General features: G+C 44.6%; 152 protein-coding genes, 1 tRNA gene and 1 pseudogene (1 of these 154 running past the window's edge). 91 read left to right on the top strand and 63 right to left on the bottom strand.

What is annotated here, in order from left to right; all coding sequences use genetic code 11:
• The 4 genes from HMPREF0999_RS16405 to HMPREF0999_RS16420 all read right to left on the bottom strand — a co-directional run.
• Window positions 1-1,203: the 5' portion of a DUF349 domain-containing protein gene (locus tag HMPREF0999_RS16405; protein ID WP_009276412.1), read on the bottom strand. It extends 651 nt beyond the left edge of the window; the window shows 1,203 of its 1,854 coding nt (coding positions 1-1,203); the start codon lies at window positions 1,201-1,203; the stop codon falls past the left edge of the window.
• 216 nt (window positions 1,204-1,419) lie between these two features.
• Window positions 1,420-2,655, bottom strand: a complete 1,236-nt coding sequence (locus HMPREF0999_RS16410; protein WP_009276413.1) for a sodium ion-translocating decarboxylase subunit beta — start codon at window positions 2,653-2,655, stop codon at window positions 1,420-1,422.
• Window positions 2,655-4,580, bottom strand: a complete 1,926-nt coding sequence (locus HMPREF0999_RS16415) for a biotin/lipoyl-containing protein (protein WP_009276414.1) — start codon at window positions 4,578-4,580, stop codon at window positions 2,655-2,657. The genes HMPREF0999_RS16410 and HMPREF0999_RS16415 overlap by 1 nt, the downstream gene beginning before the upstream one ends.
• An 18-nt stretch (window positions 4,581-4,598) precedes the next feature.
• Complete coding sequence (locus tag HMPREF0999_RS16420) at window positions 4,599-4,895, bottom strand: OadG family protein (RefSeq protein ID WP_010185308.1); 297 nt, start codon at window positions 4,893-4,895, stop codon at window positions 4,599-4,601.
• A 289-nt stretch (window positions 4,896-5,184) separates the two neighbouring features.
• Between HMPREF0999_RS16420 and HMPREF0999_RS16425 the strand changes: the two genes are divergently transcribed.
• The 11 genes from HMPREF0999_RS16425 to rocF all read left to right on the top strand — a co-directional run bounded on the left by HMPREF0999_RS16425 (window position 5,185) and on the right by rocF (window position 18,913).
• Complete coding sequence (locus HMPREF0999_RS16425; protein WP_009276416.1) at window positions 5,185-6,150, top strand: tetratricopeptide repeat protein; 966 nt, start codon at window positions 5,185-5,187, stop codon at window positions 6,148-6,150.
• Window positions 6,151-6,961: 811 nt separating this feature from the next.
• Window positions 6,962-8,083 (top strand): hypothetical protein, encoded by a 1,122-nt coding sequence (locus HMPREF0999_RS16430; RefSeq protein ID WP_009276417.1) that lies wholly within the window; start codon window positions 6,962-6,964, stop codon window positions 8,081-8,083.
• Between the two features lie 12 nt (window positions 8,084-8,095).
• A complete protein-coding gene (locus tag HMPREF0999_RS16435; protein ID WP_009276418.1) occupies window positions 8,096-10,153 on the top strand; it encodes a fimbrial protein in 2,058 nt (685 codons plus the stop codon).
• Window positions 10,154-10,186: 33 nt separating this feature from the next.
• Complete coding sequence (locus HMPREF0999_RS16440) at window positions 10,187-12,085, top strand: hypothetical protein (RefSeq protein WP_009276419.1); 1,899 nt, start codon at window positions 10,187-10,189, stop codon at window positions 12,083-12,085.
• A gap of 320 nt (window positions 12,086-12,405) precedes the next feature.
• Window positions 12,406-12,558: a 50S ribosomal protein L34 gene (rpmH, locus tag HMPREF0999_RS22085; RefSeq protein ID WP_005633099.1), complete on the top strand. Its 153-nt coding sequence runs from the start codon at window positions 12,406-12,408 to the stop codon at window positions 12,556-12,558.
• A 150-nt stretch (window positions 12,559-12,708) separates the two neighbouring features.
• Window positions 12,709-13,335: a PASTA domain-containing protein gene (locus tag HMPREF0999_RS16445; RefSeq protein WP_005861027.1), complete on the top strand. Its 627-nt coding sequence runs from the start codon at window positions 12,709-12,711 to the stop codon at window positions 13,333-13,335.
• A gap of 4 nt (window positions 13,336-13,339) precedes the next feature.
• On the top strand, window positions 13,340-14,419 hold the full coding sequence (locus tag HMPREF0999_RS16450; protein WP_005861030.1) for an RluA family pseudouridine synthase: 1,080 nt from the start codon (window positions 13,340-13,342) through the stop codon (window positions 14,417-14,419).
• A 2-nt stretch (window positions 14,420-14,421) separates the two neighbouring features.
• The gene (locus HMPREF0999_RS16455; RefSeq protein ID WP_009276420.1) at window positions 14,422-15,414 is read left to right on the top strand and encodes a D-alanine--D-alanine ligase; all 993 of its coding nucleotides are present in this window, start codon (window positions 14,422-14,424) and stop codon (window positions 15,412-15,414) included.
• A 6-nt stretch (window positions 15,415-15,420) separates the two neighbouring features.
• Window positions 15,421-16,584, top strand: a complete 1,164-nt coding sequence (locus HMPREF0999_RS16460) for a 1-acyl-sn-glycerol-3-phosphate acyltransferase (RefSeq protein ID WP_005861032.1) — start codon at window positions 15,421-15,423, stop codon at window positions 16,582-16,584.
• A gap of 220 nt (window positions 16,585-16,804) precedes the next feature.
• On the top strand, window positions 16,805-18,013 hold the full coding sequence (gene rocD / locus HMPREF0999_RS16465; protein ID WP_005861033.1) for an ornithine--oxo-acid transaminase: 1,209 nt from the start codon (window positions 16,805-16,807) through the stop codon (window positions 18,011-18,013).
• A gap of 3 nt (window positions 18,014-18,016) precedes the next feature.
• Window positions 18,017-18,913 (top strand): arginase, encoded by an 897-nt coding sequence (gene rocF, locus HMPREF0999_RS16470; RefSeq protein ID WP_009276421.1) that lies wholly within the window; start codon window positions 18,017-18,019, stop codon window positions 18,911-18,913.
• Window positions 18,914-19,018: 105 nt separating this feature from the next.
• Here the strand turns inward: rocF and HMPREF0999_RS16475 are convergent, their stop codons facing one another.
• From HMPREF0999_RS16475 to HMPREF0999_RS16490, 4 genes are all read right to left on the bottom strand, one after another.
• A complete protein-coding gene (locus HMPREF0999_RS16475) occupies window positions 19,019-20,290 on the bottom strand; it encodes a hypothetical protein (RefSeq protein ID WP_009276422.1) in 1,272 nt (423 codons plus the stop codon).
• A 129-nt stretch (window positions 20,291-20,419) separates the two neighbouring features.
• A complete protein-coding gene (locus HMPREF0999_RS16480; RefSeq protein ID WP_009276423.1) occupies window positions 20,420-22,870 on the bottom strand; it encodes a BamA/TamA family outer membrane protein in 2,451 nt (816 codons plus the stop codon).
• Window positions 22,871-22,872: 2 nt separating this feature from the next.
• The gene (locus HMPREF0999_RS16485) at window positions 22,873-27,489 is read right to left on the bottom strand and encodes a translocation/assembly module TamB domain-containing protein (protein ID WP_009276424.1); all 4,617 of its coding nucleotides are present in this window, start codon (window positions 27,487-27,489) and stop codon (window positions 22,873-22,875) included.
• 29 nt (window positions 27,490-27,518) lie between these two features.
• Window positions 27,519-28,193, bottom strand: coding sequence for a TonB-dependent receptor plug domain-containing protein (locus HMPREF0999_RS16490; RefSeq protein ID WP_005861038.1), 675 nt, complete (start codon window positions 28,191-28,193; stop codon window positions 27,519-27,521).
• A 177-nt stretch (window positions 28,194-28,370) separates the two neighbouring features.
• On the opposite strand from HMPREF0999_RS16490, the gene HMPREF0999_RS16495 reads away from it, so the two are divergent.
• From HMPREF0999_RS16495 to HMPREF0999_RS16540, 10 genes are all read left to right on the top strand, one after another.
• Complete coding sequence (locus tag HMPREF0999_RS16495; RefSeq protein ID WP_009276425.1) at window positions 28,371-29,156, top strand: inositol monophosphatase family protein; 786 nt, start codon at window positions 28,371-28,373, stop codon at window positions 29,154-29,156.
• A gap of 226 nt (window positions 29,157-29,382) precedes the next feature.
• On the top strand, window positions 29,383-31,119 hold the full coding sequence (locus tag HMPREF0999_RS16500; protein WP_009276426.1) for a hypothetical protein: 1,737 nt from the start codon (window positions 29,383-29,385) through the stop codon (window positions 31,117-31,119).
• 87 nt (window positions 31,120-31,206) lie between these two features.
• Window positions 31,207-31,575 (top strand): DUF3244 domain-containing protein, encoded by a 369-nt coding sequence (locus tag HMPREF0999_RS16505; protein ID WP_009276427.1) that lies wholly within the window; start codon window positions 31,207-31,209, stop codon window positions 31,573-31,575.
• A 616-nt stretch (window positions 31,576-32,191) separates the two neighbouring features.
• Window positions 32,192-34,090 carry a 1-deoxy-D-xylulose-5-phosphate synthase gene (dxs, locus tag HMPREF0999_RS16510; RefSeq protein WP_009276429.1) on the top strand — a complete coding sequence of 633 codons (1,899 nt, stop codon included), beginning with the start codon at window positions 32,192-32,194 and terminating at the stop codon, window positions 34,088-34,090.
• A 20-nt stretch (window positions 34,091-34,110) separates the two neighbouring features.
• Window positions 34,111-35,448 carry a Trk system potassium transporter TrkA gene (gene trkA, locus HMPREF0999_RS16515; RefSeq protein ID WP_005861043.1) on the top strand — a complete coding sequence of 446 codons (1,338 nt, stop codon included), beginning with the start codon at window positions 34,111-34,113 and terminating at the stop codon, window positions 35,446-35,448.
• Window positions 35,449-35,457: 9 nt separating this feature from the next.
• Window positions 35,458-36,912, top strand: a complete 1,455-nt coding sequence (locus HMPREF0999_RS16520; protein ID WP_008780644.1) for a TrkH family potassium uptake protein — start codon at window positions 35,458-35,460, stop codon at window positions 36,910-36,912.
• A gap of 11 nt (window positions 36,913-36,923) precedes the next feature.
• Window positions 36,924-37,811: an SMP-30/gluconolactonase/LRE family protein gene (locus HMPREF0999_RS16525; RefSeq protein ID WP_005861047.1), complete on the top strand. Its 888-nt coding sequence runs from the start codon at window positions 36,924-36,926 to the stop codon at window positions 37,809-37,811.
• Between the two features lie 64 nt (window positions 37,812-37,875).
• Entirely contained in the window at window positions 37,876-38,466 is a 591-nt protein-coding gene (gene ruvA, locus HMPREF0999_RS16530) for a Holliday junction branch migration protein RuvA (protein WP_005861049.1), read from the top strand.
• Between the two features lie 50 nt (window positions 38,467-38,516).
• Window positions 38,517-45,935, top strand: a complete 7,419-nt coding sequence (gene sprA / locus HMPREF0999_RS16535; protein WP_005861051.1) for a cell surface protein SprA — start codon at window positions 38,517-38,519, stop codon at window positions 45,933-45,935.
• 100 nt (window positions 45,936-46,035) lie between these two features.
• A complete protein-coding gene (locus HMPREF0999_RS16540) occupies window positions 46,036-48,750 on the top strand; it encodes a TonB-dependent receptor (protein ID WP_009276430.1) in 2,715 nt (904 codons plus the stop codon).
• 38 nt (window positions 48,751-48,788) lie between these two features.
• Here HMPREF0999_RS16540 and HMPREF0999_RS16545 read toward each other — a convergent pair whose 3' ends face one another.
• Window positions 48,789-49,487 (bottom strand): M48 family metallopeptidase, encoded by a 699-nt coding sequence (locus tag HMPREF0999_RS16545; RefSeq protein ID WP_005861055.1) that lies wholly within the window; start codon window positions 49,485-49,487, stop codon window positions 48,789-48,791.
• A 106-nt stretch (window positions 49,488-49,593) separates the two neighbouring features.
• Here HMPREF0999_RS16545 and gpmI point away from each other — a divergent pair, with 106 nt between their 5' ends.
• Both gpmI and HMPREF0999_RS16555 read left to right on the top strand, forming a co-directional pair.
• A complete protein-coding gene (gpmI, locus tag HMPREF0999_RS16550) occupies window positions 49,594-51,117 on the top strand; it encodes a 2,3-bisphosphoglycerate-independent phosphoglycerate mutase (RefSeq protein WP_005861057.1) in 1,524 nt (507 codons plus the stop codon).
• A gap of 16 nt (window positions 51,118-51,133) precedes the next feature.
• Window positions 51,134-51,715 (top strand): DUF3109 family protein, encoded by a 582-nt coding sequence (locus HMPREF0999_RS16555; RefSeq protein ID WP_009276431.1) that lies wholly within the window; start codon window positions 51,134-51,136, stop codon window positions 51,713-51,715.
• Between the two features lie 93 nt (window positions 51,716-51,808).
• Here the strand turns inward: HMPREF0999_RS16555 and HMPREF0999_RS16560 are convergent, their stop codons facing one another.
• Window positions 51,809-52,726: an Rpn family recombination-promoting nuclease/putative transposase gene (locus HMPREF0999_RS16560; RefSeq protein ID WP_009276432.1), complete on the bottom strand. Its 918-nt coding sequence runs from the start codon at window positions 52,724-52,726 to the stop codon at window positions 51,809-51,811.
• Between the two features lie 1,353 nt (window positions 52,727-54,079).
• Here HMPREF0999_RS16560 and HMPREF0999_RS16565 point away from each other — a divergent pair.
• Window positions 54,080-57,355 carry a DUF6383 domain-containing protein gene (locus tag HMPREF0999_RS16565; RefSeq protein WP_009276434.1) on the top strand — a complete coding sequence of 1,092 codons (3,276 nt, stop codon included), beginning with the start codon at window positions 54,080-54,082 and terminating at the stop codon, window positions 57,353-57,355.
• A 217-nt stretch (window positions 57,356-57,572) separates the two neighbouring features.
• Here HMPREF0999_RS16565 and HMPREF0999_RS16570 read toward each other — a convergent pair whose 3' ends face one another.
• Window positions 57,573-57,893, bottom strand: a complete 321-nt coding sequence (locus HMPREF0999_RS16570; RefSeq protein WP_005861068.1) for a T9SS type A sorting domain-containing protein — start codon at window positions 57,891-57,893, stop codon at window positions 57,573-57,575.
• Window positions 57,894-57,979: 86 nt separating this feature from the next.
• On the bottom strand, window positions 57,980-58,894 hold the full coding sequence (locus tag HMPREF0999_RS16575) for a ribonuclease Z (protein WP_005861069.1): 915 nt from the start codon (window positions 58,892-58,894) through the stop codon (window positions 57,980-57,982).
• A 324-nt stretch (window positions 58,895-59,218) separates the two neighbouring features.
• Here HMPREF0999_RS16575 and HMPREF0999_RS16580 point away from each other — a divergent pair, with 324 nt between their 5' ends.
• On the top strand, window positions 59,219-60,814 hold the full coding sequence (locus HMPREF0999_RS16580) for a M28 family peptidase (RefSeq protein WP_005861072.1): 1,596 nt from the start codon (window positions 59,219-59,221) through the stop codon (window positions 60,812-60,814).
• Between the two features lie 122 nt (window positions 60,815-60,936).
• On the opposite strand, the gene HMPREF0999_RS16585 is transcribed toward HMPREF0999_RS16580, so the two are convergent.
• From HMPREF0999_RS16585 to HMPREF0999_RS16595, 3 genes are read right to left on the bottom strand one after another with little or no spacing between them, the layout of a single operon-like run.
• Window positions 60,937-62,088 (bottom strand): cytochrome d ubiquinol oxidase subunit II, encoded by a 1,152-nt coding sequence (locus HMPREF0999_RS16585; RefSeq protein WP_005861074.1) that lies wholly within the window; start codon window positions 62,086-62,088, stop codon window positions 60,937-60,939.
• Between the two features lie 40 nt (window positions 62,089-62,128).
• Window positions 62,129-63,685, bottom strand: coding sequence for a cytochrome ubiquinol oxidase subunit I (locus HMPREF0999_RS16590; protein ID WP_005861076.1), 1,557 nt, complete (start codon window positions 63,683-63,685; stop codon window positions 62,129-62,131).
• 13 nt (window positions 63,686-63,698) lie between these two features.
• Window positions 63,699-63,926, bottom strand: coding sequence for a DUF4492 domain-containing protein (locus tag HMPREF0999_RS16595; RefSeq protein ID WP_005861078.1), 228 nt, complete (start codon window positions 63,924-63,926; stop codon window positions 63,699-63,701).
• A 291-nt stretch (window positions 63,927-64,217) separates the two neighbouring features.
• Here HMPREF0999_RS16595 and HMPREF0999_RS16600 point away from each other — a divergent pair, with 291 nt between their 5' ends.
• The 7 genes from HMPREF0999_RS16600 to HMPREF0999_RS16630 all read left to right on the top strand — a co-directional run bounded on the left by HMPREF0999_RS16600 (window position 64,218) and on the right by HMPREF0999_RS16630 (window position 70,412).
• Window positions 64,218-65,708 carry a Gfo/Idh/MocA family oxidoreductase gene (locus HMPREF0999_RS16600; protein WP_005861079.1) on the top strand — a complete coding sequence of 497 codons (1,491 nt, stop codon included), beginning with the start codon at window positions 64,218-64,220 and terminating at the stop codon, window positions 65,706-65,708.
• Window positions 65,709-65,730: 22 nt separating this feature from the next.
• On the top strand, window positions 65,731-66,585 hold the full coding sequence (locus tag HMPREF0999_RS16605; protein ID WP_005861081.1) for a DUF1080 domain-containing protein: 855 nt from the start codon (window positions 65,731-65,733) through the stop codon (window positions 66,583-66,585).
• 117 nt (window positions 66,586-66,702) lie between these two features.
• Window positions 66,703-67,209 carry a DoxX family membrane protein gene (locus tag HMPREF0999_RS16610; protein WP_005861083.1) on the top strand — a complete coding sequence of 169 codons (507 nt, stop codon included), beginning with the start codon at window positions 66,703-66,705 and terminating at the stop codon, window positions 67,207-67,209.
• A gap of 5 nt (window positions 67,210-67,214) precedes the next feature.
• The gene (locus HMPREF0999_RS16615) at window positions 67,215-68,873 is read left to right on the top strand and encodes a Gfo/Idh/MocA family protein (RefSeq protein WP_005861085.1); all 1,659 of its coding nucleotides are present in this window, start codon (window positions 67,215-67,217) and stop codon (window positions 68,871-68,873) included.
• 177 nt (window positions 68,874-69,050) lie between these two features.
• Window positions 69,051-69,458: a DUF6249 domain-containing protein gene (locus HMPREF0999_RS16620; protein WP_005861087.1), complete on the top strand. Its 408-nt coding sequence runs from the start codon at window positions 69,051-69,053 to the stop codon at window positions 69,456-69,458.
• A 10-nt stretch (window positions 69,459-69,468) separates the two neighbouring features.
• Window positions 69,469-70,032, top strand: a complete 564-nt coding sequence (locus tag HMPREF0999_RS16625) for an RNA polymerase sigma factor (RefSeq protein WP_005861090.1) — start codon at window positions 69,469-69,471, stop codon at window positions 70,030-70,032.
• 2 nt (window positions 70,033-70,034) lie between these two features.
• Entirely contained in the window at window positions 70,035-70,412 is a 378-nt protein-coding gene (locus tag HMPREF0999_RS16630; protein WP_226769929.1) for a hypothetical protein, read from the top strand.
• 46 nt (window positions 70,413-70,458) lie between these two features.
• Here the strand turns inward: HMPREF0999_RS16630 and HMPREF0999_RS16635 are convergent, their stop codons facing one another.
• The 7 genes from HMPREF0999_RS16635 to HMPREF0999_RS16665 all read right to left on the bottom strand — a co-directional run bounded on the left by HMPREF0999_RS16635 (window position 70,459) and on the right by HMPREF0999_RS16665 (window position 76,595).
• Complete coding sequence (locus tag HMPREF0999_RS16635) at window positions 70,459-71,544, bottom strand: hypothetical protein (RefSeq protein ID WP_005861094.1); 1,086 nt, start codon at window positions 71,542-71,544, stop codon at window positions 70,459-70,461.
• 25 nt (window positions 71,545-71,569) lie between these two features.
• Entirely contained in the window at window positions 71,570-72,106 is a 537-nt protein-coding gene (locus HMPREF0999_RS16640) for a hypothetical protein (RefSeq protein WP_005861096.1), read from the bottom strand.
• Between the two features lie 2 nt (window positions 72,107-72,108).
• Window positions 72,109-72,639, bottom strand: coding sequence for an RNA polymerase sigma factor (locus tag HMPREF0999_RS16645; protein ID WP_005861098.1), 531 nt, complete (start codon window positions 72,637-72,639; stop codon window positions 72,109-72,111).
• Between the two features lie 131 nt (window positions 72,640-72,770).
• Window positions 72,771-73,532, bottom strand: coding sequence for a NigD-like protein (locus HMPREF0999_RS16650; RefSeq protein ID WP_005861100.1), 762 nt, complete (start codon window positions 73,530-73,532; stop codon window positions 72,771-72,773).
• Between the two features lie 94 nt (window positions 73,533-73,626).
• The gene (gene lpxB, locus HMPREF0999_RS16655) at window positions 73,627-74,760 is read right to left on the bottom strand and encodes a lipid-A-disaccharide synthase (RefSeq protein WP_005861102.1); all 1,134 of its coding nucleotides are present in this window, start codon (window positions 74,758-74,760) and stop codon (window positions 73,627-73,629) included.
• A gap of 24 nt (window positions 74,761-74,784) precedes the next feature.
• A complete protein-coding gene (gene surE / locus HMPREF0999_RS16660) occupies window positions 74,785-75,552 on the bottom strand; it encodes a 5'/3'-nucleotidase SurE (protein WP_005861104.1) in 768 nt (255 codons plus the stop codon).
• Window positions 75,553-75,677: 125 nt separating this feature from the next.
• Window positions 75,678-76,595: an Rpn family recombination-promoting nuclease/putative transposase gene (locus tag HMPREF0999_RS16665; protein ID WP_005861106.1), complete on the bottom strand. Its 918-nt coding sequence runs from the start codon at window positions 76,593-76,595 to the stop codon at window positions 75,678-75,680.
• A gap of 1,040 nt (window positions 76,596-77,635) precedes the next feature.
• Between HMPREF0999_RS16665 and HMPREF0999_RS16670 the strand changes: the two genes are divergently transcribed.
• The 6 genes from HMPREF0999_RS16670 to HMPREF0999_RS16695 all read left to right on the top strand — a co-directional run bounded on the left by HMPREF0999_RS16670 (window position 77,636) and on the right by HMPREF0999_RS16695 (window position 85,279).
• The gene (locus HMPREF0999_RS16670) at window positions 77,636-81,157 is read left to right on the top strand and encodes a DUF6383 domain-containing protein (RefSeq protein WP_005861108.1); all 3,522 of its coding nucleotides are present in this window, start codon (window positions 77,636-77,638) and stop codon (window positions 81,155-81,157) included.
• A 223-nt stretch (window positions 81,158-81,380) separates the two neighbouring features.
• Window positions 81,381-82,640 carry a sialidase family protein gene (locus tag HMPREF0999_RS16675; protein ID WP_009276435.1) on the top strand — a complete coding sequence of 420 codons (1,260 nt, stop codon included), beginning with the start codon at window positions 81,381-81,383 and terminating at the stop codon, window positions 82,638-82,640.
• Window positions 82,641-82,651: 11 nt separating this feature from the next.
• On the top strand, window positions 82,652-83,473 hold the full coding sequence (locus HMPREF0999_RS16680; protein WP_005861112.1) for a manno-octulosonate cytidylyltransferase: 822 nt from the start codon (window positions 82,652-82,654) through the stop codon (window positions 83,471-83,473).
• Complete coding sequence (locus HMPREF0999_RS16685) at window positions 83,451-84,119, top strand: AAA family ATPase (RefSeq protein WP_009276436.1); 669 nt, start codon at window positions 83,451-83,453, stop codon at window positions 84,117-84,119. Before HMPREF0999_RS16680 ends, HMPREF0999_RS16685 begins: the two co-directional genes overlap by 23 nt.
• Window positions 84,095-84,790 (top strand): histidine phosphatase family protein, encoded by a 696-nt coding sequence (locus HMPREF0999_RS16690; protein WP_008773916.1) that lies wholly within the window; start codon window positions 84,095-84,097, stop codon window positions 84,788-84,790. The genes HMPREF0999_RS16685 and HMPREF0999_RS16690 overlap by 25 nt, the downstream gene beginning before the upstream one ends.
• 6 nt (window positions 84,791-84,796) lie before the next feature.
• Window positions 84,797-85,279: a hypothetical protein gene (locus HMPREF0999_RS16695; RefSeq protein WP_005861117.1), complete on the top strand. Its 483-nt coding sequence runs from the start codon at window positions 84,797-84,799 to the stop codon at window positions 85,277-85,279.
• Between the two features lie 74 nt (window positions 85,280-85,353).
• On the opposite strand, the gene HMPREF0999_RS16700 is transcribed toward HMPREF0999_RS16695, so the two are convergent.
• A complete protein-coding gene (locus HMPREF0999_RS16700) occupies window positions 85,354-85,878 on the bottom strand; it encodes a GNAT family N-acetyltransferase (protein ID WP_009276437.1) in 525 nt (174 codons plus the stop codon).
• A gap of 71 nt (window positions 85,879-85,949) precedes the next feature.
• Between HMPREF0999_RS16700 and HMPREF0999_RS16705 the strand changes: the two genes are divergently transcribed.
• From HMPREF0999_RS16705 to HMPREF0999_RS16715, 3 genes are all read left to right on the top strand, one after another.
• A complete protein-coding gene (locus tag HMPREF0999_RS16705; RefSeq protein WP_009276438.1) occupies window positions 85,950-88,640 on the top strand; it encodes a LamG-like jellyroll fold domain-containing protein in 2,691 nt (896 codons plus the stop codon).
• Between the two features lie 445 nt (window positions 88,641-89,085).
• Window positions 89,086-90,555 carry a Gfo/Idh/MocA family protein gene (locus tag HMPREF0999_RS16710; RefSeq protein WP_010185273.1) on the top strand — a complete coding sequence of 490 codons (1,470 nt, stop codon included), beginning with the start codon at window positions 89,086-89,088 and terminating at the stop codon, window positions 90,553-90,555.
• A 46-nt stretch (window positions 90,556-90,601) separates the two neighbouring features.
• Window positions 90,602-91,696, top strand: a complete 1,095-nt coding sequence (locus HMPREF0999_RS16715; RefSeq protein WP_009276440.1) for a sugar phosphate isomerase/epimerase family protein — start codon at window positions 90,602-90,604, stop codon at window positions 91,694-91,696.
• An 80-nt stretch (window positions 91,697-91,776) separates the two neighbouring features.
• Here the strand turns inward: HMPREF0999_RS16715 and HMPREF0999_RS16720 are convergent, their stop codons facing one another.
• The 3 genes from HMPREF0999_RS16720 to HMPREF0999_RS16730 form a co-directional block, all read right to left on the bottom strand.
• Window positions 91,777-92,052 carry an HU family DNA-binding protein gene (locus HMPREF0999_RS16720; protein WP_005861129.1) on the bottom strand — a complete coding sequence of 92 codons (276 nt, stop codon included), beginning with the start codon at window positions 92,050-92,052 and terminating at the stop codon, window positions 91,777-91,779.
• Window positions 92,049-92,969 carry an AraC family transcriptional regulator gene (locus HMPREF0999_RS16725; protein ID WP_005866714.1) on the bottom strand — a complete coding sequence of 307 codons (921 nt, stop codon included), beginning with the start codon at window positions 92,967-92,969 and terminating at the stop codon, window positions 92,049-92,051. The genes HMPREF0999_RS16720 and HMPREF0999_RS16725 overlap by 4 nt, the downstream gene beginning before the upstream one ends.
• 345 nt (window positions 92,970-93,314) lie before the next feature.
• On the bottom strand, window positions 93,315-93,962 hold the full coding sequence (locus HMPREF0999_RS16730) for an HAD family hydrolase (protein ID WP_005866716.1): 648 nt from the start codon (window positions 93,960-93,962) through the stop codon (window positions 93,315-93,317).
• A 178-nt stretch (window positions 93,963-94,140) separates the two neighbouring features.
• Here HMPREF0999_RS16730 and HMPREF0999_RS16735 point away from each other — a divergent pair, with 178 nt between their 5' ends.
• Window positions 94,141-94,383, top strand: a complete 243-nt coding sequence (locus HMPREF0999_RS16735; RefSeq protein ID WP_008780667.1) for a hypothetical protein — start codon at window positions 94,141-94,143, stop codon at window positions 94,381-94,383.
• Window positions 94,384-94,465: 82 nt separating this feature from the next.
• On the opposite strand, the gene rpsA is transcribed toward HMPREF0999_RS16735, so the two are convergent.
• The gene (gene rpsA / locus HMPREF0999_RS16740; RefSeq protein WP_005861137.1) at window positions 94,466-96,256 is read right to left on the bottom strand and encodes a 30S ribosomal protein S1; all 1,791 of its coding nucleotides are present in this window, start codon (window positions 96,254-96,256) and stop codon (window positions 94,466-94,468) included.
• 217 nt (window positions 96,257-96,473) lie between these two features.
• Here rpsA and HMPREF0999_RS16745 point away from each other — a divergent pair, with 217 nt between their 5' ends.
• The 3 genes from HMPREF0999_RS16745 (at window position 96,474) to HMPREF0999_RS16755 (ending at window position 100,323) form a co-directional block, all read left to right on the top strand.
• Window positions 96,474-96,815, top strand: coding sequence for a hypothetical protein (locus HMPREF0999_RS16745; protein ID WP_009276441.1), 342 nt, complete (start codon window positions 96,474-96,476; stop codon window positions 96,813-96,815).
• 86 nt (window positions 96,816-96,901) lie between these two features.
• Complete coding sequence (locus HMPREF0999_RS16750) at window positions 96,902-98,194, top strand: sensor histidine kinase (protein WP_009276442.1); 1,293 nt, start codon at window positions 96,902-96,904, stop codon at window positions 98,192-98,194.
• Entirely contained in the window at window positions 98,191-100,323 is a 2,133-nt protein-coding gene (locus tag HMPREF0999_RS16755) for a sensor histidine kinase (protein ID WP_009276443.1), read from the top strand. Before HMPREF0999_RS16750 ends, HMPREF0999_RS16755 begins: the two co-directional genes overlap by 4 nt.
• Here the strand turns inward: HMPREF0999_RS16755 and HMPREF0999_RS22095 are convergent.
• On the bottom strand, window positions 100,268-100,624 hold the full coding sequence (locus HMPREF0999_RS22095) for a hypothetical protein (RefSeq protein ID WP_005861145.1): 357 nt from the start codon (window positions 100,622-100,624) through the stop codon (window positions 100,268-100,270). The genes HMPREF0999_RS16755 and HMPREF0999_RS22095 overlap by 56 nt on opposite strands.
• On the bottom strand, window positions 100,617-101,174 hold the full coding sequence (locus HMPREF0999_RS16765) for an RNA polymerase sigma factor (RefSeq protein WP_010185258.1): 558 nt from the start codon (window positions 101,172-101,174) through the stop codon (window positions 100,617-100,619). The genes HMPREF0999_RS22095 and HMPREF0999_RS16765 overlap by 8 nt, the downstream gene beginning before the upstream one ends.
• A gap of 149 nt (window positions 101,175-101,323) precedes the next feature.
• Here HMPREF0999_RS16765 and HMPREF0999_RS16770 point away from each other — a divergent pair, with 149 nt between their 5' ends.
• Window positions 101,324-101,731 (top strand): DUF6249 domain-containing protein, encoded by a 408-nt coding sequence (locus HMPREF0999_RS16770; RefSeq protein WP_005861149.1) that lies wholly within the window; start codon window positions 101,324-101,326, stop codon window positions 101,729-101,731.
• Between the two features lie 55 nt (window positions 101,732-101,786).
• On the opposite strand, the gene HMPREF0999_RS16775 is transcribed toward HMPREF0999_RS16770, so the two are convergent.
• The 5 genes from HMPREF0999_RS16775 to HMPREF0999_RS16795 all read right to left on the bottom strand — a co-directional run bounded on the left by HMPREF0999_RS16775 (window position 101,787) and on the right by HMPREF0999_RS16795 (window position 106,750).
• Entirely contained in the window at window positions 101,787-102,428 is a 642-nt protein-coding gene (locus HMPREF0999_RS16775) for a carbohydrate-binding family 9-like protein (protein WP_005861151.1), read from the bottom strand.
• Window position 102,429: 1 nt separating this feature from the next.
• Window positions 102,430-103,089, bottom strand: coding sequence for a LysE family translocator (locus HMPREF0999_RS16780; RefSeq protein WP_005861153.1), 660 nt, complete (start codon window positions 103,087-103,089; stop codon window positions 102,430-102,432).
• Between the two features lie 103 nt (window positions 103,090-103,192).
• Window positions 103,193-104,755 (bottom strand): arylsulfatase, encoded by a 1,563-nt coding sequence (locus HMPREF0999_RS16785; protein WP_005861155.1) that lies wholly within the window; start codon window positions 104,753-104,755, stop codon window positions 103,193-103,195.
• Window positions 104,755-106,302, bottom strand: a complete 1,548-nt coding sequence (locus HMPREF0999_RS16790; RefSeq protein WP_005861159.1) for a sulfatase family protein — start codon at window positions 106,300-106,302, stop codon at window positions 104,755-104,757. Before HMPREF0999_RS16790 ends, HMPREF0999_RS16785 begins: the two co-directional genes overlap by 1 nt.
• A gap of 37 nt (window positions 106,303-106,339) precedes the next feature.
• Window positions 106,340-106,750: a phosphoribosylaminoimidazolesuccinocarboxamide synthase gene (locus tag HMPREF0999_RS16795; protein WP_009276445.1), complete on the bottom strand. Its 411-nt coding sequence runs from the start codon at window positions 106,748-106,750 to the stop codon at window positions 106,340-106,342.
• Between the two features lie 452 nt (window positions 106,751-107,202).
• Between HMPREF0999_RS16795 and HMPREF0999_RS23260 the strand changes: the two are divergent.
• From HMPREF0999_RS23260 to HMPREF0999_RS16860, 13 genes and pseudogenes are all read left to right on the top strand, one after another.
• Window positions 107,203-107,440: pseudogene (locus HMPREF0999_RS23260) on the top strand (transcriptional regulator); the annotation flags it as partial.
• 623 nt (window positions 107,441-108,063) lie between these two features.
• Entirely contained in the window at window positions 108,064-108,333 is a 270-nt protein-coding gene (locus HMPREF0999_RS16805) for a hypothetical protein (RefSeq protein WP_005861164.1), read from the top strand.
• A gap of 15 nt (window positions 108,334-108,348) precedes the next feature.
• Window positions 108,349-109,254, top strand: coding sequence for a transcriptional regulator (locus tag HMPREF0999_RS16810; RefSeq protein ID WP_009276446.1), 906 nt, complete (start codon window positions 108,349-108,351; stop codon window positions 109,252-109,254).
• A 517-nt stretch (window positions 109,255-109,771) separates the two neighbouring features.
• Window positions 109,772-111,085, top strand: a complete 1,314-nt coding sequence (locus HMPREF0999_RS16815) for a porin (RefSeq protein ID WP_005861166.1) — start codon at window positions 109,772-109,774, stop codon at window positions 111,083-111,085.
• 30 nt (window positions 111,086-111,115) lie between these two features.
• A complete protein-coding gene (locus tag HMPREF0999_RS16820; protein ID WP_005861167.1) occupies window positions 111,116-112,327 on the top strand; it encodes an imelysin family protein in 1,212 nt (403 codons plus the stop codon).
• Window positions 112,328-112,344: 17 nt separating this feature from the next.
• The gene (locus HMPREF0999_RS16825) at window positions 112,345-113,751 is read left to right on the top strand and encodes a di-heme oxidoredictase family protein (RefSeq protein WP_005861168.1); all 1,407 of its coding nucleotides are present in this window, start codon (window positions 112,345-112,347) and stop codon (window positions 113,749-113,751) included.
• Between the two features lie 22 nt (window positions 113,752-113,773).
• Window positions 113,774-115,009, top strand: a complete 1,236-nt coding sequence (locus HMPREF0999_RS16830; RefSeq protein ID WP_009276447.1) for a porin — start codon at window positions 113,774-113,776, stop codon at window positions 115,007-115,009.
• Window positions 115,010-115,018: 9 nt separating this feature from the next.
• Complete coding sequence (locus HMPREF0999_RS16835) at window positions 115,019-115,726, top strand: hypothetical protein (RefSeq protein WP_005861178.1); 708 nt, start codon at window positions 115,019-115,021, stop codon at window positions 115,724-115,726.
• Window positions 115,727-115,737: 11 nt separating this feature from the next.
• Entirely contained in the window at window positions 115,738-116,892 is a 1,155-nt protein-coding gene (locus HMPREF0999_RS16840; protein ID WP_008780679.1) for a Rid family hydrolase, read from the top strand.
• 82 nt (window positions 116,893-116,974) lie between these two features.
• The gene (locus HMPREF0999_RS16845; protein WP_010185248.1) at window positions 116,975-117,664 is read left to right on the top strand and encodes a hemerythrin domain-containing protein; all 690 of its coding nucleotides are present in this window, start codon (window positions 116,975-116,977) and stop codon (window positions 117,662-117,664) included.
• 10 nt (window positions 117,665-117,674) lie between these two features.
• Window positions 117,675-118,286 (top strand): response regulator transcription factor, encoded by a 612-nt coding sequence (locus tag HMPREF0999_RS16850; protein WP_009276448.1) that lies wholly within the window; start codon window positions 117,675-117,677, stop codon window positions 118,284-118,286.
• Window positions 118,287-118,457: 171 nt separating this feature from the next.
• Window positions 118,458-119,024 (top strand): DUF3575 domain-containing protein, encoded by a 567-nt coding sequence (locus tag HMPREF0999_RS16855; protein ID WP_005861186.1) that lies wholly within the window; start codon window positions 118,458-118,460, stop codon window positions 119,022-119,024.
• A gap of 18 nt (window positions 119,025-119,042) precedes the next feature.
• The gene (locus tag HMPREF0999_RS16860) at window positions 119,043-120,491 is read left to right on the top strand and encodes a DUF3868 domain-containing protein (protein ID WP_005861187.1); all 1,449 of its coding nucleotides are present in this window, start codon (window positions 119,043-119,045) and stop codon (window positions 120,489-120,491) included.
• Between the two features lie 59 nt (window positions 120,492-120,550).
• On the opposite strand, the gene HMPREF0999_RS16865 is transcribed toward HMPREF0999_RS16860, so the two are convergent.
• Window positions 120,551-121,621, bottom strand: a complete 1,071-nt coding sequence (locus HMPREF0999_RS16865; RefSeq protein WP_005861189.1) for an NAD(P)H-dependent flavin oxidoreductase — start codon at window positions 121,619-121,621, stop codon at window positions 120,551-120,553.
• A 255-nt stretch (window positions 121,622-121,876) separates the two neighbouring features.
• Here HMPREF0999_RS16865 and HMPREF0999_RS16870 point away from each other — a divergent pair, with 255 nt between their 5' ends.
• Entirely contained in the window at window positions 121,877-123,163 is a 1,287-nt protein-coding gene (locus HMPREF0999_RS16870) for a hypothetical protein (protein ID WP_008773889.1), read from the top strand.
• A gap of 85 nt (window positions 123,164-123,248) precedes the next feature.
• Entirely contained in the window at window positions 123,249-124,067 is an 819-nt protein-coding gene (locus HMPREF0999_RS16875; protein ID WP_005861193.1) for a PstS family phosphate ABC transporter substrate-binding protein, read from the top strand.
• Window positions 124,068-124,160: 93 nt separating this feature from the next.
• On the opposite strand, the gene HMPREF0999_RS16880 is transcribed toward HMPREF0999_RS16875, so the two are convergent.
• From HMPREF0999_RS16880 to rsmA, 8 genes are all read right to left on the bottom strand, one after another.
• Window positions 124,161-124,940, bottom strand: coding sequence for a UDP-2,3-diacylglucosamine diphosphatase (locus HMPREF0999_RS16880; RefSeq protein ID WP_005861197.1), 780 nt, complete (start codon window positions 124,938-124,940; stop codon window positions 124,161-124,163).
• A complete protein-coding gene (locus HMPREF0999_RS16885; protein ID WP_005861198.1) occupies window positions 124,937-125,254 on the bottom strand; it encodes a metal-sulfur cluster assembly factor in 318 nt (105 codons plus the stop codon). The genes HMPREF0999_RS16880 and HMPREF0999_RS16885 overlap by 4 nt, the downstream gene beginning before the upstream one ends.
• A 71-nt stretch (window positions 125,255-125,325) precedes the next feature.
• A complete protein-coding gene (radC, locus tag HMPREF0999_RS16890; protein WP_008773888.1) occupies window positions 125,326-126,033 on the bottom strand; it encodes a RadC family protein in 708 nt (235 codons plus the stop codon).
• Window positions 126,034-126,118: 85 nt separating this feature from the next.
• A complete protein-coding gene (gene efp, locus HMPREF0999_RS16895; protein WP_005861200.1) occupies window positions 126,119-126,685 on the bottom strand; it encodes an elongation factor P in 567 nt (188 codons plus the stop codon).
• 99 nt (window positions 126,686-126,784) lie between these two features.
• The gene (locus HMPREF0999_RS16900) at window positions 126,785-127,489 is read right to left on the bottom strand and encodes an LrgB family protein (RefSeq protein ID WP_005861201.1); all 705 of its coding nucleotides are present in this window, start codon (window positions 127,487-127,489) and stop codon (window positions 126,785-126,787) included.
• A gap of 3 nt (window positions 127,490-127,492) precedes the next feature.
• Window positions 127,493-127,831, bottom strand: a complete 339-nt coding sequence (locus HMPREF0999_RS16905) for a CidA/LrgA family protein (protein WP_005861203.1) — start codon at window positions 127,829-127,831, stop codon at window positions 127,493-127,495.
• 111 nt (window positions 127,832-127,942) lie between these two features.
• On the bottom strand, window positions 127,943-129,289 hold the full coding sequence (gene mgtE, locus HMPREF0999_RS16910; RefSeq protein ID WP_005861206.1) for a magnesium transporter: 1,347 nt from the start codon (window positions 129,287-129,289) through the stop codon (window positions 127,943-127,945).
• A 15-nt stretch (window positions 129,290-129,304) separates the two neighbouring features.
• Window positions 129,305-130,105, bottom strand: coding sequence for a 16S rRNA (adenine(1518)-N(6)/adenine(1519)-N(6))-dimethyltransferase RsmA (rsmA, locus tag HMPREF0999_RS16915; RefSeq protein WP_005861207.1), 801 nt, complete (start codon window positions 130,103-130,105; stop codon window positions 129,305-129,307).
• A gap of 95 nt (window positions 130,106-130,200) precedes the next feature.
• Between rsmA and HMPREF0999_RS16920 the strand changes: the two genes are divergently transcribed.
• Window positions 130,201-131,214 (top strand): lysylphosphatidylglycerol synthase transmembrane domain-containing protein, encoded by a 1,014-nt coding sequence (locus HMPREF0999_RS16920; RefSeq protein WP_009276449.1) that lies wholly within the window; start codon window positions 130,201-130,203, stop codon window positions 131,212-131,214.
• Between the two features lie 50 nt (window positions 131,215-131,264).
• On the top strand, window positions 131,265-132,719 hold the full coding sequence (locus HMPREF0999_RS16925; protein WP_009276450.1) for an aminoacyl-histidine dipeptidase: 1,455 nt from the start codon (window positions 131,265-131,267) through the stop codon (window positions 132,717-132,719).
• A 90-nt stretch (window positions 132,720-132,809) separates the two neighbouring features.
• On the opposite strand, the gene HMPREF0999_RS16930 is transcribed toward HMPREF0999_RS16925, so the two are convergent.
• Window positions 132,810-133,631: an Rpn family recombination-promoting nuclease/putative transposase gene (locus HMPREF0999_RS16930; protein ID WP_009018359.1), complete on the bottom strand. Its 822-nt coding sequence runs from the start codon at window positions 133,629-133,631 to the stop codon at window positions 132,810-132,812.
• A 1,055-nt stretch (window positions 133,632-134,686) separates the two neighbouring features.
• Here HMPREF0999_RS16930 and HMPREF0999_RS16935 point away from each other — a divergent pair.
• The gene (locus tag HMPREF0999_RS16935) at window positions 134,687-137,518 is read left to right on the top strand and encodes a DUF6383 domain-containing protein (protein ID WP_009018358.1); all 2,832 of its coding nucleotides are present in this window, start codon (window positions 134,687-134,689) and stop codon (window positions 137,516-137,518) included.
• A gap of 180 nt (window positions 137,519-137,698) precedes the next feature.
• On the opposite strand, the gene HMPREF0999_RS16940 is transcribed toward HMPREF0999_RS16935, so the two are convergent.
• A complete protein-coding gene (locus HMPREF0999_RS16940) occupies window positions 137,699-138,484 on the bottom strand; it encodes a Bro-N domain-containing protein (RefSeq protein ID WP_009276451.1) in 786 nt (261 codons plus the stop codon).
• An 18-nt stretch (window positions 138,485-138,502) separates the two neighbouring features.
• On the opposite strand from HMPREF0999_RS16940, the gene HMPREF0999_RS16945 reads away from it, so the two are divergent.
• From HMPREF0999_RS16945 to ispF, 5 genes are all read left to right on the top strand, one after another.
• Window positions 138,503-139,153 carry a redox-sensing transcriptional repressor Rex gene (locus HMPREF0999_RS16945; protein ID WP_005861218.1) on the top strand — a complete coding sequence of 217 codons (651 nt, stop codon included), beginning with the start codon at window positions 138,503-138,505 and terminating at the stop codon, window positions 139,151-139,153.
• Window positions 139,154-139,156: 3 nt separating this feature from the next.
• The gene (locus HMPREF0999_RS16950; protein ID WP_005861219.1) at window positions 139,157-139,771 is read left to right on the top strand and encodes a fumarylacetoacetate hydrolase family protein; all 615 of its coding nucleotides are present in this window, start codon (window positions 139,157-139,159) and stop codon (window positions 139,769-139,771) included.
• A complete protein-coding gene (gene porU, locus HMPREF0999_RS16955; RefSeq protein WP_009018356.1) occupies window positions 139,768-143,181 on the top strand; it encodes a type IX secretion system sortase PorU in 3,414 nt (1,137 codons plus the stop codon). Before HMPREF0999_RS16950 ends, porU begins: the two co-directional genes overlap by 4 nt.
• A 91-nt stretch (window positions 143,182-143,272) precedes the next feature.
• Window positions 143,273-144,475 (top strand): type IX secretion system outer membrane channel protein PorV, encoded by a 1,203-nt coding sequence (gene porV, locus HMPREF0999_RS16960; protein WP_005861221.1) that lies wholly within the window; start codon window positions 143,273-143,275, stop codon window positions 144,473-144,475.
• A gap of 6 nt (window positions 144,476-144,481) precedes the next feature.
• The gene (ispF, locus tag HMPREF0999_RS16965; RefSeq protein ID WP_009276452.1) at window positions 144,482-144,967 is read left to right on the top strand and encodes a 2-C-methyl-D-erythritol 2,4-cyclodiphosphate synthase; all 486 of its coding nucleotides are present in this window, start codon (window positions 144,482-144,484) and stop codon (window positions 144,965-144,967) included.
• Here the strand turns inward: ispF and HMPREF0999_RS16970 are convergent.
• The gene (locus HMPREF0999_RS16970) at window positions 144,936-147,245 is read right to left on the bottom strand and encodes a PAS domain-containing sensor histidine kinase (RefSeq protein WP_029257253.1); all 2,310 of its coding nucleotides are present in this window, start codon (window positions 147,243-147,245) and stop codon (window positions 144,936-144,938) included. The two genes, ispF and HMPREF0999_RS16970, sit on opposite strands and share 32 nt — an antisense overlap.
• 210 nt (window positions 147,246-147,455) lie before the next feature.
• On the opposite strand from HMPREF0999_RS16970, the gene HMPREF0999_RS16975 reads away from it, so the two are divergent.
• From HMPREF0999_RS16975 to HMPREF0999_RS16995, 5 genes are all read left to right on the top strand, one after another.
• Window positions 147,456-147,800, top strand: coding sequence for a translation initiation factor (locus HMPREF0999_RS16975; RefSeq protein ID WP_005861235.1), 345 nt, complete (start codon window positions 147,456-147,458; stop codon window positions 147,798-147,800).
• Between the two features lie 12 nt (window positions 147,801-147,812).
• Window positions 147,813-150,980, top strand: a complete 3,168-nt coding sequence (locus HMPREF0999_RS16980) for a UvrD-helicase domain-containing protein (RefSeq protein WP_008780686.1) — start codon at window positions 147,813-147,815, stop codon at window positions 150,978-150,980.
• Between the two features lie 72 nt (window positions 150,981-151,052).
• The gene (locus HMPREF0999_RS16985; RefSeq protein WP_005861238.1) at window positions 151,053-151,715 is read left to right on the top strand and encodes a phosphatidylserine decarboxylase family protein; all 663 of its coding nucleotides are present in this window, start codon (window positions 151,053-151,055) and stop codon (window positions 151,713-151,715) included.
• Window positions 151,712-152,413 carry a CDP-alcohol phosphatidyltransferase family protein gene (locus tag HMPREF0999_RS16990; protein ID WP_009276453.1) on the top strand — a complete coding sequence of 234 codons (702 nt, stop codon included), beginning with the start codon at window positions 151,712-151,714 and terminating at the stop codon, window positions 152,411-152,413. Before HMPREF0999_RS16985 ends, HMPREF0999_RS16990 begins: the two co-directional genes overlap by 4 nt.
• A gap of 56 nt (window positions 152,414-152,469) precedes the next feature.
• Complete coding sequence (locus tag HMPREF0999_RS16995) at window positions 152,470-152,748, top strand: DUF4834 family protein (RefSeq protein ID WP_005861240.1); 279 nt, start codon at window positions 152,470-152,472, stop codon at window positions 152,746-152,748.
• A 3-nt stretch (window positions 152,749-152,751) separates the two neighbouring features.
• Here the strand turns inward: HMPREF0999_RS16995 and HMPREF0999_RS17000 are convergent, their stop codons facing one another.
• Together HMPREF0999_RS17000 and HMPREF0999_RS17005 are read right to left on the bottom strand one after the other, a co-directional pair.
• Window positions 152,752-153,192, bottom strand: coding sequence for a nucleoside deaminase (locus HMPREF0999_RS17000; RefSeq protein ID WP_008780688.1), 441 nt, complete (start codon window positions 153,190-153,192; stop codon window positions 152,752-152,754).
• On the bottom strand, window positions 153,189-153,416 hold the full coding sequence (locus tag HMPREF0999_RS17005) for a hypothetical protein (protein ID WP_005861242.1): 228 nt from the start codon (window positions 153,414-153,416) through the stop codon (window positions 153,189-153,191). Before HMPREF0999_RS17005 ends, HMPREF0999_RS17000 begins: the two co-directional genes overlap by 4 nt.
• 69 nt (window positions 153,417-153,485) lie before the next feature.
• Here HMPREF0999_RS17005 and HMPREF0999_RS17010 point away from each other — a divergent pair, with 69 nt between their 5' ends.
• From HMPREF0999_RS17010 to HMPREF0999_RS17060, 11 genes are all read left to right on the top strand, one after another.
• Window positions 153,486-153,851 carry a YraN family protein gene (locus HMPREF0999_RS17010; RefSeq protein WP_029257252.1) on the top strand — a complete coding sequence of 122 codons (366 nt, stop codon included), beginning with the start codon at window positions 153,486-153,488 and terminating at the stop codon, window positions 153,849-153,851.
• Window positions 153,852-153,863: 12 nt separating this feature from the next.
• On the top strand, window positions 153,864-154,223 hold the full coding sequence (locus HMPREF0999_RS17015; RefSeq protein ID WP_005861248.1) for an MmcQ/YjbR family DNA-binding protein: 360 nt from the start codon (window positions 153,864-153,866) through the stop codon (window positions 154,221-154,223).
• Window positions 154,210-154,962, top strand: coding sequence for a biotin--[acetyl-CoA-carboxylase] ligase (locus tag HMPREF0999_RS17020; protein ID WP_008780689.1), 753 nt, complete (start codon window positions 154,210-154,212; stop codon window positions 154,960-154,962). Before HMPREF0999_RS17015 ends, HMPREF0999_RS17020 begins: the two co-directional genes overlap by 14 nt.
• 350 nt (window positions 154,963-155,312) lie before the next feature.
• On the top strand, window positions 155,313-158,627 hold the full coding sequence (locus tag HMPREF0999_RS17025) for a DUF6383 domain-containing protein (protein WP_009276455.1): 3,315 nt from the start codon (window positions 155,313-155,315) through the stop codon (window positions 158,625-158,627).
• 813 nt (window positions 158,628-159,440) lie between these two features.
• Window positions 159,441-160,220, top strand: coding sequence for a ParA family protein (locus HMPREF0999_RS17030; protein WP_005861254.1), 780 nt, complete (start codon window positions 159,441-159,443; stop codon window positions 160,218-160,220).
• Window positions 160,208-161,095 (top strand): ParB/RepB/Spo0J family partition protein, encoded by an 888-nt coding sequence (locus HMPREF0999_RS17035; RefSeq protein ID WP_005861256.1) that lies wholly within the window; start codon window positions 160,208-160,210, stop codon window positions 161,093-161,095. The genes HMPREF0999_RS17030 and HMPREF0999_RS17035 overlap by 13 nt, the downstream gene beginning before the upstream one ends.
• Complete coding sequence (locus tag HMPREF0999_RS17040) at window positions 161,092-161,802, top strand: DUF5683 domain-containing protein (protein WP_005866821.1); 711 nt, start codon at window positions 161,092-161,094, stop codon at window positions 161,800-161,802. Before HMPREF0999_RS17035 ends, HMPREF0999_RS17040 begins: the two co-directional genes overlap by 4 nt.
• Before the next feature lie 5 nt (window positions 161,803-161,807).
• Window positions 161,808-163,364 (top strand): lytic transglycosylase domain-containing protein, encoded by a 1,557-nt coding sequence (locus HMPREF0999_RS17045; protein WP_009276456.1) that lies wholly within the window; start codon window positions 161,808-161,810, stop codon window positions 163,362-163,364.
• 67 nt (window positions 163,365-163,431) lie between these two features.
• Window positions 163,432-164,490, top strand: a complete 1,059-nt coding sequence (locus HMPREF0999_RS17050; protein ID WP_008780692.1) for a sensor histidine kinase — start codon at window positions 163,432-163,434, stop codon at window positions 164,488-164,490.
• Window positions 164,491-164,496: 6 nt separating this feature from the next.
• Window positions 164,497-165,252 carry a LytR/AlgR family response regulator transcription factor gene (locus HMPREF0999_RS17055; RefSeq protein WP_009276457.1) on the top strand — a complete coding sequence of 252 codons (756 nt, stop codon included), beginning with the start codon at window positions 164,497-164,499 and terminating at the stop codon, window positions 165,250-165,252.
• Between the two features lie 319 nt (window positions 165,253-165,571).
• Window positions 165,572-165,970, top strand: a complete 399-nt coding sequence (locus HMPREF0999_RS17060; protein ID WP_005861266.1) for a hypothetical protein — start codon at window positions 165,572-165,574, stop codon at window positions 165,968-165,970.
• Window positions 165,971-166,073: 103 nt separating this feature from the next.
• Here the strand turns inward: HMPREF0999_RS17060 and HMPREF0999_RS17065 are convergent, their stop codons facing one another.
• Window positions 166,074-167,363, bottom strand: coding sequence for an O-acetylhomoserine aminocarboxypropyltransferase/cysteine synthase family protein (locus HMPREF0999_RS17065; protein WP_005861268.1), 1,290 nt, complete (start codon window positions 167,361-167,363; stop codon window positions 166,074-166,076).
• A gap of 168 nt (window positions 167,364-167,531) precedes the next feature.
• Here HMPREF0999_RS17065 and HMPREF0999_RS17070 point away from each other — a divergent pair, with 168 nt between their 5' ends.
• Both HMPREF0999_RS17070 and HMPREF0999_RS17075 read left to right on the top strand, forming a co-directional pair.
• Complete coding sequence (locus HMPREF0999_RS17070; protein ID WP_005861270.1) at window positions 167,532-168,002, top strand: Lrp/AsnC family transcriptional regulator; 471 nt, start codon at window positions 167,532-167,534, stop codon at window positions 168,000-168,002.
• Window positions 168,003-168,099: 97 nt separating this feature from the next.
• A complete protein-coding gene (locus HMPREF0999_RS17075) occupies window positions 168,100-170,385 on the top strand; it encodes a RelA/SpoT family protein (RefSeq protein ID WP_009276458.1) in 2,286 nt (761 codons plus the stop codon).
• A gap of 45 nt (window positions 170,386-170,430) precedes the next feature.
• Here HMPREF0999_RS17075 and HMPREF0999_RS17080 read toward each other — a convergent pair whose 3' ends face one another.
• The 4 genes from HMPREF0999_RS17080 to HMPREF0999_RS17095 form a co-directional block, all read right to left on the bottom strand.
• Window positions 170,431-171,381, bottom strand: a complete 951-nt coding sequence (locus HMPREF0999_RS17080; protein WP_008780694.1) for a calcium/sodium antiporter — start codon at window positions 171,379-171,381, stop codon at window positions 170,431-170,433.
• Window positions 171,382-171,387: 6 nt separating this feature from the next.
• Window positions 171,388-171,789, bottom strand: a complete 402-nt coding sequence (locus tag HMPREF0999_RS17085) for a DUF3127 domain-containing protein (RefSeq protein ID WP_009276459.1) — start codon at window positions 171,787-171,789, stop codon at window positions 171,388-171,390.
• 79 nt (window positions 171,790-171,868) lie between these two features.
• Window positions 171,869-172,225 (bottom strand): MerR family transcriptional regulator, encoded by a 357-nt coding sequence (locus HMPREF0999_RS17090; protein WP_005861277.1) that lies wholly within the window; start codon window positions 172,223-172,225, stop codon window positions 171,869-171,871.
• A 14-nt stretch (window positions 172,226-172,239) separates the two neighbouring features.
• Window positions 172,240-173,223: a M23 family metallopeptidase gene (locus HMPREF0999_RS17095; RefSeq protein WP_005866895.1), complete on the bottom strand. Its 984-nt coding sequence runs from the start codon at window positions 173,221-173,223 to the stop codon at window positions 172,240-172,242.
• Between the two features lie 98 nt (window positions 173,224-173,321).
• On the opposite strand from HMPREF0999_RS17095, the gene alaS reads away from it, so the two are divergent.
• The 4 genes from alaS (at window position 173,322) to HMPREF0999_RS17115 (ending at window position 181,175) form a co-directional block, all read left to right on the top strand.
• On the top strand, window positions 173,322-175,943 hold the full coding sequence (gene alaS / locus HMPREF0999_RS17100; protein ID WP_009276460.1) for an alanine--tRNA ligase: 2,622 nt from the start codon (window positions 173,322-173,324) through the stop codon (window positions 175,941-175,943).
• A gap of 154 nt (window positions 175,944-176,097) precedes the next feature.
• Window positions 176,098-177,159, top strand: a complete 1,062-nt coding sequence (gene aroB, locus HMPREF0999_RS17105) for a 3-dehydroquinate synthase (RefSeq protein WP_005861282.1) — start codon at window positions 176,098-176,100, stop codon at window positions 177,157-177,159.
• 36 nt (window positions 177,160-177,195) lie between these two features.
• Window positions 177,196-177,270 (top strand) — tRNA-Pro (locus tag HMPREF0999_RS17110).
• An 866-nt stretch (window positions 177,271-178,136) separates the two neighbouring features.
• Complete coding sequence (locus tag HMPREF0999_RS17115) at window positions 178,137-181,175, top strand: DUF6383 domain-containing protein (RefSeq protein WP_009276461.1); 3,039 nt, start codon at window positions 178,137-178,139, stop codon at window positions 181,173-181,175.
• A 758-nt stretch (window positions 181,176-181,933) separates the two neighbouring features.
• Here the strand turns inward: HMPREF0999_RS17115 and HMPREF0999_RS17120 are convergent.
• The 10 genes from HMPREF0999_RS17120 to HMPREF0999_RS17165 all read right to left on the bottom strand — a co-directional run bounded on the left by HMPREF0999_RS17120 (window position 181,934) and on the right by HMPREF0999_RS17165 (window position 204,315).
• Window positions 181,934-183,205, bottom strand: coding sequence for an ATP-binding protein (locus HMPREF0999_RS17120; RefSeq protein ID WP_005861286.1), 1,272 nt, complete (start codon window positions 183,203-183,205; stop codon window positions 181,934-181,936).
• 238 nt (window positions 183,206-183,443) lie between these two features.
• Window positions 183,444-184,862, bottom strand: a complete 1,419-nt coding sequence (locus HMPREF0999_RS17125) for a calcineurin-like phosphoesterase C-terminal domain-containing protein (RefSeq protein ID WP_009276462.1) — start codon at window positions 184,860-184,862, stop codon at window positions 183,444-183,446.
• A 38-nt stretch (window positions 184,863-184,900) separates the two neighbouring features.
• Window positions 184,901-188,068, bottom strand: coding sequence for a TonB-dependent receptor (locus HMPREF0999_RS17130; protein WP_009276463.1), 3,168 nt, complete (start codon window positions 188,066-188,068; stop codon window positions 184,901-184,903).
• A gap of 169 nt (window positions 188,069-188,237) precedes the next feature.
• A complete protein-coding gene (locus HMPREF0999_RS17135; protein ID WP_005861292.1) occupies window positions 188,238-188,888 on the bottom strand; it encodes a hypothetical protein in 651 nt (216 codons plus the stop codon).
• A gap of 268 nt (window positions 188,889-189,156) precedes the next feature.
• Entirely contained in the window at window positions 189,157-192,846 is a 3,690-nt protein-coding gene (gene purL / locus HMPREF0999_RS17140; RefSeq protein WP_009276464.1) for a phosphoribosylformylglycinamidine synthase, read from the bottom strand.
• 179 nt (window positions 192,847-193,025) lie between these two features.
• Complete coding sequence (locus tag HMPREF0999_RS17145; protein ID WP_009276465.1) at window positions 193,026-194,621, bottom strand: RagB/SusD family nutrient uptake outer membrane protein; 1,596 nt, start codon at window positions 194,619-194,621, stop codon at window positions 193,026-193,028.
• 27 nt (window positions 194,622-194,648) lie between these two features.
• The gene (locus HMPREF0999_RS17150; RefSeq protein ID WP_005861298.1) at window positions 194,649-197,765 is read right to left on the bottom strand and encodes a SusC/RagA family TonB-linked outer membrane protein; all 3,117 of its coding nucleotides are present in this window, start codon (window positions 197,763-197,765) and stop codon (window positions 194,649-194,651) included.
• A 545-nt stretch (window positions 197,766-198,310) separates the two neighbouring features.
• Window positions 198,311-200,794 carry a prolyl oligopeptidase family serine peptidase gene (locus tag HMPREF0999_RS17155; RefSeq protein WP_009276466.1) on the bottom strand — a complete coding sequence of 828 codons (2,484 nt, stop codon included), beginning with the start codon at window positions 200,792-200,794 and terminating at the stop codon, window positions 198,311-198,313.
• A 74-nt stretch (window positions 200,795-200,868) separates the two neighbouring features.
• On the bottom strand, window positions 200,869-203,190 hold the full coding sequence (locus HMPREF0999_RS17160; protein ID WP_009276467.1) for a glycoside hydrolase family 20 protein: 2,322 nt from the start codon (window positions 203,188-203,190) through the stop codon (window positions 200,869-200,871).
• Between the two features lie 273 nt (window positions 203,191-203,463).
• Window positions 203,464-204,315: an MBL fold metallo-hydrolase gene (locus tag HMPREF0999_RS17165; RefSeq protein ID WP_008773853.1), complete on the bottom strand. Its 852-nt coding sequence runs from the start codon at window positions 204,313-204,315 to the stop codon at window positions 203,464-203,466.
• Window positions 204,316-204,406 lie beyond the last annotated feature (91 nt).

Consider the following 204,406-nt stretch of genomic DNA (forward strand, 5'->3'; position numbering starts at 1 on the left):
CTTCCAGTCAGTACTATCCTTCAAAGCCTCGGCTTTCTCACATAACGCACGTTTAGCGTCGAGGTTTTTCTCCATATCGCTCTTGATCGCCTTGTAGAACTCGCTTTTCTTCTCGAAGTAGACATCGCAAGCGGCACGGAAACGTTCGAATATCTTTACATTATATTTTTTCGGAGCGAAACCAATCGTCTTCCATTTCTCTTGCAAGCCGATTACCTCCTTATTCTTTTCTTCCCAATCCTTAAACGATTTCAACGCACTGAAATCAATCGCCTCGATTTGTTCGCAAATCACGGTCTTCGCATCCAGATTCTCCTGCTCTTTCGCTTTCAGTTTCTCGAAGTGCTCTTGGTGACGCTTATTGATCACGGTTGAGGCAGCTTTGAAGCGAGCCCATAAATCCTCACGCAACTCTTTCGCCACCGGCCCGATCTCACGCCATTGCTGGTGCAGCTTCTGAAGCTGGTGGAAAGCGGAGATAACATCCGACTCATTACCTAGTTTCTCTACGGTTTCGCACAAGGCGGTCTTCAATTCCAGATTCTTCTTGAAGTCGTAATCACGGAACTGATTGTTTATCTTGATAATATCATAGAATTTCTCGGTGTAGATCTGATAGTTCTTCCAAAGCTCGTTCACGTGCTCTTGGGGAACGGCCTTCACCTCTTTCCATCTTTGTTGGATGTCCTTGAAAGAGTTGTATAATTTATTGAAATCATCTTGGCTTTCACAAAGCTCTTTCAACTGGTCGATTAACTGCAATTTCAAAGCGTAGTTAGCGGCCTTTACACGCTCTTCCTCGGCGAGGATAGCGGCTCTTTTCTCTTTATAAGAAGTGAGCAAATCCTTGATCTTGTTCTCGGTTTCGTCAGCGGGAGCTGTAAAATCCTTTTCTTCGCCACCATCAGCGATGAATTCCTTCTTGAGCTCTTCCACCTCGTTACGACGGATCTTGTAGTAAGCCTGTTTCAAAGCCTCTACTTCTCCACGGGAAGTCTCTACGGAAGTCTCAACAAGTTCGGTTAACTTAGCGAGAATTTCTTCTTTGGTTAATTTACCTGCGGCAATAGCAGCGTCTGCCTCCGCTGTATCGTTGGCTTCAACGTCTGCGGTAGCATCGATTTCCGGCGTCTCAACCGGTTTTTTAGTTTCTTCCAATTTCCCGGCTTCTTCCGGCAAATTAGTCTCAAGAGTGTCCTTCATATACAATCGCTTTTAAGAAAAGGATAAATACATTCCTATATCAAGTCACAAATTAAACTAAATATTTTTGGATTACAGCATTTCGGGGAAATTATTTATCTAAAAAGTCATTTTGGATACTAATAGATGTTAAGGTTGGCCTATTTCTCTTGATTCCGGTTGTAGAGACGGGGCATGCCCCGTCTCCCACCGTCTACTTATACTATTTAATCTTATTTATCCCAAGAAGGAAATCAATACGCCGGCAGCTACCGCCGAGCCGATCACTCCCGAGATATTACTAGCCATGCAATATTGCAAGACATGGTTCTTCGGATCATATTGCAACGCGATCTCATTCGCCACACGAGAGGCCATTGGCACGGCGCTTAAACCCGTGGCTCCGATAAGCGGATTGATTTTCTTCTTAGTGAACAAATTGAAAATCTTAACGAAGAAGATACCTCCGGCGATAGACAAGGCGAATGCCAAGAAACCGCCGATTACGATACCGATTGTTGTTAGGTTCAAGAACGCTTCCGTGGTCATGGTTGCCCCGACGGATAATCCGAGGAAGATCGTGGCTGCGTTCATGATACTGTTGGAAGCGGCATCGAACAGACGGAACGTATTGGTTCCGATCTCTTTTACAAGATTACCGAACATCAACATACCGATCAAAGGAACGGAGCTGGGAACAAACAGGGCGACTACGGTAGTTACCACGATCGGGAAGATAATCTTCAATACACGCAAATTCTTGATCTCCATGTTAGAAGGGTATTTCTTCTCTTGTTCCTTCATGTTGATCTGTAATTCTTTCTTAGAACACAGTAGCTTAACGACCAACGGGATGATAACCGGTACCAAAGCCATGTAAGAATAAGCGGCGATAGCGATCGGGCCTAGCAAATGCGGAGCCAATTTAATGGTAGTGAAGATAGCCGTCGGGCCATCGGCGCCACCGATAATACCTAAAGACGCTGCCTCTTTTGGTGTGAATCCCATCAAGATCGCTACCAAAAGCACCGTGAAGATTCCCAATTGAGCCGCGGCGCCGAAAATGGATAGGCGAAGGTTACGGAGCATCGGACCGAAGTCGGTCAACGCACCGACACCCATGAAGATAATCGGCGGCAAGAAGCCCGTCTTGATCAACATATAATAGATGAAGTTCATCAAGCCAAGCTCGTGTGCGATATCATGCAGCGGCATTTCCCAGATGTTTCTCATCACGCCGTGTACATTAACCAACCCATTCTCATCCGCTTGAATCACTCCCATATCGCCTCCGGGGAAATTGGCGAGCAATACGCCGAATGCGATAGGCACGAGCAATAGCGGCTCGTATTGTTTCTTGATACCGAGGTAGAGCAATACGAACGCTATGGCATACATGATCAAGAACTGCGGTTCAGCAATGATATTGCTGAACGCAGTCATCTCATATAAGTTTTGAAATATCTCGTTCATTATTGAATCGTCATTAATACATCATCCTCAGATACGGCATCACCGGAAGACAGGCAGATCGCCGTGATCGTTCCCCCGAACTCGGCACGTACGGCATTGTATGTTTTCATGGCTTCCACGTAGCAAAGGACATCCCCTTCTTTCACTACGTCGCCCACCTTCACCGGGGTATCGGAAGCGTTCTTTACTAGGAAGAATTTACCTTCCAGCGGAGAAAGCACCTCTTTCCCAGCGCCTGCGGGAACGTTTGTTACCTCTGGGGCTGTCGGGGCGGGAGCCACTGTCGGTTTAACTTCCGGAGTTGAGCTGTTGGTATCACCAAAAGCGACGGTCACATGGTAAGCCTGTCCGTTTACATCTACGGTCATGACTTGCGGAGTCGTCGGCATCGTTAATGCAGCGGCAGGTGCCGGAGCCGGTGCAGCAGGAGTGGCGGGTACCGTCGGTTTACCGGCGTTCGCTTTCTCTGCCTTACGTTTTGCCACGTCTGCCTTAAACTCGACCTTGGCCTTTCCAGAGCGATATGCCTCGTATTGAGCGGGGTGCATGGCGTATTCGAAGAGTTCTTCCTCGTCCTCGCCAACTTCCCATTGTTTCTCGTTCATCAACTTGCGGTACTTATCCAACGCGTCCGGGTAATTGTCTTGAGGATTACCTTCGAAGAACTTACGTCCCTCGGCTTGCGCCTTCTCGATAATCTCGGGAGCCAACGGACCTGGGAGTCGTCCGGCTTTTCCAAGGATCATATCCCAGATATCATCGGCGATCATGCTCCAGCGGGCTTTCCCCTTCTCCATCTGCATGACGTTCATCAAGGCTAGGTTCTTCACGTATTGGCTGAATGGAGTTACCAATGGAGGATAACCGACACGCGGCCATACGTAAGCTACCTCGTCGAACAACTTGATCAATAACTGGTCTTGAGACATCAGGGGTTTGTTGTTCTTTATATTGCTCTTGTTGATCGTCTCTAGGTTCTTCTCAAGGTCTGCCATCAAGCTACCCATCATACCGCCCGGAAGTCCCGGTCCGATCAGCAAGGAATTCATCAACCGGTTCTTCGGGCTGATATACAATCCCAAGAAATCATCCATGAATTCTTGAACCAAGGCACGAACCTTCATATAAGCCTCCATATTGATCTCGGGCACCTTATAACCGGCATCCTTCAACATAGCCTGTACGGTCAGCAAGTCCGCGTGCCCTGTACCCCAAGAAAGCGGCTCCATACCTACGTCGATATAGTCGCAACCCGCGTTACAAACCTCCATGATGGAAGCTACGTTAAAGCCGGGACCGGCATGGCTATGATATTGGATAGGGATCTCTGGATATTTTTCCTTGATATTGGCTACGATACGGCCTAATGTGTACGGACGTCCGATACCGGCCATATCCTTGATACAAATCTCATCCGCTCCGAGTTCGATCAACTCGAATGCCATCTTGGTATAATACTCAACCGTATGTACCGGAGAATGCGTGATACACAAGGAGCATTGTGAGATCATACCGGCCTCTTTTGCGTATTTAATAGATGGGGCGATATTCCGTACGTCGTTCAGGCCGCAGAACGTGCGGGCGATATCCGTTCCTTGCGCTTTCTTTACCTTATAAAATAGCTGACGTACATCGTCGGGTACCGGGCTCATGCGAAGGCCGTTTAACGCACGGTCCAACATATGCGTCTGAATGCCTGCCGCATGGAAAGGTTTTGTCCATTCACGGACCGCTTTATTAGGATTCTCGCCGAATAATAAGTTGACTTGTTCAAATCCTCCGCCATTCGTTTCCACCCGGGCGAAACAGCCCATCTCGATAATTGCCGGAGCGACTCTGGTTAGTTGGTCTACGGTCGGGACATACTTTCCGGCGGATTGCCACATGTCTCTGAAGACCAAACTGAATTTGATTTCTCTTTTCATGATATTAATATGTATTATTTATACTTTCTCAATTTTGATAACTTTCCCCTGTCCACGGGTCACGGCACTGATTGCCGATACGATGGCGGCTGTCTCCTGTCCGGAAAGGCTACCGATCGCGGTGGTTTGCGTTGGAGTGGCCGTTTGTACCCGAACGGCTGCCGCTACTGGTTTCTTCGCTATGATCTCTTCCGGCGCGTATTTATTCACCAAGACGATAAGTCCTTTCCCCAGATAGATAACGATCAAAAGGATAGCAAATACGGTGGTCATTCCAACTACCATTAACAAAAGTCCTGTCTCTATATTCTCCATATTCTATATTTGTGGCTAGCTTAAAAGGTTTCTACAAAGGATTGAGCAACTTTCAGCCAAATTAAAAACAATCGCAAAATTATAAAATACTGGAAAACGATCTGTTACATTTTAATTAAAAAAATGAAAATAAATAAGCGAAACGGCCTTTTCGGTGAATGATTGTCAGCTTGAAAAAACACGTACGTGTTTTTTCCGATGCTTGTACGGCTGAAAATTCAAATATATTACCGTAACTTTGCGGTGGAACTCTAATAATGTAGAACTATAATAATTAAGGAATAAGACCATGGGAAATTTCTTTACATCTTTATTCTCTTCTTCCAAACCGGCCGAAGCGACGGAGGATAAGGCGAAGAACGAGCAGAAGAACTTTGATATCTTGAAATACGACGGCGTACGTGCCCAGAAGATGGGAAAACTTGCTTATGCGATCAAATGCTTTACGGAGGCACTGAATATACAGGAGGATTTTGAGACGATGAGCTATCTCGTTTCCGCTTATACGATGGCGAACGATCTAGGGAAAGCCGAGGACGTGTTGAACCGGATGGTTGAGATGGAGCCGGATCATATCGCTACCCGCTTGACTCGCGTTAACTTGTTGTTTATGTTGGATAAGGATGCGGAGGTCATAACCGATTGTTTGCACGTGATCGAGCTAGAGCCTTCTAATCATGTCGCTTATTTCATGATGGCAAAAGCGAAGAAAGCGACGAATGACGTATTTGGCGCTATCGCCGACCTGACGAGGTCGATCGCCTTGAAGGAGGATTTCGCCGATGCTTATTTATCGCGTGCGGAGATTCTTTTAGGACTGGGACAAGCTAAAGAGGCGCTGCCCGATGTGGAGAAAGCGATCGGGATCGTGCCGGAGGAGGAAAGTTCTTATTTATTGAGAGGACGTATTCATATGGCTTTAGGGGATATCGAGGCTGCGAATTCTGATTTCCAGCAGGCCCTAGATCTAAATCCGTTTAATGAGGACGCTTGTATCTTATCTGGTCAGTTACTGATCGAGCAAAAGAAATATGACGAGGCGATCGCTTTTTTTGACGAGGCGATCGAGACGAATCCGTCTTTTGCCAAGGCTTATAGTGAGCGTGGGCGAGCCAAGAATCTGAAAGGTGATAAGACCGGTGCGTTCGAGGACTTGAAGAAATCTTTGGAACTGAATCCAGAAGGCGAAGAGGCCCAGAAGATGAACGGACAGCATTCGAATTTCGATAATATGTATAAAGGGGGAATCTTTTGATCAAGGTAACCACTTTTTCAATCCCATTGGATACCTCTAGTTGTAGAGACGTAGCGTACTACGTCTCATCCCTTCAAAATGGTAACTTAAAGTAAGGACATACTACATTCCAAGACAAATTCCATACAATAAGTATATGAATGATATGGCTCTGTAAGTTATTGGACATTAGTGTCTTAAAAATACGATTGTGTTTTTCGCAAAAGACGTACGTGTTTTTTTGAAAAGTCGTAAATGTTTTTCGAGAAACACGTACGACTTTTTACCGAATCATTCGATAGAGAACAAGAGCATACATAGAAATATACGATAAGCCTCCCTTATCACTGGATCTTCTCGTATGAAACAGTACATCAAAAAATCTCTGGAAACAAGTTTATATTTTTTCTCAGCGTAGGTATCTCTATCGAAATGATAGGATTCTCTATCGTTTATTTCAGTAAGCCTCAAATTGCTAGTTTTACCCCTTAAAGTTGAAAGTTCCGCCTATTCCCTACATTAATGTATCCATCTAATTTTGTCCGTGTAAAAAGTTCACAAGCTTGATTTTGGAAACTTAGTCCCGATAGGACTAAATACTTTAAACAGGCTTAAGTAAAGAGGATATACAAGAAAGTATCAACTCTTTACCCTACAAGAAAACAGGTAAGGATGATTTTCATAAGTTCTTCTCTAAAGGGGATGGATTTATATAAGAGATTATAATATAAGGATTTAATAATAGGGCTAGATTAAATAGTCCTATCGGAACTAAAACGATCCTTATATTCTAAACAACGAGGAATAAGTTAAACGAATAAAATATAGGGACATGAAAATAAAGACAATAATCTCAAGTATTTGCTTGATGCTATTAGCAGTCGCTTGCTCGATGGAGGATGACGTGCTGAGGGACATGGAGATAGGAGATTCGGGAAATGTTGAGATAGAGATGGGGGAGGCCGCTTTTGTTCTTAAGACTTCTCTTTCTTCTTTGGAGACAAAATCCTTATCTGATGCTGGAACATTACCTGCTTCTATGGATGAGGCAGAGATTAATAATTGTACGTTGATATTTTTTGAGGGCACACAAGTCAGTTCCATAATGGAAGGGTTGTTTGTGAATAAGGAGAATTATATCGTTAAAACGAAAGACGGAACGAAAGATGATTGGGCTAAAGTGATTTTAAAAGTGAAAAAGCCTAGTCCTTATTCCGTGATGGTAATCGCTAATAGCTCGAAGTCGTTTGCGGGTTGCCAATCGGAAAATAATATAAAGGATATAATACAGGATGATAAGGATGCTTTGGTAAAAGTTGGGAAAATGGATATCAGTTTTGATACTGACTTTGCTGGCTATCCAACAATTGCGGAGGCATTGGGAAAGCCTTTAGAAATAGGCACAATACCTCTTTCTCAACTAACAGCTCGAATAGAACTTGCGGAATTTAATGTTTCAGGTTTTCAAGGAGCATCTGTTAAAGAGAAGGTTACTGTTACAGGAGTGGATCTGTTAAATTTGAATCCTGAGAGTTATACGATAAATGAGCAAACTCATAAAAATGCGACTTATTTGTCTGAGAGTAAAACGTGTAATGTGGAGGTCTATAATGGGGTATCGGATCTTCCGTCAACTTATTCTTTTGTAGATAATAAGAATCTATTGTCTTTTTATTCTTTCCGGAATCTGGCGAAGGCAGAGAGTGATCAAGTAAAAATGCAGGTTCGGTTCAAAATAGGAAATAGCAATGAGGAAAGAACTACGAGGCCGTTTGTGATCAATAAGGAAGGAAATATCTTACATGGCGTTAAATCCGGATATGTTTATCGCTTGGTTGTCAATATGACTATTATTGGAGATAAGGTCGAGACAGAACTGCTTTGCTATACAAGAGATTGGTTGAATAATACCATATCCATTCCTATGGAAGATAATTGTAAACGGGTAAAATAAAAATACAAGATTATGAAAATAAGGAATATATTATCAGTGCTGTTTGTTGGACTGCTTTTCACGAGCTGTAACTCGGAAGAAGAAGTTCAGCGAGGAAATGAGGACGGGCGGGATATCTCATTCTCTATGACTCTTACTTTGGGAGAAGTGACAGCGATGACGAAAGCTGGAGGGGATATCGCTGAAGGGTATACATATTCGACAGAGGATGAGGTAAAAGTGAATAATGTTGTGGTCGCTATATTTAATGAGGCGAATGGAACTGTGGGTGAGTGCTTGGAGTACAAGTCTGTAGCGTTTGACGGGGGAATTCCCAATTCTACCGTAACGATTGATGGAAAAACATTGATTGCTTATAAAATTGATAATATACAAGCAAAGACAGGTAAGGTTCGTATCGTAGCGATTGCGAATTCAACGCATTATGAGGACTTGGCTAGATTGGGAACGACTACTTATGAGAACCTGAAAGGTTTGTCGGAAACCGTTTCAGGTGGAACTTTTGATGCTTCAAATTTGGTAAAGGTCGGGGAGTTGGCTGCGTATGACCTAAATACGGCTGTGACAAGTATACCTGTTCCGATGACACAATTAGCGGCACGCATCGATATGAAGTTTACGGTAGATGAAGAGCCGGAGACTGTGTCTACAACAGATGATACAAAAGTAACCAACCAGTGGTTCTATACTGTAACTAAACTTACGGTCAAGAATATCAATCAGAAATCAGATTTAATATTGCTTGGTCGAGATAATCAATATGATGATACTTACTCTACGGCAAAGGATATTACATTGCAAAATGGCGTTGCGTTACCTTTTTATACCTATGAGAAGTTGAACACGACGTTAACCCCATTGTCTATATATGTAACGGGTGATTTACAAAAGATACAGGTCACGACTACCTTTAATGAGGATATGACTATTCAAAATGTAACGAAGGGAAGTATTATAGAGGAAGAGAAAGATCATTCTTATAAATATGAGGATTTTAATCCTACGACAGCGCTTGAAGGATGTACGACAAATGGTATCATACATGGTAATAGATATGAGCTTACAGGTAAAATATCCATGAAGACACAACGAATCAACTTTACGGTATCTACAACTCCGTGGGAAGGTGTGGAAAAGTTTGTCGTGGATGTGGTTATTGCGGATTTGAAGTATTTGTTCGTGAGGGAGACTAAGGTGGTGATGGCGAATATCACTGAGTATAAGATAGAGTTTGCTTCTAGCTCGAATATTACGATTGATCAACCATCTTATGCGACTTATGAGGAGTATTATTTGGTAAATGGAAAAATAACAAAGAGAGATGGTACGTATTACCCTAATAGTTATTATTACAGTTGGACTAATGATAATAAGCACAAACAAGATCAATATCCTAAGATAAGCGCAGAAGCAGGAAAACAAGGCTCCATTATTATTACGAGTAAATTACCTGTAAATTATTTTCCAAAGCAATTTGTTTTTGGTGTTCATAATGCAGAGGACTTGAAAGTATCAGGAATTATCGTAGATCAATATCCACCTCAATATCTGGAAGGAAAAGTTTCGAAAGATGCTGGTCCAGCAGATTCTCCTGATGGGGATACAAACCCTAATATCTTTACGATAACAGTCAAAGCTGCAGGGAATCTGATAATTGGAGATCCTAGTACTATAAAAAATGGAGTCCGGGTGACTAAAGACGACGCTTTCTCTGCGGAATTAGTATCTCCAAAATTTGTAGTAGCCTCAAGATTTGGTGCTGTAAGTACAGGTACTTATACATATTCCAAAGCGGTAGAACGTTGTAAAAAATATTGGGAGAGGTTAGAGGATGGTACCTATTATGAGGCTGGCACATGGAGGGTTCCTACTTTAGCTGAGTTAGAGTTTATGAATACAGTACAAGACGCTTCTCCTGCGGTAAACTATTTGTTTAATACAAACGGTACTTATTGGTGTGCAATGCCGTATTGGTATTATGACTTTGGGGCAAATAAACGTAATCAGTTTACTAATAATGCCTCTAGTCAAAAAGCTGACGGTATTCGTTGTGTAAGAGATTTATATTAAAGATGTTTATTAATGATTTAAATAGAGATTTTTATGATAAAGAAATTATATAGCCTATTTTCCATATTACTGTTGCTCGCTTCATGTGCGACAGAGGAAATAGAACAAATAGAAATTCAACCGACAGATGGATCAATGGTTTCTCTTTCATTCTCTGTAGATGCTCCGAATGCTCTTGAGATTACGAAAGCGACCGGGGATGTGGAGAAAGGTGTTGAGTCCTTATATCTATATACATTTAATGAGGATGGAGAGTTTATCTCTCCAGTTGTAGAGGCTGTTGTTTCTGGCAATGGATATACGGCTTCTATCTCAAAAGAGACCCGTACCATCCATTTTGTCGCCAATGATGGAACGTTAACCCCTTCCCTAGAAAGCGGAATGGCCTCGTTAGGAACAGATAAGCAAATCTTTTGGGGAAAGAGAACTTTTAGTGAAATTCCTGCGAAAAATATAAGCAATAATCTAGAAGATGCTGGTAACAACAATGTTGAACTACTACGAAACTGGGCCAAAATAACGCTGAATCTCTCATCGGAGGCAGCTGTGAAATTGAAAAATGTTTCTTATCTCATTTATAATGAATCACAGTTGGCATCTATCGGTTATAAAGATGCGGGAAAGTTGAATATTCCAAATCAAGATTTTTATGCGCCCCAGAATGAGCCAGATGCTAGTAAATATGCGAAGCCGGGTGAATCTGTGTATACTTTTGAACATTATAATCAAGATAAGAAAGCGACTTTTGTTATTATTAAGGCGCAATTTGATGGTAGCGAGACCTATACATATTATAAGATTGATCTTGCCGTAAAGGATGAGAATGATAAGGTAACTCGTGTTTATGATGTCGTTCGTAATTATGCCTTTAATATAACGGTCAAGAGCGTTTCCAGAAAAGGAGCTACGTGGGCTGAGGTTATAGATGAAAATGTGATAGCGGATAATAATATCACGGCCTCGGCTATTATGGAAAAGTATCCGAATATAACTTATGATGGCGAGGCCTTGAATGTTACAAAGACGACATTCGTTTTTACGGGCTCTTCTAACACATTGTCGATGACTGCGACATATGCGGGAACAGGGCAGTTGAGTGTGGTTCCGGGTGAGGGAATGTCGGATGTCGTAGATGGTAACTTAAGTTATCCTTCTTGGATACCTTCTGGCAATCAGACGATAACGATTACAGCCAATATAAAGCCGGCTCCTGACTCCGGTGAGAAGATAGCGTATTTCTACGTGGTAGGAGGTAATTTGCAGCGTAAGATTAAATTGGTCTTACGTCCCCCTTATGACTTTATTAATCCGAGATTTGAAGACGTGAAGGAGGGGACGGGTACAAATGAAATTGCCGCAGGTCAGAAGCAAGATGCTTATCTGAAATTCTCGATACCGGAAGATATTGATGAATCCTTATTCCCCATTGAATATAAGATATATACTAAAAAACTGTATGCAGTAGAACCCGGTGTTCGTTTGGAAACGACCGGAGCGAGCGATTGGTACTACGTCTATACGGATCAGATATTTAGTCCTGAAGAGAAGGTTATTCATTTTAAAACAAATACAGCAAATGATGATGAAGATGATGTTATTTTAAAGGCTGATTTATTCAATCCTGTTTCTGATTTGAGTTATACTAGACCTGAAAAAGTTAAAGAGACGAAAACTTTCTATTTGCAATGTCGAAGAAATGGAAGCAATGTGGGAAGTAATGTAACGATCACTTATTCCATATCAAGTGGTGGAGGAGCAGCAATTAGAACTAATAATAGCTCTAAAATAATATTGGATAAAGTATCCGTGTATGCAGATGATGAAATAACGTTTACACACACATCTTGGGGAGGTACGTATACTGCGAAAATGTCTGTATCTGATTTGGCGAAAAGTAGTACCAGTAATTATGTATTTGTGGATATGAGATAATAATAACGGGTTCCCATCCATCATGTGAATAATGGATGCGGGGAGCGTGCAGCACACAATGGATTGAATTTGTTTTACACGTAGGCTGCACCTCCTCCCCGGCCCTTTACCTCATATAGCATTCGTGCTTCATCGATGCCATTCATTCCGTAAGGAGATGGGCGGCATCGCTTTCTTCATTTGCTGATGAAGTTAACTTGCTTTGGTCTGAGATCAAAGGTTCTTGCGTAAAAAATTGCGCAACCCTTTGTTTATTAAAAAAAAGGCTCTATCTTTGCAGCCCGAATAAGTATGCGAATAATAATAAATAATATAGAAAGATGAAAAGAACATTCCAACCTTCCAACAGAAAAAGAAAGAACAAGCATGGCTTCCGTTCTAGAATGGCTACCGCTAATGGCCGTAGAGTATTAGCTTCTCGTCGTGCTAAAGGCAGAGCTAAATTAACGGTATCTGACGAATACAACGGATAATTAGTCACGTTCTAAAGATTTATAAAGAAAGTAGAGGTTTTTTCCTAAAAAGCCTTTACTTTCTTTGTTTTTGTAGTATTGTTCTGGTGGGTATTGGTCTATATGCCGTTTTTTTTCTACTTTTGAACCGCCTACAAATACATACGTGAAATGAGTAACTTTTTTGTAAAACTGATAAAGAATCCGTTTGTCATCAATCTCTTGTTGGTGATAGTCGTGTCGTGCGGCGTTGTTTATGGCGTACTGGCGTGGCTGGATTCTTATACCCGCCATAATCAAGCGGTGGTCGTTCCGGACGTGAAAGGAATGAAGCTAGAGGACGCCGCCGAGTTTTTCGGGAATAATAAGCTACGCTATAACGTGATCGATTCCGTATTCTCGAAAGATGTGGCTCCGGGCTCCATCGTGGAGTTGGTTCCCGGTGTCGGATCGAAGGTGAAAGAGGGGCGGATCGTCTTTGTTACGATTAACGCATTGACCTCCCAGATGGCCGTGATACCGGAGGTGGAAGACTTATCTTTCCGTCAGGCGTATGCCTTGCTGCGGGCCCGTGGCTTCTCGTCGGTCGAGATAGAGTATGTGCCGGGCGATTATAAAGATTTGGCGATGGGGGTGGAGTTAAACGGGCGTACCTTGCTCAAAGGGGAACATGTACCGTTGACCGCTCATCTGGTATTGAAAGTAAGCAGTGGCGATCCGAATATGCTTCCCGACTCATTGGCTTTGGATAGTATTCCGGTAGAACCATTGGATAGTGATATAGAAAACTGGTTTTAAGGGAATGGACGAGTTTTTGGACGATATGGATGATGAACAGGTAGACGACCTGTTGATGCCGGAAGAAGACGAAACATCGTCGAGCCAGATGTATGAGCATTTCCGCTTCGTAGCGGACAAGGGGCAATCCCTGCTCCGGGTGGATAAGTTCTTGGTAGACCGTATGATGGGCGCTACCCGTAACCGCATCCAATTGGCGGCTGAGGCGGGTTGCATCTTGGTGAACGATAAGCCGGTGAAAAGTAATTACCGGGTGAAACCTTTGGATGTGGTTTCTATCGTGATGGATCGCCCACGCCGGGAACTGGAGATTATCCCCGAAGATATCCCTTTGAATATAGTATATGAGGACGATGATTTGCTGGTGGTGAATAAGCCGGCAGGCTTGGTCGTACATCCCGGCCACGGTAATTATACTGGTACATTGGTGAATGCCTTGGCTTATTATTTGAAGGATGATCCCTATTATGATCCTTCCGATCCTCGTTTAGGCTTGGTACACCGTATCGATAAGGATACGTCGGGCTTATTGGTGGTGGCTAAACGCCCGGAGGCCAAGAGTAACCTGAGCCTGCAGTTCTTCAACAAGACAACCAAACGTAAATACCGTGCCTTGGTATGGGGCATCGTTCAAGAGGATGAGGGGCGTATCGAGGGAAATATCGGTCGTGACCCTCGTGACCGTATGCAAATGACCGTCTTCCCGGAAGGCGATCAAGGCAAGACCGCCGTCACCCATTACACCGTGTTGGAACGCTTGGGCTACGTGAGCTTGGTGGAGTGCCGTCTGGAGACGGGGCGCACGCACCAGATCCGTGTACATATGAAATATATCGGTCATACGCTTTTCAACGATGAGCGGTATGGCGGACATGATATCTTGAAAGGAACAACTTTTACTAAATATAAACAGTTCGTGCAAAACTGTTTCGCTATTTGTCCACGTCAGGCCTTGCATGCTAAGACGTTGGGGTTCGTTCATCCTACTACGGGAGAGGAGATGTTTTTCGATTCTGAGATTCCTTCCGATATGCAGCAGCTGATCGACAGATGGCGTGTATATGCGAACACTAAAGAATTGTAAAAATGAAAAAGAACATCGCTATCGTAGCAGGGGGAGATTCCTCCGAGATCGTTATTTCATTAAAAAGTGCGGACGGAATCTACTCTTTTATTGATAAAGACAAATATAATTTATATATTGCCATCGTTAAGAGGGATGAGTGGGCGGTTATACTTCCTAGCGGGGAACATACACCAATTGATAAGAATGATTTTAGCTTCAAGGAGAATGGCGTGACGAGGCATTTTGACTTCGCTTATATAACGATACATGGTACTCCGGGCGAGGACGGACGTTTGCAAGGATATTTCGATATGATCGGTATGCCTTACTCGTCTTGCGGGATGCTGGTGAGCGCTTTGACATTCAATAAATACGTATGTAATCATTACTTGAAAGACTTTGGTGTAAAAATTGCCGCGTCCATTCATTTATTCAAGGGAGAGACTATTACGGACGAAGAAGTCGTGACTCGTTTGGGTTTGCCTATTTTCGTGAAACCAAACGATGGGGGTAGTAGTTTTGGCGTGACGAAGGTGAAAGAGGTCTCCGCTATCCAGCCCGCTATCGCTAAGGCGTTTGGGGAAGGACGTGAGGTGATTCTCGAGCGCTTTATCGATGGAACGGAAGTGACATGCGGTTGCTATAAGGTGGAGGGTAAAGAGGTTGTCTTCCCTTTGACCGAGGTGGTTACGAATAACGAATTCTTCGATTTCGACGCGAAGTATAACGGACAGGTGGACGAGATCACTCCGGCCCGTATCTCCACCGAGTTGACGGAGTTGATACAGCGCGAGACATCAAGGATCTACGATATATTGGGCGCCAAAGGACTGATTCGTGTGGATTATATTATTCCGGCAGACGGGGAGCCTGTCTTACTGGAAATAAACACGACACCGGGAATGACGGCTACCAGCTTTATCCCACAGCAAGTACGTGCGGCGGGATTGGATATAAAGGATGTCATGACAGACATTATTGAAGACGAACTCAAAAACAGAAAAACAAAATGAATAGATATGGATACAGAAACAGTTTCCCCTAATTTCGACGACATCCGTCCGCTGAACAACAGTGAGGTGAAGGACGCGATTGAAAAATTGGTCGCCAATGAGGATTTCGAGCGGGCTTTACGTTACATAAAGCCGAATTTGAATTGGGAGGAATTCTCAGTTGCCATGCGTGCTTGCAAGACGAAGGAGGAGTTTAAATCTACTCTGGCCTATGACGCTGTAATGACGGTGGCGAAAAATACTACTTTCTCGCTTACTATCTCAGGGCGTAGCCGTCTGCCGAAAGATAAGGCGGCCTGTACGTTTATCTCGAACCATAGGGATATCGTATTGGATGCCTCCTTCTTGAACGTCATGTTATATGATGTGGGGTATGGTATGACGCAGGTCGCTATCGGCGACAATCTTTTAATCCGTCCGTGGATCGAGACGTTGGTGCGCTTGAATAACAGCTTTATCGTGAAGCGTGGCGTTTCTGTTCGTCAGATGTTGGAGGTCAGCAAGACGCTTTCCGCCTATATCCATCATGCGATCAAGAATGTGAACGAGTCTGTATGGATCGCCCAGCGTGAGGGACGTGCTAAGGATTCGGACGATCGTACGCAGGGCAGCGTATTAAAAATGTTGAGTATCGGCGGTGATAAGGATAATCTGTTGTTGAATTTGATGGACTTGAATATCGTACCGGTCGCTATCTCCTACGAGTTTGATCCTTGCGATTTCTTGAAGGCGAAAGAATTCCAGATGAAGCGGGATGATCCGGATTACGTGAAATGTCAGCGGGATGATTTGTTGAGCATGGAAACGGGTATCCTGAATAATAAGGGTCGTGTCCACTTCACGATCACTTCCCCGATCAATGATTCCTTGGCTAAACTAGACAAGGATATGGAGAAGAATGAGCTGGTAAGCGCTATCGCGTCCGTTATCGACCGGGAGATCTATAAGAACTATCGTTTCTATCCTTGTAATTACGTAGCTTATGATTGGCTGAACGGTACTCGCCGTTTCCACGAGCATTACGGACCGAAGGATAAGAAGCAGTTCGAGGAGTATATACAAGGACAGTTGGACAAGATCGTCCTTCCGAATAAGGATGAGGCGTTCTTACGTAAGAAACTATTGGAGATGTACTCCAATCCGTTGAAGAACTATTTGACAACTTTATAAGTTCCAATTGATTTTGATAGAGAGGTGTTGTAAAAGAGCGGAAGAAGCCTTTTACAACACCTTTTTGGTTAACCGACGTATCTACGTTCATAAATACCTGCATGAATGTATGTTTCTTAACATACGCTTTCGGTGACATATTGTAATCCCCTATTTCGTATCTTTGGCATATACGGTAAGAAACGCTTACAGTATGCTAATCATTTAAATCAGTAGCAGTATGAAACCGGAAGATTACATCACCCGTGAGGAGAAGTATGGTGCCCACAACTATCATCCCCTGCCGGTCGTTCTCAGAAGAGGCGAAGGCGTGTTCGTGTGGGACGTGGAAGGAAAACGTTATTTTGATTTCTTGTCCGGATATTCGGCGTTAAGCCAAGGACATTGCCATCCTAAGATCGTAAAGGCCCTGATGGAGCAAGCGGAGAGGCTTACGCTCGTGTCTCGTGCCTTTCATGCTGATATACTTGGTGAATACATGGAATTTACTTGCAAATTCTTCGGCTATGACAAACTTCTGCCGATGAATACGGGAGCCGAGGCGGTAGAGACGGCCTTGAAGCTTTGCCGTCGGTGGGGATATCGTCGGAAAGGGGTTGCCCCGGAACGTGCGAAGATCGTGGTTTGTAGCGAGAATTTCCATGGACGTACGATTACGATTATTTCCATGAGTACGGACCCTAGCTCATACGCCGATTTCGGTCCTTATACACCCGGGTTTATAAAGATACCCTATAATAATGTGGATGCGTTGGCCGAGGCCCTGAAAGATCCTGATGCAGTAGGCTTCTTGGTGGAACCGATCCAAGGTGAGGCTGGGGTAGTGGTGCCCGACGATGGTTATCTGCGGGCTTGCTATGATCTTTGTCATCAAAAGAATGTGTTGTTTATCGCGGACGAGATACAGACGGGTATCGGCCGTACCGGTAAGTTATTGGCTTGCGATTACGAGGGGATTCGTCCGGACATCTTGATCTTGGGAAAGGCGTTGTCCGGTGGGGTCAGTCCGGTCTCGGCGGTATTGGCGGACGATGAGATCATGCTTACGATCGCTCCGGGAGAGCACGGTTCTACGTATGGTGGAAATCCGTTGGCGGCGAAAGTCGCTATCGCAGCCTTGGAGGTGGTACGTGACGAGCATTTGTCGGAGAATGCGTTTAAGATGGGTGAGCTGTTCCGTGGTGAGATGGAGCGGATTAATAATCCTATGATAAAGAAAGTACGGGGTAAGGGCTTGCTGAACGCTGTCGTGACGGAACCTAAAGATGGGAAGACGGCATGGGACATCTGTTTGGCGTTGAAGGAAAACGGTTTGATAGCCAAGCCTACCCACGATCATATCATCCGCTTCACGCCTCCTTTGGTGATTACGGAGGAGCAAATGATGGAAGCGATTGGCATTATACGAGATACGTTCGCTAAATTCTAGTGTATGAAGATAAATGTAATAGGTGTTCCCTTGAATCTGGGATGTGACCGGGCTGGCGTAGAGCGTGCCCCGAACCACCTTCGGGAACGGGGATTGATGGGGGTGATCCGGAAGAACGGGCATAAAGCCTTTGACTTGGGTAATTTGTATGTACCCCCTGTTAGCGAGGCGGATAAGTTCGTACGGGGTAACAGCATGAAATATCTGGATGCGATCGTGGAGGTAAATACGAATCTGGCGGAGTTGGTTTATGATACATTGCGTGGAGGAGCGTTCCCCTTGGTGATTGGCGGGGATCATTCGCTGGGTTTAGGTAGCGCCTCGGGCGTGGGTAAATGTTATGATGATTTCGGCATTATCTGGCTGGACGCTCATGGGGATATCAATACCAGCGAGACGTCACCCAGTGGTAATATCCACGGGATGCCTCTTAGCGCATTGATGGGGATGGGAAGCGAGGAGCTGGTGAATGTCTACGCACCCGGGAACAAGGTGAACCCGCAGAACGTATTCTTGGTCGGGACCCGCAGTCTGGATGAAGGCGAGTGGGATTTGATCGAGCGGGAGAAGCTGAGTGTCTATACGATGGAGACGATCCATCTGAAAGGTATCGGCTTCGTTGCGGAGGACATCAAGCGGAAATTGAAGGAACGGAAGATCCGCAACGTGCATTTCAGCATAGACGTGGATAGCATAGACCCCCGTTTCGCCCCGGGCACGGGAACCCGTGTGTGTGAGGGACTGATGCCGGATGAGTTTAATAACTTCGTGGATCATATGCTATCGACAAACTTGATTAAATCGATGGATCTGGTAGAGCTGAATCCGGAATTGGATGTGAACGAGCAGACTACGAGCCTTTGTCTGCAGATCATTGATTATATTACCGCCCGTCTATAAGGAATCTAAATTCCATGGTTTATGATAAGAGTGTGAAAATGAAGTCCCCTTGTCCCGGTTCAGACCGGATACGAGGGGACTTGAAAATACGATATGTCTATCGGTTTATTTCATTTTTCGGATATTGGCGTAATTGAAGCTATCGCTCAAGAAATCATCTTCGCTGAATTTATAGCCTTGAGGGCCCCAGTTGCCCATAGCGAGCATGGCGATCATCTTCATCGGATTGAAACCGCTCATATCGCCGCCGGCGGCCGCTAGAGGAACGGACTCCATCAGCTTGCGCATGGAATGTGGATAATTCTCGTTGATCACCATGTTGCGGTATAAGGCAAGGATTCCATCTCCTTGCTCCTTACGGTTCCAAGTCAGGATATATGTACCGTCGTTGGCTTCTGCTTTCGCTTGGAGATCGGGTAGTTTGGCGGAGTTGGCGTCTGCTATGATAAAGGTTACGAAACCTTCCTTGTCCACTTTAGGCATTTCTTTGTCGTAAATAGAGGCATACGAGTAGGTCTCGGCTGACCCAAGGCATATGGACCAGTATCGTACATCGGCGGTGGCGTATTCGCTTACGCTTTTAGGAGCCGTAGGAGGGATGAAACGGAAAGTAGCTACCTCCCCTTCGTTCAGTTTGATGCGGGCGAATAGGTATTCTGCCGGGCTGTTCGGGTACATTAGGCTCAGCGGGGCACGCATGAACGGGAGTTGCGGCAGGTCGGTGGAGAAATCCATCGGCGGCAAGTTCAACGATTCGTGGATGTTGCAGACCTCACGCTTCGGGAAATCCACTTCCTCACCTGTAGTCACATTGAAAGCTTGGATAGCAGGCATGTCCACGCCGCCATACTCATCGCCGCTATATTGTTTCGCCAAGTAAAGACGCATGAAAATGGAGACCATATTGACATCTTCCGGAAACTCGCATATGTTCTTCATCGAAGCACGTGCGCTAGCCGGTGTGTTAGCTGGAATGATATAGATCGTATAGCCATTTGATGCGTAATCGTCTGTCTCCTTTACGTAGGGGTTGATAGAGCTGTCGTCGGGTTGGATATTTACGTCCTCGATGCTGGATACGTCTATCTGGGTCTCGTCGTTATAAACCGTGAAGTTAAAGAAGCGTGACTTCGGGTACTTTCCGGTCAGACGGAGGCCGATGTTTGGATTATCTTTGTAAGAATAGGTGTATTCCCAATAATCGGCATAGATATCAGGAAAGGCCAGTAGGGTTTGATTGTCGCCCCGGAGCGTCTTGCCCCATTGTTCCTTGGGTTCCGGGTTGTTGATTTGAGGGGTATTCTCATCATTGTCATCGCAAGCGGTGAACATACCCATAGTAAGGGCTACCAACATTAAGTAAAAAATCTTCTTCATGATTCTGTTCGTTAATTAATCTGTTTGTTATTAAAATGAGAGCGCAAAAGTATCTCATTTCCAATTAGGGTTGACCTATTGAAAATGAAATACCTTGGATAAGACCACAGAATCCTAGGAATGGAACAGCTAGAAGGGGTATCCGATAGCGAAATGGTAACCCATGCCGTCCTTGAATTTCGGGATATTGTAATAGCCTTTCTTTCCGGTATCGTAAGGGAGGTGCAGGCCGATACCCACGTCGAAACGGATGACGATAAAGGTGAGGTCGTAACGCAGGCCGAAGCCGGTTCCCAAGGCTAGATCCTTGAGGAAGCTACCCCATTTCAGTTGTCCGCCGGGACGATCCGGATCGTTTCGGATCAACCAGATGTTGCCGCTGTCGAGGAAGGTAGCCCCGTGGAGGTCGCCAAGGATCGGGAAGCGGTATTCGAGATTGGCCTCGAATTTAAGATCACCCGTACGGTCGATGTAAGCGTATTTATTGTTGTCGCTGTTCTGGTAGTAGCGTCCGGGACCGATGCTGCGGATCGTAAAGGCACGGATGCTATTCGCTCCGCCGATGTAGAATTGCTCGTTATAAGGGGAGGTACGGGCGTTGCCGTAACTATAAATAGCGCCGGCCATTAATCGGCCTACGAGATATTGCTTATGCCCGAGGGCGTAATTATAACGTATCTCGGCGGTTCCCTTGATGAATTGGGCGAAGGGGTTGCCGAGCAGTTCCTTATCCTCTTGATTGAACTTCTTCCCGGCTAACGCATAAATCCCATCCAAGACAAGGCCCGCTTGGGTAACGGATGCCTGCCACCAAAGATGGTTCCGGCGACTGGTAATCGGGGAATCATCATAGGTATAGGTATAGTTCATGGCCGGGATGAATTGATTTTGCAAACTCTTCTTTAGGGCCTTGTTCACGTTGGTAATGCTGTCGAACTCATGCGTGGTATGCTGGAGCAAGTTGAACGTCAGCTTGAAAGGGGTGATGGAATGATGAGACGTGGCGGTAGGCTGGAACTCATACGAGGCGTCACCACCGAATGCCAGCAACTTGAAGAAACGGGCCCGGTTCATCTGGTCCGCATAGAGGCGGAAGGTGGTGCTGGCCGGGAAATTCATGTCCCGTTTGCTGAATGTAGGGAACAATACCCGTGGGAAAGTCAGCGTGGTAGTCAAGCCTAACTCATAACTGTTGATCTTGGAGTTGCTGCCATCCAGCTTGTTGCCGGTCTGCCATTCGTAAGAGCCGCGGAGTTTCACGCCGAAGGTCTCGCCCCCTCCGAAGACATTCCGTTTGGTCACGCTGAAAATGGCGCCCGGACCCACTTGGTCGTTGCTCTTGGCGGTAACGTTCAACTCGAGCTCGCCGTCCAATGGAAGATCGTAGACCGTATTGATCCGCAGATCCAGCGTATCTTGACGGCGCATGGTATCACGGGGGGAATATTGCAACTCGGCATAACGGAAGATACCCAAGCGGGACAGGGCGGTTTGCGTCCGTTCCTGCGCCCGCTGGTTGTAAAGTTCCCCCGGCTTGAAATATAAACGGTTGTAAATGACCGAGGGGCGAACCCTTAGCTTGCCCTCATAATGGATCGTAAGGTCCTTATAGCGGATCGAGTCCGTGGGAGTCTCATTCTGGTAACCGTTTAGCCAGACGGATATATCCCCGAGCTTCCAAGGGCGGAGGGCCGAGGGGGGCAGGCTTTCCTTCGGGGCCACCCGTAAGGCCACTTTCCCGGGGTTCAACAAGGTATCCGCTTGATAGGTGATGAAATCGGGACGGAAATAGTAATAGCCGTTGTTACGGAGCAAGGACGAGATGCGTTCCCGCTCGGCTTGCAACTGGACGACATTGAAATTCTCTCCTTTGTGGAGGATACGATCGCCGATCGTGGCATCGATCAATGAGTCGGCACGGTGACGGATATGGACGTATTGGATGCTGTCTAGCGTATACGGATCGTTCATGGTGACGCTATATTCCAGCTTCGCCTTCCGGGGATTCTTGGGATCGGGTACGACCTCGAAAGAGGTCTCTCCATTGAAATAACCGTATTCGTTCAATAGGTTCCGGGCTACCTTGACACGGACTTCCGGGTTCACGGTGGTGATCAGCACCGGTTTCGACGCCAGCTTGTTGAAGATCCACTTGCCGACCTTCCCTTTCTTGTTCACGAAAGCGTTGTAGACCCACAGGCCGAAGGGGAAGGGCACCCGGATCGAGGAGCTTCCCAGCAAGGCGTTGTTGGGGGGATAGGCTAGGGCGGCCTCGACCTCTTCCAAGGCGGCTTCGCCGGGTTTGGTCTTATCCTCGTTCTTCACCTCTATTTTCTTGATACCGGTATATAGGACCGCTCCCTCGGGAAGGTTCTTCGTGGTGGAGCAAGAGGTGAGTAAGAAGGCCAGCAGCCCGAGTAGCGCCAGCGACGATAGGATCGCTCTTTGGGTAGACACCCCCCCTCGCCCTGGGGAAGTATCCTTCCCTGCTTTGGGAAGGCATGTTTCCCTGCTCTGGGAAGGCATGTTTCCCTGCTCTAGGAGGGCATCCTTCCTAAAATATATTAAAACATTTTTCATATTCATTCCTTTTCTGTTTCCTCTTTCACTGGTTTCACTTTCGTTTTCTTGAAGTTGAATAGCTCCCTGAGATGCATCATTTTCTTGCGGAGCACGATACCGGCTCCGGTCTCCGTGATCTCGCCTTCCAGCAGGCTCTCGTAGTTCTTGTCGTGGAAAAGTTTGACGTAACGGGAGCCACTGCTGTCTAACCGATATTCTACGGATACGTTATCGATGAACGGCTGCGCCTGTCCATTGTTAATGTTCTCGCCGGTAGAGATACGGCCGCCTAGAACCACACGGATACGGTCATTATAGAATCGCTTGGCGAAGCGGAAGGAGTAGTCGGTACGGGTACCACCTCCGGCGTCGCCATTATCGTCGTACGTCTCCATGCCGAAGCTGATATCCACGGATTTCAAGGCACTTCCGGCGATGTTGTTGATCTCGCTTTGCAAGAAGCTGGTCAAGGCGTCTCCCATATTTACGTTCACCTTGCCGCCACCACCGCCTCCGCCGAGGTACATACCGGTCACGAGCATGCTGACAGCCAGCTTCGCCCGTTCCTCCGGGCCTTTTGAGGTCAGTTCCTCCTGCATCGCCATGTCTTCCGGGGCGGTGAGGGTAAATTGCAACCCTAGGTTCTCCAGTTGTTGGGTCAGTTCGATGCCTACGTCGAAATTCACCAAGCGGGGCGATGATTGCCCGGTTAGGGTGACGGACGTACGGACTCGCTCGGTAGCCGTAAGGTTCAAGGTCGGGTCCATGGGGTTGCCCGTCCATTGCACGTAGCTACCCTCTTGTACGTTGAACTCCTTCAATGGGATCACCGGGATGGAGTACTTGATGGTTCCCCCGGATAGCGTGTAGCGTCCGTTCAAGAACATATCGCCTTGCGGGGTATACTGGAAGGAAAGATCGCCGCCACCCTCCAGATTGATATGGTTGGACTGGTCGGGACTTAAATCCACGTTCGCTTGTACGGCGGGATCGATGTGGATCGTCATCAGCATGTCCATGCCTCCCATCGGCAACGGGGGTTTACGAGGCATGCGCCGGCGTAAGGTATCCGTGAAAGAGGTGAAGGTTACCATGTCCGACATACGGTCTTGCACGGTCAGCGGGGAGTCTTTCAGCACGTAGGTGATATTCGTCCCGCCCAATAATTGCAAGTCGCCTCGCATGGTCAAGGCATCCAACGGCCCGCGTACGGTAGAATTCAGGTTGACGAACAGCTTTCCGTAGACAAGGCTTTCTTCGTTTTTCTTAACGTTCAGCAGTTGCAAGTTATTCGCCGTTAGTTTAAGATTGGCGGTCATGCGGGATAAATTGTTGAAATCCACTTCTCCGTTGATGATAAACGGATTCTTGTTGTATGCGTAAATACCATATTGGTTGAACAAGATCCGGTTGTTCTTTATTTCTATCTTTTTATCGTCGAAACGGAAGGTAGAACCTGCGGCGCCTACATAAACGGAGGCGGTATCGAGAATCAGATATCCCTCGGCCATGGGTTTATCGCTTTGTCCGCTGATAGCGAGCGTACCATCGAGGTCTCCGCCCATTTTCGCCATATCATCCGGAATGAACGGGTTGGCGATATCCAAGGGGAAGTGCATGAACTCGACAGTACCGCTGATATGGTCGGTCTCGCCCATCTGGTATAAGGCGGTAATGGCACTCACCTCTTTCCGGTCCCGGAAAAGGTGCATATCCACTTGATGGTTCCCCTGCTCTAAAGGTAGATAGACTGCGTTGAACATGAGTTCGCCGACCCGCTCGTTCTCATAATACAGATCATCAATGTTCATATCCGCCACGACCATGAAGGCCGAGTCGGAAGGAGCGTACTGGAAATCGGCGTTCAATATACCTTTCATCGGCGGGATATAGCTGAATGCGTTGGAGATAATCCCAAGGTCGATCTGGTTCAACTCGGCGTGGACTTCCTCCATCTCGTCACTTTCCGCTTGGGAGTGTATCCACAAGGCGGCGTTATTATCTCCGCTGAGTCGCAGGTTCGCCTCGATATCCTTCATGCTGCGTACCACGACGTAATTATCCGGGTTCAGCTTGAAAGGGCGGAACGCTATGATCGGGTCATCGGGGAAGAGATGGAACTTGACCCCGTTCTGTATCTTATCGGCCCGGATTCCGAGCAACAAGCCGGTCTCGCCTTTCCCGTCCTTGAAATAAAGGCGGGCGTCGCCGAAGTCATAACGTATTTGCCCGTCCAGCCCGGCGCTGAAAGGTTGTTGCTGCCTGTATTTATTCTTGATCACTTGGGCGCTATAGAGTAATCCGAGCGAATCTTGGTGCATCTCTGCCCGGATGGTATCGATCTGCATCGTATCCCGTGCCAGATCGTAAATGGAGGCATCCATGCGTATACCCGTTTCCGGTGAGGTATAGGCGTTCATGGCGATGCTCTTGAAATCTACGTAATAGGTTTGGAGATAGTTGTAGATCGGATTGTCCTGTCCTGCCCGTACCTCAAGGTACATATCGGGGAGGAGCGGGCGAAGGATCTCCAGATTGACAGTCGAGTCCCGTTCCAATTGGAGGGTGATATCGTTCGATACCTTAGTCAACTTATCCGTGATGTGGTGTATGCAATCATTACCCGTGAGGATGATCCCTAAATCCCCGGCGTGGAAAGACACACGGGTGGTATCGATATCCGTCCGGGCATGCAAGGTCAGCGTTTTCGGCTTGAAACTTTGTTTTGGGGTGACGACCTCCCAGTTTCCTAACGTAACGTCGATCGTGTTATCTTCATCCAGATTACTTTCTACCTCTGCGAAGAGCTGGAAAGAGGTGGCGAAGGGATTTGCCATTAAGTGCATACCCTGTAAATCCATGTTCTCTACATCCGCTATCAACATCGCTTTCACCTCGTGCTTGTGGAGGGTCGCGTTTAAGGAGACATCCATTTTCGCCAACGGGTATTTGCTAAGCAAGTCCACTTTCAGTAAGTTCTTTTCCAGAGAGCCATCGATGGATACGTCTGATACCGATGAGGCGCCATAGCGTATATCCGATATCTTACCGTCCAGTTTGGCCCATGTACGTTCAGAGAAAGGGTCTGTGCCCCGGCCTTCTGCTTTAACAGAGGCGGTCAGCCAAAATAGAGAGTCTTTAGGCATGAAATGAGTAGGTTCCAGACTGTCTATCCGTAAATTAGCCTCATAAGCCAGTTTTACCGGATTATAGCGGGCGGTCAGACCTACTTTGCCTTTATCTTGGGTAAGAACAAGCTCGGTGCGGTATTCTTGATTTGCGACTGTAGCTTCCCCCTTCAACTGAATTCCTGCCGGAATGGCAAATTGATCCCGTTGGGAGGCGGGAAGCATCGCCAGCAAAAAGTCCAGATTACCGGATCGAGCGTTTAACTGAATCTCACCGGTTCGCCGGATGCTATCCGTCACGGACTCCATGCTACCCGTGACGTTCATCTGAAACGCTCCCGGCAGCATGATATCGCCTTGTGTGATACGTATACTGGAGAGGTTGCCTTCTACGCCAGCCGTAATAGCGAGAGGCTTGTCCGGGTAGGCTTTCTTGAAATCCTCCGGAAGAGAACCTGCCGCTATCAATAAATCCTCTTTCCCCAACGAGGCGTTTAACAGGGCTTTCATGCTACCTTGCGGATGATCCTCGAGGGAGCTCCAAGGGATAGTCGCTGTCAATCTCACTTCGGAATTTGGTGTCTGGAGAAGTAGCTCCGGTACGTCTATCTGTTCATGGTCACTCCGGACATTTCCTGCTAATGCCGAAACCTTGAGGCCGGAACGTTCTTCCACGAAGAATTCCTTGATGTGGGCGTTTATTTCTTTTCCTTGATATAAGATGGAATCGATAGAAGTGTTCAGGTTCGTTAAACTGATATGGGAGAAATCGAGTCCTTGCTCGGGTGCCGCGTAATTCCCGTCATAAGCGAATGTAGAATTCGTTATGTCAAAGTTTCTCGCCTTATATTGTTCCGCTCCAAGATCTACGAGGCCGTTATTTAGCCCGGCTTTATTAACGAAAGCCGTAAGGCGTAAGGAATCCGAGGGCATTTGTAGGGCGAAGGCTACCCGGTCCAAACTAATTTTATCCAGCTTGAGTACCCAGTTCAGAGGTGTGGAAGTCGTGTCTTCTTTCGAGGTTGAATCATTTAATAGAAGGGTAATGGCGGTATCGGATAAATCTACGGTATTAAATGTAGCTTTCTCCTCGGACAGGTCTATACGATCGGCGTGCAGGTAAAGCTTTCCCAAGAATCCTTTGATTTCCATACCTTCAATCATAGTCCCGGTGTTAACCTTTACGTTCCGGAGGTCGATCGCCTCTACCAATACTTGCTTCCGCAAAAGAGGAAGGGCACGAACCCGTACCGTCAAGCTCTGTAAACTCAACAAGGTATCGGCGGGAGGATTTACGACCTCGACACCCTTAACCGTAAGGTCTAACGGGAAAGATAGCCTAATCTGCTCGATCCCGATTTGCATACCAGTCACTTTTCCTGCGTATTCGGTCGCTTTCCGTACCGCGAAGTTTTGGAAAGGAGGTATATATAGTAATATAGAGAGTAACAATACCAATGCGATCGGTATTAGGCATATCACTCCTATCCGTTTAATCCATACTCTCATGTTGATACGTTTCTCTTTTTCTTATTTGTTTATTTGCCTGTTTTTATGACGATCGCTCCGTTCGCGCCTCTCACCCCGTATTCACCTGCGTCTTTCAATACTTTTAATTCCGAGACATCTTCAACGGGAATCGTGTTTAGAACAGATAGGTCCATCGGTATACCGTCTACCACTACTAGCGGGTCACTAGGACTGTTTAGGGAAACGCTCGCACGGATGCGTACGGAACCATCGGCGAATGTTATGCCACTCATCCTTCGTAGCAGGCAATAGAGATCCCGGCATCCGGTTTTCTGTATCTCTTCTTTATTCATAACGCTTGAGCTTACTATTTTGTTTCGTTCCCTTTCCATAATTTCTTTCAGGGCCTCATCCGGTTCAAAACTACGCTCTGCGTTGAATGTGCTATTCTCTAAAGTAATGGTTATATAATTGTATCCGTTGACTGGGACTTTGACTACATTTCTTGTTTTCTTAATAGTGACGAACAAGGTATCATTCAGGTTAGCCCCCGGGATGGTGAATACGCCATGTTTGTTCGTTTTCACGGTGATCGGATTCTGACTGCCTAGCGTGACCGGATAGCGTTTGATTATTTTATCGCTGATGTCACGCAATACACCGACTAAAGTATCATTCTGTGCCAAAAGTATTTGACTGCTGAATGATAAGATGATGATTGAAAGATAATGTATTGTTTTCATAGCTCAATCTTTTTAGCTGAACATAACACAAAGATAATATAATATTTCTTAAAGGCAGAGTTTTAGGGCAAATTCGTAATAGGTATTATTTTTACGTTTCTATGTGGTCTCATTTGTCGCTAAAATGAGATTACTATAAATGGAAATCATTACATTTGCCAAAATAAAATGAACGGTATGGAATTAGATTTAGCCTATTTGTGTAAGGAGGTTCGAGAAATAGCTCGTGCTTCTGCGACATTCTTAAAAGAAGAACGCCGAAAGTTTGACCGGAACTTAGTGGAGGAAAAAAGTGCTCATAACTATGTATCTTATGTGGATAAAGAATCAGAACGACAGATCATAGAGGCTTTGTCTACTTTGCTACCCGAGGCCGGTTTTATTGCGGAGGAAGGCTCTGGAAGTTTGACCGATGAGGAATATTGTTGGGTAATTGATCCATTGGACGGTACTTCAAACTATATTCATGATATCGCGCCTTATTGCGTGAGTATCGCTTTAAGAAATCGGAAGGAGTTATTGTTAGGAGTAGTCTATGAGGTGTGTAGGGACGAGTGTTTCTATGCAGTGAAAGGTGGTAAGGCTTACTTGGATGGGAATGAGATACATGTATCGGATGTCTCAGTACTGGATAACGCTTTCATTGCGTTGGGTTTCCCTTATAACTCTGATGCTTATCGTCCGGTAGCCGCTCATTTGGTTGATAGGTTGTATGGTTTTGCGGGAGGTACCCGTTTGATGGGATCTGCCGCCGCTGAACTGTGTTATGTGGCAGCAGGACGTTTTGATGCCCGTATAGAAGCCTATTTAGGCCCTTGGGACGTAGCCGCTGGTGCCTTGATTCTATTGCAGGCCGGAGGAAAAATATCAGATTTCAATGGAGGAGAGAACTGGGCTTCGGGTGAACAGGTAGTTGCCAGCAATGGCAAGGTTCACTCTCTTGTGTTGTCTTTGTTGCCCTAATACTAGAGTAATCCTGCGTATTCTAGTGCTTCTGTGTGTATTTAAAAGGTAAAAGAGTTTAAACTTACTTCTTATTTGCGGGGTGTTTGATCCGTTTTGATTTTCAAAACAGATGGAGGAATACAAATACCCGTAAATCCTTGTATGTGTCTAATTCAGTAAAAATCAAGACTTTTAGGATTAGAGATTTTACTTACATTTGTGGAAAATAAAAATGTTACAGAGTATGAAAAACAATCTATACGTCTTTTTTCTGTTCTTTATTACTGGACTAATGTCATGTAGCCATCACTCAGGTCTATATGAACATGCGGAAAAGATAATGTCCCAACATCCCGATAGCGTTTTAACATTGCTATCAACAATACAAGATGTAAATGATCTTTCAGAAAAGGATCGTGCTATGTACTACCTACTTTTGACAGAAGCGGAAGATAAAACTTATAAGAAGCACGAGTCAGACTCATTAATTGCAATAGCTACAGAATATTTTGATAAGACAGATGATGTGAAAAGAAAAGCAAAAGCTTGGTATTATAGAGGACGTGTTGTTGATGATTTGAAAGATGCTCCACGGGCGCAGGATTATTATTTAAAAGCTTTACAAAATGAGATGGAGATTACTGATTATGCTTTTCTTGGACGTTTATATAATAGTATAGGGATGCTTTATACCTATCAAGAAGTATATGAAAAAGCGGTTCTTTACCAAAAAAAAGCTTTATATTGTTTCGAAGCCCTTTATGATTCGATTGGGCAATCTTATGTACTGAGAGATATTGGACGGAACATGACAGCTTTAAATAAAATGGATAGTGCTATTTTTTATTATGAAAAGGCGTTATACTTTTGTGATCAGAAGAGTAAATCCTCTGTATATAGAGAATTGGCTAATCTGTATTTAGATATTGATAATTATTCAAAAGGGCTAGAGTATATTGAGAAGGTCTTAAGTTCTCCTTTAAAAAAGTCAATGTTAGATTCTTTTTATTTTGTGTTAGGGAAATATTATCAAAAAACTAACCAAGTTGATTCAGCGTATTATTATTTAGGATATAGTAGCAACAGCTCTAGGTTACAAACACAAGCTGCAGCTTATTATCATTTAGCTCAGTTGGAGAGATTCCGGGAAAATTGGAAAGGTTATGCGAATAATCAGATTAGATATGAAGTTTTAAGAGATTCTGTAAACCAAACAAAGAAAACGGAATCAATAAGACGAATAGAGAAAATATATGATTATCATAAAACAGAAGCTAAACTATTACAATCTGAAGTCTTGTTGAATAAGTTGAAAGTAAAGAATTTAACTGTGACTTTAATTTTAATTATAAGTATTGTCGTGATTGTCGTGATATCAGTTTTAGGATATGTGCAGATGAAAAAGAAAAAGTTGCGTTTACAAGAGCATAGGGAGCTATTACAGGCTCTAGAAAAAAAACACCAAGCAGATCTGACTCGCATTGAGGAAAATGAAAAACTTATTAGGGAATTAGAAGAAATGTTGCAAAAATCATCTAGAGCTTACAATGAAAAAGAGAAAGAGTTGATGGCTCTTCAAAAAATGAAGTTGGAAACTGAAAATCAGAATTTAAGATATGTTAAAACTGAAAATCGGTTTTTAATAGAGAGTTTTCAGATGTCTGATATTTATTATAAATTCCATATGAAAGAAGAATGGAGACCTAAAGAAGAAGATTGGAATGAATTATTTAAGGCTTTGGATGAAACCTTTGATAAGTTTACACGACGTTTGATGACTATATTCTCAAGGTTGACAACAACTGAGTTGCGTGTTTGTTGTTTAATTAAAGCTAATGTTCCTCCAGTAACAATTGCGATGTTGATCGTAACTACTCCAACAAATGTATCAATGATAAGAAAGCGTCTTTATGAGAAAATATATCCTCAAGAAAAAGGATCTTCAGAAAAGTTTGATAGATTTATCCGAGAGTATTTGTAGTAAATGTGCATATTTTGTGCAATAGTAGTAGTTGAATCACTAGCAAAGTCATTGTATGTTTGTTGCACAATTAATACACAAGATATTATGAAAAATGTGAACAGATTTATTTTTTGTGCAATTTTTTTTGCGTTATTTTTAGTTCAATCTGTATTTGGAGATATTATTCCAACAGAAGGAGCTTGGGATGATGAACGTTATCGTTCCGTTAACACAAACCGTCCTCCAGTTGCATCAATCGAAGGAGACATCCTTTCCTTGAGCTTTGAAGATGCTTTATCAAACTTGACCGTATGTGTCATGAATGATGAAGGAGTGAAAGTCTATGAAGATGTTGTTTCTTCAGAGGCAGGTGGAACTTATTCTTTCTCTTTAGCGGGAGAAGCAAATGGCCAGTATCAGGTTGTGTTGTTACATCGGTTGGGACACTTGACCGGTAGCTTTACCTTGGAATAAAAAATTAAGAGGTTTTGTAAGAAGAAAGAGCTGTTGCTTCTCGGTAAAATGGGAAGCACAGCTCTTTTTTATTTGGACAACTGTACCATATACGAACCTTTACTTGAAAACGTATCTATGTACATGTTTTACCGCTAAACGTATCATTAATCAGCCGGGAGTCATTCTGTTTATTGTATATTTCTTGAAAATAGGCTTCATTGTAGCCTGCTTTACTATCCATAGAAATAGTGATTAGTATTAATAGAAATTCAAAATACTATGGATACTAATCGGAGCTTGGATAGATACGATTTTATTGTATGTTGATTATTAGGTGTATAGGTAATAGTTTGGAAATATTAGACTTATTGTGCTTTTTAAGAGATCAAATTTGGTGTGGTTGGGCTATTTTTATTTCCAAGTGGTGTTATTTCATGACTATATTATAACTTGAAAAATTCATAGTTATGAAATTCACAACTCATAACTATGTTTTAAAAAAAACATAACTATGAAATTTTATAGGATTTAGCTGTTAAAATCAATATGGATTTCCCCCTTGTCTAAGAAATGACAGGACAATACTATTATATATGCCGTTTATTCTGTATTTTTGCCAGAAAAATTAGCAGACATGGCTGAAAGCAAAGTTGAACACCTATTGGATAGCATTCATTTTCCGGAAGACTTGAGACATTTGTCACAGGATAAGTTGGAGCAGGTATGTGCCGATTTGCGTCAATATATTATCGATGTTTTGTCTGAGAATCCTGGTCACCTAGGTGCAAGCCTTGGTACGGTAGAGCTGACAGTCGCCCTTCATTATGTATTCAATACCCCCTATGACCGTATTGTCTGGGATGTCGGGCATCAAGCTTATGGACATAAAATACTTACAGGAAGGAAAGATATTTTCCATACGCTCCGTAAGTTTAAAGGAATTAGCGGCTTCCCTAATCCGGCGGAAAGCGAGTATGACGCTTTTATCGCCGGACACGCTTCAAATTCAATCTCTGCGGCGATGGGTATGTCGGTAGCCTCGGCCTTGAAGAAGGAACTGGATCGCCATGTGATCGCCGTGATTGGGGATGGCGCTATGACCGGAGGACTCGCCTTCGAGGGGTTGAATAATGCGTCTGCCAACCCTAATAATTTGTTAATTATCCTGAATGATAACGATATGGCGATAGATCATAGCGTAGGTGGTCTTAGCCAGTATTTAGTGGATATAACGACGAGTCAAGCCTATAATAAAATGAGATACGATGTGTATCGAGGCTTAAAGAAGATCAAGCTCATCAATAACGATCGCCGGGAAAACATCTTACGTTTTAACAATAGCCTTAAAGCATTGCTTACCCAGCAACATAATTTATTTGAAGGCTTCAGCATCCGTTACTTTGGTCCGGTGGATGGGCATGATGTAAATTATCTGGTGAAGGTATTGAATGATATAAAAGATATGCAAGGCCCTAAGCTGTTGCACATCAAAACGAAAAAAGGAAAAGGCTTTAAACCTGCGGAAGAGTCCGCTACGGAATGGCATGCTCCCGGAAAGTTCAATAAGGAAACCGGCCAGCGTATTATCGTTCGTAAATTAGATGAGCCTCAATTATATCAAGACGTATTCGGTCATACATTGGTAGAGCTTGCGGAGAATGATGAACGTATTGTAGGCGTAACTCCGGCTATGCCTTCCGGTTGCTCGATGACTTATATGATGAAAGCCTTCCCGGATCGTGCGTTTGACGTGGGAATTGCGGAAGGACATTCCGTAACTTTCTCTGCTGGATTAGCTAAGGAGGGAATGATACCTTTCTGCAACGTGTATTCCTCGTTTATGCAGCGTGCGTATGATATGGTTATCCATGATGTAGCTTTGCAAAAACTACATATGGTGATCTGTCTGGATCGTGCGGGATTAGTGGGAGAGGATGGAGCTACACATCATGGCGTGTTTGATTTAGCATATCTTCGTCCGATACCGAATTTGGTAATCGCTTCCCCATTGAATGAGTTGGATTTACGGAATTTGATGTATACAGGCTATGCCGCTTTTGATGGCCCGTTCGTAATTCGTTACCCTAGAGGTAAGGGGGAGATGAAAGATTGGCGTAACGAGATGCAAGTATTGCCTATAGGAAAAGGGAAAAAGTTGTGTGACGGGGATGATATCGCCGTACTTTCTATCGGACCGATCGGAAACGAGGTGATCAAAGCCATCGAGATGGTGAAAGAAGAGGGGGTATCGATAGCCCATTACGATATGATCTACTTGAAACCGTTGGATGAGGAGCTGTTGCATGAGATCGGGCAGAAATATAACCGTATTATTACGGTAGAGAATGGAGTGATAAAAGGAGGTTTTGGTAGCGCTGTCCTTGAGTTTATGGCAGACAATGGCTATACGCCTCATGTAAAGCGTATCGGAGTGCCGGATGCGTTTATCGAGCATGGTTCTATACCGGAACTGTATCAATTATGTGGTATGGATGCCGAGAGCATCGCGAAACAGTTGAAAAAGGAGAATTGATTATTGTCAATTAATAAAATATGAAAATTGTCATAGCCGGTGCGGGAGAAGTAGGTACACATTTAGCGAAAATGTTATCTCAAGAGAATCAGGACATCATTTTGATGGATCCGAATGAGGAACGGCTGAATTTCTCAAAATCTAGCATGGAGATTCTCCCTATGGTCGGGAATCCGACCTCGCTTAGAGATTTGGAGGAGGCGGGGATCAAGAAAGCGGACTTGTTCGTAAGTGTTACTCCCGAGGAGACTACCAATGTGACGGCTTGTATGTTGGCTCATAATCTAGGAGCGCATCGTACGTTGGCCCGAATCAATAACTACGAATATTTATTACCCAAAAATAAAGAGCTGTTCGAGAAACTGGGAATCAACTCGATGATTTACCCTGAGATGTTGGCGGCTAAGGAGATCGTGACAGCTGTACGCCGTCCGTGGACACGCCAATATTGGGAGCTGTTTGGGGGAGCTTTAATTCTGATAGGTGTTAAAGTTCGGGATAATTCCCGTTTGGTGAACCGGGTATTGGCCGAATTGCTAAATGAGCAGAAGCTATATCATATTGTCGCTATTAAGCGAAAGAACGAGACGATAATCCCCCGTGGTACGGACCGGATAGAGTCTGGTGACATCGTGTTCTTTACGACGACCCGATCTCATATAGAGGATGTACGCTTACTGGCCGGAAAGAAAGATCCGGAAGTAAAGAAGGTTATTATTATGGGAGGAAGCCGTATCGCTATCCGTGCTTGCCAATATTTACCTAATAACATCCGGGTAAAAGTAATTGAGGCTAATAAAGAGAAAAGTCATCGAATCGCTGAGGTTGTTCCTAGTAATGTCTTGATTATAAACGGAGACGGCCGTGATACTGATTTGTTGATGCAAGAAGGCATCAAGGATGCGCAGACTTTTATAGCTTTGACGGAAAATTCCAGCACGAATATATTGGCATGTCTGGCCGCTAAGCGTTTAGGTGTGTTTAAGACAATCGCTAAGATTGAGAATATTGATTATATCCAATTGGCGGAAAGTATGGACATCGGTTCGGTTATCAACAAAAAGCTGATAGCGGCCAGCCATATCTATCAATTTCTTCTGGATGCGGATGTCTCTAACGTGAAATGTTTGACCTTTGCGAATGCGGATGTAGCGGAGTTGGTGGCTCGACCGGATTCAAAGATTACCAAGAAACAAGTCAAGGATCTCCGTCTGCCGAAAGATATGACTCTCGGTGGGTTGATTCGTGACGGTGAACCTATGATGATCAAGGGTGATACTCAGATACAGGCATACGATCATGTTGTCGTATTCTGCTTGGATACGGCTATGCGTAAGCTGGAGGACTACTTTAACTAGTTGATAGTTATGTTGAACGTACGTTTTATAGTGAAGATGCTAGGGGTGATGTTCATCCTTGAGACTTTTTTTATGCTGGCTGCTACTGTCGTAGCCTTCCTTTATCGGGGGAGTGATGTATATCCGCTTCTTATTTCAAGCGGAATCTTATTCGGGACCGGTTTTTTGTTCTACTCTATGGGCTTTAAGGCGAATGAACACTCGGCCGGCCGGCGGGAAGGAATGTTGATCGTGACATTGACATGGATTTTATTCTCTTTATTTGGAATGTTACCATTCTATATAGGAGGATATATAGATAATGTGACCGATGCCTTTTTCGAGACCATGTCCGGATTTACGACTACAGGCTCTACTATTTTAACGAATATAGAAGCGTTGCCTAAAGGTATCTTATTCTGGCGGAGTCTTACACAGTGGCAGGGAGGTATCGGTATGGTCGTATTCACCGTGGCTTTGATGCCTATTTTCGGGGGTGGTGCCTCGCAGATGTTTGATGCCGAAACGCCCGGTATAACCCATGAACGTTTTCGTCCTCGTATTACGCAAGTCGCTAAACGCCTGTGGGGGGTGTATGTTTTTCTGACACTTTTTTTAGTCGGCCTTTTATGGGCTGGTCCGATGAATTTGTATGATGCGGTAAATCATGCGTTCACGGCTATATCTACTGGTGGATATTCAACCAAAAACGCAAGTATCGCTTATTGGAATTCCTCTTATATAGAGTATGTAATAACTATTTTCATGTTTATCGGAGCTACCAATATGACATTGGTTTATTTCTGTTTTAATGGAAATGTGAAGAAATTGATTAAAGATGAGGAGTTTCGCTGGTTTTTCTTTTTTGTTTTAGGCGCTATTATCGTTGTCATGGTGTGGATCTTGTACCTTGGATTCGCCTCGGATGTAGAGAATGCGTTCCGTAAGGCGGCTTTCCAAGTGGTGACCTTGGTTTCTACGTGTGGATTCGCTACGGATGACTATATTCCTTGGGGACCGTTTTTCTGGTTTATCGCATTGATCTTGATGTTTATTTGTGGATGCGCCGGATCTACTTGCGGTGGCTTGAAGATGGGACGCTTCGTTATTTTAACGAAGAATCTCTCCAATGAATTTAAGAAACAGACACATCCCCATGCGGTGATTCCAGTACGAATGAACGGGCATGTCGTATCTGGTGATATCGTACATCGTGTGTTAGCTTTTGTGTTCGCTTATATTACGTTAATCGTGGTGAGCTGTTTGGCTTTATCTTTGGATGGGATGGGATTTTCGGAGGCGATTGGTGCCGCTGTTTCTGCTATAAGTAACGTAGGGCCCGGCTTGGGAACGCTTGGTCCGGTAAGTAATTTTGCGGATGTTCCCACGGTGTCGAAATGGTTTCTGTCTTTTTTGATGTTAACAGGGCGTCTGGAGATATTTACGGTATTAACGATATTAGTCCCCGGTTTTTGGAAACAGTAAAATTATTGAAAATGAAAAGTATACAGGTCATTGCTAGTCTGCTGTGTGGTATTCTGTATTGTGGGATTTCTTTAAATGCCCAGAATGTATTGAAAGCAACAGGTTGGATGCCAGAGCACACATTTACTTCCGGAATAGAAGGTCCGGCTGTAGATAGCGAAGGAAATTTATATGCCGTAAATTATAAGAAAGAAGGGACGATCGGTATTGTACGCCCAGATGGTAGCCATGGCTGTTTTCTCGTTTTGCCGGAAGGATCTACCGGGAATAGTATCCGCTTCGGGAAAGACGGAAATATGTACGTGGCGGATTATACAGGGCATAATATCTTAAAAGTGGATATGAAATCTAAGAAGATCAGCGTATTCGCTCATGAGCCAAAGATGAATCAACCAAACGATATTGTATTTGCCTCCAATGGAAATATCTATGCGAGTGACCCGGATTGGCCGAATCAAAAAGGCCAACTTTGGTTGATTACCCCGGATGCGAAAGTCTCCTTATTGGAGACGAATATGGGAACGACTAATGGCATCGCTGTGAGTGAGGATGGTAAACGCTTGTACATTAATGAATCTGCTCAATTAAAAGTCTGGGTATATGATATATGCCCGGATGGTACTTTAAGGAATAAACGTCTATTTCATACTTTTGAGGGGTACGGTATGGATGGTATGAAGTGTGACGAGAAAGGAAATCTTTATATTTGCCGTTATGATAAGGGTACTATAGCTTTGTTAAATCCGCAAGGAGATTTAGTTGAAGAGATTCAATTGACAGGAAAGCAGCCGTCTAACTTAACATTTGGAGGACCTGATCATCGTCAATGTTATGTGACATTGCAGGATCGGGGTTGTTTTGAAACCTTTAAGGTTCCTTATCCGGGAAAAGAATGGTAACCCGATATACGTTTTTGATTAATTTTGCGTTATAATAGGTACGGAATATTAAAAAGATATATAGATGATAGAATATATAAAGGGTGAAATCGTGGAACTTACACCTACACGTATGATTTTGGAGTGTGGTGGTATAGGCTACGAGCTGAATATATCCTTGAATACATATAGTGCGTTTGGGAGTAAGACTACCGGAAAAATATATATATATGAGGTAATCCGGGAAGATGCTCATTTACTATTTGGCTTTGCCGAGAAAATCGAAAGGGAGTTGTTCCTTTTGCTTACTTCCGTTTCCGGCGTGGGACCGAATACCGCACGCATGATCCTTTCTTCTCTACCGCCATCCGAATTGGTTCAAGTGATCGGTTCGAAGAATGAGGCCGCATTGACTGCCGTGAAAGGGATTGGTTTGAAGACGGCCCAGCGTATCTTGGTAGATTTGAAAAATAAGGTGAAACCTATGGAGAGTATGGCCGGAAACTTGCCGGAGGCATCAGTCTCTAATGGAGCGGTAACCGAGGAGGCCGTAGCCGCATTGGTTATGTTGGGTTTCCAGAAAGCGGCTTCGCAAAAAGCGGTATCCGCTATTTTGAAAGGCTCGCCCACTTTAGCTGTGGAACAAGTAATTAAAACTGCGCTTAGAATGCTTTGATAATTGACAATTGAGGATTAACGATTAACAATTGACAATTAAATGAGAAAATGAGAAAACGAATACTGAAATATTCCATATGGATCGTTGTATTATTGTTTGGTGTCGGCTTGTATTCGCTGAATGCTGATTACCTTGCGTATACATCATCTTTGCCGGAATTGGAGTTGCTGGAAGCTCCGGAGGATACGATCCCTCCCCGTTATCCGGTAGCTAAAACTACACCGGAGGAATATCAAGATATCGTGAAACAATCACCTGCCGATTTGCGTGATCCGGAGAATGTCAAGACTACGATTGAGTATGATTTAAAGACGAATACGTATATTGTTCGTACGAAATTAGGCGATATGGAGATTGGTACGCCGATGAGTTTAACCCCAGCGGAATACCAAGATTATTCTATGCAACAATCACTTCGTTCCTATTTCCGCCAAAAGAACGAGGAAGAATTCCAAAAAGCTACGAATAAACAGTTTAACTTAACCGATATGCAGTTTAATATCGGTGCGGCGGAACGTATCTTCGGCCCCGGTGGAGTACGTGTAAGAACACAAGGTTCGGCCGAGATCACGATGGGATTGAAGACGAATAAGAATAATGATCCTTCTCTTCCGGAGCGTTCCCGTAAACGTACTTTCTTCAATTTTGACGAGAGTGTGCAGTTGAATGTACAAGCCTCGGTGGGTAGCAAGGTGAATTTCGGAATGAATTACAATACCGAGACCTCTTTTGATTTCGATTCCAAGAAATTGAAGTTGGCGTATACGGGCGAGGAGGATGAGATTATCAAATCGTTGGAAGCCGGTAACGTGAGCATGAATACCAGCAACTCCTTGATTAATGGAGGTGCGGCTTTATTCGGTATGAAAGCGGATTTACAATTTGGTAAGTTGCGAGTGAACGCCTTGTTTGCCCAGCAGGAATCTGAATCCAAGACGGTTAGCTCAAAAGGGGGCGTGCAGACGAAGCCCTTCGAGATCAAGGTGGATGAATACGACGAGAACCGTCACTTCTTCTTGGGCCATTATTTCTATGATAACTACGATAAGTTTATGGAGTCTTTGCCTACCGTCACCTCCGGTATCGAGATCTCTAAGATAGAAGTGTGGGTGACCAATAAACGAGGTAATTATGACCAGTCCCGCAATATCGTAGCTTTCACTGATTTGGGAGAAAATGAATCTCGTAATATCGGTAATACAGCCTTGGTAATGCCTTCCGGAACGGATAGGCGTCCGAATAATTCCGCAAACAATTTATATACGACTTTAACCACTCAATTTACGGGTGCCCGTAAGATTAATATGGTGAATGATGCTTTGAAAGGTGCCATGGAGGGAGGACGGGATTTTGAGAAAATCGAGAGTGCCCGTTTGCTAGAGTCGTCTGAGTATACATTAAACAAGAAATTGGGTTATATTTCTTTGAGGACTCAGTTACAGGCTGATGAGGTATTGGGTGTCGCTTTTAGTTTTATCTATAATGGCAAGACCTATCAAGTCGGTGAGTTCTCTACGGATAATAAAGAGAATACGAGTGACTGTATTTATGTGAAGTTGCTAAAGGGCATCACGATGTCGCCTGATATGATGTTCTGGGACTTGATGATGAAGAACGTATACTCATTGGGTGCTTATTCGGTGCAGAAAGAAAAGTTTAAATTGAACGTAACCTATCAGAGCGATTCTACCGGTACGTATGTAAACTATCTTCCAGAAGGTAATTGTGCGAATCAAATCTTGATTCGGGTATTAGGGCTGGATCGCTTGGATACTTATGACAATCCGAATCCGGATGGCTTCTTCGATTTTATTGACGGTTATACGATACAGGCGGAGACCGGTAAGATTATATTCCCTTGTGTACAACCTTTCGGCTCGAAATTACGGGAAAAGGTAGGTAATGCCTATGCCAGTAAATATGTATTCCAAGAGTTGTATGACTCGACATTAACTGTTGCTCGCCAGATCGCCGAGAAAAATAAATTCCTTTTAAGTGGTGAGTATAAAGCCTCGTCGGGTTCGGAGATCGACTTGGGAGCTACTAACGTGGCCCGTGGGTCTGTACGTGTCACGGCAGGAGGAGCTACACTGACAGAGAATGTGGATTATACGGTAGATTACAGTTTAGGACGTGTGACGATCTTGAATGAGAGCATCATATCTAGTGGAACACCCGTTAGCGTATCTCTGGAGAACCAGTCTACTTTTAATATGCAGCGAAAGACGATGATCGGGTTAGACTTGAATTACCAGTTCAATAAGGACTTCATGGTCGGTGCCACGGTTATGCATATGTCGGAAATGCCTCTTACGGTAAAAACCACTTTGGGAGATGAGTCTATAAAGAATACTTTATGGGGCTTGAATACCTCTTATAAAGCAGAGAGCCAGTGGTTGACAAACGTATTTGATAAGTTACCCTTGTTGACATTGACCAAACCTAGCCAAATCTCATTCAATGCGGAATTCGCTCATTTAATAGCGGGACATTATGAGAATCAATATACGGGTGGTTACTCTTATTTGGATGACTTCGAGTCTACACAAAGTGGTATGGATCTTTTGAACCCGTATGCTTGGAACTTGGCGAGTACCCCCTATGAAGATTCGAATCCTAAATTTCCGGAAGCGGAGAAGGTGAACGATATCGCTTATGGTAAAAACAGAGCTTTGTTGGCTTGGTATACGGTAGACGGAATCTTCACACGTAAGAGTTCCTCTTCCCGCCCTCGACATCTTACGAATGATGATTTATCGAATCATTATACGCGTGGAGTCAGTTATAAAGAGATCTTTCCGAATAAAGAGTTGGGAACCAATGATAATACGACTTTGCCAGTATTAAACCTCGCTTTTTACCCGAATGAGCGTGGTCCGTATAACCTGGATGCGGAAAATGTAAACTCGGACGGTACGTTGGGTAATCCGGAAAAACGTTGGGGTGGTGTAATGCGCAAGATCGAGCCTAGCGATTTGGAATCTGCCAATTATGAATATATCGAATTCTGGCTTTTAGACCCGTATCTTGAGGACGAGACAGCCGAAGGTGGTGACCTATACTTTAACTTGGGTGAGATTTCCGAGGATATTTTGAAAGATGAGCGGAAATTCTTTGAGAATGGCATGCCTGTGGACGGTGATATGTCGAAAGTTGATACGACTGTTTGGGGTAAGGTTCCTCGCACGCAAAGTACGGGATATGCGTTTGATGCCCAAAATCGTGAGTTGCAAGATGTCGGTTTGAACGGTCTTTCTACGGAGGAAGAGCAGACTTTCCCTACGTATGCGGATTATTTGAATAAATTGAGGGCGAAACTATCCGGTGAGACCATCTCTAAGATGATGGATGATCCATTTTCTCCTTTTAACGATCCTGCCGGGGATAATTATCACTATTTCCGTGGGGATGATTACGATGCTAAGGAGTTGGATATTTTATCTCGCTATAAACGATATAACGGTACAGAGGGAAACTCACAAGAATCCGATCAAAGATATGCTACAGCCGGAAAGAGTACACCGGATGTGGAAGATATCAATGGCGATAATACGTTGAATGAGACAGAGAAATATTTTGAGTACAAGATCTCTCTCCGTCCAAAAGATTTGCAGGTCGGTGTAAATAACATCGTCGATGAGCGTACTCCGGAAGTAACCTTGATGAATGGTGATAAGGAGAAAGTAAAATGGTATCTATTTAAGATTCCTATTAAAGATTATGAGAAGAGGGTTGGAGCGATCCGGGATTTCAAGACTGTCCGTTTCATGCGTATGTATATGACAGGATTCCGTAAGTCTACGGTTCTGCGTTTTGGTACCTTGGAACTGGTCCGTGGTGATTGGCGTACTTATACGCAGGATTTGTCAAATCCTCTTGTTCCGCCAAAGTCTGATGGACAGATAGTCGTATCTTCTGTGAATATAGAGGAGAACGGGCAGCGTCAGCCGGTCAACTATGTGTTGCCTCCGGGTATTAGCCGTATGTTCGATTCCAGCCAGCCTCAGTTGCTTCAACAGAACGAGCAGGCATTGTCTATGAAGATAACGGATTTATCTCCTGCGGATGCACGTGCGGTTTATAAATCTACCGCTTATGACCTTCGCCGGTATAAACGATTACAAATGTTCGCTCATGCGGAAGCGCCGATTGATGAGAGCAAGACTTTGTCGAATGGTGATTTCTCTGTATTTATTCGTTTAGGTTCTGACTATAAGAATAATTATTATGAGTATGAGGTACCTTTGGATCTGACTCCCCATAGTACTATTCTTTATAATACGAACAATAGCGCGGATCAAGAAAAAGTATGGCCTTTAAATAATACCTTGAATTTTAAATTGGAGACGCTGACCGACTTGAAGTTGGAGCGAAATAAATTGAAACGTCAGGGACAGGGAAATATAAGCTACCAAAAGGTTTATTCGAAAAATGATCCGGATAATACGCGTAATAAAATCAGTATCATCGGTAACCCTAGCTTAGCGGAGGTGAAAGTGATCATGATCGGCGTACGTAATAATACGGGTGATATCAAGAGCGGTGAGGTCTGGGTAAACGAACTTCGTATGACTGATTTCGATGAGAAAGGTGGTTGGGCCGCTAATGCGAATCTGAACGTCGCTTTATCCGATTTGGGTACGGTCAATGTAAGTGGACGAATGGAAACCGCCGGTTTTGGTGCGTTGGATCAGTCGCTGGCCGAACGTCGGATGGATGATTATTCGCAATATAGTGTGGCGACCTCGATTGAGTTGGGTAAGTTGTTCCCTGAGAAAGCAAAGGTTAGCATACCTTTTTACTATGCTTATTCGAAAGAGACTACAACTCCTGAGTATGATCCGTTGAATGAGGATATTAAGCTTTCGGACGCTTTGGATGCGGTAGAGACCCAAGCCGAGAAAGACTCTATCAAGAGTTATTCTTTGGACCAGACCACGATTAAGAGCGTCTCTTTCAATAACGTAAAGGTGGATATCCGTAGTAAGAATCCGATGCCGTATGATCCGGCTAACTTCTCGTTAGGTTACTCTTATAGCCAGAACAGTAAGAAGAATCCGGAGACCGAATATGAGACAACCAAGGATTACCGAGGTAATTTCGCTTATAATTATACGCCTTACGTGAAACCGTTCCGACCCTTCGAGAAGCTGAAGAAGAATAATGGATATACAAAATATATCAAGCAATTCGGACTGAATTACGTCCCGTCGAATATTAGTTTCCAGACGGCGATGATGCGGAATTACTATGAGATTAAGCTAAGGGATTTGACAAGTTCTACGGATGGAGGTAACCAGTTGCTCTCATTCAGTCACAATTTCTTGTGGGACCGTGCCTTCAGTTTGCGTTGGGACTTTACGAATAATCTGAGCATGACGTTTACTTCCGGTACGAATGCCCGCATCGAGGAACCGAATGTTCAAGTGAATAAGAAATTGAATCCGGATGATTATCAGGTATGGAAGGATTCCGTGAAGCAAAGTATCCGTGATTTGGGTACTCCTTTGAAATATGACCAAACGTTTAATGTCACTTGGAATATGCCATTGCAATTCATACCGGCATTGGACTGGGTAAATAGTTCATTGACTTATAATGCCACGTACAACTGGGATCGTGGAGCCAATGTCGCTAGTATTGAGTTGGAACAGGGTAATATAATAAAGAACCAACGTCAATTTGACTGGCAGGGTAGTTTCAATTTGCAGTCATTGTACAATAAGAATAAATATCTGAAGAAGATCAACCAGAAATTTATGGCCTCTTCCCGGGTAAGCGCTCGTCAACCGGAGAAAAAGAAGAAAGAGGTGAAACTAGAGAAAGAGATCCAATTGAGCCCGGATAGTGGAACGATCGTGCAGCATGGAATGTTTACGAAGAAGGTTCGTATCACGGCACGTGGAGCGGACGGGAAGGTCTATTCAATTAAATACAAGCCGATCAATTACGCCCAAGTCATGATCTTGAATAAGGATACGGCCCGTTTGAAGCTGACAATCGTGCCCGGTCCTCAGCCTTTGGAAGGAACCTTGACGAAAGTCGCTGAATATAGTAGCCGTTTCTTGATGATGGTACGTCGGGTAAACATACAATATTCGTTGATAGACGGTATGATGTTGAGTGGTTACGCACCGGAGGTTGGTGATATGTTCGGACAACGGCGTACAGGAACTTTGGCTCCGGGACTCGGTTTTGCTTTTGGAGCGGTAAGAAGGAGCTTTATCGACGAGGCGGACGAGCGGGGCTGGCTGGTAAAGAATGAGAATATGACGACTCCCGCCATGATCAATAGCGCGAAGAATCTTACGATTCGTGCGAATCTAGAACCTATAGCCGGCTTGAAGATTGATTTGAACGCAAACCGGGTAGATACCCGTAGTACCGATATCTATTATATGCAAGACGGTATGCCCGAGCAGATGGGAGGTAGCTTCACGATGACTACGATTGCCTTGGGGAGCGCTTTCGGCGGCAGCGGAAACGCTAATAACGGTTATTCCTCGAAAGCGTTCGATAAATTTATCGCTCATCGTAGCGTGATCGCCCAGCGTTTGATGGATACCTATTCTGGTACGGTTTATCCGAGCTCCGGTTTTATGGCGGGGCATGCTTTAGCGGGAAAACCTTATGATCCAGCCGTAGGGGGAGGCGTAAGCCTGAATTCCATGGAGGTATTGGTACCTGCTTTCTTGGCGGCTTATACGGGTAAGGACCCGAATAAGGTAGGCTTGTCAGCCTTCCCGTCTGTTAAGAGCCTGCTACCGAACTGGCGTGTTACGTATGATGGCTTGATCCGTATACCGGTTATCCGCAAATACTTTAAGAGTATGATGTTAAGTCATCAATATCGTTGTTCCTATAGCGTAGGTGCGTTTTCCTCCTTCTTGGATTGGGTAGATGCCGGGCAGGATGGTTTGGGATATATCCGCGATATCCAGACAGGTAATCCTACGCCGTCGTCTCCTTATGATATAGCGGCCGTGAGTATCACGGAAGGATTCAGCCCGTTGTTTGGTGTGGACGCTACTTTATTGAATAATATAACAGGTAAATTTGAGTTGCGCAAGACTCGTAACTTAAGCTTGAATATTTCCTCTTACCAATTGGTGGAAGCGCTTTCCAACGAATTCGTGATAGGAGTAGGATATAAGTTGACTGAGTTTAACAAGGTGTTGAAAATGAAAAAGACACGCGACTTCAGTAATGATCTTACGATCCGCTTAGATTTCTCTTACCGTAAAATGCAATCGTTGATCCGTAAGATTGAGGATCAGTTTACGCAGGCTACCAGCGGGAATATCGCCAAGACCATCCAGTTCTCTGCGGATTACGGGTTAAGTCGTGCCTTGACATTGAGAGCGTTCTATGATTTACAGATCAATGAGCCGATCGTGTCCACATCTTCTTACCCGACATCGAACTCGAACTATGGTATTAGTTTACGGTTCTCCTTAGCGCAATAAAAAGAGTATAGTCTATTTACAGGACTTCTTGGTCTGTTTTTAAATACCTGTCTAGCGGTATGGAATAAACCTTTATATTTGTGCGAAATATAATTTGGATATGAAGAATACTTACAAATTGATATTATTTCTTCTCTTGATAACCCATGCCTCTTTCGGCCAAGACGTGAAAGGGTATATTAAGGATGCGGAGAGCAAGGAAGCTTTAGCCGGGGTAAACGTTTTTTATAAGGACAAAGGGGGTACGAGAGGAACTGTGTCTGATATAAACGGTTATTATGAGCTGAAAGTGACGGATGGCGACGCTGTATTGACTTTTAGCTATCTGGGATATGAAACGTTGAGCGTTCCCGTGAAAGTAGATCCGGGAGAGTTCTTGACGCATGACGTATCCTTGCGAACAAACTCAAACATGATGGACGAGGTCGTCGTGAGCGTCGGGCGTTATGAGCAAAAGCTAAGCGATATTACCGTCTCTATGGAATTACTGAAAGCGAAAGATATCACTCGTCAGTCTCCGAAAGATTTAACGGACGTATTGAAGAATATCTCCGGTGTGGACGTGACGGACCGGCAACCTTCCGTACGCGGTGGTACGGGATGGACCTATGGCGTGGGTAGCCGTTGCTTGATTCTGGTGGACGGAATGTCGGTGCTAACTCCGGGTTCCGGCGAGATAAACTGGAATATGATCCCGATGGAGAACGTCGATCAAGTAGAGGTACTGAAAGGGGCCTCTTCCGTATTATATGGCTCTTCTGCCTTGAATGGTTTGATTCACGTGAAAACGAAACGCCCCGGATTGGATCCGGTAACACAGGTGAACGTACAAGGAGGATTGTATGGAAAGCCGCGCCAAGACGGGACGCCTTTATATGGAGGCTTGGATCTCTCTCATTCCCGTAGGATCAAGAATTTTGATTTGACAGTGGGGGCTAATACATTCTTGGACGACGGGTATCGGCAGGATAATTACAATCGCCGTGTCCGGGTCGGTGGGAATCTTACGTATCACGATCCCCGGGTACAAGGGTTGAACTATGGCGTGAACGTGAATTATTTGTATAACGATTATACCGGTTTCTTTATCTGGCGTTCTCCGGAGGAGCCCTATATTCAATCTCCGCTGGCGAATATGGGACGCCGTGAGAATACATTTTATATAGATCCCTTCTTGAATTATACGAATTCGGAAAAAGGGACGACTCATCGTTTCAAGGGGCGTTTCTTCCATCGGGGAAGCCGTATCATCACGCATACTACGGATAAGTCTCTTTTTGACATAACGAATAATATGGGTTTTGATATCTCATCCGTCCCGGAGATTATCAATATGGCGCAAAACTGGCAAACCGAGTTATTGCCGACCTTCTTACCGTATTTGCCGGAGGTGATGAACGGGAAGGTGAGCGGATTGATGGCTGAATTGGGCAAGCTGGGAAATCATTTTTTCCCGACAGCTACCTCGGCGGATTATATGGACTTGATTTCTTGGGTGATGGGACGTACTCCGCTACCCGATAAGAATAACGTAGGGGCTTGGTTGGTAGATGCCATGAAACCGATGGAGAAAAAAGCGCCGGAGGCTACGGATCATACCTATTCCTATAATCTGGATTACCAATTCAGCAAGAAGTTCGAACATTCACAACTCACGGTTGGAGGTACTTATGAGCGTATTCATGCGGATTCGAAAGTGACCGGGCAGCATAGTAGCGATAATGTGGCTACCTTCCTGCAATATGATCATAAGTTTATCGATCGTTTGAACGTCTCGGTCGGTGTTCGTCTGGAGTATTACCGGGTCGATGATTTCTACCGGGAAGCGGAGACGAAGATTTTCGGGGCGAAGGTTCCGGTAAAACCTGTTTTCCGTGGAGGCTTGAATTATGAATTGGGTGAGTATAGTTTTATCCGGGCATCTTTCGGACAGGGATACCGTTATCCATCCGTTACGGAGAAGTTTATCCTGAAGGATATCGGAGGTGTGGGAGCTTTCCCGAACGCTGAATTGAAAGCGGAGCAAGGTTATAATGCCGAACTTGGTTTCAAGCAAGGCTATAAGTTCGGCAATTTGAAGGGCTTTATCGATGTGGCCGGCTTTTATACCCGTTACAAGGATATGATCGAGTTCCGTTTCGGCCTGTTTAATAATAAGACCTTCGATTATATCGATGGGCTTTCCAAGTTGTTCAATGCGTTCTCTAGCGGCGACGGCTTAGGAATCGGCGCTCAGTTCACGAACGTAGGCCGGGCGGAGATTTATGGGGTAGACTTGTCTACCTCGGGTGTGTATGAGTTTAACCGTGATACTCGTCTGGCATATACTTTGGGGTATGTTTATACGAATCCGATCGATATGGACGTGGATTCACGGAACGCGGAGGAGGAAGCGAATGATGACTTAATGGCGATGCGTTCGAAATCGAATGACAGCAAGTATTTAAAATATCGCCAGAAACATTCCGTAAAGGGGGTATTTGATCTGGAATGGAAACAGTTTAATATCGGAACGAATATGTCATGGAAAAGCAAGACATTGGCGGTCGATTATTTTATGGTCGATGAGCGTACGAAAGCGGAGCCTAACCTGATGGATTATATGCGCTCGATGCTATTCGGAAACTTACATGATTATTGGGCAGAGAACAATAAAGGATATTTCGTCATGGATATGCGTGTCGGGATGAAAGTGACGAAGAATGTCCATGTACAAGGACTGGTGAACAACCTCTTAAACAAGCGCTATAGCGCCCGCCCGATGGATGTCGGCGCACCCCGGACTTTCATTCTGCAAGTAGGAGCCAATTTCTAACAAATTACCTAGTTGTAGAGACGGAGCGTGCTCTGTCTCTACAACATGTGATAGTTTTTCAATTCGCTTCGTAAACGAATCGCTTGATTGTCCGTCACCTTATCCATCAGTTTCCAGAATCTTTCGCTATGGTTCATCTCGATCGTATGGCAAAGCTCATGCAATAATACATAATCCACCAAATGCCAAGGAAGAAGCATTAATGATTGCGAGAGGTTAATGCTCTTCTTCATTGTACAACTTCCCCAATGCGTTTTGCTATTATTGATTTTCACCCCGGTCAACATAAATCCATGTTGTCTAGCCAATAGCGTGATACGTTCCGGCAACAACCGTTTCGCCTCGTGGCGGAGCGCCTTCTCCAGCATGGATTTCAATAAGGATTGCACCTCTTCCTCCTCGAAACGAGTCTCATTCGGACAAGCGATATGCAGTACTCCATCCTCCAATCTCATGTAGAAATTACTTCGCTCGGTGCGGAAGATATGCAAGCGGAATGTCGTAGCCTGTAACTCCGATCTTTCGTCGAGCAGGGGCCGGGCCGGATGCTTCTGGAGCGCTTTTACCAGCCGGGCCTTGTTCTCCATGATAAAAGCGATCATACGTTTCTCGTCTCCCCCGGGTGGCATCGTGGCGGTTATCTTTCCTTTTGATATCTTGAGCGTGTATCGAGTGGCCCGGGGAGTGGTACGGAGCGTTATGACTCCCAAATCCTTGTCTTGTATATTCTTTTCCATTCCTGCCACAAAAGTAATACATTGAGAAAAACAATAATACGATGGAATTGATTATCTTCGCGATCGTAAAGGTTAAAAACATAATCAATATAATAAATTAGCAATCATGAGCAAAAAAGCACTTTTAATTATCTGTGATGGTTGGGGAATTGGTGACAAAGGTAAAGACGACGTGATCTTTAACACGCCGACTCCATATTGGGACGAGTTATTGAAAACTTATCCAGCCTCACAGTTACAGGCTTCTGGCGAGAACGTTGGTTTGCCTGACGGACAAATGGGTAACTCTGAGGTGGGCCACTTGAACATCGGTGCTGGCCGTATCGTTTACCAAGATTTGGTGAAGATCAACATCGCTTGCCGCGAGAATACGATCATGGAGAACCCGGAGATCAAACGTGCTTATAGCTACGCGAAAGAGAATAATAAGCAGATCCACTTCATGGGCTTGGTTTCCGATGGTGGTGTACATAGCTCTTTGGAGCATCTTTTGAAGTTGACGGATATCGCCAAGGAATACGGAATCAGCAAGGCTTATGTACATTGCTTCATGGATGGCCGTGATACGGACCCGAAGAGTGGTAAAGGTTTTATCGAGACGTTGGAGAATCATCTGAAGACTACCGGCGGTAAGATCGCTTCTATCATCGGACGTTATTACGCTATGGACCGCGACAAACGTTGGGAACGTGTGAAAGAGGCTTACGACTTATTGGTCGAAGGTAAGGGTAAGCAAGCCGAGTGCATGGTAAAAGCGATGGAAGAGTCGTACGCCGAGGGTGTAACGGACGAGTTCATCAAGCCGATCGTTCACGTTGAGAACGGAAAGCCGGTTGCTGTTATCGAGGAAGGCGATGTCGTGATCTTCTTCAACTATCGTAACGACCGTGCGAAAGAGCTTACGGTTGTATTGACTCAGCAAGATATGCCGGAGGCCGGTATGCATACGATCCCTGGCTTGCAATATTTCTGTATGACTCCGTATGACGCTAGCTTCAAGGGTGTTCATATCTTGTTCGACAAAGAGAACGTAAATAATACGCTGGGTGAGTTCTTGGCAAACGTAGGTAAGACTCAGTTGCATATCGCCGAGACAGAGAAATACGCTCACGTGACTTTCTTCTTCAACGGTGGCCGTGAGACTCCGTTCGATAGCGAGGAGCGTATCTTGGTCCCTTCTCCTAAAGTGGCTACTTACGACTTGAAACCGGAAATGAGCGCTTTCGAGGTGAAAGATAAATTGGTGGACGCTATCAATACGAAGAAATTCGATTTCATCGTAGTGAACTATGCCAACGGTGATATGGTAGGCCATACGGGTATCTACAAAGCGATCGAGAAAGCGGTCGTAACGATCGACGCTTGCTTGCACGATACGGTTGAGGCCGCTAAAGCCAACGACTATGAGGTAATCATCATCGCTGACCATGGTAACGCGGATCACGCCTTGAACGAGGATGGCACTCCGAATACGGCTCACTCCTTGAACCCTGTTCCATTCGTTTATGTGACAGCCAACAAGGACGCTAAAGTAGAGGATGGTATCTTGGCCGATGTGGCTCCTTCAATCCTTCACATCTTGGGCTTGAAACAGCCGAAGGAGATGACTGGCAAGTCATTGATTAAATAAGAGCTAGGCGCATCTTATGATCCAGATAGATGACACTTTAGTAAGTCTTGACGTTATCGAGCGTTATTTTTTATGTGATCTTTCCAAATGTAAGGGGGAGTGCTGCGTGGAAGGAGATTCCGGCGCTCCATTAGAGGATTCGGAGTTGGCGAAGCTCCAGAAAGTATTGCCCATTATCTGGGATGATTTATCCCCGAAAGCTCAAGAGGTCATTAATAAGCAAGGCGTAGTTTATATCGATGAGGAAGGCGATACGGTTACCTCTATCGTGAACGGCAAAGATTGTGTCTTTACCTGTTACGACGCCGATGGTACTTGTAAATGCGCTATTGAGAAAGCATACCGGGAAGGTAAGACGGATTTCTATAAGCCTGTTTCTTGCCATCTTTACCCGATACGTGTCACTCAGTATCGGGATTTCAAGGCCGTGAACTATCATCGCTGGAGCGTTTGTAAGGCAGCGGAGATCTTAGGAAAGAAAGAGCAATTGCCGGTTTATAAGTTCCTCAAGGAGCCCTTGATCCGTAAGTTCGGCCAGGCTTGGTATAAGGCCTTGGAAGAGTGTGCGGAGGAATGGAAGAAGCAGCGTGAGGAGTAGCTTTTAGATCGTTTATAAATATTAAAAATCCCTTCAGTCTCTCCCTTTGATAACTATACGTTAAAAACGGATGGAGGCTGAAGGGATTTTGTTTTATAGTCGCTCTATTTCCTCAAGGGAAAGGCCGGTGCATTTTTGGATGATAAGAGGGGTTATTCCCTCGGCTTTCATATTACGTGCCGTAGATTCTTTCCCTTTTTGCAGTCCTTCTTGCAATCCTTCTTGTAATCCTTTTTGCAATCCTTTTTCCATGCCTTCTTCCATCCCTTTTTTCATGCCTTTCTCAACGGCGAAGTCCAAGGTGTTATAATAATCATTATACATCTTCCACTCCGCCTCGTACTGCGCTCGTTGTTTGGGGGTGAGGTTCGCCATGGATCCGATGCGTTCCAACCGCTCGAATATGGCCTTGCGTGCCTTGAAAGGCATTCTGTCTAATGTATCCATATGCTTTAGTACATAAATCCAACGTTCAAAATCTGTCTCGCATTCTTCCTCCTCTTTGTTGAATCGAGGAAGCTCAATATAGATCTGGCGGAACTTGGGGTTGAATACCTGTCCGTTCTCCCGATCCGCCAGCACGATGTCCCTTCGGAACTTTCCTTCGTTCCTGTTATTGTTTGGCCTGTTCTCCTCGTCTAGCGTGAAGTTCAAGAAAAAAACACCGTACACGGCCGCCAGCTCATAGTCCCATGTTCCCTTTATCCCCTGTTCCACCACCGAGTGCGAGAGGTAGTATAAGGCCCTGTCCTTGAAGTGGGGCTGTTCCCTGTTCTGCATCTCGATTATGATCCGTTCGCCCTTGTCGGTCTCGCAATGGATATCGAAGATGACCTTCCTTCCTTGCTCTGTCTCGGGCAATCGCTCATTGTTCATGATCCTCAGGTCCATGATAGTATACTCCCCTTCGAGGAGGTCATTCAGGAACTCGATTAAAATGTCCTTGTCCATTTCCCTGCCGAATATGTGCTTGAAGCCGAAATCGGTGAAGGGGTTGATAAATTTTCCCATAGTGTTTATAGGTTTTAGTGATTAATAGGATATAGATGGCTCTTTTCCATCTTTGGCGATAAAGATACGATTTTTATTATATGGGGCATTCATTTAGGCTTTAAAAAAACACGTACGTCTTTTTTTCGGAAATATCTTGTGTAGTTTGAGTGAAGACGAGATATAGTGAACGCATAAAGGATACAGCCTTAAAGCTAAAGGTGGGTTAATGAGGCTTTCCGCGTCAAATGTAAGCCATAGCTTATTTGAAAATACGGGAAACATGTGCCTGTACAGGCCCTGATAACCAAGAAACGGGCCCTCTCATTGGCTGTTGAAGTGAATAACTAATCACTTGGAAAGCCTTTTTATATCGGAACCAACAAGGTCTTCTCAGTGGCTTTGGGATGCGGTTCAGTTATCCTGCGGGGCTTTTCCATGTCGATTATTCTGTTATAGCCCTCGCAGATGGATGGTAAGCGAAGCGGCGATAATCATGACAGTTTGCGCGAAACAAGGCTGTTTGTTTGACATACCTCTTCTTTGGTGAAGTCTAACTAGAGAGAAGAAATAGGTGAAAAGGGCCTTTTTGTCTCTTATTTATAGGTAAAAGGTCGCTTTTCCGGTGAGAAAGGTGGTGTTTGCCTACGCAAATATATGCGTTAGCCAACGCAACTGTATGTTTTAGCCGACGTAACCGTATGTATTAGGTGATACATACGGTAGTAATTCCCATCGCATACGATAGAAATGGCCTTCACATACGGATGAATTACAGGTTTTAGCCTTAAGAATATGAATTAGGATGAATAATTTTCGCCAGAACGAAAGGGCATATTCCGTTATCTTGTTATGGAATAACTACTTGCGAATATTTTTTCTCGTTTTACGGAACTATATGTATAATCTCCCGGAAAATTCGATTCTCAAGGGCTTTAATTTACAAAGTGTCACAATGACAATCCGTAAATTCCGGATGACTCGTTTAATATAATATTAATGTACGCCTGTACATTAATTAATGCTATACTATAAAAGTTGATGAATAATAGATTGAAATGATATCTGGAGTATGGAAACGACTAGTTTAAACGAACGATTCTTTTAGTCATTTGCAAAGGTACGCGTTTCTTCGATACTTGCAACCCTTCCGGGCTATTTTTTTACAGCTTATTCTCTTTCTTATCAATAGGATAGGTTATCCTTTACGAAACAAGCGATTCCTTCAACAAACCTTTCTATTTACCCCTTATAAAACGCAAGATTAAAACCTTCGTTTAAACTAGTCGTTTTTGAATGACAAAGCAATCGATACGATAACGTAATGAGCTGATTATCTTAATAAACACTAGTATTAATATTAATTTTAGAATTATGAACAAAAAGTTTTCTACTCTTTTGGCTGGTGCTGCGCTTCTGGGTGCGGTGACGGCTAATGGTGCTGTTAAGCTGAATCAAGGAGCGAATAACGGTCTTTATCAGCTTAAGGCAGGTTCTGCTTTCTTGAGTATTACCGAAAATTCCACGACTCACGAAGATGAAATCAAAATGGTTTCTCACTCTTCCGCAAATTTAGGAGGTACAATGTGGTGTGTAACGGTTGATGCCGAGAATCAAGGACAGAATCCTAAGTATGATTTCACGAACAAGATCGGAAAGTTTTTAGGTCTTGAGATCAGCACGATCAAAGGTAAGGCGGCGGCTCCGTTAGCTGCTGTACCTGCTGTTGTCGGTGGTGATCTTTCCGGTTGGAAATTCTCTCCTGTATTTAAGAATGGTGTGGAGAAATCCGTTCTCTATTCTTATTTCACGAATGACTCTGTAATCGGTTTGAAGGTGAATACTAGTGGCGATGTAGAAATGGTTAAAACTATAGCTACTACAGCTGGTATTACTGCCGCTGGTTTCACTGAATTTGAGTTGGTAGAGGCCGCTTCGATCGTTGTCTCAGGTGCTGATGAATTGAATACGATCTTTGGTACCCAAGATAAGAAAGCTGGTATCACATTGAAGTTTACTCCGGATGTATTAGGAGATGGAGCGGTAAACTACTTTACCGAGAAGAAGTTCACGGTTGAAGCTTCTGGAACTGCTAATTATTTCCATGTATTGAGAGCCGACTCTTCTTACTTGTACGTAGATACTGCTTATACGAATGCTGTGGGTGGAGCTAAGTTCTTGGCTTATAACTGGAGCAACTTAAAGGATACTTATAAGACTGGTACTAAGAATCATGCTACTCCGAAAGATTCTATCAATGCTACAGATTTATCAGACCAATATAAATTTATGTTTACATATTGGCCTTCAAATGACAGCTTGGAGATTCAGGTTAAACAATCTTTGTTAAAAACAAGTGAGACGTATTGGAAAGATGTTACTGCTACTACAGCTATGCAAAATCAGCATATCTCTTTGCAAGAGTTGCTGAAAGACAAGGTTCGTATCTTGACGGTAGATGCGGCTCAAAATACTAAGATTGAGTTAGGTTTCGCAGGTTGCAAAGTTTTGCCTACTACAAAGACAACTGTTGATGATGGTGTTTATGTAATCAGAAATGCTAAGACTGGTAAGTACTATGCTGCTCCGCTTTATAATGAATCTGCATCTAGTAAATACGAGTGGGTGACTTTGGATATTCAAGATGCTGCTCATATGCCTGCTTATCAATGGGTTGTGTTGAAGAAGAACGTAACAGATAAGAATAAGGTTTCTGCTGTAGATTTGTATAACCGTGAGTATAATGACGGTACGGCTGCTGATGCGACTCTCCAATTGAATAAAAATGCGGGGGCTACTTATATGTATGCTGCTAGTTTTGGTGACTCTTTGGAATTTATCCCAGTCGCTAAAGAAATCTATACTGATAAGTATGTGGGTTATAAGCATCTGACTAATGATGAGTTGATCACGAACAAATATACTTTCAACTACTGGCATCCGTACGCATCTGATAAATTTATCGGTGTTAAGGATTCTACGATGAATGTGTTAGAGGGTAAGAAAGCGTTCACTCTTAAGTCTTCTTACAAAGAACATGCTTATGGCTATAATCCTTCTGAGGAGGTTTCCGGTAATGCGGACAAGAAGATCACGGGTCGTATCCCTGGCTTGGTGAGACCGGTAAGAACGATGTATATCATTACTAATGGTGAGACTACTTTCCGTAATCATAACGTAGCGGTAGAGTCTAAGTATAAATTGAGTAAGTATTATCCTAATACTACGAATGACTCTGTTTACTTCAAGGAGAACAACCATATTGAGGGTAACCATTACTATGCTATCCTTGAGGCTACTTCCACAGGTGCTATCAGCACTCATAAAGCAGGTGTTTCCGATTATGATGCTTCCGCTACTTTGAAAGCTCAGGTAATGGGTGAGACTCGTACTTCCGCATTCGCTATCGCTCCGGACGAGACTCCGTTGTATCGTCAATTCAATAATGAACTTCTTGGTGAGAACGTTGATAATTCAGCTGATAGCTTGATGTTCAAGGAAACTATCCGTGGTGAATATTTGATGGATGAGCATAATGGTGCCTTGTTGAACAAGGATGTTGATTACGCTGGTATCTGGAGTGAGGGTAAGGCTGATGGTAAGTTGGCTTTCCGTATTGACACAGCATGGTTAACTCGTGGCGCAGGTAAGGTTAAACCTCAATACTTGGTATCCGCTTATCGTGAGTTGATCGAGGGTGAGAAGATCATTCCTTGTACTGAGACAGGCAAGCATATCACTGCTGATGGTCAAGTTACAGAAGATCCATATCAATGTGTACATGCTGTTCATGTGAAGACTCCAGCATTCATCTATGGTAAGTATTTGGTTAACTACTCAGACTCTGCTGCCGCTGTTGCTGCTCGCAAGGAAGCTCTTAACCCGTACTTGTTCAATACGAAAGCAGTTTCAAACAGTAGCTATACTCGTGTAGGTTTCGTTCCTGCCGTTCAATATGGTGATACCTTGATCGTTTTGACAGGTAAGTACAAAGCTATGACTGCTGATCAATTGAAGAATGAGGGAATCGAGTCTATTATGGCTGTTTATAAGAAAGATTATCCGAAATTCATCAACGTATTGTCTGGAGACAAGCATAAGAACGTAACTTGGTCATTCCGTTATGTAAATCCGGATAAGGCTGCTTTAGCTTATGTAGATGGTAAAGAGGGTGAGAACAACTCATTCTTGATCGAGTCTAACGTATATGCAACAGGAACAGATGGTGATAATCAATATCAGACTATCAAGGGTGATTTGGCAAAAGCTATCGCTCCTAATGAAGCTGCCGCATGGTTGAAGATGCACAATGGCTGCTTGGTATTGACAGATGCTAGCTCTACATTTGGTGCCGCTAAGACTGGTGGTGATGGAGCATTGGTATTCAACGCATATTCTAAGACTGAAGATGATGATATGGTAACATCTAACGATAACATCAACAATGTTGAAGGAGTATCTGTAATCGCTGGTAACGGTACAGTAACTGTTCAAGGTGCTGCTGGCAAGTCTGTAGTTATCACTAACATCTTAGGTAAGGTTGTCGCTGAGACAGTTCTTACTTCTGACAACGCTACAATCGCTGTACCGGCTGGTATCGTAGCCGTAGCTGTTGATGGTGAAGAGGCTGTTAAGGTAGTCGTAAAATAAGACTAACCGATGGACTAAACGAATAGAGGCGGGGAGACCCGCCTTTATGTAATATATAATTAAATAACTATGCCGCAATAAAGAAGTATCCCGTGACGGGTGAACACGTGGCATATTAATACTAAAGTAATTAAAAGTTCTTCCGCAGGTATCCTCGTGAGAAGAGAGAGCGGATCAAAAAACAAGCCCCGTGGGATTTATCCTATGGGGCTTTTATTTATCGTATCGCCACCTTGCGTACCGTATCGCCAATGCGGATGATATAATATCCCTTTGCGATATCTACGACATATTCGGCGGTGGACTGCTTGACTTCGATTTCTTTCACCTTGATGCCTACGACACTGTAGATTTCCAAGATACTCCCGACAGGAGCGTTCTCTACCTTGATGCGATTCTCGTAGGCCGTGATTTCGATAGGAGAGGGATCTTCTTGCCTAGAAGCAAATGTCTTGACTCCCGATTTATTAGCTTGCGCATAAACCGGATAACTTGCGGAGAATGCAAGTGCCAAAGCGATGATATGTATAAGCTTCATTTACTTGTCCCTAAATTCGTACAAATGTAGAAAGTTTTCCGCATATTAGAAAGTAATTAGCTTTATTTCGTAAAACGGATGTATGATTATACGCTAAGCCTCATACCTTCCTCTCCTAAGATCGTGCCGGGAAATATCTTGTCTGCTTCTTTCTTTAACGGTGCCATATCCTCGTAACGAGCCGAGTAATGACCGATAACCAATCGCTTCACTTGGGCTTTATAAGCAATCTCGGCCGCTTGGCGGGCGGTAGAGTGGAAGGTCTCTTTCGCACGTGCGGCGTCACATTCAGCGAAAGTCGCCTCGTGGTATAATAAATCCACCCCTTCAATGATGGGGATTATAGATGGGTGAAAAGCTGTATCCGAGCAATAAGCATACCGTTTGGGAGCGACGGCAGGGCGGGTTAAGCGGGCATTCGGGATTACCTCTCCTTCCGGGGTGACGAAATCAGCGCCCCTTTTGATCTCTTGCATCATACGGACGGGAACTTGATAGAAATCTGTCATCTCCCGGATGATATGCGCTTCTTTGGCTTTCTCGGCGAATAAATAGCCACAACAGGGTATACGGTGCTTTAACGGAATGGAATAAACGCTTAAGGAGCGATCTTCCATAACCAACGAATGAGTTGTCGGGTCGATTAAGTTAAAACGGATCTCATAAGGCAACCCTTTACAAAAGATATCAAGTATCGGACGCATATAGCTCTCGATCTCTTTCGGCCCATGAATAACAAGTTCTCCATTACGTCCCAACATACCTAATGTAGAGATCAATCCCGGTAGCCCGAAGCAATGATCTCCGTGTAGGTGGGAGATGAAGATATGATTTAAACGACTGAATTTTATACGCATACGACGCATTTGCACTTGCGTGCCTTCTCCGCAGTCGATCATGTATAGTTTATCTCGTAAATCTACTATTTGAGAGGTCGCCAGATGGCGTGTCGTGGGCAATGCGGAACCGCATCCCAATATGTTTATATCAAAATCAGCCATTTGTTGTCTATGGGAATAATTGAGTGCAAAGATAATACAAAAGCATTTCTGTTCTGTGAAAAATAACAAAAAAACAAAGTGTAATGTATGCAGGATGAGGTGGATTCCATATATTTGTTTGCTGTCCTTCGGGAAAGCGAATATACAGTCGGTAAATAGACTTAAGATATTTTTTTCTAAGCCTTAACTAACTTTTTCTTTTTGTTTAAAACGGTTAAATGTAGAAACGGCCAAGCGTGAGCTTCGCCGTTTCCTTTTTTTATTGTTATTTTGAAATCTAAATACCTATATCTAATAAATTATGTCATTTAACAATCTACGATTATGAACAAGAATTTTATCTCTGTTTTCTTCCTGATGCTCGCTATGGGCGTATCTGTTATGGCCCAGAGTTATGAGGAAGATTTGGCTTTTTTTAAGGAACGAGTAAAGACTTTAGGCTCGGATGAGTTCGGAGGGCGTAAGCCTTTGACCGAGTATGAGACGAAAACAATCCATTACATCGCTGATGAATTTAAGAAACTAGGTCTTCAACCTGCTAATGGCGATAGTTATTTCCAGCCGGTGAAGGAAATATCTACTTTTACCCGTCCGGTAAAGGATAAGATCACGGTGAAATGCGCGAAAGGGTCTATGGATTTGAAGTTCTCGGATGATATTGTCGTTTGGACGAACCGGGGAACTGAGCAGGTAGTTATCCCTACTACGGACTATGTGTTCTGTGGGTTTGGCATTAATGCGCCGGAATATGGATGGAACGATTATGCGAATGTAGACGTGAAGGGGAAAATCGTTATCGCTATGGTGAATGATCCCGGTTTTTATGATACGTCTTTGTTCCGTGGAAAGAACATGACTTATTATGGCCGTTGGACTTATAAGTTCGAGGAGGCGCAACGCCAAGGTGCCGCAGGTTTATTGGTTCTTCATAACGAGGCGGCCGCTTCGTATGGTTGGAAGGTCTGTCAGGCTTCTCACGTGCAGACAAATATCGCTCTTTGCTCGGAGACAATGAATGCGGAAGCTTTGGGCATGAAGGGATGGCTCTCGGAGGAGGCTTGCAAGAAAATGTTCGCCCTTAGCGGATTGAATTTTGATGAGACGATTGCCGCGGCGAAGAAACCGGGTTTCAAGAGTTTTACGATGAAGGCGAAAAGTAAGGTTATATTAAATGTAAAGATGACTGTAGGCGAGTCTCATAACGTGGCGGCTGTTTTACCGGGCACGGACCTGAAAGACGAATACTTGGTTTTTACCGCTCACTGGGATCATTTTGGGATCGGCACGCCGATAGATGGGGACAGTATCTATAATGGCGCTAGCGATAATGCTTCGGGCGTGGCAACCTTAATGTTATTAGCTAAGAAATATCAATCATTGCCTGTTCATTCCCGTCGTTCCATCGTATTCGTGGCGGTGACTTCCGAGGAATGTGGCTTATTAGGTTCTCAGTACTATTGTGAGCATCCTTTGTTCCCTTTATCTAAAACGGCTATTAACTTGAACTTTGACGGCACGGCTCCGCGTGAGCGTACCCATGATATTTCTCTCCGGGCTGCGGGTAAGACGGATACGGATGCCTTGGTGATCGCTATGGCCTCGGCACAAGGACGGACCGTGAAGGTTATTACCGAAGATCCTGCGGGTGGTTATTTCCGTTCCGATCATTTTAATTTCGTGAAAAAAGGCGTACCTACGATTTTAGTTGGTGGCGGTAAGGATTACGTGGATAAAGCACGCCATGAGGCTAAACCGAAAGTTTACCGGTATCACCAACCGAATGATGAGTATGATGAATCTTGGTGGGATTTTGATGGGGCTATGGAAGATATGAACTTAATGTTTAGTATCGGTTTAGTTATCGCCAACAATGATGAGATGCCTAAGTGGACAAAAGAGGCGGACTTCCAAAGGCAATAGATTAATGTGCCAATGTAGCAATATGCCAATATGCTAATGTGTCAATTAAGATACTATCACTTGTATTCTCACTTGACATTGACATATTGGCACATTGGCATATTATTTAATTTGCACATTATTTAATAGGTATGACCTCCTTCTTGCATTTCCTTACTATTGATCTTATGTAGATCAAGCGCTCTCCAAGCATAGAAAATGTAGGCTAATACGAATGGAACGAGAATAGATACATAGCTCATTACTTTCAACGTGAATGGGCTTGAGCAACTATTCTGGATCGTCAATGAACTTTGTAGATCCGCCAAAGATGGGTAGTAAGCCGTATTATTCCATCCTGCGCAAAGTAATAAAGCTAATACGGTCAAGACAGTCCCTGCTCCCGCAAACCAGATGCCTTTTCTCCAAGTCTTCGAGAATATCGTTTTCCCTATGCCGAATAGCACGCCAACCACGCCAATCAATAATACGGCTAACACGATTGGCATCTCGATCAGGTTCATAAAATACTTATACGGTTGCATAAATACTTCTCCGGTATCCGGATTTACGGCAAAACCGTCCACCAACAATAAACGGATCAAGAATGTCAAGAAAAAGACGAGGAACAAGATTGTCTCCGGTATCAATTGTTTCCGGCTTTTAGCGACAATCTCCGGATCATCGATATTGTTGATAAAATAGAGTAGGGCCAGAGCTCGTGCCAAGAAGAAAACTGCCAGTCCTAGGCACAAATTCCAAAATACCAAAGCCGCCTCTAATCCATGCCAAGGATTGGCCCACGTGGAAATGACGGGCATGGCTACATCAGTCAACTGTTCTTTGTTAACAATAAATTCAGCGCCGTTAAAGAAGGTCGCTACAGCGGTTCCGAGTAAGATCGGACCTGCTATACCATTGATCATAAGAAATACTTGATACGTCTTTTTCCCGAGTAGGTTGCCTTTTTTCGCTTGATACTCGTAAGATACAGCTTGTATCACGAAGCAAAGCAAGATCAGCATCCATACCCAATAGGCTCCGCCGAAGCTTGTGGAATAAAATAAAGGGAAAGAGGCGAAGAAAGCACCTCCGAAAGTGACCAACGTAGTGAAAGTAAACTCCCACTTACGCCCGGTCGAGTTCAATAACATTTTTTGCTGTATCTCCGTCTTGCCGATAGTGAAGAGTAGAGATTGGCCTCCTTGTACAAAAAGAAGGAATACTAATAGCGCTCCGAGTAGAGATACCAGAAACCACCAGTAATGTTGTAACAATATATATGTACTATCCATAGGACTTTCTATTTAAGAATTGATATTTGAAAATTGAAAATTAGTGGGCGGCAGCTTCCGGCCCTTTCTTGATGGCCTTAACCATGATTCCAATCTCTGCGATCAGCAGGATCGTAAATAAGATAAGGAACAGGTAGAAAGTGGTCTGTACCGAGGATGGGTTTAACTTGGATATCGAAGCGCTGGTCGGCAAGATATCCTGTATAGCCCAAGGTTGACGTCCTACCTCCGCTACGATCCAACCGGCTTGTCCCGCTATATATCCTAAAGGTATAGACCATAGGCCCACGTATTGCAACCAACGTGTATTAGCGATTTTCCCTTTTTTATCCCATATCAACGTAATAATGAATAGTAAGATGAAGAAACAACCAAGGATCACCATCACACGGAAAGAATAGAATGTCAATCCTACATGCGGGATTAACTCTGCCGGATCCTTAATATAACCATATCCGAAATAGGGGAAATTCTCTTCCAAGGTTACCCTGTATTGTGCGGCTGCTGCGGTATCTTTATCTTTAACCGCTTTGCGATAATCAGCTAACGCTTTGATGGCGGTTTTACCTTTCTCTATTTTTTCTTTGGCGGAGAGCGCTACCGTTCCTTTATTGGTCGTATAACCTCCCTCTATTAAGTTTACGATTCCCGGAACGTATGCGTTCATGTCACGTTCTGCTAAGAAGGAGAGGAGTTTGGGGAACTTAATGTCAAAAATAAATGCGTTCTGGTTATCCAGATAACTCGTCTTTGCCGGATTTAAGATGCCGATACCTACGAGTCCTACTCCGTTGCCACCCTCATAAAGACCTTCCATGGCGGCTAGTTTCATCGGCTGCTTTTGAGCGACTTGGTAAGCGGAGCCATCACCCGTCCAGATAATAAGGATGGAGGCTACCAACCCGAATATAGCGCTGACCTTGATACTTGACAAAGCGAATTCGGTATTCCGTTTCTTTAATAAATACCAGCAGCTGATTCCTAGTACGAACAAGGCGCCTACGATCCAACCGGACAATACCGTATGGAAAAACTTATTAATGGCGACAGGCGATAAGGCTACGGCCCAGAAATCGAACATCTCGTTACGGACCGTATCCGGATTGAAATGCATACCGACCGGATATTGCATCCATGCGTTAGCGATCAAGATCCAGAGAGCGGAAAGAGTAGCGCCGATAATCGTCAGCCAAGTGGAGGCGAGATGAAAGCGTTTGCTAACCTTGTCCCAACCAAAAAACATAACAGCGATAAAGGTAGCTTCCATAAAGAAGGCGAGAATTCCCTCGATAGCCAAAGGTGCCCCGAAGATATCCCCGACAAACCAACTATAGTTAGACCAGTTGGTTCCGAACTCGAACTCGAGGATCAATCCCGTAGCGACACCGATAGCGAAATTGATACCGAATAATTTCATCCAAAATTGGGCGGTCTTTTTCCATGCCTCATTACCTGTCCGATAATAAATCGTCTCCATAATAGCTTGGATAACGCCAAGTCCTAGTGTTAGTGGCACGAAGAGCCAATGATACATGGCAGTAAGGGCAAATTGAGCCCTCGACCAATCGATCAATGAAGTGTCAATGTTTTCAATCATATTTATTAATGTTTTAAGGATTTATTGCCCGTTGTATGAGTTCGTTCGATACGTGGTTCTCCTTCTCACTATCGCTATCGAATTGCCCGAGATAATTAGGAAAGAAGAATAATCTCAGGATAAAAAACATGATAAACAATTTGACTAGAATGATTAGCCAAAGAGTCTTGCCCAGCTTCATCTCCCGGAATCCTTCCAGATAAAAGCGATATATTCGTATGAATGCAGATTCTTTTTTCATATAGTTGTTCTCATTTAAGATAACAGTTGTTAATATGAATATGTTTTCATGTTTTTACAAATATATCCAAACTGCGTTAATAAAATACCCCCAATCCTATAGATAATATTTATGAAATTATAAATAAGATCTATCCTGTCTGTTAAAAAAAACTATTTTAAATAAGAAAGCGGTCTTTTGATCTTGTCAATAATACAGCATTGGCTATATTTGCGACAATTTGTTGCCTGTAAAGGTGTAAAGACACATGAAATATCATTGTTAAGTGCTAATCTATAAAAAATTATTACTATGTCTAACATTTCTAGAAGATCTTTTCTTCAAAAAGGTACGGCTGCCGCAGCAGCTTTGACTATTGTTCCGAGTGCGGTCCTAGGTAAAACCCATGGTCATATCGCTCCAACTGATAAATTGAATATTGCCGGTGTTGGTATCGGAGGTATGGGTAACGCTAACTTAAAGAACATGGAGACTACCGAGAATATCGTAGCTCTTTGTGACATCGACTGGAAGTACTCAAAACCTGTATTCGACCGTCATCCTCAAGCTAAAAAATACTGGGACTATCGTAAGATGTATGATGAGATGGGTAAATCTATTGACGCTGTGTTGGTAGCTACCGCTGACCATACTCATGCGATGATCACAGCTGACGCTATGACGCTTGGCAAACACGTATACACTCAGAAACCGTTGACTCACTCTGTTTATGAGTCCCGTTTGCTTACGAACTTGGCTAAGAAGTATGACGTAGCTACTCAGATGGGTAACCAAGGTTCTTCATTGGCTGAAGGTGTAGATTTGATCTGTGAATGGATTTGGAATGGTGAGATCGGTGAGGTTACTAAAGTAGAATGCGCTACCAACCGTCCTATCTGGCCGCAAGGTTTGAACGCTCCTGAGAAAGTTGATAAGATTCCTTCTACATTGAATTGGGATTTGTTTACGGGTCCTGCTAAATTGAGACCGTTTAATAAGACATATCATCCTTGGAACTGGCGCGGATGGTGGGATTATGGTACAGGTGCGTTGGGTGATATGGCTTGCCACATCTTACATCCGGTATTCAAAGGCTTGAATTTAGGCTATCCGACAAGAGTTCAAGGTTCTTCTACATTGTTATTACAAGACTGTGCTCCTAACGCTCAGCATGTTAAGTTGGTATTCCCGGCTCGTGATAATATGCCAAAGGTAGCTATGCCGGAGGTTGAAGTTCACTGGTATGATGGTGGTATGATGCCGGATCGTCCAGAAGGATTCCCTCAAGGTAAGGAATTGATGGGTGAAGGTGGTGGATTGTGTATCTTCCATGGTACGAAAGATACATTGATCTGCGGTTGCTACGGTGTTAACCCATGGTTGTTATCTGGTCGTAAACCGAACGTTCCTCAAACATTGCGCCGCGTGAAAGACGCTATGAAGGGTGGTCACGAACAAGACTGGATTCGTGCTTGTAAGGAAAGCGCAGGCAGCCGTGTTCAGACGAAGTCTAACTTCTTGGAGGCTGGTCCGTTCAATGAAATGGTTGTAATGGGTGTATTGGCTGTTCGTTTGCAAAGATTGAATAAAGAATTGTTGTGGGATGGCCCTAACATGAGATTTACGAATATCGATCCGAATGAGACAATCAAGATCATCAAGAAAGATACATTCGAGGTTATCGATGGTGACCCGAAATTCAAGACAGAGTGGACGGATCCAATTAATGCTCAAGAATTTGCCGCAGGCTTGATCAAGCACAACTACCGTGAAGGCTGGAAGTTGGTAGATATGCCGAGATAATAGTTTTAACTCAATAAATAAAATGAAAAAGTCAGTATTATTAGCAAGTGCCGCTATCATGATGTGTTATTTCACTTCTTGTGGTGGTGGAAAGAAAACAGAAGAAGCTCCTGCAGCTGCTGAGACTACAACAGAAGCCGCAGCTCCTGAGTACAAGCTCATGACAGATCTTCCTACTGTAGATATCACGACTTTCCCGAAAGATAAAGAGGGTAGATATGTGATCTTCGATGGTAAGACATTCAATGGCTGGAGAGGTTATGACCGTGCTGACGTTCCGGGTGCTTGGACAATCGAGGACGGAGCGATCAAAATCAATGGCTCTGGTGCTGGTGAGGCTGGTGCTTCCAACGGTGGGGACTTGATCTTCGCTCATAAGTTGGGTAACTTCGAGCTTGAGTTCGAATGGAAAGTAGGTAAAGGCTCTAACTCTGGTGTATTCATCATGATTCAAGAGGTAGAGGGACAACCTTCTTACATCTCTGCTCCTGAGTACCAAGTATTGGATAACGAGAACCACCCCGACGCTAAGTTAGGTAAGGATGGCAACCGTAAATCTTCTTCTTTGTATGACATGATTCCTGCTAAACCGCAGAACGCAAAACCGTTCGGTGAGTGGAACAAGGGTAAGATCATGTGCTATAAGGGTACAGTTGTTCACTATTTGAATAGCGATGAACCTGTTGTTGAGTATCACTTGTGGACTCCGCAATGGAAAGAAATGTTGGATAATAGCAAATTTAGCAAAGACAAATGGCCGTTGGCTTATGAGTTGTTGTTGAATTGCGGTGGCGCTAACAAAGAAGGTTTCATCGGATTTCAAGACCACGGGGATGATGTTTGGTTCCGTAACATTACTGTTAAAGTTTTGGATTAATCGTATCAAGCACATTTTAGCATAAATAACGCCCGAGGCCTAAATCTATGATTTTAGCTTCGGGTGTTGTGTTTTTAATAATCGACTTTTTCTAAACCAATTTTTTAGGACCAAGAAATGAAAATAGAACAAGGTTACACGAAAGCGCAGATGACTTGGCTGATGATGCTGCGTCTTTTTATAGGTTGGCACTTTATGTATGAAGGCCTAGTAAAAATCATGAACCCAAAATGGACATCTCTACCCTATCTACTCGATTCAAAGGGTCCCGCTGCTTCATTTTTTATCAAATTGACTCAAGACGACAGTTTGATGACAACCATCAACTTCTTGAATGAGTGGGCTCTGTTATTGATCGGCCTAGGCTTGACTTTAGGCTGTTTGTATCGTTTATCTTCTGTTGGAGGTATGATTCTTCTCGCTATGTACACGTTATCCCACCCCTCTTTCGTGGGAGCGAGCTATATGATGCCGTTTGAAGGCTCTTATTTATGGATTGACAAGAACCTTGTGGAGTTCGCCGCTTTAGGCTTGATGTGCGTATTCCCTACATCACAAATCATAGGATTCGATCGTGTGTTAGGACGTGTGTGTCCGATATTGCATAAACTTAAATTTATTTGATACCCATGGCAACAGAAGATGCAAAGAATACTCCTTCTCAGGAGCAAATGCCCGATAAAGGACGTCGGGACACATTGAAGACATTGGCTACAGTGCCTATCTTAGGTGCTTTGGCATATGGCGTTTACCAAAAAAGGAAAGACGCTTTAAGAGGCCGTAACATATCAGATGTATTTCAGGTAAGTAACAGGCAGGCCTCCTATTTAGAGCCGCAAGGCGATGGTAAGAAGATCCGTATCGGTTTGGTAGGCTTCGGTATTCGTGGAAAGCAATTGATGCGTGCCGCAGGTTTCGCTGAGCCTTCTTGGATCGATAAGATGAAAGAGGCTAATAAGTTGAATAAGAAAGACACGCGTTATCAGCAATATATGGAGCAAGATGATCTGAATATTGAGATAACCGCGGTTTGTGATATATTTGATGTATATGGTGAGGCCGCTGTATTGACCGGTTCCAATATCCATCGTGAGGGTAGCGGCGGTAAGTTCGGGCCTGCTCCGAAACGTTACCGGACTTATCAAGAGCTGGTAACGGCTCCGGATGTGGATGCCGTTATTATCGCTGGTCCGGACCACTGGCATAGCACGATCGCTATGGCTGCGGCACGTGCCGGAAAGCATGTATATTGCGAGAAACCGTTATCATGGACGGTTCCTGAGACGTATATGGTTCGCCAAGTGATCAAAGAGACTGGCGTTGTATTTCAGTTAGGTCACCAAGGACGTCAGACCGATTGCTATCAGAAGGCCGAGGAGATTATCGGTAACGGATTATTAGGCCCTGTTAACTTGATCGAGGTTTGTACGAACCGTAACTCTCCAAATGGTGCTTGGGTATATGATATTATCGAAGGCTCTAATCCGAATACGATCGATTGGAAACAGTTTGAAGGTGATCCTGAGCGTATTAAGGAGTATATGGATTATATGACATCCAATAAGCTTGAAAGATATATCGGTCCGGACGAGCGTAGCAAGTTTAGTCTGGAACGTTTCTTCCGCTGGCGTTGCTGGTGGGATTATAGTACAGGTCTTTCCGGTGACTTGTTGACACATGAGTACGACGCTGTCAACCAGATCATGCATGTAGGTATACCTCATTCCGCTACTTCATCCGGTGGTGTTTATTTCTTCAAGGACGGACGTACGGTACCTGATGTATTGCAGACTACTTTCGAGTGGCCGGATCGTGACTTGACGATGTTGTATAGCGCTACATTGGCAAGTAGCCGTAACCGTGGCAAGGTGTTCATGGGGCATGATGCTTCTATGGAGGTTTCCAATATCTTGGCTATTACGGTTGACCAAGATTCCACTCGTTATGCGGATAAGATCAAGGAAGGTATTATTCCTACAGATACCCCGTTCTATACCTATGTACCGGGACAAAATAGCTCGGATTCCGTTACATCTCCTACGGAGTTGTATTTCGCTAAACGTGGTTTGCTGTATACGTATGTAAATGGTAAACGTTATGATACGACTCACTTGCATATCCGTGAGTGGCTGGAATGTATCCGTCAAGGCAAGACTCCTAGCTGTAATATCGACGCTGCTTTCCAAGAAGCTATGACTGCCCACATGGGTACTCGCGCTTATCTGGAAGGACGTACGATGTACTGGGATAAGGACAAAGAAGAGATCGTAAGAGGTGAACTTGCGTAAGTATCTAAAAAGACGATAAATAACTTTCCCAAGAAGCGAACTTCATAAATGGATGGAGTTCGCTTCTTTTATTTGTGCATGTATAAAATTTCTTCTCTTTTTTGTAACCGATTTGTGATTACTCATGTCTTATTGATAAAAGCGAATAATTTATTAAACCTTTAAAGAATAAAAGATATGAACGAGTTGTGGATTCCTATTTTAGGTGTTATTTGTGCGGTAGGTATGCCGGTATTGTTAGGTATTATCGCTAGTTACATGACCATTAAAAGTAAGCATGAGGAAAAGATGGCGATGATCGAGAAAGGAATTGTGTTGGAAGAGGCTATGCGCCCCGAGAGAAGGCCTAATCGTTATAATACCCTGCGTAACGGTATTTTTATGATCGGTTTGTCATTGGGTGTGATTGTCGGTATGATGCTCGACTCTGCTTTCACTTACGATAGCGATTGGTTCTTTTTGTTAGTTCCGGCTATTACGATTATGTTCGGTGGAGTAGCTTTTATAATTTATTTCTTTCTTTCCCGTTCTTTAATGGAGAAGGAGAGATTGGAGGACGAGAAGAAAATGCGTCTGGAAGAATAAACGATACCGGATGGATGAGCGAAAGTGGATAGAACGTATTTTGGCAGGGGACACGCAAAGTTTCTCCTGCCTTGTCGCGAAGTATGAGAAGATGGCTTATACCATCGCTTTTCGTATCTTGGAAAATCGCGAGGAGGCAGAAGAGGCCGTACAGGATGCGTTCGTGAAGATGTATCGTGCTCTTTCCGATTTTCATTTCGATAGTAAGTTCTCAACATGGTTTTATAGGATCGTGTATCGTACGGCGTTGACGGCCTTGAGACAACAGCGTATGTTCGTGAGTTATGAGGAGGCAGGCCCTGTAGACCTTTCGAATGACGAAGTTGAATCGGCTACGGCTTTATTAGAGCGTGAGGACCGGAAAGAGATGATCGCACGTACGCTGAAAAAGCTTCCGGCTGATGAGGCCTTGTTGCTTACTCTTTATTATTTGGAGGAATGCTCGGTGGAAGAGATCTGTCAGATCACTGAATTGAGCGCTTCTAATGTGAAAGTAAAACTATTCCGTGGGCGGAAACGGTTTTATGAAGTGTTGCAAGATAAAATGAAATTAGAGACAGCTGATTTGTTATGAATATGAATGAGAAAGATATTGATCATTTGACACGTAAGTTGATGCGAGGGACGGCGGAACAACCTTCGGCCTCATTAAACTCCCGTATTATGGCATTGATTATACAAGAGAAGAAGCGGGTATATAAGTACTATATCAAGAAACGATTTACACCTGTAGGCATTTTTAGCATATTTGTCGCTTATATGCTTGTGTTAGTAGGCATCTTGTATTTGGTTAAGCTTTCTCCGGGCGGGGCGGAAACGGTTTTAGGCTCTTTGCGAGCCTATTTCCCGATTGTTTTAACGATTGCTTCCGGGATCTCTTGTTTCTTCCTGTTTACACAACTCGATAACTGGTTGAAGAGAGAAGAGATACGCCGGCAAAACACCTCAAAATAAAAATATCCGGTTGTAGAGACGGGGCACGCCCCGTCTCTACAACTGATTAATTGGCCTTGACTTTTAGATTTCCGTAACGATTTCCTTCGAAGTGAATCGTCGGTTGCTTTCCACCATTAATCTCATAGGTGTAATTCTTGTCACGATCCTCATCGTCAAAATGCTTGCGGGTGATATTGAAACCGTTCACGTCGCAGCTTGAATACTTCATGTTCTCCGCTACTATCCGGAAAGAAGTTTTTGCGGGAAGCGCTACCTCTAAATTCCCATAATGGGATTCTACGTTCACCTTCGAGAAAGAGGGAGACAAGTTCCGTATCTTTAAGTTACTATAGCTAAGGCTACTTACATTCAATGCATCCTTAAGGGTCCCGATTTTAGCGTCGCTGTACTTAATCTCCATGTCTAGTCTGCTTACGCTTTCAATGGTGAGATTACCATATTTAATCTCCATGCGTAAAGATTGTATATCCTGTATATCCAGATTGGAATATTTGCTGTCTATCGTTAAATCTTTAGCGTTGCGAATCTTGGCGGTTCCTACGTAGCCCAGATCCAGTTGGGCGTCCTGCAGATTTCCTACCTCGATGTTACCATATTTGGCCTCTATCATTGCGTTGGCTGTGAAATTACCCGCATTCAGGTTGCCGTATTTTACATGGATATCCATGTTGCCGTTATTATCGCTTGGCAAGTTGATGTTTCCGTATTTCTGGTTCAAGTCTGCGGCGAGCTTAGGAGGCATCTGGATATAATAATTGATCGTCATGGACTCATTATTCGAATTGCTATTCATCTCCTTCTTTATCGTAGTGACCGCTGAGACAATACCACCTATCTTCTTGGTCTCGATTTGGATACGGTCCAAGTTCTCTTGAGCACGTTCCTCGCTGCGAGCCTTACATTCTACCTCAACCCGTATAGCTACCGTATTCTGATTCCAGTGGGTAACGGTGATGTTTCCATAACGGTTTTCTACTTGGAGACGATCACCGGCGCTTACGCTGTAGGATTGGGATATCTCTTTTTTCTTGATCTTCTCTTGTGGCCTAGCTATTGCCGATAGATTGCATAGCAGCAATACGAAAGTCAGCAATACGGCGGGACTCAATTTTACGTGTGTCGTGTTCATGATTGATATGTATTAATTGTTATTACTATTTCTGGTTATCCGTGACTTGTTCCATTTGCTTAAGCATCAGCGTGAGGCCCTCCAAGCTATTGCTGTAATGTTGGGTCATGGCGAAGAGACCGTCGTTGGAACAAGGCAAGGTAGGGAGTATCGTTTCCTCGAACATATAATTATCCGTGAGGATCCGTTTGCTCTCTTGCAATAACTCCTCCGCTCCCGGTGTCCGGTCCTGTTTATACAACTTCTTCATTTGCGCCAATACGTCGTTCATTTGCATATTGTAATATAGGCGTAGTTCCTCGATCTCCTCTTGGGTCTCGCAGGTCTGGGCCGTGGTCTTTTGCGCGGGTTCCGGCAGACCGGTCCCTTCCGGCAAGCGGAATAAGAGCAACAAAGCGATAGAGGCAGCTATGGCAAAGGCCGATAGGCTGTATAGGGCCGCACGGTTTTTCCGTGGCTTCGGCAGCTTTTGCTCGAAACGTTCGAAATGACCTTCGGGAAGCATCTCATCTTCCTTGAATGCGTCACGGTTCGCGTCTATGAAATTCTTTAGTTTATCCATGTTTAATTGGCTGCTATAATGTCTAACAATTTCCGCTTGGCGCGTAGGTACTGGCTACGGACGCTTGGCGGTTGAATTTTCAGGATAGAGGCGATCTCTTCCATATCATATCCCTCAAAGAGGTAAAGCGAGAGGATTATGCGGTAGCCTGCCGGCAACTTCTTGGTAGCTTCCTTTATCTGTGCCACGGAATATTGGATTTCTTCCTCGTCCGGTCCGTCCGTTTCCGGTTCGGCCAGATTGTCGGAAAGCTCCTCTTGGTCCGGTGCTTGGCGGCGTACATAATCGATGGCCGTATGGATGGCGATGCGATGCATCCATGCCTCAAAGCATTGCCCGTCATGATATTGGTCCAAGCGTGTGAAGATCTTGAGGAACGAGTCCTGCATGGCTTCTTCCGCCTCGGATGAGTTGCCTACGATACGCAAGCAGGCTATATACAATCGCTGTGCGTATTGTTTGTACAACTTCAGTTGCGAGCTCCGGTCTCCCCGGCGGCAACCCTCGATCAGATGTTCGGTTACTTTGTCCATTTGTTTATATAAACGAGAGTGATGCCTTGACCGTTGCATCTTGTAGCGTAAAAATACAAAAAAAGAAAGGCATCATCTCGACGCCTCTCCTCCTGAACTAAATGATAAAAATAAAAGTTATGTGGGAAGGTTTATTTCATGTCCGTTATATTGGAGATACTATCGTTCGTATAGCCTTGCGAAGTATCCTCCATTTTGGTCTTATCCGAATTATATTTTAATTTATAAGCCTGTTTCCCTTCGGAAGTCCAATAGTTTACGACAAGATCGACCGTCTCTCCTTTGGTATCCGGCAAGGAAGACAAATTGAACGCCACACGTCCGGCCCCGATCGTATATTGGGGATCATCGTAAGCGTTATGCCTAAACTCCAGCGTATAAGGATCATTCTCGGCATCCGGTTGGATCAGGTTGATAAAGTGGGCGGTCTTGCCTCCCCAGAGTGTCTCGAAATAGATATTCAAATATCCGTCTCCGATCCACATATTATTGTTATAAATACTTACCGGGTCCGTACCATAGATAGAATCATTAGCCGCTCCCTCGTTCTTAGCGATGGATTTCGTAAGGATGTTATGGATCGCGTTCACCTTGATATAGTGGGAGAAACCTCCTAGGTTACTTTGGGTGGAATCCGCCAATATCGTGAAGTTAACCAAGGCACGTTGGTTAGGCTTCGGCTGATAGTTCGGATAGTTCGTGGCGGCGGGCCATAGCTTATCCCCGTCATCCAGCCGTAAGTAATATACGTTATTGCCTTCCGGTACTACGGTAGCGACCGCTATCCAGATATCACCTAAAGAATACGAGTTATCGTCATCTAAGCAAGAGGGTAGGGTGAGGGATACTAAAGCGATCCCGATAACCAATAAAAAAGCTCTCAACGTCTTCATTCCTTTTGTTTCTTAAAAAGTTCACATTTCATCGTTCTATGAGGAAAGATGTAAGTTCGGGGTGAAATGCTGCAAAAGACGTTAATAAAAGATGTTAAGAACCAAGGGATTCAACGATTAGCCGTGCCGTACGCTTTGAAGCCCCGGGCATTCCTAGCGTATGGATAATCTTGTCGTATCCGTCTAGCATTCGTTTTCGATAGGCTGGATCTTGTAGGATGCGTCCTAGCTCGTCTTGTATTTGCGATTCGGAGAAGCGGGCTCCGAATAGTTCTTGTACGATCTCCCGTCCCCCGATCAGGTTCACGAGGGATATGTATTTCGTATGGAAGAAATGCTTGAAAATAAAGCTGGCCAACTGTCCGGCTACAACGTAGTAGCAAACGACTTGCGGAACCCGGAACAGGGCGGTTTCCAAGGTTGCCGTGCCGGAGGTTACCAAGGCGGCGGCACTATGTTGTAGCAAGGGATAGGTTTTACCGAACACGATCTTGGCAGGATAAGAGCCTATGTATTCTTGATAGTAGGCAGGATCGATGCCTGGTGCTCCGGCTATTACCGGCTGGTAGTCGGGATATGCGGAGGCTACTTTCAGCATGGTCGGTAAATTATCCTTGATCTCTTGTTTGCGGCTACCGGATAGCAAGGCGAGGATAGGCTTGTTGGCCAATCCTTCCTCTTTGATAAATGTATCTTTGGGGATCGCTTGATGCTCCTTGTAATAGGCTACGGAGTCTACAGAAGGATTTCCTACGTAATCTACCGAATAATTAAGCTTCCGGAAAAACTCGGTCTCGAACGGCAGGATGCAGAACATACGATCTACATAACGCCGGAAGTCCCTGATGCGGTATTGTTTCCAGGCCCATATCTTGGGGGATATATAGTAATATACCGGGAGACCCAATTGGGTTTTCACATATTTGGCGATCTTCAGGTTGAATCCCGGATAGTCAATTAAAATGACGACATCTGGCTGATAGCGGCGGATATCCTCTTGGCACGTCTTCATGTTATTTAAGATGGTGCGCAAGTTCAGCAATACCGGGATAAAGCCCATGAACGCCATTTCCCGGTAATGTTTGACAAGGGTTCCTCCGACGGCTCTCATCAGATCGCCGCCCAGAAAGCGGAACTCGGCCTTCGGGTCATTCTCTTTCAGGGCTGCCATCAAATTCGAGGCGTGCAGGTCTCCGGAGGCTTCTCCGGCTATCAGGTAATACTTCATGAATTGAAAATTGAGAATTGAAAATTAAAGGATCCAGTTGTTTAAGGTGGCCATGAAGTCGTAGTCCGTAACGTCGATCTTGCAGGGGACTAGGGAGGCGTATCCGCTGTCCAGCGCAAGCATATCATTGTCCGGGTGGATGGGTTTGGCGCTTTCGAAAGCTCCTGTCAACCAGAATACGGGCTCTCCGCTGGCGTTCTCGGAACGCTTGAATTCACGTACCCAACGACCATCCGCTTGGCGACAAACTTTCAACCCTTTCACTTGCGGTAGCTTCGGCACGTTGAGGTTTAAGTAGGTTCCGTGCGGTAAGCCTTCTTTTAATACCCGGCGTGCCAGCATACGTCCAAGACGGCAGCATTCGGAGAAGTCGGCATCGGCCGCATGGTCCAGTAAGGATACACCCATGGAAGGGACGTTGAAAATACAGCCCTCGGCGGTGGCACCCATCGTTCCGGAATAATTTACGCAGATAGCCATATTCCCCCCGTGGTTGATACCGGAGACTAACAGATCGGGCTTGCGCTCCATAACCTCATTAATCGCTAATTTAACGCAATCAACCGGTGTCCCGGTGCAACTATAGATGGTAAGTCCTTCCTCCTTTTTCAACAAGGTATACTTGATAGGAACTAAGGATGTAATGGCACTACCCATCCCGGAACGAGGTCCATCAGGAGCGAATACCACCAAATCGCCTAGATCTTTCAGGCACTCAATCAATTCGTTAATACCTTTGGCCCATACGCCATCATCATTCGTGATCAGAATCAACGGTCTCTCGTTTGTCATATCGTTTTATCCTTATAGTTGTCGTACAAAGGTAACAATAATTTGCGAACAATGGTTGGGGTGTGAGGGGTGGGAGTTGTCCTTTCGCCTAATCAGTTGTTGATCAGGCGAAAGGTCTCAGATTATTATAGTTTCTCTATTTCTTCTATGGAGAGGCCGGTGGCAAAGGCGATTTGCTCTATACTAACTCCTAATTTCTTAAGATTAAGTGCTATGGAGTGTTTCTCTTCCTGTCGTCCTTCAGCTTTTCCTTCGGCTTTTCCTTTTTGCAATCCTTTTTCCATGCCTTCTTCCATCCCTTTTTTCATGCCTTTCTCGACGGCGAAGTCCAAGGTGTTATAATAATCATTATACATCTTCCACTCCGCCTCGTACTGCGCCCGTTGTTTGGGGGTGAGGTTTGCCATCGATCCGATGCGCTCCAGTCGCTCGAATATGGCCTTGCGTGCCTTGAATGGCATTCTGTCTAATGTGTCCATATGCTTTAGTACATAAATCCAACGTTCAAAATCAGTCTCGCATTCTTCCTCCTCTTTGTTGAATCGAGGAAGCTCAATATAGATCTGGCGGAACTTGGGGTTGAATACCTGTCCGGTCTCTCGGTCCGCCAGCACGATGTCCCTTCGGAACTTTCCTTCGTTCCTGTTATTGTTTGGCCTGTTCTTCTCATCCAGCGTGAAGTTCAAGAAGAAGACACCGTACACGGCCGCCAGCTCATAGTCCCATGTTCCCTTTATCCCCTGTTCCACCACCGAGTGCGAGAGGTAATACAAGGCCCTGTCTTTGAAGTGGGGCTGTTCCCTGTTCTGCATCTCGATTATGATCCGCTCGCCTTTGTCGGTCTCGCAATGGATGTCAAAGATGACTTTCCTACCTTGCTCTGTCTCGGGCAATCGCTCATTGTTCATGATTCTCAAGTCCTTGATCGTATGCTCCCCTTCGAGGAGGTCGTTCAGGAACTCAATTAAAATGTCCTTGTCCATTTCCCTACCGAATATATGCTTGAAGCCGAAATCGGTGAAGGGATTGATAAATTTTCCCATAGTGTTTATAGGTTTTAGTGATTAATAATGAATAATAGTATAATAAGACGGGGCACCCTGTCTTCCGGTTGTAAAGATACTACTTTTTTAATAGGATAGGCTTCGTTTTAGCTTTTAAGAAAACACGTACGAGTTTTTTCGGAAACACGTACATGTTTTTCGAAAAACTCGTACGTGTTTTTTGAGAGGCATAATGTAACTACTTTAAATACCGGATCAGCCGATAAATCGTGGGGATAATTTTCTTGAATGTATATTCCACCAAGGGATAGTATGGCTAGGCACTACACGATCTGATCATTTCATATTCGTGAAGAGATCTTTTCACCTACGTGATACAATCGTTTCGCATAGGTGAAAAGATTGTATCACAACCGTGAAACGATTTCATGGGCAGATAGAGCAAGCTACTGCCGATAATGTTTGTATTAAATAGAAAGGCTCAACGGTAACAACTCTTCGTAGGCATCTCTGCGCTCCCTTTCACATCCTTCACAACATATCACTGACATAAAGCAAGTTGGCCGACGTGAAACGTGTGATAAACAAATTGAAGTGTAGATAAAAGTACATTGCGAGATTATCCTCACTATTTATCGGGTGAGCCTGAAAAAGTCGATTCTCCGGGAGTTAAGAATACAAAATGTCAAAGTGTTACTTTGATATAGATATACAATGTACGCATGTACATTAGTATATGATAGTAAAGTTTGTATGATTAATAAATGCTTTTCTAGTATAGAAACGACTAGTTTAAACGATCGATTCTTTTAGTCATTTGCAAAGGTACGCGTTTCTTCGATACTTGCAACCCTTCCAGACGATTTTTTTATCGCTTATTCTCTTTCTTATCAATAGGATAGGTTATCCTTCACGAAACAAGCGATTCCTTCAACAAACCTCCCGTTTCGACGCTCAAAAAACGCAAGATTTAGACGATCGTTTAGACTAGTCGTTTTTAATGGCAAACGACGATTTTCAATTAGTCTAACAAGTTGATTATCTTAATAAACACTAGTATTAATATTAATTTATTTATTATGAACAAAAAGATTTCTACGCTTCTTGCCGGTGTAATGCTGGCATCTGCGTTCTCTGTCAATGCTGCGATGGAGAATGGCAAATCTTATTTGCTGAAGAGCGGAAGTAGTTATTTGTCCGCTGAGACAGATAAGACTTCTGCTGATTATGGCAAACTTGTGTACGGCTCACTTAACACTAGCGATTTGAATGAAGTTGTTGCCGGTACTTGGAAAGTTTCAACAAAGACTACTTCTGGAGCTGTTGTCTACACCTTCGTAAATAAGGTGACAGGAATGACATTGGCTGTTGATCCTACTTTGGCGAAAACCGCGACCAACGGTCTTTCTGGTGATGTGACATTAGGCAGTGGTACGGTTTCTGAATGGGCATTCGATGCTAGTAACCACATGTATTCTTACTTCAAATCGGACTCAATCGTTTTCTTTGATAATACGGGTGCCCTGAACAAAGGTAAGATTGCGGACTTGTCTGCTGCTTTGGCTGTTACAGAAGATGTAATAAGCACTCCTATTCCAATAAGTGCAGATGATTTAAATACATTGATGTGGTCTGTTGATTCTAAAGACAATTATTTTGCGTTGAATATGGACCCTGAAGTGTCAAAAGGCAAGGCGAATCATTTGACAGCGACAGGACTTCAAGCGGTTAGTGCTGGTAGTGGTTATGTTCAATTGAAAGCTAAGGACAAAAAGGCGGATGACAAACAATTGTATGTAGTTGTCGATACGGCTTATTATGAAGGAACTGAGACTAGCGGTCAGTTGTTGAAATATACCTATGACGTATTAAACGCAGACAATCGCTTGACTGGTTCTTATAAGTTCAAGTTCACTTATAATGTGAAAGAAGACAAACTCTATGTTCAAGTAGCGGAAGTTGCGGATAAATTAGTGAAAGCATCGGGTCAAACTGACGAGCAGTTTGCGAAGGATATCAAAGACAATAATAATAATTCTTATTGGTCTAATCAAGGAAAAACTGTAACGACAAGATCTGACAAGTACATCTACATGGCTAAATTGGACGGTACGAATGTGTTGACACTGAATACGAATGAGACGGATGGTGGTACTCCTACCTTTGCTTCACAGAATATTACGGTTAAGACTTCTGCTGACTATAGTAGCCTTACATTAACTACGATTCCTTCTGGTGTATACTTGATCCAGTATAAGGCTGGTGGTTCTTACAATACAGAAAAGGTAGGTTCTTATGTATTCGCTAATTTGGCTGGTTATTTCGGTTGGGCTGCTCAAGCTCGTAACCAAGAGTTCAAGCATATGCCGGCTGCTCAATGGGTAGTAGAGAAGAAAGGTACATCTTCTATTGCGCCGATCTCAATTACGAACCGTGAGTTCTCTGATGATAGCTATAAGACTTCTTATCAAATTCCTTCTGATATGCAATTATTCGCAGTAGAGGGTAGTGCTAATGAGGTATTCTATTTTAATGGAAACCAAAAGGATACGGTTAGCTTTATTAAAGTTGACGAGGATCTTGTAAAGGATGCTAAACTGGGATATAAGTATGTATCAGAAAATGAAGCTAAGGTTCAAACTTATCTGTTTAACTATTTGCATGGATTGGCATTAGATAAATATCTTAATGTTCCGTCAGGGAAGGATTCTATTGTACGTGTAGATGAGACTGGAGCTAAAGCAAGTTTCCGCTTACAAGTGGTTGTTAAAGACGATAAGTATGGTTATGGCGATGGTTTGGTAAGAAATGTTTACCGTATCACGGACGGAAAAGGCCGTTATTTGACTTATGACGGGACAACGAAGAAGTATATGATGAAGACTTATCCTACTGATTATTTCTTGAAAGAGAATAATGATATCGAAGGAAAAGAATATTATACTTTGGTTGAGGCTAATTTGCTTAATACATCTATGACACAGGCGCAAGCACAGGCATGGTATCCAGAATGGTGTAAGGGTATGGCTGTCGCAGATGCAATGACTATCGAGGAGCAATATACTCCGGAGGGAGGATCTGCTACTTATGTGACTGTTGGCGGAACCTCTTATTTGGCTTATCCGGGTTCTTCTGATATTGTTGCTGTAGCGATGTATGATAAAGACGGCCAACGATTGGTAGATGATAATAGTAAGGTAGACTACTATACTTATCAGAATGTTAATGGTAAGATTGCGTTGAAGAAAGTAGGAGCTGCTCAATATGCCTCTAGAAATTACGCTTCAGTGAAGGTCTCTGTTGACGACAATACGTTGGATTTGACTCGTGGCTCTTTGGATGATAAATTCTATAGCAATCAAGAGATTCGTACATCTGCTTTTGCCGTAGCAATGGATGATTCTCCTTTGTATCGTCGCTTCAACAACGCCGCTCTAGGTGAGAATGTAAATGACGGTCCTGATAGCTTGACATTCGTTGAGAGCGTTCGTAATGAGTACTTAATGGATGAGTGGAACCCGAACTTGACTACGGAAACTGTTGATTACGCTGGTATCTGGAATAAGGATAAGGCTGAGGGTAAATTAGCGTTCCGTATTGATACGGCTTGGTTGAATCGTGGTCTTGGAAATATCAAACCTCAATATTTGATCTCCGTGGCTCGTGACGACCAAGAGGGTGTTGAGACAGTTCCTTGTACAGAGGCTGGTCCTCACGTTGACGCTAACGGTAACATTACAACAGATCCTTCTAAGTGTGTTCATGCTCAACATGGTCGTGCTGGCTTCGCTTATGGCAAATACTTGGTTAACTTCTCAGACTCTGCCCAAGCGTTCATCGATAGAGAGGCTAAGGTTAATCCTTATATGTTCACAACGAATTCTAGTGCTAATAGCAGCTATACCCGTGTAGGTTTTGTTAAGGCTATCCATGCTGGTGACAGCTTGTTCGTATTGACAAATGGTTTCGAGAATGTAGAACCGGCTAAGTTAGATACGGCGACAATCATCGCTAACTATAAGAAAGCTAAGCTGGAAAACTTCATCGTAGACTTGGTTGGTGACAAACATAAGAATGTAACTTGGTCATTCCGTTATATTAACCCGGATAAGGCTGGTGCCGTAACAGAAGAAGGTGCAGAGAACGCATTCTTGTTCGAGTCTAATGTTTATGGCGAGAAAGATCAAAATTATAGAACCGTAAATGGTGACGCTGATCGTGCTATCGCTCCGACATATGCTGCCGCATGGTTGAAAATGCATAATGGTTGTTTGGTACTGACAGATATCAATTCACAGTTCTCTTCCGCAAAGACCAATGGTGATGGCGCATTAATCTTTAATGTCGCTCAGAAGGATGAAGAAGATATGGTTACATCTAATGATAACATCAACAATGTTGAAGGTGTATCTGTAGTAGCTGGTAATGGTACTGTAACTATCCAAGGCGCCGCTGGTAAATCAGTAGTTATCTCTAACATCTTAGGTAAGGTAGTCGCTGAGACGGTTCTTACATCTGATAACGCAACAATTACCGTACCTGCCGGTATCGTAGCTGTAGCTGTTGATGGTGAGGAAGCTGTTAAAGTGGTTGTTAAATAATTAAACAAATAGATAGGTCAAGAGATGGGGATTCCCCCATCTCTTCCTTTAAGAAGATATTTATAATTCTGAAATTCCCGTGTGGAGATAGATTCTTCAAGTACACCGCGATGGTAGAACATGCGGGAGTATTAATACTAAAGTAATAAATTAAAAGCTCAGGTCACGAGAACTTCTGTGAAGAAATGTCGTGACCTTTTTTTGTACTCTTAAATCTCGTGCTATGCTTATATCTACTCAAGAAACATTGATCTATAAATCAATTAGTCCGGAAGACATTTATTGTTATACTCCCGGAATCACCGTGACTTCGACGGGACGCTTGGTCGTGACTTTCGACTTGGGCGGCAAGGGGGTAAAAGAAATCTATGCTTCTTCGCAGCTGTATACGGAAAGGACAAGACGGTTAGGTATCGGTAAGATTTTTGTATCGGACGACCAAGGCGCTAGTTGGTGTTTTATCTCGGATTTTAATTTTTGGCATGCCCGCCCTTTTTGTATAGGGGAAAAGATATATATCATAGGAAACGCAGGCGATTTATGTATTATATGCTCGGAAGATGATGGGAATACGTGGAGCGTTCCCTCGTTTCTCTCCCAAGGTGAGAAATGGCATTCTTCTGCCTGTAATGTTCTTTTCGCTAACGAGCGGGTTTACTTGGCGATGGAACAGCGTTTTTATAACTCGGAGATAGAAGGCTGGAATGTGGCGGGTTTGAGCCCTACCTTGCTATCTTGCTATATTCACGATGATTTACTGGATGCGTCTTCTTGGCGACGTTCCGATCCTTTTGTTTTCAGGGATAAAGTACATTTCCCGGAAGGGGTTGGCATTCCTTTTTACGAGTCATTGACCAATAAGCCGCTAGAATTGGCTCCCGGTCGTTTTAATGCGCCCACTGGATGGCTGGAGGCTCAAGTGGTTCAAATAAAGGATAAACATCATATTTGGTATGATCCGGAAGGGAAAACGTTCCATATGTTTCTTCGTGCGCATACCGGAGGGATTGGATACGCTTGTTTATTAAAAGTGAGGGAAGATAAGAACGGCCAGATGGTAACCGGCTTTCAAGAGACTCCTTCCGGACAGACCTTGCTTTTCTTGCCCTTTCCCGGTGGCCATTTGAAATTCTTTATAGTGTATGATGAGATATCCCGGTTGTATTGGATGGCATCCAATCAATCTTTCGATTCTATGCGGACGATAAGCTCATTACCTGAGACTTCCCGGTATGGACTCCCGAATAATGAGAGGCATCGTTTACAATTATTATTCTCGAAGAATTGTGTGGACTGGTGTATGGCTGGGATGATCGCTTGCCAAGGGAATGAATTATATTCAAGAAATTATCCTTCGTTATGTATCGTAGGTGAGGATATGCACGTGGTTTGCCGTGCGGCGGATGATCATACAAAGGACCCTCAATACTCTGATTGTATTACATATTATAAAATTAAACGGTTTAGAATGTTAATCTATTAAATGAAGTGATTATGGAAAAAGTACTGATTGTAATACCGGCTCGATATGGTTCAAGCCGGTTGCCGGGTAAGCCTTTGGTTAAGATTAAAGGTATAGAGATGATAAAACGGGTCTCGGATATAGCGGATTTTGTATGTCGCAAAAATGAGTCTTGTTCTTATTTGGTAGCTACGGATGATGAGCGCATCGTCTTGTTTTGCGAATCCCGGGAGATTCCGGTGATGATGACTTCCACGAATTGTAAAAGTGGTACGGAACGTTGCTATGAGGCGGTAAGGAAACAGGACACCAATCCCGGACTGATAATAAATCTGCAAGGCGATAATCCCACGTGTCCTCCTTGGATATTGCAAGATCTGATCGATACATGGAGAAAGGAGAAGGCGGATGTCCTTACCGCCTCGGTCTTGTTGGGATGGAGCGAATACGATCAATTACTGGCGATGAAAAAGGAAACCCCTTATTCCGGCACGACGGTATTGGTGGATCGGCTGGGATATGCCTTAGCTTTCTCGAAACAAACCATACCCGCTATCCGTAAGGAGGATCAGGCTAGGGATCTTTTGCCTAAAAGCCCTGTCAGGCGGCATGTGGGTTTATATGCGTATAGCGGTCGAGCCTTCGAGTCTTATTTCTCATTACCTCCGTCTGTGTATGAACGCTCTTATATAGAAGGATTGGAACAGATGCGTTTCTTAGAGAATGGCATCAAAATGAGGGTCGTAGACGTTGATTATCGGGGACGTGAGACAACAAGCGGGGTTGATTCCCCGGAAGATGTCAAACGGGTTGAGGAAATACTTGAGAAATATGGAGAGTTCGATCTTTCGTGACTTAGATGGAATCGTAGATTCTATTTTATTTCCTTACCATACTTTGGAGGAAGTTCTACCTCCTGGCTGTGAGGCTGGTCCGGTATGGATGGAATTTGCCTGTTGGGTAGACAGCCAAAAGGTGGATATACGGGCATCGGAATCACCCTTATTCTTGAATATATGTGGTATACCCGCATCCGGTAAATCGTATTGGGCGGAGGAATGGCTATCAGAGAATGGACCTTGTTTGCATATCGCTTTCGACGCTATTATGGAGGCATTATCCGGGTATCAAGCGGATTGCTCGCTAGATAGGGAGAAAGCGTTCTTACGTTGGGAACTTCCTGCTCGTTTTTTAGGTTACCGTCTTCTTTTGTTGGGATTGAGGAATGGGTGGCCTATTTTATTTGAACATAGTAATGCGTTGAGAGAACATGTGGATTTGTATAAGAAGATAAAGAGTCTTGGATATCGGATTCATATGGTGTGCATCGATGCGACACCAGAAATGGTTATCAAAAGATTGGCTCGGAGGAATCGTTTTTTCCCGGAGGAGCAAGTAAAAAAACGTTGGGATTGCTTGATAGATTTGTTACCTGAATATCAAAAAATAGTAGATGACTTTAAATTAATACAACCATGGAAAAATGTAGAAAACTTGTGATCGTACGGCATGGTAATACGTTTCGTGCGGGAGAGACTCCGACTCGGGTTGGAGCTAGAACTGATTTGCCTCTGGTAGAGGAGGAACGAGCTAGATCTGCGGGACGTTATTTACGTGAAAAGGGGATTGTGATCGACAAGGTGATTTCGGCCCCCTTAAAACGCACATTGGAGACCGCTAACTATATCTTGGAGGAAATGAATGTGGATTTGCCTATCATTCAAGACTTACGTCTTAAAGAGATTGATTATGGGCCGGATGAGAATATGGTAGAAGATCATGTAATAAAACGTTTGGGATCTCTCTATTTAGAAAAGGAGGGAATGGACCGGAAAGACCTAACGGAAGATCGGATCGTGGAGAGGGGACTTTCCGTGATCGCCCAATGGAATGAGAAGGCCGTGGTACCGTTAGGATGGAACGTAGATGTAGAGAAACTGATAAGCGGTTGGCAGGATTTGGCGGCTAGTATACCTGATGGTGAGACTTGGCTGCTAGTATCTTCCAATGGAGTGATGCGTTTCTCCCCCTATATTCTGGGGAATTATGAGGATTTCTGTGCGACTCATGATATTAAGGTTCCGACAGGTGGGGTTTGTATATTCGATTGTGTGGGTGATCATTGGAGGTGTACGGATTGGGGAATAAAGGCTTATAAACTTTTTAAATGATAAATCATGGAAGATATATGGAATATAACAGCTTTGGTAGTTAGTGTATTAAGTGTGCTTTTGTCTCTTTATGCTTTAAGACAGGCTACCACTAAAAATACCTCGGATATGTATCTGTTCTTTATCTCGCAATATGCGAAGGAGGACATGAAATTGGCTTTACGTAAATTGAAAGATATAAAGCGGGGGGTATATCGGTTGGAACAATGGGAGAGTGATATGAAAAATAATTTGCCGAAAGCCTTTGAGTATGACGAGGCGAGACGTTTGGTGAAATATTTTTATGATACTTTAGCCTATATGAAGTTAGAGAAACTGATAGAGGCACGTTTCGTAAGATTGATTTGCTTGAAGAAAGGAGCATGGCTTTATCTGGATACAGTCGAAGCCATGGAAAAGTTTTTTGACAGTGGCTATGATAAAAAGCCATATGCGGTTATTCGGGATGTATGCGAAAATTTACGAAAGGAAGGGTGTTGTCCTCCTTAGTTCATTATTTTCGGCTTTTGGTGATTTAATAAAGCCTTGATCGAAGAAACGATCGGGGCTTTTATATTTATTTCTTAATTCGCCATGACGATATTCCGCAAATCGAAACCGAATTGAATATACTCATCCTCAGTGATTTGCCTCTCTGTAGTCAGGATGATTAACGCATGCCCTCGATAGTTGTTTCTGTAAGGGGGATGGAAATGGTTGTAACGGTTTTCGAAGAAGCCGCATTTTTTATAGAACTTTAATCGCTTGGAGGAAATTTCATCCGTAATAGGATCGATCTCTAATAAGATGATCTTATTCAGGCGTTTATTAAAATCCTCCAGCAATAAACCGCCGTATCCTTGTCCCCTAAAGTTCTCATGAATGGCGAAATGTTCGATATATACATAGGTGCTAAAATCCCAGTATGAGATAAAGCCGATAAAGAGGTTATCTTTCAGATAAGCCACTAGATGATAGTTGGGAGATTGGAAGGCCTGTTCTTGTTGTTCTTCTGTTCGTTGCTCAAATAGAGGGAAACTTGCCGTATATATTTGCTCAAAGGTAGGATAGAGAGGATCTTGCTTTTGCGTTATTTCTAGTATGTCCATATGACTTCGCTTTATTTTGATGCGAAGATAATAATCTAAAAACATTGTCATGTCATATTAAAGCTTTATTTTTGGATGATCTTATAATTAAGATATTGTATACGATGATAGCGTGGTTTCGTTATATATGTTTAATTGTTAGCCTTATAATCACTATGCCGGAATTACTTTCGGCACAACGTCTGGTTTCTCAACGTCAAGAGGATGTAGAGGCCGGTCTTTTATATAACGAGAGCGTCTACATCCTATCTAATTATTCTTGTCTATCCTCCAATTCCCCGGAAAAACTTTCTTTGGACGAGTTGTTGCGGAAGCAGATCGAAGGCTTTTATTTCTATTTGAAGCGGGATACGGAGACAAATGTATTGTTACTAAGGAAACCTGATGGTACGTTTACCCCTTTTAGTGAGTCATTGGAAGCCATTAAGACGGCCTTGGATGCGGACTCCACTAAGGTTATGACGCTTTTCCTTGATTTCTATGTAGAGACGGAGCTGGAATCCTCTTTTAAGGAAATAGGCTTGATGGAGTATGTACTTGAGTATGATACGAAAAACGGATGGCCATCCCTGAAGGATATGTTGAGTTCCGGAAAGCGACTGGTCGTTTTCGAGGTTCAGAAACATTTGAACAGTCCTTCATGGTTGCATAATATGAGGGATTTCGTGGAGCATACGGACGCTGATTGGGGAAACCAACCGGAAGGGGTTGAGAGTTTTGATGAGCGGCTGAAAAAGAATTTGTCTTTATTTACCGGATATAAGTTCTTGGAGACTTCCCGGGGGAATAGCAATGATATCTCGGCTTTAGCCCGGCAGACGCCCTATTTAATTGAATCGTTTAAAAGAGCGTGGATCCGGGATGGAAGGGTTCCCAATTTTATCTTGGTAGATAAGTATTACGCATGGTTGGATGTCTCGTTGGTTACTTTTCGGAATTTCGATATCATCTACGGCGCGGTTACGAATAACAATGAGCTGCTTAACTACGTGAATTGGGATGGGATGTCTAATTATACGACGGGTAAATATTGCTTTCCGCTAGAGCCCGGAGCCGAGTTGATGCTTTCGCCGATCTCTCCGGGCTATCGGATAGAGCCGGCTACGGTTTATGTCTCCGGTACCCAAAGGAAGGCTTTCGCCGGCGATTTTAAGGCTAGACCTTTGCGGATTGACGAGGATATAGAGATTTATTTACCGTTTGAGGGCGATGAGAAAGATGGTTCGTCCAATCATAATCTCACGGTATCTAGGAATGTCGAGTTTATTCAGGACCCTATACGGGGGCAGGTCGCTTCCTTGGAGAATCAGGCCCGTGTGGATTTGCCGACCGCTTCGGAACTTCATATGCGGGATCATGATTTCACTGTCGGCGTTTGGTTGAAAATACCTAAGTACCTGCCGGAGAAGGAGGATTATTGTATTCTGGGAGCTAAGAACAGTACTTATCAACAAGCGTTGCATCTGTTGATACGGAATCGGAAACCGTATATGGGATTCTTTAACAACGATCTGGTTGGTAACACGGAGATCGAGCCGGGCAAATGGTATAATGTCGTATGGCGGTATAATAAGCGGAATGGGGAGCAGGCTATATTCGTAAATGGAAAACTGGACGCGATCTCTTTTGATCGTCCGGCTTATCTGGGTAGTGATAGCTTATATGTCGGTTTCGTGAATTTCAGCCAGTCCTCGAACTTCGTGGGTGTGCTGGATAATCTTTGTATTTGGTCTCGTGTGTTGAGCGATAAGGAGATATTGGGATTGAGCAACCAGTTATTAGATTTACATATATCGAATGCGATTACTTGGTTGGATGTCCTTGGAATTGGGTTGATTTTGATGGTTCTGGTCTCGATAGCTTATCTAGGCTATCGGAAGGTGAAAGAAAAGCCAAGGCAGGATGAGGCTGATGCGGGAACGGTTGCGGAGGAGGGAATCGAGGACGGAATCGAGGAGCCGGATCGTTCTTCGCAAGAGATGCCGGAGGAGATCGAGAAGGTTCCGGTTCTGCGCAATTATATCCGATTGTTTGGAGAGTTCTATGTGTTGGACCGGGATGGAAATGATATAACCTCTCTATTTACCCCCAAATTAAAACAGCTGTTTATCTTGATTATGCTTCACTCTTCCCGTGGAGGTTTCGGAATATCGAGCAAGGACTTGACACGGATGATTTGGGGGAATGACAACCCCTCGAAAAGTACGAAGAGCCTTCGAAGCGTATCTATATTGAAACTCCGGAAGATATTGGAACGTATCGATACGGTCGAGGTCCTATTTAACGCGAATCGATATATTCTCCAGCTTTCGGAAGATGTCTATTGCGATTATTTGGCTTGTTTGGATTGGCTGAAAGATAAACGGGTACGGACTCAGCCGGACTTTGAATATTTCTATGATATTATCAGCAAAGGAGAAGTGTTCAAAGGGGAATCGTTTGATTGGATGGATGATTTTAAAAGTTATATCTGTAATAGTACGGTGGATGTCTTGTCTCGCTTTATCGACACTTACTCGATCGAGGATGAGGCGGATCGGGTGATCCAGATAGCAGACCAGATCCTTCTGAACGATCCTTGCAACGAGGAGGCTTTGCTCTATAAGATCAAAGCCTTGATTTACCAGAACAACTTCAAATTGGCCCGTTACGTGTACGACCGCTTTTGCGCTTTATACCAAGAGATGTATGGCGAGGCTTTCACCTCTTCTTTTGAGCAGGTCGTACCGTCTTCGCTGATGAGTCAGCAATCTCCCCAGTAATATTATAGTGTGCCTGCTCATTGGCAGACTGTGCCATCGCTATTGTCACACCTGTGCCATCGTTGTGGCAAGACCGTGCCACCGTTATGGCATGCCTGTGCCATCCGTGTGGCACTCCTCTGGCATTACAGTGACAAATGTATGCACCCCACTGATAGCGATCCTTTCGAATAGGGAGGCAGGTGCTATGCCTCTGACTTATCGAAGATTTTTATAAATATTTCTTGATTTATTTATGTCGCTGTTATTGCGTGAATTATGCTTTGTGCGGATATGAAATTTGCCTTAAATTAGCCCTAGGTTAATGCCTTGTTTAGCGTTCGTTAACTCATGGTTTACTGCTCCTCCCTATATTCGCTCTCGTTGTTTCGCACGAGGAAGCGAAGTTGTGTTTTACTATATATATTTTTTTTTCGACTTTAAATTTAATACTATGAGTAACACTATGTCTGACAAGAATTCGGTGAACTTCACACGTAGGGAGTTCTTAGGTACAGTAGCTGCAGCGGCGGCGTTTACAATCGTACCTCGTTCCGTTTTGGGTGGACCGGGCTATACGGCACCTAGCGATATGGTCAATTTGGCCGGTATCGGTGTGGGTAGCCAAGGTGGTGGCGATATACAGAATATCGCTACTCCGGATGTACCTATTAAAAGGAGATCTTTTGGTGGAGGCGGTATGCTGATGCAACCTTATGCGGGCATCCAGCCACCCAGACGGGAACGAAGAGCGTCGGATAATCCTGTGCAAATGGGAGATGCGGAGAAACAATCGTTTAAGCATGCGAATATTTATGCGCTATGTGATGTAGACCACGATTACTCCGGACATATCTTAGCGGGATACCCGAAAGCGAAGAAGTATACCGATTTCCGGGAAATGATCGACAAGGAGAAAGAGATCGATGCGGTATTGATCGGTACTCCGGACCACACCCATGCGGTTATTGCCGCTTATGCGATGAAAGCAGGTAAGCATGTATTTGTAGAAAAGCCGATGGCTAAGACGATTTATGAGACCCGCTTTTTGAGGGATCTGGCAAAGCAAACCGGTGTTGTTACCCAGATGGGTAACCAAGGGCATAATATTGAAGGGACTATGCAGACGGTCGAATGGATTCAAGGTGGTGTGATCGGTGACGTAAGGGAAGTTCATTTGTGGACAAACCGTCCGATGTGGCGCCAAGGTTATTTTGATCGTCCGGCGGGAGTGGATATACCGTCTAATCTTAACTATGACGTATGGTTGGGTCCGGCCCCTGATAAACCTTATAATCCGGAGATGCTTCATTTCGCTTGGCGTGGATTATGGGATTACGGTACAGGCGCTATGGGGGATATGGGAGCTCATACCTTCGACGCTCCGATTTGGGCGCTTAATTTGGGTATGCCCACGAAAATACAAGCTACTTCCACCCCTTACAATAAGGACTATCTGCCACAATCGGAATGCGTGACGTATGAGTTCCCGGCTCGTGGGAATATGCCTCCGGTAAAGGTAACTTGGAGTGATGGGGGTATAAAACCGGCTCGTCCGGCGGAGTTGGAACCGAACCGCCAGTTAAGGGAAGCGCTTTATATAGGCGATAAAGGTCTGATCATGCATGGTACCCATGGAGCGGAGCCGCAACTGATACCGGAAAGACCGGGGTTCGTAGCTCCGGCGAAGACATTAAAGCGACCGAGTAATATTTATGTGGATTTTATCGAGGCGATAAAGGAAGGTCGCAAAGCCGCTAATGATTTTGAGGTATCCGCTAAATTGACGGAGATTATGTTGCTGACGAATGTCGCTGTCGCTGCGCAACGGTTGGATCTTACGTTGGAATATGACGCAGAGAATATGAGAATCACGAATTGTCCGGAAGCGAACGATTATTTCCACTATGAGTATCGTAAAGGCTGGAGCCTGTAAGGGACTTTCTTCTAAGGGTTAAGATTAATTTATAAATTGAATGGTTATGAATAAAGATGTGAACAATGGTCAGTCCAGACGTGAGTTTCTAGGAAGATCGGTCGCTGCTTTGGCGGCCGCGTCTTTCCTTCCGAGTGCTTTCTCTTGTACGGGGAAGAGTGTGGCGGCTCCCGCTCCGGTTGATACGGCGGCGGAGGCAGGCAAGGTTAACTCGAAGTTCGGTGGCGTGCAAATCGGCACGATCACTTATAGTTGGCGTTCCATGCCGGGTGGATTGGAGAATATCATCAAGTATTGCCAAGAGGCGAATATCAGTTCCATCGAGTTGATGGGAGGTGATCTGGAAGCTTATTTAGGAGCTCCGGAGAATCCGATGATGAAATTCTTCCGTCAGCAAGCTCCTCAACCCGCGGCGAAACCGGGTGAGAAACCTGCGGCTCCTCGTCGGATGGGTCCCCCGAAGTTTACTCCGGAGCAGCAGGCTGAGATCGATAAATATAAGGAAGAGGTGAAAGCGTGGCGTCTCGGGCTGGATCTATCGAAGGTGGAAGGTGCCCGTAAGTTATTGAACGAAGCAGGAATATCGGCGCATATCGTGAAGATGGAACCTTCCCGTATGGGTTCGGACGAGGAAATCGATTATGCGTTCAAGGTAGCCAAGGCCATGGGCGCTAAAGCCGTGACGGACGAGATTAATTTGGAGACGGCGAAAAGAGTCGCTCCATTTGCCGAGAAGCATGGGATGTATATGGCTTTCCATAATCATATGCAATATGCCGAAGAAGGCTTTAGTTGCGATCCGATCTTAGCGGTCTCTCCTTCTATTATGTTGAATTTTGACGCGGGCCACTTCTTTGGCTCTACAGGTATCCATCCGAATGAGATGATCAAGAAATATCATGATCGGATCTATAGTATCCACTTGAAAGATAAGACGGGGCCTACGACAGGGGACCAGCCGAATACGAATCAAGTATGGGGACAAGGGGAGATGCCGTTGGAAGACGTGCTCTTGTTGATCAAACAAGAGAAATGGCCTATCTATTGCGATATAGAACTGGAATATGATATCAAGCCTTGGTCTGACTCCGTGAAAGAGGTAGGCACTTGCGTGAAATATGCTCGACAAATATTGATGTAGATTATAGAATGTTGTCTTTGGTATGTCATTAATAGGTATAACGAAAGGGCCGGTTCCTGATGGAGCCGACCCTTTATTTTTCATTTATTGATCTCTTTCAGCAAATTGGGCGCGCACTTAAAATGGACAATGGTTCTGGGGATCAACATTAAAGTCTCTCCGCTTTTCGGGTTTCTAGCCAACCTGCTTGTCTGCAAGCGGGGAGTATAAACACCGAAACCCTGTATACATACCTTTTCTCCGGCTCTCGTTTTCTCTAAGATGATGTTATTCAGTTCTTCCAATATGTACCGGATTTCTTCTTTGTCATTACCGACTCTTTTCGATAATTCCTCGATTAGCTGACTTTTATTCATATCGTATTATTTTTTGAGAAGTTTGTTCTTTGCTCTGTTGTTAAATATTTTTTCCTGTATTGCAAAGGCGATAAGCCCGTGTGCCTCCGAAAGAAGCGTCCCAACGAAGATTGGTTCGAGAACTGCGTCTTCTCAACAATCTCTTGGATATTCAAGGTAGAGTTGGTGAGTAATCCTTTTAATTCTAGGATCATATATTCCGTAATCCAATCTTTGGCGGATTTGCCGCTTACCTCCTTAACAACCATGGTCAAGTATTTAGGGGTGATGCATAGAGAGTTCGCGTAGAACGTCACGCTTCTGTTCACTTTGTAATTACTCATGACCAATTGAAAAAATTTGTGGGTCAGTTCTTTCTTGTGTACATCTATCGTTGCCGTACTGTCTAAAGAATTGACTTTATAATGGTTATATATATCAAGGAATAATATGCGAAGTAAGAGTATAACCGACTCTCTTCGATACTGGTTTTCCGGATCGACGGCTTTTCTTATAAGTAATTCAAAGAAGTCTACAAAGGAAAGAGTTTCCACGTCTTCCATCTTGAAATAGTAATGTTGCCTCATATAGAAAAAGAAATGTGGCGAGAAACGACTGATACCGCTTAATATATCAGTATAAAAGGATTCCGTGATCGTGAAATATCTGATTTGGAAATCTACGCTAACGTCCGTTAATGCGACCAATTGCCCCGGCAAGATGATGATGAGCTCTTTAGGGGTTATAATGTGCTTGTTGGAATAGATATCAATTTTAGCGTTTCCTTTTACACAATAGATGACAATCCCTAATCTTATATAAGAAGGGTAAGTGGTAATAGGGAGTTCTTTGGAAAGTGTAAAGATCTTGAAGTCCTTCTCCAAAGAATAATCAATACCACTATTCGGCTCAACTATTTTTTTAATATTTCCCGACATTCTTTTTGTCTATGTTTCTTATGTAAAATTATAACTTCGTCTTTTACTATATTTATCTAGTGGTTGTTTGGTATAATATTACAGAAATATAGGTCTCGTTTTGGCGTTTTTTAAAGTTTGGTTTAAATGATACCTTGAAAAATAACCGCTATTGGATGTTTTTGTTTGTAGGTCTAATACTTTTTTGCAAATACGGTTGAGGTGATGTTAGGGATAACTTGTATTCTAAGGGCTGTGCGAGCTGGATGGAATATGTGTTAGGAAATATTAGTAATTCAGGTTAAGGACAAGCGTGCGAGACAAGAACGGGAAGGATTGCCTCGCACGGCAGGCTTAGGTCGTCTTTTAGATAAACTTGAGTATATCTTCTGCCTTTTCCGCTATATGATCGGGTGCGTATTTCTCTAATTCCGTACGAGGGCGAAACCCCCATGTTACCCCACAGGAGGTCACTTCGCTGTTGATGGCGGTTTGCATGTCTACGTCCGAGTCACCAACATAAAGAGCGTTCTCTTTGGATATGCTCGCTCGTTCTACGATCTCATTGACGATACTGGGATCTGGCTTCGCCTTTACTCCTTCACGCTGTCCGAGAACCTCCGTAAATTGTATGGAAGGGAAGAAATGGGCGATGAGCTTACGGGTAGCGGCTTGATATTTATTAGAAGCGACCGCCAGTTTTATCCCTCTTTCCTGCAACAAGGCTAATAACTCAGGGATACCGGGGTAGGGAACGCTGCGATCTGTGTTATGCAGATCGTAATGCTTCAAGAACTCTTCCCTTACCTTTAGTATATTCTCTTCCGTCTTTTCACCTTCGGGTAACGCACGTTCGAATAATTTGTTGATGCCGTTTCCTACGAAGAAGTTATACTCCTTTACGTCATGTGTCGGAAAGCCGTTTTGCCGCAACGCATGGTTCGTGCTATGGGCTAAATCCGCGATCGTATTTAATAATGTTCCGTCAAGATCGAATATTACTAACTTTTTCATTTTAGTTTTCTGGCAAAATTAATGGAATGTAGAGATATACTTTCCCTTTCGACTGATAAAATAGATGAACCGATTTAAAAATAGATAAAAGTATTAGGTCATATATAAGATATTTGTATCTTTAGGACAGGAATAGAAATCCTTTGTAATATATTGTATAACCTAAAATTGGAACATCATGGGAAAGAATCAATTAATTCACGGGAATGAATTTCATTTGCTGAAACAAGCTGAGATTCATAAAGCTACAGGTAAATTAGTCGAGTCACTAAACTTGGCAGCCGGTTCTACGGGAGGTTTTGATCTTTATAAAGTTGTAGAGGCTTATTTTACGGATTTAGAGAAAAGAAAGGAGATCAATGATTTGTTGGGTATTTCCGAGCCATGTGAGACACGTGTCACGGAAGAATGCTTTTCTTAAATAAGCCGCAGTAGGAATAACATAGAAAAAGGAGATACCTGAATCAGATATCTCCTTTTATTATATCTCAAAGAAGGATCAATTACTTACCAGAAAGTTTTTCTTTCAAAGCTGCCAATTCCTCGATGTCACCTAATGTAGTCTTTTCAACCGGACCGGTTACCATTCCAGATTCCTCTTCTTTTTTACCGCCACGTTTTGAGGAAGCCTTCTTTTCAGAAGTTGCCTTAGCGCCTTTTTGCTCATCTTCAAAGATGCGGCTGTGAGAAAGGATGATACGTTTAGCTTCCTTGTTGAACTCGATTACCTTGAATGAAAGTTTCTCATCTACTTGAGCTTGAGAACCATCTTCTTTTACAAGATGCTTCGGAGTAGCGAAACCTTCTACGCCGTAAGGCAAAGAGATAACGGCACCCTTATCCAATACTTCGATGATTGTACCTTCGTGGATAGAACCAACCGTGAAGATTGTCTCGAATACATCCCAAGGATTCTCTTCCAATTGCTTGTGGCCTAAGCTTAAGCGACGGTTTTCCTTATCGATTTCCAATACTTGAACCTCGATCTCTGCTCCGATCTGAGTGAATTCAGACGGATGTTTGATCTTCTTCGTCCAAGACAAGTCAGAGATGTGGATCAAGCCGTCAACACCTTCCTCGATTTCTACGAATACACCGAAGTTTGTGAAGTTACGAACCTTAGCCGCATGACGAGAACCTACCGGGAAGCGCTCCTCGATGTTTTCCCAAGGATCAGCCTTCAATTGCTTGATACCAAGAGACATCTTACGCTCGTCACGATCCAAAGTCAAGATTACGGCCTCGATCTCGTCACCAACCTTCATGAAGTCTTGAGCGGAACGCAAGTGCTGTGTCCAAGACATCTCTGAAACGTGGATCAAACCTTCTACGCCCGGAGCGATCTCGATGAACGCGCCATAGTCAGCCATAACGACAACTTTACCCTTAACCTTGTCACCAACCTTCAAGTTCGTATCCAAAGCATCCCATGGGTGCGGAGTCAATTGCTTCAAGCCAAGAGCGATACGTTTCTTCTCGTCGTCGAAGTCCAAGATAACAACATTGATCTTCTGGTCAAGCTGAACGATTTCTTCCGGATGAGAAACACGTCCCCAAGAAAGGTCTGTGATGTGGATCAAACCGTCTACGCCACCCAAGTCGATGAATACACCGTAAGAAGTGATGTTCTTGACAGTTCCTTCCAATACCTGTCCTTTCTCCAATTTGGAGATGATATCTTTCTTCTGTTGTTCCAACTCAGCCTCGATAAGAGCCTTGTGAGATACAACAACATTCTTGAATTCTTGATTGATCTTAACAATCTTGAATTCCATAGTCTTACCTACAAATACATCGTAGTCGCGGATCGGCTTCACATCGATCTGAGAACCCGGCAAGAACGCTTCGATACCGAATACGTCAACGATCATACCGCCCTTCGTACGACATTTGATGTAACCTTTGATAATTTCGTCTTTTTCAAGAGCCTCGTTAACACGATCCCAAGAACGTGTAGCGCGTGCTTTCTTGTGTGAAAGGATCAATTGTCCTTTTTTGTCTTCTTGGCTCTCGATGTAAACCTCTACCTCGTCACCAATCTTTAAATCCGGGTTATAACGGAACTCGGACATAGGAACAACACCGTCAGATTTGAAACCGATGTTTACAACAACCTCACGTTTGTTCATAGAAGTAACGGTACCCATAACCACTTCTTTGTCTTTTACCGTGTTCAGGGTCTCGTCATACGTTTTTACAAGATCGTCCTTGCTTACTTCGGTGTAAGTCTCGCCTTGCTCGAAAGCGTCCCAGTTGAAATCTTCAACCGGCTGGATGTTTTTTAAATTTTCCATTCTTTAATTGTTAATACTAAGTTTGTTTTAATTAGTAAGTTAGACTTTATGTTGTCATCTCTCAAAAATCGGGGCAAAGGTAATGCTTTTTTTCTGATTGACAAGAGTTTTGAGGGGTAAAAACATTCAATTGGGCCGTGTTGGCTGTAATTACGGAAAACTGTTGATTTTTATTGATATTTATTTTGTAAGTTTGCGAATTGTAAGCGATAAATCAATGAGTAGAGGATTTTTAAGAAAGTCCAGCGTCAATACTTTTATAGGAATAGTGTGGATTTTGTTTGCGGTGAGCGCAAGTGCGCAGAATGCCGTGAGTAAATTTCGTGCGGATAGCATACGCCAATCTTTATCGTGTATCCAAAAACCTCAGGATAAGATACCCCTTCTTAAAGAATTAATCGGCTTGTACTGGCAATTGCCGGAGGAGGTACCAGCGTTGAAAGAGATAATCGATATCGCGATGCCTTTGGATTCCATCGGGATCGTATACGATGCGATGGCTGGCTTGAGTCGTTATTACCCTGCTATTAACGTTTGTCCGAGTCGGGGGCGCTCTTGAAACAGTATGATCATTTATTGGATTCCTTGGAAAGGAAGTATAATGGGGAGGGAAAGATTTTTCCGGTAAAACGTCATCGTTGCTTGATGAGTTGCTATTATTGCGAGCTGTATACCATGAAAGGGAATTCGGGAAAGGCACAGGCGTATTTGGATCAGGCGACCGCTTATTTGGATAGTTCTTTTGGGGATAGGGTGGAGGCTCAATATCTGCGGACAAAATCATTTTATTATTGGAAGGAGAAAGATTATAGGCATGCGTTGTCCGCCGTCAATCTGGCTTTAAAGATCAATCGTGATCTGGATAAGTTGGAGATGAAGAAAGCGATATTGCAATCGTCCGGCCAATTGCAAGAGGCGGTCACTATCTATGAGGAGATCATCAATAAGACGGAGACGATCAACATGGATGCCTTCGACCGGCAAATCGAGCAACTCCGTGTATTGAATGACTTGAATGACATGGAAAAGCAAGATCGGGAGTTGAAGCTGAAATCGGAGCAAGAAGCTTTGAAGCAGAAGCAGATTGTCGTATCTATCGGTCTTCTATTGGTCTTGATGGGCCTACTCTATATGTTGTGGCGTATTTATATGCATACTAAGCGGTTGAGAAATGAGTTGCTTCAGGAGAAAGACTCCTTGATCGCTTCGGAGAAGCAACTGAGGGTCGTGACGAAAGAGGCGGAGGCGGCGAACAAGAAGAAAAGCGCATTTATCGCCAATATCAGCCATGAGGTGCGTACGCCGTTGAACGCCATTGTCGGGTTCTCGGAATTATTGGCGAGTAGCGAGTATAGCGAGGAGGAGAAGATCCGGTTTGCCGGGGAGGTGAACCATAGTTCCGAGTTGCTATTGAATCTGGTGAACGATGTCCTGGATTTATCCCGTTTGGAATCCGGCAAGATCAAGTTCAGCGTGAAGCCAAACGATCTGGTCGCCTGTTGCCAGAGGGCGTTGGATTCGATTCGCCATCGGGTGAAGCCCGGGGGCCGATTGACGTTTACTCCCTCGCTTGAATCTTATACCTTGAATACGGATGCCTTGCGTTTACAGCAGTTGCTGACTAACTTGTTGTCGAATGCCGCTAAATTCACCTCTGAGGGAGAGATCAATCTCTCGTTTACCGTGGATGAGGGCAAGGAGGAGGTCCGTTTCTCCGTTACGGATACGGGCTGCGGGATCCCGGAGGATAAGTGCGAAAAGATATTCGAGCGTTTTGAGAAACTGGACGACTTTATTCAAGGTACCGGCCTAGGACTATCTGTTTGCCAGATCATCTCGGAGCAGCTTAATGGCTCTTTATCGGTGGACATCTCTTATAAGGATGGAGCCCGGTTTGTCTTTATACATCCAACGAATTTAATTGAGACCCCCATATGAGACAGAAGAATCGACTCAATAACTGGATATCCATACGTATGGGGATGGTCATCGTGATCTTCCTAGGCGTATCTTGCGGTTCGATGAAATCTTCCACACCTCCTCCCGCCAAGGATCGTTTAACGGAGATCGACAGCTTGGAGAGGTTATTGCCGGACTGCCCGACAATAGCGTCTACCTTGCCCTTATTGCGGAGGTTGGCATTCCTGTACCAGCAGCAATCCGAGATGAAGGTTTATAATGAACGTCTTTATGAAAATGCGATGGCGGTGGATTCTATATCTGTCGCATACTTGGGATTGAAGAACTTAGCCGAATATTATTACGATCAGTCTGTACGTGATAGTTTGGAATATTATTGTTCTCTCGTAGACTCCATAGCCAAGGCCCGGCATGAATACCCGAATGTGTTGTTTGACGTGAAGAGCCTTTCCTGCCAAGATCTCCTTTGGCTTGGGAATTATGAGCTGACGATGAGCGAAGCTATGGATCTGTATCGGTTGGCGAGCAACTTGGATCATAGATATGGCTTGCTCCGTTGCTCGGAGACATTAGGATTGATTTACCAACGAATCCGGAGGGATAGCGACGCTGTCGTCTCTTTTCAGGAAAGCCTTGATTTATTGAAGGATATAAAGGATGTGCCGGATATCATGGATACTAAGGTCCGGTTAACTTCTTATCAATTGGAGAGTAGCGTACGGACGAAGCAATACGCGTCGACGGAACGGATCTTAGGGCAATATAAGGCTTTGCTCGATGAGCAGTATAAGATCTACCAAGAGAAAAACGATCTTTTGTCTATTAAAAGAGAATATTGGTTACTTTATTCTTTTTACACGAGTTTTTATCTTTCGCAAGGAGACTTGGAGAATGCCAAGCGTTCGTTGGATCAAGCCTCTTCTTATGCGGATAGTAATTGGGTTGAGGGAGATTATGCGATCAATACCTACCTGGCGGTTAAGGCCCGTTATCATAAGGCGGCAGGAGACATTCCGCTGGCGCTTCATTGTATAAATGAAGTGCTGGAGACCGAGCGGCTGCCCGAGGATATCCAGTTCAAGGCGGATATCTTGAAGGAACAGGGACTACTTGGGGAGGTCATGGCTCTATATGACGAACTTTATAGTACGCTGACGAAAAGGCGGGGAACTTCTTTTCTCCGGCAGGTAAACCAATTGCGTACCTTGCATGAGCTGCATGAAAAGGAGTTGAAAGAAACGGAATTGAAGGAGGCCGGGCAACGCATCGCCCGGAAACAGGATCTGCTGATCTTTATCCTATCCATATCGGTCGTGCTGTTGATCCTTCTCTATGTCCTGTTTTTGTACTACCGTCATCTACGATCCTTGAAGAACCAGTTGCAGCGGGAGAAAGAGTTGCTTTTGGAATCTCAAAGACAGTTGATAAAGGAAAAGACCCGTGCGGAAGAGGCTAGCTTGATGAAAAGCGCTTTCCTGGCGAATATGAGCCACGAGGTCCGGACTCCGTTAAATGCTATCGTGGGGTTCTCCGGTTTATTGGTGGAACCTTCTACCGATGAGGAGGAGCGGAAGGAATATTCGTCTATCATCCGGAACAACACGGATCTGATGTTGAATCTGGTAAACGACGTATTGGACTTATCCCGGATGGAGACCGGAGACCTTCATTTTGACATCAAGGATCATCTGCTTTTAGTATGTTGCCAAATGGCTTTGGAGAGTGTACGCCACCGGATACCGGATGGGGTTAAATTGACTTTTTCTCCCGCCGGGGAACCAATCGTGGTACATGTAGATAATCTGCGCCTGCAACAACTGTTGACAAACGCCGCTAAATTTACGGAGAAAGGCGAGATTAATCTATCGTTTCAACTTGAGCCGGACCGGAAGAAGGTACGTATAGCCGTTACGGATACGGGCGCCGGAATCCCCCTTGAAAAACAGGCTACCATATTCAACCGCTTTGAGAAGCTGGACGATTACAAGCCCGGCGTGGGTTTGGGGCTCTCTATCTGTCTCCTGATCGCCGAGCGGCTGGACGGCGCCTTGTTTATCGACTCTTCGTATACAGACGGGGCTCGCTTCGTGCTTATCCTTTCTTGTGAAATAGATTCCTCAATTTATAATCCGCCAATAGAAGTATGAGCGTGATGGCCCCTATGTATAAATAGAAAGCCAAGGCCGATGTGCTTATCGTGGGGATGGCTATCTTGGGTATCTCCATATATACGAAAGATACGATCGCGAGGGAAATCATGATAAGCGAGGCCACGATCGCCGCTAACAGGCTGAACCGTTCGTCACGTTTCTTCGCCTTTGCGGACTCAAGCATGATTTGTCGCATTACGTTCGAACGGAACGAGGCGGGAAGCTCCTCCTCCGGTATGCGTTTGAATAAATCCCCCAATAAATCGGGTTGTTCCTTATTTGTGTTTATCTTACTCATGATCCATTCCATTTAATAATACAAACAATTTTTTTCGGATGCGATGTAGCTTGACTTTAATATTCGAGGCGGTCAAGCCGGTGATAGAGACCAGTTCTTCTATTGTTTTTTCTTTCCAATAAAAGAGCAAGATCAAGGCCCGTTCGTCCGGTAGAAGTTGTTCAAGGGCGACTTCCAATCTTTGAACCTGTTCCGTGGATTCGGTTTGTCCGAACAGGTTCGTAATTTCCTCCTCCGATACGTTTTCAAGTGTAGTCTCCTCAATCGCTAGAAACTCATATCTCTTCTTCCGGACCGACGAGATCGCCGTGTTGTAAGCGATCCGGTAAATCCATGTGGAGAAACTGCAATCCCCTTTGAATGAGGCGAGGTTTTTGAATACCTTCATAAACGTATCTTGCGCCAACTCCTCAGCCTCCTCTTGGTTTTGTACCACTTTGAGGATCAACGAGTTAATCGGACGGCTATACTTGTCCAAAAGGCAAACGAAACATGCCACGTCCCCCGCTTGTATCCTTTGTATGTAATATGTATCGGTATACAATTCCATTGTACTTAATGGACGCAAGCCGGGTAAATAGGTTACAACTTGCGGTAACAAAAATAAAAAATATTTTTCAGCCCGGAGGTGTAACCTATGGGAAACTGTTGCGTCAAATTAGCAAACAATATGAATGAATCAATTAAAATTATACAGTTATGATGGATTTTATTTCTGTTCCGCTAGTTGTCGGAATCGTTTGTGCAGGTATTTACGGATTATTTGAGTTGTTTGTTCGCAAGAGGGAACGTTTGGCGATTATCGAGAAGATCGGTGATAAACTGGATGCCTCTGCTTTCGATGGTAAATTGGGACTGCCTCACTACATGCGAAACTTCTCGTTCAGTAGCTTAAAGGCCGGGTGCCTTTTGGTGGGAATCGGATTAGGTTTGTTGGTAGGCTTTATTATTAATATGTGTATGGCGACAAATTCTTATTATGATGATGGTTGGTACAGGCATGAGGTAGCGGGTACGGCTTATGGGGCTTCGGTTCTTTTGTTCGGGGGAATCGGCTTGATAATAGCGTTCGTCATTGAGCTGAAACTAGGTAAGAATAATAAATAGCCATAGGCTTGCCTGTATAGACGTAGCGTGCTGCATGCAGCACGCTACGTCTATACTACAGGTAGATCTCCCCGAAGAATTCAGGACAATGGAAATTAGGCTCGGGAAGGTCGATCGGACTCCAACTTACGAAATGCGGATTCATTGTCTCATCGGCGCATTTATAGAAGTTCCCTAGTATTTTCTCCGGCAGATTACTAGGATCTAACCCCATCAACTTGAGTGGTATGACTACGATTAAGTTCCATGTATGAATACCTTTAATCTCCTCGAATGCCCTTCTTCTCACGGATGGGAGTCTTATGATGCTTTTATACTCTTCTTGCGAAAGCGACGTCTTGATATCCCGTGAGGTACGGCGGGCGGCATCGCAAGTCCCGATACAATTAAACTCGAAATTCATATAATGCGAGTCACCTTCCTTTTTCATGAAGAATTCCACGCAACTATCCTTATGGACCGAGGAATTGTCCATCTCATAAGACGCCTTTAGCGAATTACCCTGCACGCTATATCGTATATATAGATTTTTCTCTGTCCGGGCTATATTAAAAGCGGTGATCGGCTTATATGGATACTCATGCCAATTGGCATGGGTGAGGAACTCACGTTGGGATTGCACCTCAAGAATCGGTTCTATGGATGTTATATCGAGTACATCCAGAACAGGGATAACAGGAACTTTCAGTCTTTTCATTTTAACTATAGATTTGAAGTAAAGGCCATTGTAAGTAGGAGGTCAATAAAACCGATAGGGCACCGATAATAGACAATACGATAATGACAGAGCCCACGATCCGGTTCAGTAACCAAATACCTCTAACGTTGAACCATTTTCTCAGTTTTCCAATAATATATGTTATGCCGAACCACCAAAGAACGGCCCCTAACCCTATGCAAACAATGCCCAATACCAGCAGCCAAAACGAATGTTCAGGCAGCACGAAACCAAACCGGGCGAATAATCCTATATAGAGCAAGACGATTAACACGTTGCTAAAGGTAAGTAGAAAAGCTGTAATAAAGTCTTGGGTGAACGATAATTTTTTTTCTCGGTGTTTCTTTAGGTTCCTAGTCGGGTTGCTTTGGAAGATATAATACCCGAAAATGCCGAGAACGATACTTCCGATCAATTGCAGGGGCGCTTGGTTCGCCTCCACGAAGTTGACCACAACTCCCATGCCCAGACAAGTCAGTGCCGCATAAATCACGTCGGATAGAGCGGCCCCTAATCCGGTGACGAACCCGTGCCAACGTCCTTTATTTAGTGTTCTTTGTATACAGAGCATACCGATGGGGCCCATGGGGGCCGAAACCAATACACCTATAATGATTCCTTTACTAACGATTCCTAGCATTAAGTTGAGTCTCTTCTAGTTTCTTGGGCAAAGATACATCCATTCCGCGATAAAAAAAAGGTAAAAAACGTAAGATACTGTAGGGACGAGGCTCGCTCGTCCCTTATTTCGGGAAATTGGGACTGTACAATAGGGTCGTATCGAGAGTCATCAATTTACCGTCTTTCACGAATGAATCTCCTCGCTCGGACAGATGCTCTACCATCATCTTGCGTAGTTCGGACAACTTATTCTGATAGGCTGCGTCCTCACTAAGGTTATGTGTCTCTCCCGGGTCTTCCCGTAAATCGAACAACTGCTCGCTTCCGTTGTGGAAATTCCAGATATACTTAATCTTCCCATCGGTAAGGGCTGCCCAGTAATTATCGTCGCTATAGCAAGTGGCATGCTCCATGTCTATATAGGGGCGCCATTGTTCCTGCTGGCCTTGGATCAGCTTGAGTAAAGACCGCCCGTCCATATCGGGAGGAACCGACCCGCCGGCGATATCGATAAAGGTAGGCAAGAAGTCTCTCAGTTCTACAGGTTGTTCTATGCTGCTTCCGTCCGGTATGGATTTGGATATACCGGCGGGCCATTTTACGATATAAGGAATATGGGCCGAACCCTCGTACGGATAGGTTTTCCGCCAATGATAATGATCGCCCAACATATCACCATGATCCGCCGTGAAACAAATCAGGGCATTGTCGTACATACCTTTGTCTTTTAGGGTCTGGATGATTTGCCCTACTTGATCGTCGATAAAGGTGATATTGGCGTAATAATGGCGACGGGAGTTTATGGCATACGCATCCCCGAAATTACCGAATGGGGCATCCGATGCTCCTTGGAGAGGATCTTTCGGCTCGGCGTATTGTCCGCACCAATCTCCTATATGGGGTTTCGGGATATCTGCGTCCTTATACATATCCAGATAACGTTGAGGCGGATCATAAGGACTATGCGGGCGGGCGAATGATACCTTGAGGAATAAGGGCTTGTCGTTGTCGTAGTTCCGGATCAACTCGCAAGCGGTCTGTCCGGTCCAAGCCGTAGGATGAAGCCGTTCGTCTAACTTATAGACACCGGCGGCATGGTCGTTCCAGCCGATACCCGTAAGATCCGGGTCTTTGCCGGGTGCCTGCAATTGAAACCATTCCCGGTAATCGCTGATGAAATCGGGACTTTCCACCCGGCCACTCTCGTCGATCAAGGTCGCGTGGAATCCGTGAAGTGCTTTCTGCGGAAACCAATGCATCTTACCGATCCCGAAGGTATAATACCCCAGATTCCGCATCATCTGAGGCATCTCGTAACGATACTTCAAGGCCATGCGTCCGTATCCCAGCATACCATGATGCCAAGGAGACATCCCGGTCAATAAACCGGCCCGTCCCGGAGTACTACTTGGAGCGGAGGAATATCCGCTCACGAACAACGAGCCTTCTTGCGCCAGCCGGTCGATATTCGGTGAGATCACCGCCTTGTTTCCCATGCAGCCGAGGGCGTCGCCCCGTTGTTGATCGGTCATGATCAAGATGATATGCGGCTTACCGCTCTTTACGGGCATGGCGGGAGAGACGGCGGTCTCTGCCTCTTTCCCGCTTTTGCTATGCGTCATCCCCGGAAGTGTCGCACCCAGACCGATTCCGAGGGATGATTTAATGAAGTTTCTTCTTTCCATTATTTAGCCTTGATAGTGTGATCCCGAACTCCTTTTAAGATTCCCTGCAATTGGAAAACGATCTCCGGATGTTGCAAGGCCTTGTTTCCTTCCTCGTAGACCTTCGTCATGTCGTATAACTGAGGCTCGGGGGAATATCCGGTCTCAATCTTCTCATATTCCATGATAGCGGAACCTACGCTCGGCTCGATATATTTCCAATCTTTCGTACGGACGGAGAGTGCCTTATTAAGCGCTTGCTCGATTACCCACGGGCGGTCTTCCTTGCTTTTCCCGATCCAAGTATCCAGATAATCATAGCTATCCGGCGCGCTTCCTTCCGGAAGACGGGAATTCGTCAGTGAGGCAAGGGAGGCGAACCAGTCGATCTGGCTCACTAGCGCATCTGATACGGCGGCTTGCTTGATCTCCTTTGGCCAATGTACGATAGCCGGGATACGGGTTCCCCCTTCGAAGGCACTGTATTTATTACCTCTAAGCGGTCCGGCGGGTTTATGATCGCCTAATAGCTCCACGGCCCGGTCCGCGTAACCATCGTCTACGACAGGTCCGTTGTCGCTTGACAAGATGATCAAGGTGTTTTCCGTCAATCCCATCTCATCCAATGTTTTCATCAATTGGCCTACGCTCCAGTCGAATTGCTCGATAGCGTCGCCCCTCACGCCCATCGGGTTCTTTCCCCGGAAACGGTCGTGCGGGAAGCGGGGTACATGCACGTCGTTCGTGGCGAAATACATGAAGAAAGGCTTCTCTTTATTCTCCTTGATAAAATCGATGGCGTGTGTCACGATAGAATCGGCGATATTCTCGTCTTTCCAAAGCGCCTTGCCGCCACCTTTCATGTAACCGATACGGCTGATTCCGTTTACGATGGATTGGTCGTGCCCGAAACTAGGCTTCTGGTTGTATAATAATTCCGGATTATCTTTTCCGGTCGGCTCTCCGGGAAAGTTCTTCTGGTAACTGACATAGATCGGGGTGTCCGGATCGTAGTTCGCCACCTGCCCGTTCTCGATGAATACGCAGGGGACGCGGTCTGCCGTCGCCGCCATGATATAGGAATAATCAAATCCCAGATCGCCAAGGGCGGTGGGGAGTGGGGCGTTCCAGTCTTGCTCTCCCGCTTTGTCTCCTAGGCCAAGATGCCATTTGCCGATAGCGGCCGTGGCGTATCCCGCGTTCTTGAACATATCGGCTATCGTATAACGCTCCGGTCGTATGATCATTCCGGCGTTTCCCGCGGCGATGTCCGTTCCCGGGCGGCGCCATGCGTACTCTCCGGTTAGCATGGAATATCGGGAGGGCGTACTGGTAGAAGCGGTCGCGTGAGCATTGGTGAAGCGGATGCCGTTCTTGGCGAGTCGGTTGATATTCGGGGTTTTCACTTGCGTGCCGTCGTAGCATTCCAAGTCTCCATATCCCAAGTCATCCGCGTAGATGAACAATACGTTTGGCGTTCTAGGTGTAATGTCTTGTCTCTGTTGGGCTTTTGCGATACCGGCTGTAAGAAGCGAGGCACCGATCCCTACGATAAGTGTTGATTTCATGTTGTTTATTATTTAGATGTTCTATAAAGAGTTTGTATTATGACTCTATTTCGTTATCAAAATCAAGAAGGTTATCTGTCTGGTATTTATCAAAATCGGATTGGAATAGACGGTCTTGAATGATACGGTATTTCTCAAATCTTTTCTTATCAACGACATAGCCGCGAATGGCAAACTTGTAATATTTAGTTGCGTAGCTTTTGCCATCGGAAGCAGTTCGTCGGAATTTCCGACAGACTGAGTCTTCTTGTAATTCTTGGCTTTGAAATATATTTTGTAGATGTTCCGTGATAGTGGAACGGCTTTTATCGAACAATACGGCAATAGCATCCTGCGTCAGCCAAAGGCTTTCGTCTTGATATAAGACTTCTATACCTTCTTCTTTATTTTCTATTTGGAAAATCAAGAATTCAGCCGTGCTGTTGTGTATCTGCAATTTCTTATTCATGGCATGTTCTATGGACATTAATTATATACAAAAATAACCAAATTATTTCAGAATCAGGGTAACTACACCAAAATATCTATGAGATGGAGCTTAGGAAGAAATGCTTTTTGGCTCTGGTTAAAAGGGGGGCTTATCGTATATTTTCATGTACGCTCTTGCTCCTTATCGAATGATGCTGTAAAAAGTCGTACGTGTTTCCCGAAAAACATGTACGACTTTTTACAGAAACACGTACGTGTTTTTCAAAAATCACAATCGTGTTTTTAAGGTGTTGATATTAAACAATTTATATATTTGTGCCATTTGTATACCTTATTGTATATTATTATTACCAAGACGGAACACGCACTGCCTATACAAGAGTGGGTAATATTGATATTGAAGGGTATGCACATGACATGGGATTCACTTCCTACCCAAGTGGATGCCAGCAAACATTCTTGTAAATGAAGAAAAGTTCGGAGAGTGAGTTCGGAGACACTGCGGATAAGCCTAAAAATATAGGTAGAACAGCACAGAAGATCATCGACCTTGTCATTTCCGACCTTTCTATGTCAGCCGAAGCTATGGCTTATAAAATTAGGTATAAGTTCCCGTGCTGTAGAAAAACAAATCGCAAAATTGCGTTCTATGGGTATATTGTCTCGTGAAGGCGCAGACTTTGGTGGTTATTGGCGTATTATTTTAAGTTACCATTTTGAGGGGATGAGACGCAGCACGCTGCGTCTCTACAACTGGAGACAAAATTGGGCGAAAAAAGTAAGTTAGCTTGCTTTGGAAGTGAGGTATTGGAGTTTGAAAATCAAATAAAATATTATACATTTGCATGACTGGATAAGTCAAAGCGAATAATTGGTATCAAACAATGATAAACTAAAAAACATATGGATTATCTTAGGTTGAAATATTATTAATACGTATATTTGCGACAAGAAAAGGCTTTTTAATTAAGAGCCTCGTGTTGCGTGTGATATTTGTGCTGTAGGACGAAAATCGGCTAATTTTCTTAAATCTCCCTATGCACGAAGAAGGCCCCGCAACCCTTTACTGGATATACGTGTTATCTATGCTAATATAGTATGGATATATTTTGTATACAGATAAAGGGGGCGTGTGGCTGACTTTATTGGGAGTTGGGTCTTAGCCGAACCTTCGTCTACATAAATGTTCAGTCCTCGCCCTTCCTTTATTTTATAAGAAAGGACCACTACTTAACAAAAGCCATATAGCGCTCGTCTTTACGAAGGACATCTTTTCTAAAACATGTCCGGATCTTGTAAATCTAATAATTAATCATGTAAAGTGAATGGCTTATGGACGCTTGTAATATTGATGAGATCCAGAATCTCTTTATTTACTACTCCGCTTGTTTCAGCAAGTATTTTCCAGAGTTAGGGTTTTATTGTAATGAGAGGGAATTCCAGATACATGGTATCGTGCGGAGATATAGTGACATTACGGGAGTGTCCCATGATGGCTCTTATTTCTTAATTGAGATGCGAAAAGAATACCTGATCTACTTACCGTTATTGGTCGGTTCCAAATTCCGCATTTTAACTAAACAAAAACAACTTTATTCGTAATACAATCTTATGCTTATGCCAGAACTCATATCCATAGAAGAAGCCGCCCGTATTACCGGTTTCCCGTACGAGGAGATTGAAGATTGGGTAAAATCCCGAAAGATAACCTCTTTCCATACGAGAACCGGTACACGTATGGTAGATCCTGAGAACCTACGTGATTTCATTGCCCATATCGAACATCTAGGGATTCAAAAACTATACTTGCAACTGGTCATTCAAGACAAGGAGGAGGAAGCCGACGAGATTATCGCCCAGTACGACGATTACCTTTTCTGCCTACGATCCTTAAAGAACATCTCTCCCCTACTTAAACAAATCATCGCCGAACTATCCACATTTATAGATGATAAGCAAGATCGGTATATATTCACGGAAATAACCTCTGGGGCAAAAATACTGGACGTAGCCAAACGCTGCGATATATCTTACGATAGGATGTGCTACCGATATAAGAACATAGTACTCCGCTTGCAGGAAAACACCGGATTCTTAGCCGAATATAAGAAAACGATCAGCTGTCAAGACCTAGAGATAGAGCGCCTGCGGCTTGAGAAGCGAAACATGGAATATGAGCTGAGAACGCTCTATAAAGCAGTCCTCAAAAGTGGCTTGAGTCTCGATGCTCCGAAATCGTCGTTCGACATCCCCACGGATGCGGCCAGACGGATCTCCCTACCGGTCACAAGCCTAACCCTGTCTCCCTACATCCGTAAATGCCTCCAAAAATTGGAGCTGGAAACTATGGAGGACCTATTGCGCTACGCTAGGAAGAAAGGGCTCGATTCTTTGTTGAAGATCCCGGGATTCGGCCCTCTCGGTTTAGACCAGTTAAAATTTCAGCTGGAAAAGCATAAGATCATGAATAAGGCCGGAGACTCGGATCTCTATCAATACATCATCAATGAACCGGATAGCTGAACACAAAAAGAGCCTCTCTTCACAGGGAGGCCCTTTTTATGTGATGCCGGAAATAACCAATAAAAACTTCCCGACACTACGGTGTTAATCATCTTATATGCTTACATAAAATTAGCAGAAGGCTTTGGTTTGCGATATACTAATAGTGTTACATTCTTTTTGACATTGCAAAGATACGTCGGCCTATAAGGGTGCGCAATACCTATATATATGTAAAAAAGGAGAGCTCATACCTATTAATTGTTATATATCTTTTCATGGAGATCGATTTTTAGAACTAATGATCTTCTCGCTTGTAATAACTAACGCTTACCTCTGAAATAATACAAAACCGTATTTTCCAAAATTAACTATCAAGTTGTCTTGCGGGTCAATAATGGGGCCTATTGGGTGTGACGTCCTGAAAATATTCTTCCGGGATACCTATGAGTAGGTAATTAGGGTCTCATTTTACCTACTTCGGGCGATTGTAGCAAATTCTCAGCCCCTGTAATTTTGCCAAAAATTATAAAACGCAATGAGAACGTTAACAAATTTATTAGCGATTGGATTACTTTCCTTTACCGCTCTACATGCTCAAGAGAGTAATATGAGCTCTACCGTAAAGGCATCGGAGATGTATGCCGACGGTTTTTCTAAATTCCGTTTTGGAGGATATGGTGAGATGGCTGCCAGTTATATGGATTATGACTGGAATTGGGTGACACCTCAAGGTACATCACATATGAATCGGGCTACTGTCTCTATCCCTCGTTTTATTTTAGCTTTTGATTATAAGTTCTCTCCCAAATGGGTACTGAGTTCCGAGATTGAGTTTGAGTATGGAGGAACAGGCGCCGCACGGGAAGTGGAGTGGTACGAGGAGAATGGAGAATATGAGACCGAGATCGAGAAAGGTGGCGAGGTCGCCTTGGAGCAGTTCCATATCTCTTATCTGATGAACAAGCATTTAAACTTCCGTTTTGGACATATGATCGTACCGGTAGGCTTGACCAACGCACATCATGAACCCTTGAACTTTTTTGGTGTATATCGTCCGGAAGGAGAGACTACCATATTACCTTCTACTTGGCATGAGACGGGTGTGGCTCTATTTGGTGATTTAGGAAATTTCGATTACGAGTTACAAGTCGTTTCCGGTCTGGACCCACAAGGTTTCCGTATGGAGAACTGGGTTGGCAAAGGTACGCAAGGCGCTTTCGAGGAAACTCAATTTACGCATCCTGCCTTTGTGGCTCGTGTCAACTATAATGGAGTGAAGAAATTTAAAGGCTTACGTGTGGGCGCTTCTTTTTATTATAACCAACCCTCTAAGAATAGTAGCAAACCGCTGCGTAACCAAGGTGAGAAATATCCGCTTACCATCGTGACGGCGGACGCTCAATATAAAAGTCCGAACAATAATTTGATCGCCAGAGGTAATATCGTTTACGGCCATCTGGGCAACAGCAACGCTTTGACGAAGGTAAACAATAACTCATCTTCAGCTTCCGGATATCCTAATTCAACCGTGGCGGAGACCGCTGTCAGTTATGCGGCTGAGGTTGGCTATAATGTAGGTTCCTTCTTTAGCCGGAAAGCCCCTAGAATTTATCCTTTCGTTCGCTACGAATATTATAATCCGATGCAATCCGTAGAAAAAGGCAGTAATAAACTGGCGGATAGACGTCTTCAAAAGAGCGTGATTACGGCAGGCCTTAACTATTACGCGTTGCCTAATCTGGTCGTAAAGGCGGATTATGCGCACCGTATTGTAGGTAAGGGTGATTATAATAGCCAGAATATGGTTTCTGTCGGTATCGCTTATATCGGCTGGTTCTTATCAAGATAATAGACTATTAACAAATATATATGTAAGAATATGAAAAAAGTACTTTTATTACCCATGATGTTGATGGGTGTGGCTTTGAGCTTCACTTCTTGTGGAGACGACGATGATCCGGGTAAGGACCCCGATGTTGTAACTTATGACTTTAAGAATCTTCCTGCGGATTCGGGTACGAAACCAACAGAAGATCAGATGAGTGCGGTTGTCGCTACTTTCGTTGATGAGGTAGCTTTGCCTACCTATAAAGACATGTTGACAAAGATGACTGCCTATAAAAATGCGGTAGACAAGTTCATCGCGTCTGGTTCTAAGAATGATTTAGCGGATGCCTGCGACGCTTGGCGTGCGGTTCGTGTACCTTGGGAACAAAGTGAGGCATTCTTGTTCGGTGTGGCGGATTTGGCACAGCTCGACCCGAGCTTGGATAGCTGGCCTTTGGATAAGAACGGTATAGAGGAGATTATAGCTACAGGAGAATTCAGCAAGATTTCAGGAGCTGTAGACGAAGACGCGGAAGATGGTCCTCAAAATTTACGTGGATTCCATACGGCGGAAAAGATGTTATTCTTAGACGGCGAGCCTCGTGATCTGGAAACAAGCCCGTTCGCAAAGAATGAATTGGAGTATTTGAAGTTAGTGTCCGAACGTATGTTATCTGATACTCAAGACTTATACAATGGTTGGTTGAAAGGCTTAGGAACTTCGGATGTTCCTTCTTCTTATGCGGAGGCTATGAAGAAACATGACGGTTCTGCCTATTCCATTGGTAATGTTTATCAGGCGATTGAGCTTATGCTGAATGGAAATAATGGTATGGCCGGAATCTCCAATGAAGTAGGTTCCGCTAAGATAACTGACCCGGTGACCGCATGGAATGGAAGTAATAAAGACGCTACTGACCCGAATAACCCCGGTGTCTTGGCTGTAGAGTCTTGGTATAGCTGGAATTCCTTGGACGACTATAAGAACAATATCGTAAGTATCAAGAACGCTTATTTCGGCGGTCGTGATTTGGATGAGGAATCCGCTTCCGAGAGTAGCTTGCATGCGTTGACTAAAATGATTAATCCTACGTTGGATAGTTTGATGGTAGTTCAAATTGATAAGACAATCGACGCTATCAATGCGATCGGCTATCCTTTCCGTAACAATCTAGGGGATACGGAGCATATCAATACGGCTACAGAAGCTTGCGCTGATTTAACGACAGGTTTGGGCGTTGTTAAGTCTAAGTTCACGAACTAATCGGACAAGCCGATACGATGAAACGAAGATTACTTCTATTATTCGCTTTATCCGGTAGTCTGCTGTGTAGTTGCGAATCCGAGGACTTGGAAAATTGGCAGGTTAAGAAACCCAATGGGCAGGTAGCTTCCGAGAAGGAGTTGTCCGCGGGTATCTCAACCATTTTCTCCAATGCCCCGGATGCGTACGATACGCAGGCAAACTGGGTTACGGGCGAATTAGAGACGCGATTTAATCGTGGTGATGGATTGTACGACGATGCTCGCGGTGTTGAGAATGTGGATGGTGGAGGACTAGGGCCGCTTTATGCCGGATATTCTTGCGGTTCCTGTCATAAAAGTACCGGGCGGACCCGTCCGGCTATAGCTGATGGAGGTTCCGGCCCCGGCTTCTCATCCATGCTTATTTATATATCACGTAAAAGTGGCGGCTATTTTCAAGATTATGGCCGGGTACTACATGATCAAGCGATATACGGAACGAAACCGGAGGGAAGGGTTAAGATTACTACTACTTCCCAAAAATATACGTTTCCCGATGGGGAGGAATATGAGTTGGTCACTCCTCATTATGAGATAAAAGAATGGTATGCCGATAGTATCCCGATGTCGGATTTACGGATTTCCGTACGTCAACCCTTACGGCATGTCGGAATGGGGCAGATGATGGCGCTCGACTTGGATATGCTAAAGCAGATCGCCGCTAAAAGCAATTATCCGGAATATGGTATTAGTGGACGTATAAACTATGTGACGGAAAAGGGAAAGAAACAGATCGGTATCTCTGGTAATAAGGCGAATCATGCCGACTTAACGGTGGAATTGGGATTCTCTTCCGACCTCGGTGTAACGAACGATCGTTTCCCGCATGAGGTAGGAGAAGGACAGGGTAATATGATGGGTTTTGCCATGACCGGGGCGCAGGTCTCTACGGAAGATATGGAAGATGTGGATTTATACCTCCAGACCTTGGGGGTACCCGCCCGTCGGAATGTGGATGATCCTACGGTTCTTCAAGGAGAGCAACTTTTCTATCAAGCGAAATGTCATTTATGCCATGTGACTTCCTTGAAGACACGCCCTCGCGGATCTGTCCTTTTGAATAATACGGAATTGCCTCAATTAGGTAATCAGGTGATCCATCCTTATTCGGACTTTTTATTGCATGATATGGGTGTTGAGCTAGGGGATGATTATCCCAGTGGCTTGGCCAACGGTAATGAATGGAGGACTACCCCGTTATGGGGATTGGGATTACAAGAGGTCGTAAACGGCCATACCTATTATTTACATGATGGCCGTGCCCGGAACCTGACGGAGGCTATTATGTGGCATGGTGGGGAAGGAGCTGCGTCGCGTACCCTATTCTCTCGCATGACAAAAGACGAGCGGGCCGCTCTGATTAAATTCCTACAAAGTTTATAAATAAATAACGCATAGAATCGAAATGAAAAAAATATATAGGACGTTGCTTGTGGTGCTTCTATCAGCAGGTGTTTTCTCCGTGAAAGCTCAAGATACAAAGAAAGAGATGGATGATAAATATGTAGAGAACGATGTGGTTTCACTAGCGGGAAAGAAGGGCTTTTCTTTTTCTACCAAGGCCGGTGATTTTTTGTTTAAGCCCTATGCGTTGGTACAGGCAAGCGCTTGCTACAACCGATATGACGACCAAGGGCTGGAAAGCCATTATGCCAAGAGCGTAGCGAACTCCGGTTTCGCGATCCCTAACGCTATTCTCGGTTTTACGGGTAAGGCTTTTGGACGGGTTACTTTCAATTTATCGCTGAATGCCGCTAAGAGTGGAGGTGCTTTATTGCAACAGGCTTGGTTCGACGTAGCGATCAAGGAGTCGTTTCGTATCCGTGTCGGTAAGTTCAAGACACCGTTTATGCATTGCTATTTAAGTACTTTGGGGGAGACGTTGTTTCCGGTACTGCCTTATTCCGCTTCCCAATCCGTATTGCTTCCTTACGACGTGAATTATGTCATACCGAATATGTCCACGGGATTCGACTTGGGTGTACAGGTACATGGTTTGATCCATGATAAATGGAATTATCAAGTCGGTATTTTTAATGGTACGGGTATCGACGTGAATTTGGCGACTAAGACAAACTGCGATGATCATAAATGGTTGCCTTCGCTGTTATATGCGGGTCGTCTGGCCTTTATGCCGAAGGGGGAGATGCCAACGTCTCAAGGCTCACCGGAGAATCTGAACGACGATAAGATGTCTATCGCCGTATCTGCCTCTTATAATGCGGAGGCCGAGTTCTTGACCAGTAGCGACACCCGTGTGGGCGTTGAGTTCGCATGGATCAAGAACCGCTGGTATGTGGCTGCCGAAGGTTACTATATGAATATGCATTTTACCAAGATCATGCAAAAACCGGATAAGAATTTCTGGGGAGCTTACGCTCAATTGGGCTATTTCATCACTCCGAAATTGCAGGGTGCTTTGCGATATGATTTCTATGATCGTAACGCTACGGATGAGGGTGGTTTGTTGAATATGCCCGCCGCTGGTTTGAATTATTATTTCTTTAATAATAATTTGAAGCTACAGGTTATGTATCAATATCTAGGTCGTAGCGGTCATGCTACGCAGAATGACCGGGATGAGGACGCTATTGGATTGGCTCGTCACTCCGCTACGGCTATGTTGCAGTTCACGTTCTAATCTTTGGGTATGAAACGATATAGTCAATATATAATGTATGCCTTATTCCTGTTATTCGGGCTGGGTTGTGATGAGGGTAAGATTTATCCGGATGAGACGGTTGATTCCGGGCGAACCGCTACCGTGTCACTTTCTTTCACTGGCCTGAAAGCTTGGCCGAAGGAGAATATGCTCTCGTTATGTGCTTTTGGCGAGGATAAGTCGAAACCTTTGCAAACCCAGCGTATCAGTAAGCCGGCGGAAGACGGCAAAAGACTAAAACTCCGATTGAATAATGTCACTCCGGATACGAGGAGTATAGAGGTCGCTGTGATTAGTAGGGGATTGCGGTTGGTTTACTCCTATTATACGTCTCCGGTGGATGATTCGGACGAACCGCTTGATTTGTCTGTCGGCGAATTGGATTTAGCGAGCTTCAAACGTATACAAGCGCAGGTGTTCGACTTGAATTGCTTGTCATGTCATGGAGGAGGATCGGGATTGGCCGGTCAGCTGGATCTTAGGGACGATGTGGCTTATAAATCTTTAGTGAACGTAAAGGCGCCCCTTTCGGAAGAGGGTAAGAACTACGTGACCCCGGGTAATATAAACAATAGTTTCTTGCTGGATATATTGGAGAATAATCCGGTACATAAGGATATGTTCAATAGTTCCGGGAAACAGGAGGTCCTTGCTTTGATCCAAGGTTGGATCTTAGGAGGGGCATTGGATAATTGATAAGAAAGAAAATGATGAATTATACGAGGAGGATAGATACGGATAAAGCGGTAGAAATGCAAATCTCTTCATTCACGGGTAAAGGTGGAACAACGGAATATCAGGTGATGGTATCGATCACGGACCCTTGTTTGTCTTTCGTGGAGCAATTGCAAAACCTTTTGCGGGTTTATGTGACTGTCGTGAAGGAAGAGCTATCGAATGACGCTACCGCCGTTTTCCGCCGTTATTTTTTAAGTGACGCAGCTAATCAGACGGATAGCGTGATGGAGTGGGAGTGCGAGAGCGCCTTTTGCCCGCTCTCTATCGTTCAGCAGCCGCCTTTGAATGGAACAAAGATCGCTATGTGGACCTATTTGCAAACGGGGATGTCGGTACAAACGTACGATTCCGGTTTACTGGAAGCGTCGCATAACGGTTATAGGCACCTCTGGGGGGGAGGTGCCTTCAATAAGGCGGCCAATTCGGAATATCAGACCCGGCTTTTATTGAATGACTATGTGATGCAATTGATGGGGCAGCGTTGTACGTTGGCCTCTCATTGTGTCCGTACTTGGTTCTTTGTGCAAAACGTAGACGTGAATTACGCCGGTGTGGTGAAAGCCCGGAAAGAAGTTTTTATCACGCAGAATCTTACGGAGAAGACGCATTATATTGCTAGCACGGGTATTGAGGGACGTCATGCCGATCCCTCGGTGTTGGTACAGATGGACAGTTATGCGGTGGATGGATTGGAGCCGGGACAGATTCAGTTCCTTTACGCTCCCACGCACTTGAATCCTACTTATGAATATGGAGTAACTTTCGAGCGGGGTACGGCTGTTACGTATGGGGATCGTAAACAGGTCTTTATCTCGGGTACGGCGAGTATCGATAACCGGGGAGAGATTGTCTATCCGGGCGATATCGTAAAACAAACCGAGCGGATGATGGAAAATATCAGCGTGTTGCTGAAAGAGGCGGACGCTACTACTCGTGATATTACGCAGGCGATCTCCTATTTGAGAGATATGGCTGATTATGCGGTGGTTAAGAAGTATTTTGAGGCGCATTACCCGGATTTGCCACATTTGATAGTCTTGGCCCCCGTTTGCCGTCCCGGATGGTTGATAGAGACTGAGTGTATAGCGGTCGTGCCGACGGAGTCGTCCTTTAAGCCTTTGTGAAATAATAATAAATGTACGAGATATGGAAGAAAAAGGAGTATATTTGGCTATTCAAACACCAAGACAAGTTAGAAAGAAGCCTATGTATAAAAATGGAATGTACCGGGAAACCGATAAAATGAGTGATCTGATCTGCGAGAACTATCCGATGGTTTTAGTCATGAGCCGCTTTGGTATAGCGCTCGGGTTCGGAGAGAAGAATATCGGGGAGGTTTGCCGGCAGAATGGGGTGGATGCTTGTACTTTCCTGACGGTCGTGAATTTCTTGGTCGAGGAAGTGAATACGCCTGTCGAGAATATCAGCAAATGCCTGTCGATCGAGAACTTGATCCGCTATTTGCATAATGCCCATGATTACTTCTTGAACTTCCGCTTGCCACATATCCGTCGTAAATTGGTAGACGCTATATCCGGGTGCCCGGAGGATGTCGCTTTTGTGATCACGAAGTTTTTCGATGAGTATGCGGAGGAGGTAAATAAACATATGTCTTATGAGGAACGTGCTGTTTTCCCTTATGTCCGTAATTTGTTGGAAGGAAAGAGAGATCCGAAATACAATATTACGATCTTCCGTAAGCGTCATGATCAGATCGAGATGAAGATCACGGAGTTGAAAAATATCCTGATCAAATACTATCCGGGAGCGGGTACGAATATGCTGAATAGTGTCTTGTTCGATATTTTTGCCACGGAGGAAGACTTGGCTTCACATACCCGTGTGGAGGATTATTTGTTTGTACCGGCCATATTGGCTTTGGAAAAACAATTATAAGCATGAATCGATGAGTACAAATCTAAAGATTGCGATAGCCGAACCTTCTGTTATCATAAGGAGCGGACTGGAGAACCTGTTGAAACGGTTACCGGGTTTCCGTATCCAGATGGTGGAGATTCATTCGGTGGAATCTCTTTTCGACTCGCTTCGTATGCACAAACCGGATGTGTTGATCGTGAATCCGGCTTTGCCCGGCTATTTCACGTTGCAACATTTGAGGAAGGAAAGCGGCTGTGCCGAGATGAAATGTATCGCTTTATTATATTCTGTCTCAGACAGTGTGTTATTGCGTTCTTATGATGAACAAATTAACATATACGATAGCCCTGATGAGATCAAGCACAAATTGGAACGGTTGAACGCCGAGGTACTTCCGGATGACGAGCCGGAAGGGGATGACGAGCAACAATCGTTAAGCTCGAGGGAAAAAGAGATCGTAGTCTGCGTCGTGAAGGGAATGACAAACCGGGAGATAGCGGATCGTTTGTTTCTTTCTACGCATACGGTCATCACCCACCGCCGTAATATCGCTCGGAAACTTCAAATTCATAGTGCCAGCGGTCTTACGATCTATGCGATTGTCAATAAGCTGGTCGAATTAGGCGACATTAAACAGTAATCGTATATTTATAAGTAAGTTAAAGGGAATGTGGATAAGCGATAAAAGCGCCTTCCGCATTCCCTTTACTATTAATATAATTAAATTTAATGATCATATCTTATTAACGCTTATCGAAAACTAAAACCCGTTTATTCCTGTTTCTTCTTCAAATCATTAAGCTTATAAGAAATGAAGAAAGCATTTTTACTTGGATTAGCATTGTTATTTTCCTTATCTATGAGCGCACAGCATTTCGCGTTGAAGAACAATCTTCTCTACGACGCGACTACGACTCCGAACTTAGGATTCGAGGTGGGCTTAAGCAAAAAGGTTACATTGGATGTCTCGGCGGGATATAATCCTTTCAAGTTCAATGACGGTAAGAAACTGAAGCATTGGCTTGTCATGCCGGAAGTGCGTTATTGGACTTGCGAGAAATTCAACGGTACGTTTATTGGCGTGCATGCGTTGGGCGGACAGTATAATATCGCCGGGATTAAATTACCCTTTGGCATATTCCCTAATTTGAAGGATCATCGTTATGATGGTTATTTGTACGGTGGCGGACTTACGTTGGGACATCAATGGATACTGAATAAGCGTTGGAGTATAGAAGCCGCTATCGGCGCCGGTTATGCCCGTGTACATTATGATAAGTATAATTGCGGGGAATGTGGCTCCAAGATCGAGACCAAGAACTCGAACTATTGGGGTGTAACGAAAGCGGCCCTTTCTATCATTTATTTTATCCACTAAAAAACGATCTAGAGAGATATGAGACATTTATTGAGTATATGTATCGCTTTATTGTTCCTCGGAGGTGTGAGCCTACAGGCACAGAACGGTGTGCGGGGAACTGTTAGTTTCGAGAATGTAAGCGCAAGGAAGGACGGAAGCCAGCTTATGATGAATTTTACGACCAATCTGAGTAATCTGCGTTTGAAATCCCAAGAGATGGTCATACTGACACCGGTATTGCAATCGGTGGATAAATCGCAGTCTTACCAGTTTAACCCGATCGTGATTACCGGGCGGGCACGTATGAAGGCGTTGAACCGTGAGTTGGGTTTCGATAGTTATGAATTTCCCCAAACTCCTAGCTTGATTATCCGTCAGACGAAGAAGGGGCCGGAATTGATTCCGGTGGAATTGTCCGTACCCTATGCGGGATGGATGCGAAACGCTACCTTGATGGTGGATGAGAATACCACGGGATGCGCTTCTTGTGAGGTCTCAAATGACATCTATGGGGTGATGAGCCGTGTATTGCCTCCGTTAGCCCCTCCCGTTTATGAGCTTAGCTATGTTACTCCTCCGGTAGAACCTGTGAAACAACGGAGCGAGACGCATTCCGCTTATTTAAACTTTGAGGTAGGCAAGTCCGTATTGTTACGTGATTTCAAAGATAACGCTACCGTGCTGAATGAGGTGAATAAGATTGTAACGGAAGTCCGTAACGATAAGAATCTAAGCTTTACCGAATTTAAGGTTACCGGATACGCTTCCCCGGAAGGTGGCTACGATTATAATATGAGATTGTCCGAGAGTCGTGCCAAGGCTTTTGTCGCTTACATGAAAGATAAGGAGAAGATGGATCCTTCCTTGATGAAAGTGAATTGGATGGGTGAGGATTGGATCGGATTGCGTCAAGAGGTTACGAAATCAGATTTGGCGAATAAGAAGGAGATTCTGGAGATCTTGGATATTCAAGATATAAACAAGCGCAAGGCTAAACTACATGCCTTGAACGGAGGTCGGACTTATAAGATATTATTGGATAAATACTATCCTCCTTTAAGACGTATTGATTATACCTTGGCTTATATCGCACGTCCGTTCGACGTGAACGAGGCCAAGCAAGTGATCAAAACGAAACCTCAATATTTAAGTTTGAATGAGATGTTCTTGGTAGCCAATTCTTATGATAAAGGTAGCGATCAGTTCAAGGAGGTATTCGATATCGCCGTTCGTCTTTATCCGACCGACCCGATCGCTCAATTAAATACGGCGGCCCTTGAGATTGAGACTGGTGCTTACGATCCGGCCATCAGTCGTTTGCAAGGTATTAATTTGCCGGAAGCATGGAATAACCTAGGTGTCGCTTATGCGATGAAGAAGGATTATACGACCGCTATGCAATATTTCGATCAAGCTGCCCAAGCCGGCATGCAGGATGCCGCCGCGAACCGGGATGAGCTGGCCGCTTGGTTGGCCGAGCAATAATGGAGATACTTACCTTCGAATATAAAAAAAGCCCCCGTTTCCGGAGGCTTTTTTTGTGCTTATAATTTAGCTTTCCATTCATTCATCAACTCGGTAATGGTTTCCCGTACCGAAGTGATCTTATTCGCTCGCCAAGCGTTACTGCCGGCGAAAGCGTATCCATTCTCGAAATTCCCTTTGAAGGCGTTGTACAAGGCGGTGACGATACAATACGGGCTGCGTGATATATCGCACGTCTTGATACAGTTGAAGGGACAAGCTTTCGGTTGCTTGATTCCCGCCTTCACTTTCTCAAGGAAACTGCAATGGATGGCTCGTCCGGGCATGCCGACGGGACTTTTGATGATCTCTATGTCCTTCTCCTCTGCCTGTATATAGGTCTGTTTGAAGGCTTCCGAGGCATCGCATTCCGTGGTGGTAACGAACCGGGTTCCTAACTGAACGCCTGATGCTCCAAGGTCTATCATGCGTTTGATATCTTCACCCGTATAAATGCCTCCTGCCGCAATTACCGGGATCTTTTTGTCGTATTTCTGCTCGAAATGAGAGACTTCCTCTACGACTTGAGGTAATAATTCTTCCAATGAGAAATGCTGGTCTTCCAACTGGTTTTCCTTATATCCCAGATGTCCACCCGCTTTCGGGCCTTCTAGTACCACCGCATCCGGAAGATAATCATAGTTATTCTTCCATTTCTCGCAGATGATGCGTACGGCACGTGCGCTGGAAACGATGGGAACCAGCTTGGTGACGCTATCTTTCTTGAGGAAAGAAGGCAAGTCCAAAGGCAGTCCGGCACCGCTGAAAATGATGTCTACCTTTTCCGCTATACTGGTTTTCACCAATTCGGCGAAGTCGGAAAGAGCCACCATTACGTTTACGCCGATGATACCTTTCGCTTTTTCCCGGGCCTTGCGGATCTCTTCCGCTAACCCGAGATTCCCAGCTTCCGTATAATTGCTGGGTGACAATTTCTTATATAAAAGTCCGAGACCGGCTGCGGAGATAACGCCGATCCCACCTTCATTTGCAACGGCCGAGGCTAAGCCGGAAAGAGAGATGCCTACGCCCATTCCACCTTGGATGATTGGAATACGAGCCTTTAGGTCTCCGATTGTTAATGTCTTCATTAAAAAAATAAATATAGTGTTTCAATAATCGAGGCAAAGGTAGCACAATATCCCAATAAATGTGCGAAATGGACCAGAATTATCGCGCAAATATTCTAGTCATGTGCAATGTATGGAACGAACCGATTATTTTATGTAAATTCGTCCCTGAATAATTAGGCAAGACGTCTGTAACAGGATTGTAATGTATGTGAAACGGGTGTGAAACAGGAGCGTTGTAACTTTGCGACGCAAATATAGTTTTTATAGTTAGGAATGAAATTAGGAAAAGTTATAGCGCTCATGTTAGTGCTGCTTCCATTCAGTATGGGAGCGCAGGAGGTGGATCAGTCGGTGGAAAAACGTATCGATTCCTTGGCTACGGAAGTGACTACCTTGGATAAGGTAGTCCAGAAGCTAAGCAAATTCAAGGTTTCCGCTTATATCCAAGGACAATACCAATATGGACAGGAGGACGCTACCTTGAAAGTGGGCGATAAGAACGAGAACTTGGATAAAGGGTTTAACCGGATCGGTATCCGCCGGGGGCGTATGAAGTTTGAGTACAATGATGGGATCGGAACAGGTGCTGTCCAGATCGAGGTGAATGATAAGGGAGTAAGTTTCCGTGATCTGTATATCGGTATCAAGGACCCTTGGACGAAGCGTAGCCAGTTGATGGCTGGTGTGTTCAACCGTCCTTTCGGTTATGAGGTCTGTTATTCCACGAGTTCTCTCGAATCTCCGGAGAGAGCGACTATTATCCAGTATTTCTTCCCGGATGAGCGTGACTTGGGAGCGATGCTTACCTTACGTACCAAGACTACCAGCCCATTGAGTTTCTTGCGATTGGATGCCGGTCTGTTTGCCGGAAACAGTATTAACCGGGAGACGGATAGCCGGAAAGATTTCATCGGGCGTCTGGGTGCCGAGAAGGCGATAGGCGACTGGGGAAAATGGGGAGCCGGTTTCTCCTATTACCATGGTTTTGTCTACAACCCGACTACCGAGGCGTATGAGATGCGTGGCAATCATTTCGTTAAGAGGGATATGGGAGAGACGGGTACTTATATGAAGCGCCAGTATTTAGGTTTGGATGGACAGTTTAGTTTTCTTTCATCTTTAGGAAAGACCACTCTCCGTGCGGAAGGTTTAATCGGTACCCAACCCGGTATCGCCGGGAGCAGTAAAAGCCCGAACTACAGTACCCGACCGGAGAATTTGCCGGAAAATTCTTTGTTCAAGCGTCCTTTCCTTGGTTACTTCTTTTATTTGGTACAGGATATAGGCGCCTCTCCTTTCTCCGCCGTATTGAAATATGACGTTTACGATCCGAATACGAAGGTGAGTGGAAATGAGGTAGGGGCGGAAAATAGCTTCACCTCAAAAACCGACTTGGCTCAAAGCACGATAGGTATTGGCGGTATCTATAATTTCAATAAACATATCCGTCTACAAGCTTACTACGAGTTTAACTTCAATGAGAAAAGTAACCTCGTGAAGGGCTACGAGAACGACCGGAAGGATAATGTATTGACAGTCCGTCTTCAATATAAGTTTTAATTCATAGGATTGTAATATCTGTTTCATCCCATTGAAATACCGAAGTATTTATTTTGTATCGTAAATAAAAGATAAATACAAAGTAATGAAGAAGACGATTTTATTAGCTGCCATGGCAGCGTGTTTGTTTGCTACGAATGTGTTTGCCCAGAAGATAAAGGGTAGCGATACTTGTTTGCCTCTTACCCAGACTGAAGCCGAGAATTTCATGAATAAGAACAAAGCCGCTAAGATAACGGTGACGGGTGGTGGCTCCGGCGTGGGGATCTCCGCTTTGATGGAAGGCACTACGGATATAGCGATGGCTTCCCGTAAGATGAAATTCGACGAGCGCATGAAGTTGCAAGAAGCCGGAAAGAAAACGAAAGAGGAGGTGATCGCCTACGACGCTCTGGCTGTTGTCGTGCATCCTTCCAACAAGGTATCCAATCTGACCCGGGAGCAATTGGAAGGCATTTTTACCGGCAAGATTAAGAATTGGAAAGAAGTGGGTGGTGCGGATATGAAGATCGTGGCCTATTCCCGCGAGACTTCTTCCGGAACCTACGAGTTCTTCAAGGAGAGCGTGTTGAAAAATAAGAACTATATGAACGGTATCTTGAGCATGCCGGCTACAGGTGCCATTATACAAAGCGTAAGCCAGACGAAAGGAGCCATTGGCTATGTAGGTCTTGCTTATTTGAATAAAGAAGTGAAGCCGATCCATGTATCGTATGATGCCGGAAAATCCTACGTGGAGCCTTCGTTGGAGAACGCGAGGAATAAGACCTATCCGGTTGTCCGTCCGTTGTTCTACTACTATGAGACGAAGAATGCCTCAAAGGTGCGACCGTTCATCGATTATGTGATGTCTGCCGAAGGACAAGCGACGGTGAAGAAGGTTGGTTATATCCCGGTAAAGTAAGCGGAGAATCCGGACAGCGTTGTATGAGCACATCATACAACGCTGTCTAAGGTGCTTCGACAGTACTGTCTAAGGTGTTAAGACAACGCTGTCTTATGTGTTGGGATAAGATTGTCCGTCCGTCTCTTCCAGAAACTGATCCATATACAGATTCTCGCCATCCCATACGATATAAGAGAAGAATTGCATCCAATCCCCGGCTATGAGAATACGGGAGGTACGGCTTAACATCAAGTCCAACATGATGTGGCGATGGCCGAAAATGAAGAAGTTTATATCGGGATGCGTCTTTAGATATTCCTTGGCGAAAACAACCATATATTCTGCGTCTTCCCCTTGATACTTTTTAGCCTCTTGCTTTTCCAGTCCGCTCTTCCGGCTGTTGAGCGACCAGCCTAAAGCGAACCCGAACGTCCAGCGGGGATGTATTCCCGCATATAACCATTGGCAGAACTTGTTCCGGAAAATAGCCCTGATCAGACGGAATGCCTTACTCCGGAAATCTACCTCATCGCCATGCCCGAGGAAGAAACGTTTCCCCAATAAATCGACTGTCAAGGTATCCCGATGGATGATGGCGCCTATCTCTTTCGGCAAGTAGTCGAACATCCAGATGTCATGGTTACCGATAAAGATATGTATTTCTATACCTCTGTCCGCTAACTCGGCCAATTTCCCCAGAAAACGTACATGGCCTTTCGGCACGACGTATTTGTATTCGTACCAATAGTCGAATAGATCTCCCAGAAACCAAATGGCGGAAGCGTCTTCCTTGATGCTATCCAGCCAACGTACCAGTTTCTTCTCGATGGCTAAAGGGTCCTTGTGGAAACGGGCTCCCAGATGTGCGTCTGAGGCGAAATATATTTTCATAGAAAACCTAATTCCAGTTTAGCCTCCTCCGTCATCATGTCCTTGTCCCATTCCGGCTCGAAGACGAGGTTTACCTCTACATTGTTCACCCCATCGACCGCTTCTACCTTCATACGGACATCTTCCAATATGAAATCGGCCGCCGGACAGTTCGGGGCGGTGAGGGTCATATCGATGCGTACATTTTTTTCCTCATCGATATCTACCTTATATATAAGCCCAAGATCGTATACGTTTACGGGTATTTCCGGGTCGTATACCGTCTTCAGCATAGCGACGATCGCTTCTTCTGTTTGGAGAAATTCGTTGTTCATCTTCTTTTGTTTTATACGCGAATATACATTAATACTTCTATATACTAAACCGGGGGAAAAGAGAATTTGTTTCACCGGATCAGCCTTCCTTCGTCTGCATAGCTATAATAGCCGCTATCGGACAGGATGATATGATCCAGTATCCTAATATCCATCAGCTTCGCCGCCTTTTGGATACGCTCGGTCAAGGCATCGTCGTGCGTACTGGGGCGGAGGCTACCGGATGGATGATTATGGCATAGGATTATACCGGAGGCCAAGACGTTGATCGCCGCTTTTAATACCAAACGGATATCCACGGAAGTCTGGTTTACTCCGCCCTGACTGATTTTTATCTTTTGTATCACCTTATTTAAGGGATTGGTTAGAGCGATCCAGAGTTCCTCATAAGGTAAATCGCATAGTTGGGTACGGAATAGGAGATAGGAGTCTTTGCTGCTTCGGATAGCATCTTGAGGAGATGCCTCTGAGGTTTCCCGCCGTTTCCCTAGTTCCATAGCGGCGCAGATCGTGACCGCCTTCGCCTCTCCGATACCTTTAAAGCCGGAAGTTAATTCTTTGATGGAACGTTTACCCAATGTATTCAGATTGTTGTTTACGGAGTGAAGTATCCGTTGAGAGAGTTGTACGGCCGTCTCCTCATTGTTGCCGGATCCGATCAGTATGGCGATCAATTCGGCATCGCTTAATACGGAAGCGCCTTTTTGAAGCATTTTCTCACGGGGCCTGTCTTCTTCGGCCCATTCCTTGATGGAAAGTTTTCCTGTCTTTTCTTTCATAGTCGGGAAAGGTTTATGATTTGGTTAAAAAAATAGTTCCCGCCTGCTTATCAAGCGGGAACCGTATATTTTGACAAGACCCGGATTACTCGCGGATACGGCCTACGTAAGAACCATCAGTCGTATTGATCTCGATAACCTCGCCCTCGTTGATGAACAACGGAACGCGAACTTCCGCACCAGTCTCTACGGTTGCCGGTTTCAAGGTGTTAGTAGCAGTGTCACCTTTAATACCCGGTTCTGTATAAGTAACTTTTAATTGAACTTTTGTAGGCATGTCGGCGAAAAGAACCGTATCGGTAGATGCATCAGAAACAACGTCTACAATTTCTCCCTCTTTCATGAAATCAACGCCGTTGATCAAGTTTTTGTCGATGATCACGTCATCGAATGTCTCTTGGTTCATGAAATGATAATGCTCGCCTTCCGTATAAGTGAACTGATACGGGCGACGTTCTACGCGTACATCTTCCAACTTCTCACCGATATTGAAACGACGCTCGATCTGACCGCCTTTTACAACATCTTTCAATGTGGTACGCATGATGGTATTACCTTTACCCGGTTTTACGTGAAGGAAATCGACGCAGAAATAGAGTTTTCCGTCCAAACGGATACAAGTTCCTTTCTTAATGTCTTGTGAATTGATCATATTTATTTTCTTTATTTATAATGTTATAGAGTAATCCTTAACGATTTTCGGGGGCAAAAGTAGTACATTCCTGCTAAAGTAGCAAAAAGTTTTGCGTATTTATATGGAAAAATAGTTGCAAATCAACCGAATAACCGGAACCAAGACCGCTGTCATGATACCCATCAAGCCAATTGCCAGTCCGCTTAATGCTCCTTCGATGGCCCCGATTTGAATGGCCGCTGCTGTTCCTACTCCATGGGAGGAAGCCCCTAACGCCAGTCCTTTAGCGATATGGCTATCTATTCCCAGTACCCTCATCACAATAGGGCCCACTATACTGCCAAAGATTCCTACCGCTACGACGATGACGGCGGTAAGTGAAGGTATGCCGCCCGCTTTCTCCGCTATCCCCATAGCGATCGGGGTGGTGACGGATTTCGGCTGGAGCGTGGCGATCAACGCTTGGTCGGCTCCCATCAATTTACCGATGATGATTACGCTTACGATTCCGACAATGGCCCCGACAAATACGGAAGTCAAGATCGAAACGACATTTCCCTTTAGATATTGGATTTGCTCATATAACACATAGCCAAGGGCCACTACGGAAGGCCCCAGCATAAAATGGATCAAATGACTGCTTTGCTGGAACGACTCATATTGAATGCCTAGGACTTCCAGTACCACGATAATCACGAAGATGGTCGTAAGCAAAGGATGCAAAAGACTGATATGGACTTTCTTGTAAAGAGCCAAGGAAGTCAGGTAGGTACCAATTACCAAGGTAAGAGCGAAAATCTCGGAATGCGCCAGATTATCCATGGTCTATTTTCCCTTTTCCAGTTTTTGTTGCACCAACGCTACGCTGGCGATGACTAAAATTGTACTTACTACGGAAGCGATCAGCAGGACTGCCCAATACTCGGAGATGATCCCGAAGGAATTCATAAGCCCTACACCGGCAGGAACGAAGAATAATCCCATGTTTTGGGTAAGAACCGTGGAAAGACGTTTCACCTTTTCAGGTTTTACTTTCTTGAACGCGAGGGCTAAAAACAATAGCACCATCCCAATTACGCTACCCGGTATGAAACCGTCGATAAAGTAGCTGATAAACTCTCCCGTGAAATAGAAGAAGAGAATGTAAAATGCTTCTGTTAGCATAGTTTTTCTACCTTTTTTGATAACCGCTACAAAGATAACAGCTATTTCGTAGATATGTTCTATAACATATTATTTTAACATTGTAGGGACGGCGTCCGTCCCCCCGTGGTATCAAGCTAACGCGGAAGTAATGAACATATAAATCATCATACCGATAATATCGTTGGTAATGGTGATAAACGGCCCGGTCGCCAAGGCCGGATCTATCTTCATCTTATCTAAGGTCATGGGAACTAACGTGCCGAATATACTGGCGAACATTACGACGGCGAATAGGCTTAAAGATACGGAGGCCGTAATCCCCCGGTCTCCCAGCATGAAGAAGTTGTAAATGAACACGACCAGACTGATAATGCTGGCATTGATTAACGAAACTACGGACTCTTTTAGGATTTGCGGTACGATATTCCCTTCCTTCAAGGTATTGTTTGCCAAGCCTTGTACCACGATAGCGGAAGATTGTATGCCTACGTTTCCACCGGTACCACCGATCAGCGGGATAAATAGCGCCATCTTCGGGTTAGTGGCGAAACTGCTCTCGAAACCACCGAGGATAACGGAGTTTCCCAATCCTCCGATCATGCCGATCAGCAGCCAAGGTAGGCGGGCGGCGGTTTGGGTGAATACATTATCCGAGGTTTCCACGTCTTGCGAGATACCGGATGCCAACTGGTAATCACGCTCGTGTTGCTCGCGTACCTCATCCATAACGTCATCGATCGTGATACGTCCTACCAGACGTCCGATACTATCGACTACGGGCAAGGCTACCAAGTCGTATTTCTCGATCGTCTCCGTAACCTCCTCGATACTGTCGCTGTCGCGAACGGAGATCGGGTCTTTTTTCATGACATGCTTGATCTTGGAGACGGATGGGTGGGTAATCAGTTTCTGCAAGGGGAGCACGCCTTTCAAGCGCTCGTCGTCGTCCACTACATATACATAATAGATCTCGCTCATCTCCTCCGCTTGCTTGCGCATCTCGTCGATACATTTGGGCATACTCCAATTCTCGTTCACCACGATCATCTCGGTACCCATCAAACCGCCGGCGGTGTCCTCGTCGTATTTCAACAAGTCCACGATATCACCGGCCTGTTCTACGTCCTCGATATGCGAAAGGATCTCCTCTTGGGTATCCTCGTCCAACTCACGCATCAAGTCAACGGCATCATCCGTTTCCATGTTATCGACGAAACGCTTGGCGATAAGCTCATTGGGAAGTTCCTTCAATAACTTATGACGGTCTTCCTCATCCAACTCCATCAATACATCCGCCGCTTTGTCGCCATCCATCAATAGATAGAGATAAATGGCCTCTTGCAAGTTCAGTTCTTGATAAAGCTCGGCTATATCGGCAGGATACAGTTCATGAAGTACCTCCTGTGCCTTCGCGTCATCTTTGGCCTCGATGATGCTTTTCAGGTTCTCGATGTAATCTTTCGTCAGTTCGATCATTGGACTCTTATATTATTATAGGACATCACCAGCCTGCTTCTCCAGATGCTTTTGGCTGATCAAGGTCAGTTCCACGAATTGCTCCACGGATAACTGTTCCGGGCGCTTGTCGAATATCGGCAAGGCGTAATCCGGGCAATCTTTACCCAATAGGGGTTTCATGGAATTACGAAGCGTTTTTCTTCGTTGGTTGAATGAGGTCTTTACTACGGTCTTGAATAACTTCTCGTCGCATCCCAGCTCCTTGCGGTCGTTACGAGTCATTTTCAATACGGCGCTTTTCACCTTTGGAGGCGGATCGAATACTTTCTCACTGACAGTAAAGAGGTATTCCACGTCGTACCAAGCTTGAAGCAATACGCTCAAGATTCCGTACGTCTTGCTACCGGGACCTGCCGCTAGGCGTTCCGCTACCTCTTTTTGTAACATCCCCGAGCAGCAGGGAATCTGGTCCTTATAATCGAGGACTTTGAAGAATATCTGGCTGGAGATATTATAGGGATAATTACCGATCACACAAAACTGCCCCGGAAATAGCTTCGAGAGATCCAATTTCAGGAAATCCTCGGCGATGATACGTCCTTTCAGATCGGGGAAATTCTGGTTCAGGTAATCTACGGATTCCATGTCCAACTCGACAACGGTCAAATCATGTCCCGCCTCCAGCAAGAACTGGGTAAGGACTCCCATTCCCGGTCCGATTTCCAAGACCGGCAAGGATTTGAAAGTATCGAGTGTGTCCGCAATGCGCTGTGCTATTTGCAGATCCTTTAGGAAATGTTGCCCTAATGCTTTTTTTGGCTTAACTAATCTCATCCACTTTTCGGTGTAATGTGTTTGTTTTTAAATATTATGCTTATCTTTGCGGATGCACAAAAGTACAATAAATAATTTAAAGTTCCCTATACCTAATGGATTTTAAGAGCATTCTACGTACGTTTCTGAAGATAATTCTACCTTTAGCCTTCGGCTGTTTACTCCTTTGGTTTTTGTATCGGAAAATGGATATCACTGAGATTTGGCGAGTAGTCAAGGAGGGGGTTCGTTATGATATTATTCTGGTTTCTTTACTGTTCGGCTTGTTCGCCAATATCGTCCGTGGTTTACGGTGGGGATTGCTGATCAGTTCCTTGGGCGAGCGCTTCAAGATGAGTAACGTGATTTACGCCGTGCTGGGTAATTACGCAGTGAATCTGGTGTTGCCCCGTGTCGGCGAGGTATGGCGTTGCGGCATGATCACGAAATACGATAAGATCTCGTTTACCAAGCTGTTAGGTACGCTGTTGATCGACCGTGTGAGCGATACGATCATGGTCGGTTTGATAACCTTGATGATATTCATATTTAATATAAGCTTCTTTACGAGTTTCTTCGCTAAGAACCCGGCTTTGCTCGAAGGGTTCCAATCCATGTTTAATTCGATATGGATTTACGTGGCGGTGATAATTTTTGTCGCTGTAATTTGGTTTGTATTCACTTATATGAGTAACTTTACGCTGGTACAGAAAGCCAAAGGCATGTTGAAGAATGTATGGACCGGTATGAAGAGTATCTGGTACATGGAGCATAAGATGCGTTTCGTGATAGAGACGTTATTGATTTGGGGAGGTTATTTTTGTTACTTTTATATTACGTTCTATGCTTTCGACTTTACCAAGGACTTGGGTATCGTGGTCGGGCTGATCACGTTTACGATGAGTAGTATCGGCGTGGCGGTGCCTGTTCAAGGTGGTATCGGACCATGGCATTTCATGGTGATCGCTACCTTGGTTTGTTTTGGCGTGAACGAGAATGACGCGGCGGCGTTCGCCTTGGTCGTTCATACGGTACAGACGGTATGGACGGGATTGTGCGGATTATTCGGAGTGGTAGCTTTACCGCTCACCAATCGGGAGAACAAGGAGGCTCCGGTCGCTGTTTCGTGATGAATACAAGATATGTATTAAATATGAACTGAACTAAATTATTAACATCTATGTCAGCAGAAATCAAAGATCTATCTCCGAAGCATGTATGGGGTTATTTTTATGACCTTACGCAAATCCCCCGTCCGACCGGACATATGGAGGCAGTAACCCGTTTTATGATATCCTTTGGTAAAGGATTGGGATTGGAAACCCTGCAAGATGAGGTGGGTAACGTATTGATCCGTAAGCCGGCTACGCCCGGAATGGAAGGTCGTAAGACCGTGACATTGCAGTCTCATCTGGATATGGTTCCCCAAAAAAACTCTTCCGTAAAGCATGATTTCGAGAAAGATCCGATCGACGCTTACATAGACGGTGATTGGGTGACGGCCCGTGAGACGACTTTGGGGGCGGACAATGGCATGGGCGCCGCTCTGGCGATGGCCGTGTTGGCGGACAATAGCTTGCGTCACGGACCTATCGAGGCCCTGTTTACGATTGATGAGGAACAGGGAATGGACGGCGCTTTCGGCTTGAAGCCGCATTTCTTAAAGGATGATATTTTATTGAATTGTGATTCCGAGAAGGAAGGGGAGTTGTTCGTAGGTTGCGCGGGTGGCGCTAACGTGAATGTCTCTTTCCAATTTAAGGAGGATACTTATATTCCGGAAGGTGACGTGGCTGTCAAGGTTAGCTTGGCTGGCTTGAAAGGTGGTCATTCCGGTGTGGATATTCATTTAGGGCGTGCGAATGCGAATAAGTTGATCTTCCGTTTCTTGAAAGAGGCGGTATGCGATTATGGCGCTCGTTTGTCTTCTGTGGCGGGTGGTTCCTTGCCTAACGCAATCCCTCGTGAGGCTTTTGCCGTGATAACGATTCCGGGTGATAACGTGGAGTCTCTTTGGGAGCTAGTGGCTGATTACCAAGATATGTTCCGTACGGAGTATATGGGTGTGGAGGATAAGATCGATTTCGTTGCGGAGATGGTTGAATTGCCGTCTACGTTGATTCCGGAGGAGATACAGGATGATTTGATCAATGCGATCGAGGGTTGCCAGAATGGTGTGATTAGCATGTTGCATGATTTCCCGGGTACGGTTGAGTCTTCCTCTAACTTGGCGATCGTGAAGACATCTGATGAGTTGATCGAGGTGAAAATCTTGGTGCGTAGCTCATCCGAGTCTCGCAGGGATTCTGTTTGCTCAAGTCTGGAAAGTGTATTCGCTTTGGCAGGGGCTAAGGTGGAGGAGTCCGGTCATTATAATGGCTGGCAGCCTAATATCAATTCCCCGATCTTGAACTTGATGAAATCTACCTATCTGGATTTATTTGGTAAGGAACCTGAGGTGAAGGTGATGCATGCCGGATTGGAATGCGGTATCATCCAAGGCGCTTATCCGGATATGGATATGGTTTCTATCGGACCGGATTTGGAATATCCGCACTCACCGGATGAGCGAGTGAATATTCATTCCGTACAGAAGATCTGGGAGTTTATTACAGCTACATTGGAGAGAATCTAAGGAACTCTTTCCTTATAGATAGTAGACAAGCCCTCCAGCCTTTGTTCTTCTAACCATTCGGTTAGCGAGAATAGGGCTGGAGGGCTTATTTTATAATTTCTCTATATCCTCAAGGGAGAGTCCGGTGCATTTTTGGATGATGAGAGGTGCGATTCCCTCGGCTTTCATGTTACGGGCCGTAGATTCTTTCCCTTTCAATATCCCTTTCTCCTCCGCGTAATCGATCGTATTCTTATAATCCCTGTATCGTTTCAGAGCCTCGTCGTATTGTATGCGCTCCTCTTTGCTGAGGTTTGCCACGTCGGCTACTTCCAGCAACTTGTCGAAGACCGCCTTTCTCGCCTTGAACGGCATTCTCTCTAAAGTGTCCATATGCTTCAATAAATAAATCCAACGTTCAAAATCGTTCTCGCACTCGTCCGGTTCTTTTTGGAAGTAGGGCAGCTCGAGGTAGACTTGCCGTATCCTGTCGCTGAACATCCTTCCGGTTTCCCTGTCCGCCAATATAACATCGGTCCGGAACTTTGAGTTCACGTCCATCTTGTAGTTAAGTAGGAATACCCCGTATACGGGTTGCAACGCGAATTTCCAGTCCTTCCCTCTTTGCCCTTGGTTACTGATGGCCCTCGCCAGATAGTACAGTCCCCTGTCGTGGAAATAGGGTTGTGCCCCGGTTTGCATCTCAACGACGAATAGGTTTCCGTTGCTATCCTTGCAATGCACGTCAAAAACGATTCCCCTGTCATCCAGCGTCTCGGGGGTCTGAATCGGGTTAAGGAACGTGATATCCTCAATGTCGTGCTCTCCGAAGAACAACTGGTTCAGGAAATCGATTAGTAACTCCTTGTGTACCTCCTGCCCGAATATCCGGTGAAAGCCGAAATCGGTGAAGGGATTGATAAATTTTCCCATAGTGTTTATAGGTTTTAGTGATTAATATGAAAGGGATGGTTCTTTTTCCATCTCTTGCGGTAAAGATACGCTTTTTATTTTTAACACGTACGTCTTTTTGAAAAAACATGTACGTGTTTCCGGAAAAAGACGTACGTGTTTTTTGAAGGTCATAATGTTGCCGTAATATCTAGGATCTTGAAGGAATCTCATGTCGTGAAAACGGTTGTTATCTTGACTTTTTGTTTGATATAAGGCTTAAATCGTGGCAATCCCTTTTTGCCGGTATTGTGAAATAGGGGGAAGGGGGAGACGATAATCGGGGTTTTATATAAAAAAGTACGGCCTTTTACGCACGATATACGACAAAAGCCTGCACATATAGTCGCGTTGGGTAACGCCTATACTGCCGTTGGGCATTATAAACAGTCACGAATAGGGTTGGCGGTAGTCGTGAATGGGTATTGTAACCCTGTTAGAACCCAGTCGTAACCCTATGGGATAGCCCGAAGAAGTCAATAGATATGAATTACGATGAATGAATTTCGCTAGAACGGAAGGCGGTTTTTTAGCATCTGCCTGTTAATTAGTTGATTGCTATTTTTTTCTTACTTATTTGGGAACGAGCTGTACCTTTGTTCGAAAAAATCGATTCTCCGGGAGTTAAGAATACAAAATGTCAACGTGTTACTTTTGGATAGATATATAAATGTACGTATGTACATTATTATAAAGGCGTAAAGTTTGTATGATTCATAAATACTATTATCGTGTAGAAACGACTAGTTTAAACGATCGATTCTTTTAGTCATTTGCAAAGGTACGCGTTTCTTCGACTTCTGCAACCCTTCCGGGCTATTTTTTTCACCCCTTATCCTCTTTCTTATCAATCAAATAGGCTATCCGTTACGAAATAACCGATTCCGTAAACGAACCTCTCTTTTCCTCCCTCAAAAAACGACTAATCTAGACGATCGTTTAGACTAGTCGTTTTTATGTGGTTTGGGGATCGGTTTAATAGAGCTAAGTATTTGATTATCTTAATAAACACTAGTATTAATATTAATTTCAGTATTATGAACAAAAAGTTTTCTACTTTGGCTGCTGTCTTCTTGGCAGTAAGTGCGCTTTCCACAAGTGCGGTAGCGAATGTGACGAACGGTAATTATTATCGTTTGAAATATAGCACGACTACCCCAACTTCAACCGAAAAATATTTGGGTGTGGATATAGCGAAGACGGATAGTGTCGTGCTGAATTCCAAGGCGACTGGCTCAACAGTCTCTGCGGGAACGGATACTCCGGATAATTTGTTGAGTGATCGTTATTTCTGGAAAGTCAACAAGACTATTGCGGCTAGCGGTGATTCATTGTTTACATTTACGAACAGAAAAACAGGAAAGGTATTGGCTTTCGACGCTAAGGAAGCGAATGCTATCATTTCTGGTGGTGCCGTAAATACTTGGGGATGGAAGGGGCATTCTTCTTCGGCTTCTGGAATTTATTCCGTATCTGGGGGTAATACTTATTATCTCGTAGAGGAGAGTGGCGTTGTAAAAGTAAAGAAACAGACAGGAGTTACCCCTCCCACAAGTGGTATGCTTGCGCTAGAGGAAGACGTACCTGCGGCAGCGAATATGTCTGCCAAGCAGTTGAATGAGAAAAATGGAGGTAAAGGTTTTGAGCTAGCGTTCTCTCCGGCTGCAAATGGTGAGAAAAATCTCTTCATAGAATCTATGTTAAGAGCGGAAGCTTTACATGATGGAAGTACGACTGGTACTTTCGAATTAGATTCTGATGCGGATCATGCTCCTGTTGTAAGTTCTCCTGCGGTTTTAGCTGGTGACACAGCTTTCTTCGCTGTTAGTGGCAAGGTTATTGAGAATGCGGCAAAACAAAAGGTACAATATTACTTGGTGGCTGATACTACTTATTTTACAGGATTGGGTACGACAGGTGTTGTGTTTACTCAAGATACGTTGAAAATAACGAAAGATGCCGCCGGAAAGATTACTAAAGTGGAGCCCGCTCCAGGACGTGTACTTAACGCTTATCGCTTTGTGACCTCGTATAATTATGATAAAGCCTCCATGAATATTGAGGTGGTTGGTTTACAGGCAAAGAAGACAAGCGGATATTACAAGGATGATGTGCAAGAGAAATCTCTTGCATCTGGTAAGTCTTGGTATGTATATGTGGCAGAATTGTCTGATCGGAAAGAGGTTTCTGTTATAGAAAATGCGACAGCTCCTTCTACAAAGATCACGTTTAAGACTGGCTCCGCAATCTCTGATCTGAATACGAAAGTAGCTTACGCCGTCCAGAAAGTGAAGGATGATGGTTCTTTGAGTAAGTATTATGGTGCTAATAATGCATCTACTAATAAGGATAGCCTGGATGTCGCTTCTGCCTTAGTTCCTGCTACACAGTATATCATGATTCATGAAGGTGAGAACAACTATTCTTTGTATAACAGAGCGTATGGTAATAAGCTTGAGGAGGCTTCTGGCGCTTACTATAAGACCGATAAAGAAGGTATCTATCGTATCAATGGTACGGATTATAAGTTGACAGCTCTTACTACCGCAGCTGGTGAAGCCGGCAAGTATGTTGGTTATAGACATTTCTCTGATTCAGAGGTAGCGAACACATCGTTTACTTTGCGTGTTCAATCTATCGCTGGCAATAGCATCTTCATTGCATCCAAGGATTCCTCTATTTTCGCCGCTAATAGCGATGGACAGTTCTTTACGGTGAAACCTTATGACTCTGAGAAGTTTGGTTATACATCGAAAGATTCCTTGAGCCGCACGGCTTATATGTTGGTTGAACGCTATGGTGACAGACATCTGGCCTATGATAAAGCGAATAAGTTTGTCTTGTCTAAAGAGGCTTATAATACGCAGAATGACACGGTGGTCGTATTCTTCCAGGCTACCGCCACTGAAGGTCAGTATTTGTTGGCTTATGCTCAAACAGATGAGACAAAGGGTAAGTTGGCATCCACTTCTATGGACGGTAACTATATTATCGCGAACATTACTACGGGTGCTATCGAGAAATCTGCTTCTACAGCGGTAGCTCCTACCGTATTCGTATTCGAGAATGAGAAGAATGAGTACCAAGCAGAGGCGGCAGGTCATAAGATCATTACTTTGGCTTCCGATGACGCTATGTCTATCACTCGTACGGATGACAATTTCGCTTCCTTGAAACGTGTCGGTCAATTGAGATCCGCTTTCGAGGCCGAGAACTTCGCTTTGTGGGTTGATACCGCAGATGCTACGGACGAGACGAAACCATTGTATTTTATCTCTACTAAGCAGGGTTTGGATTCTGCTACGGTAAAGGCCGGCAATAGCTTGTATATGGTAAGCGTAGAGGATTCTACGGCTAACGCTTATAAGTGGGAAGGTCTTTCTCGCGTAGCGTTTATCGAGGGTAAGTATGTGGCAGGCACTGATTCCTTGGAATTATATACCGCTACGGATACGGCTAAATATGTGAAGAAGCATGATAACGAGGCTAATTGGGCATTCGCTTTGAACCCGGATGGTGGCGTGTCTTTGCAGAACATGAAGTCAAATCAATATGTAGCTACTCGTAACGACGTATTGGTGATGGTTAAGAAGATGGATGAAGCCGCCATGTTTGGTGTTGCTAAATCTGAGGTAATCCCGACCTCAAATGGCACTATCGACGCTGTTGAGGGTGTGTCTGTGACAACTGATAACGGTACCGTAACTATCCAAGGTGCCGCAGGTAAATCAGTAGTTATCTCTAACATCTTAGGTAAGGTAGTCGCTGAGACAGTTCTTACATCTGATAACGTAACTATCGCCGTACCTGCCGGTATCGTAGCCGTAGCAGTTGAAGGTGAGACCGCTGTTAAGGTGGTAGTTAAATAATAAAGATATATAATTCTAAGATTCCCGTGCGGAGATTCGTCTTCAAGTAAACCGTGAGGTAGAACATGCGGGGATATTAATACTAAAGTAAAAAATTAAAGCTCTCCGTCAGTATTTCCGTGAGGCAAGAAAGCGGAAAAAGAATAAGCCCCGGTCGGTTTCTCGATCGGGGCTTTTTGTCTATTCTTTGTCGTTTTTATCTTTAAGTCTCAATCCGGTTCTAGCGTTGAGGGGAGAGATTACCGAGTGGCCTAAATCGCTTTCAAGTTGTTTGCGGGCGGCCTCTGCTGCTTTTCCTCCTTGTTTGGCGATAACTTCGTGTTCTTCGAGATGTTGCGGATTCTTTTCTTTGGCAGTTTTACCGGCCCACGTTTGATAGATGATATCTGTAAGGGTAGCAAACTGAACGCCCTCTTGTAGTCCGTGTCGTTTCCATTCATCGGTTAGGTCTTTACGTATCTCGATGCTTTTAAGGCGTTGATTAATCCAATTATCCGAGTACCCCAACGCTTTATATTCCCTCATGGCTCGATCTATCGTTAACTCGGGGTCTTGCATTTCATCCAATCGCTCTTTTGCCACTTGGGCCATCCATAGCTTGAAAGGTTCTGCTTTAGGGGATGGGATGGATTGGATAAGCCGGAACAGCTGTTCTGTCGTAGCTACGTCGGTTTTGTAGTATTTCCCATCGGTAGAAGGTAATTTCAGTTGGTTACAATTTGTAACCGACTCATTTCCCTCTTTTCTTAGCCTATGTTTCAACACCTTCCAGTAATTGCTAGGATTAGGACTATCTGTTAGGATAGCGACAACGCTAGGATCGTCATACTTGCCGGTATCGAAGCCGTGATTGTTGAATGTGAGACCACTGTTAAGGTGGTAGTTAAATACAGTTTCTCGATCGGGGCTTTTTTGGTGAATCTTTTTAATTTTGTACTTTTGTAAGCTTGCACGAATGTTATACATGAATAGGAGAATTAGACAATGGCCAGCGATGATATAAAACAGGCATGGAAAGTGCCGGAACCTACGTTAAGGAGGTTGCCGTGGTATCTTGCGTTCGTAAAGTTGATGAAAGGGAAAGGGGAAGCGTTTATCTCATCTACCCAGATCGCTAAGGAGATTAATGTAGATCCTAGTCAGGTCGCTAAAGATCTCTCTTTTGTGAATATCTCCGGGAAGACGAGAGTGGGATACGATATTAACGCGTTGGTTGACGTATTGGAGGATTTCCTCGGTTTTACATCCCAGCATAAGGCATTTCTGTTTGGGGTAGGGAGTCTGGGCGCTTCTTTGTTGCATGACACCGGACTGAGCCAATATGGTTTGGAGATCGTGGCGGGCTTTGATGTCCGTGAGGATTTGGACGGGAGCATGATCAATGGCATTCCCGTTTTTCATATGGATGATTTTCCTGCCAAGCAGAAAGAATATGGCGCGACGATCGGGGTGATCACCGTGCCGGTGGAGAAAGCGCAGGAGGTGACAGACCGGATTATCGAGGGAGGAATCAAGGCTCTTTGGAATTTTACCCCCTTCCGTATACGGGTGCCGGAACATATCGTAGTCCAGAATACTTCTATGTATGCGCATTTAGCTGTTATGTTTAATCGATTGAACTCAATGAATCACTAAAATATGAAGATTATCGCCGTTGGAATGAACTATGCCGCTCACAATAAAGAGCTGCATCATTCGTTAGAATTATCAGAGCCTACTATTTTTATGAAGTCGGACTCCTCTTTGTTGAAAGATGGGAAACCGTTTTTTATTCCGGATTTTTCATCGGAAGTTCATTATGAGACGGAGATCGTGGTACGGATAGACCGTTTGGGGAAAAATATAGCCGAGCGTTTCGCTCATCGTTATTATAATGAGGTTACGGTCGGTATTGATTTCACGGCACGGGATTTGCAGAATAAATTGCGTGCGCAAGGGCTACCGTGGGAGATTAGTAAGGCGTTTGATAATTCGGCTGTGATCGGGACCTTTATTCCGCTGGAGCAAGCGGGGGATGTAAACCGGCTTCCGTTCCATCTGGATATCAATGGCTCGAAGGTACAGGAAGGCAATACCTCGAATATGCTGTTTTCGGTAGATAAGATTATTGCGTACGTAAGTCGCTTCTTTACGCTGAAAATAGGCGATTTGATTTATACCGGAACACCTGCTGGCGTAGGTCCCGTGAAGATCGACGATCATCTGGAGGGATATCTTGGCGAGCGGAAGCTTCTGGATTTTTATGTGAGATGAGAAGATTAATATATATATTCATTATAGGTTTATTACTTTGCTCATATACATGGGCGGATGGTAGCCGTTATGCTTCTAAATCCCTGTTATCGGAGGGGAAATGGGTGAAGATCCGGGTGGATAAGACCGGAATCTACAAATTATCCTATGCGGATTTGAAGAATATGGGTTTCTCGGACCCATCGAAAGTCTCTGTCCATGGCTATGGAGGATGGCCCTTGGATGAGGATTTCAGTAAGGAATATATCGATGATGTCCCTTCTACACCGGTTTGGCGTGGGAGTGATTACCTGTTATTCTACGGGAAAGGGCCGGTTAAATGGGAGTATGACTCGTCGAGCCAGACATTCGTGCATACGAATAATCCTTATTCATTGTATGGCTATTATTTTGTGACCGATGCCACTCCGACGAATGATATGACTTCCGTGGCTCAAGCGAGTGGCGCGACTAATCGGATCACGACTTACGATGATTATTTGGTGCATGAGCAAGAATTAGTATCGTTGGCGAAATCGGGTAGGGAGCTGTATGGGGAAGATTTTAGCGGAGCTACCCCCCGAACCCTATCAACATTCTCTTCAATTCCGGGAATCACGAATGAAGACGCTAAGGTAACCATGAGCTTTGTATCCAAAGTCACTTCCGGTACGGGAGTCGCTTCTTTGAGTATTAATCAGTCTAATGTTCTGGACGTTTCGATCCGCTCGAATAGAGAGGAATATGTGAAGGCGCTAGAAGGGGTAAGCACGGCGGTATGGAAAGGCGAGAAGAGTGAGAAAAACAGTGTGGTCGTGTCTTATAATTCGGCTTCTCATAACAATGTACGGTTAAATTACGTTCGGTTACATTTTAAGAGGACTTTGCAGCCGTATGGGGCCTATACTTTTTTTCGTAGTATAGCTTCTATCGGAAATGTTTCCCGGTTCGTGGTACAGGGCGCAAACGCGAATACCTTGGTCTTTGATGTGACGGATGCTCAGCGGGTAAGACTGATGGAGACGGAATTGAATGGCTCCGAACTTACTTTCTCTATTCCTGCCGGTACCTTACGGGAGTTCGTTTTGGTACGGACGGATCAGAGCTTTATCTCTCCGGAGGTTGTCGGTGAGGTGGAGAATCAAAACCTACATGCCTTGGAGCAAAAAGACATGATCATCATAGCGGCTAAAGCTTTCCAAACGCAAGCGGAACGGTTGGCGGAGGAACACCGGGCAACAGACGGATTGACCGTGGAAGTCGTGGATCCTCAGTCGATTTATAATGAGTTCTCAAGCGGTGCGCCTGACGCTACCGCTTACCGCCGGTTCATGAAAATGTTCTACGATCGTAGCGTGTCTGCCGGTAACGCTCCAAAATACCTGTTATTGTTTGGCGATGGTATTTACGACAACCGGGGAATTTGCTCGGACGTGAAAAATATAGCAAGGGATAATATGTTGCTGACCTATCAGTCGAGAGCGTCCTTGTTTGAATATTCAGGATTGTTCTATAATTCTAATTTCTCGTATGTAACGGATGATTATTATGGGCTATTGGATAATGTATCCGAGGAGGCACTTGATAAGCCGAACAGTATTTGCATAGGTGTAGGACGTTTCCCCGTGCGGACGGTAACGGAGGCTACCCAAATGGTAGATAAGGTAATCGGTTATATGCGGAACGAGGACAGAGGCGGCTGGAAAAACCAAATCACCTTCGTGGCGGATGATGGTAACAATGCGGATCACTATACGAGTAGTCATGCGGAACAAGCTGATGAGCTGGCCCGGTTTATAGAGGAAAATCATGGGGCTTTCCTAACGAATAAAGTTTATTTCGATGCGTTTAAGCGAGATAATAGCGGAACGTATCCGGATGTACGTAAGCGGATCTCTGAATTATTGAAGAAAGGGCAACTGTTGATTAACTATACGGGGCATGGTAATACGACCGCTTGGTCTGACGAATACGTGTGGACACAGACGGATATCTTACAATCTACTTATACGAAACTACCCATTTGGGTGACGGCGACTTGCGATTTTACCCGTTTCGATGACGTGAATACCTCGGCGGGAGAATCTGTTTTCTTGAATGCGAAAAGTGGAGGGATCGCATTGTTTACGACAACCCGTGTGGTTGTATCTAGCGGTAACTCGGCACTGAATAAGGAACTTTACCGCAATCTCTTTGAGAGGGAGAGTGACGGACGGGCCCGTACCTTGGGCGAGGCCATGATGGAGACCAAGCGGAAACTGTCTGGTATCAATAAACTTAATTTTATTTTGATAGGTGACCCTGCTTTGAGAATCTCCTATCCGGAGTATAAGGCGCAAGTGACAGCCGTGAACGGCAAGGCCATATCAGATGAGCCTTTTACGTTTAAGGCTTTGGAGAAAATAACGGTGGAGGGAGAGATCTTAGATACGAAAGAGGGCTTGGCTAACGATTTTACCGGTATCCTAAATGCTACGGTGCTGGATAGTAAAGCTTCATTGACCACCTTGGGCAATAATACGAATGAAAAAGGAGATACGGTCCGCTTCTCTTACACAGATTACCCGAATACGATCTATATCGGGCAAGATTCGGTACGGCAAGGAAAATTTAGTTTTACATTTATGGTACCGAAAGATATCTCTTATTCGAATAAGCAGGGAAAACTGAATCTCTACGCCTCGGATGAGGTGAACAAGCATGAGGCACAAGGATCTTTCTTGAATTATATCGTTGGCGGTACCGCTGATAATGCGGAGGCAGATACGATCGGCCCTGAGATCCGGCAGATTTACTTGAATGATTCTAGTTTTGTAGAGGGTGATCAAGTGAATACGACTCCTTATTTTGTCGCTAGGCTGTGGGACAAGAGCGGTGTGAATATAACAGGTAGTAGTGTAGGGCATGATATCATGCTGACGGTCGACAGTATGCCTTCCATGAGTTATAACTTGAATAATTACTATGCACTATTACCCGATAAAGAAGGGGAAGGACTTGTCCAGTTCTCCATCCCCGAGCTGGAGCCGGGAATGCATACGGCCGAGTTTAAGGTGTGGGATATCTTAAATAACTCCACGACCTATACCTTTACTTTTGAGGTGGCGGAAGGGTTGAAACCTAATCTGATCGAGATGTATGCCACCCCGAATCCGGCACGGGATCAAGTGGAATTCTTTCTGCATCACAATCGCCCGGAGTCGAACTTAAAGGTGACGGTTATGGTTTATGATATGACCGGTAAGTTCCTATGGAGTACCGAGAAGAGCGGTTCCTCCGAGTTGTTTAAGGCTTATATCGTAACTTGGAACTTGACGGATAACGGTGGCAGGCGGTTGCGCCCGGGAGTTTATCTGTATCGGGCGGCGATTAGTACGAATAACTCGAAAGAGGCGACGAAAGCGAATAAATTAATCATTCTCGCACAATAAAGTATCGGGTAATTAGTTTATAATAAGCATGGGGGTATGTTTATTACCCTCTAGGAATGATAAATGTAAATGTGTTTTTAGAATAGAATATATGGTAAGAGTTTCAAGATTCAGTCTGTTACTAGCGGTTTTCAGCTTTTTGACGGCATTTACGGCTTTATATGCCCAAGGAGGCGCAGACGATGTTAAACATAAATTCGCCCCGATTAATACGGCGATACCGTCTTTGTCTATCGCGCCCGACGCTCGTGGAGGTGCTATGGGTGATAACGGTGTGGCTACTACGCCGGATGTGAATTCCCAATACTGGAACCCGGCTAAGTATGCTTTTAGCTATAGTAAGGCCGGAGTCGCCTTGTCCTATACGCCTTGGTTACGTAAATTGGTGAATGATGTGGCTTTAGCGTATCTGGCCGGTTATTATAAATTAGGCGATAGCGATATGCAGGCGATCGGAGCTTCTTTGCGTTATTTCTCTTTAGGAGAAGTACAGGAAAGCCGGGATGGAGGAATGGGTAATCAGCTCATATTGAATCCTTATGAGATGGCTTTTGATGTAAGTTATAGCCGTAAATTATCGGATGTGTTCTCTATGGCGGTCGCCTTGCGCTATATTCGTTCGGACATGGGTGCCTCGTCGGACGCGGATATGGTTCCGGATAACGCTTTTGCCGCCGATATCGCCGGTTATCTGGAGAAATACGTGATCTTAGGGAATAGCGAGTGCCTGTGGAGCTTTGGTTTTAATGTCTCCAATATCGGTACGAAGGTCTCTTACGACGGCGGAAATACCAACCAATTCTTGCCTACGATGTTAAAGGTTGGAACCGGTTTGCTGTATCCGATCGATGATTATAACCAAATCGGTATCTATGTGGATTTGAGTAAATATTTAGTTCCTACCGAACCTATTCAAGAAGGTACGACTCCCGAGGATGAGGCTGCTTATAAGGAAAAACATGATGAATATAACAATATGTCCCCGATCACGGGTATCTTCAAATCATTCGGTGACTCGCCGAATGGCTTCAAGGGCGAGTTAGAGGAGATTATGGCCTCTATCGGTCTGGAGTATAATTACAATCAGCAGTTCTTTGTTCGTGGCGGTTATTACTATGAGAATAAATATCAGGGAAACCGTCAGTATTTCTCGGTCGGTGCCGGTTTCCGCATGAGTGTTTTCCAGTTGGATGCCGCTTATCTGATCAGTACGGTACAGAGTAACCCGTTGGACCAGACATTGCGCTTCTCCTTGTCGTTCGATATGGATGGAATCAAGAACCTTTTCAGATAAATGGGTATGAAGATACGTGTAGGTTTTGGTTATGACGTCCACGCCTTGGTGCCGGACCGGGAATTATGGCTGGGCGGGATTAAGATCGAGCATACGTTGGGCCTATTGGGACATAGCGATGCGGACGTGCTGATCCATGCGATCTGTGACGCTTTATTGGGAGCGGCCAATATGCGGGATATCGGTTATCATTTCCCGGATACGGCAGGTGAATATAAGAACATTGATAGCAAGATATTGCTTCGTGACACCATGAAGCTTTTGAGAGAGGCGGGCTATGAGTTGGGTAATATCGATGCCACCGTAGCCGCCGAACGCCCTAAATTGAATCCCCATATCCCTCTGATGAAGAAAACGCTGGCCGAGGTCATGAACGTGGACGAGGAGGATATTTCTATCAAGGCCACCACCACGGAGAAGCTGGGCTTCACCGGACGGCAGGAAGGGATCTCGGCTTACGCTACGGTGTTGATACAGCGCATGGGATCGTAAACCAAAAAGTACTCCCTTTTCCTTCTTCCGACTCTACGCCGATCTTCCCGTGAAGATTATCTAGGATCGTTTGGCAAATGGATAGCCCGAGTCCGGTTCCTTGGATAAAGGAATCGAATTTGGCGAAACGCTCGAATACGTGCGGGAGGTTCTTCCGCTCAATACCTTTTCCGGTATCTTTTACGTAAAAGTATAATCCATCTTCCCTCTCCTTGTATCCCATGCGGATAGACCCTTGGAACGTGAACTTACAGGCGTTTGTGAGGAAGTTGGTGATCACTTGGGTCAAGCGATTCTTCTCGGAATAGATAACACAATCCTGTTCGGGTATCTCGCAATAGAGAGTGACACCGTCTTTCACCCGGCTTTGGAAGGTCTGGTATAAGCTCCGGAATAGCGTGGATACGTTGAACTCGGAATAGATGAAATCCATTTGCCCGGCCTCGATCTTCGATAGGTCCAGGATATCGTTCACGAGTTGAAGGAGAAGCTCGTTGTTCGTCTCGATGATCTCGCAAAATTCTTTTGTCTCCTCGGAGGGGTTTGTTTGGGCGAGCAGGTTCGAGAACCCTACGATAGCGTTCAGCGGGGTACGTATCTCGTGGCTCATGTTCGCTAGGAAGGCGGATTTCAACCGGTTGGATTCCTCTATCTTCTCCTTGTCCCTCAGTTCTTGTTCCATTTTTTTCCGTTGGTTGATGAGGGTAGTACCTCCGGTTAAGTAGGCGGGTTTTCCTTCCGGATCGGTTTTCCCTACGATCGCAAAGATCTCTATCCATGTATATTCAAGCCCTGTATCGTCTAAATAACGGATCTCCTCGTCGATCGATATGCTCTCGCCGGCGATTAGTTTATTGATCGCGTCTTGCATCTGTTCCAAGTCCTCGGGGTGAATGCCGCTATAAAACTCGTCCGCCGACATGCAGAATTGGCCGTCGGTTCCCTTGTCGCGAATGGATCTTTGGGTCAGGTAAATATTGTTACATTCGAGCCGTGCTTCTTTTACGTCCCATATCCATGTCATCATGTTGCTGGCTTTCAAGACGAGCTGGTATTTCTGGTTCAGGTCTTGCGCTTGGCGTGCGATTTGCAGCTCCTTGTCTTTGGCCTTTTGCTTTTGGATGAAGAGGCGGACCCGTAAGATCCCGATCGTTATCAATAACGCCAGAATGACGAGTAGGCTTATGATATGGATCTTGTATTTCTGTAAGAAACCGGGAGGCTCTTGGAAATACGTGGCGTTCGGGGGATATAGGCCGGGATCGATCTGGTGAAGCAATAGATGCTGGTAATTTAGGTAGGCCCTCGGGGTTTCCGCGGTCTGGATCGGGATTTCCTTACTATCTTTCCCCGAGAGGATCATTTCGATCGTGTTGACCGTCACCTGCGCATAATCCTCCGGAGAAACATAATATCCCCCGGCGAAATTCCCGTTTTCTGTTTGTACGTCTTGCAAGGTAAAGATTGGGGGGACGGAGAAACTATTGGTCATTTTCTGGACGTTATCGACTAGGTAACGATTCTCGTTATCCTTCCGGGTCCTGTACCATGAGTAATAAAGGACTCCGGTCTTATTGTCGAAAGAGGCCAGTCTGTCCAATAAGTTCTCGGTGGAAATGGAGGTGGTAGACAGTGGCTCGAATTGGATGCCCGGAAAATCTTTCCGTAGCACGGCCTCTACATCCGCTTTCGTTTGCTGGCTTATATAACGGCGGTCAAAAATAAAGGCCAGTTTGGTTAATTCCGGTTGTAGCTTTTTGATTAGCTCGATCGTTTGCTTGATATAGACTGGGTATTTTATAAAAGTGGCGTTATAGTCTTTTACTACGTCCGTGATGGGAACCAGCGTATCGAGCACGTTTTTATCTAGGTCTATCAGGTACTCTTCTTTCGGGTACATATAATCTCTGGCGTAGCAGATGATAGAGGGAATATCTTTCCATTCCTTGTCAAACAACGGGCGGGCGACAAGCCAAGAGGGATCTCCTATGCATACGACTAAGGTGGGTGGCACGGGAACTCTCTCTAGGATCATTGTTCTCTTCTCTTGAAACCCTTCCATAGTGCGGATACCGGGGATCTGTAAGGGAATCGCCTTTACGGTAAACCCTTCCTCCCCGAATTTTCTTTCTATATCAAGATAGGTCTGTTTTGTCCAGCTTTCCTCGAAGTTGATGGAGTGCAGTACGACTATAGACGGTTTCTCGCCGGAGCCTCGTGCGCTCATGTTCAAGTGGACCGTTAGTATAATAAAAATAAAAAGAATGATATTTCTCATGGCCGTTAATTCTAAGCGATATATGTAGCAAACGTGATTCTGGTAGCAAATGTAGTGATTCCGCTTTATTAAGCAAGAGGTTTGCCTGAAAATAAAGGTTTTATATGTAGTAAAATGGTAATAGTTCCATCTTGATAGGATAGCCTTTTCGCCCTTGTTTGCCTATTCGGAGATTAATACGTAGCTTTGAGCCAATAAAGTGGTATTTTTATGAAGAATAATGATTGGAAAGATCGATTAGGCGTGATGTACTCCACGAATCCCGATTTTCAATATAATACGGGAGATACGGAAGAGGAAGATACGTTGCCGAAGGAGAAACAAGCTTTGCGCATATCCTTGGATAAGCGGAACCGGGGAGGGAAGATGGTTACCTTGATCACCGGGTTCCGGGGCACTTCCGAGGATCTGACCGCCTTGGGGAAACTCTTGAAAGTGAAATGCGGCGTAGGCGGTTCCGCTAAGGACGGGGAGATAATCATCCAAGGTGACCTGCGTGCCAAGGTGTTGGATATCCTCCGGAAAGAGGGCTATTCGAAAAGCCGTACGATCTAATCCCCGATCGCTATGCTAACAATCTATAGGGCTTCCGCCGGGGCGGGCAAGACGCATAAGCTGACAGGGGAGTACCTGATGTTGCTCTTCTCCCAGCCGGGCGCTTATCGCCGGATCTTGGCCGTGACGTTTACGAATAAGGCGACGGATGAGATGAAAACCCGTATCGTTCAAGAACTTTATCACCTCGCTTCCGGCCGTGCGTCCGATTATATCCAGCTACTCTCTTCCGCCTATTCCTTGACGGAGCGGCAGGTGAGGGAGCAGGCCCGGAAGATTCTGGTCGCTATCCTGCACGATTACTCCGCTTTTAATATCAGTACGATCGACCGCTTTTTCCAGCAAACGATGCGTGCCTTTACCCGCGAGATCGGCTTGCAAGGCGGTTATGGCATCGAGATGGACCAAGAACTGGTCTTGACCGAGGCGATCGATAACCTGCTGGCCGATCTGGAGAAGCCGGAGAGCAAAGATTTGCTAGGTTGGCTGCTGCGTTTCGCCGAGAACAAGATCGAGGATGGAGGCGGCTGGAGTTTGCGGCAAGACATCATGTCGCTCAGCCGGGAGGTCTTTAAGGAGAGTTATAAGGCATTTAGCGAGGAAGTAGGTAAGGATATCGCGGATAAGCAGGCGCTCGATGCCTATAAGAATGAGCTATACGCCATTATCCGCTCCGTAGAGGCGGAGGCGAAACGTTTAGGTGAGGAGGGAGTGGCGTTGCTGAAACAGTTCGCCTTACAACCCTCGGATTTTAAGGGAGGAAGTCGTTCCCCGTTTTTCTATTTCGAGAAGCTGGCGAAAGGTGAGATGAAAGAGCCGACAGCCACGTTCCAAGCTTTGCCGGATAATCCGGATGCCTATACGACCAAGACGACTCCACCGGGTCTCCGGCAGATCATCGGGTGTGTATATGAGGAAGGGTTGAATGCCTGCGTAAAGAATATCGTATCCCTGTTCGCCAACCTGACGGCCTATAACACGGCCCGGGAGATCGTACGTTATTATTATACGTTAGGGATCTTAACCGATATCTCCCGGCAAATCGCCTTTTACCGGGAAGAAAAGAATGTCATGCTGATCGCCGATACGACCGAGTTGCTGAATAAGGTCATCAGCGGCAGTGACGCCCCCTTTATCTACGAGAAGACGGGTACGCACGTAGATCATTATATGATCGATGAGTTCCAAGATACCAGCGGCATGCAGTGGAATAACTTCCGCCCCTTGGTGGAGGAGAGTCTGGCGAATGGCCGGGCGAATCTGATCGTTGGCGACGTGAAACAAAGTATTTATCGTTTCCGTAACTCGGATTGGAAGCTATTGGACGAGCAAGTCCGCAGGGATTTCGAGGACGAGCAAGTCCGTGAGGATACCCTAAAGGATAATTGGCGAAGCTGCCGCCATATCGTGGAGTTTAATAATGCGTTCTTCACCGCCGCTCCGGCGATCCTGCAGGATCTATATAATGAGGCGTTGAAAAACTCCTCATTAAGCGAGGAAGAGCGCACGGCCTTTTCCGCGAGGATCATGGCGGCCTACGACGATAGTTCCCAGCGTGTCCCCCCGCCCTTCCAGAAGAAGGATGGACATGTACGGATCGATTTCCTCTCCGGTGATGAGGATAAGGACTGGAAACAGGAGGCGATGGAGCGATTGCCCGCTACCTTGGAGCGCTTGCAGGATAGCGGTTACGCGCTAAAAGATATCGCCATACTCGTGCGTACCAATCAAGAAGGTGCTTTAGTGGCTGATACGTTGCTTGCCTATAAGGAAGAGCATCCGTCCGACCGATACAATTACGATATCATCTCCGATGATGCCCTGTTCGTGGGTAGTTCTCCGGCGGTCCGTTTCCTGATCGCCGTATTGCGCTATTTGCGAAATCCGGAGGACCGGACGAACAGGAAATTGGCGATGTATGCCTATCAAGTATTAACCGGAAAATTTGGGGAGAGCGAGGCGGACGAGTCTGTTTTTCAAAACCTTCAGTCTATCTCCCGGCAATCCTTGTACGAGGTAACCGAAGGGCTCTTCCGTAACTTCTCCGCTTACTTCCCGGAAACGGAACAGGTATTCGTGCAAGCCTTTTTGGATATGGTTTCCGAGTACGCCCAAAAAGAAAGCGCGGATTTGAACCGTTTCTTGAGATGGTGGGACGAGACCGGTTATCGAAAGACGATCGCTACCCCGGATGGGCAAAACGCTATCCGCATCTTGACCGTACATAAATCCAAGGGCTTAGGTTTTAAGGTCGTTATCATTCCTTTCGGGGACTGGGAGATCGACCATAAGCCGACAAAGCCCGTTATCCTTTGGTGCCACCCGGAGAAGAAGCCGTTTGACCGCCTGCACTTAGTTCCTGTCCGTTACGGACAGATCCTGAGTAGCACGATTTTCGCCAAGGATTATTTCAAGGAGCGCTTGCATGCTTTCATCGATAACTTGAACACCTTATACGTCGCTTTTACCCGTTCGAAAGAAGAACTGATCGTATTCTCCCCCCGTCCGAGGAAGATCAACAAGGAAGGTAAGGTTGAGAAGATAACTTCCATCGCCGATCTATTGTGGGCGGGGGTGGAGACGGATATCGAGGATGATACCTTTGAAAGGGGCGAATGGTGGCATCCAGCTTCGGGTAGAACGGCAGAAGATACCCTGGAGGAAATCCCCATGAGCCGCCTGTATTCCGTTTCCCCGGATGATCGTTTACAATTACGCCTGCATGGGAAAGGATTCTTTTTCGATAATGCCAGGCGGAAGCACGGTACCTTGATGCATGAGGTATTGAGCCGGATACGTACGCCGAAAGATATTCCCGCTTCGGTCGAAAGTTATCGGTTAGCCGGGGTGATTAACCGGGAGGAAGCGGCGGAGTTGATCAGCCGTCTGGAAGAATTATTGCAAGCGGAGGAGGTAAAGGCTTGGTATGATGGTTCCGCCCGTGTCTTGAATGAAGTGGATATCCTGTTCGGTAAAGGCTTGTCTAAACGCCCGGACCGGGTGATAATAAAAGGAGGTAAGGTTATTGTCGTGGATTATAAATTTGGCGAACGGCAAGATAAGCGCCATCCTAATCAGGTAAGAAATTACCTGCAATTAATCCGTAAAATGGGTTTCGAGCGGGTCGATGGATACCTTTGGTACGTAGAGTTAGGTAAAATAGAGGCAGTGAATAAGTGATATATTTTTGATATTCGGTAAAAATGAATATTTTTGCAGATTCTTAGTATAAAACGATACAGTCAAAGAAGAATGAAAGTACATAAAGAAGGAACCGGTTTACTGCTTACGTTGTTTACAATATTATTTATTGTGAATATAACTTTGTACCATACGGTAGGTAAGGGTATGCTGTTTTATTCTGTCGCTTTTGTTTCTACCGTATTGTTCCTATTGGTATTAAACTTCTTCCGTAGTCCTTTCCGCCGGTTTCCTTATGATTCGGAAGGCTTGGTGATCGCTCCCGCCGACGGTACGATCGTTGCCATCGAGGAAGTGATGGAGAACGAGATCCTTCATAAGAAGTGCCTACAGATATCTATCTTTATGTCTATCTTCAACGTGCATGCTAATTGGTTTCCCGTAAACGGTACCGTTAAGCATGTTTCCCACCAGAACGGGCGTTTTATGGCGGCTTATCTGCCGAAGAGTAGTACGGAGAACGAACGTTCGGCGGTCGTGATTACCACGAGGAACGGGGTGGATGTCTTGGCTCGTCAGATTGCCGGGGCGATGGCACGCCGCATCGTTACGTATGCCAAGCCGGGAGAGAAATGTCATGTGGACGAGCAAATGGGGTTTATTAAATTCGGTTCTCGCGTGGATGTCTACCTGCCGGTAGGAACAGAGGTGTTAATAGAGATGGATCAAAAAGTAACAGGCAATCAAACGCCTATAGCCCGTTTGTCAAAATGAGTATAAGAAAACATATTCCTAATACAATTACGTGTCTAAGCCTTCTGTCCGGTTGTGTCGCCAGTGTTATGGCCTTGCACGGAAATCTTTTATCTGCGTTGATTTGGATTATTATAGCCGCGGTCTTTGATTTCTGCGATGGCTTTGCCGCTCGTTTATTGAAGGCTTACTCGCCGATGGGAAAGGAATTGGATTCCTTGTCGGATATGGTAAGTTTCGGCTTCGCTCCGGGCATGGTGGTCTATTGGTTGTTGGGAGAGGCTTCTACGGCTTTGCCTTTTGGCTCTTTGAATACGTATATCCCTTATCTGGCGTTCGTGATCCCTACGTTTTCAGGTTTGCGTTTGGCTAAGTTCAATATTGATGAACGGCAAACTACCTCGTTTATCGGCTTGCCGGTTCCGGCGCATGCTTTATTTTGGGCTTCGGTGGGATATTCTGTTTTACCGGTTATCCATGCGAATGAAGGCTTGTTCGTGTTGGTGACTGTTATCTTGGCGTTTATTACCTCCTTGCTGTTGGTGTCTGAGATACCGATGTTCTCGCTGAAGGTGAAATCCTTAGCGTGGAAGGGTAATGAGCTTCGCTATATATTGATCGCTTGTGCCATTATTTTCGTGGCGTTATGGGGATTCTTGGGAATCTCTGGAACCATCCTGTTATATATAGTCTTGTCTATTTTTAACAAAAAGGGATAAACAAGAATTCTTATCTTTGTGTTTGTGATAGTAAAGAATCATTTAAGTATCGGATTATGTTTAAGTTTTTGTTTGTAATATTCTTTTTCTTTATCCTGTTGGTGTTTCTGATGGGTTTCTCCATCTTGCGTACCTTTAAGAACATCTTTTTTGGTAGCGGAAACAGCACTCGTAAGGGAGAACAACGTCGTCAAACAAATAGCAATACTTCCGGACATCGTTCTACGACTACTACCGCCCGGGACGATGATGATGATCGTACACCTTATGTGCACCGTAAGAAGATATTCGCCAAGGATGAAGGGGAGTATGTGGATTACGAGGAAGTTAAATAGAGCTTAGCGTCTTTGCTTAAAGAAACGCTGCATTTCTTCCGCGCACTCTTTTTCAAGGATACCTTTTTTGATAATCGCTTTCGGATGGAAGGCTTGAGGGGCGAATTTGGAGAAACCTCTTTTATCATCGGATGCCCCGTATACGATCGTGCTTAATTGTGCCCATCCGATCGCGCCGGCACACATTATGCAGGGTTCCACGGTTACGTATAGACTACAATTTGTCAGGTATTTCGCTCCTAAGACTCCGGCGGCGGCCGTAATCGCCAACATCTCGGCATGTGCGGTCACGTCGTTCAAGCATTCGGTTTGATTATGCGCCCTCGCTATGATCTGGTTGTTGCAGACGATAACAGCTCCTACGGGAACCTCACCCTCGGACGCTGCCGCACGAGCTTCCACCAACGCTTGCTTCATGAAATATTCGTCATTGAAAGGATTCATCTTCTCATCTCATTTTCGTTGAAAAGAGTCGGATAATCCTCCTCCAAGGTCTTGAGGATGTGAGAAAGGATCGTCTCTCGGTACCAACGGGACTTATTCTCGATCTTGTAGCGTGAAAGGTAACGTTTTACCGCTTTATGCTCTTCGTCATTCAGCATAAAGGTCACTTTGTGTACCCTCGGATGATTGGGGTGAGCCGATGAATATTTACGTTCTTCTTTCATACATTTGCAAATGTACGAGTGAATAGCCGAATAACAAAGAAAATGGCTATATTTGTGCAAATTAATGCGATGGCAAGACAGAACGATATGGGTCGGGAAGGTGAGTCTGAGGCTCGTGCCTATCTGGTAAAACATGGATATAACGTGTTGCATACCAATTGGCATTGGCATCATTATGAACTGGATATTATCGCTGTCAAGGAAGATGAGTTAATCGTGGTGGAGGTAAAGACACGCTCTGAGGATTTTTTGCTTTCACCGGAAGATGCGGTAGACACCAAGAAGATTCGGAGGATTGTCGCCGCAGCGGATGCCTATGTCCGTTATTTTAATATAGACTTACCGGTCCGTTTTGATATCGTGACATTGATCAAGAAAGAGACGGGGTTCCTGATCGACCATATCGAAGATGCTTTCTATGCTCCTTGCTGTTAAAAGATAAACGTTATGAATATAGAAGAAGTACGTGAATACTGCCTTTCCTTGAAGAATACCATCGAGTGTTTCCCGTTCGATGAGGTATCGTTGGTCTTTAAGGTAGAGAATAAGATGTTCCTGCTGCTTCCTTTGGATGCGGAGGAGCCTCATGTCTCCTTGAAATGTAGTACGGATTATGTGGAAGAGTTACGGGAACATTATACGGCGGTTGAGCCAGCTTACCATTTTAATAAGAAATACTGGAATAGCATTTATCTGGACCGGGATATGGAAGACGAGGAGATTAAACGCTGGATCTTCCATTCTTACCGGGAAGTGATCGCTAAACTACCAAAAAATATAAGGGAAATTTATAATGATGAGCACTGATAATGAATCTCCCCGCATCTTGCGTGTGGCGGAAACCGCTTCTACGAATAGCTTGCTTCGTGAGTTGGTCATCAAGGAATCTCTTGCGGAAGGAAGTGTGGTCGTTGCCGATTTCCAGACAGCCGGACGTGGTCAGATCGGGAATACTTGGGAGTCTGAGGCGGGAAAGAACTTGATGTTTAGCTTAGTCCTGTACCCTACGTGCATCCCTGCGAACCGTCAGTTCTTGATTTCTCAAATAGCAGCTCTAAGCGTGAAGGAGGCGTTGGACTTATATGCGGATCATATCACCGTGAAGTGGCCGAACGATATTTACTGGAAAGACAAGAAGATTTGCGGAATGTTGATTGAGAACGACCTGTCGGGGCATAATCTGTATTGCTCCATCATCGGGATCGGCATAAACTTGAATCAAACGGTATTTCGAGGAGATGCTCCGAATCCTGTATCTTTGTTTCAAATAATCGGTAAGGAAGTAGATCGGGAAGAGGTTTTGCACCGTTTCCTCTCAATATTCTATCGCTATTATTTATCTCTTCTCCAAGAGGAACACGAGGATATTCGAGCTCGTTATCAATCCGCTTTGTATAGAAGAGAGGGGTATCATGGTTATAAGGATGAGTCCGGCGAGTTCGAGGCCTGTATCCATGATATAGAATCAACCGGGCATCTTTTGCTAGCATTACGGGATGGAAGCATTCGCCGTTATGCTTTTAAGGAAGTCTCTTATTGCAAATGACTTTTTGATCGGAGTGATTTTTTACTACGTATTTTTATAATGTACACGTACATTATAAAATGTGTGTAATAGTGTATATCTGTTGGAGGAATGAACCGAAGATAAGTATTGTGGTATTGGATAAGAGATGGTTTGTCTTTATAATTGGCGGTTTCGTAATGAATAGCCTATTTGATTGATAAGAAAGCGTATATGGTAACAAAAAAATAATAGGGAAGATTTGCACGAATCAAAGAAACGCGTACCTTTGCAATGATGAATAAAACCGATTGCCCTAAGTCCGTTTAAAAGGCAGGCAATCCAATAGAAGAGCTTATTACACTTTAGTATTAATATTAAATTATTTAATTATGAACAAAAAGTTTTCTACGCTTTTGGCTGGTGCTGCATTTTTGAGTGCTGTATCAGTTAATTCTGTTTATGCACAGGGGGTGCAGGATAACAGTTTGCCAACAGAGGCTAGTGCTTATCCTATCGTTAAGTTAGCAGAAGGAACAAACACTGGTTTATTCCAATTGAAAATTAAGGATTCTGACAAAGTCTTATCAATGGATAAGGATGGTAAGTTGACTTTGGTAAACGTTACTACCTCTTCACAGTTGGCTAACACTTTATGGTGTGTAACTGTTACTTCAGAGAATCAAGGTCAGACTCACAAGTATGATTTCATGAATAAGGGAACAGGTATGATGTTGGATATAACTATGTCTGATATCGTAGGTGCTGAAGAAAGTACACCCGTTATCCCTACAACTGGAGGTGAAATTTCTGGTTGGGCTTTCTCTAGAGAAATCAATAAGTTGGAACCGGAGAGACCTCTGTTCTCTCATTTCTCTGCCGATTCTATTGTTGGTTTTTCAGTGAAAACTAACGATGACAAAGTTTATGTGCAGAAAGAGGGAGCTAAGAAAGCTGAGACAGCTGGCTTTGCGAAGTTTACATTACAAGCTCCGGGTCAGATTTATTTGAGTGCCGAGGAGTTGAATACAATCTTCGGTGTGCAAAAGGAGGATGCTGGTGTTAAATTGACATTTAATAAGGATGTGCTTGGTACAACTTTGACGAATCCGTTTAACGCTAACAAATTCTTAGCAGAAGAATCTGGTGATACTAAATATTTGTATATTTCTGATTTGAAGAAAGAAGCTTATTTAAGAGTTGATACAGCTTATACAAATGAAAGCGGTACAAAGTTCTTGGCTTACAATTGGACGAAGAAAGGTAAAACAGGCGAAGCTATAGATGCAGTGAGAGGCAGTATAATTCAAGATCAACATAAATTTGCTTTCCTTTATTCTCCGGCTTATGATAGCTTATATATCTATGTGCATTCAATCACTTGGAATGAGACAAAAGCTAATTGGGAGACACTTGTAAAAAAACCAGAGGCGACAGGTGATAACTGGCGTGTTTCTTTGCAAGACTTGATCAAGAACCAAACTCGAATCTTGACGGTTGATGCTAAGGAGCAAAATACACATATCTCTTTCGGCAATATGGATTGTAATCCGGTTGCTTCTACAAAGACTTCTGTTGCTGATGGCGTTTATTTAATTAAGAGCGCTAAGACTGGTAAGTATTTGGCAATACCTTTGCATAACGATACAACTTGGGTCAACAACGTAGAGAAAGCAAACACAGCAGAATGGGCGTCTTTGGACTTACAAGATGCTAATCATATGCCTGCTTATCAATGGGTTGTTTTGAAAAAGAATGCTGTTGATAAAAATAATATTTCTCCGATCGATGCTTGGAACCGTGAGTATAATACAGTAACATTGAGTTCTGTTCAGTTGAACAAGAATGTAGGTGGTAAGTATTTCTATATTACTACTAACGCAGGAACAGTGCTTGCTGGTGATTCTCTAGAGTTGATCGCAGTAGATAAGAAGTTCTATTCTGATAAGTATCTTGGTTATAAGAATTTGACTAAGGATGAGTTGATGGTTAATAAGTATACGTTCAACTATTGGCATCCGTATGCTGCTGATAAATATATCGCAGTTATGAAAGATTCTACGATGACTGTAAAAGATGGCAAGACTCCGTTTACTATCAAGACTACAGGTAAAGAGCATAAGTATGGTTATGACGCTTCTTTAGTAAATGGCGAAAAGGGTAGAATCCCGGGATTAGCTCAATTGGTAAGAACTATGTATCAAGTTTCTTACGATGGTGCTATCTTTGGTAGCTACGCAGAGGCTAAAGAGAATAAGTATACAGTAAGTAAATTGCATCAAACTACAGACTCTGTTTACTTCAAAGAAAACAACTGTATCGCTCGTGAAGAAGGTGCTACTGTTGCTCATTACTATGCAATTGTAGAGGCTGACGTGGATGGCGTTATCCGTAACTATAAAGCTGGTGTATCTGACTATGACGCATCTGCTTCTTTGAAGGCTCAGACTTTGAAAGAAACAAGAACATCTGCGTTCTATATCGCTCCTGATAACACTCCGTTGTATCGTCGTTTCAACAATACTCTTGTTGGAGAGAATGCTAATGATGCTGCTGATAGCTTGTATTTCGTAGAGTCTATCCGTAAGGAGTACTTAATGGATGAGAACAACACGAACCTGCAACATTCTACAGTGGACTACGCTGGTATTTGGAACAAGGATAAAGCTAATGGTAAATTGGCATTCCGTGTTGATACTGCATGGTTGAAACGTGGCGCAGGCGAGATCAAACCTCAATACTTGATTTCTGCATTCCAAGATGTAATCGCAGGTGAGAAGATCATTCCTTGTACAGAGGATGGTAAGCACATCAAACCTGATGGAACTCCGACAGAGAATCCTTACGAATGTGTACACGCTGTTCATGTTAAGACTCCGGCATTCGTTTATGGTAAGTACTTAGTTAACTTCTCTGATTCTGCAGTTGCTTGCAAAGCTGACGTAAATCCGTTTATCTTCAATACGAAAGCTGTTTCTAACAGTAGCTATACTCGCGTAGGTTTTGTTCCTGCTGTTCAATATGGTGATACATTGTTAGTCTTGACTGGCAAGTATGCAAACATGACGAAAGAGCAATTGAAGAACGAGGGTATCGAATCTATGATCGCTACTTATAAGAAAGAATATCCTTCATTCATCAATGATTTGAGAGGTGACAAACATAAGAATGTAACTTGGTCATTCCGTTATGTAAATCCTGATTTAGCTGCTATCTCTTATGTAGATGGAAAAGAAGGCGAGAATAACTCATTCTTGATTGAGTCTAATGTATATGATAAAGCTCATGATACTCAATACCAAACTGTAAATGGTGATGCAACTCAGGCTATCGCTCCGAAGGCTGCTGCCGCTTGGTTGAAGATGCACAATGGTTGCTTGGTATTGACAGATGTGAATGCTACATTCGACAACGCTAAGACTGGTGGCGACGGTGCATTGGTATTCAACGCATTCCAGAAGACTGAAGAAGAAGATATGGTAACTTCTAATGACGAAATCGCTACTGAAGGCGTATCCGTAGTAGCAGGTAACGGTACTGTAACTGTTCAAGGCGCTGCTGGTAAGTCTGTAGTTATCACTAACATCTTAGGTAAGGTTGTTGCTGAGACAGTTCTTACTTCAGACAACGCAACTATCGCTGTACCTGCTGGTATCGTAGCTGTAGCTGTTGAGGGTGAAGAGGCTGTTAAGACGATCGTTAAATAAGTAGAAAACTGATCGAATTTCCGTAAGGAAAGACACAGTTCATAAGGTAGAGCCCCGTCGATGTATTTCGGCGGGGCTTTTGTGTGTTGTGTTACGAGTATTTCTGTCGATGAAACAAACGTTATTCTTTCTTTTTGATTGATATATGTCTATATGTATGACATTCCTTTCTGGTGGAGAGTATAAAATAGCAGAGGCTGGATGACTGTAAACGGTATTTTTTATTAGAAAAGCCCCCTTTTTGTATGCGATAGATGGTGAAAGCTTATGCGATAGGTCGCATTGGGCAACTCCGGCAATGCCGTTGGGCATCGTGAGCAGTCAAGAATAGGGTTGTTGATACTTGTGAATGGGCATCATACCCCTGTTATGACCCAGTTCTAATCCCATAAAGTCCCTTAATCAACCCCTTAAATATGAATTACAATGGATAAATTTCGCTAGAATGAAAGGCTGTTTTTCGATAAGAGTCTGTCACGTAAATGATTGCTGAAATTTTTTCTCGTATTAGAGAGTGAGTTGTCCATAAGTCCGGAAAAATCGATTCTCCGGGAGTTGATATTACAAATTGTCAAAATGGTAATTGCGGAGATCCTCAAAAGGGGAAGCTTGGCTTGTTTAAAACTTCGTTATCATTTCCAAAAAAACACCTATATACCAGCCTTATAACCCCCTATTTGATTTATTCTGCTTATATTTGCGAGTTATCAACAGTTAGGGCGATTTATCAACAAAACAAGCATTGTTTTGATTGAACCCTGTTTGGTTCAGTTTTTAATGTTTAGTTTTGCCCTCGAATTAATTAGGTATAGTATGGGAAAGATTATCGCTTTAGCAAATCAGAAAGGTGGAGTCGGGAAGACAACCACCACGATTAATCTGGCTGCGTCATTGGCCGCTCTTGAGAAAAAGGTGCTGGTCGTAGACGCTGATCCGCAGGCGAATGCCTCATCCGGTCTGGGTGTGGACATACGTAATGTAGAACTTTCTATCTATGAATGTCTGGTGAACGGTGAGGATGCGAGCGGCGCTATCACACAGACTGAAGTGGAAGGACTGGATATCATCCCCTCTCATATCGATTTGGTGGGAGCGGAGATCGAGATGCTAAACTTGGAGAATCGTGAACGGATCTTGAAGCAGATATTGACACCGCTGAAAGAGAAGTACGATTTTATCCTGATCGACTGCTCTCCTTCTTTGGGATTGATAACCGTGAATGCCTTGACAGCCGCCGATTCGGTGATCATCCCGGTACAATGCGAGTATTTCGCCTTGGAAGGTATCAGTAAGCTGTTGAACACGATCAAGATTATCAAATCAAAGCTGAACCCGGCACTGGAGATAGAGGGATTCCTCTTGACTATGTATGATTCCCGCCTGCGTTTGGCGAACCAGATTTATGAGGAAGTGAAACGTCCGTTCCGTGATTTGGTATTTACTACCGTGATCCAACGAAACGTGAAGTTGAGCGAGGCTTCCAGTTACGGTAAACCTGTCTTATTGTATGACGCGGATTCGAAAGGATCTATCAACCATATGCAGTTGGCACAGGAGATTGTTGAAAAAAATAAAGGATTATGGCAGCATTAAAAAGATCGGCGTTAGGCCGTGGATTAGACGCGTTAATTACGATGGATGACCTGAAGACAGGTGGTTCATCGTCTATTAGTGAGATCGAGTTAAGCAAGATCCAGCCTAATCCGGAGCAACCTCGATCCATCTTTGAGGAAGAGACCTTGGAGGAGTTGGCTACCTCTATCCGCTCGTTAGGCGTGATACAGCCGATTACGTTGAAGGAAATCGGCCCCGAGCAATATATGATCATCTCTGGCGAACGCCGTTATCGTGCGTCGCTAAAAGCAGGTTTGGAGCGTATTCCCGCTTATATTAAGACGGCGGCCGACGAAAACGTGGTGGAGATGGCTTTGATAGAGAATATCCAACGAGAGGACTTGAACTCTATCGAAATCGCGTTAGCTTATCAAAAATTAATCGATAATTACGGCTTGACCCAAGAGGGGCTGAGCGAAAGGGTTGGAAAGAAACGTGCTACGATCGCTAATTACCTTCGTTTATTGAAACTTCCCGCCGAGATCCAAGTAGGATTGAAGGACAAGAAGATCGATATGGGACATGCCCGGGCATTGATCCCGGTGGATGATCCGGAGGTTCAATTAGCTTTATATGAGCAGATATTGGCTCAAGGACTCTCCGTTCGTAACGTGGAGGAGATGGTGCGTAATATAGCCGAGGGAATACAACCGGAATTGCCGGAAAAGAAAAAATCGGATCGTAAGCCGATACTTCCGGAAGAGTTTAAATTGCTGAAAGATCATTTGTCCCGTTACTTCAATACGAAAGTCCAGTTGACTTGCAATGAGAAGGGAAAAGGTAAAATTACGATTCCTTTCGCCACGGAAGAAGAGTTGGAGCAATTGATCGGGTTACTGGATAAATTGAAATGAGAAATCGAATCATACTCCTTTTGATCGGATTCATGTGCTATGCCGGGATGGGTAACGCACAGGAGGATAAGACGGAGAAAGCCGTTCCTGCTATAGTTTCCGATTCCGTGGAGGTAGCTGCCCCGGATTCTACCGTGCAAGCCGTCTTGATGGCGGCCGATTCGGTGGGTGTACCGGAAGTGAAGATGAAGCTGGCTTTTAAGCCGAATCCGACAAAAGCGGTCTTGTTCGCCTTGGTACCGGGTCTGGGACAGATCTATAACCGGAAATATTGGAAATTACCGATCGTTTACGGTGGCTTGATGGGATGTATGTATGCCGTGACTTGGAACAACAAGAACTATAAGGATTATTCGACGGCTTATAAGGATATCATGTATGATGCCGCTAAGAATCTGGAAAATCCGGATGCTTGGAGTAAAAGTTGGCAAGACTTGACTTCCATGGCTCCTGAGGATGCGATTAATAATTCAAATTTCAAGGATCAATTGAAAAGACAGAAGGATTATTTTCGTCGATATAGAGACTTGAGTATAATTATTACGGTCGGGGTGTATGCGTTGAGTATCGTGGATGCCTACGTGGATGCCCAGTTATTCGATTTTGATATATCACCGGATTTATCCTTGCATTTGGAGCCGGTTGTTAGTCCGAAGACGAGTGTCACGCCTCGTACTTACGGATTGAATTGCAGTCTAAAATTCTGATATACATGAAAAGATACCTGCTAGCACTCATTTGTTTAAATTGTTTGGTCTCATTGGTCTATGCGCAGGAAGAGACCCGAATTGAGGAAAAAGATACCTTAAGCTCGCTGGAGTCTGAGGTCGGATTGATTCCGGAAAGCTTGGATGCGAACGTGGATAGTTTGCTCCGTACTTGGCATGTGCAATATTTCTCAAAAAGAGAGGACTTTTGCCATGATGACGACGAGAATGTCTATTTCCCGGATTCGGTCTATATCGACCGCCTGTCTAGGCTTCCCAGCGTGATCGCTTTGCCCTATAATAATATAGTGCGTGATTGTATTGACTTATATGCGGAGCGTAAACGAAATTTAGTGCGTTATATGCTGGGGATGGCGGACTTTTATTTTCCGATAATCGAGCAGGTGTTGGATGAGCATGACCTGCCTATTGAATTGAAATATCTCGCCGTCGTGGAAAGTGCCTTGAATCCGGTAGCCCTCTCTCGTGTGGGCGCTTGTGGTTTATGGCAATTCATGCTTCCTACGGGTAAGAGCTATGGCTTGGAGATTAATAGCTTGGTGGACGAGCGCCGGGACCCCTTGAAAGCGACCGAGGCCGCTTGTAAGTATTTCAAGGATATGTACGCTATCTATGGGGATTGGAATTTAGTGTTGGCATCTTATAACTGCGGGCCGGGCAACGTGAATAAAGCGATCCGTCGTTCGGGGGGCAAGACGGACTTCTGGGATATCTTCCCTTATTTACCGAAAGAGACTCGTTTATACGTCCCCTTATTTATCGCCGCCAATTACGTCATGAATTATTATTGCGAGCATAACATCTGTCCGATGCAAACCAGCTTGCCGCTAGCCACGGATACGGTCATGGTGAATAATGCCCTACATTTGCAGCAGGTATCGGATCTATTGCAAGTAGATATTGAGACGTTGCGTGCGTTAAATCCACAATATAAAAGAGACATCGTTCCGGGTAATACCCGCCCTTCGGTTTTGAAACTACCTGCGGCGGAAACCTATGCTTTTATCGATAAAGAAGATACGGTCTATACGCATCGGATCGAGGAACTGTTGGCGAATTGCATTTCTGCGAATAACTCTAATGGCTCTTTACCAAGTGGTGCGACCCGGGAAAAAATCACCCACGTGGTATTGAGTGGTGAGAATCTTTATACGATCGCTAATCGCTATGGCGTGACAGCGAAAGATATCCGTAAATGGAACGGGCTAGGCTCCAACCGGGTAGCGAAAGGAAAACGGTTAAGATTATATGTAGATAATGGGGGTGTCGCTTTTGCCTCGGCTACCAAGACTCCGGTGAAATCAACTACCGTGACTGCGAAATCGACTGCGACAACAACGAAAAAGTCGGCTTCCGTCGCTACAAAACAGATCGCTTCCGCTAATAAAGATTTTGTCTCTTATAAGGTTAAATCGGGAGATTCGCTTTATTCGATTTCCAAGAAATACCCTGGGGTTACCGCCTCTTCCTTACAAAAGGTGAATGGGCTGTCAAGTCCGGATATCCGTCCGGGTCAAGTACTGAAGATACCGGTAGGATGATCATTCGGGGATAATTCGTCTTTAACTCTTTTTTTTCGCTTTCTTCCTGCACTGGAGAAGGATGTGAATGATTTTTTATTCCTTTGTATACGAAAAAAGATACAATCGTATGGGTTCATTGGATGAAAAGATATCAGTGGTCAAGGCTAAACCTTGGTTGGTCAGTTTGGTTTGCGCGGTGTTTATCGCCTACCCGAATTTGGCATGGATCTTTTGTGACATGAGCTATCTGGCTCCGAACGATCATCAAGGATTTTTACTCTTCTTTGGGTTCCGTTTTCTTTACTTCTGGGGACTTATTTGGTTTTTGCTGAAAAGTAACTTGAGGCATGAGGATTGTACCTCCTTCTTCGAGCGGTTGCTCTGGAATGCCCTGTACGTTTCCGGAGGCTTTGTTGTCTATAAATTGATCTCCTTCCTGACTATTAGTTATGATCGTTTTTTGAGTATCATTATCTTCCAGTTTATCGTGTTGGCGTTGTTATGTACCTTGATCGGCTATATACAAATGCTATATCACAATCAACGGGAAAAGGATCAATTGATCGAGAATCTGCGTGTCGAGAATTTGCAGAGCCGCTGCGATGCATTGGTGAACCAGATCAATCCGCATTTCTTTTTCAATTCATTGAATGGAATCTCCTCCTTGATACGGAAGAAAAACGATGAGAATACCTTGTTGTATGTTACGAAATTGTCCGATATATTCCGTTATATCCTTCAGAGTGATAAAAAGAATTTGGTACCACTGTCGGAGGAGCTTGCGTTTATAGAGGCTTTTCAGCATGTAATGGTAGTCCGTTTCGCCAATAAGCTTACTTTTACGATCGAAGTTCCCGAAGATAAGCGGAACTTGCGAATTCCCGTATTATCTTTGCTTCCGTTGGTAGAGAACGTGACGGTACATAATATTATAGACAGCGAGCACCGGATGGATATCTTGATCCGGCTGAACGAGCGAATGGAACTGGTTGTTTCTAATCCAATCTATCCGAAATTGACCTTACCGGATACGAATGGAACCGGGCTTAAGAATCTGGAGAATCGTTTCTTGCTATTAATGAATAAACAAATACGGGTAGAATCTGATGAGGATGAGTTTCAGGTATACCTACCCCTAAAATGATGCTATATGAGAATACTGATCGTAGAGGACGAGACCGCCGCCTATGAGAACTTAGCGGATATGTTGGTTACAATAGATCCCACGCTTGAGATCATGGGAAATACGGAGAGTGTCCAGCAAACGGTACGTTGGCTGCAAGCCAATCCGAGGCCGGATTTGATTTTTATGGATATTCATTTATCGGATGGTTCCGCTTTCGCTATTTTTGACCAGATAGAGGTGGAGGCACCGATTATCTTTACTACGGCGTACGATCAATATGCGATCGACGCTTTCAAAGTAAACAGCATAGACTATATCTTGAAGCCGATTAAGTCGGAAGAATTGAAAAGGGCCTTAGATAAGTTTAGCCGATGGAATCATCAAGATATCATCCATTATTTATCCCAATTAACACAGTTGTCTACTACTCCTAAATACAAGGATAAACTACTGATTCCTATTAAGGATAAATTGTTGCCTATTAGCTTGAAAGATGTGTCTTGTTTCTATACGGCTGATAAGAATACATATGTTTATTTAAAGAGTGGTAATTCGTATCCATATGCTAAAACATTGGAACAGATAATTTCTTCTTTAAGTCCTGCTGATTTTATTCGTGCGAATAAACAATTCATCATTTCTCGTGATAGCGTGAAGGACATAACAATTTGGTTTGATAGCCGTTTGCTCGTTACTTTGGATGTAGAAGTGCCTGAGCGTATATATATTAGTAAAAATAAAGCATCCGAGTTTAAGTCTTGGATAGTAAGTCTGGAATAATAATTAAATAGAAATGCCGGTTCTCTTAAAGCCGGTATTTTTTTGCCCTTTTCGTGTTCAATCCCCATTTTTTCCTTTTCGTCAACAATCGGAAACTTCCTATCCGATAATTCTTCATCTTTGCAATACAAACAAGGAGATACATCAATAAGATGTAAGTTGAAATTTTGATGTTAATCCGAGTTTTATCATACACATTAGATAGGTTAATAGGTTTGTAAAAAAGGATTAGTCCGAAACAAAAGAATGTTTAGGCTATCTTCTCTAAAATGAGTGTTTGTTTTGTAAATGGTTTTGTAATAGGTAAATTGTAGGTATTATGAGAAAGTTAATTATGGCGGTAGCGGTTTTGGGAATGAGTGCTACAATGAATTTTGCGAAAGCGCAATGTGTGAATGAATATGGGAATAAAGAACCGTTTGCGGTAGAGTTTAGCCGATTGAGTTCTTATCTAGGATTGGCTCCTTACCAAATGGAGGAGGTACTTAACATTAATGATTATTTTGTACAAGAACAAAGAAAGAGTTTGAGCAAAGACCTGAAGCGTCAGGATGAACGATTGCAAAAAGCCGTGTACGGCAATTTGAAGCTGATGAAAGAGGCGTTGACAGCCGATCAGTATCGCAAGTATGTCATATTGTTAAATGTAACTAACAACAATAACCGATTAACCGGAGCTGTGACATTTACGGATATCTATTTGGCTGAGAATAAATGAGTGTAACCTTGGCTCGATGTGATGTTGATTAGAAAGGCGATCCTTGTGTTCGAACAGGGATCGCCTTCTTTGCTTCTGTCCTTTTCCTTTTGGAAGTGCGCTATCAGATTTTAGCGAAAGCTTGATCCAGATCATCTATAATATCATCTATATATTCGGTTCCGATGCTCAAGCGTACGGTGGATGGTGTTATGTGCTGTTGGGCAAGTTCTTCCGGGCTCATCTGGGAATGAGTGGTCGTGTATGGATGAATGACAAGGCTCTTTACATCGGCGACATTCGCTAGTAGGGAAAATATCTCCAGTGAGTCGATGAATTTCCAAGCGGCTTCCTGCCCGCCTTTGATCTCGAAGGTGAAGATACTGCCGGCACCATTCGGGAAATATTTATTGTAAAGTTCATGGTCCGGATGGGTAGGAAGTGATGGATGATTCACTTTTTCTACTTTCGGATGTTTTGATAAATAATCCACGACTTTCAATGCGTTTGCTACATGGCGCTCCACGCGTAGGGATAAGGTCTCTAATCCTTGCAACAATATAAAAGCATTGAAAGGAGAGATCGTTGCCCCGGTATCGCGAAGAATGACCGCACGGATACGGGTGACAAAGGCGGCGGAACCTGCTACGTCCGCAAATATGGCTCCATGATAACTTGGGTCTGGTTTGGCTAATGTAGGAAACTTATCGGCATTCGCCTTCCAGTCGAAAGTACCTCCATCTACAATTACACCTCCTAGGCTACTGCCGTGTCCCCCTATGAACTTTGTGGCGGAATGGATGACAATGTCAGCTCCATGTTCGATCGGACGAATCAAGTAGGGGGTTCCGAACGTATTGTCTACGATTAATGGAACATGGTATCGGTGAGCGACTTCCGCTACCGCATCCAGATTCGTTACGTCAGAGTTAGGATTCCCGAATGTCTCTACATAAATGGCTTTCGTGTTTTCCCGGATGGCTGCTTCTAATGCGTTTAGGTCATTTACATTGATAATCGTATTAGTAATGCCTTGGGAGGCCAGTGTATGGGTGATCAGGTTGAAGGAACCGCCATACAAATTATCGGCCGCGATAATATGATCTCCTGCCCTCACTATGTTCTGTAACGCATAGGTGACAGCCGCTGCTCCTGAAGCCACGGCCAAACCTGCCACACCTCCTTCTAAGGCAGCTACACGTGCCTCGAAAACGCCTTGCGTGGAGTTTGTCAAACGTCCGTAAATATTCCCTGCGTCACGTAGGCCGAAACGGTCTGCCGCATGTTGTGCGTTATGGAATACATAGGAAGTTGTTTGATAAATGGGTACTGCACGTGCGTCGGTTGCGGGATCCGGTTGTTCTTGTCCTACATGAAGTTGTAATGTCTCGAAATGTAACTTCTTTGTTGCCATAGTCATCTTGTTTATTTAGTTCTTATTCTGTTGGCAAATGTATGATGTGTGTGCTTTTTGGACAAGATTCGTTGAGAATATAGAAAATAATACTATTTTTAGGGCTATAAATAGAATACATCTTCGGCGAAGGACGCTGGGGAATCAATCCGATAGAATTTTTTTCTTATGAATGTTTCAGATAAGTTAGACAAGGTGGATCTGCAAATCCTCCGAACGTTACAAGATAATGCCCGGTTGACTACGAAAGAGTTGGCGGCAAGGGTCAGTCTCTCGTCAACCCCGGTGTTCGAGCGTTTAAAACGTCTTGAGAATAGTGGATATATAAAGAAGTATATAGCGGTACTAGATGCGGAGAAGCTGAATCAAGGCTTTGTTGTCTTTTGTAGCGTGAAATTGGTTCGGCTGAATAAGGATATAGCTTTTGAGTTTACCCGGATTATTCAAGAAATCCCCGAGGTAACGGAGTGCTATAATATTTCAGGCGATTATGATTACTTATTGAAGATACACGCTCCCAATATGAAATATTATCAAGAGTTTATTTTAAATGTGTTAGGAACGATCGATAGTTTGGGCTCGTTGAGAAGTACTTTTGTCATGGACGAGGTTAAACACGACTATGGGATCCATATTTAAGCAGTAGATATTCTATTTTTGTCTTTTGTTAGGGTTTCCTTCCAAATATTTGTATATATTTGTGGCTATACAGTATAAAAATGGGAGGTGTAAAACCATGGACGATACAAAGGACACAAAAGATATAAAAGAAACGGGCGAGGCTGCGTCCGTTCTCTCTGCGGACGAACAGATGATACAAGATGGGTTCAATGCGTTGTTGAACGATTATTTGAAGTCAAACCACCGCCGTAAGGTCGAACGAATCACGAAAGCTTTTAATTTCGCCAATCAAGCGCACGCCGGAGTGAAACGGCGTTCCGGCGAACCTTATATAATGCATCCTATCGCCGTGGCTCGTATCGTATGCCGGGAGATGGGTTTGGGCTCTACCTCTATTTGCTCTGCGTTATTGCATGATGTCGTGGAAGATACCGAGTATACGGTGGAGGATATCCGGGATATGTTCGGAGACAAGATCGCCCAGATCGTGGATGGCTTGACGAAGATATCCGGTGGCATTTTTGGGGAACAGGCCTCGGCTCAAGCCGAGAACTTCCGTAAGTTGCTGCTGACTATGAGTGACGATATACGGGTGATTCTAATCAAGATCGCAGACCGTCTTCATAATATGAGGACTTTGGGTTCCATGCTTCCCGCCAAGCAATTTAAGATCGCGGGTGAGACTCTTTATCTGTATGCTCCTCTGGCGCATCGTCTGGGTCTCTTCTCGATCAAGACGGAACTGGAGGATTTGAGTTTTAAATATGAGCATCCGCAAGAATATGACTTCATCAGCGCTAAGTTGAAAGCGACAGAAGAGAGCCGTAATAAATTATTCGAGCGTTTCGCCGCCCCTGTGGACGAGAAGCTGAAATCGATGGGACTTCAGTATGAGATGCGTGCCCGTGTGAAATCGGTCTATTCCATTTGGAATAAGATGGAAAGCAAGGGTGTCGCTTTCGAGGATATTTATGATATTTATGCGGTCCGCATTATTTTTGACCCGCTTCCCGGTGTGGACGAGAAAAACCAATGTTGGGATATCTACTCGGCTATTACGGATATTTACCGGATTCGTCCCGACCGTATCCGTGATTGGGTGAGCCGTCCGAAAGCGAACGGTTATCAAGCGCTTCATCTGACCGTTATGGGACCGGATGGACAATGGGTAGAGATCCAGATCCGTAGCCGCCGTATGGATGATATCGCAGAGAAAGGCTTCGCTGCCCATTGGAAATACAAGGAATCCAACGTGGAGGAGGATACGGAATTGGATAAATGGATACAAACCATTACCGATATCTTGGAGAGTCCGGACCCGAATGCGCTGGATTTCTTGGATACGATCAAACTGAACTTATTTACTTCCGAGATATTTGTTTTCACTCCGAAAGGAGATATAAAGACATTGCCCCAAGGGGCTACCGCCTTGGATTTCGCTTATGCGCTTCACTCCGATATCGGTAATAAATGTATTGGCGCTAAGGTAAACCATCGTTTGGTGCCATTGAGTCATCCGCTGTCCAGTGGAGATCAGGTGGAGGTCTTGACTTCCCGCTCTCAGGAGCCGCAACCGGAGTGGTTGAACTTCGTGACTACCGCTAAGGCTCGTGCGAAGATCGATGCCGTATTAAAGCGTGTCCGTAAAGAGGTCGCTAAGTATGGAGAGATAAAAGTTCTTGATGCCTTCAAGCGTTCGGAGCTTGAGGCGAGTACATCCAATCTGGATAAATTAGGCATGTACTTTGGATTCTCGAAACGCGAGGAATTCTTTTATGCGGTAGAGAAGGGGGATGTGGTTTTGCCCGAGAATTTAAAGAAGCTGTTGAAGGAGAAGACGGATAATGTCTTGTTTAAGTATGTGAAACAGGCGTTGGGTGTCGCTTCCAAGAAGGTGAAACAACCCGAAGAGGAGGAAGCCAAGAAAGAGAAGCCTAAATATGATAAGAAAAAGCCTTATTTATTGAAAGAGGAGGCTTTTGAGCGTAATTATGTAATTGCCGAATGTTGTAAGCCGATTCCGGGAGATGACTCTTTAGGTTTTATCAATGACGATGGAAATGTAGTAGTTCATAAACGTTCCTGCCCGATCGCCATGCGCTTGAAAAGTAGCTTTGGCGAACGTATCTTGAATACGGTTTGGAGCAGCCATATGAACGCTTCTTTTGAGGCCACGCTAGAGGTGAAAGGTATAGACTCGATAGGCGTACTGAATACGATCACGAAAACGATTTCCGAGGATTTCAACGTGAACATCATGCGCTTGCTGATCGAGGCGAAAGACGGCGTGTTTGAAGGTAAGATAAAGATGAAAGTTCATGACGTAGAAGATATCCAGAAAATGTGCGTGACTTTGTCGAAGATACAGAATATTAAATCTGTCGGACGTGTAGCGGATTAAGTGTAGCGAAGTGCTTCGCTACACTTTTGTTTTATAAAAGCTTTATCAGCCGACAATCAAATAAGTTATATAAGCTATATAACAAGCGATCAATAGGATTCCCTCCGGCCTAGTGATGGTCCGTTTCTTGAAGAAAAGGCCAAAAATATAAAGCAATACGCATGAACCGATCATGACGCCCAAATCCAGATTGGTAATGCCTTGTATGTTCATCGGCGTGATTGTCGCGCTACAACCTAATACGAAGAATATATTGAAGAGGTTGGAACCGATAACATTTCCGATCGCCATCTCCGGGTTCTTCTTTAATGCGGCCACGACGGAAGTCGCTAACTCAGGAAGAGAGGTTCCTCCGGCCACTAAAGTCAAACCGATAATAGATTCGCTGACCCCCAGCCCACGGGCGATACCAGAAGCTCCATCCACGAAAAATTGTCCTCCGTAAATCAAACCGGCCAATCCACCAATGATGAATAAACTCGCTTTCCAAATGGGCATTATTTTAATCGTGCTCTCTCCATTTTCCTCTCCATTATGCGCGATCGCGAATGTATAGCCAAGGAAAATGGCGAAGAAGCATAATAGTAACATTCCATCGCTACTACTGATACTATTGTGCGATGCGCCGTTGATCAAAACGTCATTCGCGCAAATGAATAATACGATTGAGGCAAGCACGCAAAGAGGGATCTCTTTGCTCAACGTACCTTTCGTGACGCTGATCGGCACGATAGCGGCCGTACAGCCGACAATCATCAAGGCGTTAAATATATTGCTTCCTACTACATTACCAATAGCGATATCCGAGCTTCCTTTCAAGGCGGATACGACACTGACCGTTAATTCCGGTGCGGAAGTCCCAAACGCCACAATAGTTAGCCCGATTACTAAGCTGGAAATATTGAAGCGTTTGGCTACCGAGGCGGCACCATCCGTCAAGGCGTTAGCCCCGACTAAAATTAGTAGTAAACCGCCAATTAGTAATACGATATCCATTAGTCTTTAGAATGGCAAATCATCGATTGGATTGGCCGGCCCGAAATCAGGAGCGGATGAGGCTGGAGCCGTAGGAGCGGAAGCCGGAGCGAAATTATCCGGAGTTACTCCCATCGGAGCGGCTTGAGGAGCTGCCGCCATCGGACGGTCTACTTTCCATGCGTTGATACTGGTGAACCAGCGGCCTTGGTACTCACGGCTGTCAATGTCGAAAGAGACTGTCAATTCCTCGCCCGGCTGAATGGCCGCTTGAGCGATCTTATCCGCTCCGAATATCTGGAAGCATACTTTCTTGGGATATTGATCGTGTGTCTCTAATACGTACTCTTGTTTTTTCCATTCGTTTCCGGCTTTGCTGATACCGCCTACTTCCGGTAGGACCTGAATGATTTTTCCTGTAATTTCCATGTCTTGTATTTTATTTACTTATGTTTTATTTAATGGGGGACGAAGGTACGGTTTTGTTCTGATTTTATCAACAGAATAATCACACTTTCGGGGCAAAAGCATCGAATGCGTCTTTCATAGCTAACAGCTCTTCTTTGATCTGTTTCAGGCGGTTTACGATCTCTTCTTGGCGGATCGTCGTCTCTTTATTGTCCTTCAGTTTTTGCCGTGCGCCGGCCAAGGTCATCCCTCTCTCTTTAACCAGATGGTAGATGAGGCGTACCGCGTCGATATCCTCCTGCTTGTAAAAACGGGTACCTTTGCTCGTCTTCCTTGGATTGATGATATCGAACTCCTTCTCCCAAAAGCGAAGGGTGGACTCGTTCACGTCGAACATCTGCGCCACCTCGCTGATGGAAAAATAGAGCTTGAGATCTTTATTCTTTTTTAGACTCATACTGCTAATGAAGTTTAATCCATAACCTGACCATGATTCTCGGCGATCTGGATCATACGGTCGTATTCCTCAGGTGAGAGATCCATGTAATAGTATTTGGACGGATTATCATGCTTTCCTCGTACGATTACCTCATAATGCAAGTGAGGGCCGGTAGATTTCCCGGTATTTCCAACCTCGCCAATCACCTCTCCACGAGTAACCTTCTGTCCGACACGTTTCTTGAACTTACTCATATGACCGTATAACGTCTGATAGCCGTAGCCATGATCGATAATCAAACAATTTCCGTATCCCTGTTTCCAAGCGGCGAAAGTGACAACGCCATTACCTGTCGCATAGATCTCCGTTCCCACTTTAGCCGAGAAATCCATTCCGGAATGGAAACGAGGTGTACGGTAAATCGGGTCGATACGTACGCCATAGCCGGAAGCGGTACGACGCAGATCCTTATTGGAAATCGGCTGGATCGCCGGGATACATTTACTTCTCTCTTCTTGGTTCTTTCCTAGAGAGATCAGTTCTTCCAAGGAATTGGATTGGATATATAATTGCTTACGTAGCATATCCATCTTTTGGGTCGTGGAGACAACAAGCTCCGGATTGGACAGGCTCATCAAATGCTCGTAACGGTTTGTCCCTCCAAACCCGGCTTTCCGAACGGACTCGGGGATGGACTCGGCTTGGAAGATCGCCCGGTACAGATTCTCGTCACGCTGTTGGATATCATCCAATACGTCTAACGCGTTATTTAAGCGAAGGGAAAGCACCTCGTATTGAGTTTGCAATAGGCGGTTCTCCTTACGTAACTGAGATTCCATCGGAGAGTCCACCAAATGCATCATGACGAAAAAAGTGGCTACGCCGAACGCTATTCCGGTGCTTAAATGGCGGAGAACGGTGAACAGCCGGTCTTTGCTAGATGGGTATACACGCTCATAATTGAGAGTGTTCGGATTGTATAAATAGTATGTTTTGCGACTTTTAAAGAGTTTCATCTACATTTTTTGTTATCTGAATGCACGCAAAAATAATAATTTGCAGTACTTTTGCAAATTGTTTTTCAGAATATTAACGAGAACTATATAAATAGATTATGTTGACAGCAAAAGAAATCCGTGAATCCTTCAAGCAATTCTTCGCTTCTAAGGAACACCAGATCGTGCCTTCCGCTCCAATGGTGGTGAAGGGTGACCCCACGTTGATGTTTACGAACGCGGGAATGAATCAGTTTAAAGATATTATCTTGGGCAACGTGCCCCGTAAGTATCCTCGTGTCGCGGACTCTCAGAAATGTCTTCGTGTTAGCGGTAAGCATAACGATTTAGAGGAGGTAGGACATGATACCTATCATCATACGATGTTTGAGATGCTCGGAAACTGGTCGTTCGGAGATTATTTTAAGAAAGAGGCGATCAACTGGGCTTGGGAATACTTGGTAGAGGTATTGAAGCTGAATCCGGAGCGTTTATATGCCACCGTATTCGAGGGAAGCCCCGCTGAAGGCTTAGATCGTGATAACGAAGCTGCTGGTTATTGGGAGCAATATTTACCGAAAGATCATATTCTGAACGGTAACAAACATGATAACTTCTGGGAAATGGGGGATACGGGTCCTTGCGGTCCCTGTTCCGAGATCCATATCGACCTTCGTTCGGACGAGGAGCGTGCGGCGGTTAGCGGCGCCGATATGGTAAATAAGGATCATCCGCAGGTAATCGAGATCTGGAACCTTGTGTTCATGCAATTCAACCGCAAGGCCGATGGTTCTTTGGAACCGCTGCCGGCTAAGGTGATCGATACCGGTATGGGATTCGAGCGTCTGTGTATGGCATTGCAGGGTAAGACCTCAAATTATGATACGGACGTATTCCAACCGATTATCAAGGTAATTGCGGGAATGGCGGGTACGACTTACGGTACGGATAAACAGCAAGACATCGCCATGCGTGTGATCGCCGACCACATCCGTACGATCGCTTTCGCTATCACGGACGGACAGTTGCCTTCCAACGCTAAGGCCGGTTATGTAATCCGTCGTATCTTGCGGCGTGCTGTTCGTTACGGTTATACGTTCTTGGATCGCAAGGAAGCGTTTATGTATAAGCTTTTGCCCGTATTGATCGAGACGATGGGCGACGCTTATCCGGAATTGATCGCTCAGAAAACCTTGATTGAGAAGGTTATCAAGGAGGAGGAAGAATCTTTCCTTCGTACCTTGGAAACCGGTATCCGTTTGCTGGATAAGAAAATGGAGGAGACGAAGGCTGCGGGCAAGACGGTCTTGAATGGCGTAGATGCCTTTACATTATATGATACCTACGGATTCCCGTTGGACTTGACGGAATTGATTCTTCGTGAGAACGGCATGGAAGCCGATATCGAGGAGTTCAATAAGGCTATGCAGAAGCAGAAAGAGCGTGCCCGTAACGCCGCCGCTATCGAGACAGGCGACTGGATCACGCTGAAAGAGGGTGAATGTAAGTTCGTGGGTTATGATTTGTTCGAATGCGAGGCAGAGATCTTGCGTTATCGCCAGATCAAACAAAAGAATAAAGTATTATACCAGATCGTTCTGGATCAAACCCCGTTCTATGCGGAAATGGGTGGACAGGTCGGTGATACGGGTTGGTTGATCGCCGACGACGAGAAGATCGACGTGATCGATACGAAACGAGAGAATAATTTGCCGGTTCATTTGGTTACTAAACTACCGAAGGACGTAACGGCTACATTTACCGCGAAGATCAACGTGAAAAAGCGTATCCAGTGTGAGTGTAACCACTCTGCCACGCACCTTTTGCATGAGGCGTTGCGTGAGGTATTAGGTACGCACGTAGAGCAGAAAGGTTCGTATGTTTCGCCTGATTCTTTACGTTTCGACTTCTCTCATTTCCAGAAAGTGACGGACGAGGAAATCCGTAAGGTGGAAATATTGGTTGGAGAGAAGATCCGTGCGAACTTCCCGTTGGAAGAGCATCGCAATATGCCGATCGCCGAAGCAAAGGCGCTAGGGGCTATGGCTTTGTTCGGTGAGAAATATGGCGATGAGGTACGTGTCGTGAAATACGGAAGCTCCGTGGAGCTATGTGGTGGTACGCATATCCCGGCAACCGGTATGATCGGTTCTTTGCGCGTGATAGGAGAGAGCTCTATCGCCGCAGGAGTCCGTCGTATAGAGGCGGTTACGGCCGAGGGCGCCGAGCAATTCGTATATGCCCAGCAAGATCTGATCCGTGAGTTGCGTGCGTTGATGAACCATATGCCGAATTTGGCGCAAGCGATGAAAAAGTCTATCGAGGAGAACGCCGAGATGAAGAAACAGATCGAGGATTATATCCGTGAGAAGTCTATGCGTTTGAAAGAGGAGATCGTGGCGAAAGCTTCGGAGAGCAATGGTATCAAGGTTATGCAGTTCGTTGGTAAGGCAAATGCGGACGCTATGAAGAACGTGGCTTTCCAGATCAAGGCGGAGACAACCGATAGCTTTGTCTTTGTTGCCGGTATCATAGACGATAACAAATGCACGCTCATGCTTATGTTAAGCGATGATTTGGTGAAAGAGGGCTTGCATGCCGGTAAGATCGTAAAAGAGGCCGCTAAGCATATCCAAGGCGGTGGTGGTGGACAACCCCATTTCGCTACGGCCGGCGGTAAGAACATGGAGGGCCTTTCCATTGCGGTTGGCGCTGTGAAAGAGGCTGTTGGAGTACAGTAAAATCGGTTCGGAAGAAATTGACTTTTCTTTCGGACTTAATGATAGATTCCTTCGGATCGAATAAGAATTCCATCCGAAGGAATTTTTTTATGTCGTTTTGATAATCGGAATACATGTTTTACCTTTGTGGTCTAAGGTTTTAAATAAAAAAGATATGTCAGAGCAAAAAGTGGTTATTTGCAAGGACCTGAAATCGGAACTGCAAGATTTTCTCTCCTCTCTAAAATACGATAAGTTGTTCATCCTTATGGATACGAATACCAAAGAGAAATGTTTTCCCTTGGTAGAGGATATACCGGCCTTTCAAAAGGCGCCGATTCTCGTGATGGAAGCGGGTGATATGAATAAGGGTTTTGTCTCATTAGCCCAGATATGGACAGCTTTGTCGAATGAGGGGGCTTCCCGTAACTCCTTGCTGGTGAATTTGGGCGGCGGTATGATTACGGATATGGGTGGTTTTGCCGGCGCTACTTTCAAGCGGGGCATCCGTACGATCAATATCCCTACGACCTTGATGGCGTCCGTCGATGCTGCGGTTGGCGGTAAGACGGGTATAAACTTCAATGGGTTGAAGAACGAGGTCGGTTCTTTTTATCCCCCCTTGTGTGTATTCATCGATTGCGATTTTTTGCGCACGTTGGATCGCGATAATATCCTTTCCGGTTATGCGGAGATGATCAAGCACGGGTTGATTAGTTCGATGGAGAATTATGCGTCTGTCATGCTTTTTGATATCGACACCATGAATTATTCGTATTTGAATAGTTTGGTAGGCCAGTCGGTCGCCGTGAAAGAGCGGATCGTAGAGGAAGATCCCAAGGAACAAGGTATTCGTAAGGCATTGAATTTCGGTCATACGATCGGCCACGCTTTCGAGAGCTTGTCTTTCCTGAAAATGCGTCCGATCTTGCATGGTCATGCGGTAGCGGCGGGTATCGTGAGCGAGCTTTACCTCTCGCATAAGCTGTGTGGCTTCCCGATGGAGAAATTGAGTCAAGTCGTTTATTATATAAAAGAGTATTATCCGGCGCTCTTCTTTGACTGCACGGACTACGATACCTTATATGAGTTAATGACACATGATAAAAAGAATGAGGGCGGTATCATCAACTTCACTTTACTGAAAAATGTAGGGGATGTCCGTATCAACCAATCGGTCACCAAGGAAAAAATCTTGGAGTCCCTTGATTTTTATCGTGAAAGTTTTGGCATTTAACGGAAAAAAACTACCTTTGCACCCGTAAAATAAAAGCGGGATGTAGCTCAGCCCGGTTAGAGTACGCGTCTGGGGGGCGTGTGGTCGCTGGTTCGAATCCAGTCATCCCGACTAAAGCTGAGAGAAAAGGAGTTAAGTCTATGGCTTAACTCCTTTTTTTGCTCTCTATCACTTTCCTAAAACAATGAGGCAGTAGAAATTCCGACTCATCCGATATTCATGGGGGATAGCCTTAAATCATGACAATAGATTAAAATTGATATATTTCCGTTTGAATTTAGTGCGGTCATTCCAGCCTATTTTAGCCATTATTTCTGTTAATGGTTGCTTAGTGCCGACTTATCGGTGCATGCTCTGTGAGTTCAAAGTCTTTTGGGGCACGATTGTTTATCGGAGTAGGGAGGCCTAGCTGTTTGATAGAGTGCCATTGGCTGCTGAAGTGAATAACTAACGGCTTGTCGAATGAATAACTAGCGGCTATATATAGCCGCTAACTAACGGCTCGGGAAGTGAATAACTGATCACTTGGAAAGCCTTCTACGGCCTGCGAAATCAAGTATGCGTTAACCTAGAGGAGGATTTTTGGAAATTATATTATATATGTACACGTACATTAAAGAATATGATGTATATGAATAGGCTTTAGTAATACATACCAATAATATCAAGGACTGATTTATCTAATAAAACGGCTAGTATAAACGATCGTTTTAATTCGTCATTTGCAAAGGTACGCGTTTCTTTGATACCTGCAACCCTTCCGAGCTATTTTTTTCATCCCTTATTCGCTTTCTTATCAATAGGATAGCCTATCCTTTACGAAACAACCGATTCCGTAAACAAACCTCCCGTTTTCCCTCTTCAAAAACGCAAGATCTAAATGATGGTCTAGACTAGTCGTTTTGGTATGGCGAAGGATAATTAAAGAGTTGGGAGATATTTAATTAACACTATTATTAATATTTAAATTAGAGATTATGAACAAAGGGATTTTTACTTTGATGACAGCGGCTTTATTGGCCTCTGGATCAGTTGTAACACCTGCTTTCGCTGAAGCGACGTTTGCGACTTATCAAGCCGTGAACACGAACAAGGTTTTGGCGAACGGTGTGAAGTTCTATTTGCAGGTAGGCAGCGATGAGGCTACCTCCACTCAAACTGATACGAAGTATTACAAAGTTAAAAAGTTAACAATTAAGGACAAGGCTACGGTTTGGTCTTTAGAAGAGACTTTAAACCCTGACGAGGCTTCTGTTTTCGAGGTTGGCAATTACACTAAGGTTGGTGGACAGTACACCTTCTCCTTGTCTGTTGACGGCAATAAGATTTCTTTGACGAAAGACGGTGTAATTAAATCAGACGCTGCTACTACTACAGAGGCTTCTAAAACTGTGACTACTTTAATCACAGACAAGAACAAATTAAGCGAATTGAAAAAATTCTCCGCTTCTTTGATGAACGCTACGGCTATCAACGTGGTTTTGGCTACACAAGAAGAGGTGATGACGGCTGATATGTTGAACGACTACAACACGGAAGGTTTCACTTTCGGCTTCAACACTAAGACAGACTTGGAAGGTAACGCTTTCGCTAAACCGATGTATGCGGTAGAGATCGGGGACGATGCTACTACTTTAGATGCCGGTACTTATTTCGTTGTAGGCGGTAAGGATGATGCTGTTAAGGCATTGAAAAAAGCAGTGAAAGATAAAGAAGGAGTAGAGGAGGCCTTGGCTACGGAGGATATCCAACTTCTTGCTTTGAATATAGATAAAAAATATGACGTAAGGGGCGCTAAATCTCCGGCTTACATTCTACAGGTTATCAACGGTGATAAGATCACTGGGAATAAGGCAGCTTTCTCTGTTAAGGAGTTCGATAAGTTGGCGAATGAAGGTGAGTATGAGCTGAAAATAGAAGATCCTAAACAAGATAAGACTGTAGAGGGAACTGAATATGTGTACGTAGGTGCTATGCGCTTTACTGCTACAGATACGAAGACTTATGTGACAACGGTTAAGGAAAATGAGAAATCTTTATTGATCTCCGCTACTTTAGGCGCTAGCACTTATTTGGATGCTTCCGTTTTATTGAAGGAAGGCGTGGCTAACTACGTGAATGTTTACTTTACTAGTAACAAGGAAAGCCAAAAAGATAACTTCCAGACTGAGTATCACAAATATTTGGTTCCGGTAACTGTTAAGGAGGAGACTAATAGAGCTGCTACTTATAAGTTTGCGTTCGACGCTAAGGCTGCTAAAGACGTAAACTTCAACTCTGCGTTATCTCAATGGGCCGTGAAGGGCTTCGACGGTAAATATACATTTACGTTGGTGAACCGTGAAACAACTCAAGAGATTACTTTAGGCTTGCAAGAGTCTGACGTGAAGGGCGAGTATAAGGTGGTTAACGCTAAGTCTAATAGCGCCGATGTTTCTTTCAATTCCTTGAAGAAAGCTGCTCCGGGTGAAGAGGGTGCTGATGAGGCTAAACCTGTTAATAGTACAACAGTTAAGTTCATCCCGGTTGAGAAAGTCGCTGGTTTCTTGGATTTATCCAAGGATGAGATGGAAGCTGGTATCAAGTTGGAATTTACGGGTAAGACTGCGTTAATTGGTGAGAAGACTTTCTTTGCTAAGAAAGACAAGAAAACAGAAGACGAAACAACAACTGAAATGTTGGCTCCTAGCATGAAGGCTTCCGATGCATTCACGCTGGCTATCAATAAGGCTAAAGGTAAGATCAATGATGAGGATAAAGATGCTGTCGTAAATTACACGATCCAACCTCTTGTATTATCTTGTTTGAAAGATGGTAAGATTGTAGAGTTGAAAGATACATTGTTTGTTCCGACTTACAATATCTATTATACGACTCCGCAAGAGGGTAAAGATGATATCGTTACTTACTTAGGTGAAGACTTGGAATTTGCAACGGTAAGCGGCACTGAAAAACCTGCTGAATTCGTATTCCGCGCAAACGCTGACGGTTCTTACGCTATGATGGGAACTGACGCAAATGTTTCGTTTGATGAGGATATCACTGCCGGTACAAACGTTGTAAGCGTAGATCCTACTACAGGTACAAAATTCTCAACAGAGGAGGTATTATTATATAACCTGTCAGAAGGCAGCTTCGCTAGCGTAGCTGTTAAGGTACAAGATAATTCAGACAAGACTACATTGCCTGCTGAGTCTCGTCACGCTTCATTCGACAATGCGCTGGGTTCTATCAACTATCAGTTGAATAAGAATGGTATCACTGAGGGTATCCTTTCCGCTGAGAGCATGATCTTCTGGTTGGATACAGCGGATAGCAAGGCTACAACTCCGTACTTCTATATCTCTAAGGGTATTGAGGTTGCTGAAGGCGAAGAGAAACCGGCCGAGAGAATGTTCATGTATAACGCTACAGACTCTATGTCTATCTTCGATGAGAACTCTGCTCAGGCTTCTTTCAACGAGAAGTATATGCTGGAAGGTACAACTAAAGAGGATAAGATCGCTAAGGTAATCTTCCGTCCGGCTACTATCGCAGGTGTTGACACGATCAATACGGTTGTAGAGGGTAAGGCTGCTGTTGTTGCTGCTAAGGAAAACAAGGCAGAAGAAGTATTGGCTGGCTTGGATAACTTCAAGTTCGGTATCTGCTTGGCTGACGATGCTGTGGATGGCGAGTATGTTATCTACTCAAAGGCAGATAACAAGTATGTATACGCTAAGAACGGTAAGTTAGGTTTGGGTGGAAAGGAAGAGGCTATGGTCTTCACGTTAGGTACTGAGGTTCCGACTTCTAACGAGTCTATCGACAACGCCGCTTCTTCTATCGTAGTAACAGGCAACGCCGGTTCCGTAACGATCCAAGGCGCTCAAGGCGAGACGGCTTATGTTCGCAACTTATTGGGTATGCCGTTGGCAGAGACAGTTGTCACTTCCGATAACGCTACGATCGCTGTTCCTGCCGGAATCGTTCTTGTAACGGTTGGCGACGAGACCGTAAAGGTTGTCGTTAAATAAGACATGTAAAGGAATAATGAAAAGATAAATCGAAAATCATTCCCGTGCGGGAAACCAAGTACCCCGAGAGGGCGAACAAGCGGGAATGGATTAATATTAATACTAAAGTAATAAATTAAAGTTCATCCGTAAGTACTTCCGTGAGGATGGAAACGGATCAAAGGCAAGGGGAGACAGTATTGCGCTGTTTCCCCTTATTTGTTGATAAGGGTAGATAAGGGCTTTGTTGGTGAAATGGACGGTATTCGATCTTTTTGATTGATATAAGGGGGATATCGTGACATACCCTTTTTGAGAGAGGTATGAAGTAGGGGAGATCGGAGGGGTATAAATAGCCTTTTTCATGCAAAAGGACCACTTTTTACACACGATAGGTGGTAAAAGGCAGTGCGACTAGTCGTGTTTGGCAACGACAGTAGTGCCGTTGGGCATCGTAAACAGTCATGAATAGGGTTGTTAGTACTCATGAATGGGCATCGTAACCCTGTTATATCCCTGTCGTAACTCAATGAGATAGCCCGGATAAGCTATAGGATATGAATTAGGATGAATTAAATTCGCTAGGATAAAAGGCTGTTTTTAACTAATGCCGTATAAGACAAATGATTGCTAATATTTTTTCTCGTATTTGGGGATAAGCTGTACGTTTGCCCGAAAAAAGTGATTCTCGGGCAGTTGAGTTTACAAATTGACAAAATGCCAAGGTGCTTTTTTTGTGAGCTTATAGGAAGGGCTAGATCCGAAAATAAACCTTGATTTTAGAGAATGGCATGGGATAAATTCCATGCTTGTACGTGCTTTATTCCTTCTTTGGAAGGAAGCGGCAGATCATCGAGCGAGACAACGATCTTCTCGTAATTATCCTCAATGGCCTCTAACGAGGCATATTCCCGTTCGATGGTTTCTTTGTCGATTAGTAAATAAGTGGATTGGAGATAGATAACCCTCTCTCCTTTGATAGCGACGAAATCCACCTCTTTGTTCTTTATGCTGCCTACGTATATTTGATAGCCGGCCCTTAATAAATCTAGATAAATGAGGTTTTCTAGTTTATACCCAATGCCGTAGCCAAAGCCTTGATATAAATAATTGTTGAAACCTAGGTCATTGATGTAATACTTACAATTCCCGGCGATGGTCTCCTTTCCCTTGATTTGGTATTTCTCGACTTTATGTACCAAAAAAGTGTCCTCTATGTAACTAATGTAGGAGGCGATCGTATCATAGCTGGTCTTCCTTCCCGAGCTCTTGAAATAATTGGTGATATTCCGAATTGATATTAAATTAGATGCGTTATTTACCAGATAGACAAAAATGTCCTCAAGCAACTTAGCGTCTTTTATGTTTTGTCTTTGTATGATATCACGTAGTAATACGGTGTCTTTTAATGCGGATATATAATTTCTTTGTACTTCTGGTTGAGATAGATGGTATAATTCAGGCATACCACTACTTTGCATATATTCTAGGTAGTGTACCTTGTTGTTTTCTTTTTGGGTGATTCCAAGAAACTCTGTGTATGAAAAAGGATAGATGGCAAATTCCACATAACGTCCGGCTAATAACGTGGCGAGTTCTCCAGATAGCATTTTAGAGTTGGAGCCACTAATGAATAACTCATATTCGGCGGTATAGTCCTGTGAGTATGAGTTGGCGAAGCGTTCCCATCCCTCTACATTTTGGATTTCGTCAATGAACAGATAGATACGACCTTGAGGATTTATTTGTTTTAAGTAGAGATTAAACAGGGAATCAAGATCTTCATTGGTTTTCAAAAAATAGAAGGCGGATAGCTCACAGTTAATGAAGAATATATTTCGGGGATTTACTCCACTATTGGCGAGATGGCTAGCTAACTGACGAAGGAGATAGCTTTTCCCTACACGTCGCTGTCCTACCAAGACTTTGATTAATCTGTTTCCGGTGTAGGATAATATCCTATCTAAATAATCTTGCCGTTTATAGCCTGTTGGAAAATCGTTTCCACCCCATAGGTTATACTTCTCTAATGTCTTAAATCTATCGTCCATACTCGAAACTTTTGCGTAAAAGTACAAAAGTTTCGAATGAACTCGAAACTTTTCCCGTTAAGAATGGGATATACCCTTAAAAAATAACGGCAACCGCCTTCCGCCGAAAGCCGAGTTGCCGTTCAAAGTTAGGAATAAGGTTTGGTTTGTTCCTTTGTAATGATTCTAACATTAATATGTAATGAGAGTTTTCTACATTTTATCGATACAAAAGTAAATGCCACTTGTTACGATTTGATTACGGGAGTGTTACATTTTTAGTAAAGGTCTCGCCAAATCGGTTGATAACCTTGATCTGTACGTCTTTGACTCCGGCTGAAGGGTGGCAACGGAATAAGTGCGATGTATGATATCCGGAAGGTTTTCCGTGCATGTCGATATAGTCTTGGTCTTCATCATCGAATTGCTCCATGCAACCTTTCTCTATGCCGTTTTCGCTCCATGTAACTTGGTAGGTCGGGTCCCAATCCCATACGTTCACCACTAGGTAATCCGCTTGCGATTTGAACTCATTCGGCCTATAAACCCTGAATTGATAATCCGAATCATGGCCGGTTGCCTTATAATACCAAGTAGCGGCATTCCCTTTCACCTCAACGACCAGATAACCGTTCGGGGCGCCGCACCGATTTACATGGCCGGCCCACCAAGCTCCGCAAGCGGCTCCGATATTATGCTCGTACAGATTCGGTGTGACTTGGTTGTTCTCGAAGAAATGCGTATGCCCGGCGAAGATATGGACATTATAAGGGCTGACGATCTCTTTCAGGCTCTCAGCGTCCTCGGCGTTTCCTCCCCCTTTATCCGTCTGGTTGAATACCGGGGCATGTACGTTGATAAATACAAGTGTTCCGGGTTTAACGTAACTCAGGTCGTTTTTCAGCCATTCCAGTTGTTCCTTTCCGAAGCGTTCGTCATATTTCTTGTCTTTATAATAATCAATATCTTTTAAGGTGATGATATGTGCATCCCCGACATTGAACGAATAATTGTAAGGGCCGAAATGATCCTCGTAGATACGCTCCGCATAGCTCTCCTCGGTTACCTTTTGATTGGATAAGGCCGGGTAACGTAAGTCGTGGTCGTGATTGCCGATCACGGAGAACATCGGGATGCCTAAGACCGAGACCGCTTCCTTATAAGGAGTGAATAAATCCATGCGATCCCAAGTAATGTCTCCCAGCGCCATACCGTAGACCTCTTTTCCTTGGTAGCGCTCTATAGTCTGCTTCAAGTCGGGGATGGTCTCTTCACGGAAACGTTTCATCTGCCGTTCGTCGATGGTCTGAGGATCGGAGATTGCCAAGTAGACAAACCCGTCGATTGGCTGTTTCCTAGGGGTGAGCGTAAAATCATATTCATTGATCTCCTTACTTTTATCAAGTTGCTGATAGAAAAGATCCGGTATACCTTTTGTTTGCTCGATCTCATAGTCACCCGGTACGGAGAGGTAGACAAAGCGGCTTTTGTCCAGATTCGAATCTAGGCTATATTCTCCCCGCTCATTTGTTTGCGTGAAATTATAACCATCCGTAACGACTACGCCTTGTAGCGGTTTGCCTGCCGTATCGGATACAGTGCCTCTTACGGTAGCGGCTTGCGCTATCCAAGTGGATAACGCAAGTAAAAGCGTGAATGATAAGAATTGTTTCTTCATCGTAATTTTTTTTATGATTTGAATATAGAATATGTTAGTTAGAATTTATAACGTACGCCGATTTGAATCTGCCAAGGGTTTCCGTTCATATTGGATACACCCGTGTTTTTGTTTACGTTATATACGTATTGCTTCTTCTCCGCGTCAAAACTCTTGATGGAGTAGATATTCTGCTTGCCTAGATTATGTCCGGCACCCCAGTCCTTGTTCAGCATATTCAGGAAATTGAAAAAGTCTATCGAGGCCTCGATGGAATGAGTCTTATAGATCTTGAAGTTCTTGTTCAAGCGCAAATCGAAAGTACCGTAGAAGCCATTTACGCCACCGTTACGCTCGGCAACCTTCCCATAGTTTTTACGGATATAATCTTTTACGCTCTTCTCCGCTTCCGGGTTGTCCAAGATCGCTTGGATACCCTCACGAAGATATTGAGGCGTATTACTATCGTTCGGGTCATAGATATAAGCCAAGTCGTTGGATGATACGAAATCACCGTTCATATTACCACTAACCGCTAAAGAGTAGCGGGTTCCACCGATCCCGGAGAAACGCAAGCCTACGCTGATTCCCCAGAAAGAAGGAGCCGTACCGTAGAATACGACCTTATGGCGGAATTGGTTGTCCGAGTAAGTCATGGTACTCAAATCACGAGGATCATCTTTTACCATCAAGGCTAGAGTCGCTGTATTCGCTACGTTACCGTTGTAAGAGGTGTTATCCTTGGAATCGTTCCACGTATAGCTGAAAGAAAGCTCGCCATCCTTGAAATAACGCCAAGTTCCATCTACCACGAACGCATATTGGTTGATTTTTCCATCGCTGATTAATTCCAGCACACGGCCTACCTTATCACTTTTACGTCCTTGCATCCAGTCGGTAGCTCCGTTCTTGGTATTGATACTCTCGGCGGGGACGAACACGCCACGATTCCCCTCGGCGGCGATACGGAAGTAAGGCTCATCCACCATATTACGGTCTACGTACATATAATTATGGCGTGCCCAGTTGGCGTAAGCACTGATACCTACCCGCAAGCGATCGGAGAAGAAATGCGTGTAGCTGGCGTTCAACTTATATACTACCGGTACACGGGCATCCTTACTATTCATATTGATCGTGCTGATCTTTTGGATATTCGGGTTGTTGAATAAATCAACGCCCGGAGCGGTAGAAGGATCTTTGCGGTATGCCGGGAAATTCGGTGTCGGAACCAAATTGCCTTGTATATCCACGGACGCTACCTTCGTACCGTCGAACAGCATATTGTTGATCATGGAATAGTTGTTTAAATCCGAACCGAAGATACCGGCGCCAAGGCGGATAATATCTTGATGTTTATCATTCACGTCCCACGTGAATTGAACGCGGGGTTGCAACTGGAAGGTGGAGATTACGTTGTCCGTACGTAAGCCTAGTTCGTCATAAACAGTCTGGTTAAAGTTCGCGTGGTTGAAATAACGGGTATAATCCGCACGGATACCGGCCATGACCTCGAATCCGGTGAAAAGCTTCGTTTGTAATTGTCCGTAGATAGCGGAGTTCAAGGTATTCATCTTTACGGTAGGATCATCTACCAAGGCGATTTCCCGGGCATAGCGGTAAGGAGTCATATTCTCGAAATTATCCAGTCCCGTGAAATAAAACCGTCCGTTCATCTCACTGCCGTAGAGTGATTTCATATTGGTGTACATGAAGTCCGCTCCGAATGTATAGTTGATGCGGTCCGTATTATAATACATATTGTCTACCAATTGAAGTACATTATCCTTGAAATGTTCGGGAGCGTAGCGTTGACCTCCAAGTTGGATGGAAGTGTACATGCTTTTGTCACCAGATATAGATTCCACGTTCTCTACGATTGCTCTTGGGATATTAGAGCTTGGCAATTGCTTGTTCGGGGTCGTGGCCTCGTAAACCAAGAAATGTTGAAGCTTCAACTCGTTGGTCAGCTTTGGGCTTAATACCGAGCGTAAGGTAGCGAGTAAGCTGTTGTTATGCGATTTGCGGTCGATCCAAACCTCGTAAAGATTGATACTGGAGTTATCGCTCTCGCTCTGTTTATTATCCTCGTTGATGAAATTATTGCGAATGGTTAACAAGTTGGTTGCGTTCAACTGCCAGTCGATACGGGCGAAGACCGCGTTCGTCTGCTTCTTCTTACCGAACTCCCCGAATTGAGGGTCATTTGAGACTCCGTATTTAGTACGGGCGATATCCAGATAACGGTCTAGCGTAGATTGAGTGACATTATAGCGAGACTCGTCCGCCGCCGTCTTGATATCCGCTATATAAATCGGACGGGAATCCTGTTGGTGATCCCATACGACATAGAAGTGCGCACGGTCTTTCACGATCGGGCCTCCCAAAGAGAAACCATATTGATAGGTAGAGAAGTCGGAAGTCGATTTATTTCCCCGTATATCATAGGAACTGGATAACCAATCGGCACGACCGAATCCGAATACACTTCCGGTGAAAGTATTGGTTCCTGATTTCGTGACAGCGCTCACGGTGCCGCCCCCGGAACGTCCGTTGGTCACGTCATATTGATTGGTTACCACCTCAAACTCGCGGACGGCTTCCATGGATATCGTATAAGCGCCGGAAGTCGTTCCGCTCGCTACGGTTCCTTTAGCCGTCATACCGTCGATGGTGTAATTCGTTGAGGATGATAATTGCCCGGCGATATTTCCTCCGCTACTCAATGGCGAGAGATCCATCAGGGAGGTGAAGTTACGGCCGTTTACCGGAAGCTTCGTGATATTTTGAGCGGAGATAGATGTTGCCGCGCCGATCTTCGGAACCATGTTCTTCAAGGAATTAGCGACTACCTCGACAGCTTGGATCTCCACCGATTCCTCCGCTAGCTTGAAATCCACTCGAAGCATATCCCCTTGGTTCAATGCGTATCCTGTCTTTTTCTGTTCCCCATAACCGATATAAGAAGCTGTAACGGTATAAGGAGAACCTAGCGGAAGCTGCTTGATGGTGTATTCTCCTTTATCGTTCGTGATAGAGCCCGTGAAGAATCCGGTAGATTCATTCTTGACTTGGATCGTGGCTCCGATCACTGATTCCCCTTTATTATCCACGACCGTACCGGTGATAATCGCTTGCGTTCCTTGCGCAGACAAGAGAGCCGGCAAGCAATTAAAAAATAACAAACAGGCAAGCAGCCTGCATGTAAGTTTGTTAAACATCCTCATAATAATCTTTTTAAAATTAAACCTAAATATCTTTTACGGCGCAAAAGTAAGTGTCCGGTTTTGCAAAGAGATTACATCCGTGTGTAGGTTTAAATAAAGAAAAAAGCCTAATGAAGGATATCCATTAGGCTCAACGAGAAAATTATAAATGTGTCTATAAAAAAGAAGGTTAGTCCTCGTCCAAAGTCTTGATAATGGTAGATGCTATCTTGGATGAACTCTTGCGGCTGCTCTTTCTGAGTTTATCCGGGTTCTCAAGATTCATGCAGGTAAAGAAGTTATTCCCCCTATATACCTCATTTTTATCTTTGTCGAATAAGGTATAGCTGACGATATGGAAAAGCGTGCGCAAGGGTTGGTCTTGCCATTTAAGATAATGCTGGTTTAATACTAGCAGATAATCAGCGTCAGCATTATCCAATACCTTTTGTAACTCTTCGGTCGGCACGGCTGAAAGATCGGAATAGCAATCCTCGCTCTCCCCGTTAACCTTGATCTCATTCAGTACCTGTCCGGTCACTTGTGTAGCGTTTGCCGGAATAAACTTGCAATCTCCGTTCTTTACGGATGCGGCGATATTCTCGGCGATGATCGTATTATACGTTTGGTCGATACTATCCGCTTTCATACCGGTCTCTTCGGCGATCATCCCATTGTAGAAATAGTTTGATTTCACGTTATCGTGCAAACCTACGATGAGAATTTGCTTTGCATGATAATTGTCACCTTCCTTCTTACTTTCTTTAGCGTTCGCTGCTATAGAAGCTACGGCTAAAAAGAACATAACCGTAAAGATTCTGATTTTAAATAACCTTTCCATGATTCTTCTATTAAATTCTGTGTCTATTAATTTCGGAGGCAAAGATATTAGCGGGGTGTTGCAGGGATATTACGGTTGTATAAAGTAATAGTTACCGATAATCCCCCCTGTACCGGCTTGGATATTAAAATCGTGGATTCGTTGTAAAGTCTATTCTACCGTGTGGATGAGTTCAATCAAAAGGCGGTTACCAAGAAACTTTAAGGAGATATAGAAACAAGGGTTGTTTTTAAGGTTCAAAGAACGCTAAAAACAACCCCTGTTATTTTTACTTATTATTCTCGATCCACTTGCGAGCGTTCACGAACGCCTCGATCCATGGAGTGACCTCGTCGTTCTCCTTACGGTCGGCGGGGTAATAACCGCACTGCCAAGGGAAGATCGCACGTTCGGGGTGAGGCATCATGGCTAAATGGCGGCCGTCCTTTGAGCAAACACCGGCAACGGACCAAGGAGAACCGTTCGGGTTGGCGGGATAGCCATCGTAGTTGTATTTAGCGATGATGTTGTACTCCTTCTCCTCGTAGGGGAACTCGAACTTACCTTCACCATGAGCTACCCATACACCCAACTTCGTGCCGCTCAAGGAGCCGAACATTACGGAGTTGTTTTTCGGGATCTCCAAGCTAACGAAGTTAGACTCGAACTTATGGGAATCATTGTGAACCATCTTATGCTTTTTCTCGTGCTCCGGATAAACCAAGCCTAACTCGGCCATCAACTGGCAACCGTTACAGATACCCATGCTCAACGTATCTTTACGTGCGTAATAGTTGTCGATCGCTTTCTTGGCTTTCTCGTTATACAAGAAACCGCCGGCCCAGCCCTTGGCGGAACCTAATACGTCGGAGTTGGAGAAACCACCGCAGAATACGATGAAGTTTACATCCTCCAAAGTCTCACGTCCGCTAGCCAAGTCCGTCATATGGACATCCTTCACGTCGAAACCAGCCAGATACAAGGCGTAAGCTGTCTCACGCTCGCATTGCGTACCCTTCTCACGGATTACCGCAGCCTTGATGCCGTTCGGAGCGCGGCGTTCGGCTGAGAGTCCGTAAGAAGAAAGCTTTCCGGTAAAGTCCTTGTGGAACTTGTACTGTACGGGCTGCATCTTATAGTTCTCGAAACGGTTTCCGGCACAAACGCTTCCGCTCTGCTTTACATCCAGTTTATAAGAAGATTCGTACCATACGTCACGCATATAGTCGATGCCGAAGTGATATTGGATGCCGTCTTTCGATACCAATACATGGCGCTCGTCGGTCGGTTTGGCGATGATGGCGAAACCTACGCCAGCTTCTTCCATCAACTTTTCGAATGCCTTCTTGTCCTTTACCTGAACCAAGATACCCGGATTCTCGGCAAACAGGATCTTCACGATATCGCTCTCGGAGATCTTATCCAAGTTGACATCCAAACCACCCTCTACGTTGGCGAAGCACATCTCTAACAGGGCGGTGATCATACCTCCCGCTGAGATATCGTGTCCGGCAAGGATGAGTCTCTTCTCGATCGCATCTTGTACGGCGTTGAAAGCGTCACGGAAGTATTCCGGATCTTTCACGGTCGGAACCTCATTACCCAGCTTGTTCAAAGCTTGAGCGAAAGCGGAACCACCCAACTTCAAGGTATCGAAAGAGAAGTCTATATAATAAATGTATGTATTCTTGTCTTGAGCTACTACCGGGGAGACGATTTTCTTGATATCGCTAACCTCTGCACCTGCGGAGATAATCACCGTACCCGGGGCGATCACCTTATCGTCGCCATATTTCTGCGTCATGGATAAGGAGTCCTTACCGGTCGGGATATTAATACCTAAGCTGCAAGCGAAGTCGGAAGCGGCTTGTACGGCTGTGTACAGACGGGCATCCTCACCTTCGTTACGGCACGGCCACATCCAGTTGGCACTTAAGGATACGCTCTCCAACTTATCTGTCAGCGGAGCGAATACGATATTGGTCAATGACTCGGCGATTGCCATAACGGAACCGGCGGCCGGATCAACCATGGCTACCTGGGGAGCGTGACCGATAGAAGTTGCGATACCAGCTTTCCCGCGGTAATCCAACGCTACGGCACCTAAGTCGCTCAACGGCAATTGTAATTCACCTTGACATTGCTGGCGGGCGATCTTACCGGTTACGGAACGGTCTACTTTGTTTGTTAACCAATCCTTGCAGGCTACGGCCTCCAATTGAAGTACGTTCTCCAAATAATGGTGAAGTTCGGATTCTTTGTAAACAACCGGTTGATAAGATTCAGTGACCGTATGGTCTGTCATAACCGTTCTAGGCGGTTTACCGAACATATATTCCAGCTTGATATCGATAGGTTTTACGCCGTCCGCTTGTTCGAAGACAAACTTCATGTCGTTAGTAGTCTCGCCTACCACATACATCGGGGCACGTTCACGATCCGCGATACGTTTTACACGGGCTACATCTTCTTCTTTCATCAATAAGCCCATGCGCTCTTGGCTCTCGTTTCCTACGATCTCCTTCGCTGAGAGAGTCGGGTCACCAATCGGCAATTTGCTCATATCGATGTGTCCGCCGGTAGCCTCCACCAACTCAGACAAGCAGTTGAGGTGTCCACCCGCACCATGGTCATGGATAGAGACGATCGGGTTCTCGTCAGACTCGGCGATCGCACGGATCACGTTAGCCGCACGTTTCTGCATTTCCGGGTTGGCACGCTGTACGGCGTTCAACTCGATACCGCTTGTATATTGCCCCGTGTTTACGGAAGAGACGGCTCCACCACCCATACCGATACGGTAGTTATCGCCACCGATCACAACCACTTTCTCGCCCGGTTCCGGATCGCCCTTCAAGGCATCACGCATATTTGCGAAACCTACACCGCCGGCAAGCATGATTACTTTGTCGTAAGCGTATTTCTTATCGTTCTCCGTGTGCTCGAAAGTCAATAAAGAACCACAGATAAGCGGCTGGCCAAATTTATTACCGAAATCGGAAGCGCCATTGGAAGCCTTGATCAAGATCTGCTCCGGAGTCTGGTATAACCAAGGACGAGGGTCTAGGACTTTCTCCCATTCGCGAGCGCCTTCCGTACGAGGGTAAGAGGTCATATAGACCGCTGTTCCCGCTATCGGCAAGGATGCCTTACCACCGCCCAGACGGTCACGAATCTCACCACCTGTTCCGGTAGCGGCACCGTTGAACGGCTCAACGGTTGTCGGGAAGTTATGCGTCTCGGCTTTCAAGGAGATAACCGTCTTGATATCTTTTACGGCGAAGAAATCGGGTTTGTCACCGGATAGGGGAGCGAATTGCTCTACCGTCGGTCCTTCATTGAACGCTACGTTATCTTTATAAGCGGAAACCAATTTATTAGGGTTCTCGGCGGAAGTTTTCTTGATCAAGTTGAACAAGGAACTTTCTTTTTCCTCGCCGTCGATGATGAATACACCTCCGAATATTTTATGTCGGCAGTGTTCCGAGTTTACTTGGGAGAAACCGAACACCTCGCTATCGGTCAACTTACGTCCCAACTTCTGGCTTACCTCGTTCAAGTAAGCGATCTCCTCTTGGCTTAGAGCCAAGCCCTCTTGTTGGTTGTACACTTCCAAATCCTCAATGTAGACAATAGGATCCGGTTTTTTACTGATCGTGAAGATCTCCTGATTCAAGCCATTGTAGATACGTTGCAACATCGGATCGTGATCCGCATCGCCAGAAGAAACAGGAAAATATTCCTCAATACGGGAAATACCGGTCAGGCCCATGTTCTGGGTAATTTCAACGGCGTTCGTACTCCACGGGGTAATCATTTCCCGGCGTGGCCCTACGTACCAGCCTTCCAATGTTTCTGATTGAACAGGAGTCGCCTCGCTAAACAACCAAACCAGTTTTTGAGTGTCTTCAGGAGAGAAAGCGTGCGCGGCCTCTACAGCCAGCACCGTCTTTGTTGAAGATTGAAAGAATAGAATCATATCGTTGATTTATTAGTATTTATCACGAAATAACGAATAAGCCTCTTTTAGAGAGTGCAAAGATAATGATTTCCCGTGAATTATTATGTCAATACGTTTTAAAAGAAAAGAGGGCGGAACCTCCCGGTCTCGCCCTCTCATGTCCCCTGCATAGTAAAAAATAAGAGTGTGTCTATATTCTACCAGCCTGCGTTCTGTTGTGCGGCTAGCGTGGGGTTTCTTAATATATCATTCAATGGAATCGGCCAAATAAAGCGTTTATCCGTGTACGGGATGAACTGTTTGCTGTTGCCGAACCATTCAGCTTTCACTTCTCCACCAACAACGAATGCGCCTTGGTTCTTCACATTGTTATATTCGATTTTAGCGGGAATACCACCGGACGGCAGCAAGTCGTCAGCCGCTAAACGATGAATGTCTTCCCAACGGCGACCTTCACCTTGGAACTCAATGCGACGCTCCCAAAGGATAGCTTCCACCAGTGCTTTCGTGTTGGCGAAATCGCTTGCCTTATACGTCTGTGTAGCGGGGTCGGCCAAAGAACGGTCTCTTACTTGATTCAATTTCTCCAATGCGAGAGTCTTGTCTCCCGCACGTGCGGCAGCCTCGGCCTCGTTTAGCAATACCTCGGCATAGCGCAGGATCGGGGCGTACTCTTCACGTGTTTGGGGATTCTGGTATTTATCACAGAAGTAATAATCGTCAGACGCACGATAAAGGACGAGGTTACGACGCTTGTCATCCCCTTTCCAGAATTTGGAGTTGTAAAGGGTAGGGGATGTCGGGCACATCGCACGGCCACCTTCACGGGCAGACATCATAGCGGACATAGCTCCATTTACAGATGCGTTATCTTGAGAGTCATTCGGAATGGAGAATATAGATTCCTGATTGTCTTTGTAAGAAACGAAAGGAGTGGCAGGATTGGTTTCCAGAATGAAACGTCCGCCTTCCAGTTTCTTAGCTTCAGTAACTACATTGTTCCAATCACGCATATGTAAATATACGCGCGTTTTCAATGCGATGGCGGCACCTTTGCTCGCACGTCCGATCTTATCAGCATCAATAATGTCCGGAAGCATGCTTTCCGCATTATTCAGGTCGCTTAATATCTGATCGTAAGTCTCCTTAACGGTAGAACGGCCTATGCTTTGTTGCTCAGCGAGTTGGCTGGGGTCGTTTACGGCTTTCGTGTAAATAGGCATACCGTAGTTATTGTTACCTTCTACGTTGTAGGGCAGGGCATAATGGATCATCAAGTTGTGATAGGTTAACGCACGTAAGAACAGGCATTCTCCTTTGTACTGATTCCCTTTCTCTTCGGTTATGACACTCGCCGCTACCGCGCCTTCTATACCTGCGTATACCGTATTATAGCGGTTAATAGCCTCGAAAGAGGTTTCCCACATCGCCACGTTATTAGCGGTAGTCAAGTTATAGGTTGCGGAATAGGTATAATCATAGAATTGGGCGGTTAGGTTCATATCTTCACCGCGCATTTCGCCTTGCAATATACTGGCCGCTCCAAAAGGATAACCGCGTGCCCACCCAAAGTCATTCGGATCTACGTACATACCACATTGTGCGGCATCGTAAGCTCCGACTACGGCTAACTCGCAACGTTCTTCTGTCCCGTATGCCGTAAGCTCGGAGAATTTGTCAACAGGTTCAAGGTCTACGACGTCGCTTTCGCAGGCGGTGAACACGGGTAGCGAGAACAGGGCTGTCCCTAACGCTACTACTGAAATGTTTTTATATAATTTTTTGTATAACATAATTGTAACTTTTCTTAGTTTGTGAAATTAGAATGTAATGTTCGCTCCAAAAGTGAATGAACGTTGCTGTGGCATACCGTTCCAATCTACACCTAAACGAGAGTTTGTCTCAGGATCCAATCCGGAATAACCTGTGATAGTGAGTAAGTTCTGTCCTTGAACATAGAAACGAATCTTTGTCATGTTCAGTTTGGATACGACCGCCTTCGGTAGTGTATAGCCTAAAGCTAACGTCGATAGTTTTAGGTAATTGCCGCTCTCAACGAAGTGTGAATCCGTATATCCATCATTGAATAAGGAAGAGGCGTCTCCATAACCGATTTTTGGAGTCATGCCGTCACCCGGTTGCTCTGGAGAAATCCAGCGGCCTAAGATTTCTGTTCCATTGTTGGAGAAATCCATATTGAACAATGCGCTTTGACGAGAAGCGTTCATGATCTTATTACCTCCGGAGAAGCGGAAGAATACATTTAAATCGAAATTCTTGTAAGAAACTGTATTATTCCAACCTCCGTACCAAGTAGGCATAGATGAACCTAATACCTTACGGTCGCTAGCGTCCAAGGAAGAAGCCTTGGAGACATCCGAAGGGTTGGAAGGATCATATTCCGCATAGTCGTAAGAGCCGAATGTGTCGAATTGCACTAATGAACCGTCCGCCTTACTCCAGATCGGATTACCGTTTGCGGCGTTTACGCCGTAATAATCATATCCATATAAAGATCTATATGACTCTCCTTCACGAATGATTGTGTAATTGTCTACGATGTCTGTTCCGCCGTATAAGCTCTTCACCGTGTTCTTAGCTGTGGAGAAGTTGAAATTAGTTTGCCAGTTCCAATCTTTGGTAGCGATGATTGTAGCGTTAACTGTCAATTCCATACCGGAGTTCTTGATCTTACCGATATTATCAAAATATGAGTTGTAAGGAATACCAGCGGTAGGTGCTGTAGGAACTTCCAACACCAAGTCTTTGGAGTTCTTTTGCCAATAAGCTAGCTCGAATGTCAGGCGGTTATTAAAGAAAGAGCCATCCAATCCGATATCGAAAGTCTCGGTTGTTTCCCATTTAAGCTGGCTGTTACCCATACGGTTCCAAGCGATAGCTGTATTCGATCCTGCTTTCTTCGCCCCGTAAGTTCCCAGATAAGGGAAATAATTCCCTAGGTCAGAGTTTCCGATTGTAGCGTAGCTGGCACGGATACGTAAGTCGTTAAACCAATCATTAATAGTTGATTCGCTCCAGAATTTTTCGCGAGAGATACGCCAAGCGGCTGATCCTCCCCAGAATGTACCCCAGCGGGTGTCTTTCGGAAGGCTGGATAAGCCGTCTGTGCGGACGGAGGCTCCGATATAATATTTACTATCATAGTTGTAATTCGCACGGAACATATAGGAGGCTAATCCCATAAACGTTTTACCTCCAGATACGAATCTCTCACCAAATGTGTTGGAAATGATATGGTCGGTGAAGAAAGCATCGGATATTTGTTGCACGGTTGCGTCCGTATATTCATATTCTTGATGGGTGTACTCTTGTACCGCTGTCGCCGTCAGATTATGTACATCATTGAATGTACGGTTAAAGTTGATTACGTTTTGCCAGTTCCAGTTCGTGTATGTGGTATTGATTTCTTCCAATAAGCCGCCATAGCCGTATCCGTCTCCTGATTCCGGGTTCCATACCATGAAATCTTTAACATTCGAGATGTCTAAGCCAGCTTGTGTCTTTAAAGTCAATCCGTCCATGAATGTGATTTCAGCCCATCCACCACCTAATACACGGGTATTGGTCGTACGGTTTACGTTATTGTCTAATGCCCAGACGATATTCTGGATACCATTATCAATATAGGAAAGGTTGCTTCCGCGACCTAATGTCTTACGGTTTTCAGCGTCGATATTGTAACCAGTAGGATCATCCGGATTGAATACAGATACGTTTGGAAGCATACGAGTGCCGGCGAAACCTACGCCACCCAATGAATTCTCGTCATTCATGACACCATTAACCCGGGTACGGGTCATCTGGCCATTTAATCCGATGCGTAACCATTTTGTCGCTTGTTGTGTCAAATCTGCCTTTAAGCTCAAACGGTTTAAGTCATTGGCGCGAATGATACCTTCTTGTTCCGTGAAACCTAATGATACATAATATTGGCTTTTATCCGTACCACCACTGGCGGATAAGCTATGATTGTGCTGGAAACCTGTACGGAAAATATAATCATTCCAGTTTGTGTCCGGTCCGTTCGGATCGTAAACAGCCTGTCCTTTCATTCCCCAGTTCTCGTATTTCTCGTTAGCGATAGTCACGAAATCTTTCGCTCCCAGAAGATCATGCAATTTAGCTGCGCTGGCTGCGCTTACATAGCCATCGTAAGTTACTTGAGTACGTCCCTTGGAGCCTTTTTTAGTTGTGATCAATACAACTCCATTTGCCGCACGGGAGCCATAGATAGCTGTAGCCGCACCGTCTTTCAATATTTCAATGGATTCGATGTCATTCGGGTTAATATCAGACATCGCATTGTAAGAAGCGTAAGCCATTCCTAAGCCGGTTTTTCCATCGGCGTTATCACCGGTGGCGATCGGCATGCCATCTACGATGAATAACGGCTGAGAGTTAGAACTGATCGTACTCATACCACGGATCTTGAATTGAGGACCGCTTCCCAATACGCCACTAGGAGTCGTAACCTGTACACCAGCGGCACGTCCAGCTAATTGAGAGTCGAAAGACGCTGTTGCCAAGTTGCTTAAGTCTTCACCTCCTACTTTAGATATGGCACTCGTCACATCCTTTTTTCTTTGAGTTCCGTAACCGACAACCACGACTTCATCCAAGTTCTGAGAGTCGGACTCCATCGTGACTTTAATGATTGGTTTTACTGCCACTTCCACAGATTTCATACCGATGTAGGAAACGATTAGCTTTTTCGCGTTAGAAGGAACATCCAAGGTGAACGCTCCGTTGTAATCCGTTACAGTACCGGTAGTAGTACCAGCTACTACGATAGAGGCTCCAATGATAGGTCCATCGTCTTCCGCCGAGATAACCGTACCGGTCACCTTCGTGGTCTGAGCCGTTGCGAACGCTATACTTGCGAACAAGCATAGTAATAGATAAGTTAACCTTTTCATAGACACATACTTTTTGTTTAATTTGTTAATAAATAGATCGTTGTAATCAATTGTTGCCACTTAGTCGATTGACTTAGTTTCCGAAGAACTTCATGAGGGTAAGGTACTTTGGTGTTACTTCCTAGCATTGATGCGGGATTGAGTTAAAAATAATTTGCATATTAATACTATATATTAATACTAGAATGTATTAAATTAACATATAACTTAAAATAATCCGTATTGACAAAGTTCCGTGTAAGTTTATTTTTATTGTCAATATGTTTGTTTATTGCAAATATATCTTTATATTTGCCGTACAGCCATTAAAATAAAATGCTTGCTGTAAATAGTACAATTAGACATAACAGATGTTTACATAGGTTGCATGTTCTATAATTTATTAAGATATTTATAATAATTAATAAATATTGAACGGAAAAGTGATTTAGTTCTTCGGAGACTAAGGTGTTTCATAAATACTATCTAATGTATTTAAATAAAAAAAGAGTATCTAATAAAGATACTCTTTAGATATATGTGAATAGAGTGACCTATTTTGATTTTTATAGGCTTTTCGGAGGATATAATGCGTCCCACCACTCCGGTTGATCTTTCAACCACTTAGCGAACCATGCGTAAATTGTGTTATTCCACAAGATACGTTTCTCATAATCCAGTATATGGTGGTTCTCTCCTTCTACCTGGACAAACGCTGTAGGCTTACCCAATAATTTTAATGCGGTAAACATCTGGATGCTCTCTCCAATCGGAACATTCGTGTCTGCGGTTCCATGTAAGAACAAGATCGGGGTATTGATCTTGTCTGCGTTAAACAGCGGACTTTGTAAAGTGTACATATCCCGGGCATTCCATGGATAACTGTTAGCGCTAGCCAACGAGCTGTATGAATATCCCCAGTAACCTTCTCCCCAATAGCTGGTGATGTCGCTGATTCCCGCATGAGACATGGCCGCCGCGAATATATCTGTTTTTGTTTGTAGGTATTGAGTCATGAAACCTCCGTATGAAGCCCCCATGCAACCGATTTTCTTCGTGTTGACAAAAGGATGCTCCTCACAGAACTTTTTCGTGCCTTCGATGATCTCGTCAGCGGTAAGTTTACCCCATGCGTTGACATGGCGTGCGGAGAACTCTTGGCCGAATCCAGTCGCTCCACTGGGCTGTATGATGTAGACGATGTACCCTAAGCCGGCGTATACATGCGAAGGATAACGGCTTTCCATCACCCGGGCCGTAGGAGTTGTTCCTCCGTAATAATTCACGATCATCGGATATTTCTTAGTTGCGTCAAAATGAGGAGGGAGATAGAAGCGGCCGTAAATCGTATCCCCTTGGGCGGAAACGAAATTCCAATCTTGCACTTCTCCTAAAGTGACGTCTCTCAAGATCTCTTTGGAGAGATCGATCAAGCAGGAAGAGGCGTCGTTTTTCAGGTTATAGGTATAAAGCCTTTGGGAATTGGAAGCGCTTAATCCGAAATAAACCATTTCGAAAGCTTGATTGGCGATGGAGTAATCGGAGATGACATCTTCCTTGGCTTGAAGTTGCTTAATCTTTCCGTTGGACGGGTTTAGACTATACATGCGAACACGGTCCTTATCTTTCGCCGTGATATAGATTTGTTTATCGAGGGCGTTCCACTCGTAGGAATCGACAGAGGGGTCAAAATCTTTCGTAAGCGGCTTTATACTTTTATCTGCTATATTGTATAGGAATAATTGCCCGTCACTCGTATTCGATGTCTGTCCTTCTTTGATCTTTAATCCGATACCATCGAAAGCCTCTCCAGACGCGTCAACGAGTAATTGGGTGGCATCCGGGGAGAAAACGGCACGGCTTACGAATTTCTCACCTTTTATAAGGGTATCCACATGCATGGTTCGTAGATCCATCTTATATATATATGTACGTGAGAAAGGGCGCTCCGTTAAATTCGGTTCCCTGCGACTGAATAGCAGATAGTGGCCGTCTTGAGATACATCGTTGATGTAAGTAGAAGTATGTCCATAGGTGAGCCGTTGGAACAATCCGGTTCGCAGGTCATATTTATGGATAAACATACGGTTTCTCCATCCCGGTTGGCGATCATCCGGCACCAGTATCTCTTGGATCTCTTTTCGTTCTTGCGGTCCTTTCTCCCGTATGGAGAATAATAGATAGTCTTCGGTAGGCCCGAAGCTGAAAGAACCTTCAGGCAATTGGCTGGAAAGGATGTTCTCCTTTTTACTGGTAGGGTCTAAGGTCACCAATTCCGTGCCTTTCATCCCTTTCCGGGTGTAATAGGCCAGATTGCTTTTAGGCATCCAGCGTAAGCTCTGTCCGTTCTCAACTAATACGGAACCGGTAGCCTTGTCTAGTATCTGGGTAAATGAGGACTGCTTTCCGCCGGGATAGGTTTCTTGATAGGAGACGATAATGAATTTTCCATTCGGGGACAGGCTGGCGGATTGGATGCGTTTACCATCAAATACATCACTTAATGTATAACGTTTCTCCGGATTGACGGTCGCGGTTACCACCGCGTCTTTTTCCGGGTTGAATGAGGCTTTTAAGGCATTCTCTTTGTGGCTCTCAGATAAATATTTAATTACGATTTCATAGCGTCGCGGCTCCAAGGTCAACGAGGCTTCTCCTTGGGTTAGTTTTGTGAGTTGTCCATCCACGTAGACTTCTGAAATCTCAGGGCCATTGATCCTTAAGGTGCCTTTTGTATAGCGGTCACTATTCAGGTAGAAGGAAACCAAATGTAGCGCGTAGGAAGAGGCCGAGGTTGGCAAGGTCAGCTCTCCGGAAGACGCCGCGTCAAGGGTTTGTCCGCTTTGGGAAAGGTTGCAGAAAGGAACGGTCGTGTTCAATAGTTCCTTGTCTGAGAATCTCTTACTGTTTACATCCAGGCTATCTGCCAAGAAGGGTTTCTTCACCTCGTAAGGGCCGGCGTAATTATAATGTCGCACGACAACCTCATCCGCCCATAGTGAGCAACAGGAGCATAGGGCTGAAAGAATTAAGATGTTTTTGTTTATCATGATATTTGTTATTTAGTATAAGATAAGAAAGCGAGATGGCAGGTATCTCTCAGCCATCTCGCTGTATCATTATCTTATAAGATTTCTATCTCATCTACGAACAAGAATGCGGGACTTCCGGCGCCACCGTGCCATTTTGGTAGTTTGCTGCTGTTGATGATAACCTCGACATAGCGGGCCTTTACCGGGGCGAAGGATATCTCTTGGGGATATAATCCGTCCTTGTCGTTTTGGGTTAGCTCCGGGATTTTCTTGGAAGCTACTTCCTTGAAATTCTTGCCATCGTCGGATACCTTTACGGTTACGGCGGAGGCTCCCATGATCCAATCGCCTTTCACCACGTTTGTGTTGAAAGATACCTTTTGGATTTCGGTTGGTTCCTTTAGATCGATCGTGGCGTCAAGGTCTTTTCCTTGGAAACCCAGCCAATGGCCGGTCTTGTAATTACTACCTCCACGTAAGCCGTCTACCAATACCTGTGCCCCGTTGAAAACGTATCCTTTGCTGGGTTGCTCTTTCAAGGTGATGGGCTTCATCGTCGCTTTATTGAAGAAGATATCTTCTGAGAAGATGCGGCTCGTACCGTTCGGACGGACAACGATCGCCTTGAATTCGCAATCTTGGTTGATCTGTACCGGGCCTTCATACTTGATGCTGGCGATCGTAGGATCGCTACCGTCTACCGTATAATAGATATCTCCTTCACCCAACTTCGTCAAGGCTATGTCGAGTGTTCCGTTCTCCGTATTGGTGGTCAGGGAGGCGTTAATATCGAAGATATGCTTTCCGTAATTATATCCCAAGCGATCGTAAAGTTGTGTCATGCGGGCCACACGGGGCAGGAACGTCTGATAATCTTTCTTGGACGGATCGCTCCACTGGATATCGGCTACGGCATCGATACGGGGCATGATCATGTATTCTACCTGTGAGAAGGTCGGGATATATTCCGTCCAGAGGTTGGCTTGCGCCCCGATCACGTACTTCTGGTCTTCAGGAGAGATACCGGCTGTCGGCTCAAAAGAATATACTTTCTCTAACGGCAAGTAACCACCGATAGCTTCGGGCTCAAGATCCGTATCCGCTGATTGATAGTAATCCAGATATACATATGTATTCGGTGTCATGACCACGTTATGCTTTTGCTTGGCGGCCTCGATACCTCCATCCATGCCTCTCCAGCTCATTACCGTGGCATTCGGGGCCAAGCCTCCTTCTAGGATCTCGTCCCAGCCGATGATATGGCGTCCTTTGCTCTCCACGAATTTCTCCATGCGGGAGATCACGTAGCTTTGCAAATACTCCTCGGCGGAATGCTTCTTATCTCCCTTGATACCTTCCGCCTTGATGCGAGCTTGGCATTTTGGGCATTTCTCCCAACGTACCTTCGGGCACTCATCACCACCTACATGGATATATTCGGACGGGAAAAGATCGATGACCTCGCTCAATACGTCTTCTAGGAATTGCATGGATTTCTCGTTTCCGGCGCAGATCACGTCGTCGGCTACTCCCCATTGACCCCATACGTCATAAGGGCCCCCGGTGCATCCCAGTTCCGGGTAAGTAGCCAAGGCTGCCAATTGATGTCCCGGCATATCGATTTCCGGGATGATCGTGATATGGCGTTCAGCGGCATAGTTGATGACATCGCGAATCTGGTCTTGTGTATAGAAGCCCCCGTATTCTTTTCCGTCATATGTTCCGGAGTTATGGCCGATCACGGTTTCCTTACGTTTAGATCCGATCTGTGTCAATTCCGGATATTTCTTGATCTCGATACGCCAACCTTGGTCATCGGACAGATGCCAGTGGAACGTATTTTGGTTGTGCAAGGCAAGGATATCGAGATACGTTTTTACCGAATCCACCGGGAAGAAATGGCGGCTGACATCCAGCATCATGCCTCTATAGGCAAAACGGGGATAGTCGTTGATGGTAGCTGCCGGTAATTCTACGTTCATCCCTTGGGCCGTGGCCGGGATCGATTTACGTAATGTCTGGATACCATAAAATACGCCGGCATCCGTGCTTCCGGCGATCCGTATCCCGTTATCGCTAACGGTCAGTTGATATCCTTCCGGATTCTGGATGCTTTGGTCGATAACGAGGCTGATCCCCTTACCGGGCTGGCCGGTAGCGGTTGCTAATTCATAGCCCGTGATTTCCTTGATATAAGAAGCGAGGAACTCGGCGTTCTTCTTCATCTTATCATTGCCCTCCGGATAAAATATCTTCGTGGATGGACTTAGGACGAAAGGATTTCCGTTCGTCAATGTTACTTCTTGTAGCAAAGGCACTACTCCGTAATCTCCTTTTACGGCCTTACCACCGGAGCAAGCGATCATTCCCGTGCAAAATGTCAGGACGAGCGCTAGTTTGCTTAGGCTGTTCATGTGTTTAGAGTTTAGAACGTAAAACAATAATTGATTCAGTATCACCGCCCAAAGATAAAAAGAATTAGCCGTTTTATCTAATGCTTTTACACTTTTGATGCGATAACCTTAGGGACTTTGTCTATATATAGAGACTATTTATCAACTGGTGCATGATCATCCAACAGTTGGTGGACGATCATGCAACGGCTGTTGGATGATGAATACTTCTATAAGAAATGTCTAAGGAATATGGAAGAAACACCTAAGCTCTAAAGGGAAAAGGGCCAGGGACTAAGGGAAAAGAAACGTCTTCTTGAGAGGTATTTCCTTGTCCTTCTTATAATATGTATTCACACGTTTTACGGTTGTGCAGCGGATGTAAGCGTCATGGCAGTAGATGAGCGCTTGCCTTTTTTCGGCGGCTTCGGCAAGCATGCGCAGTTTCTCGTTGTATGACGTGACCGGATACGTGTCGTAAGCGGAGATCCATTCCGGGGATACGCTGGCTACAAGGGGGATAACATCTCCGGCAAAGACAAAAGTCCGATCTTCCGTATGGATATAGGGAACAATTTGCCCCGGAGTGTGCCCATCATACAAGCGTAGCTCTATCGTGGGGCAAATCGAAGTGTCGGCATCTAGCAGCCGTAAGGAATTAGCATCCGCGACGGCTTGCATATTCTCGATAAAATAGGAATCTTTCTCCAAGGCGTTCGGATGAAGGAAATTCTCCCATTGCTTGCGGCTAACCCAGTGGTTCGCATTTGGGAATGAGAGAAATAAATGTCCGGTAGATTCATCCTTTTGCGTGGTATAACCGCAATGATCGAAATGGAGATGGGTGAGGACAACATCCGTGATTTCCTCCGGTTGAATTCCCCGGTTTCGTAGTTCCGTGCCGAGGTCTACCAAGTTGAAGAAGCGGTAATAACTTAGTTGTTTTAAGTGTTTATTTCCCGCTCCGTTATCTACTAGGACGATGCGTCCGTCATCTGTTTTTATGACAAGGCTACGCATGGCTAGCACGCAACCATTTGTCTCGTCGCTCGGATAGCGACGGCTCCAAGCGCTTTTAGGAATGGCCCCGAACATGGCGCCTCCGTCGGCGTAGAAGTAGCCGGTATCGATGATTTGTAGTTTCATGGTTTCTGCATTCTTTCTTTGGGGGAGTAAAGGTATGGTTTTTATCATACTCAATAGTATAATAAATGTAAAAATGACTGGTTTAAACGTT

Origin of the sequence: Parabacteroides sp. D25, from assembly GCF_000307475.1 — a bacterium.
Lineage (GTDB): Bacteria > Bacteroidota > Bacteroidia > Bacteroidales > Tannerellaceae > Parabacteroides > Parabacteroides distasonis.

Coding starts and splice junctions, on each gene's coding strand:
- HMPREF0999_RS16560 (WP_009276432.1), bottom strand. CDS start 52,726: ATGGGAAAATTTATCAACCCCTTCACCGATTTCGGCTTCAAGCACATA.
- HMPREF0999_RS17035 (WP_005861256.1), top strand. CDS start 160,208: ATGGCAGCATTAAAAAGATCGGCGTTAGGCCGTGGATTAGACGCGTTA.
- HMPREF0999_RS17125 (WP_009276462.1), bottom strand. CDS start 184,862: ATGAAGAAACAATTCTTATCATTCACGCTTTTACTTGCGTTATCCACT.
- HMPREF0999_RS17085 (WP_009276459.1), bottom strand. CDS start 171,789: ATGGAAATTACAGGAAAAATCATTCAGGTCCTACCGGAAGTAGGCGGT.
- HMPREF0999_RS16605 (WP_005861081.1), top strand. CDS start 65,731: ATGAAAAAGTCAGTATTATTAGCAAGTGCCGCTATCATGATGTGTTAT.
- HMPREF0999_RS16635 (WP_005861094.1), bottom strand. CDS start 71,544: ATGAACACGACACACGTAAAATTGAGTCCCGCCGTATTGCTGACTTTC.
- aroB (WP_005861282.1), top strand. CDS start 176,098: ATGTCAGAGCAAAAAGTGGTTATTTGCAAGGACCTGAAATCGGAACTG.
- HMPREF0999_RS16970 (WP_029257253.1), bottom strand. CDS start 147,245: ATGAGAAATATCATTCTTTTTATTTTTATTATACTAACGGTCCACTTG.
- HMPREF0999_RS16845 (WP_010185248.1), top strand. CDS start 116,975: ATGTATAAAAATGGAATGTACCGGGAAACCGATAAAATGAGTGATCTG.
- HMPREF0999_RS16940 (WP_009276451.1), bottom strand. CDS start 138,484: ATGTATAACATTCGTGCAAGCTTACAAAAGTACAAAATTAAAAAGATT.
- HMPREF0999_RS16980 (WP_008780686.1), top strand. CDS start 147,813: ATGCTAACAATCTATAGGGCTTCCGCCGGGGCGGGCAAGACGCATAAG.
- porV (WP_005861221.1), top strand. CDS start 143,273: ATGGTAAGAGTTTCAAGATTCAGTCTGTTACTAGCGGTTTTCAGCTTT.
- HMPREF0999_RS16720 (WP_005861129.1), bottom strand. CDS start 92,052: ATGAATAAAAGTCAGCTAATCGAGGAATTATCGAAAAGAGTCGGTAAT.
- HMPREF0999_RS16735 (WP_008780667.1), top strand. CDS start 94,141: ATGGGAAAGAATCAATTAATTCACGGGAATGAATTTCATTTGCTGAAA.
- HMPREF0999_RS16750 (WP_009276442.1), top strand. CDS start 96,902: ATGAGTTGCTATTATTGCGAGCTGTATACCATGAAAGGGAATTCGGGA.
- HMPREF0999_RS16505 (WP_009276427.1), top strand. CDS start 31,207: ATGAAAAATGTGAACAGATTTATTTTTTGTGCAATTTTTTTTGCGTTA.
- HMPREF0999_RS17070 (WP_005861270.1), top strand. CDS start 167,532: ATGAATGTTTCAGATAAGTTAGACAAGGTGGATCTGCAAATCCTCCGA.
- HMPREF0999_RS16805 (WP_005861164.1), top strand. CDS start 108,064: ATGGACGCTTGTAATATTGATGAGATCCAGAATCTCTTTATTTACTAC.
- HMPREF0999_RS16645 (WP_005861098.1), bottom strand. CDS start 72,639: ATGGACAAAGTAACCGAACATCTGATCGAGGGTTGCCGCCGGGGAGAC.
- HMPREF0999_RS16415 (WP_009276414.1), bottom strand. CDS start 4,580: ATGAAAAGAGAAATCAAATTCAGTTTGGTCTTCAGAGACATGTGGCAA.
- HMPREF0999_RS17030 (WP_005861254.1), top strand. CDS start 159,441: ATGGGAAAGATTATCGCTTTAGCAAATCAGAAAGGTGGAGTCGGGAAG.
- HMPREF0999_RS17095 (WP_005866895.1), bottom strand. CDS start 173,223: ATGAAACTCTTTAAAAGTCGCAAAACATACTATTTATACAATCCGAAC.
- HMPREF0999_RS16600 (WP_005861079.1), top strand. CDS start 64,218: ATGTCTAACATTTCTAGAAGATCTTTTCTTCAAAAAGGTACGGCTGCC.
- HMPREF0999_RS16680 (WP_005861112.1), top strand. CDS start 82,652: ATGGAAAAAGTACTGATTGTAATACCGGCTCGATATGGTTCAAGCCGG.
- HMPREF0999_RS22095 (WP_005861145.1), bottom strand. CDS start 100,624: ATGAGTAAGATAAACACAAATAAGGAACAACCCGATTTATTGGGGGAT.
- HMPREF0999_RS16440 (WP_009276419.1), top strand. CDS start 10,187: ATGATAAAGAAATTATATAGCCTATTTTCCATATTACTGTTGCTCGCT.
- HMPREF0999_RS17115 (WP_009276461.1), top strand. CDS start 178,137: ATGAACAAAGGGATTTTTACTTTGATGACAGCGGCTTTATTGGCCTCT.
- HMPREF0999_RS16540 (WP_009276430.1), top strand. CDS start 46,036: ATGAAGAATACTTACAAATTGATATTATTTCTTCTCTTGATAACCCAT.
- HMPREF0999_RS16630 (WP_226769929.1), top strand. CDS start 70,035: ATGAATGAGAAAGATATTGATCATTTGACACGTAAGTTGATGCGAGGG.
- trkA (WP_005861043.1), top strand. CDS start 34,111: ATGAAAATTGTCATAGCCGGTGCGGGAGAAGTAGGTACACATTTAGCG.
- HMPREF0999_RS16485 (WP_009276424.1), bottom strand. CDS start 27,489: ATGAGAGTATGGATTAAACGGATAGGAGTGATATGCCTAATACCGATC.
- radC (WP_008773888.1), bottom strand. CDS start 126,033: ATGAAAGAAAAGACAGGAAAACTTTCCATCAAGGAATGGGCCGAAGAA.
- HMPREF0999_RS17130 (WP_009276463.1), bottom strand. CDS start 188,068: ATGAGGATGTTTAACAAACTTACATGCAGGCTGCTTGCCTGTTTGTTA.
- HMPREF0999_RS16725 (WP_005866714.1), bottom strand. CDS start 92,969: ATGTCGGGAAATATTAAAAAAATAGTTGAGCCGAATAGTGGTATTGAT.
- HMPREF0999_RS17025 (WP_009276455.1), top strand. CDS start 155,313: ATGAACAAAAAGTTTTCTACGCTTTTGGCTGGTGCTGCATTTTTGAGT.
- HMPREF0999_RS17165 (WP_008773853.1), bottom strand. CDS start 204,315: ATGAAACTACAAATCATCGATACCGGCTACTTCTACGCCGACGGAGGC.
- HMPREF0999_RS16445 (WP_005861027.1), top strand. CDS start 12,709: ATGAGTAACTTTTTTGTAAAACTGATAAAGAATCCGTTTGTCATCAAT.
- HMPREF0999_RS16830 (WP_009276447.1), top strand. CDS start 113,774: ATGAAAAAAATATATAGGACGTTGCTTGTGGTGCTTCTATCAGCAGGT.
- HMPREF0999_RS16990 (WP_009276453.1), top strand. CDS start 151,712: ATGAGTATAAGAAAACATATTCCTAATACAATTACGTGTCTAAGCCTT.
- HMPREF0999_RS16855 (WP_005861186.1), top strand. CDS start 118,458: ATGAAGAAAGCATTTTTACTTGGATTAGCATTGTTATTTTCCTTATCT.
- HMPREF0999_RS16585 (WP_005861074.1), bottom strand. CDS start 62,088: ATGGATAGTACATATATATTGTTACAACATTACTGGTGGTTTCTGGTA.
- HMPREF0999_RS16810 (WP_009276446.1), top strand. CDS start 108,349: ATGCCAGAACTCATATCCATAGAAGAAGCCGCCCGTATTACCGGTTTC.
- HMPREF0999_RS17040 (WP_005866821.1), top strand. CDS start 161,092: ATGAGAAATCGAATCATACTCCTTTTGATCGGATTCATGTGCTATGCC.
- HMPREF0999_RS16695 (WP_005861117.1), top strand. CDS start 84,797: ATGGAAGATATATGGAATATAACAGCTTTGGTAGTTAGTGTATTAAGT.
- HMPREF0999_RS16525 (WP_005861047.1), top strand. CDS start 36,924: ATGAAAAGTATACAGGTCATTGCTAGTCTGCTGTGTGGTATTCTGTAT.
- HMPREF0999_RS16570 (WP_005861068.1), bottom strand. CDS start 57,893: ATGAAGCTTATACATATCATCGCTTTGGCACTTGCATTCTCCGCAAGT.
- HMPREF0999_RS16815 (WP_005861166.1), top strand. CDS start 109,772: ATGAGAACGTTAACAAATTTATTAGCGATTGGATTACTTTCCTTTACC.
- gpmI (WP_005861057.1), top strand. CDS start 49,594: ATGAGCAAAAAAGCACTTTTAATTATCTGTGATGGTTGGGGAATTGGT.
- HMPREF0999_RS16785 (WP_005861155.1), bottom strand. CDS start 104,755: ATGGAAAGAAGAAACTTCATTAAATCATCCCTCGGAATCGGTCTGGGT.
- HMPREF0999_RS17010 (WP_029257252.1), top strand. CDS start 153,486: ATGGCAAGACAGAACGATATGGGTCGGGAAGGTGAGTCTGAGGCTCGT.
- HMPREF0999_RS16875 (WP_005861193.1), top strand. CDS start 123,249: ATGAAGAAGACGATTTTATTAGCTGCCATGGCAGCGTGTTTGTTTGCT.
- rocD (WP_005861033.1), top strand. CDS start 16,805: ATGAAACCGGAAGATTACATCACCCGTGAGGAGAAGTATGGTGCCCAC.
- lpxB (WP_005861102.1), bottom strand. CDS start 74,760: ATGAAGTATTACCTGATAGCCGGAGAAGCCTCCGGAGACCTGCACGCC.
- ispF (WP_009276452.1), top strand. CDS start 144,482: ATGAAGATACGTGTAGGTTTTGGTTATGACGTCCACGCCTTGGTGCCG.
- HMPREF0999_RS17020 (WP_008780689.1), top strand. CDS start 154,210: ATGATGAGCACTGATAATGAATCTCCCCGCATCTTGCGTGTGGCGGAA.
- HMPREF0999_RS16995 (WP_005861240.1), top strand. CDS start 152,470: ATGTTTAAGTTTTTGTTTGTAATATTCTTTTTCTTTATCCTGTTGGTG.
- HMPREF0999_RS16835 (WP_005861178.1), top strand. CDS start 115,019: ATGAAACGATATAGTCAATATATAATGTATGCCTTATTCCTGTTATTC.
- HMPREF0999_RS16545 (WP_005861055.1), bottom strand. CDS start 49,487: ATGGAAAAGAATATACAAGACAAGGATTTGGGAGTCATAACGCTCCGT.
- HMPREF0999_RS16870 (WP_008773889.1), top strand. CDS start 121,877: ATGAAATTAGGAAAAGTTATAGCGCTCATGTTAGTGCTGCTTCCATTC.
- HMPREF0999_RS17090 (WP_005861277.1), bottom strand. CDS start 172,225: ATGAGTCTAAAAAAGAATAAAGATCTCAAGCTCTATTTTTCCATCAGC.
- HMPREF0999_RS16595 (WP_005861078.1), bottom strand. CDS start 63,926: ATGAAAAAAGAATCTGCATTCATACGAATATATCGCTTTTATCTGGAA.
- HMPREF0999_RS16615 (WP_005861085.1), top strand. CDS start 67,215: ATGGCAACAGAAGATGCAAAGAATACTCCTTCTCAGGAGCAAATGCCC.
- HMPREF0999_RS16745 (WP_009276441.1), top strand. CDS start 96,474: ATGAGTAGAGGATTTTTAAGAAAGTCCAGCGTCAATACTTTTATAGGA.
- ruvA (WP_005861049.1), top strand. CDS start 37,876: ATGATAGAATATATAAAGGGTGAAATCGTGGAACTTACACCTACACGT.
- HMPREF0999_RS17005 (WP_005861242.1), bottom strand. CDS start 153,416: ATGAAAGAAGAACGTAAATATTCATCGGCTCACCCCAATCATCCGAGG.
- HMPREF0999_RS17150 (WP_005861298.1), bottom strand. CDS start 197,765: ATGAAAAGGTTAACTTATCTATTACTATGCTTGTTCGCAAGTATAGCG.
- HMPREF0999_RS17050 (WP_008780692.1), top strand. CDS start 163,432: ATGATTTTTTATTCCTTTGTATACGAAAAAAGATACAATCGTATGGGT.
- HMPREF0999_RS16480 (WP_009276423.1), bottom strand. CDS start 22,870: ATGAAAAATGTTTTAATATATTTTAGGAAGGATGCCCTCCTAGAGCAG.
- HMPREF0999_RS17135 (WP_005861292.1), bottom strand. CDS start 188,888: ATGGAAAGGTTATTTAAAATCAGAATCTTTACGGTTATGTTCTTTTTA.
- HMPREF0999_RS17055 (WP_009276457.1), top strand. CDS start 164,497: ATGAGAATACTGATCGTAGAGGACGAGACCGCCGCCTATGAGAACTTA.
- HMPREF0999_RS16610 (WP_005861083.1), top strand. CDS start 66,703: ATGAAAATAGAACAAGGTTACACGAAAGCGCAGATGACTTGGCTGATG.
- HMPREF0999_RS16865 (WP_005861189.1), bottom strand. CDS start 121,621: ATGAAGACATTAACAATCGGAGACCTAAAGGCTCGTATTCCAATCATC.
- HMPREF0999_RS16840 (WP_008780679.1), top strand. CDS start 115,738: ATGATGAATTATACGAGGAGGATAGATACGGATAAAGCGGTAGAAATG.
- HMPREF0999_RS16430 (WP_009276417.1), top strand. CDS start 6,962: ATGAAAATAAAGACAATAATCTCAAGTATTTGCTTGATGCTATTAGCA.
- HMPREF0999_RS17145 (WP_009276465.1), bottom strand. CDS start 194,621: ATGTTATACAAAAAATTATATAAAAACATTTCAGTAGTAGCGTTAGGG.
- HMPREF0999_RS17000 (WP_008780688.1), bottom strand. CDS start 153,192: ATGAATCCTTTCAATGACGAATATTTCATGAAGCAAGCGTTGGTGGAA.
- HMPREF0999_RS16825 (WP_005861168.1), top strand. CDS start 112,345: ATGAAACGAAGATTACTTCTATTATTCGCTTTATCCGGTAGTCTGCTG.
- HMPREF0999_RS16455 (WP_009276420.1), top strand. CDS start 14,422: ATGAAAAAGAACATCGCTATCGTAGCAGGGGGAGATTCCTCCGAGATC.
- mgtE (WP_005861206.1), bottom strand. CDS start 129,289: ATGATCGAACTGACGAAAGATTACATCGAGAACCTGAAAAGCATCATC.
- HMPREF0999_RS16935 (WP_009018358.1), top strand. CDS start 134,687: ATGAACAAAAAGTTTTCTACTTTGGCTGCTGTCTTCTTGGCAGTAAGT.
- rsmA (WP_005861207.1), bottom strand. CDS start 130,105: ATGAGATTAGTTAAGCCAAAAAAAGCATTAGGGCAACATTTCCTAAAG.
- purL (WP_009276464.1), bottom strand. CDS start 192,846: ATGATTCTATTCTTTCAATCTTCAACAAAGACGGTGCTGGCTGTAGAG.
- HMPREF0999_RS16410 (WP_009276413.1), bottom strand. CDS start 2,655: ATGAACGAGATATTTCAAAACTTATATGAGATGACTGCGTTCAGCAAT.
- alaS (WP_009276460.1), top strand. CDS start 173,322: ATGTTGACAGCAAAAGAAATCCGTGAATCCTTCAAGCAATTCTTCGCT.
- HMPREF0999_RS16650 (WP_005861100.1), bottom strand. CDS start 73,532: ATGAAGACGTTGAGAGCTTTTTTATTGGTTATCGGGATCGCTTTAGTA.
- HMPREF0999_RS16420 (WP_010185308.1), bottom strand. CDS start 4,895: ATGGAGAATATAGAGACAGGACTTTTGTTAATGGTAGTTGGAATGACC.
- HMPREF0999_RS16975 (WP_005861235.1), top strand. CDS start 147,456: ATGAAGAATAATGATTGGAAAGATCGATTAGGCGTGATGTACTCCACG.
- HMPREF0999_RS16475 (WP_009276422.1), bottom strand. CDS start 20,290: ATGAAGAAGATTTTTTACTTAATGTTGGTAGCCCTTACTATGGGTATG.
- HMPREF0999_RS16820 (WP_005861167.1), top strand. CDS start 111,116: ATGAAAAAAGTACTTTTATTACCCATGATGTTGATGGGTGTGGCTTTG.
- rocF (WP_009276421.1), top strand. CDS start 18,017: ATGAAGATAAATGTAATAGGTGTTCCCTTGAATCTGGGATGTGACCGG.
- HMPREF0999_RS16920 (WP_009276449.1), top strand. CDS start 130,201: ATGGATTTTAAGAGCATTCTACGTACGTTTCTGAAGATAATTCTACCT.
- HMPREF0999_RS17080 (WP_008780694.1), bottom strand. CDS start 171,381: ATGGATATCGTATTACTAATTGGCGGTTTACTACTAATTTTAGTCGGG.
- HMPREF0999_RS16985 (WP_005861238.1), top strand. CDS start 151,053: ATGAAAGTACATAAAGAAGGAACCGGTTTACTGCTTACGTTGTTTACA.
- HMPREF0999_RS16900 (WP_005861201.1), bottom strand. CDS start 127,489: ATGGATAATCTGGCGCATTCCGAGATTTTCGCTCTTACCTTGGTAATT.
- HMPREF0999_RS16700 (WP_009276437.1), bottom strand. CDS start 85,878: ATGGACATACTAGAAATAACGCAAAAGCAAGATCCTCTCTATCCTACC.
- HMPREF0999_RS17065 (WP_005861268.1), bottom strand. CDS start 167,363: ATGGCAACAAAGAAGTTACATTTCGAGACATTACAACTTCATGTAGGA.
- HMPREF0999_RS16880 (WP_005861197.1), bottom strand. CDS start 124,940: ATGAAAATATATTTCGCCTCAGACGCACATCTGGGAGCCCGTTTCCAC.
- HMPREF0999_RS16770 (WP_005861149.1), top strand. CDS start 101,324: ATGATGGATTTTATTTCTGTTCCGCTAGTTGTCGGAATCGTTTGTGCA.
- HMPREF0999_RS17120 (WP_005861286.1), bottom strand. CDS start 183,205: ATGGACGATAGATTTAAGACATTAGAGAAGTATAACCTATGGGGTGGA.
- HMPREF0999_RS16755 (WP_009276443.1), top strand. CDS start 98,191: ATGAGACAGAAGAATCGACTCAATAACTGGATATCCATACGTATGGGG.
- HMPREF0999_RS16690 (WP_008773916.1), top strand. CDS start 84,095: ATGGAAAAATGTAGAAAACTTGTGATCGTACGGCATGGTAATACGTTT.
- HMPREF0999_RS16765 (WP_010185258.1), bottom strand. CDS start 101,174: ATGGAATTGTATACCGATACATATTACATACAAAGGATACAAGCGGGG.
- HMPREF0999_RS16520 (WP_008780644.1), top strand. CDS start 35,458: ATGTTGAACGTACGTTTTATAGTGAAGATGCTAGGGGTGATGTTCATC.
- HMPREF0999_RS16850 (WP_009276448.1), top strand. CDS start 117,675: ATGAGTACAAATCTAAAGATTGCGATAGCCGAACCTTCTGTTATCATA.
- HMPREF0999_RS16925 (WP_009276450.1), top strand. CDS start 131,265: ATGTCAGCAGAAATCAAAGATCTATCTCCGAAGCATGTATGGGGTTAT.
- porU (WP_009018356.1), top strand. CDS start 139,768: ATGAGAAGATTAATATATATATTCATTATAGGTTTATTACTTTGCTCA.
- HMPREF0999_RS16460 (WP_005861032.1), top strand. CDS start 15,421: ATGGATACAGAAACAGTTTCCCCTAATTTCGACGACATCCGTCCGCTG.
- sprA (WP_005861051.1), top strand. CDS start 38,517: ATGAGAAAACGAATACTGAAATATTCCATATGGATCGTTGTATTATTG.
- efp (WP_005861200.1), bottom strand. CDS start 126,685: ATGATCAATTCACAAGACATTAAGAAAGGAACTTGTATCCGTTTGGAC.
- HMPREF0999_RS16930 (WP_009018359.1), bottom strand. CDS start 133,631: ATGGGAAAATTTATCAATCCCTTCACCGATTTCGGCTTTCACCGGATA.
- rpsA (WP_005861137.1), bottom strand. CDS start 96,256: ATGGAAAATTTAAAAAACATCCAGCCGGTTGAAGATTTCAACTGGGAC.
- HMPREF0999_RS16590 (WP_005861076.1), bottom strand. CDS start 63,685: ATGATTGAAAACATTGACACTTCATTGATCGATTGGTCGAGGGCTCAA.
- HMPREF0999_RS16620 (WP_005861087.1), top strand. CDS start 69,051: ATGAACGAGTTGTGGATTCCTATTTTAGGTGTTATTTGTGCGGTAGGT.
- HMPREF0999_RS16640 (WP_005861096.1), bottom strand. CDS start 72,106: ATGGATAAACTAAAGAATTTCATAGACGCGAACCGTGACGCATTCAAG.
- HMPREF0999_RS17155 (WP_009276466.1), bottom strand. CDS start 200,794: ATGATAAACAAAAACATCTTAATTCTTTCAGCCCTATGCTCCTGTTGC.
- HMPREF0999_RS16715 (WP_009276440.1), top strand. CDS start 90,602: ATGAATAAAGATGTGAACAATGGTCAGTCCAGACGTGAGTTTCTAGGA.
- HMPREF0999_RS17160 (WP_009276467.1), bottom strand. CDS start 203,190: ATGAACAGCCTAAGCAAACTAGCGCTCGTCCTGACATTTTGCACGGGA.
- HMPREF0999_RS16665 (WP_005861106.1), bottom strand. CDS start 76,595: ATGGGAAAATTTATCAATCCCTTCACCGATTTCGGCTTCAAGCATATA.
- HMPREF0999_RS16435 (WP_009276418.1), top strand. CDS start 8,096: ATGAAAATAAGGAATATATTATCAGTGCTGTTTGTTGGACTGCTTTTC.
- HMPREF0999_RS16795 (WP_009276445.1), bottom strand. CDS start 106,750: ATGAATAAGAAATTGCAGATACACAACAGCACGGCTGAATTCTTGATT.
- HMPREF0999_RS16710 (WP_010185273.1), top strand. CDS start 89,086: ATGTCTGACAAGAATTCGGTGAACTTCACACGTAGGGAGTTCTTAGGT.
- dxs (WP_009276429.1), top strand. CDS start 32,192: ATGGCTGAAAGCAAAGTTGAACACCTATTGGATAGCATTCATTTTCCG.
- HMPREF0999_RS16905 (WP_005861203.1), bottom strand. CDS start 127,831: ATGCTAACAGAAGCATTTTACATTCTCTTCTTCTATTTCACGGGAGAG.
- HMPREF0999_RS16730 (WP_005866716.1), bottom strand. CDS start 93,962: ATGAAAAAGTTAGTAATATTCGATCTTGACGGAACATTATTAAATACG.
- HMPREF0999_RS16945 (WP_005861218.1), top strand. CDS start 138,503: ATGGCCAGCGATGATATAAAACAGGCATGGAAAGTGCCGGAACCTACG.
- surE (WP_005861104.1), bottom strand. CDS start 75,552: ATGACAAACGAGAGACCGTTGATTCTGATCACGAATGATGATGGCGTA.
- HMPREF0999_RS16500 (WP_009276426.1), top strand. CDS start 29,383: ATGAAAAACAATCTATACGTCTTTTTTCTGTTCTTTATTACTGGACTA.
- HMPREF0999_RS16490 (WP_005861038.1), bottom strand. CDS start 28,193: ATGAAAACAATACATTATCTTTCAATCATCATCTTATCATTCAGCAGT.
- HMPREF0999_RS16950 (WP_005861219.1), top strand. CDS start 139,157: ATGAAGATTATCGCCGTTGGAATGAACTATGCCGCTCACAATAAAGAG.
- HMPREF0999_RS17015 (WP_005861248.1), top strand. CDS start 153,864: ATGAATATAGAAGAAGTACGTGAATACTGCCTTTCCTTGAAGAATACC.
- HMPREF0999_RS16580 (WP_005861072.1), top strand. CDS start 59,219: ATGAACAAGAATTTTATCTCTGTTTTCTTCCTGATGCTCGCTATGGGC.
- HMPREF0999_RS16885 (WP_005861198.1), bottom strand. CDS start 125,254: ATGAACAACGAATTTCTCCAAACAGAAGAAGCGATCGTCGCTATGCTG.
- HMPREF0999_RS16675 (WP_009276435.1), top strand. CDS start 81,381: ATGCTTATATCTACTCAAGAAACATTGATCTATAAATCAATTAGTCCG.
- HMPREF0999_RS17060 (WP_005861266.1), top strand. CDS start 165,572: ATGAGAAAGTTAATTATGGCGGTAGCGGTTTTGGGAATGAGTGCTACA.
- HMPREF0999_RS17075 (WP_009276458.1), top strand. CDS start 168,100: ATGGACGATACAAAGGACACAAAAGATATAAAAGAAACGGGCGAGGCT.
- HMPREF0999_RS16860 (WP_005861187.1), top strand. CDS start 119,043: ATGAGACATTTATTGAGTATATGTATCGCTTTATTGTTCCTCGGAGGT.
- HMPREF0999_RS16790 (WP_005861159.1), bottom strand. CDS start 106,302: ATGAAATCAACACTTATCGTAGGGATCGGTGCCTCGCTTCTTACAGCC.
- HMPREF0999_RS16775 (WP_005861151.1), bottom strand. CDS start 102,428: ATGAAAAGACTGAAAGTTCCTGTTATCCCTGTTCTGGATGTACTCGAT.
- rpmH (WP_005633099.1), top strand. CDS start 12,406: ATGAAAAGAACATTCCAACCTTCCAACAGAAAAAGAAAGAACAAGCAT.
- HMPREF0999_RS16425 (WP_009276416.1), top strand. CDS start 5,185: ATGGGAAATTTCTTTACATCTTTATTCTCTTCTTCCAAACCGGCCGAA.
- HMPREF0999_RS16780 (WP_005861153.1), bottom strand. CDS start 103,089: ATGCTAGGAATCGTTAGTAAAGGAATCATTATAGGTGTATTGGTTTCG.
- HMPREF0999_RS16625 (WP_005861090.1), top strand. CDS start 69,469: ATGGATGAGCGAAAGTGGATAGAACGTATTTTGGCAGGGGACACGCAA.
- HMPREF0999_RS16495 (WP_009276425.1), top strand. CDS start 28,371: ATGGAATTAGATTTAGCCTATTTGTGTAAGGAGGTTCGAGAAATAGCT.
- HMPREF0999_RS17045 (WP_009276456.1), top strand. CDS start 161,808: ATGAAAAGATACCTGCTAGCACTCATTTGTTTAAATTGTTTGGTCTCA.
- HMPREF0999_RS16450 (WP_005861030.1), top strand. CDS start 13,340: ATGGACGAGTTTTTGGACGATATGGATGATGAACAGGTAGACGACCTG.
- HMPREF0999_RS16575 (WP_005861069.1), bottom strand. CDS start 58,894: ATGGCTGATTTTGATATAAACATATTGGGATGCGGTTCCGCATTGCCC.
- HMPREF0999_RS16685 (WP_009276436.1), top strand. CDS start 83,451: ATGGAGAGTTCGATCTTTCGTGACTTAGATGGAATCGTAGATTCTATT.
- HMPREF0999_RS16670 (WP_005861108.1), top strand. CDS start 77,636: ATGAACAAAAAGATTTCTACGCTTCTTGCCGGTGTAATGCTGGCATCT.
- HMPREF0999_RS16565 (WP_009276434.1), top strand. CDS start 54,080: ATGAACAAAAAGTTTTCTACTCTTTTGGCTGGTGCTGCGCTTCTGGGT.
- HMPREF0999_RS16555 (WP_009276431.1), top strand. CDS start 51,134: ATGATCCAGATAGATGACACTTTAGTAAGTCTTGACGTTATCGAGCGT.